Genomic DNA, 229935 nt, shown 5'->3' with positions numbered 1-229935 from the left:
GAGTCCGCGGGTGACGCGCACCCGGGCGCCGAGCGCCTGGGCGAGGTCGTCGCCGAGGGCCAGCGCGTTGAGCGAGCGTGCGCAGAGCAGGCCGATGAGGAGTCCGGCGATGATGAGCGGCACCGCCCAGGTGAGTTGGTCGAGGGTGCGTCCGCCGATCGATCCGACACCCCAGAAGCGCATGACCTGCAGGGTGCCCAGATCGCGCAGCACGATCGCGGTGGTGAAGCCGGTGAACGCCGCGCCGAGCGCCACCCCGGCGAGCGTCAGCTTCATGGGCGTCGCACCCGAGGCGCCGAATGAGCCCAGCGTGTAGACGAGGATCGTGAGCACGAAGGCCCCGGCCAGCGCGAACGGCACATATGCGCCGGGGGTGGTGAGCCCGAGCACGCCGACCGCGAAGGTGACGGCGAAGGATGCTCCCGCGTTCACGCCGAGGATGCCGGGGTCGGCCAACGGGTTGCGGGTGAAGGCCTGGATGAGGCCACCACAGACGGCGAGGGCGGCGCCGACGACGATGCCGAGCAGTGTGCGGGGAACGCGCAGCTCCATGACCATGAGGTGCAGGGGGTTGTCGTCGTCGTAGGCGAAGACCGACTGCAGCACGGTGAGGGGGTCGATCGCGCGGTTGCCGACCGCGAGTGATGCGATGGCGGCGAGCACCAGCACCACCGCTGACACGATCAGTCCCAGCACGAGCGTCCCGGTGCGGTGCGGGGAGCCGCTGTCGCGACTCCCCGCACCGGTGTTCGAGACGTCCGTGCCGTCGTCCGTCACCACGGACATCTCTGAGGTCACTCTCCGTCGATGGTCGGGTCGCCCTGCAGCGCGGCTGCGAGGTCGTCGACGTAGGTGGGGAGGATGTACTTCAGCGACAGCACGGTCGGCGCGCTGATGGCCGAGGCCTCTGCGGCGTCGGCGTAGATCACGTACGACCCGTTGGCGATCGGGTTCCAGCGGGACACGACCTTGTTCTCGACCGTGTACTCGCCCTCGGCGGCGCTGCTGCCCCACGCGGCGAACAGATCGGCATCCACGTCGTAGAGCTTCTCCAGGCTCACACCCGTGTACCAGTTGTCGCCCTCGGCGCTGGCGAGGAAGCTGTCCATCGCGGAGGTCGAGGTGAACCCGAGCGCCTCGGTGATGCGCACGCGGGGGTCGTACTCCAGGTAGACGCCGAGGTCGGTGCCGCCCTCGTTCAGGGTGAGGCCCCAGACGAACGTCTTGTCCTCGAACTCCGGGTGCTCGCCGGCGAGCGTGGTGATCTGCTCCTCGGTCTCGGCGATGAGCTCCTCGGCCTTGGCGTCTTCCGACATCGCCTTGCCGACGGTGCGCGTCATACCCTCCCAGGTGCCCGGGTTCCAGGGCCCTTCGATGTAGGGCACGGTGGGCGCGATCTCGCTGAGTCGCTCGTACTCGACATCGCTGACGCCGGAGTACAGGCTGAGGATCAGGTCGGGCTTGAGTGCCTTGATCGCCTCGTAGTTGGGGCCGTCGTCGGTGAAGGGGATGATCTCGGGCGTCTCGCCGTATTCCTCGGTGACGAAGTCCTCGAACCAGGGCTGGTAACCGCTCTCGCCGGCTCCCCAGACCTCTTCGATGCCGACGGGGTTGGTGCCGAGCGCGGCGACGATGTCGGGCGTCATCCAGCCCAGGGCGACGATCCGCTTCGGCTTCTCGGGGATCACGGTCTCACCGTGGCCATGCTCGATGACCACGCCGTCGGTGGACGTCGACGAGGGGGCGGATTCCGCGCTGTCGGCGGAGGTCGAGCACCCGGCCAGGGTGAGGGCGGCGGCGAGGGCCGCGGCGACGAGGGCGGACCCTCGGCGGATCTTCGGGCGCGCAGAAGCGAGCGACATGGTTCTCCTTCAGAGAGATGGGAGGGGAGTGCCGCGACAACGCGGCGAGAAGTTAGGTAAGCATGTCCTAACAGATCGATGCTAGAACGCGGATTGCGGCATCAGTGTTGTGAAACAGACGACTTGTGTCGGTGAACAGACAGTTCGGGTGGTAGGCGCGCGAGCGTCAGCGCCAGTAGAGGTGATGCGCGGAATCGGCCTGCACCCGGGCGACGTGCTGACGCGGTGTGAGCCCGAACCTCTCCTTGAAGCTGGCGGAGAACGCGCTGGTCGTGGCGTAGCCGCATCGGTGGGCCGCGGCGCCGATCGGGGTGCCGTCGACGATCAGCCGTGCGCCGAGTGTCATCCGCACCCCGGTGCGCCACCGGCCGAAGGTCATGCCGACGTCGTTCTGGAAGATGCGCAGCACCGTGCGCTCGTGCAGCCCGTGGGCGAGGACGAGCTCCTGTGCGCTGCGGGGATCGCCCGGGTCGTCGAGCACCGCCTGCACGAGGGCCCGCACGCGCTCGTCGGTCGGAAGGGGGACTTCGCCCCACCCGTCGAGTGTCTCCGGAACGGGCTGCTGCAGCATCTCGATCAGGGTGGACTGGATGCGGATGCGCAGATCGGTGGGCATGTCGTTGATGCCGAGGTGCAGCAGCATCTCCTGCACGGCGCGTGGCACGAGCACCCGGGTGATGTCATCGATGGGCGCGATCGCCGAGGTCGCGGGCAGGTACGTGTAGCAGCCGACGGAGTCCCGCTCGTGTCGTGCCGTGTGGGGGGTCTGCGCGGGGATCCAGACGCCCTGTCCTGGCGCGAGTCGCCACATCGCGTCCTTCAGGTGCACCCACACGGTGCCGCGATAGCACCATGCGAGCATCGCGTCGGCGTGGGAGTGCGGGGGTGAGAGGGGGCGGGTTCCCGTGTCCTCGCCGGTGACGACGCCGGTGCCCATCAGATAGGGAGCCGCGACGGTCGACGGATGCTCGGGGCTCGCGTCCCAGTCGTCCTGCCGGTAGGAGTTCATCGGGGGTCGTCGGACCGGTTCGCCAGGCGTGCCTCGATGGAGGACCAGCCGCCGTCGAGGATCGCGAAGCCGGCATCGAGGGTGCCGAGCTGGTCGTCGGTGTCGTTCACGAGCAGTTGCATCTGCAGGACGAAGCGCGAGTAGACCCTGATCTCGGGGGTCGGCGCCGGGAGGTCGAGCTCATCGGCGATCGCCTGGGCGATCGCGTCTTCGTGACGCAGCCACATACGCGCCGCGTAGTCGCGCAGCGCGGGTGTCTCGTTGAGGAACTTCATGAAGATGCGGGTGACGTCGTCGCCGTGCTCGTCGACGTTGGCGCGGATCTCCGTCGTGTAGAAGTCGTGGAGCGCGGCGTGGATCGTGCGACCGGCCGGTCGATCGCGCACGGCGGAGACGAGCCGGTCCCGCTGCTCGTCATCCTCGTCGAAGACCAGTGCCTCCTTCTGGGGGAAGTGCGCGAAGACCGTGGTCGGAGAGACATCGGCGGCGTCGGCGACCTCGCGGATGCTCACATTGTCGAAGCCGCGCTCGAGGAACATCATCGTCGCGACGTCCGAGATCGCCTTGCGCGTCGCCGCCTTCTTCCGTTCGCGGCGTCCCATCGGCTCCGTGTTCGTCATGGCGCCAGTCTATCGTGCACTCGATACAAAACTGGCTTGACACCAAAACTGGTATGAGTACACTTTCGGTATGACTTCATCCACTCTCTCCGTGCGCGGCGTGAACCGCGCCTGGATCATGCTCGTCGTGCTGACGATGCTCACCGTCATCGGCATGACGGTCGTCCTCCCCGTTCTGCCCTTCGTCGTGCTGCAATACGTCTCCCAGGAGAAGGACCTCGCCATCTGGGTCGGCATCCTCGAGGCGGTCAACGGTCTGTGCGCCTTCCTGGTCGCACCGTTCCTCGGACGCCTCTCCGACCGCTTCGGCCGTCGCCCCGTCATCATCGGCGCCGCCTTCGGCGCGGCCTTCTCCATGGCGCTGTTCGGCATCGGCGGCGCGCTGTGGGTACTTGTCCTCGCCCGCGTCATCCAGGGCCTGACCGCCGGCGACATGCCGGCACTGTTCGCCTACCTCGCCGACATCACCCCGCCCGAGCAGCGCGCCAAGCGGTTCGGTCTGCTCGGCGCACTCACCGGCATCGGCATGATGATCGGACCGGCCGTCGGCGGTCTGCTCGCGGCGGTGAGCATCCAACTCCCGGTCTTCGTGACCGCCGGCGTCGGTCTCGTGATCGCGATCCTCAGCATCTTCCTGCTCCCCGAGAGCCTCAAGCCGCAGAACCGCATCCAGCGCATCGCACTGCGCGAGATCCAGCCGTTCGGCGTCTTCAAGGAGGCGTTCGGTCGCAAGGAGCTGCGCGGCCTGATGATCGCCTTCGGACTGCTCGCCCTGCCGTTCGGTTTCTTCGTCAACAACTTCAGCGTGCTCGCGTTCGACGCGATCCAGTGGGGTCCGACGCAGATCGGTCTGCTCACCGCCGCCGTCGGCATCATCGACATCCTCATCCAGGGCGTGCTGCTCGGCATCCTGCTCCCGCGCATCGGTGAGCGCGGCGTGATCGTGAGCGGCATCATCGCCCAGATGGTCGGCCTCGTCGGTCTCGCCGTCGTCGCGTCCGTCTTCGCCCAGCCGTGGGTGTTCATCGTCGGTGCGCTCATGCTCGCCGCAGGTCAGGGCGCATCGACCGCCGCGATGGACGGTGCGATGTCGAACGCCGTGGGCGACGACGAGCAGGGCTGGCTCGGCGGGGCGACCCAGTCGCTCGCTGCGGCGATGAACACCGCCGCCCCGCTCATCGCCGGAGCGCTGTACGTCACCGTCAGCCACGCGGCTCCCTACTGGCTCGGTGCCGCGATCATGGTCGTCGCCGTGATCGTGGTCGCCCGGGCACACATCGCCAACACGGCGAAGGTCGCGCCCGGTGAGGCACCCGCCGAGCGGGTGGAAGCCCTCGCCTGACGCCGCGACCGCGCTCGCCCCGGGGCGATGAGCGGAGGATGATGGACTCATGCCCTCCGCCCACCGCCCCGGTCTGCGCGTCTCGGCGGGTGTCACCATCCCCGAGTCCGAGCTGTCGTGGCGCTTCTCGCGGTCATCGGGCCCTGGGGGGCAGGGCGTGAACACCGCGGACTCCCGCGTGGAGCTCGTCTGGGATGCCGCGGGCTCGACGGCGCTCTCGCCGGTGCAGCGTGAACGGGTTCTCGAACGCCTCGGCGGGCGCCTGGTCGACGGGGTGCTCACGATCGCCGCATCCGAACACCGCGCCCAGCTGCGCAACAGGGATGCCGCGCGCGAGCGACTCGTGGCACTGGTGTCGGAGGCGTTGCGTCCGCCCGCACCGCCCCGTCGGGCGACGAAGCCCAGCCGTGGTTCGAAGGAGCGCCGACTGAAGGCGAAGCAGCAGCGCACCGACGTCAAGAAGCTGCGTCAGCGCCCGCGCGACTCCTGATCCCGCCCGACCCCTGCCGCCGCCCCCTGCCGCCGCCCGACCCCTGATCCCGCCCGACCCCTGCCGCCGCCCGGCTGCAGTCCGGACCGTGGCCCCGCTGTCGGCCGGCACGTCGTGCAGGGAGATGTGCGAGGTGCAGGGAGAAACGGGGTGGATGCCCCTGCATCCCGCACTTCGCCCTGCAAACCGTGCGCCCCGCAAACCGTGCGCCCCGCACGTCAGCCCCCGCCGCGGCCCGGGTCAGGCCTTCTCGCCCCCGCGCACCAGTTCCAGCCCGGCGCCGGCGAACTGCCGCAGCGTCGCATCGGGCAGGAATGCGCGAGTGAGCGCACCACCGATGCGGGTGAGGTCGCTCTCGTCGCGGAAGAGCAGATACATGGTCTCGTAGCGCGGGTGGAACTTCTGCTTGAACCGGTGCAGCGATCCGAAGCCGTAGACCGGCTCCAGCGCCTCGGCCAGACGATCGCTCAGGGCGGCGATGATCCCGGCATCCGGCGGATAGTCGTGGGCGAGCGGAGCACCCGAGAGCGACATGATCTCGGCGCCCTCGTCGGCGAACTGCTTGGCCGACGAGCCGATCAGATACTCCATGACCGGGCCGAAGCCTCCCTCGCGGCGACGCATCAGGTCGAGCGTCCACCCGCGCACCATCCCGTCATCGCCGTGCACCGGCAGCCACGACAGGAACCCGTCGACGTCGCCGTTCGGGGCGAGGGCGAGGGCGAGTCGCACCTCGGGGTCCTCTGCCTCCTCCAGCGTGCCGAGTGTGAAGCGCATCTCGGGCAGGTCCTTGTCGCCCACCCACGCTTCCGAGATCGCGCGCAGCTGCTGTTGCACACCCCACGGCTCTGCCTTCAGGTGCGTCATCCGGAAGGTCATGTCCTCCCGGCCGGCCTTGTTGAGAGAGGTGCGCACCGAGTTCCACCGTTTGCCGGTGAACTCGAGGCCCGGCAGGTCGACGATCGTGTCGTCGGCCACCACGAGGCTGCGCCAGGTCGAGGGCACGGCGACGCGGGTGGCCTCGTCGGCGCTGAAGAAGCACGGGACCAGCCCTGCGCGCTCGGCATCGCGGATGAACTCCTCGACCGCCGACGCCCGCAGCGCATCCGGACCGATCGGGTCGGCGAGAGCCAGCGCCACACCGGAGCGGCGCTGATAGGCCACGACCCCGCCGGTGGTGCGCGCGTAGCTGTTGCCGTCCCACGTCGTCATCCATGACAGCGTGCCTCCGCCGTGCGTGCGCAGGGCCTCTCGCACGTCGTCGGCGGTGGGGGCGGGCTGGATGCCGAGGGGTGACCTGCGTCGTGCGCGGAACGCGCGGCGCACCCAGACGAGGTACACGAGCATGATCAGCCACAGGATGCCGTTCGCGAGCACGAGCTCGGTGTCGCCGTTCCAGCGCACGTCGAGTTCGGCCTGACTGGTGAGGATGATGAGGGCGAGCACCAGCAGCCCACCGGCGACGTTGAAGAGGCCGAGCAGGAGGGCGAGCACCCAGGCGAAGCGCCGCCCTCGGCGCAGGCCGTTCACCAGCACGAGGATCACGACGAGGTCGATGGCGAGGTCGATGAACCCGCCGTCGCTGAGGCCGGAGACCGGATCGGTCGGACCGAACGGGCCATCGGTCGGCACCAGCGTGGTGATGATCTCGACCGCCCCGAGCACGAGGATCGCGATCACGGCGATGAGCCGCTGCTCCCGCACGGTGGTGCGCCGTACCCGGAGGGACCGGTCGACGACGAGGATCAACAGCACGGCGAGCAGATGCTCCAGGTCGGCGAGCTTGCCCCAGAACAGCATCGAGATGAACACGAAGCCCAACAGGATCAACCAGCCGCGCACCCGCCACGGGGCGCGGAAGAGGCCGACCGCCGCGGCGATGCACGCCATCGTGCCCCCGGATGCGCCGACGTCGAGCGCCTGCGCCTGCGCGGTCGCCCACGCCCACGGGAACTGCGACAGCACGAAGAGCACCAGCGCGGTCGCGAAGATCGCGAAGAGCTGACCGACCCAGTAGTACGCGAGGGCCACACGGGTGCCCCGACGGAACTCCAGGTAGGCCATGCCCCAGAATCCGGCGATCGTGAACAGATACACCCAGGGCTGATTCACGAAGAACGTGCCCGTGAACGGTGTCCACCACTTGCCCTCGGCCAGGTTCGGCAGACCGTACGCCACCGAGCGGAAGAGGCCGGTGTCTTCGAAAGGCTTCCACAGCCCGTTCCAGACGACGCCGACGACGAGCACCAGGAACACCATCGTCAGCGTCGCGGGGATGCGGCGGACGACGCCGAGCGCGCGGTTCGGTGCAGGAGTTCGCGCCTCGGTCATGCGCTCAGCGTACCGACGGCGCCGGCCCGGCACATCGGCCTTCCGTATGACGCCGGATCGGTGTGGGATGGAACCACGGGTGAGAAGGGGAACGCATGGCAGAGGTGATCGGTCGTGGACGCACCGGCGTTGTCGGAGCGGCATTTCTCGTGGTGGTCGGGTTCGCGCTCGCGGCCTGTGCTCCCGACGGCGCCGATGACGGGGGATCAGCGACGACGCCGGTGGATGCTGCCGCGCCCGCGCCCGACACGGAAGTGATCGCGGAGGGACTCGAGGCGCCGTGGGCGATCGTGTTCGTCGACGGGGTCGCCCTCGTGAGCGAGCGCGACAGTGCCCGCGTGCTCGAGCTCGACCTCGAATCCGGCGACGAGGGCGACGAATCCGACGACGATGGCGGCGGTCGGTCGCGCGAGATCGGCCGCATCGAGGGTGTGAGCGTCGGCGGCGAGGGCGGACTGCTCGGGCTCGCCGTGCAGGGACGAGAGCTGTACTCGTACTCCACGGCCGCAGACGGCAACCGGGTCGAGCGGCGGCAGATCCTCGGCGCGCCCGGCTCACTCGAACTCGGCGTCCCGGAGACCGTGATCGAGCGCATCCCCTCGGCGGGGAACCACAACGGCGGGCGCATCGCGTTCGGACCGGACGGGATGCTGTACGTCACCGCGGGCGACGCCGGTGATCGCGAGAGCGCGCAAGACCCGGCCGCCCTGTCGGGCAAGATCCTCCGGCTCACGCCCGAGGGGGAGGTGCCCGACGACAACCCGTTCCCCGGCTCGCCGGTGTACTCGCTCGGGCACCGCAATCCGCAGGGCATCGCCTGGGATGCCGCCGGCACGATGTACGCGAGCGAGTTCGGACAGGACACCTGGGATGAGCTGAACATCATCGAACCGGGCGGCAACTACGGGTGGCCGATCGTGGAGGGCGTCGCGGGTGATGACGACTTCATCGATCCGGTGCAGCAGTGGGAGCCCTCCGCCGCCAGCCCCAGCGGGATCGCCGTCGACGACGGGGCCGTGTACATCGCGAACCTCCGGGGCGAGCGGCTGCGGGTGGTTCCGATCGATGACCTCGGCGCGGCATCCGAGTGGTTCGTGGGGGAGTATGGGCGTCTGCGCGATGTCGTGGTCGCCCCGGACGGAACGCTCTGGATCCTGACCAACAACACCGACGGTCGAGGCGACCCGCGATCCGGTGACGATCGGATCCTGCGCCTCGACCTCGACTGACCCGGGGCGTCGTCCGGCCGCCGCGCTACGCTCGCAGCATGCAGAGCACTCCCGCGGGCACTCCCGCGGCCCCTCCGACGGCGTGGCGGAGCGTGCGCACCGCGGCGGGAGCAGCGTGGTATCTGCTGCGCCGTCGCATCCTGCTCATCCTCGTCGTCTCCATATCGACCCAGGGTCTGTACGTCTGGATCATCGTGCCGCTGCTGCTGACCCTGTTCCAGGGGGCGCTCGACCTCGCCGGCGTCGACGGACTCAGCGTTGCGGGACTCCCCGGCATCCTGCGCAGCCCTCTCGCGTTGCTCGTGCTGGTTCTCCTCGCCGTGGTGGCGACGTTCTTCGTGCTGATCGAGATCAGCATGTTCTCGGTGGTCGCGCACGTGTGCTTCCGCGGCGAGGCGCCGACCGCGACGGCGATCGTGCGGGGACTCGGGCAGCTCGCCCACCGGGCGGCCAGCTGGCAGGTGCTTCTGTTCGCCGGCTACGCGCTCCTGGTACTGCCGCTCTCGCACATCGGCGTCGGCGCCAGCGTGACCTCGCACATCGCGATCCCGGAGTTCATCAGCGGAGAGCTCACCAAGACCGCTCTCGGCGCGTGGACGTATCTGGTCGTGATCCTCGCGCTGATGTACCTGGCGCTGCGACTCACGGCGACCGCGGCGGCACTGACGGGCGACGAGGAGTCGGTGCTCACGGCGATGCGTCGCAGCGTCGCGCTCACGCGGCGCCCGCAGGCGCTGCTGTTCCTCGTGCTCCTCGTGGTCGGCCTCGTCGCCGGCGCGATCTTCGTGGTCGCCGCGCTGCTGGGCACGATCCCGGTGGCGATCGCCGCATCATCGGGCGCGGGCGACCCGGTCGCGGGCAGCGTGCTGGCGCTCCTCGATCTGGTCCGGTTCATCGTCACCGGACTCGTGGCGGCGTTCATCTCGTTCTTCTTCGTGGCGCTGTATCGCGGGCACGCCGTCTCCCGTGTGGTCGCGCCCGTGCGGGATCGGCTGTCCCGCACGATCTCGGTCGTCCTGCTGGTGGTCTTCGGTCTGCTGGGTGCTCCGACCATCGCGTTCGCGGGTATCGCCTCGGCAGCTCCCGCTGCGCCGCCGCTGATCATCGCGCACCGGGGGTACACGGCGGGCGGCGTGGAGAACACGATTCCGGCGCTGCGGGCGGCTGCCGATGCCGGGGCGGACATCGCCGAGATGGACATCCAGGAGACCGCCGATCAGGGTTTCGTGGTGATCCACGACGTGGGCCTGCGCCGCCTCGCGGGTGACCCCCGGTCGGTGTACGAGCTCGACGAGGCCGAGGCGACGCGCATCGTCGTCCGCGACGACGACCACGAGAGCACCATCCCGAGTCTCGAGGAGTACATCCGCACGGCGGATGAGCTCGGCATCCGCGTTCTGGTGGAGGTCAAACCGCACGGGCACGAGGCCCCGGGGCTCGCCGGTCGGGTGGTGGATGTCATGAACGCCCTCGACCCCGATCACCGTCACCTGATCCAATCGCTCGACGCCGGAATCGTCGACGACATCCGCGCCGCCGATCCGGAGCGCACGACCGTGCTGGTCACGGGCTTCCAGATCGGCAACGCGCCCCGCACGAGCGCCGACGGCGTCGCGATCGAGGACTGGTCGTACTCCGACGAGATGCTGGTGCGTCTGCACGACGAGAGCAAGACCCTGTTCGTGTGGACGGTCAACGACTCCGCGCTGCTCGCGGCCTATGCCGGCAGCGGGGTGGATGGCATCATCACCGACAGCGTCACCGAGGCGGTGACGCTGCGGCAGGTGCAACAGGAGATCGACGATCCCGTGACGGACTACCTGTTCACGGCGACCCGCACGATCGCGCTGTACGAGTGAGTCAGCCGTTCACGGCCTTCTCGATCGCCTGCTCGAGGTCGTCCCACTCCTGCAGCACCACCGGCTCACCGTCGATGAAGAACGACGGCGTGCTGCTCACGCCGAGCGCCTCTCCATCGGCCTTGTCCGACTCCACACGCTTCAGGGTGGCAGGGTCGGCGATCGCGGCGTCGTATGCGGTCATGTCGAGGCCGAGCTCCTCGGCGAACCCCCGGAACACCGCGGGCGTCTCTTCGGAGCCTTCGCCCCACTGCGCCTGGGTCTCGAACAGCCGGTGGTACATGTCCTCGAAGCGGTCCTGTTGTGCGGCGGCCTCGGCGGCGAGCGCTGCCTGGGTGGAGTTCACGTGTCCCGGCAGCGGGAAGTAGCGCACGACGTAGGTGATGTCGCCCGCGTAGGTCTCGCGGAGCTCTTCGACGATCGGGTAGAAGGCGCCGCAGGCCTCGCACTCGAAGTCGAGGAATTCCACCACGGTCACGGCGTCTGCTCCCCCCTGGTCGAGCACGTGCGAGTCGGTGCGGACGGTCTGCAGCTGCTCCCCGGCGGGTGGCTCCGGGGTGGCGGCGCGCTGTGTGATGGCGAAGATGATGCCCGCAATCAGCAGGACGACGACGACGGCGATGGCGATCAGGGTGGCTTTGGCTGAGTTCTTCATGGGGTCTCCAGGGCAGGGGTGAACGACGGACGGAGGGGATGCCGCGTGGGCGGCGGTCACACACGGCGTCGTTCAGATGCGCAGGACGGAGAGCTGGGGGAGAGTCAGCGGCGGCACGAGCCGTGCGGGGGTGGCGCGAGTGACGCGCATCGTCTGCCGGGGTGCCAGGGCGAGGATCTTGCCGCGACCCGGGAACCGGCCACGCAGGAGCAGCACGAGTGCGACGCAGCAGAAAGCGGCCACCACGCAGAGTGCGGCATCGGTCGACAGAGCATTGGCCGACAGGTTGTCCGCCGCGTGCGGGTCGGCCGCGGGAGCACCACCGTGCCCTCCGCTGATCGATGCGGCAGAGGTGGACACGCCGGATGCGAGGCAGAGGCTGCCGTGCACGTCCGCGTCACCCCGCGAGGTCGACCAGGCGCCGACGACGAGCAGGAGCGCGAGGCCGACGGCGGTGGCGAGCTTCGCCCACAGCATCCGATCGGTCCGCGCCCGCGGCGTCGTGACCGACGAGGAGGGGACCGAGGGTGAGGGGAGCATTTCCCGCGCAGTCTAGCAACGCCGTTTCTGCGCAGTGCCGGGGCGAACCCCGCCCCCGTTCGCACGCCTACACTGGAAGGGTGGCGAGACTACTGATCATCGGCGGCTTCCTCGCCGCCGTGTTCTGGGTGTTCAGCATCGTCGACTGCGCTGTGCAGCCGGCGACGCGGCACCGTGGTGTGCCCAAGCCCGCCTGGCTCGCGATCGTGATCCTGATCCCCGTCATCGGCGGCATCCTGTGGTTCGTGATCGGCCGTCGTCGCGCAGACGACCAGGGCGAGGCCCGCATGCTCGCGCCTGACGACGACCCGGCGTTCCTGCGCAGCATCGGCAAGACCGAGCAGGACGACCGCATCCGTCGGCTCGAAGAGGAGCTCGCGCGCCTCGACGACGAGACCGACGAGGGCCCGTCGCCGGAACCGCGCGCGTGACCTCGTCGCCGGCATCCGATGCCGCGGCATCGCTGATCGACGAACTCATCGCGCAGGGCGTGCGTGATCTGGTGCTCTCGCCGGGCTCGCGTTCCCAGGCCCTGGCTCTCGCGGCCGTGCGCCGTGCGTCCGACGGTGTCCTGCGGGTGCACGTGCGCATCGACGAACGTGTCGCCGGGTTCACCGCACTCGGCCTCGCCCGCGAGACCCGGGTGCCGGTCGCCGTGCTCTGCACCTCGGGCACGGCTGCGGCGAATCTGCTGCCTGCGACCATGGAGGCCTTCCACGCCGGCGTGCCCCTGCTGGTGCTCACCGCCGATCGCCCGCCCGAGCTGCGCGGCATCGGGGCGAACCAGGCGACGACGCAACCGGGCATGTTCCAGGCGTGGGTGCGCGAACAGCTCGATGCTCCGGTGCCGGGTGAGGGCGACTGGATCGGACTCGGCGCGCGCGCGATCGCCGCGGCGATGGGCGAGGATGCCGCGCACGGTCACCCCGGCGTCGCGGGTCCCGTGCATCTCAACCTCCCCTCCCGCGAGCCGTTGTCGGGCGACGCGGCGGATGCCGCAGCGCACCCCGGAGATGTGCCCGTGATCGCGATCGCCGCCCCCCTCGTGCTGGCACGCGGTCCGCGCACGGTCGTGATCGCGGGAGCGGATGCCGGCGCTGACGCCGAACAGCTCGCGCATGACGGCTCCTGGCCCCTGATCGCGGAGATCGTCAGCGGCGCCCGTTTCGGCCGCCAGATCGTGCACGGCTACCGCGCCCTGCTGCGCCGAGACGACCTCGGAGGGCGGATCGAACGCGCTGTCGTGCTCGGTCATCCCACTCTCAGCCGCGAGGTGACCGCGCTGCTCTCGAGCCCCGACGTCGAGGTGATCGCCGTACGCCGGGGCGGCGAGGACATCGATCTCAACCACCGCACCCGCCCCGCGGCATCCGTCGTCGTGGCAGACGGCGCCCCCGACCGTGAGTGGCTCGGGGCCTGGCTCGAGGCATCGGCCGCCGCCGCCATCGATCTGAGCGAGCCCGCGCCCGACCAGGACGGTCTCGCCTCGACGCACTTCGCCGCCCGCCGCGACGCCGTGCGGGCGGAGCTCGACGTGGTGCGCCGCCCGCTTGACCGAGAGCTGCTCGTCGACGCGGTGTGGCGGGCGACCTGGCCGCACGACCGGCTGATGTTCGGCTCCTCCCGGCTCGTGCGTGTGGCCGATGCGGTGCTCGGCGGCAAGAAGGTGCCCGTGCACGCCAACCGCGGCCTCGCGGGCATCGACGGCACGATCGCGACTGCTACCGGCATCGCACTGGCGAGCCAGGCCGGGGGAGCCGCGGGGGTCACGCGGGTGCTGCTCGGCGATCTGACGTTCCTGCATGACGTCGGCGCCCTCCTGCTCCCGCCCGATGAGAGCGAGCCCCGCCTGCAGGTCATCGTGGGCAACGACGGGGGCGGCACCATCTTCGACTCGCTCGAGGTCGTGACCTCGGCGGCTCCCGCCGATCTCGACCGGGCCTTCTACACGCCGCACACCGTGCGGCTCGAGCAGCTCGCCCTCGCATACGGCTGGGAGTACCAGCGCGTCACCACGCGGACCGCGCTCGACCAGGTGCTCACGACGCCCGTCGGCGGGCGTCAGCTGATCGAGGTGCCGCTCGCGCGCTGATCCGTGCGTGCGCATCGGCGCGAGAGTCGGCAGGATGAGCACATGAACGCACAGACCTGGGCAGACATCCTCCGCGTCCGAGAGGGGTTCCGCCTGGCAGATGTCGATCCGGGCAGCACGCCCGGCTACGACCGGGGCAAGTCGCACGGCGCCAAGGACCTCGCGCACGGACTGGTGACGCTGAGTGGTCTGCAGGAGCGCCTGTTCGCCGAGAGTCGCACGGGCGACGCGAAGGATGCCGTGCTGCTGGTGCTGCAGGCGATGGACTCCGCCGGAAAGGGGGGAATCGTGCGCCACGTGGTCGGCGGCGTCGATCCGCAGGGTGTCGCGCTCGCCGCGTTCAAGGCGCCGACCGCCGAGGAGCGGCAGCATGACTTCCTCTGGCGCATCGAGAAGCGGCTGCCCGAGCCCGGCTTCATCGGCGTCTTCGACCGCTCCCACTACGAGGACGTGCTGATCGGTAAGGTCCGCGCGCTCGCCGATGCCGCCGAGATCGAGCGTCGCTACGGAGCGATCAACGACTTCGAGGCGCGGGTCGCGGCATCCGGTGTTCGCATCGTCAAGGTCATGCTGCACATCTCGCCGGAGGAGCAGAAGGAGCGCCTGCGGGAGCGCCTGGACCGGCCGGACAAGCACTGGAAGTACAACCCGGGCGACGTGGACGAGCGTCTGGTCTGGCCGCAGTACATGCAGGCGTACCAGGATGTCTTCGATCGCACGTCGACGGACGCGGCCCCGTGGCATGTGATCCCGGCGAACAGCAAGTGGTACGCCCGGCTCGCGGTGCAGGAGCTGTTGTTGGCGGCGCTGGAGGACATCGATCCGCAGTGGCCGCTGGCCGACTTCGACGTGGAGGCGGAGAAGAAGCGCCTCGACGCGAGCTGACGGGTCAGGCGAGGGCGTCGACGAGCGGGCGGAACTTCACGCGCGTCTCGAGCAGCTCCGACTCGGGGTCGGATCCGGCGACGATACCGGCTCCCGCGTACGCGGTGACGCGGATGTCGTCGGTGCTCTCCTCGAACTGCGCGCACCGCAGTGCGATCGCCCACTCGCCGTTGCCCGCGGCATCCACCCAGCCGACCGGCCCGGCGTAGCGCCCGCGGTCGAAGGGTTCGAGTTCGCGGATCACGCCGATCGCGATCGACGTCGGCGTGCCGGCCACGGCGGCGGTCGGATGCAGGGCGCCGATCAGGTCGAGCGCCGATTCGCCCTCGGCGAGCTCACCCTCGATGTCGGTCGCCAGGTGGAACAGGTTGGGCAGCTTCAGAAGGAACGGCTGCTCGCTCGCGGCGAGAGCACGCGTGTGCGGCTTCAACGAGGCCACGACGCTCTGCACCGCGTACTGATGCTCGTCGAGATCCTTCGTGCTCGACGCCAGTGCGGCCGACGCGGCGGTGTCGGCGTCGGCATCGGCTCCGCGGCCGATCGTGCCGGCGAGCACGCGTGCGGTCACGGTGCGGTTCTGCACGGTGACCAGGGTCTCAGGGCTCGCCCCGATCAGTCCGTCGACCGCGAAGGCCCAGGTGTCGGGGTAACCGGTCGACAGGGCGCGCACGAGACGACGCAGGTCGGAGCCCGCCGGGATCGTGCCGGTCAGGTCTCGGGCGAGCACGACCTTGCTGAGCTCGCCCTGCGAGATGCGGCCGAGCGCGTGACGGACGGAGTCCTGATAGCCCTGCGGGGACTGTGCACCGGGGCCGACGGTGCCCGCCCAATGTGGTCCGTAGGGCGTGTCCTCGGGGGAGTCGACCGCCGAGGCGGGGGCATCCACCGGGCGGATGGTCGTGCGCCAGAACCGGTTGCCGTGCCGCCCGATGATCTGCGACGGGATCACCAGCACGCTGTCTGCGGCCGACTTCTCGTCGAACGCCAGTGCGCCGAACGCCACCAGGCCCGTTCCCGGAAGGTGCACGGGGTCGTCGATCTGCGCACCGGCTGCCACACGGCGCCAGGCCGTGGCGAGGGCGGCGCTGCGCACGGCGGTCGCGCCCGCCCGCACGCGCAACTCGCGCACCGGGTCGCCCACTGCGACGATGCCGTCTCCACGTCGCAGCCAGGCGAGGGGGCGGGCAGGGTCCGCCGCCGCCAGGAGGTCCTCGATCGGATCGATCTCTCGGGTCTCCACGACCAGCGCGCTGCTCACCTCTCCAGCCTAGGGTGAGCAGATGAGCGATGCACGTCCCGCACCCGGCACAGAGATGGTCTTCCAGTGGCGGAAGTGGGATGACTCCCCGCACTGGCGTCACGAGTGCGTGTATCTCGGCGCCGACGAGTGGGGTGACTGGATCGGACAGCCGGTGGGGTGGCGCAGCGAACGCCCGGGGGCCGCGTTCATCGCCGCGGGATCGAACGTGACGCTCATCCCGCGTCGCACCGACTACGCGCTCACCGTGAACCGGGACCACCCCAAGGGCATGCGCATCTACATCGATCTCGGCTGGGAGGTGCGTTGGTCGGAGGATCCGGTGCTGGCAACCGGGATCGACATGGACCTCGACGTCGTGCGGGTCGAGGGCGAACGCGGCACCTGGGTCGACGACCGCGACGAGTGGGCAGAGCACAGCGTGCACTACGGCTATCCTGCCGACATCATGATCGCGCTCGAAGCCCTCACGCTCGATCTGGAGGACCGCGTCCGCCGGCAGGTCGCGCCCTTCGACGATGCCACGCCCGACGTCTGGCTCGATCGACTCGAAGCCCTGCGGCTCGCCCCCAGGTCGTGACATCTACACTGGGTCAGGTGACCCCGAACGAGCCCAATCGAGCCGATCTCGGCAAGGACCCCGCCCGCGTCAGCGGCATGTTCGACCAGGTCGCGGCCGGGTACGACCGCACCAACACCGCGATGACGTTCGGCAACGACGCCCTCTGGCGCGCGGCCACCACGCGCGCCGTGGCGCCGAAGCCGGGGGAACGCATCCTCGACCTCGGAGCGGGCACCGCATCGTCGTCCGCCTCCCTCGCCCGGAGCGGCGCCGAGGTCGTCGCGGCCGACTTCTCGCCGGGCATGCTCGCCGAGGGGCAGCGTCGGCACGGCAGCATGCGCAATCTGTCGTTCGTCGAGGCGGATGCCACCCAGCTCCCGTTCGACGACGACGCCTTCGACGCGGTGACGATGTCCTACGCGCTGCGCAACGTCAGTGACCCGAAGAAGGCGCTGCGCGAGCTGTTCCGCGTGACCAAGCCCGGCGGTCGCCTGGTGATCAACGAGTTCTCGACCCCGCCCGCGAAGCTGTTCCGCGGCGCCTACCGCTTCTACAACGACCAGGTGCTGCCGAGGGTCGCCCGCGTGGCCGGAACCAACGGCGAGGCATACGACTACCTCAACGAGTCGATCCGCGAATGGCCCGACCAGAAGAAGCTCTCGGCGTGGATCCGCGAGGCCGGCTGGACGGACGTCGCGTACCGCAATCTCACATTCGGCATCGTCGCTCTGCACCGGGCGCACAAGCCCGCGTGAGATCCGCGCAGATCGGCGTCTCGGGCGACGGTAGGCTGAGACCGTGACTTCGAGCCGCGTTGCCCCGGGTTCGCGACTGGCGAGCCGTCTCGGTTTCAGTGACCGTGTCTTCATCGGTCCTGCCGCACGACGCATCGCCCAGTCCATCGAAGACGGCCTCGAGCTCGTCGAGACGGGTCTGGCGGACGACGTACGGGTGGCCGATCCGCTGGCGGACGCGGCCAGCCGTTACCTGTACGAGGCCGGTGGCAAGCGCATCCGTCCCGTGCTCACGCTGCTCGCCGCCCAGCTCGGTGACGGCAACACCGAGGCCGTGATCGACGTCGCCAAGGCGCTCGAGATCACCCACCTCGGTTCGCTCTACCACGACGACGTCATGGACGGCGCCGACCGGCGACGCGGTGTTCCCGCCGCTCACGCGGTGTGGGGCAACAACATCGCCATCCTCACGGGCGACATCCTGTTCTCCCGCGCGAGCCAGCTGATGTCCCGACTCGGCGAGCGGGCCATTCGTCTGCAGGCCGACACGTTCGAGCGGCTCGTGCTGGGCCAGATGCACGAGACCCTCGGTGCGCAGCCCGACGACGATCCGATCGAGTTCTACATCCAGGTGCTGGCCGACAAGACCGGTTCCCTGATCGCCGCGGCCACGCAGGGCGGGGTCATCTTCTCGAACGCTCCCTCGGAGTACGAGGAGCCGCTGCGCGTCTACGGCGAGAAGATCGGCGTCGCGTTCCAGCTGCTCGACGACGTGATCGACCTGTCGGCGAAGCCGGAGGACACCGGCAAGGTGCCAGGCACCGATCTGCGCGCGGGTGTGCCGACCATGCCGTACCTGCTGCTCAAGGCCGAGAAGGACGACGCCTCCGTCGCGCTCGCGGCACGCATCGACGACGGCGTCGCGCGCATCGCCGAGGGCGCCGACCCCGCGATCCTCGATGAGCCGCTCACCGAGTTGCGCGATCACGTCGGAACACAGAAGACGCTCGCGCTCGCCCACTCCTGGACTCAGGACGCGATCGATGCGCTCGACCCGCTCCCGCGCGGCACCGTGCGCGACGCGCTCACCCGTTTCGCCAAGACCCTCGTCGAACGCTCCAGCTGACGGCGTCGCGGCGGCCGGTCCGCCGCGTCGCCCCGGGCGTGACGGCCCACGAAAGGACCCCCTATGACCAAGCTCAGACTGGCCATCGTCGGTGCAGGACCCGCCGGCATCTACGCCGCCGACATCCTCCTGAAGGCCGAGCGCAAGTTCGACGTGTCCATCGACCTCTTCGAACAGCTGCCGGCCCCCTACGGCCTGGTCCGCTATGGCGTCGCCCCCGATCACCCCCGCATCAAGGGCATCATCACCGCCCTGCGCGACGTGCTCGACCGGGGTGACATCCGCCTCTTCGGCAACGTGCGCTTCGGTGAGGACATCACCCTCGAAGACCTCAAGCGCCACTACAACGCGGTCATCTTCGCCACCGGTGCGATCCACGACACCTCGCTCGACATCCCCGGCATCGACGCCGTGGGCTCGTACGGCGCGGCCGACTACGTCAGCTGGTTCGACGGACACCCCGACGTGCCGCGCGAGTGGCCGCTGGATGCCGAGTCCGTCGCCGTGCTGGGCAACGGCAACGTCGCGCTCGACGTCGCCCGCATGCTCGCGAAGCACGCGGAGGACCTGCTCGTCACCGAGGTCCCGGCCAACGTCTACGAGGGGCTCAAGGCCAGCGAGGTCACCGACGTCCACGTGTTCGGCCGCCGCGGACCCGCGCAGGTGAAGTTCACCCCGCTCGAGCTGCGCGAGCTCGGCGAGCTGCGCGACGTCGACATGGTCGTCTACGACGAGGACTTCGACTACGACGAGGCCTCGAAGGATGCGGTCGCCAGCAACAAGCAGGTCATGGTCATCGACCGCGTGCTGCAGTCGTGGCGCAAGCGCCGTCCGTCAACGACGCCCGAGGCGATGCGACAACGAGGGCGGCACGGCCTCGCGCCGACTGCACCTGCACTTCTGGGCACGCCCGGTCGAGGTCCGCAAGGACGAGAGCGGGCGCGTCGCGGCCCTCGTGTACGAGCGCACCCAGCCCGACGGACAGGGTGGGGCGATCGGCACCGGCGAGATGCGCGAGGTGCCGATCCAGGCGATGTACCGCGCGATCGGATACTTCGGCTCGCCGCTGCCCGACGTGCCGTTCGACAAGAAGCACGGCGTGATCCCGAACCGCGAGGGTCAGGTGCTCGCAAAGGACTCCAACCAGCAGGTGCCCGGCATCTACGCGACCGGGTGGATCAAGCGCGGTCCGGTGGGACTCATCGGTCACACGAAGTCCGACGCCATGGAGACCGTGCGTCACGTCATCAACGACCAGGGTTCGTGGTGGCGGCCGGAAGACCCGTCGGAAGAGGCCATCCCCGCGCTGCTGCAGGAGCGCGGCGTCAAGTGGACCGACCTCGACGGGTGGCACCGCCTCGACGAGCACGAGGTCGCCCTCGGTGCTCCCGACGAGCGTGCACGCGTGAAGGTCGTCCCGCGCGAAGAGATGGTGCGCGTCTCACGAGGCGAGTGAACCCCTCCGGAGCATCGGCGGAGCGCCTCGGCTAGCCTGGCGTCATGGCCGAGTGGATTCCCGACGTCCTGGGTGACGGGTTCGAGCAGCTGACGCTCGCGCTCGACGACGACGATCAGGGTCCGGTCGTCGCGACGCTCGTGAGGGCTCTTCCGACAGCGCTCGGGTGGTGGGATCGACTTCGCGGTGTGCGTGGTCCGCTCGACGGAGTCGACGTGCTGTACGTGCACGGCTGGTCGGATTACTTCTTCCAGAAGAGGCTGGCGCGCTTCTGGGCCTCGCGGGGCGCCCGGTTCTTCGCGCTCGATCTGCGCAAGTACGGTCGCAGCCTGCGCGAGGGGCAGACTCCCGGATACATCACAGACCTGCGCACCTACGACGAAGACATCGCGGCGGCGCTGGAGGCGATGGGGCGCGGGGCTGAGGGCGAGTCCTCCGGCCGTCGCCTCGTGCTCCTCGGTCACTCCACCGGTGGATTGACGCTGAGCCTGTGGGCCTCGCGGCACCCGGGCGCCGTGGATGCGGTCATCCTCAACAGTCCGTGGCTGGAGTTCCAGGTGGCGTCGGTACGGTCGGCGCTCGCGCCGATGGTCGAACTGACGGCCCGGCTGCGGCCGCTCGAGGTCGCCCCGCAGGTCGACCTCGGCTTCTACACCCGCGCCCAGCAGGAGGTCGCCGATCCGGACGATCCGATGGACGTCAACCTGGAGTGGCGTCCGGCGCAGACCATGGCCGTGTACGCCGGGTGGTTGAGCGCGGTGCTGTCCGGACACAACACGGTGGCCGCCGGGCTCTCGATCGATGCGCCCGTGAGCGTGCTGCTCTCCGCGCGGTCGGCGACTCCGACACGCTGGTCGGACGACCTCACCCGCGCCGACTCGGTGCTCGTGGTCGATGACATCGCGCGCGCCTCACTGAAACTCGGAAGCTCTGTCACGGTCGAGCGGATCGACGGTGCCCTGCACGACGTGTTCCTCTCGCGCCACGAGGCGCGCGAAGACGCCTACACGCGCCTGGACCGTTGGGTGACCGGCTGGCGAGCGACCTGGTGAGCGTTCCTCACACGTAGTACATCGAGCGTGCGAGCCGTTCCGCGGCGTCGCCGTCGCCGAGCAGGATCGCGTCGTGAAGGCCCGCGTAGACGGCGTGCATGCGATCACGGTCCTTCACGGGCACGCGCCAGTCGCGGAGGTTGCGGAACACCGCGACCTCGATGTCGTTCATCAGTGCCGTGTGCTGGGCGTTCCCGCTGTGATCGCTCAGGAACGAGAACAGAGCCCAGCGGGTGCCCGTGGTGGCGTCATCCCGGTCGAGCGCCGCATGCAGATCCTGCACGAGTTCGGCGAGCTGCTCGCGCTGCTGCTGCGAGATCCGGGGGAGCCCCAGGCGGGCCGAGACGCCGGTCTGGTACCCGGCGAACTCGCGTGTCTGCTCGACGATCTCCGGCGTGACCGTGGTGACCTCCGTGTATCGGCTCGGATACATCATGACCAGGCCGAGTCGTTCGAGGCGTTGCAGTGCTTCGCGCACGGGCGTGCGCGACACGTGGAACTCCTCGGCGACGTCGACATCGCGGATCCGATGCTGCGGCGGCAGCACGCCGTCGATGATCTGCTGACCGATGTGGTGGAAGACCTCCTCGGCGAGCAACTGCTTGCTCTCTCCGAAACTCTTCGTCTCCGTGATGATCATGGAACTGCCCCCAGTTGTGCTTCAAATCCCGGGCACCCCATGAATCGCCCGGGAGGGCAACTACATCACGAACTCGTACTCGGTGCCAACCTGTGCGGAGCACGAATTCTCGGGGTGCGCGTCTGTGTTTCTGCGGCCGGTGAGCGCGCAGGGCGCCCACCGGCCAGAGACGGCGCGAAGTCACGGAGCTGCCGAATGCCCGGTCCCCACCGGCCGGTCCCGACACCGTGAAGCGCGGGGCCGGAGAGCGGCAGCGGAGCATGCATGCTCGCGTCGTCGGCCGCCTCCGGTTGCGGCCATCATCCATCCTTGGTGATCCTGACCCATATACCGGTATGCGATCGACGCCATGGGCGCGATGGAGGGGAACGTGCCACCAGATCCCCTACAACTGGGGGCGCTCCGCGCGCTGCTACAGTGGCGACTGCACCGGGGCCTCTGATCTCGGTCGCGCCGCATCCCCATCGCGAAGGATCTTCTGTGCCCGAGGAAATCACCGTCCCCATCCGCTCCTCCTCGACGGGTCGTTCGGGCCTGTCTCGCCGCGCCGTCGTCGGCGCGGCCGTCTGGTCCGTCCCCGTTCTCGCGGTCGCGGTGGCGACGCCGATGCACGCCGCCAGCGCAGCCGCGATCGACGCGAGCGGCGTGGTGCTGAGCTTCCCCGACGCCGGAGGAAGCGGCAGCTCCGAGCTCACCCTGAGCGGCCAGCTCGTCCTCTCGTCCGCGACCACTGCGCCGACCGCCGTCACGGTGACCTTCACCTGGCAGGGCACCGGCGCCAACGCCGCGTCGCAGGGGATCTGGGTCTACGGCGGCGCCAATGAGGGCATCCTCGGATGGACCTTCGTGCTCGGTGCTCCAGATGACGGGCTCTACTCGACCGTGGTGCTGCAGACCTCCCTCGCGACAGGAACCACCCAGGTGCCCGTGGTCTCGAGGTACGACGGCGACACCGCTCGGGCGATCCTGTACGGCGAGGAGACGGCCGTCGGCCCCGTCACCCACTACGACGGCATCTACACGATCCGATTCTCCGCACCCGGCTACGCCGATGCGGTCCTGACGGTTCCCTACAACCGCCCGGTGTGACCGCGGTCTCACTCCTCGGATCTGAGCAGGCGGGAGCGCTGGTGCGCGGTCTCAGTGTGCCGGAGGGGGCAGCCGCGGGATCGGTATCGGACGGGTGGCGCGTCGCGCCTCCTGGAATCGTTCGACCTCGTGGAGCACGTCGTACGCGGAGGCGTGGCGCAACGGCAGAGGCAGGTCGCGCATCCACAGCACCTCGACCTCGGTGTCGGTGACCGTCGAGATGCAGCACACCGCGCGACGGTGATCCCCGTCGGCGAAGTGCAGGTCGTGGATGACCCACTCCGTCTCGCTCACGCGCCGCAGCGCGAATCGTGTGTCTGGAACCCGAACCATCTGTACTTCCCGCCTGTCCCCGAGAGAAGCATGCCAAGGGTGCGTTCGATCTACGAGCCCCTTGACAGGGCCGATCCGGCGGGCAGGAGCGGGCCGGCGACCGGTTCGGCGCGCAACCCGCACTGGAGGCCCGACACACGACGGGTACGACGTTCTGGGCGGAACACCCATCGAAGCCGGTCGTCGGTGAGAGCAGGATGGACGGAAACCGAGGGGAACCGCCATGCCATACGCGAAGACCGCACACGGCGTAGAGACGTACTTCGAGACCATCGGCAGCGGCCAACCGGTGCTCCTGCTGCATGGGGGCTTCTGCTCGATGGAGATGATGCGCGGGCAGGCGGAGTCGCTCGCCGATCGGTACGCGGTGTCATCTCCTGAGCGCCCCGGTCATGGTCGCACCGCCGACCAGGAGGGGCCCATGTCGTACGCCGGGGGCGTCGACGACACGCTGTCGTTCATGGACGCAGCCGGGATCGAGCGTGCGCACGTCGTCGGCTTCAGCGATGGTGCCATCATCGCCCTCCTGCTCGCGCTGGAGCATCCTGATCGCATCCGCTCACTCGTCGCGATCAGCGGCAACCTCACCCCGGCCGGTGTCGAGGAACCCGACGATGACTCCGACGAACCCGACGAGAACTGGGAACGTCTGCGTGCGGAGTACGACGCACTGTCGCCCGACGGCGCAGCGCACGGCGAGGTCGTCCTGGAGAAGATGTTGACGATGTGGCGCGCGGAGCCCGACATCGACCCGGCAGCACTGCAGCGGCTGACGCTGCCCACGATGATCATGGCGGGCGACCGCGACGTCATCCGCGCCGACCACACCCGCCTGATCGCGGACTCCATCCCCGGCGCGCACCTGTGCATCGTTCCGGGCGCGAGCCATATGCTCCTGCGCGAGCGACCCGCCCTCGTGAACCTCGCCCTCCACGAGTTCCTCGATGAGGCCGCGCAGCGCTGAGCTCAGCCGACCCGCACGCGGGGATCGAGCACCCCGTACGCGAGGTCGACGAGGAAGTTCAGCACCACGACGAGGAATGCCGAGAACAGGGTGAGCCCGACGATGAGCTGCACATCGACGGAGGAGACCGCCTCGATGAGCAGCGAGCCGATGCCCGGAATGGCGAACACGCGCTCGATGATGACGGAGCCGCCGAGCAATGCGCCGAGGTCGAGACCGAAGACCGTGATCACCGGGAGCAGCGCCGTACGCAGCCCGTGGCGCCCGATGACCCGACTCTCCCGGAGCCCCTTCGCCCGTGCGGTGCGGATGTAGTCGACTCCCATCACCTCGAGCATCTCCGATCGGGTCAGGCGCGCGTAGATCGCCGCCGACACGAAGGCGATCGACAGCCAGGGGAGCACCAGGTGCCGGAACCATTCGACCGGGTCGTCGTCGAGGGGCACGTACCCGGAGGTCGGGAACCAGCGCAGCGTGAACCCGAAGACGAGGATGACGAGGATGCCGGCGAGATAGACCGGAGTGGAGACGCCGGCGATCGAGACGGTCATGATCCCGCGATCGATGACCGTGTTTCGCTTCAGCGATGCGATGAGCCCTCCCGCGACGCCGACCAGGAGGAAGAGCACGGCCGCGCCGATCGCGATGGAGGCGGTGGCCGGGAAGCGATCGAGCACCAGCTCGGTGACGCTCGCGTTGCGCAGGAACGAATAGCCGAAGCACGGGGCGGCACACGTCACCGCGAGTTCGGTCCCGAAGGAGCGGCCCGTCACGATGCCCCGGAGGAACTCCCAGAGCTGCACGAACCACGGCTGGTCGATGCCCATGTAGATCGAGATGCGTTCGAGATTCGCCGGCACGCACGGCCGACCGCACGCAGCGAGCGCCGGATCCGAGGGGAGCAGGTAGAAGATCGAGAACGTCACGACGGCGATCACGAGCAGCACCACGATGATGCCGCCGAGACGGAACAGGGTGTAGCGGAGCATCTTCATCGGCGGGTGGTCCTCGGGTCGAGAGCGTCGCGCAGGCTGTCGCCGAACACGTTGAAGGCGAGGGTCACCAGGAACAGGGCGGCGCCGGGGAAGACGAGATAAAGCGGACTCGTGCGCACCCACAGGATCGCCTCGCCGATCGTGCGCCCCCAGGACGGGGTCGGGGGTGTGACGCCGACACCGAGGAACGACAGCGCCGCCTCGGTCGCGATCATCGCGGGGATGATGATCGAGATGATCACGACGATCGTCGAGGAGACGTTCGGGATCACCTGGGCGAACACGATCTGCCATGACCGTGCGCCCATCGCCTGAGAGGCGACGATGAAGTCGCGCTCCCGGATCGCCAGCACCTGGCCCCGCACGATGCGGGAGATCCCCGGCCATCCGAATGCTCCGATGACGAGCACGATGAAGGGCGGCCGCGGCACATCGGCGGGGATGACGGCCATCAGCGCGATGAGGAACACGAGCACCGGGAACCCGAACATCACGTCGACGCCGCGGCTGACGACCCGGTCGTACCATCCGCCGAAGTAGCCCGACGTCACTCCCACGATCGTGCCGATCAACGCTGCCAGCAGTGTGGAGGCGATGCCCACGAACAACGAGGTCTGCGCGCCGTGCACCACGATCGAGAACAGATCGCGCCCGGTGAGCGGCTCGACGCCGAACCAGTGCGCGGCACTGATGCCGCCTCCCCACCCGAGTGGTTGGCCCCGACTGTCGAGCAGGTCCTGATGGTACGTGTACGGGTCGTTGCCGCTGAGGGCGCTGAGCGGCCCGGCGAAGATCGCCGCGATGAGGAACACGACCACGATCGCGGCGGAGGCGACGGCCCACGGGTCACGGCTGAGAGTGATGAGCAGGGTACGGAATCCGGTCTTCCGCGGGGGGACGGCCGATTCGCCGGCCATCGTGCCCGTCGTGGTCGTCATGCTGCCTCCTCCGGGTCATCGAGGACGAGCGCGAGTCGCTGTTCGCGTCGGGCGCGCTGCTCGGTGGGGTCGGCCACCGGCGCCGCCGTCAGCAGGCGTCGGGTGTAGGGATGCTCGGGCGCGCTCAGCACCCGCGCCGACGGTCCGGTCTCGACGATCTCGCCCCGTCGCATCACGCCGACCTCGTCGGCGAGCTCCTTGACGACGGCGAGGTCGTGGCTGATGAACAGGCAGGCGAAGCCGAGCTCGCGTTGCAGCTCCGACAGCAGCTCGAGCACGCGGGCCTGCACCGAGACGTCCAGAGCGCTCGTCGGCTCATCGGCGATGAGCAGCGTCGGGTCCAGCGCGATGGCCCGGGCGATCGCGACGCGCTGGCGCTGCCCGCCCGACAGCTCATGGGGGAACCGGTCGATCGTGGATGCGGGCAGCTGCACGGCATCCAGCAGGTCCGCCGCGCGCGTACGGCGCTCATCGGCGGATGCGCCGGTGTGCAGCCGCAGCGGTTCGGCGATCGCGTCGCCGACCAGCGAACGCGGGTTGATCGACGATGCCGGGTTCTGGAAGACGTAGCCGATCGAGCGGCGCAGCCGGCGCAGCTCCCCGGTCGACATGCCGGCGAGGTCCGAGCCCTCGATCGTGACCGAGCCGGAGCGCAGGGGGATCAGACCGGCGAACGCTCTGCCGAGTGTCGATTTGCCCGAACCCGATTCGCCGACGAGTCCGAACGTCCGCCCTCGAGGGATCTGGAAGCTCGCTCCCTCGACCGCGACGACGCCGCTGCCGCCCCATCCCCGTCCGCCGTAGACGATCCGTGCGTCGCGGGCCTCGGCAGCGGGGGAGTCCACGAGTCCCTCGACCGGAGCGGGGCGTGATGCGACCTCGCGAACACGGCCGAGCTGCGGCACCGCGGCGAGGAGTTCGCGGGTGTAGTCGTGTTCGGGTGCGGCGAAGATGCGGGCGACGGGACCCGACTCGACGATCCGACCGCCACGAAGCACGGTGACATCGTCGGCGAGGTCGGCGACGACGCCCATATCGTGGGTGATGAGCAGCACCGCGGTGCCCCGGGTGTCGCGCAGCGTGCGGAGAAGATCGAGGATGCCGGCCTGCACCGTCACGTCGAGTGCGGTCGTGGGCTCATCCGCGATGAGGGCGATGGGGTCGCAGGAGATCGCCATCGCGATCATCGCGCGCTGCAGCTGCCCACCCGACAGCTCGTGGGGGTACGCCCTCGCCGTGCGTGAGGGATCAGGCAGGCCGACGGAATCGAGCAGCGCGAGCACGCGCTGCCGCACGGTCGCTCTTCCCGTGCGCGGGGAGTGCGCGGTGATGGCCTCGGCGATCTGCCACCCCACCCGGTAGGCGGGGGTGAAGGCGCTCATCGGCTCCTGGAAGATCGTGCCGATGCGCCCGCCACGGACTCGGCGCAGGTGCGCGGGGTCCGCGGCGAGCAACTCGGAGGGGCCGGTCCGGCGATCGCCTTCGAGCCGGATGCTGCCGGTGACGGTCGTCGCCGGGGGGAGGAGCCCGAGGATCGACATCGCCGTCGCGCTCTTCCCCGATCCGGACTCGCCGACGAGGGCGAGAACGCGGCCGCGGCGCAGTGTGAACGAGACCCCGTCCACGGCCGGTGGCGCAGGGTCGGCCGAGCCGGTCCGGGACCCGGCGAATGCGATGCGCACCCCGTCGACCTCCAGGACGGGCTCGGCGCCACCCTCCGACATCATCCGGCGAGACTGATCGTCAGGTAGTCCTGGAACGCCGGGTAGGCGGGGATCGTGAAGGGAGCGACCTCGCTGCCTCGGAGGAACGAGTTCCTCGTGAGGTAGAGCGGCAGGATGGAACCCGACTCCATGATCGACCTGTCGATCGCCGTCCACTTCTGTGCAGCCTCATCTGCGTCGGTCGTCGCGATGACGTCCGCGATCGCGGCATCCAGATCGGGATCGGCGGTGCGCGACAGGTTGTACCCGCCGTCGATGTACTTCGATTCGAACATCAGGCTCACCGTCGCGGCCGGGCTCGGATAGTCACCGATCCACCAGGACAGGAACAGGTCGTAGTCGGAGTTGCCACCCATCGCATCGCCGTACATGACGCCCTGGTCGAGGGGATTGATGTTCAACGTGATGCCGGCCCGGGCGACGCCCTGCTGGAGCGCTTCGGCCACGGCGGTGTCGCCGTTCGCGACCCAGACGTCGAGGGTGATGCCGTCGGGGTGGCCCGCCTGGGCGAGCAGATCCTTCGCCGTCTCGGCATCCTCCGGATACAGGTCGAAGTCCTCGTGTCCTGGCACGCCGGGCGGGATCACCGTGGTCGTCGACACGGCCGCCTCGTCTCCACCGAGGGCCGTGATGATGGAAGCGCGGTCGACGGCGTACTGCACCGCCTGCCGCACGAGGGGATCGGACAGCTCCGGGCTGTCGGTGTTGAGGGCGGCGTAGTAGAACAACCCGCCCTCGGAGGTGACCAGGCGTTCCTCTGCCGCGGGATCGGCATGGACCAGCGCGAGTTCTGCGGCGCTGAGCGGATAGCCGTTGGTCGAGGTCTTCGCCTCGCCGGTGTCGGAGATCAGTGACTGCGCGATCGTCGACGCGTTCTGGCTCTGACGGATCACGATGCGGTCGGGATCGGCGGTGCGGACCTCGTCGGTCGCGGCGACCCATTCGTCATTGCGCACGAGCACGGTCTCGTTGCCGTCCTCGTTCGATTCGATCCGGTACGGACCGGATGCCACCGGCTTGACGTCGTAGGCGGCGATGTCGACGCCTTCGCCCTCGGGCACCGGGATGAACGGGTTCATCGCCGCGAGCCAGGGGAAGTCTCCGTAGGGCTGGACCAGGTGGAAGACGATCGTCTTGTCGTCGGGGGTCTCGATCGAGGCGAGGTCTCCTCCGTCGAAGGGACCCGTGTACTCGGCGCCGCCTTCGAGAAGGGCGTTGTGATAGTGCAGGCCGCCCGAGAGATCCGGGGCGAACGTGCGCTCGACGCCGTACTTGATGTCGCCCGACGTGATGGGGGTGCCGTCCTCGAAGAAGATGTCGTCCTTGAGGGTGTACGACCAGACCGTACCGTCGTCGCTGGGTGTGCCGGTATCGGTGGCGAGGTCGGGCACCACCTCGACGTTGCCGTCGCTGCCGATCGACCAGGTCGTGAGGCGACGGCCGACGAGGCCGAGCCAGGTCGTGGGGAGGTTCACGTTGGTGGCGGGATCGAAACCGAGCGCGGTGTCGGTGCTCAGGACGACGAGCGTCCTCTCCTCGTCGGTGTCGTCTCCGGACGTCGAGCAGCCGGAGACGACGAGGGCGGCGGCGGTGATCGCGGCGGCGGCTCCGAGGAGCCTTCGAACGCGGGTAGGACGGTGGTACATGGCGTGCCTCCTAGGCGGTGATGCGTCGACTGGTGCGATCGGGTACTACTCGGAGGTGGTGCGGATACTCGGGCCGTGCGTGCCTGCTTCCTGCGCTCTTCGTCGAGCGGAGGTCTGACCACGTCGATGGCGTGATCGTGTTCAGAGGCTAGCCACGCGTTCGGTGCGGTGACATGTGGTGGTCGTCCACTGAGTCGACTCGTGGATGTGTGAATCGCCGGTGGATTCCTCGAACGACGGGGCGACGATGGGCGTAACGCTCACGAATCGACCGAGGAGCCCTATGAGCATGCAGATCCAGCGCCGGGGAGACGGCCACTTCGACTGGTCGCTCTACCGCGGCGAAGGGCGCGTCGGCATCGAGTGGTACTTCCGCGAGACCAGTGCCCTGCCGACGTCGGTGATGCTCTACCACCTGGAGCCGGGAGCCGAGGAGGGCGAGCACTTCCATCTGGCGGACGATCCCCGCAGCTGCTCGGAGGAGAGCCAGGACGAGCTCTACATCGTCGTGTCCGGTGAGGTGGTCATGATCGTGGAGGGCGAGCGCGCGCTGCTCGGCCCTGGTGATGCGGTCTATGTGCCCGAAGGGCTCCCTCATGGTGTCCGCAACGAGTCGGATGCTCCCGCAGAACTGGTTCTGCTGTTCGGGGCCCCGACAGGTGACCGGACGGCGACGGGCTACACGCCCAGGAGAGGATGACGGCATGCCGTACACGCAGGGGGATTCGATCGCGATCTACTACGAGGTGGTCGGTGCTCCCGCCGATCCCGTCGTCGTCCTGATCTCCGGCGGCGGGGCGCAGCTGCTCAGCTGGCATGACGACCTGGTCGCCCGCCTCGTCGCCGAGGGTCTGCGCGTCGTCCGGTTCGACAACCGCGACACCGGACTCTCCCAGCGATTCGGTGGAGACAGCGACGTCGACGGCGGGTACGGACTCGGCGATATGGGCGACGACGTGATCCGGGTGCTCGACGACCTCGGCGTGACGTCTGCTCACCTCGTGGGTCATTCGATGGGCGGGATGATGGCGCAGATGGTCGCCATCCGTCAACCGGAACGTGTGCGCAGCCTGGGTCTGCTCTCGACGATCCCCGGACGGGATCCCCGATACGTGCTGCATGCGGCGCCCGTCATCGCGGTCCCGCCACGGTTCACCCGCGAGGAGACGATCGGCTTCGCCGCCCAGTACGCCCTCGCCGATGCCCCCGATCGCTACGACCCGCAGGTCGCCTGGCATCAGCGGAAGGCGGCCGAGGCCTATGACCGCGGGTACTTCCCCGACGGTTTCGTGCGGCAGTGGTCGGCGTTGATGCGCGCCCCCGAGCGGTTGGAGCAGCTGAAGGACATCGCCGTTCCGACCCTCGTGTTCCACGGCCGCGCGGATCCCGTCCTGCACTGGTGCTCGGCGGTCGACATCGCCGAGGCCATGCCGGCTGCCGAACTGCAGATCCACCCCGACATGGGGCATCTCATCCCGCACGAACTCTGGCCCGAGCTCGTCGCGGGCATCGTGCGCACGGCACGCCGCGGTGAGGAGCTCGCGAACCGCTAGGCGTCGATCACGAGCGTCGGCGTGAGCGATCGCGAGACGCACGGGTAGATCGTCATCGAGGCGTCGTCGCTCGTCAGCGAGTCGCGATGCTCGGGGGAACCGTCGAGCACGCTCACCGCGCACGATCCGCAGACGCCGCGCAGGCACGATCCTTCGAGAGGCACTCCCGCACCGACCAGCACGCCGAGCATCGAGCGATCCGCCGGCACCTCGATCGTGACGTCCGACCGGGCGCAGACGACGGAGAACGGCTCATTGGGGCGGTGCTCCCGCCTCTTCGGTTCGAAGCGCTCGGTGTGCACCCGACTGCCCTCGGGCAGTACCGCCGTCAGATCCGAGAGCGCATCCACGAATCCCTGCGGCCCGCACGCGTAGACGGCGGTCCCCGGAGCGATCCCGGCGAGCAGTGCGGCGAGGTCGAGACGGCCCGCGACGCTGCTCACGTGCACTCCGGCGCGCTCGCCGAGGGCCGCGATCTCGCTCGGGAACGCCACGTCCGATTCCTGACGCGCGAGATAGAGCATCCGCCAGTCCGCCTGCTCGGCCGCGAGATGCCGGGCCATCGAGAGGATCGGCGTGACTCCGATCCCGGCGGCCAGCAGAAGATACGACGGCGCCTCCGCGAGCGCGAAGAGGTTGCGGGGCGGGCGCACCCAGACGCGACTGCCCACCCGCAGGAAGGTGTGGATGTAGTGCGACCCGCCTCGCGACAGCGGCTCGCGTCGCACCGCGATGCGATAGCCGTGCACGTCGGCGGGGTCGCCGCAGAGCGAGTACTGCCGTTCATGGCGGGTGATGAGCTGCACGTCGAGATGCGCGCCCGCTTCCCAGGGCGGCAGCACCGCGCCGTTCGGATCCTCGAGCCGGATGCTCATGATCGACGGCGTCTCGCGCACGATCTCGCGCACGACGAGCTGCGTCATCCCCTCGCGGCTGTGCATTCAGTACAGGTTCCCGTAGGCGCCGGCCATCGCGTCGTCGATGACGTCGCCGATCTTGCTGTCCCAACCCGACATTCCCGCCCAGATCTGACCCGAGCTGGGCACCTCGGCGGCGAGATCCTGCATCTCCGCGTCCCAGAGTCCGGCACGCAGCAGGGCGCGTCCGCAGTGCAGGTAGACCTGTTCGGTGCGGATGACGATCGCGAGGTCGGGCACGGCATGGTCCTGCTCGAGCATGGCCAGCACGGACGGTTCGTCGGTGACCTTCGCGATCCCGTTGATCCTGAGCGTCTCCGTCATCCCGGGCACGAAGCACAGCAGCCCGACATGACCGTTCTGGGCGATGTTGGTCATCGAGTCGGCGATCTTGTTGCCCAGCCGGTCGGGCATGACGAGGGTGCGCGCATCGAGAGCGCGCACGAAGCCCGGGTAGTCGCCGCGCGGGGAGCAGTCGCAGTTGCCGTCGTCGTCGGAGGTCGCGAGGCAGCAGAAGGGGGAGTGCGCGAGGAAGGCGAGGCAGTTGTCGTCGAGGTGGTCCGTGATCTTGATGAGGGTGGCCTCGGTGGGCTCGCCCAACGTGGAGCGCATCGCGGTGAGGTCGACGGTGCGCAGATCATCGAGGTCGAGGAGATCGTCGGAGCCCATGTCGTCGAGGCTATGCCAGCTCCCTCGCCCGGTCATCGTCGCCGGGGCACAGCATTCCCGGGTCGGAATGTGCCGAGGGCACACTCACGCCGCCATCACAGCCCGAGGGGCGACTCAGCGCTGGGCGAATCCGAGCAGCCGAACGCGGCAGGCCAGCTCGATCGCGAATCGGGTGTCGGGATCGTCCAGATCGAGATCCAACGCCTGTCGGATGCGCTTGAGCCGATACCCCACGGCATTGGGATGCAGGCTCAGCTCGCGGCCCGCGTGCACCAGGGAGTTGCGATGCGAGAGGTACGAGAGCAGTGTCTGCACGGCCGTCCTGGCCCGCTCGGCACCGAGGTCGTCGAGAGGGCGCAGGATGTCGTGGAGCAGGTTCCGGCTCACCGGTGAGGCGTAGACGTCGAGCAGCACGCGCCGGAGACCCGTGACATCGGTGAGCTCGACGCCGTCGGGGCGACCCGCGGCGATCGCCGACTCCGCGGCGATCCGCGCCTCGGCCGCCGACTGGCGAAGGCCCAGCGCCCCGAGCTGGGGCGTGCCGAGCCCGAGGGTGTACGCCCACCCGGGTCCTGCGAGCGAACGTGCGTGATTCTGGATGCGCACGGCGATCTCCCGCAGGCGCCGCTGATGATCACCGGCGCCGTGATCCTCGGTCGACACGATCATCAGATCGTCCTGCAGGAAGGCCAGGTGCCACATCTCGTCTCGCCCGTCGACGAGCTGCAGTGCGTACAGCTCCAGGGCGGGCTGCACGCTGCGTGGCGCGCGGGCGTCCGGATCGGCGAGTGCCGAGGGCGACAGCCACGCCACGGCGTGCGACAGCTGCAGGGGAAGACCGAGACGGGCGGCGGGTCCGACGAAGCCCTCGACCCGTGACGAGTCGGCCAGCACGAGCTCGACCAGCAGGTCGGCACGCGACTGCGTCGGTGCGAAGCGGTCGCGCATCTGGCGCTGAGCGGCACGAGACATCAGCGAGGCGACCACCGGGAGGGCGACGGATGCCGCGGCATCCTCCTCGGCGCAGACGAGGCGTCCGATCGGCACCTCGCCCACGCACACCGCGTCGCTCGCAGACCACGCGACCGTCGGATCGTCGATCAGTGTCAAGGGGATGCCGAGTGCGCGGCTCGCCGCCGCGAGGATGTCGTCCATCGTGCTCTCGGGTGCGGCCGCGGCGGCCGTCGCCTTGTCGACCACGTCGGACGCGCGCATCATCGCCTCGGACGCTCCGCCGGAGATGGCGCGATCGATCACCATCGCCAGGTCGGCCGGCTTCACGCCCGGCGCATCGAAGACGGGCACGCCCCCGCGTTCGGCCAGCGCGCTCGCCGTCTCTGCGAGAGCGAGGTCGAGGGGGAAGACGAGTCCGGCGAGCTCGCGGGCGCTCGCCTGGCGCAGTGCGACGTCGATGCGGAAAGACGGCGGCTGCTCATCCGAGGGGAGGATGACCAGCGTGCCGGCGGCCACCTCGCTGAGCTGGTCGATCGCGACGACGTCGACGCTGGCGATGGCTCGGGAATCGATCGGGCCCGCCAGATGCCGGAGCCCGAGGCGGCCTGCGCTGTCCGCCAGAGCGGTGATCTCGTACTGTGCCATGGCCACAGTTTCACAGAAAACACTGGCTTGGTGACACATTGTCGGCTTCGGGTCTGCTCCGTACGGTGGTCACATGGCTCAGACACGGCTCCCGGCGCGCACCAGCGAACGGATCACCGAGATCACGATCGACGACATCGCCGCGTTCGGCGCGGGCGCCGCGATCTTCGGCACAGGCGGGGGCGGCGCGGTCTACAGCGCGCAGCTCATGGTCGAGAACGCATTGCGGGAACACGGACCGGTGCCGCTGGTCACCGTCGATGAACTCGGACCCGACGACCTCGTCATCCTGCTCTCCGGCATCGGGGCTCCCACCGTCGGCATCGAGATGCTCTCGGCGAAGAATCAGGTGGAGGACCTCGTCGCCGAGGTCGAGCGGCTCGCCGGTCGTCCCGTGACCACGGTGATGGCGGCGGAGATCGGCGGAGGCAACGGGGTGCAGCCGGTCGGCTGGGCCGCGCGGCTCGGCCTGAAGGTGCTCGACGCCGACGGCATGGGCCGGGCATTCCCCGACGCGGCGATGGTGGCGATGAACGTCGCGGGTGTGCCCTGCGAATGGGCGGTCCTGAGTGACGTGGTGGGCAACGTCTCGGTCATGAAGACCATCGACCTGCACTGGCTCGAGCGCCACGCGAGGGCGCTCACGGTCTCGAGCGGCTCGATCTGCATCGGCGCGCACTACCCGCTCACGGCCCAGACGGCGCGGGGTGCGGTCATCGAGGGCACGGTGAGCGCCTCGATCCGCGTCGGTCATGCCCTCCTGTCGGCATCCGAGCCGGTGGCGGCGGTGGCCGACGTGCTCGACGCCTCTGTGCTCCTCACCGGAAAGATCATCGACCTCGACCGCCGCACCGTGGGCGGTTTCGCCCGTGGTTCGGTCACGATCTCGGGCACGGGCGCCGACCGGGGACGCCTGCAGCGACTCGAACTGCAGAACGAGAACCTCCTCGTGCTCGAAGACGGCGAGGTGCTGGCGAGCGTGCCCGACCTCATCACCATCGTGGATGCCGAGACCGGCCATGCGATCACCACCGAGATGCTGCGCTTCGGGCAACGGGTCTCCGTGCTCGCCTGGGCCTGCGATCCGATCTGGCGCACGCCTCGCGGCCTCGAGCTCGCCGGGCCCGCCGCGTTCGGCTACGACCTCCCCTACGCACCCTTCGAAGGAGCAGCCCGATGACCGCCCTCCGCGATCTCTCCATCGGCGTCGATGTCGGCGGCACCAACACCGATGCGGTGGTGCTCGACGAATCCGGCACGGTGCTCGCGCACACCAAGCGCCCGACGACCGACGACGTCACGGGAGGCATCCGCGCCGGCATCGCCGACGTGCTGCGTGCACTCGGTGACGACCGCTCGCGTGTGTCCCGGGTCATGCTCGGCACGACCCACGCGACCAACGCCATCGTCGCCCGGCGCCAGCTGGACCGGGTCGCCATGATCCGCCTCGGCGCACCGGCGGCCACGGAGTACCCCCCTCTCATCGGCTGGCCCCGTGATCTCGCTGATCGCGTGCTGGCGGGTTCCGCGATGCTCGGCGGAGGGCACATGGTCGACGGCACACCGATCTCGCCGCTGGACCGCGACGGCATCCTGCGCTTCCTCGATTCGCTCGAGGGCGCCTTCGACAGCGTCGCGGTGTGCGGCATCTTCAGCCCGTCGTCGCCGGATCAGGAACTCGAGGTCGAATCCCTCATCCATGCACACCTCGGATCCGACACCCCCGTCTTCCTCAGCCAGGACATCGGCCCCGACGGCCTTCTCGAACGCGAGAACGCGACCGTGCTCAACGCCGCACTCCGCGGCGTCGCCTACGAGGTGACGAACGCGCTCGTGTCGGTCGTCGCAGAAGAGGGCCTCGACGTCGCGACGTTCTTCGCCCAGAACGACGGCACTCTGATGACGCTCGACTACGCGGTGCGCTACCCGGTGCTCACGATCGGCTCCGGCCCCGCGAACTCCATCCGCGGAGCGGCTTTCCTCTCCGGGGTCGAGAACGCGATCGTCGTGGATGTCGGCGGCACCACGAGCGACCTCGGTGTTCTCGTGCAGGGGTTCCCCCGCGAATCGACGCTGCCGCGCGAGATCGGCGGTGTGCGCACCAACTTCCGGATGCCCGACATCCTGAGCCTGGGCATCGGCGGCGGCACGATCATCGACCCCGCCACGGGGGCGGTGGGACCGGGGTCGGTCGGACACCGCATCAACACCGAGGGGCTCCTGTTCGGCGGGTCGACGCCCACGCTGACGGATGCCGCGGTCGCCGCGGGCATCGACGTCGCCGGTCGCGCGCTGCCGAAGCTGTCGGCAGCGATGCGGAGCGCACTGGGTGACGCGTTGGGCGTCGCCCGTGATCGTGTCGAGGAGGCCGTCGAACGCCTCTCGCTCGGACGGGTCGATCTGCCCCTCGTCGTCGTCGGCGGTGGCGGGTTCCTCGTCCCCGACGGCATCCCGGGCTCCTCGGAGGTCATCCGACCCGCACACGGCGACGTCGCCAACGCGGTCGGCGCCGCGATCTCGCTCGCCGGAGGCCGCGCCGAGCAGATCTCGGACCTCGACGACCGGACGGCCGCGATCGAGGCGGCATCCCAGGCGGCGATCGCCAAGGCGATCCAGGCCGGCGCCGACCCGCTGCAGGTCGCCGTGGTCGATGTTCTCGAGACCTCGCTCACGTACACCACCCGCCCCACGCTGAAGGTCTCGGTCAAGGCCGCCGGCCCGCTCAGCCGGCTCGCCGCGACCGCGAGCGCGTACTGATCCGTCCCTACCCGCACCACCCGATGCACTACCGACAGAAGCCCTGGATAAGAGGAGAACTGCAATGAAGCACCGCATGCTCGTTCCCGCAGCCGCGGGAGCCGTCATCCTCGCGATGACACTGGCATCCTGCTCGGGATCGACCGATCCCGACTCCGGCACGGCCGAGGGGGACTTCGTCTCCGGAGGCACCTTCGTCAAAGCGCTCAGCGACGACCCGGGTGATCTCAACCCGATGAAGACGGTGTCGCCCGACACGTTCGACGTCGTCACGATCGCCTACGAATCCCTCATCTACGTGACCCCCGACGGCGACTTCGAGCCGTGGCTCGCCGCCGAGTGGACCGACACGGGTACCGAGGCGACCTACACGCTCAAGGACGGGATCACCTGCGCCGACGGCTCGGAGTTCACCGCGCAGACGGTCGCCGACAACATCAACTACAACGCCGACCCCGCGAACGCGACGTTCTCGTACGGCACGGTGATCACCGAGGCCGTCTCCGCGACTGCAGAGGGCAACGTCGTCACGGTCACCAGCACGGTCAACGACCCCTTCCTCGCCGTCAACATCGGCACGATCATGATGGTCTGCGATGCGGGTCTCGCCGACACGGACTCCCTGTTCGACACCACGGACGGGACCGGACTGTTCCAGTTGAGCGAGGCCCGCACCGGCGACGCCTACGTCTTCACGAAGCGGGACGACTACACCTGGGGTCCTGACGACGTCACCAGCGAGACGGTCGGCCTGCCCGACACGATCGAGGCGCGCGTCATCGCCGATCAGAGCACCATCACCAACCTGCTGCTGTCGGGTGAGCTGAACTCGGGCGTCGTCACCGGCCCCGATCAGGCCCGCCTCGAGGGCGCGGGCGTCGACTACGTCGGCGTGCGTAACCCGGTCGGACAGATCCTCTTCAACGAGAAGGAGGGTCGTCCGTTCTCCGACCCGCTCGTGCGCGAGGCGCTCTCGATCGCGATCGACCGCGACGAGGTCGGTCCCGTGATCGCCGGTGCGACAGGCATCCCGTCCGAATCGCTGGTCACGAAGAGTCCGCTGCTCTGCGTGGCCGACGAGCCGACCTGGACGCTCCCCGACACCGACCTCGACCGAGCCGCGGAGCTGCTCGACGAGGCCGGGTGGGTGCTGAACGACGACGGCATGCGCGAGAAGGACGGCAAGCCCCTCGACATCAAGTTCATCTACGACGCCCCGACCGCCTCGCACGGCCCCGCCGCCGAGCTGGTCAAGGAGACGTGGGACGGCCTGGGCGTGAACACGATCCTCTCGGCGAACGACTCCGCCGCGTGGTCCGATCAGCTTTACACGAGCTTCGACTGGGACACCGGCTGGGTGCAGATCGGCCCGGGCAGCCCCGTGGTGCTCGCCCTGTTCTTCGAGGGCGCGACCCCCGACAAGGGCGGACTGAACTTCATGTTCGTCGACAACCCGGCCTACAACGAGCTCGCCGAGCAGGCCAAGGTCGCCAGCCCCGACGACACGTGCGGACTGTGGCAGCAGGCCGAGAACGAGCTCATCGAGCGGTTCGACACCTTCCCGGTGATCGACAACATCCTGCCGAACTACCAGAGCGGCGCTGTGTTCGATCAGCCGAACTTCCTCACGCCGACCTCGATCCGGATGCTGGGCTGACACCATGACGACGATCTCTTCGCTCCCGGCCGCCGAACTCGCGGACGATCCGTCTGCCGCTCAGGCGTCGCGGGCGGGAGGTCGTCGTCGTGGCTTCCGCCCGTCCACCCGGGCCGGTTTCCTCCTCCGACGATTCGGTCGACTGCTGCTGTCCCTGGCCGTCGTGGTCGTCGCCTCGTTCTTCCTGGTCCATCTCGTTCCGGGCGACCCGGTGCGCGCGGCCCTCGGGGTGCAGGCCTCGCCCGAGCTGGTGGCGGCGACGCGCGCAGAGCTCGGGCTCGACAAGCCGCTCTTCTCCCAGTTCGTCGACTACATCGGCGGGCTGCTGCGCGGCGACTTCGGTGTCTCGATCCGCACCGGCCAACCGGTGTCGGCCATGATCGCGCAACGTTTCCCGGCGACGGCCGTGCTCGGCGTGCTCAGCTTCCTCGTCGCCCTCTTCGCCGCCCTCCCGATCGGTATCGGTGCGGCGGTGAGCATGCAGTCGGGTCGCCGGCGCGTGCAGGATGCGGTGATCTCCGGCGTACTGGGCATGCTCATCGCCGTGCCGGGCTTCCTGCTGGCGGTCGGCCTCATCGCGCTCTTCGCGGTACAGCTCGGCTGGCTCCCGGCGGCGGGGTGGGGGGATCCGCGGGAGGCGATCCTGCCGGTGCTCGCTCTCGCCCTCGGCCCCATGGCGTACCTCGCGCGTATCGTGCAGGTCGAGATGGTGACGGTGCTGGGCATGACCTACATGACCACGGCGCGCGCCAAGCGGTTGCCATCCCGCCTCGTGTACCTGCGGCACGCGCTGCCGAACATCGTGACGGCCTCACTCACCGTCGGCGGACTGCTGCTGAGCGGCATGATCGCCGGCACGGTCTTCATGGAGACGATCTTCGCCATCCCCGGCATGGGCGGCATCATGGTGCCCGCCGTGGGTGCCAAGGACTACCCCGTCGTGCAGGGTGTCGTCATCGTCTACGCGCTGATCATCCTCGGCGTCAATCTCGTGGTCGACCTCGTGCTCGTCACCGTCGATCCTCGCTCGTCGATCGCGGAGGGCTGATCCATGACCGCATCCCGAACCCGTCGCCGCCTCTCCACCGTGGCGGTCGCCGCGATCCTCGGTCTGGCCGCGCTGCTGCTCGTGACCGTGCTCGGACCGATCCTCTTCGCCGATGCGGCCGGCACCAGCGTCGTGCCCGACCGTCTGCTGCCGCCGAGTGCTGCGCATCCGTTCGGCACCGACGACCTCGGTCGAGACATCTTCGCGCGGGTGATGGTCGCCGCGCGCATCTCCCTGGCATTGACGCTCGGCGCGACCGTGGTCGCCACCGTCGGAGGCATCGCCTTCGGGCTGATCGCGGTGATCCTCCCGCGCCACCCGCGACGCTGGATGACCGGGCTCCTCGACGTGCTGCTCGCGTTCCCCTGGCTGCTCCTCGTCCTGTTCTTCACCGTCATCTGGGGTGCCAGCGCCTCCAGTGCGATGTTCGCGATCGGCATCTCCGGGATCCCGTTCCTGGCCCGACTCGTCTACAACCTCGCCTCGTCGGTATCGGGTCGCGACTACGTGCGTGCCGCCCGGGTGATCGGCGTCGGCCCGTTCAGCATCCTCGTGCGGCACATCCTGCCCAACATCGCCAAGCCGCTCTTCGTGAACGCGGCCGCGACCGCGAGCGTCACCCTGCTGTCGTTCGCGGGACTGTCATTCCTCGGGCTCGGCGTGCAGCCGCCGGAGTACGACTGGGGTCGACTGCTGCAGGACGGCATCACCCGCATCTACATCAACCCGCTCGCCGCGATCGGGCCGGGCGTCGCGGTCGTGCTCGCCGGTCTCGTGTTCACGTTCGTCAGCGAGGCCCTGGCCGGGGCGGACGGCGGCGGCTACCGCGCGACCGCGGCGCACGTGCTGCACGCGGCCGTGCCCCGGTCCCAGGCTGCCGTACCCGCGACGATGATCCCTCAGGACCCGGATGCGCCGGTCGCGGAGATCACCGACCTCCACATCGCCTTCGCGGCAGCGGACGGCAGCATCATCGAGCGCGTGTCCGGTGTGGATCTGCGCATCGCCCCCGGCGAGGTCGTCGGCATCGTGGGGGAGTCCGGATCGGGCAAGTCCCTGACCGCGATGGCGCTCGCCGGACTGCTCGACAGGGACGCCCGGATCACGACCACGGCTCACTCGTTCAGCGGGATCGACATGACCGGGTCCCTGTCGGCGAAGGATCGTGCGCGCCTCGGCGTCGAGCTGGGGATGGTGTTCCAGGACCCGCTGACCTCGCTCAATCCCGCCCTCACGGTCGGCCGCCAGCTCACCGAGGTGCCCGAGGTGCACCTGAGGATGTCGCGCACCGCCTCCCGCGCACGAGCCGTCGCCGCTCTCGACGCCGTCGGGATCCCGGATGCCGCCTCCCGGCTCTCCCAGTATCCGCATCAGTTCTCCGGCGGCATGCGGCAGCGCGCCATGATCGGTCAGGCGCTCACCGGGCGGCCGCGATTGATCATCGCCGACGAGCCCACCACCGCGCTGGACGTCACCGTGCAGCGCCAGGTGATGGGGGTCCTCCGCCGGGCGCAGCAGGAGACGGGGGCGGCGATCATCTTCATCTCGCATGACATCGCCCTCGTCTCGGCGTTCTGCGATCGGGTGCTCGTGATGAAGGACGGCCGCATCGTCGAGTCGCTCGACGCGCAGAGCATCCGCCAGGACGCACGGCATCCGTACACCCGCGCGCTCATCGCGTGCCTGCCCGATATGACATCCGACCGCACGCAGCCGCTCCCCGTCATCCCGCCGGAGCTCGCGGCATCCGCACTCTCCGAGGAGGTGGGGGTATGAACGCCCTCGAGATCGACGGTCTGACCGTGCGCTACGGACGGGCGGTCGTCGTCGACGACGTGTCGATCGTCGTGCGGCCGGGCCGCACCGTCGGCCTCGTCGGCGAATCCGGGTCGGGCAAGAGCACGATCGCCGGTGCCGCCGTCGGGCTGGTGCAGCCGGCCGCGGGGTCGATCCGTGTCGACGGCGTCTCGGCCGTCGGCCGTGGGCGTGCGGCCCGTGACGCGCGACGGCGGATGCAGCTGGTGTTCCAGGACCCCTTCTCCGCGCTGGATCCGCGGATGAGCGTGGGCGAGTCGATCGCCGAGGCCTTGCGCGCCACAGGGCGCTCCTGGACGCGCGCCGAGCGCATCGCGCGCACGCGGGAACTGCTCGCGCTCGTGCACCTCGATCCGGACAGGGCGGGGGAGCGGCCGGGGGCGTTCTCCGGCGGACAGCGTCAGCGCATCACGATCGCGCGCGCACTCGCGGGCGAGCCGTCGGTGCTGATCGCCGACGAGGTGACGAGCGCACTTGACGTGTCGGTGCAGGGCGCGATCCTCAACCTGCTGCGCGAGCTGCAGGAGCGGCTGGGGCTGTCGATCCTCTTCATCTCGCACAACCTCGCGGTCGTCCGCTACATCAGCGACGAGGTGTACGTCATGCGCCACGGCCGGATCGTCGAGTCGGGCCCGACGGAGCACCTGCTCGCGGCTCCCGAGGCCGAGTACACGCGGGATCTGCTGGATGCCGTGCCGGTGCTGGGGGTCAGGATGGTCACCGGCTGACGAGCCGTCAGCGCTGTGCGCGCAGGGCGATCCACGCGGCAGCGCGGTCGTCAGGGCTCGACATCGACAGCCCGGTGAGCTGCTCGATACGTCGGATGCGGGCGGCCAGCGTCTGCCGGTGCACGCCGAGGTGCGTGGCCGCGGCGCCCCACGCCCCGTTCTCCGCGAGGAATCCGCGCAGCGTCTCGACCAGGTCGTCGTCGCGCAGGGGATCCAGAACGGAGGCCAAGCGTCGGGTGTCCGGCGCCGGCAGCCGGTCGAGCACGAGGTCGATGGTCGGCATGGTCCGGTAGCGCACCACGCCGCGCCCTTCGGCGACGGCGACGTCGTGGGCACGGCGCGACTCCTCGGCCGAACTCATCAGCGCATCGATCGGGGCGGGGGAGCCGAGGCCGAGATGCAGCGACACCGTGAACGCCGCCGCCCGCCGCGCGATCTCGTCGATGTGCTCCTCACGGGCGAAGCCGGTCACGACGCCGTGCGAGGCCGACAGCAGGTGCGGTGCTCCGAGGTCTTCGAGCCAGTGGATGACGACCCGTTCGGCATCCACGTCGAATGACCGTGCCGAGAGCGCGAACGCCGCCAACGAACGGTCGCGCACACCCCAGTCCTTCGCGAGAGCGAGGGCGTTCGGTCCGCCCTCCTCCAAGACCCGCATCATCGTGGCCCGGCCGAGCCGCTCGGTGCGGCTGCCGTCGTGGGTGCGCAGCAGCAGGTCGAGCAGGGCGGCCGCCTGCGAGCTGAGGTCGCGCGCCCTGCTCGTCGATCCGCTCCGCGCGGTCACGACCAGGAACGCCGACATGTCGTCATCCGTGCCGACGGGGTGCACCTGCAGCGCGCGGCTGCGCACCCGCACCGGACGGTTGAACGCGACCGCCACGGCGTCTCCCACGTGCAGAGCGCCGGCACCGGCTGAGGCGATCGGCTGCGCGTCGCGATCGAGCAGCACCGCCCACCCGTCGAGCCGTCGGGCAAGCTCCGCGACGACGCCGGCCACTCCGCTCCTGCGTGCGGCCAACGCCAGCACCTTGGTGGCGGCGAGCACGGCACGATCCTCCGCCGCGGCATCCGTCGCGAGCAGCGCCTGCAGGGTGGGCAGCACGACCGCCGGTTCGAGGTCGGGATCGAGGATCGCGGTGACGCCGTCGGGCACAGGCGCGAGCGTGCCCGTCGCGACGATGACCGCGAGTCGGAGCGCCGCGCCGCGTTCGTCGCTGCCGAGCGCAGCCGTGAGTTCCGCCGGATCGGCGACGACGAGGGTCGCGAACTGCGGATGCGGAACGACGGCGAAGTCGGCCAGCGGGACGACGCTCGACACCCGGGCTCGCGACCCCAGCGAGCCGCCGTCGACGAGCGTTCCTCCCAGCAGTCGCGCGATCGATGCCAGATCTCGCGTCATGTGTCCCAGTGTAAGGAATGTCGAGCACGGCGTGGGTGACTCATCATTTCGGTGAATGACACGGAGGTGTTCGCGTTCCTACGATGGGGCCCGACCTACACGAACGAAGGGGGCCACATGCGGGCCATCGTATTCCGCGACACCGACAGTCCGATCGAGCACACCGAGGTGCAGCTCGCACCCCCGGCTGCCGGCGAGGTGCGCGTGAAGATCGCCGCCGCAGGCGTGTGCCACTCCGACCTGCACGTGAAGCGCGGCGAGTGGACGGCCGCGACCCCGATGGTCATGGGCCATGAAGGCTCCGGCGTCGTGGTGGAACTGGGCGAGGGCGTCACCTCGCTCGCGGTCGGCGACCACGTGGTGCTCAGCTGGGTGCCGCCGTGCGGCGAGTGCCGCTACTGCCGTTCGGGCCATGAGGCCCGGTGCCAGAAGGTCGCGACCGTCGTCGCACCGCTCGGCGTGCTGTTCGACGGCACCTCGCGCCTGAGCCAGGACGGCGAGACGATCCACCACTACCTCGGCGTCTCCTCGTTCGCCGAGGAGGTCGTGGTTCCTGCCTCGGGCGCCATCAAGGTGCGCGATGACGCCCCGCTCGATGTCATCGCCGTCGTCGGTTGCGCAGTCGCGACGGGTGTCGGCGCCGTCATGAACACCGCCGGCGTCGAGCCCGGCGCGCTCGTGGCCGTGATCGGATGCGGCGGCGTGGGACTCAACGTCATCCAGGGCGCCCGGCTGGCCGGTGCCGAGCGGATCGTCGCGATCGACGTGCGTGAGGACAAGACCCGACTGGCGGCGCAGTTCGGCGCCACCGACCAGATCGTCGCTCCCGACGGCGACGCGGTCGCCCAGCTGCGTGCGCTGCTGCCCGACGGCGTCGACTACGCCTTCGACGCGATCGGCCGCACCATCACCACCGAGCAGTCCATCGAGATGCTCGGACTCGGCGGCGCCGCCGTCATCGTCGGACTCCCGCCGACCGGCGCGCGTGCCTCGTTCGAGCCCCTCGTGCTGGCGGAGGCCGACCAGCGCATCCTCGGGTCGAACTACGGTTCCGTGCGTCCGGCGATCGACATCCCCGCCCTCGTCGACCGCTACATGGACGGCCAGCTGATCCTCGATCCGCTGATCTCCTCCCGCCGCCCGCTCGCCGAGGCCGCCGAGGCGTTCGCCGAGCTCGAGTCCGGCCAAGCGCTGCGCACACTCCTCATTCCCTGACCTGCACTTCACCCTCCCCCCTTTAAGAACAACTCCGACCAACCCGATGCGAAGGAGCACCCCGTGACCACGACAGCCCAGCAACATCCGCCCGGCGCCCCCACCGACGCCGGCCTCCGCCGCGGCGTGATGAGCGGCCCGGAACTCGCGGCCCAGGCGATCGCCAACATCGCGCCCAGCGCCGTCATCGCCTTCACCGCCGCCGCGATCTTCCTCGGCGCCGGCAACGGCACCATCTACGCGTTCGGCCTCGCGACGATCGTCATCCTCTGTGTCGGCTACTGCGTCGTGGTCTTCGCCCGCAAGCACGCCTCGGCCGGTTCGCTTTACACCTATGTGTCCAAGGGCCTCGGCCCCGCGGGGGCGTACCTTGCCGGTGCGACGCTGCTGATCGGATGCTTCGGCATCGCCGCCGCCTCGCTCATGGGGTCGGTCTCGTACATGAGCCAGTTCCTGACGCTGCTCGGCATCCCGGCCGCCGGTCTCGGCTGGAGCATCGGACTTGCGATCGTGCTCGGCGGGCTCGCGACGCTGTTCACGATCCGCGGCATCCGTCTCTCCGCGCGGGTGTCCCTCGTGCTCGAGCTGCTGTCGGTCGCCATCATCCTCGTGCTGCTGATCTCCGCCCTCGTCTGGGCGGGCCCCGGCGCCTGGGACCCCGCTCAGCTGCTGGCCGAGGGGTCCTCCTTCCAGGGCATCGCCGCCGGCATGGTGCTCGGCATCCTCGGCTTCGTGGGATTCTCGTCGGCCGATGCGCTCGGCCGCGAGGCGAAGAACCCGTACAAGGCCATCCCTCGCGCGATCATGTGGAGTGCGCTCACCGTCGGCATCCTCTACGTGTTCGCCGCGTACACGCAGATCGCCGTGCTCGGCGACGACCTCGCCACCGCGGCGAGCCCGCTCGAGAGCATGTCCGAGCTCATCGGCATGCCCGCCTGGTTCGCACCGGTGCTCACGTTCGGTGTCGCGGCGTCGTTCTTCGCCGTGGTCGTCGCCCCGCTCAACGTCATCGGCCGCATCGTCTACGTGATGGGCAAGGAGGGCGTCGTGCACGAGCGCTTCGGTCGCACGCACGAACGTCACCTCACCCCGCACCGCGTGCTGATGGCCGCCGGGGCGCTGGCCGTCGCCGTCGACATCGTGTTCCTCGTCGCGGGCGCCGACCCCATGGAGATCCTCGTGTGGGTCAACACCTGGGGCACCTACGGCTACATGGTCGCCTACGCCCTCGTCGCGATCGCCTGCGTGGTGTACACGCAGCGGGCCGGCATGCGGAACTGGCTCGTGTGGGTCTGTGCGACGATCGCCGTCGCGACCATGGCGTACGTCTTCTTCGCGAACGTGTTCCCGGTTCCGGCGTTCCCGTTCAACGTGATCCCCTATGTGTTCATCGTCTGCGTGCTCGCGGCGCTCACCCGGTACTGGTACCTCAAGGCTCGCCAGCCCGACGTGATCGCCCGCATCGGCAACACCGAGACCTCGGCGATGGACGGAGTCGGCTGATACGGCACCGCCCCCTCCGTATCAGCGGCTGCGAAGCGTGACCCGAATCCTCGCTCCGCAGCGACGAAGGCCCCGCCTCCCCTCAGGGGAGACGGGGCCTTCGTGGTGCGAGGCGCCAGGTTTCCTGCGCTGAGCCACCCCGACTACCGCAGTCCTTCTTCGCAGTCGCTGCCGTCGCGCGCTTCGGATCTGAGCACGTAGACCTCGCCCGTGTCGGTTTCGACCGACCAGGGTGGGAACACGATGTACATGTCCGTGGCGGCCGACCACGTCGCAGCCGGATCTGCCGCCGGGTCATCGGCTGCTAGTTCACGCTGCGCGGAATCAGTGGGATGAGCCCTGGCCCATTCGTACATGAGTTGGCCGGTCCGTGACCAGTCCTTCTCGTTCATCTGTCGCGCGACGGATGCGGGCATGGGGATGTCATCCGGCGTGCTGTAGTCATACGTGCAGGAGTAGGTGCGGCCGTCGTCTGTGACGTAGTGCAGGGGGATCGTCACGTTGGTGGAGTACCCGAGCGGCGGCCCGAGAGTCAGTCTGAGGAAGCCCACGAGGAGAGCCAAGAACACCACAACAACAATCGACAAGCCGATGACCCGTCGACGGCGCCGACTCGATGTGCTCTGCGTTGGTTCGGTGAGCTCGGGCACGGGCCTAGCGGTAGTTGAGGAACTGCAGGTCGACGTCGAGGTCGGAGCCCTTCAGCAGCGTGATCACGGCCTGGAGGTCGTCGCGGCTCTTGGACTGCACGCGCAGCTCGTCGCCCTGGATCTGGCTCTTGACGCCCTTGGGGCCTTCGTCGCGGATGATCTTGTTGATCTTCTTGGCGTTCTCCGAAGAGATGCCGTCCTTGATCGTCGAGACGATGCGGAACTCCTTGCCGCTGGCGAACGGGTCGCCCGACTCGAGGCTCTTGAGCGAGATGCCGCGCTTGATGAGCTTGGACTGGAACACGTCGAGCACCGCCTTCGCGCGCTCCTCGGAGTTCGCGATGATCAGGACCGACTCGCCGCTCCACGCGATCGAGGCGCCGGTGCCCTTGAAGTCGTAGCGCTGCTCGATCTCCTTGCGGGCCTGGTTCAGGGCGTTCTCCGCCTCCTGGTGGTCGACTTTCGAGACGATGTCAAAGGAACTGTCAGCCATGGGAGCAGTCTACCGAGACTCGTCCAGCACGGCGCTTATGGAAACGCTTCCACAGTCGCGGGCCGACTGAGTCCCGGTCACAGGTTGATATCGAAGGGATTCGTCATTGTGATCCGTGCTCGTCTCGATGCATACTGTAAGCGCTTGCAGTATCGCAGGCCTACAGCACTCAGAGAGGCACACACCAATGAAGGTGAACAAGAGGGGCATCGCCGCCGCCGGCGCCATCGCCATCGTTTCGACTCTGTCGCTTGCCGGCTGCTCCACCGGGACCAGCGGCAACGACTCCGCCGACAGCGGCGACGCGGGCACCAGCAAGCTCGTCGTCTGGGTCGACGCCGAGCGTGTCGACGCGCTGAAGGATGCCGCGGCATCCTACGAGGACAAGACCGGTGTCACGGTCCAGCTCGTGGGCAAGTCGGTCGACGACATGAAGGACGACTTCATCCAGCAGGTCCCCACCGGCAAGGGCCCCGACGTCGTCATGGGCGCGCACGACTGGCTGGGTGAACTCTCGACCAACGGCGTCGTGGCTCCGCTCGAGCTCGGCGACAGCGCTGACGACTACCTCCCCGTCGCACTGCAGGCCGCCACCTACGACGGCACGGTCTACATGCTCCCGTACGCGGTCGAGAACATCGCGGTGCTCCGCAACGCCGACCTCGTGCCCACCGCTCCCACGAGCTTCGACGACATGATCTCGAAGGGCACGTTCGTGGTCGAGCAGGGCGCCGAGGGCAACCCGTACCACCTGTACCCGTTCCAGACCGCGTTCGGTGCCCCCGTCTTCGGCACCGACGACTCCGGCAGCTACGACTCCACCGACCTGCAGCTGGGCAGCGAGGGCGGCTTCGCCTTCGCCGACTGGCTCGCGGCCCAGGGCACCGCGGGCACGCTGAACACCGACATCGACGGCGAGATCGCGAAGCAGCAGTTCCTCGACGGAAAGGCCGCGTTCTGGCTGACCGGCCCGTGGAACGTCGGTGCGGCCACCGACGCCGGCATCAACGTCGAGATCGACCCGGTCCCGAGCCCCACGGGCGAGACCGCATCGCCGTTCGCGGGCGTGAAGGGCTTCTTCGTCAGCGCCGAGTCCAAGAACAAGGTCGCCGCGAACGACTTCCTCGTCAACTACCTCGGCACCGAAGAGGTACAGCTCGCGCTGTTCAAGGCCGGTAACGTCCTGCCCGCGCTCACCGCGGCTGCCGACACCGCAGCATCCGACAAGATCGTCGCCGGCTTCCAGGCCGTCGGTGCCGACGCGGTCCCGATGCCGGCGATCCCGGCGATGGGCGCCGTCTGGCAGTACTGGGGCGTGGCCGAGGCCGCGATCATCAACGGCGCCGACCCGAAGACGACGTGGCAGAAGCTCGTCGACGACGTGGCCGCCGCGATCAAGTAACACCTCACGCACCAGACCTGCCGGGGTGGGCATCATGCCCACCCCGGCAGAACCTTGACGAGGATGAGATGACAGAAACCGTCGAGCCCACGGCTCCGCAGACCACACGACAGCGCCGAGCGGCGCGCATCGCCGAAGCGGCATCCGTCCCCATCGGATGGATCCTCCTGAAGATCCTCCTGCTCGCCGTCGTCGACGCCGTCGCGGTGTACGCCGTGTTCGTGCTCTTCACGCACGCGGAGTGGCTGATCCTGGCCGTGGTGGTCGCCGTCACCGTGCTGGTCAACTACATCTACTTCTCGCGCAAGCGGGTGCCGGCCAAATACCTCACCCCCGGCATCATCTTCCTGGTCGTGTTCCAGGTGTTCACCCTGCTGTACACCGGCTACATCGGCTTCACCAATTACGGCACCGGCCACAACGGCTCCAAGGAGCAGGCCGTCTCCTCGCTGCTGGCCTCGGCGCAGGAGCGCGTCGAGGACTCTCCGACCTTCCCCGTGACGGTCGTCGAGCAGTTCGGAACCTACGGGCTGCTCGTCACCGACCCCGACTCCGGTGACGCATTGCTGGGTACGGCAGACCAGCCGCTGCAGCAGGTGCAGGCCGAGTTCGACGGCGGCAAGGCGGTGGCGGTCGACGGGTGGACGACCCTCCCGCTCGCGACCGTCTTCACGCTCTCGGAAGAGCTCGAGAACCTGTCGGTGCCCTTCAGTGACGACCCCAACGACGGCAGCCTGCGGGCGCCCGATGGGCAGAGCGGATATCTGTACGTCTCCACGCTCGAATACGACGCGGATGCCGATGCGATCACCGACACGCAGACCGGAACCGTCTACGCCGACATCGGCACGGGGGCGTTCACGGCCGACGACGGCACCGAGCTCCTTCCCGGCTGGCAGGTGACGGTCGGATTCGACAACTTCGTGCGCGCCGTGACCGACTCCTCGATCCGTGGCCCGCTCATCTCTGTGACGATCTGGACGTTCGTGTTCGCGATCATCTCGGTCGCCTCGACGTTCTTCCTCGGCCTGCTGCTCGCGCTGGTGTTCAACAACACCCGGATGCGGTTCCGCAACGGATACCGGATCATCATGATCCTTCCCTACGCATTCCCCGCGTTCCTGTCCGCGCTGGTGTGGGCGGGCATGATGAACGAGAGCTTCGGATTCATCAACCAGGTGATCTTCGGGGGAGCGGACATCCCCTGGCTGACGGACCCCACGCTCGCGAAGGTGTCGATCCTCATCGTCAACCTCTGGCTCGGCTTCCCCTACATGTTCCTCGTGTGCATGGGCGCACTCCAGGGCATCCCGGAAGACGTCAACGAAGCCGCCGTCATGGACGGGGCGAATCCCTGGCAGATCTTCCGGCGCATCAAGCTGCCGCTGCTGCTGGTCACCGTCGCACCGCTGCTGATCTCGTCGTTCGCCTTCAACTTCAACAACTTCAACCTGATCTACATGCTCACCGGCGGCGGTCCGCGCTTCAGCGACGTGTCGATCCCGGTCGGGCACACCGACATCCTGATCTCGATGGTCTACAAGGTGGCCTTCACCGGGCAGACCCGTGACTACGGACTCGCGTCCGCCTTCACGATCCTGATCTTCCTCGTGGTCGCGACGATCTCGATCGTCAGCTTCCGCAAGACCAAGGCACTCGAGGAGCTGAACTGATGGGCACCACCGACACCCGCGTGCGCCGGCGCAGCGCCGGCGCCTGGTTCGCCGACACCGGTTGGCGACACGTCGTCGCGATCGTGGTCAGCATCTTCGCGCTGTTCCCGCTGCTGTACGTCGTCTCGGCGTCGCTGAATCCGAAGGGCACGCTGACCGGATCGAACCAGCTGTTCTCCGCGATCGGCATCGACAGCTACGTACGCATCCTCACCGATCCGCAGAACCCCTACGTGAGCTGGTTCGGCAACACGCTGCTGATCGCGTCGGTCACCGGCGCCGTGACCGTGTTCATCGGCGCCTGCGCGGCCTATGCCTTCTCGCGTATGCGGTTCGCCGGCCGACGCGTGGGCCTGGTCACCATCGTGGTCGTGCAGATGTTCCCGCAGCTGCTCGCGGTCGTCGCGATCTTCCTGCTGATGTCGACGCTCGGCGACTGGTTCCCGGCGATCGGCCTCAACACCCACACAGGCCTGATCCTGGTGTACCTCGGTGGCGCGCTGGGCGTGAACACCTATCTCATGTACGGATTCTTCAACACGATCCCCAAGGAGCTCGACGAGGCGGCGCGCATCGACGGCGCCGGCCACGCCCGCATCTTCTTCACGATCATCCTGCGTCTGGTCGCGCCGATCCTCGCGGTCGTGGGGCTGCTGTCGTTCATCGGTACGGTCAACGAATACGTGATCGCGAGTGTCATCCTCATCGAGCCCGAGCAGCAGACGCTGGTCGTCGGCCTGACGAAGCTGGTGGCCAACCCGCGTTACGCCGACTGGTCGGCGTTCTCCGCGGGAGCGGTGATGGCGGCCATCCCGGTGATGATCCTGTTCCTCTTCCTGCAGCGCTACATCGTGGGCGGACTCACCGCCGGGGCGACGAAGGGCTGAGCGCAGCGCTCAGTCCGGCCGCTGGCCGCCGCTGACGGTGTCGACGACCTGATCCTGCACGCGGGTCAGCGCCAGTCGCAGGCCCCCGTCGAGCACGGCGTTCTCCTCGAGGCCCGAGAGCAGCACGAGGGGACGCGCGACGACGGCGGCGCGCAGTCGCGCCTCGACGCGCGCCCTCAGCCTCTCTCCACCGGCGAGTGCCAGGTCGCCGGCGAGCACGATGAGATCGGGGTCGAGAATCGCGATCACCGCGGTCAGGCCCAGCACGAGGCGGCGTGCGATCTCATCGATGGCCAGTTCCGCGGGAAGAGCGTCGGATGCCGCGGCGGCGCGCATCGCCTGCTCGGGCGTGCCCTGATCGAACCCATGGTCGGCCAGCACTCTGCCCAGTGCCGGCCCGCCGGCGAGCGCCTGCATCCCTCCGGTACCGAATCCTGGCGACTCCTGGGGCGTCGGTGCACCGGGAACGCTGAGGTCGGCGATCTCGCCCGCGCCGCCCGTGAGTCCGCGGTGGATGCGCCCGCCGAACATCAACCCCATGCCGATGCCGTCGGAGACCCACAGCACGGCGACGCCGTCCTGGTCCGCCGCGACGCCGTGCGCCCGTTCGGCGATCGCGACGAGGTTGACGTCGTTCTCGATCGCGACCGGCACGCCGAGTCGATCCTGCAGACTCGCCACGAGTCCGGCGCCCTGCCATCCCGGCAGATGCGCGGCGAACCGCAGGCGGTCGGCGACGGGGTCGATCGCTCCCTGGATGCCGATCACCACGAGGTGCAGCGCGGTGAGGGAGATCCCGGCTTCGGCGCAGGCCGCCGAGACCACGAGGTGCACACGATCGGCGGCACCCGAACTCTCGGCATTCTCGGCGTCTTCTGCGTCAGGCGTGAGCAGCACGTGCTCTCCCACCCGCTGGCCGACCAGGTCGACCACGACGGCGACGATCCGCTCGGGCGTGACGTCGATCGACGCCGCGTAGGCGCTCGTGGCATCGACCCGGAACAGTTCGGCGGCGCGTCCGATCGCGCCGTCGCGGTTTCCGTCGCTGTGCACCAGGCCGTCGGCATGCAGTTGGGCGAGCAGATGAGAGGCGGTCGGTTTCGAGACCGACAGGCGCGCGGCGATCTCCGGCCGGCTCTGCGGCCCCTCATCGAGCATGAGCCGCAGCGCCGCGCGGGCGTTGATGGCACGCACGACGCTGGTACCGGTCGGGGGAGTGGGTGCGGCGGGCACGGGATCCTCACGGTCGGGAACGAATGCTTCGAATGCTATCCAAGCGATGGTCGGTGCGCGGAGGGATTGCCGCGCGCCGTGGTGTTGTCTAGCATTTCGTAAATGTCCATTCCGATTTCGCCGTCGCCCATGCGGGATCCGCGCCGCACCGCGGCCATCATCGCCTCCCTCATCGTGGTCGCCCTCGCCGTCGCGGTCGGCATCATCTGGATGACGGGGCGCGCAGCCTCCGCATCGGTGACGTTGCGCGATCCCGTCAAGCGCGAGATCGCGATGGAGATCATGACCTCCGCCGAGAATTCCGCGCTGGACTGGTACAACCGGTACGACTACCTCGAGGACATCGGCGACGACCGCGGCTACACCGGAGGGCTCGTGGGCTTCACCTCGGGCACGCACGACATGCTGATGCTGGTGGAGCGCTACACCGATGCCTCGCCCGAGAATCCGCTCGCTCCCTTCCTTCCCGCGCTGCGTGCGGTGGACGGCAGCGCGTCGCATGAGGGCCTCGGCGAGTCGTTCGAAGACGCCTGGGCGAGCGCGGCCGAGGATCCGGCGTTCCGGCAGGCGCAGCGCGATGAGGTCGACAGGCTGTACTTCGAGCCCGCCGTCGTGCAGGCGCTCGCCGACGGGCTCGGGGTGCTCGGGCAGTTCATCTACTTCGATGCCATGGTCATGCACGGTGATTCGGGCTTCGCGGAGATCCGTGCCCGGGCGCGGGATGCCGCTCACGACCCCGCCGAGGGTGGGGGAGAGGTCGCCTACCTCGAGGCCTTCCTCGATGCTCGGGTGGTGGCGATGAAACAGGAGGAGGCGCATGAGGACACCAGCCGTGTCGACACCGCGCAGCGTGAGTTCCTCGCCGCCGGCAACCTGGCCCTTGATCCGCCATTGCGGTGGGCCGTGTACGGGGACGCCTATGAGATCGACGGTGATCCGACGCCTCGGTGGTGAGAAATCAGCGGTAACCTGCGTTGCATGCTACCTTGTGATGCATGACAGCTGACATCGGGGCGCAGATGCGCAAAGGGGTCGTGGAGTACTGCGTGCTCGGTCTCCTCGCGCGGGAACCGATGTACGGCTGGCAGCTGGCGGACGCCCTCACGAACGTGGGCCTGATCGCCAGCATCGGCACGCTCTACCCTCTGCTGGGGCGACTGAGGGACAACGGCTGGGTCAGCACGTTCGATCTCCCGTCGGAGAGCGGTCCGGTGCGCAAGTATTACCGGCTCACGGATGCCGGGATCGAGCAACTCGCTCGCTTCCGTGCGCAGTGGACCCCGTTCGCCCGTGTCGTCACGGGCATCGTCGGAGAGGGATGAGCATGATCGAGACCACAGCCGAGCACCTGCGCGAGGACTACCTCGCGCGACTCGACGAGGCGATGCGCGAGCTGCCTCACGGGGTGGCCGCCGAGATCCGCGGCGGTATCACCGAAGAGCTCCAGGGATTGGATGCCGCGGCCACCGCCGCGCGGATCGCGCAGCTCGGCGATCCGGTCGACATCGCCCGCGAGGCGCAGGATGAGACGCCGGGCGGTCCCACGTTCGTCGTCGCGGCACCCCTTCCAGCGCCCGAAGCCCCGCGCCCGCGCACCACGTCGACCCGCGGCTTCGCGATCACCGCCGCGCTCGCACTGAGTTTCGGTGGGATCGTCGTCCCGGTGGTGGGCTGGTTCGTCGGAGCCGTCCTGGTCGTGCTCAGCCCACTGTGGAAGACGTGGGAGAAGACGGTGGCCATCGTCGTGCCCTTCGTCGTGTTCCTCACCGCCGTGATCCTGATCACCACGATGCAGGGCTTCTCGGGCGAGGGCAGCTCCTCGGGCAGTTCTTCCGGAACAGGCACTCCGCCGCCCGTCATGAATCCGCTGGTCCCGGCCTGGTACGACCTCATCTGGTTCGCCGTGATCGTGATCGGGCTCGTGCTCATCCCGGCATCCGGTCTCTGGCTGCTGTGGCGGTTGCGGGGACGCACCGCACGCTGAGCGGCGCTGCCGACGGTCGGCGTTGCGACGTCGAGGTGCGCTGATCCGCCTCTACGGTGGAGGTATGGCACGGGTGGCGGGACGCAGTCTCACGATGAGCTGGATCGCCGGTGTGTTCTGCACCGCGATCGTGTGCGGGTTGCTCTGGCTCTCGATCCCGATGCTGCCCGTGCTCGCGGAGTTCGTCGCGGCGGCGCTGCGCAACGTGCTCCCCTGACACCCTCCGAGGTGTCGCACCTTCCGTCGTCTGGCGACACGTCGGCACGCCTCCCTGAGCGCTCGCTCGCCCGGAGGTAACCTCGCACTGCACACATCCGATGAGAGGCGCACCCCATGAGTGACCCCGACGTTCCCCAGCCCGAGAAGCCGGCCGACGTCGACGACGTCGTCGGCAGCGCGAACGCCGGTCTCGATGCGGCCGCCGCTGCGGGCGCAGAGGTGCCCGGCGCGGCATCCGAAACCGATGCCACCTCGGAGCCTGCGGACGTGACGGTGGCCGCCGAGCCCGTCGTCGACCCCGATCTCGCTGCGTTCGAGGAGGCCGAGAGGTCATTCCCCGGCACCTTCGCGCCGCCCGCTGCTGCTGCCGCGGCCCCGCCTGCCTATGCAGGCACGGAAGCGACCGCGTTGTTCGCGACGCCGGTCGCGCCTGCGGCCGAGGAGTCGGCGATGGCGGATGCCGCCTACGCGCCGGCATACAGCGATGCCGAGACCCAGATCGTCCCCTCCGAGCCGCTGGTCGCCGCGGCTGCCGTGCCGCAATTCGCGCAGCCGATCTTCGTGCAGGCGCCCGAGCCCCCGCGTGACCGCGGCAATCGCGGCACCGCCGGGGCCATCGGACTGCTCGCGACCGTGGTCTTCGCCGTCCTCTACCTTGCGACCACGCTCGGCCTGGGCGCGCTCGCGGGCGACGTGACGGGCGAGAACATCGGCTCTGCCGCGCTCGCACCCCTGACCACGTGGGGATTCTGGACGCCCGTCGTGGTCTTCTTCCTCGGCTTCTGGTTGCTCGGCGCGATCATCAACCGCAGCCGCTGGGGCCTCTGGGTCGTCTTCGGTCTGCTCGTCGGAGCGGTCGCGTACGGCGGTCACATCCTCGGGCAGGTCTTCGAGGCCGGCATCCTGACGCTCAGCCCGTCGGCAGCCTCCGAGCTGGTCGGCGAGCAGCTGCTCGCACCGCTGGCGATCGCCGCCTTCGTCTTCGCCCGGGAGCTCACCATCTGGTTCGGCGCCTGGGTCGCACGCAGCGGCGCTCGCAAGACCGAGCTCAACGCCGAGGCGCAGCGCGAGTACGAGCGCACGCTCGAGGCCGGCCCGACGCTTCCGAGGTAATCACGAACACCACCACGCCGAACCCCCGCGGGCCCGAGTCCGCGGGGGTTTCGGCTGTCCTGGCGCTGGTGCTGGCCACGATCGGCTTCTTCGCCCTCGCGGTCTTCGGACTCGGGGCACTCAGCATCGCGACCGACACCGACATCATCTCGGTGCCGGGGCTCGGTCAGGCGCCGGGCGTGACCGGCATGTTCGTGGGGCTGATGGCCTTCGCGGCGATGCTCTGGATCGCGGTGCGGCGCACGCATCCCTCCTATGTCTCGGCCATCGCCATCGCTCTGGCCGCGGGACTCGGTCATCTCGTGGGGGTGTGGGCCGCGGTGCTCGTCGGAACCGGTGGACTGATCACGGCGACCGCCGTGGCGGGTGATCTGGTCAGGGGAGGGGCGAGCGCCGTGCTCGTGCTCGCCGCCGCCATCGCCGGATGGTCCGGGATCGCACTGCGCCGCACACGCTCCGAGCGTCCCCGCTGGCCGTGGGAGCGCGACGACGAGGAGTGACGCCCCGCCGTGACGGGCAAATCGGCGCGCGGATGCCGTCCGCGCCGTACGCTGTCCGTGTGGAGCGTTCGTTGGAGACGCAGGTCGACCAGGCCGTCGAGTCGTGGTTGCGCTGGGTGCCGCGCTGGGAGCCGGCGACCCACCGTGGTCGCGTCGCTCCGTGTCGCCGGTGCCTCGGCTCGCCGATCCTCTCCGCCGCCGGGATCGGAGCGAACGTCCCGCATGGCGTGCAGCACGGTCTGTCCACCCGGATCAAGACGATCGTCGACCACTCCGTCGCCGAGTACACGGCGCGAAACCTGCCGACGCTGCAGCGTGAGCTCGACCAGCAGGCTGCCCGCAACCGTGCTCGTGCCTATCGACCGGCCGAGGATCTCGATCCGGAGTTCGACGGACTTCCGCTCGACCCCGAGCCCGTGGCAGGGGCTCCCTTCCTCTTCACCATCGCCGGCCTCGCCGACGACTCCACCGCGGAACTGCCCCCGCTCCCGCCGTTGAGCGAAGACGCGAAGGCCGCGCTCCGTCAGGAGGTGTCGCTCGCCGACGAGTACGCGAACATGGTCGGCCGCGAGGTCTGCGGACTGCTGTTGCGCCATCGCCTGAGCATCCAGGCGGCGATCTCGCAGCACGTCGAGCCGCAGATCGAGGCGCTGCTGGCCGAGCTGACGCAGTCGCTCGACTCGCCGTTCGATCCCGACATGCCCTGAACGCCTGCGCGGACCGGGCAGTCTGCGTAGAACGCCCGCTCCGAGACACGCGGCGACACGCGATGTCATGCGGGGCAATCTCGCGCCCCGCGGTGCCCACGCCCGACTTGGATGGACGGGACCTCGTCTCCAGGAGCACCCATGACCGACGCCTCGACACGCCCTCTGCAGCCCCGCGACAGCATCCGCCTGGCTCGGCGGGTTCCGCTCGCCGTTCCGACCTGGCGCTGGGAGCCGAGCGAGCGGTGGCTGCGGGGGTGGGTGGGGGATCTCGCCGTGGTCGACTCACGTCGGCCGATCCTCGTGTGGGAGCCGACGGCGAAGGTTCCGGAGTACGGCTTTCCTCTCGACGACGTGCGCACGGACCTGCTGATCCCCGGAGAGGCACCCACCGCGGAGTACTACCGGCCCCGCGCGCCGGCGCGCAGATGGTTCGACCTCGTCGTCGGCGACCGGCGCATCCCCTCCGCCGCATGGACATGGGACCTCGACGAACTCGACGACTTCATCGCCGTGACGTGGTTCCCCGGGATTCTCGACCGGTGGACCGAGGAGGAGGACCGCGTCTTCGCGCACCCCCGCGACCCCCGCAATCGGGTCGACGCGTTGCCGTCGACCCGTCACGTGGTCGTGCGCGACGGTGCACGGGTGATCGCCGAGTCGCACCGCCCCGTGATCGTCTACGAGACCGGTCTGCCCGCACGCTTCTACCTGCCGGCCGACGACGTCGATCTGTCGGCTCTCCGCGAGATCGCGGGCTGGAGCGAATGCCCGTACAAGGGGGAGGCGACCCGCTACTGGGCGACCGCCGCCCGCCCCGATCATGAGATCGCGTGGTCGTATCCCGCACCGCTTCCCGCGGTCGCTCCGATCGCCGGACTGATCGCCTTCTACTCCGAGCGCGTCGACATCACCGTGGACGGGGTCGCCGTCATTTGACCGTCAGGTTACGCGGCATTACACTTGGTCAGGTGTGTGCACGTCTTGACGTGCGCGCTGGGCGTCGGCACCTTGCCGGTCCGCCTCCACGGCATACCCACCACACCACAAAGCGCGCCCGATCCGGCGTGCCGGTGGGTCATGATGTGAAACCCATCACGCTGTCACCGTGCAGCACTATGAGGAGAGAACGTGCCAACCATTCAGCAGTTGGTTCGCAAGGGTCGCTCGCCCAAGGTCACCAAGACCAAGGCGCCCGCGCTCAAGTCGAACCCGCAGCAGGCCGGGGTATGCACCCGCGTCTACACCACCACCCCGAAGAAGCCGAACTCGGCGATGCGCAAGGTCGCTCGTGTGAAGCTGCGCAACGGCGCCGAGGTCACCGCATACATCCCCGGTGAGGGTCACAACCTGCAGGAGCACTCGCTGGTGCTCGTGCGCGGCGGTCGTGTCAAGGACCTCCCCGGTGTGCGTTACAAGATCGTCCGCGGCGCCCTGGACACCCAGGCTGTCAAGAACCGTAAGCAGGCTCGTTCCCGCTACGGCGCGAAGAAGGGTTGAGTTAGATGCCTCGTAAGGGTCCCGCCCCCAAGCGCCCCGTCGTCAACGACCCGGTATACGGCGCTCCGATCGTCACCTCGCTGGTGAACAAGATCCTCGTCGACGGCAAGAAGTCGCTGGCCGAGTCGATCGTCTACGGTGCCCTCAGCGGTGTCGAGGCGAAGAACGGTCAGGATGCCGTCGCCACCCTCAAGAAGGCGCTCGACAACGTGCGCCCGACCCTCGAGGTCCGCAGCCGCCGCGTCGGTGGCTCGACCTACCAGGTGCCGGTCGAGGTCAAGCCGCACCGTGCGAACACCCTCGCGCTGCGCTGGCTCGTCAGCTACGCCAAGGGTCGTCGTGAGAAGACGATGACCGAGCGTCTCCAGAACGAGATCCTCGACGCGTCGAACGGCCTGGGAGCCGCGGTCAAGCGCCGCGAAGACACCCACAAGATGGCCGAGTCGAACCGCGCGTTCGCTCACTACCGCTGGTAAACCCTTCGACGGGCTCAGGAGCCCATCCGCGTTCCTGAGCCCGTCACCCCCTCTGCGCAGTACGACTGCACGAAAGATAAGGACACTCCTGTGGCACAAGACGTGCTCACCGACCTGAGCAAGGTCCGCAACATCGGCATCATGGCGCACATCGATGCCGGCAAGACGACGACGACCGAGCGCATCCTGTTCTACACGGGCGTCAACCACAAGCTCGGCGAGACGCACGATGGCGCCTCGACCACTGACTGGATGGAACAGGAGAAGGAGCGCGGCATCACGATCACGTCTGCCGCCGTGACCTGCTACTGGGACAAGAACCAGATCAACATCATCGACACGCCCGGCCACGTGGACTTCACGGTCGAGGTGGAGCGCTCGCTCCGTGTCCTCGACGGCGCAGTCGCCGTGTTCGACGGCAAGGAGGGCGTCGAGCCCCAGTCCGAGACCGTCTGGCGTCAGGCCGACAAGTACAACGTCCCGCGCATCTGCTTCGTCAACAAGATGGACAAGCTCGGCGCCGACTTCTACTTCACGGTCGACACGATCATCAACCGCCTCGGCGCGAAGCCGCTGGTCATCCAGCTGCCGATCGGTGCCGAGAACGACTTCGTCGGTGTCATCGACCTCGTCGAGATGCGGGCCCTCGTCTGGGCCGGTGACTCGAAGGGTGACGTCACCATGGGCGCCTCCTACGAGATCCAGGAGATCCCGGAAGACCTCAAGGAGAAGGCGGCCGACTACCGGCAGCAGCTGCTCGAGACCGTCGCCGAGACCGACGACGCACTTCTCGAGAAGTTCTTCGGTGGCGAGGAGCTCACGGTCGCCGAGATCAAGGGCGCGATCCGCAAGCTGACCGTCTCCAGCGAGATCTACCCGGTGCTGTGCGGTTCCGCGTTCAAGAACCGCGGTGTGCAGCCGATGCTCGACGCGGTCATCGACTACCTGCCGAACCCGCTCGACGTGGGCTCGATCGAGGCGCACGACCCCAAGGACTACGACACGATCATCGAGCGTCACCCCGACGCCAATGACCCGTTCGCGGCCCTGGCCTTCAAGGTCGCCGTGCACCCGTTCTTCGGTCGCCTCACCTACGTGCGCGTCTACTCGGGTCACCTCGACTCCGGCTCGCCGGTCGTCAACTCGACCAAGGGCAAGAAGGAGCGCATCGGGAAGATCTTCCAGATGCACGCCAACAAGGAGATCCCGGTCCCCTCGGTCACCGCCGGAAACATCTACGCGGTCATCGGCCTGAAGGACACCACCACCGGTGACACCCTGACCGACCCCGCGTCGCCCGTCGTCCTCGAGTCGATGACCTTCCCGGAGCCCGTCATCGAGGTCGCCATCGAGCCGAAGACCAAGGCCGACCAGGAGAAGCTGGGTGTCGCCATCCAGAAGCTCGCTGAAGAGGACCCGACGTTCCGCACCGAGCTCAACCCCGAGACCGGTCAGACGACCATCAAGGGAATGGGCGAGCTGCACCTCGACATCCTCGTGGACCGCATGAAGCGCGAGTTCAACGTCGAGGCCAACGTCGGCAAGCCGCAGGTGGCGTACCGCGAGACGATCCGCAAGGCCGTCGAGAAGCACGACTACACGCACAAGAAGCAGACCGGTGGTTCGGGTCAGTTCGCGAAGATCCAGTTCACCATCGAGCCGATGGACCTGGACTCCGAGAAGACCTACGAGTTCGTGAACGCCGTCACCGGTGGTCGCATCCCTCGCGAGTACATCGGATCCATCGACGCCGGTTTCCAGGACGCGATGAACGTCGGAGTCCTCGCGGGCTACCCGATGGTCGGCGTCAAGGCGATCATCGTCGACGGTGCTGCCCACGACGTCGACTCCTCGGAGATGGCGTTCAAGATCGCGGGCTCGATGGGCTTCAAGGAGGCCGCGCGCCGCGCGAACCCCGTGCTGCTCGAGCCGCTGATGGCCGTCGAGGTCCGTACTCCTGAGGAGTACATGGGCGACGTCATCGGCGACATCAACTCGCGCCGTGGCCAGATCCAGTCGATGGAGGATGCCGCCGGCGTCAAGGTCGTGCGTGCACAGGTTCCGCTGTCCGAGATGTTCGGATACATCGGCGACCTGCGCTCGAAGACCTCGGGTCGCGCCGTCTACTCGATGGAGTTCCACAGCTACGCTGAGGTTCCCCGCGCAGTGGCCGACGAGATCGTCCAGAAGACCAAGGGCGAGTAATCGTCCTTCTGGGAGCCGGACTCCGGTTCGGCTCCCAGGCCCCCTACAACTTCACATTCCCTCTCTACTAAACTGAGAATCTCACCCGTGGAGAACCGGTCGCAATCCAGTGCCCGGCACCTCTACAACGACGTCCTGAGGAGGACCCAGTGGCCAAGGCCAAGTTCGAGCGGACCAAGCCGCACGTCAACATCGGAACGATCGGTCACGTCGACCACGGCAAGACCACGCTCTCCGCAGCGATCTCGAAGGTGCTTGCTGACAAGTTCCCGTCTGACACCAACGTGCAGCGCGACTTCGCTTCCATCGACTCGGCGCCGGAAGAGCGCCAGCGTGGTATCACCATCAACATCTCGCACATCGAGTACGAGACCCCCAAGCGCCACTACGCGCACGTTGACGCTCCCGGCCACGCCGACTACGTCAAGAACATGATCACCGGTGCAGCTCAGATGGATGGCGCGATCCTCGTGGTCGCCGCCACTGACGGCCCGATGGCTCAGACGCGTGAGCACGTTCTGCTCGCCAAGCAGGTCGGCGTGCCGTACCTGCTGGTCGCGCTGAACAAGTCCGACATGGTCGACGACGAGGAGATCCTGGAGCTCGTCGAGCTCGAGGTCTCCGAGCTGCTCGCCTCGCAGGGCTTCGCCGAGGACGCTCCTGTCGTCCGCGTCTCCGCTCTGAAGGCTCTCGAGGGTGACGAGAAGTGGACCCAGTCCATCCTCGACCTCATGGAAGCCGTCGACGAGAACGTTCCGGACCCGGTGCGCGACAAGGACAAGCCGTTCCTGATGCCCGTCGAGGACGTCTTCACGATCACCGGTCGTGGAACCGTCGTCACCGGCCGCGCCGAGCGTGGCACGCTGGCCATCAACTCCGAGGTCGAGATCGTCGGACTCCGTCCGACCGTCAAGACCACGGTCACGGGTATCGAGATGTTCCACAAGCAGCTCGACGAGGCATGGGCCGGCGAGAACTGTGGTCTCCTGCTCCGTGGAACGAAGCGTGAGGACGTCGAGCGCGGTCAGGTCATCGTCAAGCCGGGTTCGGTCACGCCGCACACCGACTTCGCTGGCACCGCGTACATCCTGTCCAAGGATGAGGGCGGGCGTCACAACCCGTTCTACACGAACTACCGCCCGCAGTTCTACTTCCGCACCACCGACGTCACCGGTGTCATCACGCTGCCCGAGGGCACCGAGATGGTCATGCCCGGCGACACCACTGACGTGACGGTCGAGCTGATCCAGCCGATCGCCATGGAAGAGGGCCTCGGCTTCGCCATCCGTGAGGGTGGACGCACCGTCGGCGCCGGTACGGTCACGAAGATCATCAAGTAAGCATCTGCTTCCTTCGCACAGGGGTCGGGCCTTCGGGTCCGGCCCCTGTGTCGTTGTCACCCTTCGTATCAGGGGTTCCGTTTGGCGTGGCAGGCATGCACAATGAGGGTGATCGGCCTCTCCGGTCGGCAGCACACACCTCTGAAGGGGAACACCATGGGTATCGAGGACGCGGTCAACAAGGGCAAAGAGCTCTTCGAGCAGAACAAGGACAAGATCGCCGAGGCGGTCAAGAGCGACCAGGCTGAAGACATCAGCGACAAGGTGCTCGACGGCGTCGCGGACTTCGCCAAGAAGATCGCGCCGGGTGCTGCGGACAAGATCGATGAGATCCGTGACGGCGCCGACAAGGCCGTCGGCAACGAGTAACGAAAACGTCAGAGAGCGGCGGCCCCCTTTCGGGGTCGCCGCTTTTCTCTGCCCGTCAAGGCTCGCTTTTCGCTCGGGCGATATGCCAGGATGAAACCGAGGTTGCTGCATCTCAGGACGCAGAACCGGAACGTTCATCCCGCATCATCGCGGGTGTGCGACGCCGCTGGGGCGTAACTCCCGGGGAGGGGAGCTGCTGACATCGTCAGCAACAACGGGGAGGCTACGCCATGCGTACGACCAGACTGTCGACGGCACACGGACGCGCGCGGGGGGTGTGGGCGTCGCTGGTGACGGCCACCGTCATCGCCGCCGGACTCGTGGTACCGGTGGCTCCGGCATTCGCGGCCGAGGGGGATCCCGAGTACTTGACGGTGTCGAAGAGCGTCGCCCCTGCACAGGTGTCGCCGGGGCAGCCGTTCACCTACACGATCGCGGTCAACTGCTCCGAGCAGTCGTGCCTCGATGCCTCGCTCCACGACGCACTGCCGGCGGAGCTCGCGGGCTACTCGATCCAGAATGTCTCCATGCAGCCCGGTGCGGCCAGCGTCGCGCGCGACGTGACCTGGACGGTCGACGGCGCAGTCGGTGCGACCGCGCCGTCGACCGTCACCGCAGACACCGTGCTCGACGTCGATTTCACCGGCGCGATCAGCGCCCCGGTCGGAACCGGTCTGCAGAACGGTCAGACATTCACCGTGACGATCACGTTGCAGGTGCCGTCGGATCTCCCGCCCGGGACCAAGACGATCACCAACAGCGCCCAGACGGAGGCCACCAACTCCGCGCCGGCGACGGACGACGCGACAATCACCGTGATCACCCCGGAGATCATCGACGTCGGTGTGACCAAGGACTGGTCTCCGTCGCCCCAGAGTTTCAATCCCGGATCTCCCTCCACGATCGATCTCGCGATCTCGAACGCGTCGAACGGTCCGGTCGAGACGCTCATCATGCAGGAGCCTTCGGTCGCCGAGGACGGCGCGACGACGCTCGATGCGAGCAACCCCTTCACGATCACCGACTTCACCGGTTTCGGCAACACGACTCTGCCGGTGGGCGCAGACGCGGTGCAGGTGGATCTCTACCTGCAGCAGGCCGATGGCACGTGGCAGTGGGTACCAGGGCCGCCGTCGTCCGTACCGGAGATCCCGGCAGGCGTGGATGTCGCCGAGATCGGCGGCATCCGACTGACCTACACCGGCACCGCGATCGCGGAGGGTGCGTCAGGCACCGTCGCTATCCAGGTCGAACAGCGTGCGACGCATCGGAACACCGACGCAGATCTGTCGACCTCGGTGCACGCCGTCGACAACACGGTGCGCGCCACCGCCGCCGTCGAGGGCCGCGATCCTGTGAGCGACAGCGCGGATGCCGACTACCGTGTGATCCCCGCGTCCATCGCCGCGGCCACGAGCAAGAGCATCTCCCCGGCCCGCATTGCGGCGGGCGACGATGCCCAATCGCGCATCGTCGGAACGAACACGTCGGATGTCGGCGTGAACGAGCTCCGCATCACCGATCTCGACTTCTTCGATGCGGAGATCACCTTCGGCGGGTTCACCTCGGCGCCGGTCTGGCCCGACGATGCTGACAGCGCCATCCTGCGCTACTACCCGCTCGATGGCAGCGACCCGGTCGATGTCGCCCTGACCGAGGGCGTCGTGCCCGCCGCTCCCGGGGTTGAGATCTCCGGGTTCGAATTCGTCTTCACCGCCGCCAACGGCGGCATCGCCTCCGGCGCCAACGCCGTGATCGACTTCACGATCCAGACGACGGAGGATGCGATCGGCGCAGATCCCCAGCGCACGGTGACGAACTCGGCCACCACCTCGGTCGTGGCGCAGAACGGCGTCGATGCGGAGGCCACGGACACAGCGGATCTGACGCTGCTCGAGCCGAAGATCGACGTGACGCTCACCAAGACGATCCGTCCCTCCGGATCCGTGGCGCCGGGTGAACCGGTCGTGACCGAGCTCGCGGCGCGCCTCACGACCACCTCCGACTACATCACCCCGAACAGGATCGTCGTCGAGGACGCGTGGACCGGCGAGGGTGGATTCTGGGATGCTTTCGATCTCACCTCGATCGCTCCGACGCAGGTCCCGTCGAACACGGCGCTGACCATCGAGATCCAGGACGCGAACGGTGACTGGCGCCAGTTGCAGGTCTTCCCCGCTCAGGCGCAGCCGCATCTGGTCTCGATGACGCAGGCCGAGATCGTGGCGGCGCTCCCGACCGGCGTCAGCATCGACGACGTCCGAGGCATCCGCTTCACCTTCGACAACATCGACCCGAAGGGTTTCCCGGCCGGTACGACGGTGACGCCGTACTTCGTCTCCGAGGCCCGCGGTGACCTCCGCAGCGGCGGCGATGTCGTTCCCAGCGACGACCAGCCCGTGGAATATGTCAACCAGGCGACGACGACCGGTACCGGAGAGACGGGCGGCGGTACCCCGCTGACCGACACCGACGCTGATGAAGACAGCGCGACGATCGAGACCGTCGCCAACGAGGGCACGATCGGGATCGACAAGCGCTGGAGCGAACCGACGGTCTCCGCGCAGTCGGGACAGTTGCGAGGGACGACGCTGAGCTGGCGCGTCGACCCCGGATTCGGTCGCATCAGCATCACCGACCCCGCCCCTGCTGTCGACGCGTTCGACCCGTCGAGTGCTCCGGGCGCGGTGGCCGGCACGGTCTACGACGCCTTCGACCTCGTGCGGATCGATGCGATCCCCGCGAACAGCACGCCTTTCAGCAACGGGTGGTACATGCGGTACGACATCGTCGACGCGGTGGAGTTGTTCGTCGGCGGCGCGTGGCAGACCGTCATCGCTCCCGCCGGAGGCTGGATCCAGAACGGCGCCTTCGTTGGTCATGTGCTGACCGACGCGCAGCGCGCGGATGCCACCGGTTTCCGCATCTCGCTGTCCCCGAATGATCAAGCGCGGGCTGATGCGGTGGCCGCGGGCGATCCGTTCGTCACGACCATCGGTGAGGGTGTGGGCTCGAGCAGCTCGGTGCGCACGTACGACCTCGTCTGGCAGATCCGCGATCAGAAGCGCTCGGATGGCGCATGGGTGATCGACGAGGAGACCTATAACACCGCTGATCAGGGACTCGTCGAGAACGACGTGCGCATCGACGGCGAAGGTCTCGTCACCGGCGAGGTGCAGAGCGACATCGACGCTGACACCATCCTGATCACGAACCCAGGCCCCGGGGTGTCGGTCCGCAAGTCCGTCACTCCGACGACTGCCCTGCATGTGCCGCGCGCAGGGTCAGCTCCCTCGACCTATCCGACCGCGCAGTTCACGCTCGAGGCCCGCAACGACTCGGTGTCGAAGGCCTCCTACATCCGTGTGACCGATCCGCCGGTGTGTGCCGACGGCGAGGCGATGGCCCTGTGCCAGAGCGCGGGCACCGCCGCCGGCGCGAAGGCCGATCCCTTCACGGAGAACATCGACTGGCTCACGGCCGCGGGACAGGGCAACCCGTTCGAGCGCTTCGATCTGCGAAAGGTCACGATCTCCGCGGCGATTCCCGCGCAGGTCGATCTCACCGCCAGCACCGTCTGGGTGCTGCGATATGCCGACGGCGAGTACACGACGCAGCAGACGACCGCTGCGGCTGTCAATGCGATGGATGCGACGGCCCTGGCCGACGTCGTCGGTGTGTCGGTCACCTTCCAGGGAACCGATCCCGCGACGACAGGGGGGACCATCACCGCGGCAAACGTGCTGCGCATCGTCATGGACACCCAGCTGCGCCCGCAGCTGCGCAGCACCGGCGAGCCGCAGACCGTGGCCGCCAACGACCGGGTCGGAGTGGCGAACCGCGTGTTCGCGCAGTCGTACGACCCGATCCTCAGCGATGGTGAGCTCACCGGAGGACGCGACGCGGTGGCCGTGACCCTCACGGGAGGCGATCTCAACGTCGCCCCGCGGAAGACCGTGTCGCCGAACGCGCTGACCGAACCGACGAAGGACACACCCGTGACGGTGACCCTCGGCGCCAACCAGGGCACCGATCCGGTGAGCACGCTGTCGCCGGCCGAAGTGCGCCTGACGGACGACGCCGAGAACTCTCCCGAGTTCTGGGACTCCTTCGACTTCACCGGTCTCGGCACGATCACCGCGCCAGCCGGAGCCGATCGGATCCGGGTGGCCGTCTTCGGGCCGTTCGGCGCGGACGGCGCGGACGAATGGGTCGAATCCGCCGCCACGACCATCGCGGGTGCGATCGTTCCTGTCGCGGCGGACCGTTTCGCGGAGATCGAGGGAGTCCGCTTCGCGTTCACGCGCGCGGACGGCGCCTTCTTCTCCCCGTCTGTGCCGGCGCCGCGCTGGACTGCCGCAGCGGCGTTCACCGTGCAGCTCCGCGACGAGTATCGGGGGAGCGGCGAACCTGTCGCGCTGTCCGGCGACGTGACGAACACGGTGACCGTGATCAGCGACCGCCTCAACGGCGAGACCTCGGCGGAGAAAACCACCGACGCCGTCATCGCTCTGAGTCCCGGGACGTTCCAGATCTCCGTGAACAAAAGGGTCAATGACGGCGCGAGTCATGTCGCCACGGCCGGAGACCTCGTGCCCTGGGACCTGTCGTTCACCAACACCGGTTCCGGCTATCTCACGATCGACGAACTCCGCGATCTGCTCCCGACGTACCTCGTGTATCTCGGTGACGCTCCGGTCTACACCGCCGATCCCGACGGGCTGCTGCCGGAGCCGGACAGCCTGGTCCCTGACGGTCAGGAACTCGTGTTCAGCTGGCCGGACGGGTCTCGCATGGCTCCGGGCGAGACGTTCTCCGTGCGAATCCTGCTGCAGCTCCAGCCCGGTCTCGGGATCGGGCAGCAGGCCATCAACACGATGACCGTGCACACCGACGAGAACCTGCAGTCGTGCACGAACTCGGTCACCGGCGGTTCGGTCACCGGCGCGTGGGCGGCCGACGACACGACCTGTGGGACGACGGATTACGTCACCCCGGCGAACGCGACGAGCCTGTTCGTCGTGAAGGGTGTGCGGGGCGAGCGCCAGGGCGCGATCTATCCGGGTCGGCCCGATGCGATCTGCCAGCAGAACCTCGTGGTCACGGGCGGCGCGTACTTCCGCTCCCCGTGTGCGGCCAACAGCGAGATCGGCGGGACCGACAGCTGGGTGCTGCGTGCCCAGAACGGCGGCACCAGCGAGATGGCCGAGATGGTCCTGTTCGACCAGCTGCCCGTCGCCGGGGATCGTTCGCTCATCTCCGGCGCGAGCCGTGGGTCGGCATACCGCCCGCAGATGCTCGACGACCTGGCGATCAACGCGCCGGCCGGGACCAGGACCGTGATCGAGGTCACCTCCTCGACCGGCGTGTGCACCGGCACGTGGGGCAACCTCGTCAACCAGGTGCCGTGCGCTCAGAACGGAGAGGTCTGGACGGCAGCCGACGCGGACACCGACTGGTCGAGCGTCTCCGGCATCCGCGTGAGCCTGGACTTCCGTACCACGAATGCCGGCGCGCTGACCCCTGGACAGTTCGTGGATGTGACGTACAGCAGTACCAACGTCGTCGCCTCGGCGGACAACCCGACCGGAGCGCCCTCTGCGGTTCCCGCGTCGGATTCCTTCGCGTGGAACCAGTTCGGGGTCAAATTCCGTGACGAGGATGAGACGACCTTCCAGCGCATCGCACCGTCTCGGGTCGGTGTGCACCTGGTGGTCGGCGCCCTTCGTGTCGACAAGCTGATCACGGGCGCGGCCGCGGACTACGCGGCCGACGCATTCCGTGCCGACGTCGTCTGCACGATCGACGGCGTTGAGCTGAACCTGGGTGCGGATGCGGTCGTGACGCTCGACGAAGGCAACGGCTACAGTCGCCGGATCGACGGTGTGCCCTTCGGCGCTTCCTGCACGATCACCGAGCAGGGGGAGATCGGCTCGTACGGAGAGGCGAGCCGCTCGGGTTCGCCCACGACGATCGAGATCACCGAGGTCGCGGATGCCGATGACGAGGTGCCGGCGGATGACGTCGTGCAGTTGGTCAACGACTACGCGTACTCCGGGCTCGCCGTGACGAAGATCGTCGCCACGGACGCGGTGGCGGGAGGCTTCGGTCCGTTCGACTTCACCCTCACGTGCACGAGCACCGCCGGCATCCCGGTCACATTCCCGGGCGGAATCACCGATGTCGCGTTCACGCTCAGCGACGGCGAGACCTACACCGCACCGGCGAACACGATCCCGGCCCGCTCCACGTGTGAGATCACCGAGGTCGGCAGCTCCGCCGCTGATGCGATCACGGTCACCGGCACCGGGGTCACCGACCTTGATGGCGGCGCCGCGGAGGTCGAGGTGGGAACGACGCCCGCCGAGGTCACGGTCACCAACAGCTATGACACCGGGGTGCTCACGGTCGTGAAGAACGTCGACGGTGAGGGGGCGGCCCTGTACGGTGCCGGTCCGTTCACCTTCACGGCGGTGTGCACGTACCGGGGGCAGGAGATCCTCGATCTCGAGTTCCCACTCGAGGCGAACAGCCAGCGCACCTTCGGACCGTACCCGACGAGCACCTCGTGCGTCGTTGAGGAGACGTTCTCCGCGGGCGCGACGCGTGCCTCGCTCGACCCGAGTGATGGAACGGTCGTCCTCGGCGAGGGCGTAGACCCCGCCTGGACGGTCACGGCGACGAACTCCTTCGACCTCACCTCGATCGTGGTGACGAAGGAGCGTATCGGCGACCTGGATGCCGAGGGGGCGGACGGCACCTTCACGGTGGAACTCGCCTGCACGATCCCCGCCTTCCGGAACGATGCTCTGATCGCCATTCCCGGAGGGGCCGTGCGCGAGCTCAGCGCCGCCGGGGGATACACGACGACCTACGATTCGCTCCCCGTCGGTGCATCGTGCGGGATCACGGAGACGGATGCGGGAACCGCAGTGCGTACGGCCATCACCGTGACGACGTCGACGGATGCGGCGCGGACGGCCGCCGGGACGGAGACATATGTCGACCTGGCCGGCGCGACCGCGGCGGCCGAGGTCACGATCACGAATGAGTTCGTCAAGGATCTGCCGCAGACCGGCTTCGCGGGTGGCCCGTGGGCCTGGTCGGCGATGCTCCTGCTGCTCGGTGGGGGAGCGCTCCTGCTGGTTCGCGGTGTGCGTCGTCGGAACGGTGTGCCGTCGGAGTGACGACACCGTCCTGACCGAGATCATCGGGGTGGGGTGCATCACGCATCCCACCCCGACACCGGATTGAGTTGTGGCGTTCTCGCAGCCTGTCCGACTAGAATGGGCTGAGCCGCCTGGGGATCTTGCGGCCTGGTACGCCGAAGGGGTTCGACGTACCGAAACTGCTCGACGAACGTCGGGCACAAAACTGGGGAATTGATTTTGGGGATCATCGTGCGTTGCGCGCCGTCTGTGCGCCGCCTCTCGACCCCGCCCGCGCGGCGGGTTCTCCGTCGCGCCCTCGAACGAGGATCCTGGCGTCCCTTCACGCCGGATTCCTCGCGTTCGGTGTGCCCCCTCGCACTGAACGCCCTCCCCAAGCGGGGCGAGGCATGGGGATGCCTCGCCCCGCTATCTCCTGCGATCTGACCTGATCGACGCCCTCGCGCGCGGGCATTCCCGAAGCGCGACACGCCCGGGTTTGCGCAAGTGAAATCAGGCATGGCAGAATAGACAGGTTCGACATTTCGGCGCGCTGTGCGTGTGCCGGATCACTGCCAGGGCAGTGCATAGACGGCGTCTCCTCCGGGAGGCTGCAGGGTTCTAGGCCGCGGGTAGCAGAACACAACCCCGACACCCTCATGATGAGGGCTCCGCCATGTGCGGCAGGCGTCGGCATCCTGCTCGTCGAGAGGCGTGCGGGCTGAAACAAGAACAGTGGTGCAGCAGATCGACTCGCGAGAGCCGTTCGAGTGCCGAGGCGCGAACAGCGCCGACGTGCGTCCAATGCCCCTGAGCCACCCGGATCAGGTCGGTAAGACGCTTAAAGAGAGTGAGCAGACAATGGCGGGACAGAAAATCCGCATTCGCCTGAAGTCGTATGACCACGAGGTCATCGACTCGTCGGCACGCAAGATCGTCGACACCGTGACCCGTGCGGGCGCGACCGTCGTCGGCCCCGTGCCGCTTCCGACCGAGAAGAACGTCGTGTGCGTCATCCGGTCGCCCCACAAGTACAAGGACAGCCGCGAGCACTTCGAGATGCGCACCCACAAGCGTCTGATCGACATCGTCGACCCGACGCCCAAGGCCGTCGACTCGCTGATGCGTCTCGACCTGCCTGCCGATGTCAACATCGAGATCAAGCTCTGAGGTCCGACATGGCTGACATCAACGCAAAGATTTCCAAGGGAATGCTGGGCACGAAGCTCGGCATGACCCAGGTGTGGAACGAGAGCGGCAAGCTCATCCCCGTCACCGTCATCGAACTCGCACCCAACGTGGTCACGCAGGTTCGTACGCCCGAGAAGGACGGCTACAACGCCGTGCAGATCGCGTACGGCCAGATCGACCCCCGCAAGGTGAACAAGCCCCTCTCGGCTCACTTCGAGGCCGCTGGCGTCACGCCGCGTCGCCACGTCACCGAGATCCGCACCGCGGACGCTGCTGACTACTCACTCGGTCAGGAGCTCACGGTCGACGGCACGTTCGACGCCGGACAGCTCGTCGACGTCGTCGGCACGAGCAAGGGCAAGGGCTTCGCCGGTGTCATGAAGCGTCACAACTTCAAGGGCGTCTCGGCATCGCACGGTTCGCACCGCAACCACCGCAAGCCCGGCTCCATCGGCGCATCGTCGACCCCGAGCCGCGTCTTCAAGGGCATGCGCATGGCCGGCCGTATGGGTGGCGAGCGCGTGACCGTCCTCAACCTCACGGTGCACGCCATCGACATCGAGAAGGGTCTGCTGCTCGTCAAGGGCGCTGTCCCCGGTGCTCGTGGCCGCATCGTCTATGTCCGCAACGCAGTGAAGGGTGCCTGAACATGGCTGACTCCACTCTCGCGCTCGACGTCCTCAAGGCAGACGGCAAGAAGGCTGGCTCGATCGAGCTGCCCGCCGCTCTGTTCGACGCCAAGACGAACATCCCGCTCATCCACCAGGTCGTCGTCGCGCAGCTCGCGGCGGCTCGCCAGGGCACGCACTCGACCAAGCGTCGTGGCGAGGTCTCCGGTGCCGGCCGCAAGCCCTTCAAGCAGAAGGGCACGGGTAACGCCCGTCAGGGTTCCATCCGCGCGCCGCACATGACCGGTGGTGGCATCGTCCACGGACCGAAGCCGCGTGACTACTCGCAGCGCACCCCCAAGAAGATGATCGCCGCCGCCCTCCTGGGCGCGCTCAGCGACCGCTTCCGCGGTGACCGCATCCACGCGATCGAGTCCTTCGGCATCGACGGTGCGCCTTCGACGAAGACCGCGGTGAACTTCCTCACCAACGTCGTCTCGTCGAAGAACGTGCTCGTGGTGACCGAGCGGGGCGACGACGTGACGCTGAAGAGCATCCGCAACCTGTCGAACCTGCACGTGCTGACGTTCGACCAGCTCAACGCCTACGACGTGCTCGTCTCCGACGACATCGTCTTCACCCAGGCCGCGCTCGAGGGCTTCATCGCCTCCAAGTCCGGCGCCAACCAGGAGGTCTCCGCATGAGCGAGCAGGCATCTGTTCTCCAGACGGCCCTGAACAAGGACCCGCGCGACATCATCCTGAAGCCGGTCGTGTCCGAGAAGAGCTACGGGCTCATCGATGAAGGCAAGTACACCTTCCTCGTCGACCCGCGCGCTTCGAAGACCGAGATCAAGCTCGCCATCGAGAAGATCTTCGGCGTCAAGGTCGCAGGGGTCAACACCCTCAACCGCGTGGGCAAGGCCCGCCGCACCCGCTTCGGCACCGGCAAGCGCAAGGACACCAAGCGCGCCATCGTCACCCTGAAGTCGGGCACCATCGACATCTTCACGGCAATCGGCTGATCCGGGGGATAAGGACAATAATGGCTATTCGCAAGTACAAGCCCACGACCCCGGGCCGTCGCGGCTCCTCGGTGGCTGACTTCGCCGAGATCACCCGATCGACGCCGGAGAAGTCGCTGCTGCGCCCGCTCTCGAAGACCGGTGGTCGTAACAACCAGGGCCGTATCACGACCCGTCACATCGGTGGTGGCCACAAGCGCCAGTACCGCGTCATCGACTTCCGTCGCAATGACAAGGACGGCGTCGACGCTCGGGTCGCTCACATCGAGTACGACCCCAACCGCACCGCGCGCATCGCGCTCCTGCACTACTTCGACGGAGAGAAGCGCTACATCCTCGCTCCGGCGAAGCTGAAGCAGGGCGACGTCATCGAGTCGGGTGCCGGGGCTGACATCAAGCCGGGAAACAACCTCCCGCTGAAGAACATCCCGACGGGTACCGTCATCCACGCGATCGAGCTCCGTCCCGGTGGCGGCGCGAAGATGGCACGTTCGGCCGGTGCATCCGTCCGTCTCGTCGCCAAGGATGGCAACTTCGCCCAGCTGCGTCTGCCCTCGGGCGAGATCCGCAACGTCGATGCGCGCTGCCGCGCGACCATCGGCGAGGTCGGCAACGCCGAGCAGTCGAACATCAACTGGGGTAAGGCCGGCCGCATGCGCTGGAAGGGCGTCCGCCCGACCGTCCGTGGTGTCGCCATGAACCCGGTCGATCACCCGCACGGTGGTGGTGAGGGTAAGACCTCTGGTGGTCGTCACCCCGTCTCCCCCTGGGGCCAGGCTGAGGGTCGCACCCGTCACGCCAACAAGGAAAGCGACAAGTACATCGTGCGTCGTCGTAACGCCGGCAAGAAGCGTAAGTAGGAGTAAGAGAAGATGCCTCGCAGTCTTAAGAAGGGCCCCTTCGTCGATGACCACCTGCTTCGCAAGGTGATTGTCCAGAACGAAGCCGGCACCAAGAACGTCATCAAGACCTGGTCCCGCCGGTCCATGATCATCCCGGCCATGCTGGGTCACACGATCGCGGTCCACGACGGTCGCAAGCACATCCCCGTGTTTGTGTCCGAGACCATGGTCGGCCACAAGTTGGGCGAGTTCGCGCCCACCCGCACCTTCCGCGGCCACGAGAAGGACGACAAGAAGGGGCGGCGCCGCTAATGGTCGAATCGATCGCACGCGTGAAGCACATTCGCGTGACCCCGCAGAAGGCTCGTCGTGTCGTCGCGCTCATCAAGGGCAAGCAGGCTCTCGAGGCCCTCGCCATCCTGAAGTTCGCAGCGCAGAGCGCCAGCGAGCCGATCTACAAGCTTGTCGCGTCGGCCATGGCCAACGCACAGGTGAAGGCGGATCGCGACGGAGAGTTCTTCGACGAGCAGGACCTGTACGTGGCGAACGCCTACGTCGACGAGGGCACGACGCTCAAGCGTTTCCAGCCCCGTGCACAGGGTCGCGCTTTCCAGATCAAGAAGCGCACGAGCCACATCACGGTCGTGCTCTCGACGCCTGAGGCAGCCCCGGCCGCCGCGGGCGACAGCAACAAGAAGGCGAGCAAGTAATGGGACAGAAGGTAAACCCGTACGGCTTCCGCCTCGGAATCACCACCGACCACGTGTCGCGCTGGTTCTCGGACTCGACGAAGAAGGGTCAGCGTTACGCCGACTACGTCGCCGAGGACATCAAGATCCGTCGCCTGCTGCAGACGCAGCTGGACCGAGCCGGTGTCTCGAACATCGAGATCGAGCGCACCCGCGACCGTGTCCGCGTCGACATCCACACCGCCCGTCCGGGCATCGTGATCGGTCGTCGTGGTGCTGAGGCCGAGCGTATCCGTGGCGACCTCGAGAAGCTCTCGGGCAAGCAGATCCAGCTGAACATCCTCGAGGTCAAGAACCCCGAGGCTGACGCTCAGCTCGTCGCACAGGGCATCGCCGAGCAGCTCTCTGCTCGCGTGGCGTTCCGTCGTGCGATGCGCAAGGGTCTCCAGGGCGCGCAGCGCGCTGGTGCCAAGGGCATCCGCATCCAGGTCTCCGGCCGCCTCGGCGGCGCCGAGATGAGCCGCTCGGAGTTCTACCGCGAAGGCCGTGTGCCGCTGCACACGCTCCGCGCGAACATCGACTACGGCTTCTACGAGGCCAAGACGACCTTCGGCCGCATCGGTGTGAAGGTCTGGATCTACAAGGGTGACCTGACGGCCAAGGAGCTCGCTCGCGAGCAGGCCAACGCACCCAAGTCCCGTCGTGACGACCGTGGTGGCGACCGCCGCCGCGCGCCGCGCAACGAGGCACCTGTCGCAGAAGGAGCGTCGGCATAATGCTCATCCCTCGTAAGGTCAAGTTCCGCAAGCAGCACCACCCGGGTCGCTCGGGTCAGGCTACCGGCGGCACGAAGGTCTCCTTCGGTGACTACGGCATCCAGGCCCTGACGCCTGCCTACGTGACGAACCGTCAGATCGAGTCCGCTCGTATCGCGGTCACGCGTCACATCAAGCGTGGCGGCAAGGTGTGGATCAACATCTACCCGGACCGCCCGCTCACGAAGAAGCCTGCGGAAACCCGCATGGGTTCCGGTAAGGGTTCGCCCGAGTGGTGGGTCGCCAACGTCAAGCCGGGTCGCGTCCTCTTCGAGGTCGGCGGCGTGAGCGAGGAACTCGCCCGCGAAGCACTGACCCGAGCAATTCACAAGCTGCCGTTGAAGGCACGCATCATCAAGCGCGAGGAGGGCGACGCGTAATGGCGATCGGCACCAAGGAGCTCGCTCCTACAGAGCTCGACACGTTCGAAGACCAGCGCCTCGTCGAGGAGCTGCGTAAGGCCAAGGAGGAGCTGTTCAACCTCCGTTTCCAGTCGGCCACCGGCCAGCTGGAGAGCCACGGCCGCATCCGCGCCGTCAAGCGCGACATCGCGCGTCTCTACACCGTGATCCGCGAACGCGAGCTGGGCATCCGTGCGACGCCCGCTCCGGTCGAGGTTCCGGCGAAGAAGGCGTCCAAGTCGAAGGCGAAGAAGGCGGATGCCGCCGACGACGCCGTGAAGGAAGAGGCTGAGTGATGGCCACCAAGAAGGAAGCCGCCGTCGAGGCTGAGCACGCTGCTCACGATGTGCGCGATGCGGATGCCCGTGGGTACCGCAAGTCGCGTCGTGGCTACGTCGTCAGCGACAAGATGGACAAGACCATCGTGGTCGAGGTCGAGGACCGCGTGAAGCACCCGCTTTACGGCAAGGTCATCCGCCGCACCTCGAAGGTCAAGGCGCACGATGAGGCGAACACCGCCGGCATCGGCGACCTGGTCCTGATCAACGAGACCCGCCCGCTCAGCGCCACGAAGCGCTGGCGCCTGGTGGAGATTCTGGAGAAGGCCAAGTGATTCAGCAGGAATCCCGACTCAAGGTTGCCGACAACACCGGCGCCAAGGAGCTGCTCACCATCCGCGTGCTCGGTGGCTCGAAGCGTCGTTACGCCGGCCTCGGTGACACCATCGTCGCAACCGTCAAGGACGCGATCCCCGGTGGCAACGTCAAGAAGGGTGATGTCGTCAAGGCGGTCATCGTCCGCACCAAGAAGGAGGTCCGTCGTCCGGACGGCTCCTACATCAAGTTCGACGAGAACGCCGCCGTCATCCTGAAGAACGACGGGGAGCCCCGCGGCACCCGTATCTTCGGACCGGTCGGTCGTGAGCTTCGTGACAAGAAGTTCATGAAGATCGTCTCGCTGGCGCCGGAGGTCATCTAATCATGGCGAAGATCAAGAAGGGTGACCTGGTTCAGGTCATCACCGGAGCCACGCAGGAGCGTGGCGGAGACCGCGGTAAGCAGGGCAAGGTCCTCGAGATCCTGGCCGAGAAGAACCGCGTCATCGTCGAGGGCGTGAACTACGTCACCAAGCACACCCGCGTCGGACAGACGCAGCGTGGCACCAAGACGGGCGGCCTCGAGACTGTCGAGGCCTCCATCCACATTTCGAACGTCGCCGTCGTCGACCCTTCGACCAAGAAGCCGACCAAGGTCGGCCACCGGGTCGAGGAGCAGGTCAAGGACGGCGTGAAGCGCAACGTCCGCGTGCGTTTCGCGAAGAAGTCAGGTAAGGACCTCTGATGGCAGCTACTGACGCTGCGGAGGCTGTCAAGGTGCAGCCCCGCCTGAAGGCGAAGTACAACTCCGAGATCAAGAAGGCTCTGCAGGAGGAGTTCGGTTACGCGAACGTCATGCAGACCCCCGGACTGGTCAAGGTCGTCGTGAACACCGGTGTCGGCGAGGCAGCTCGCGACAGCAAGGTGATCGACGGCGCGATCGACGATCTCACCAAGATCACCGGTCAGAAGCCGCTCGTCACGAAGGCTCGCAAGTCGATCGCGCAGTTCAAGCTGCGCGAGGGACAGGCCATCGGCGCGCACGTGACCCTTCGTGGTGACCGCGCGTGGGAGTTCCTGGACCGCCTCGTCTCGCTCGCACTGCCCCGTATCCGCGACTTCCGCGGTCTCTCGGGCAAGCAGTTCGACGGGAACGGCAACTACACCTTCGGTCTCCAGGAGCAGAGCGTGTTCCACGAGATCGATCAGGACAAGATCGACCGGGTTCGCGGTTTCGACATCACTGTCGTCACCACCGCGAAGACGGATGACGAGGGTCGGGCACTGCTCCGTCACCTCGGCTTCCCGTTCCGCTCGGAAGACGCACAGGCGTGACGTCTCGACAGGCTCGGCGGCCCTCGGCGGCCGAGCCTGTCGAAGCACTCGCCTGAGTGCACGTACAATTGAAGATTGCGTGCTCATCGCAGGCCGTCTGTCGTGTAACGGCAGCCGGAACCTCATGAACAAAGGAACAACACAATGACAATGACAGACCCGGTCGCAGATCTGCTGACCCGTCTGCGTAACGCGAACTCGGCGCACCACGACTCCGTGACCCTGCCGTCGAGCAAGCTCAAGACGCACATCGCCGACATCCTCCAGCGTGAGGGTTACATCGCCGGTTGGGAGACTTCTGACGCTCGCGTCGGCAAGAACCTCACGCTGACGCTGAAGTACGGCCCGAACCGTGAGCGCTCCATCGCAGGCATCAAGCGTGTCTCGAAGCCCGGCCTCCGCGTCTACGCGAAGTCCACCGAGCTCCCCACGGTCCTCGGCGGCCTCGGCGTGGCCATCCTGTCCACCTCCTCCGGTCTTCTCACCGACCGTCAGGCAGAGCAGAAGGGCGTGGGCGGAGAAGTCATCGCCTACGTGTGGTAATCGAACATGTCGCGTATTGGACGACTTCCCATCGACGTGCCTGCGGGCGTCACCATTTCGGTTGACGGCCGTGAGGTCGCGGTGAAGGGCCCCAAGGGTGAGCTCACGCTCACGCTGGCCAACCCCATCGAGGTCTCGGTCGAGGAGAACCAGGTTCTGGTCTCCCGTCCGGACGACGAGCGCGAGTCCCGGTCGCTTCACGGCCTGACCCGCACGCTCATCAACAACAACATCATCGGCGTGACCCAGGGCTACACCAAGGGTCTCGAGGTCGTCGGAACCGGTTACCGCGTGGCTCAGAAGGGCAGCTCGGTCGAGTTCGCCCTGGGCTTCTCGCACCCGGTCCTGATCGATCCTCCCGCCGGGATCACGTTCACGGTCGAGGGCACGAACAAGCTCACCGTCAGCGGGATCGACAAGCAGGCTGTCGGCGAGGCAGCTGCAAACATCCGCAAGATCCGCAAGCCCGAGCCGTACAAGGGCAAGGGTGTTCGCTACGCCGGCGAGGTCGTGCGTCGCAAGGCCGGAAAGAGTGGTAAGTAACCATGGCTCTCAAGTCAAAGTCTGACGCCCGCGCGCGTCGTCACGCCCGCCTTCGCAAGAAGGTCGTCGGCACCGAGGTGCGCCCGCGCCTCGTCGTCAACCGTTCGGCTCGCCACGTCTTCGTGCAGCTCGTCGACGACAGCAAGGGTCACACCGTGGCGTCGGCATCGACGCTCGAGACCGACCTGCGTTCGCTCGAGGGTGACAAGACCGCCAAGGCCCGCAAGGTCGGCGAGCTTCTCGCCGAGCGCGCGAAGGCTGCCGGCGTTTCCGAGGCAGTGTTCGACCGTGGTGGCAACCGCTACGCCGGCCGTGTCGCAGCCATCGCCGATGGCGCCCGTGAAGGGGGGCTGGCACTGTGAGTGACAACAAGGAGAACGAAGTGACCGAAACGGCTGCTGCCGCTCCCGAGACGGCTGCTGTCGTCTCTGAGACGGCCGCCGGTACGACCCAGGCCGAGCCTGCTCGCGAAGGCCGCCGCGGTGGCGGTGGCGGTCGCGATCGCAACCAGGGTGGCGGCCGTGACCGCAACTCGCGTGACCGTGGGGACAACCAGTTCCTCGAGCGCGTCGTGACCATCAACCGCGTCTCCAAGGTCGTCAAGGGTGGTCGTCGCTTCAGCTTCACCGCTCTCGTGGTCGTCGGTGACGGCAACGGTCTGGTCGGTGTCGGCTACGGCAAGGCCCGCGAGGTCCCTCTGGCGATCTCGAAGGGTGTCGAAGAGGCCAAGCGCAACTTCTTCCGCGTTCCGCGCGTCGGCGTCACCATCCCGCACCCCGTGCAGGGTGAGGCCGCTGCCGGCGTCGTGCTGCTGCGTCCCGCATCGGGCGGTACCGGTGTTATCGCCGGTGGTCCGGTTCGCGCCGTGCTCGAGTGCGCCGGTATCCACGACGTGCTGTCGAAGTCGCTCGGCTCGTCGAACACGATCAACATCGTGCACGCGACCGTCGCTGCCCTGAAGCAGCTCGAGGAGCCCCGTGCGGTCGCCGCACGTCGTGGCCTCGAGTTCGACCAGGTGGCACCGGCGCGTCTCGTTCGTGCGGAGGCTGACGCCATCGCCGCACAGAAGGTAGGTGCCTGATGGCTTCGCGCCTCAAGGTCACGCAGATCAAGTCCAAGGTGAGCGAGAAGCAGAACCAGCGTGACACGCTGCGCAGCCTCGGTCTCAAGCGAATCGGCGACAGCACCGTTCGCCCCGACGACGCGCAGAACCGCGGGTACGTCAAGACCGTCGCACACCTCGTCAAGGTTGAGGAGATTGACTAATGGCTGAGAAGAACGAAGCCGTCGAGGCCGAGAAGGCCCCGAAGAAGGCAGCGGCTCCCAAGGCTGCCGCCGAGAAGAAGCCCGCAGCGAAGAAGGCGCCGGCCAAGGCCGCCGCGTCCGACGCCAAGGCTGAGGCTCCCGCCAAGAAGCCCGCCGCCAAGAAGGCTGCGCCGAAGAAGGATGCTCCGGCATCCCGCCCCGGCGTGCTGAAGGTGCACCACCTGCGTCCGGTTCCCGGCGCCAACACCGCGAAGACCCGTGTCGGTCGCGGTGAGGGCTCCAAGGGTAAGACCGCTGGTCGTGGAACCAAGGGCACCAAGGCGCGCAACACCGTTCGCGTCGGCTTCGAGGGTGGGCAGATGCCTCTGCACATGCGCACCCCGAAGCTGCGCGGGTTCAAGAACCCGTTCCGCGTGGAGTACCAGGTCGTGAACCTGGAGAAGCTCGCGGAGCTGTACCCGAAGGGTGGCGATGTCACCATCGGCGACCTGGTCGCCAAGGGTGCCGTTCGCAAGAACGAGAAGGTCAAGGTTCTCGGAAACGGCGACATCGCCGTGAAGCTCACCGTTTCGGTCGACAAGGTCTCGGGTTCTGCCGAGCAGAAGATCGTTGCTGCGGGCGGATCCGTCAAGTAACCACTACGCAAGAGGGGCCGGAGATTCTCCGGCCCCTCTTGTGGTTAGTCTCCCCGGCTCGTCCGGGTAGGTTACCCTGGTCTTTCAGCCGTCCTTCGGGATCTGGCAACCCTTTCAGGAGGAACGTTCTTGTTTAGCGCCATCGCGCGGATCTTCCGCACGCCCGACCTGCGTCGGAAGATCGGTTTCACTCTGGCGATCGTCGCCATCTACCGGCTGGGCTCCAACGTCCCTGCTCCGTTCGTGAATTTCCCGAACGTCGAGGAGTGCCTCGCCCAGAACTCCGGCGCGGACGGCCTGCTCGGGTTGGTCAACCTCTTCTCCGGCGGTGCGCTCCTGCAGCTGTCGATCTTCGCCCTCGGCGTCATGCCGTACATCACGGCGACGATCATCACGCAGCTGCTCCGCGTCGTCATCCCGCACTTCGAGGCGCTGCACAAGGAAGGTCAGGCCGGCCAGGCCCGCCTGACCCAGTACACGCGTTACCTCACGATCGCGCTGGCCCTCCTGCAGTCCACGACCCTCGTTACCGTCGCACGCAGCGGACAGCTCTTCGGTGCGTCCGACCTGGCCGCCTGCAACAACCTGCTGACCAACGACGTGTGGTGGGCACAGCTGCTCATCATCATGGCGATGACGGCCGGTACCGGACTCATCATGTGGTTCGCCGAGCTCGTCACCGAGCGCGGCATCGGCAACGGAATGTCGCTCCTCATCTTCACGTCGATCTCCGCCACCTTCCCCGGTGCCATGTGGATGATCTGGGAGAGCAAGGGCTTCGAGACCTTCCTCCTGGTACTCCTCGTGGGAATCATCGTGATGGGCCTCGTCGTGTTCGTCGAGCAGTCCCAGCGGCGCATCCCTGTGCAGTACGCCAAGCGCATGGTCGGTCGCCGCACCTACGGCGGGACGAACACGTACATCCCGATCAAGGTGAACATGGCGGGTGTGATCCCCGTGATCTTCGCGTCGTCGCTGCTGTACATCCCTGCGCTGATCGCGCAGTTCAACACCCCGCAGGACGGCTCCACGCCGGCCGCCTGGGTCACCTGGATCAGCACGTACTTCACCACGGGCAACCACCCGATCTACATGGCGGCGTACTTCCTGCTGATCATCGGCTTCACCTACTTCTACGTGGCCATCACGTTCAACCCGGTCGAGGTCGCCGACAACATGAAGAAGTACGGCGGGTTCATCCCGGGCATCCGTGCCGGGCGCCCCACCGCCGAGTACCTCGACTACGTGCTCACCCGCATCACGCTCCCCGGTTCCATCTACCTGGGTCTCATCGCGCTGATCCCGCTCATCGCCCTCGCCACGGTCGGCGCCAACCAGAACTTCCCGTTCGGTGGCGCGTCGATCCTCATCATCGTGGGTGTCGGTCTCGAGACGGTCAAGCAGATCGACGCGCAGCTGCAGCAGCGCCACTACGAAGGGCTTCTTCGATGACAGCATCCGCACGGCTCCTGATCGTCGGCCCGCAGGGCTCCGGCAAGGGCACGCAGGGTGTGCGCATCGCCGAGTCGTACGGCATTCCCGTGGTCTCCACGGGAGACATCTTCCGCGCGAACATCAAGGAGGGGACGCCGCTCGGCCAGCAGGTCACGGCGATCCTCGACAAGGGCGACCTCGTGCCGGACGAGCTGACGAGCGAGATCGTGCGCGATCGACTGTCGCAGGATGACGCCGCGAACGGCTTCCTCCTCGACGGGTACCCGCGCAACACCGCACAGGTCGGCCACCTCGAGGCTTTCCTGGCCGAGCGTGGCGAGTCGCTCGACGCCGTCATCCTGCTCGACGTGCCCCGTGAGGAGAGTCTCTCGAGGCTCACCCTCCGTGCCACGGAGCAGGGACGGTCGGATGACACCCCCGAGGCCATCGGGCACCGTCTCGACATCTACGAGCGCGAGACGGCTCCGATCATCGAGGTCTACGGCGCCAAGGGCATCGTCGACCGCATCGACGGTGTCGGCTCCCTCGAAGAGATCACCGATCGCGTGTTCGCCGCCCTGACCGCTCGCGGTCTGCGGCTCGCGGCCTGAGCGACCGGAGATGTTCCGCCGCTCGATCTACAAGACCCCGGCTCAACTGCGAGCCATGGTCGAGCCCGGCCTCATCACGGCGGCGGCATTGGATGCCGTGCGCCCACTGATCCGTGCCGGTGTGACCACGCTGGCGCTCGATGAGGCTGCGAACCGCACGATCCTCGAGCGTGGCGCCGAGTCGAACTTCCAACTCGTTCGCGGCTACAGCCACACGATCTGCGTATCGGTGAATGATCAGGTGGTTCACGGCATCCCCGGCGATCGGGTGCTGCAGCCCGGTGACATCGTGTCCGTCGACTGCGGCGCGCAGTTCGAGGGATGGAACGGCGACAGCGCCGTGACCTTCGTGGTGCCGGATCCGGAGCGCGACGAGCTCGTCGCCCGCCGTGAGGAGCTCTCCCGAGTGACCGAGGGATCCATGTGGGCCGGCATCGCGGCCATGGCGTCGGTCTCGCACATCGGTGAGATCGGTGCGGCGATCCAGGCGTACATCGAGGCCCAGGGGACGTCGGTCGTGTCGGGGGAGACCTACGGCATCCTCCGGGAGTACGTGGGGCACGGCATCGGCCGCAAGATGCACGAGGCGCCGAGCGTGTTCAACTACCGCACGCCCGACCCCGGCCCGGAGGTCAAGCCCGGTCTGGTGCTCGCGATCGAGCCCATGGTCACGGCCGGTGGTGAAGCGACCTATGTCGAGGACGACGAGTGGACCGTCACGACGGTCGACGGCTCCGACGGATCGCACTGGGAGCACAGCGTGGCCCGGCACGACGGCGGCATCTGGGTGCTGACCGCGGCGGATGGCGGTGTAGAGGGGCTCGCTCCGTTCGGCGTCGTGCCCGTCCCACTCGCCTGACGCGCTTCATCCACGAGACTCCACATCGTCGGCGAGAAACCACTCTGCGCGCGAGACGACGCATCAGGCATGCTGTCTCATGGCGTTCGTGGTTTCTCGCGCGGATTGTGGCGCAGGGACGCGAGCATCTGCGACTGCGCCGGGCGTACGAGCGGAACGCCGGCGGCACGCAGCGCGCGACACAGCGGCTCGACCTGCCACGCATCGCGCAGTTCCCACCGCGCGAACGGATGCCCATGCCGGCGCAGCCGATCCTCACGGCGCTTCTCGTCTCTGAGCGCTCGAGCCGCGGCATCCGGGTCGGTAAGACCGTACTTCTGCCATCCGTCCGCCTCGCCGATCGCGCGTCGGGTGGGGAAGAGGAAGTCGACGCGGTCCAGTGCCCCGTCGTAGCGGAACTCGGACTGGAGTTCGGGTCGCTCGAAACCGCTCCATGAGATCACCGCACGGCTGATGCTCTCGGCCGGCGACTCGGATCGCTTGTCACTTTCGCCCAGGGCCCAGCGAAGGCGCCGCCGCCCGCGATCATCCACACGCGCGAGTGAATGATCCCAGAGGCGCTCCATCGAGAGCGTGCCGCCCTGCACCGGAGAGATCGCGCTGTCGACGAGCGCGAGCGCGTGCGCGGGAGGGAGCAGGCGGGCCAGGTCGGTGACGGTGTCGAGCGCACTCGACAAGAGTGTGTGACCGACGCGCACCACCGTGCGTGCGTCGACGCTGGTGTGCACGCAGACGTCACCGAACCGTCGGCTGGTTGCACGTTCCGGATCGTGGACGTGGATGTCCCGCGGCTCCCCGAACAACGGCAGACCATGCAGCACCGCCGCGGACTCGAGGCACAGGATCGCGTCGGGATGCCGCTGCACGAACGCGTGGACCCGCACCGCGTAACGTCGCCACGGCGGCAGCGCCAGGTAGCCCGCCCGTTCGACATGGATGCCGCGACGCAACCGCATCCACCGGGCACCCGTCACACGGATGCCGAGAAGTCGGGCCTCGCTTGCGACGATGAGCGGGAGCGGGGAAGCGAGTACGGCGCGGTCGGAGAGGGAGAGCATGCGACGATTCTGCGACGCGCTGGCGGCCCCATTCGTCGACCGGCCCAGCATCGGCGAACACCCGGTGCGCACGACCGGTTGTGCAGGAGGAGTCAGTCCGCCACGAGAAACTTCCCCGTCACGAGAAGCATCCCCCGTTGCGAGAACCACCGTGGGCGGGTGTGTCTCGCGACGGAAGGTGATTCTCGCGGCGGGAAGTGCGTCACGGAGGGGCGCCGCTCACACGAACCGCATAGGCTGATGAAGGAAGATCACTAGGTACTTGCGTCTGCATGGATTGCGGCGATACCGAGAGAAACGGAACACAATGGCAGCGGCGAAGAGCAACACCAACTGGTTCGCGATCGGGGTCTCGGCCGCGGTCGTGGTGGTTCTCGTGGTTCTAGGCGGGCTCGTCGTGTTCCTGAACAACCAGGCCACTGCTCCCGGCGTCACCCCGACCGGTGCCACCATCAACAAAGAGACCGGTGCGATCACGGTCGGCAACGGCGATGATGAGATCGGAACATACATCGATTTCATGTGCCCGATCTGCGGCCAGTTCGAGGACGCCTACGGTGAGCAGCTGCAGACCGCTGCAGCAAACGATGAGATCACCCTGAGCATCCACCCGATCGCGATCCTCGATCACCTGTCGCAGAACACCGAGTACTCCTCGCGCGCCGCGAGTGCGATGTACTGTGTCGCCGAAAACGACCCCGATGCGACCGTTCCCTTCATGAACCTCTTGTTCGAGAACCAGCCGGCCGAGAACTCGACCGGTCTGGATGACGCACAGCTCGCCGACTTCGCCTCGCAGGCGGGTTCCGAGAAGGCGGCGGACTGTATCGCCGACGGCACCTACAAGAAGTTCGTCGCCGACATGACGAAGCTGACGCCCCTGGACCCGGATACCGGTCGTATGGGAACCCCCACGGTCACGATCAACGGAGACCGCATCTCCAACGCCGATATCCAGACGGAGTTCGCCAAGATCCTCGGCTGACCTGTCTGCTGAGACCCCGAGTCCGACGGACTCGGGGTCTCAGCATTTGCCGGATCGCCCCAGAGCGTCTAACATAGATCTTTGGTGCTTTGTGCCTTGATTCGGCGTGTCCGGCGGCGCAGCACCACCAACCAATCACCCACCGCAGATCGACCGATCTGCAGAAGCGTCAGCGAGGCTATGGCTAAGAAAGACGGTGTCATCGAGATCGAGGGCGTGATCTCCGAGGCTCTGCCCAACGCGATGTTCCGCGTTGAGCTCAGCAACGGACACAAGGTCCTTGCAACGATCTCCGGCAAGATGCGGCAGAACTACATCCGTATCATCCCCGAGGACCGTGTGGTCGTGGAGCTCAGCCCCTACGACCTGACCCGCGGCCGTATCGTCTACCGCTACCGCTGATCGGTCGAGAAGTAACGGCCTGCCCCTGACGGGGCGGTACGAAGACAGCGAACAGGAAAAATCATGAAGGTCAACCCCAGCGTCAAGCCCATCTGCGATCACTGCAAGGTGATCCGCCGTCACGGCCGCGTCATGGTGATCTGCAAGAGCAACCCGCGTCACAAGCAGCGCCAGGGCTGAACCGCCCCGCTGCGTGAGGCATCGCTCGCGCACATCTCATAACTGAATACACGAACGGCAGGATCAGAACCCGCGGAAGCGGGGGACACCTCGGGCGGAGGCCCGGGCACCGATCCTGTTCCACACCTCCACAACACCCAGGAGAACCGCATGGCACGTCTTGCCGGCGTTGACATCCCGCGCGACAAGCGCGTGGTGATCGCCCTTACCTACATCTACGGCGTCGGCCGTACCCGCTCGGTCGAGATCCTCAAGGCGACGGATATCGACGAGAGCATCCGCGTGAAGGACCTGAGCGACGAGCAGCTCATCGCCCTCCGCGATCACATCGAAGGCACCTACAAGGTGGAGGGTGACCTGCGCCGCGAGGTTGCAGCAGACATCCGCCGCAAGGTCGAGATCGGCTCCTACGAGGGCATCCGCCACCGTCGTGGTCTCCCGGTCCGTGGTCAGCGCACCAAGACCAACGCCCGTACCCGCAAGGGCCCGAAGCGCACCGTCGCAGGCAAGAAGAAGGCCCGCTAAGCGCGGCCTCAGGGACTAGGAGAACACTTTCATGGCTGCACCCAAGGCCGCCGCGCGCAAGCCGCGCCGCAAGGAAAAGAAGAACATCGCGCTGGGCCAGGCCCACATCAAGTCGACGTTCAACAACACGATCGTCTCGATCACCGACCCGACCGGCGCTGTCATCAGCTGGGCATCGTCGGGTGGCGTGGGCTTCAAGGGCTCGCGCAAGTCGACCCCGTACGCCGCAGGTCTGGCCGCAGAGTCGGCCGCCCGTCAGGCGCAGGAGCACGGCGTCAAGAAGGTCGACGTCTTCGTGAAGGGTCCGGGCTCCGGCCGCGAGACCGCGATCCGCTCGCTCCAGGCCGCAGGCCTCGAGGTGGGTTCGATCCAGGACGTCACCCCGCAGGCGCACAACGGTTGCCGCCCGCCGAAGCGTCGCCGCGTCTGATCCGGCTGGTGCGAGGGGTGCTCCGGCATCCCTCGCACGCCCGCGTGCGGGCATCGACCTCCACAACTCAAGACCTCACCCACCACATGTCATATAGCGGACATGTGATCGAAAGGAACACAGAGTGCTTATTGCACAGCGTCCCACACTGACCGAGGAAAAGATCGTCGAGAACCGTAGCCGGTTCATCATCGAGCCTCTGGAGCCCGGCTTCGGTTACACGATCGGCAACGCGCTGCGCCGCAGCCTGCTGTCGTCGATCCCCGGCGCCGCGGTCACCAGCGTTCGCATCGACGGTGTGCTGCACGAGTTCAGCACCATCCCCGGCGTGAAGGAGGATGTCACCGAGATCATCCTCAACATCAAGCAGCTCGTGGTCTCCTCGGAGCGCGACGAGCCCATCACGGCGTACCTGCGCAAGACCGGTGCGGGCGAGGTCACGGCCGCTGACATCTCGGCTCCGGCCGGTGTCGAGGTCCAGAACCCCGAGCTCGTCATCGCGACGCTGAACGACACCGCGAAGTTCGAGCTCGAGCTCACGATCGAGCGTGGCCGTGGCTACGTCTCGGCGACGCAGAACCGCAACGAGTACGCCGAGGCCGGACAGGTTCCGATCGACTCGATCTACTCGCCGGTCCTGAAGGTCAGCTACCGCGTCGAGGCGACTCGTGCCGGTGAGCGCACCGACTTCGACAAGCTCGTGCTCGACGTCGAGACCAAGTCCTCGATCAGCCCCCGCGACGCCGTCGCGTCGGCTGCGAAGACCCTCACCGAGCTGTTCGGTCTCGCGCGCGAGCTGAACGTCGAGGCTGAGGGCATCGAGATCGGCCCGGCACCGGTGGAGGCAGTCAACTCCAGCGAACTGTCGATGCCGATCGAGGACCTCGACCTGTCGGTCCGGTCGTACAACTGCCTCAAGCGTGAAGGCATCAACACTGTTTCGGAGCTCGTCGCCCTCTCGGAGACGCAGCTCATGAACATCCGCAATTTCGGCCAGAAGTCGGTCGACGAGGTGCGCGACAAGCTCATCTCGCTCGGTCTGTCGCTCAAGGATTCGGTGCCCGGTTTCGACGGCGCCCACTTCTACGGCGGCAGCGAAGACGAGTCCTTCTGACCCACCCGGATTGTCAGCTGGCAGAGGCCAGCTGACCCGACCTTTCCTGACCAGGAGTGAGAAATGCCCAAGCCCACTAAGGGTCCCCGCCTCGGAGGCGGCCCCGCACACGAGCGTCTGATGCTTGCCAACCTGGCGGCGTCGCTCTACACGCACAAGTCGATCAAGACGACCGAGACCAAGGCCAAGCGCCTGCGTCCGCTCGCCGAGCGTCTGATCACCTTCGCCAAGCGCGGAGACCTGCACGCCCGTCGTCGCGTTCTCGCGGTCATCGGTGACAAGAGCGTCGTTCACACGCTCTTCGCCGAGATCGCTCCGCTGGTCGCTGACCGTGAGGGCGGCTACACCCGCATCACGAAGGTCGGCAACCGCAAGGGTGACAACGCGCCCATGGCCGTGATCGAGCTCGTTCTCGAGCCCGTCAACCCGAAGCCGAAGTCCGCCAAGAAGGCTGCGAAGGCTGAGAAGCCTGCCGAGGTCGTCGAGGAGGCACCGGTCGAGGAGGCTCCCGAGGCTCCGGCCGAGGAGGCTCCCGTCGAGGAGACCACCGAGGCTCCGGCCGAGGAGAAGTCCGAGTAACGACTCGTCTTCCTGACGAAGCCCGCCATCCCTTCGGGGGTGGCGGGCTTCGTCGTCGGTGCGTCCGCCTCTCAGCGAGCGCGCAGGTCCTTGCGCAGGATCTTCCCCGAGCTCGACTTCGGGATCGCATCGATGAACTCGACCTGCCGCACCTTCTCGTGTGGCGCGACGTGGGCGGCGACGTGGGCGATCACGGCGTCGGCATCGAGGTCCGCCCCCGGCTGCACGACGACGAACGCCTTGGGCACCTCCTGGCCGTCGTCGTCGAGGGCGCCGATGACGGCGGCGTCGGCGATGGACGGATGCTCCAGGAGCACGGCTTCGAGGACAGCCGGCGCGACCTGGTACCCCTTGTACTTGATGAGCTCCTTCAGACGGTCGACGATCCGGAAGATCCCGTCAGGGGTCATCGTCGCCACGTCTCCCGTGTGCAACCATCCGTCGGCGTCGAGCATCTCGGCCGTCGCTTCGGGCCGGTTCAGATAGCCCTGCATGACCTGCGGCCCGCGGATCAGCAGTTCGCCCGGCTCGCTCGCCCCCTCGGTGGGCACGTCGACCTCGGCACCGGATTCGGCGTCGATCAACCGTGCCTCCGTGCCTGCGAGCAGAAGACCGACCGTCGATCGGTCGATGTCGGTGCGGTCGTAGGGGATCGCGTGGGTGACGGGGCTCGTCTCGGTCATGCCGTATCCCTGGCAGACCGTGCATCCCAGGCGCGTGGCGACCGCGGTGGCGAGGGTGCCGTCGAGGGGTGCGGCACCGGAGAAGATGACCTTGACGGCGGAGAGATCGTACTGATCGACGAGCGGATGCTTCGCCAGGGCCACGGCGATCGGAGGTGCGATGAAGACCCAGCTGGTCCGATGCTCCGCGACCACGCGCAGGAACTCCACGAGGTCGAACTTCGGCATCGTCACGAGCGCCGCGCGCTGGCGCAGGGCGAAGTTCAGCAGCACGGTCATGCCGTAGATGTGGAAGAACGGGAGGACTGCGAGCACTCGGTCATCGTCCGCGAGTGAGATCGTGGATCGGCATTGGGTCACGTTCGCGACCAGGTTGCGATGCGTCAGCATGACGCCCTTGGGGCGTCCGGTGGTGCCCGACGAGTAGGGGAGCACCGCGAGATGGGTCGCCGGGTCGAAGGTGACGTCGGGCGCGGCACGCCCCTCGCCCAGCAGTGCGGGCAGAGAAGGATGGCCCTCGACGCCGTCCAGCACGATCAGGTGCTCGGCGTCGATGCCGACCTGTGCGGCGGCCGCGCTGGCTCCCGTCAACAGAGGGGAGACGGTGATCAGCCAGTCCGCGCCGGCGTCGGTGAGCTGGTTCGCGATCTCCTCCGGTGTGTAGAGCGAGTTGATCGTGGTCGCGGTGGCGCCGGCGCGCAGGATGCCGTGGAAGACGGTCGCGAATGCCGGGATGTTCGGGCACAGCACGCCGATGCGCGTTCCGACGCCGACCCCGCGGGCGGCCAGCGCTCCGGCGAAGAGGTCGATCTGGCCGATCAGTTGGCGATACGTGGTGGTGGCGCCGCTCATGCCGTCGATCAGCGCGACGGAATCGAGCCGTTCCTCGTCGAGGTCGCCGAAGAGGAAGTCGTGCACGGAGACAGCGGGGATCTCCAGGTCGGGGAAGGTGCTGCGAACCATGAGATCTCCTTCGATCCGGTCTCGGCCGACGTCATCGTCGGCTGTGCGATCCAGTCTCGCACAACAGGAGATTGCGTCCCAGGGGTGGTACGGGTTCAGAGAGGTCGAGGTTCGCCCGACTCCGCCACGCGATAGCGAGTGCTCGGGCGCCCGTTCGTGGAGTAGTCGAGAGTGCGCGTCGCACGTCCGGAGCCTGCGAGATGCTCGAGGTAGCGGCGGGCGCTGACGCGCGACACCTGCACGTCGTCGCCGATCTCGGTCGCGGACGCATCGGGACGAGCGGTGAGGGCCGTCGTCACGCGCTCGAGGGTCTCGGCGCTCAGCCCCTTGGGCAACCCGAACCGCTCCCGGAACGCGATGATGGCATCGGCCGTCTCCACTCGGCGCACCACGTCGTGCAGCTCGGTGTGATCGCGCAGCAGCAGTGTCGCCTCGACGCCCCGGCCGTCGACCTCGCTCCCGGTGCTCCGTGCCACCAGTACGTGCGGTCCGACGATCACCGGTCGCCCGACCGCCTCGCCCTCCCGCAGCAGCGTCGCAAGCTCCGGTCCGAGCGCGTCGGTGGCGGTGGCGCCGTCGAGCGCGGTCACGTCGACCCCGAGCAGGCGTGCGGCGGCGTCGTTGGCGAGTGTGATCGTGCCCTGAGCGTCGACGGTGATCACCCCTTCGCTCAGACCGTGCAGCGTCGTCTCCTGGTTCTTCACGAGCGCCGCGATCTGATGGGGTTCGAGACGGTAGATGCGACGACGGATGACGGAGGTCACCCAAGCCGACCCGAACACCCCGAGCACGGCGGCGGCGAGCATCGCCGAGATCAACCAGGCGAGGTTCGCCAGGAACTCCGCGTTCAACTCGGACTCGAGGATGCCGACGGATGCGGTGCCGATCACAGCACCCTCGCTGTCGTGGATGGGCACCTTCACCCGCCACGACGTGCCCAGTGTCCCCGTCTGCGTTCCCACATAGATCTGTCCCGACAGCGGCACGGACGGATCGGTCGACACCTTCTTGCCGATGCGGTCGGGGTCGGGGTGCGAGTAGCGGATGCCGTCCTCGTTGGCCACCACGACGTACGCGAGATCCGACGCCTTGCGGATCACCTCCGCGACCGGCTGGATGGCGGCGGAGGGGTCGTCGTCGTCGAAAGCATCGAGGATGGTCGGCAGCTGTGCGACCGATTGGGCGACCGCCTGCATCCGGTCCTTGTAGGCCTCCCGCAGCGCCTGCTCCTGGAAGGCGCCGGCGACGACGCCGGTGGCGAGGGTCACCAGGAACACGATCAGCGCCTGCAGGAGCAGCAGCTGTACACGGAGCGTCATCTTCGAGGCCACACCCCATTCTTGCCCGTGGATCCGGAGGCCGCGAGAGCGGGGCCCGCACGATCGCGACCAATAGTTTCGGAACCGGGAGCAATAGTTTCCGAAGCTTGAGCGGTCTCGAGCGACCTTCCAGGGTGGACGCACAGTACTCGTCGACGCTCAAGGAGGAGCGCACATGAACAACGCACGCATCGGAAGCCTGATCGCCATCGCGACGGTGACGGCCGTGGCACTGACAGGATGCGCGTCAGGCGGCGCATCCGACGACGCAGGAGCAGGTGGGCAGGTGGAGGTCACCGACCTGTCGATCGTGGTCCCCGCCGACCCGGGCGGCGGGTGGGATCAGACCGGCCGCGCCCTGTCGCAACTGCTCACGAAGGACGGCATCGTCGGTTCGGCGCCGGTGACCAACGTCGGCGGAGCGGGCGGGACCGTCGGCCTCGCGCAGCTCGCGAACGAGAGGGACCCCGACACTCTGATGGTGATGGGGCTGGTGATGGTCGGTGCCGTCGAGACCAACGCATCGGCCGTGCGCATCGAGGACATGACGCCCATCGCACGACTCACCGACGAGCCCCTGGTGGTCGTGGTGCCCGCGGAGTCGGACTACAACACCCTGGAAGACCTGGTCGAGGACGTGGTCGACAACGGTCAGGCGGTCACCATCACGGGCGGCTCGGCCGGAGGCGCGGATCACATCCTCGCCGGACTGATGCTCGAGGAAGCCGGACTCGACGGCGCCGAGATCGCCGAGAAGCTCAACTACACACCCAACTCCGGGGGAGGGGAGGCGACCTCGCTGATCCTCGGCGGCAAGGTGGCCGCGGGTATCTCGGGCGTCGGGGAATTCCTCCAGCACATCGAGGCCGGAACTATGAAGGCGCTCGCCGTCTCCTCCGACGAGGCGGTGCCGCAGTTGCCGGACGTGCCCACCATCACGGAGGCGGGGTACGACGTCGTGCTCACCAACTGGCGTGGGGTGATCGCGCCCGGCGACATCGACGACGCCCATCGTGCCGAGCTGGAGCGCATCGTCACGGAACTGCACGAATCGGACTCCTGGGCGGCCGAGTTGGAGACCAGGGGATGGGCGGACGCCTTCCTCACCGGAGCGGAGTTCGACGAGTTCCTGACCGCGAACATCGACGAGGTCACCGCGACGCTGAAGAACATCGGCCTGGTCGGCTGAGATGATCGACGGATCTTCGCGGGAAGGATCCGACGCCGTGCGGGCCGGTATGCGCCGGCCCGCATTCGCCGTCGGCTCGCTTCCCCTCGGTGAACTGGTCTTCGCCGCTCTCATGGTGGCGCTCGGCATCTTCGCGCTGGTGGGCGTGTTCACGATCCATGTCCCCATCGGGTCGCAGGTGGGGCCGACGGTCTTCCCGATCTTCGTCGCGACACTCCTGCTCGGCGCCGCCGTCGCGGTGCTGGTGAGCGTGCTGCGAGGACACCGCGGGGTTCCCGAAGGAGGGGAGGATGTCGATCAGAGCCTCCCCACCGACTGGATCACCCTGCTCAAGATCGTCGCCTTCGTGGTGGCGCATCTCGTGCTGATCGACCTGGTCGGCTGGGCTCCGGCCGCCGCCCTGCTTTTCGGCGGAGTGGCCTGGTCGCTCGGGGCGAAGCGCTGGTGGGTCGCGATCGCTGTCGGCGCCGCGCTCGCTGTGGTGGTGCAGATCGTCTTCGGCGGGCTGCTCGGGCTGTCGTTGCCCTGGGGTCCGGCGCTCGGTTGGTTGGGGAGGATGTTCTGATGGACAGTTGGACTCTGCTCCTCGAGGGATTCGCCACGGCGCTGCAGCCGCAGTACCTCGTCTTCGCGTTCTTCGGAGTGCTGATCGGTACCGCGGTCGGCGTGCTCCCCGGCATCGGTCCGGCCATGACGGTCGCTCTGTTGCTCCCGCTCACCTACACGCTCGACCCCACGGCCGCGCTCATCACGTTCGCGGGGATCTACTACGGGGGGATGTACGGCGGTTCGACCACCAGCATCCTGCTGAACACTCCCGGCGAGTCCGCCTCGATCGTCACGGCGATCGAGGGGAACAAGATGGCGAAGCTCGGACGCGGGGCGGCGGCTCTCGCCACCGCGGCGATCGGGTCGTTCATCGCCGGCACCCTCGCCACGATCGGCCTGACGTTGCTGGCTCCGGTGCTCGCCCAGTTCGCCGTGAATCTCGGGCCCGCCGACTACGTGGCACTGATCGTCGTCGCCTTCGTCACGGTCGGCGCTCTGATGGGGTCGTCCGTCCCGCGCGGTCTGCTGTCGCTCGGGCTCGGCCTCTTCCTCGGGCTGATCGGCACCGATCAGCTGTCGGGGCAGCAGCGGTACACGCTCGGCATGCTGCCGTTGGCCGACGGCATCGACATCGTGCTGGTCGCGGTCGGACTCTTCGCCGTCGGCGAGACGCTCTACATCGCGGCGCGGCTTCGGCACGGCGCGATCGCGGTCATCCCGGTGAGCCGCGGGTGGCGCAGCTGGATGACGCGGGAGGACTGGCGTCGCTCGTGGAAGCCGTGGCTGAGAGGCACCGCCATCGGATTCCCCATCGGCACGATCCCCGCCGGTGGCGCTGACGTCGCGACCTTCCTCTCGTACGCGACCGAGCGCAAGCTCTCGGCGCACCGTTCGGAGTTCGGCCGTGGCGCCATCGAGGGCGTCGCCGGACCGGAATCGGCGAACAACGCGGCTGCGGCGGGGGTGCTCGTGCCCCTGCTCACGCTGGGGCTGCCCACCACCGCGACCGCCGCGATCATCCTCACCGCGTTTCAGTCGTACGGGCTCCAGCCGGGTCCGATGCTCTTCACCAGCCAGTCGTCGCTCGTGTGGGCGCTGGTCGCGAGCCTCTACATCGGCAATGTGATCCTGCTCGTGCTCAACCTGCCGCTGGTGGGCATGTGGGTGAAGCTGCTGCAGATCCCCCGCCCGTACCTGTACGCGGGAATCCTGGTGTTCGCCGCCTTCGGTGCCTACGCGCTGAACTATTCGATCGTCGACATCCTGATCCTGCTGATCATCGGCGTCCTGGGGTACTTCATGCGGCGGTTCGGGGTGCCGGTCGCCCCGCTCGTCGTCGGCATGATCCTGGGGCCGATGGGAGAAGCGCAGCTGCGACGCGCGCTCCAACTGAGTCAGGGAGATCTCACGACCCTCGTGGCGCAGCCGTTCGCGGCGGTCGCGTATGGCGTGCTCGCCCTGCTGGTCGTCGGCGGATTGTGGCTCCGACGCCGCCAGCAGCGCTACGAACAGGCACTGACGGAATCGATCGCGGTGCCGATCCGCGCCGACTCGGAGGTCTGACCCCCCGCAAGTGGGGGTTCCGCCGTGGAGAGGACGACGGATGCCGACGCCTGTGGTCTCCTGGAAGGAGAGGCGCACGCATTCCCCACTCCCCACCTCCGCGGCGCCTCTTCCGATCGGCCTCACGATTCGCGTGACTCCCACTGCGCGATGTTGCACAGGCTCCGGAACACCCGGCCACGGCTCTCGTGGCCGGGTGCTCCGCCTGTGCGCGCGTCGGGCGGGGACGCCCCGCGGGAGTAGGCTGGTCGCGGTGCGGCCGTCGTGCGGTCGCGTAGGAGGAACACGAGCGTGAACGACGTCGCAGCTGGCCTGAACCGAGGGCCGCGCGCATACGCGGCGTTCATCACGATCGGGCTTCTCGCCGGTCTCCTGTCCGGTCTCTTCGGAGTCGGTGGAGGCACCGTCATCGTGCCGCTCCTCGTGCTCTTCCTGCACTTCGACCAGCGCCTCGCCGCCGGCACCTCTCTGGCGGCGATCGTCCCCACGGCCAGCGTCGGGGTGATCTCGTACGCCGTGTCGGGTTCCGTTGCCTGGATCCCCGCGCTAATCCTCGCCGCCGGCGCGGTGGTCGGTGCGCAGATCGGTACCCGACTGCTCCCGCGCATCTCGCAGACGGCGCTGCGGTGGGGATTCGTCGGATTCCTCGTGCTCGTCATCATCACCCTGTTCCTGGTGATCCCTTCGCGTGACGCCGAGTTCGTCCTCTCGTGGATCACCGCCCTCGCCCTGATCGCCGTGGGCCTCGGCACGGGTGTGCTCGCGGGACTCATCGGCGTGGGTGGCGGTGTGATCGTGGTGCCGGTGCTCATGCTCGCTTTCGGCACGAGCGATCTCGTGGCCAAGGGCACCTCGCTCCTGATGATGATCCCGACCGCCCTGTCGGGAACCATCGGGAACCTCCGGACCAAGAACGTCGACCTGCGCGCCGCCGTCGTCATCGGGGTGTCGGCGTGCACGACCACCGCGCTCGGCGCGTGGATCGCGACGCTCATCGACCCGACCGCCGGCAACATTCTCTTCGCGGCATATCTCGTGGTGATCGCCGTGCAGATGGGGATGAAGGCCGTGCGCGGCCGACGCAAGAGCTGAGTCGAGAACCGGCGGACCGCCTCTCTCGGTAGGATCGAGGGGTGGCAGTGAACGCAGATCTGATCGGCCGGGAGTTCCCTCCGACGGCCCCCTACCTCGTCGGTCGTGAGAAGGTGCGCGAGTTCGCGCGCGCCGTCTTCGCCGACGCCCCGCAGCACACCGACGTGGAGGCGGCGCGCGCCGCCGGTTTCGCCGACGTCGTCGCGCCCCCGACCTTCGCGATGGTGGTCCAGGACCTCACCCTCCAGCAGCTGCTCGCGCTGCCGGACTCCGGTATCGTCCTCGCCCGCACGATCCATGCCGAGCAGCGGTTCACGTACTCGCGACCGATCGTCGCCGGAGACGAGCTCGTCGGTCAGCTGCGGGTCACCGGCATCCGCACGATGGCCGGCAACGCGCTGATCACCAGTGAGGCCGAGATCACCGATGTCGATGGCGCCCATGTGGTGACCGCGACCAGCGTGCTGCTGGTCGGAGAGGGGGAGTGATGGCCTACTCCGTCGGAGACGTGCTCGCCGAGCGCACCGTGCATCTGACCCGTGAGTCGCTCGTGCGCTATGCCGGGGCATCCGGGGACTTCAACCCCATCCACTACCGCGACGACATCGCGGCATCCGTCGGTCTTCCGGGTGTGCTCGCGCACGGCATGCTCACGATGGGCATCGCGTCGTCCGTGCTGCTGTCGGCTCTCGAGCCGGGCGTGCGCATCCTCGACTACGGCGTGCGCTTCACCAAGCCCGTCGTCGTCGAGCCGGTCGACGGAGCCGACGTGCACATCGTCGCCACGGTCGGGGCCGTCGATGACGGGGCCGCGCGGGTCGACCTGAAGGTCACGTACGGCGAGGCGACCGTGCTCGTCAAGGCGCAGCTGCGCATCGCTGCCTGATGCGTGAGATCGATCCGGTGCGACTCGCCGAGCTCACGACCCTGCGCACGGGCGGTGCCCCGGAGCGGATGCAGGACGCCGAGACCACTGAGGGGCTCATCGCCGCGCTTCGCGACACCTGGGCCCGCGGCGACGACTGGTTCGTGCTGGGCGGCGGCTCCAACCTGTTCGTCGGAGACGAGTCCTTCGCCGGAACCGTGATCCGCATCCGCACCTCGGGGATCGAGGAGCTTCCGTCGCCGCACACGGGGCGCATCCGCCTGCGTGCACAGGCCGGGCACTCGTGGGACGCCCTGGTCGCCTATGCGACAGCGCACGGCTACGCCGGACTCGAGGCGATGTCGGGGATCCCCGGTACCGTCGGCGCAGCCCCCGTGCAGAACATCGGCGCGTACGGGCAGGAGATCCAGGAGACCCTGGTCGAGGTCGAGCTGATCGACGAGGCCACGGGCGAGATCTCCACCGTCCCGGCATCCGAGCTCGGTCTGGGCTTCCGCACCTCCGTGCTCAAGCACCACTACGGCAGTGAGCCGTTGCGCCGCGCGGTGATCCTGTCAGCGACGGTCGACCTGCTGGTGGCGAGCGAGCGCGTCGTGCGAGGCGAGCAGCTGCGCCGCGCCCTCGGCCTCACCGACGACACCCCGGTTCCGCTCGGTTGGGTGCGTGAGCGCATCCTCTCGACGCGTGCGTCCAAGGGCATGCTGCTCGACGAGAACGATCCCGACACCCACGGTGTCGGTTCGTTCTTCCAGAACGCCATCGTGTCGGAGGCCGTCGCCCGCGCGCTGCCGCCGGAGTGCCCACGCTGGCCGGTCGCGCCCGACCTCGATGCGGTCACGGTGATCCCGCTCGCCTCCTACGACGGACTCGTTCCGGCGCCGCATCGGGTGCCCACCGACGTCAAGGTCAGCGCCGCCTGGCTCATCGAGCAGGCCGGGATCCGCAAGGGGTTCAAACTCCCGCGGTCCCGCGCATCGGTGTCGACCAAGCACGCCCTCGCCCTCACGAACCGCGGAGGGGCGAACGCGGCGGAGGTCGCTGAGCTCGCCCGCTTCATCCAGAGCCGCGTGCACGCCGAGTTCGGTCTCGTGCTCCAGCCTGAGCCGGTTCTCGTCGGCGTCGAGCTGTAGGGCGCCATCCGCGCGTCGGAGTGACGACGGGGCTACACTCGCCGCATGAGTGGACTGACCCCGTACCTCCTGTTCCCCGGGAATGCCGCGGAAGCGTTGCGTCATTACCAGTCGATCTTCGGCGGCGAGCTGCAGATGTTCGACTACGCCCAGCTCGATCGGCACGATGGGCCGAGTGACGCGATCGGCCACGCGTTGCTGCAGGGCGTCGTGGAGCTCTCGGGCGCCGACGCCGGGATCGATGACGATGCCGTACAGATGAGCGGCATGTTCTTCTCGCTGCTCGGGACCGCCGACGCTTCCACGCTGACGGGATGGTTCGCCGATCTGTCGGTCGGCGGGCGGGTGATCGATCCGCTGCAGCGCCGCCCCTGGGGGGACTGGGACGGCACTCTGGTCGATCGCTACGGCATCCGCTGGTTGATCGGTTACCACCCGGAGGACTGAGCGCCGCCTCGCGTACGCGCGCGCGTCAGGCGAACAGGCGCTGCAGGCGCTGCACTCCCGCGAGGAGGGCGTCGTCGCCGAGCGCGTACGACATGCGGATGTAGCCGCTGGGGCCGAAGGCCTCACCGGGCACGACGGCGACCTCGGCCTGGTCGAGGATGAGGTCGGCGAGCTCGAGCGAGGTCGTGGGGGTGACGCCGCCCCAGGTGCGTCCGAGCAGACCCTGCACATCGGGATAGACGTAGAAGGCGCCGAGCGGGTTCGGCACGCGCAACCCGTCGATCTTCGACAGCTCGGCCACGATCAGCTTGCGTCGGCGGTCGAACGCCTCACGCATCTGCTCGGCCTCGGTCTGCGGGCCGTTGAGTGCGGCGATCGCAGCCCTCTGCGCCACGTTGTTCACGTTGCTCGACAGGTGCGACTGCAGGTTTCCGGCGATCTTGATGGCGTCGGCGGGGCCGACCATCCAGCCCACGCGCCATCCGGTCATGGCATAGGTCTTCGCGACACCGTTCACGAGGATCGTCTGCCCGGCGATCTCCGGCACCGCCTGCACGATCGACGTGGCGGAGACGCCCTCGTACGTGAGGTTCTGGTAGATCTCGTCGCTGATGACCCAGATCCCGTGATCGAGCGCCCACTCGCCGATCGCCTTCGTCTCCTCGGCCGTGTAGACGGAGCCGGTGGGGTTCGACGGAGAGACGAACACGAGCACGGTCGTGCGCTCGGTGCGGGCAGCCTCGAGCTGCTCGACCGTGACCTTGTAGTCCTGATCGGCGCCGGCGAAGACCTCGACCGGGGTGCCGTCGGCGAGACGGATCGCCTCGGGGTAGGTGGTCCAGTACGGCGCCGGGAGCAGAACCTCGTCGCCGGGGTTCACCACGGCCTGGAACGCCTGGTACACCGACTGCTTGCCGCCGTTGGTCACGATGATCTGGCTGGGGGAGACCTCGAGGCCGGAGTCGCGCAGCGTCTTCGCGGCGATCGCCTCGCGCAGTGCGGGCAGGCCGGGGGCCGGCGTGTAGCGGTAGTTCGCGGGGTCGGCCAGAGCCTCGGCCGCGGCATCCACGATGAACTGCGGCGTCGCGAAGTCGGGCTCGCCGGCGGCATAGGAGATGACGTCCTTGCCCTCCGCCTTCAGAGCCTTGGCCTTCGCATCGACCTTGAGGGTCGCGGACTCGGCGATCGCGGACAGTTTGCGGGAGAGAGGAGCGCGTTCGGTCACGATTACGAGCGTACCCGTGTCGCCCTCGCGGGAGAGGGGAGAGTCGTCAAGAAGATCCTGAGTTCTTTCGGATTCCGCGAGCCTAGCGGCCGTGGGCCTGGGCGACGGCGTCGAGCACGATGCGTCCGCCCTGCACGTTCAGGCCCTTCGCGAGAGCGGGGTCCTCGGCTGCCGCGCGATCCCAGCCCTTGCCGGCGATCGCCGAGACGTAGGGCAGCGTCGCGTTGGTCAAGGCCCTGGTCGCGGTCTCGGGAACGGCGCCCGGCATGTTCGCGACGCAGTAGTAGATCGAGTCGTGCACCGCGAAGGTGGGATCGTCGTGCGTGGTCGGTCGAGACCCCTCGAAGCATCCGCCCTGGTCGATCGCGATGTCGACGAGCACCGAGCCCGGCTTCATGCCGGCGACCATCTCGTCGGTGACGAGCTTGGGGGCGGCGGCGCCGGGGATCAACACCGAGCCGATCACGAGGTCGGCGGTCGCCAACTCCTCGGCGATGTCGTAACGGCTCGAGGCGCGGGTCTCCAGCGCGCCGCCGTAGCGGTGCTCGAGCTCGCGCAGACGGGGCAGCGAGATGTCGATCACCGTGACCTTGGATCCGAGACCCAGCGCATTGGCCGCCGCATGCTCGCCCGCGACGCCTCCGCCGATCACGACGGTCTTCGCGCGAGGAGTGCCCGCGATTCCGCCGAGCAGCGTGCCACGGCCACCGTTGGAGCGCAGCAGCGCATAGGAGCCCATGGTCACCGAGAGTCGACCGGCGATCTCGCTCATCGGCACGAGCAGCGGCAGGCTGCGGTCCGGAAGCTGCACCGTCTCGTAGGCGACGGCGGTGGTGCCGGCCTCGACCAGTGCCGTCGTCAGCGCGCGGTCGGCGGCGAGATGCAGGTAGGTGAAGAGGGTGAGGTCGGGGCGGAGGAATCCGTACTCCTGAGCGATCGGCTCTTTGACCTTGATGAGGAGGTCGGCCTGGCCCCAGACCTCGGCGGCGGAGTCGATGATCTCGGCGCCCGCGGCGCGGTAGGCGTCGTCGGAGATGCTCGATCCCAGTCCGGCACCGGCCTGGACCAGCACACGATGCCCCTCGTGCACCAGACGGTCGACGCCGGCCGGCGTCAGGGCGACGCGGTTCTCATTGTTCTTGACCTCAGTCGGTACGCCGATCTTCATCGATCCTCCAGGTTCGCGGGTGAGGAAAGAATCGCAGAAACGTCGGTCTTTCAACAGATCTCATGCAGAACAATCGACGATCACGGAAATCCTGCATAATGCTTCACATGGAACAGTCGGATGCGGCCATCTCGCCGAACACTCTTCGGGCTCCGGCGCTGGATGCGATCGACGCCCATATCGTGCGTCTGCTCAGCGTCGACGGGCGGATGACGAACGCAGAACTCGCCGCCACCCTCGGGGTCGCGCCGTCCACCGCCCATGCGCGCCTGCGGTCGCTGATCGACCGAGGGGTCATCACCGGGTTCCACGCCAGCGTCGACGAGCGGATGCTGGGCGCGGGGCTGCAGGCGATCATCGGCGTGAGCCTGCGCCCCAGCGCCCGGCGCGAGAGTATCGTGGCGTTCGCCGACCGCGTGCGCGCGCTGCCGCAGGTGATCCAGGTGTTCTTCCTGGGAGGGGAGGACGACTTCCTGCTGCACATCGCCGTGGCCGACTCCTCCCAGATGCGGGAGTTCGTGCTCGAGCACCTGTCGGCGCAGAGCAGCGTCGCGTCGACCCGTACGAGCATCGTGTTCGACTACCACCGCAACTCGGTCGCCGCCGCGTTCAGCTAGCCCTGCGCGCGACCACCCCGACCGGTTCGACAGGCGCCGGCATCGTATATTGCTTGCGCCTGACGCCCTCGTTATCGTGAGGGCGGGGATGGGGTGGGTGCGACACCGTCAGGCTGCGCACCGGACATGGGGGCTGTCATGGTGCATACGTCGATCGCGATCGGGCTGCCGGAGATCGCCGCGTGGTACGAGCGGCTCTCGGGTGCCGGGGAGGCGTCGATCGCCGCATCGGACGCGCGGCAGCCTCCCGAGTGGTTCACCTCCGGAGTGATCCGACTCGATGGCAACCTCGGGATGCTCCAGCTGTCGAACTTCGGATCCATGGAGGCCGATGATCCCCCGGCCTTCGAAGCCGCACTGCTGCGGCGTTCGATCGGGTCGACGATGCTCTACAGCACTCTGCAGACCCCGCACACGGTGCGGTATGCGAGCACCGTGCCACAGGACGATGACATCATCATCGTCGGCATCGCCAACCTCGGAGGGCAGCTGCTGCGCACGGCGGGCGGTGTGCAGCTCATGAGCGTCGGGCGCATGGGCTTCATGGCGAGCACGGGGGCGTCGGCGGTCGAGCACATCGGGCTCAGCGACACGACGGGCGTCGTCGTGCCCACAGCAGCCATCCCCGGCCACCGGCATGTGCTCGCGCAGGGAGCCGATCTGTTCCCGGACACTCCACTCACCCGAGCGGCCGGAGTCGCGTTGGGGCGGATGCTCTACGAATGGTCCAAGGATCCCGAACAGGGCGTCGGAGCGCTCGCCGGAACGGAGGCGGCACTCATCGCCATCGTGCGCGGTCTGTTCCGGCAGTTCCCGGGCGACGGGGAGAGGGATCACGCGAGCGAGGTCCGTGCGGAGGCGAGCCGGCTCATCGAGCGACGCCATCGGGATCCGTCCTTCGGGATCGACGAGCTGGCATCGCAGCTGCACATCAGCCGACGCCAGCTCTTCCGGATCTTCGCCGGCGCCGATGAGAGCCTGTCGGCGCAGTTGTTGCGACGCCGATTGGTGACGGCGAGGGAGGAACTCCTCGTCCTGCCTGCGCAGGATCTGTCAGTGGTGGCATCACGGTCCGGATTCGCGGATGCTGCGGCGCTGCGCGCCCAGTTCTCCCGTCACGTCGGCGGCAGCCCGAGCGCATTCCGTCTCGCGGCGCGGACGCAGTCACCGCGACTGGCGGAGGCGATGCTCCTGGCCGACGAGCAGACGAAGGCGCCGTGAGGTGACACAGGGACGCGAAATGCGTGCCAAACGTGCGCTCGGTGCCGCGTTGCGCTCGCCTGGTGACGGATGTTCTCGAGGTTCTTCCCGACGCGCGACCGGGTCTCTAGCCTGAAGCTGCCCGTTCCCAGTCGGGCGATGACGGTATGTTCCTCCGGAGCCGCGGCTCCCCCCAGAGGGTTCCCCGTCACGACTTCCGAGCGCGGTGTGTCGCCGGCTCGGAAGCTCGGGGAGCGGGGGTCAGGCGCCGTACGCGGCGGGCAGGGCGCAGTAGTCGGCTGTCCGACGGGTGGGATGCGCCGGATCCGTCAGGTCGACCAGGGCGGAGGCCACGCTGTGCGGAGGCTCGTCGCCCGCGAGTTGCCACAGCGTGAAGTTCCACACACCCCGCGCGTTCTCGGCGAGAAGGGCCGCTGGACCCGACACGATCAGGACGCGATCCCCCTCGGCCTGCGCGCGGAAGGGGGCGACCGTGTCGGTGCGCAGGGTCGTCGCATCGACGTCCGCGACGTGCGCGCGTTCCACCCCGTGCCCCAGTGTCGACAGCGCGGCCGCGAGCTCGTCGGCCGCGAATCGCGAGCGCTCGGCATCCGATCCCGCCACCGCGAGCGTGCGGGTTCCTCGGGGGTAGAGGTGCAGGAACTCCTCGGCGATGCCGTTCCAGACGTCGGTCATGCCTTCAGGTTACGCCCGCTGCGGGGCGGCGGCTCCGCACCCGAGGACACGGGCGAGCGCCCCGGCTGTCAGAGACAGCCGGGGCGCTCGGGAACAGCAGATCAGTTCTCGTCGACGAGGTGCTTCGCGTACGCGCCCAGGGTGAGGAACGCGGGGAACTCCTCCTGCAGGGCGACCTCACGGAAGATGTCGGCCGCATCGTCGAACCGGTCACCGGCGCTGCGCGTGGCCTGGGCGAGCACCTGTCCGATGAGGGACTCGACGTACTCGACCGTGATCGCCGTGCCGTCCTGCGTGCTCCGGTCCTGGTGGATCCACTGCCACACCTGCGAGCGGCTGATCTCCGCCGTCGCGGCATCCTCCATCAGGTTGTCGATCGCCACCGCGCCGAGACCCCGCAGCCAAGCCTCGAGGTAGCGGATCGCGACCGACACGTTGTCGCGCACTCCCTGGGCGGTGATCGGACGACCGATGTGCAGGTCGAGCAGATCGCGGGCCTCCACATGCACGTCATCGCGTCGGCGGTCGACCTGGTTCGGGCGGTCGCCCAGCACGACGTCGAACTCGGCCTGAGCGGTGGGGATGAGGTCGGGGTGCGCCACCCAGGTGCCGTCGAAGCCGTCGCCCGGCCTCGCGCTTCTTGTCGGCTGCGACCTTCTCGATCGCACGGGCCGTCGCCTCGGGGTCGCGGCGGTTCGGGATCGAAGCGCTCATGCCGCCGATCGCGTAGGCGCCCCGCTTGTGGCAGGTCTGCACCAGCAGCTCGGTGTACGCCCGCATGAACGGCACCGTCATCGTGACCTCGCTGCGGTCGGGGAGCACGAAGCGTGCGCCGCGGCCGCGGTAGTTCTTGATGATCGAGAAGATGTAGTCCCAGCGGCCGGCGTTCAGACCGGCGCAGTGGTCGCGCAGCTCGTAGAGGATCTCGTCCATCTCGAACGCGGCGGGAAGCGTCTCGATCAGCACGGTCGCGCGGATCGTGCCGTGCGGGATGCCGATGTACTCCTCGCTGAAGGAGAAGACGTCGTCCCAGAGCTTCGCCTCTTCGCTCGACTCGATCTTCGCGATGTAGAAGTACGGACCACGGCCGTCGTCGATCAGCGCCTGCGCGTTGTGGAGGAAGTAGAGACCGAAGTCGACCAGTGAACCGGATGCCGACGTGCGGCGACCGGCGCGGTCGATGAAGGCGACGTGCTTCTCGGGCAGGTGCCAGCCGCGCGGACGCATCACGATCGTGGGCGTGCGCTCCGCGGTCGACGCGGTACTCCTTGCCCTCGGCGTTCGTGAAGCTCAGCTCGCCCGCGGATCGCGTCGCGCAGTGAGAGCTGGCCCTCGATCACGTTCTTCCAGGTGGGGCTCGTGGCATCCTCCTGGTCGGCGAGCCAGACGCGCGCGCCCGAGTTCAGCGCGTTGATCGTCATCTTCGGGTCGGTCGGGCCGGTGATCTCGACGCGGCGGTCCTCGAGGCCGGGACCGGCACCCGCGACGCGCCAGTCGGTGTCCTGGCGGATGTGCGCGGTGTCGTCGCGGAACCGCGGGTCGTGTCCGTTGCCGATCTCGAAGCGACGGCGCATGCGGTCGGCGAGCCGGTCGTGGCGGCGGGCGGCGAAACGGTGGTGCAGCTCGGTGAGGAAGGCGATCGCCTGCCGGCGTGAGGATCTCGTCGTAGCGGTCGCGCTGGGGGCCTGCGACCTCGATCGCCGGACCCTGCTGGGTCGTCTGGATCGGAGCCGTGGTCGGGGGAGCGGTGGGAGTGGTCATGATCGTGAGTCCTTCGGAAGTCAGTGGAACTGCGCGGCTTCGGTGGAGCCGGCGAGGGCGAGGGTCGCGCTGTCGGGGTTGAGCGCGGTGGAGATGACGTCGAAGTAGCCGGTGCCCGCCTCGCGCTGGTGCTTGGTGGCGGTGTAGCCGTCGGCTTCGGCGGCGAACTCGGCTTCCTGCAGCTCGACGTAGGCGCTCATGGCGCGTTCGGCGTAGCCGCGGGCGAGGTCGAACATCGAGTGGTTCAGGGCATGGAACCCGGCCAGGGTGATGAACTGGAACTTGTAGCCGAGGTCGGCCAGGTCCTGCTGGAACGTCGCGATCTCGGCGTCCGACAGGTGCTTCTTCCAGTTGAAGCTCGGCGAGCAGTTGTAGGCCAGGAGTTTGCCGGGGAACTGCGCGTGGATGGCTGCGGCGAATGAGCGGGCGAGCTCGATGTCGGGCTCTCCCGTCTCGACCCAGAGCAGGTCGGCATAGGGGGCGAAGGCGAGACCGCGGCTGATGACCGACTCGAGACCCGGACGGATGCGGTAGAAGCCCTCGGTCGTGCGCTCGCCGGTGGTGAACTGCTGATCGCGCTCGTCGACGTCGCTGGTGAGCAGGTCGGCGGCCAGTGCGTCGGTGCGGGCGATGATGACGGTCGGCACTCCCGCGACGTCGGCCGCGAGACGGGCCGCGTTCAAGGTGCGGATGTGCTGCTGCGTGGGCACGAGCACCTTGCCGCCCAGGTGGCCGCACTTCTTCTCGCTTGCGAGCTGGTCCTCCCAGTGGATGCCGGCGGCTCCGGACTGGATGAGCGACTGCGCGAGCTCGTAGGCGTTCAGCGGTCCGCCGAAGCCGGCCTCGGCATCCGCCACGATCGGGGCGAGCCAGTCCTGGGTGATCTCGCCCGTGCCGTCGGACGCTGCTCGAGCTGGTCCTGGCGGAGCAGCGCGTTGTTGATGCGGCGCACGACGGCGGGCACCGAGTTCGCGGGGTACAGCGACTGGTCGGGGTAGGTCTGACCGGCGAGGTTGCCGTCGGCGGCGACCTGCCAGCCGGAGAGGTAGATCGCCTTGAGTCCGGCCCGCACCTGCTGCACGGCCTGGCCTCCGGTGTAGGCGCCGAGCGCACGGACGTAGTCCTCGGTGTGCAGCAGGTTCCAGAGGTTCTCGGCGCCGCGGTGGGCGAGCGTGGACTCCTCGCGGACCGAGCCGCGGATGCGGATGACGTCCTCCGCGGTGTAGGTGCGCTCGACGCCGTCCCACCGGGGGTCGGTGTCCCAGATCTCGCGGAGCTCCGCGGCGGTCTGAACCTGGTCGCCGGCACGCAGGCCGGCCGGGCGGGGCGTCGGGGTGTGAGCGGTGTTCGTCATGGTGTCTCCTCGGTCGGATCCGGCGGCGGTGCCGGAGTGGCGTGGTTCCACTGTGTGTGAAGTTCCGGCATCCGAACGACCGATCTCGGGGAGAAGTTCGTGCGAAATTTCTGTTTCTGTGACAGAATCACGGCCATGAGCACCCCCGATCGTCGACAGAAGACGCCGACTCCCTCACGATCGGCCGCCGCATCCGCCAGCTGCGCACCGCACAGGGCATGACGCTGGACGAACTCGCCGCGGCGGTCGAGCGAGCGCCCAGCCAGATGTCGATGATCGAGACGGGCAAGCGCGAGCCGAAGCTCACGCAGCTGCAGGCCATCGCGCGTGCGCTGGGGGTGACGATCGATGCGCTGCTCGCCGGCGAACCCCTCGACGAGCGCAGTGCGATCGAGATCGCGCTCGAGCGGGCGATGAAGGGGCAGACCTTCCAGGCGCTGGGCATCGAGCCGTTCCGCATCGCGAAGAGTCTGCCGACGGATGCGCTGAAGGCGCTGCTCGCCCTGCAGAGGAGATCGACCGGCTGCAAGGACGAACGCGCGGCGACGCCGGAGGAGGCGCGGCGCGCCAACGTGGAGCTCCGCGCACCTGATGCGGCGCCAGGACAACCACTTCGCCGATCTCGAGACCAAGGCGTCGGAGATCCTCACGGCGGTCGGGCACTCCGGTGGACCGCTCACCCAGCGCGCGGCATCCGAGATCGCCGCCTACCTCGGGTTCACGCTGCACTACGCGCCTGACCTGCCGCAGACCACCCGCAGCGTCGCCGATCTGGCCAACGGGCGGCTGTATCTGCTCGAGTCAGGTGCAGGCGAAGGGCGATGCGCGCACCGCGGTGCTGCAGGCGCTGTCGAGTCGCATCCTGGGGCATTCCGAGCCGCGCAGCTATGCCGAGTTCCTGCGCCAGCGCGTGGAGACGAACTACCTCACCGGGGCCCTGCTGATCCCGGAGGGGCACGTGGTGCCGGCGCTCGCCGAGGCGAAGGCGCGTCGGGCGATCTCGATCGAGGACCTGCGCGACGCCTATTCGGTGTCGTACGAGACCGCGGCGCACCGCTTCACGAACCTCGCGACGAGACACCTCGACATCCCGGTGCACTTCCTCAAGGTGCATGAGTCGGGCACGATCACGAAGGCCTACGAGAACGACGACGTGAACTTCCCCGCCGATCGGCTCGGCGCGATCGAGGGGCAGATGTGCTGCCGCCGGTGGACGAGCCGCGTCGTGTTCGACGAAGACGACCGGTTCAACCCGTACTACCAGTACACCGACACCGGCAACGGGACGTACTGGTGCACGGCGCGCGTCGAGGCATCGAGCGAGGGGCTGCACTCGCTGAGCGTGGGCGTGCGCTTCGACGACACGAAGTGGTTCGTCGGTCGGGACACCGCGAACCGCGGCGTCTCGCAAGCACTCGGTCGAGGTGTGCTGCCGACGCGCGCCGGCTGAGCTGGAGGAGCGCTGGCGTGAGCACTCCTGGCCGAACGTGAAGACTCCGCGCACGCTGCTCGCGACGCTGCCGACGGGGTCGTTCCCCGGGGTGGACACGACCGACGTGTACGAGTTCCTGGAGGCGCACGCCCCGCGCTGAGCCGCCCCTCCCCGGTACAGATGCACGACCCCGGTACAGCTGCGCGACCGTCGGGGGCGATGAGTCGTGCATCCGTGTCGGCGTCGTGCATCTGTGTTGAGGGACGGGGGCGGAGGCCGGAGGCGACCCGATCGCATCGTCAAAAAGTAGTTTGTTGTTGCTTAGTCAATCTTGACTATGTTACTTTCAACGAGCCATCAACGACGAACGGCCGAGAAGGGACCCCCATGGCTACTTTCACTGCGGAAACCCGATTCCGTACCGCTGCCACCCTGACGTGCGTTCTCGCCGCCACGCTGACGCTGGGAGCATGCTCCTCGCAGCCAGCAGGCGGCGATACCGCCCCCACCGACGCAGCTGTCGACACCGACACCTGCCAGCGGAATCAGGATGCCGGCACCATCACGTACATCTCCGGCTACGGCTACTCAGCCAGCGCCGGACAGCTCGACGTCTTCCTCGCGGAAGAACTGGGCTACTTCGACGAGCTGTGCCTCGACGTCGAGATCAACGCCTCCGGCGCGAACGGGCAGCAGCTCGTGGCATCCGGCCAGGCGCAGTTCACGGCGCTGGGCTCGGCATCCGACGTCATGCTCGCCGCGGCGAACAGCAAGAACCTCACCGCGGTCGCCACCTACGGCACCACCCCGCCGTTCTCGATCTTCGGCAACGAGAAGCTGAAGAGCCTGAAGGACCTCGAGGGTGGATCGCTCGGCTACTTCATCAACCTGACCCCGATCGCGTCGGCCATGCTCGATGAGGCCGGCGTCGACGTCTCGAAGGTCGAGATGGTGAAGATGACGAACTACGACCCGACCGTGGTCGTGCGGGGGCAGGTCGACGCGATCGTCGGCTACGCCTCCAACCAGCCGCAGTCGCTCAAGGCGCAGGATCTGCCGTTCAGCGAGTTCCTCCCCTCCGACCTCGGTGTGGAGGGCACGTACAACGTGATGGAGGTCAACTCCCGCTTCCTCGATGAGCACCGCGAGGTCGCCGCCGACTTCATGCGTGCGAGCCTGAAGGCGCTGCAGTACTGCCTCGACGAGTCCGACGCCTGCATCGACAAGCTCGCGAAACTGGCCGAGGACAACAACCAGGGCGCGGCCTTCCCGCGCGACCAGCTCGCACGCACGTGGGAGGTCGAGTCGGCCTGGGTCCGTGACAGCGCGGGCGGCAACCCCGGAGTGCAGACCGCCGAGATGTGGGAGCCCGAGTTCGCCCTCGTGAAGAAGTACGGCGGCGTGAAGGACCTTCCCGCGATCACCGACATGATGGATGCCGACCTCGTCGCCGACCTCTACGACGGCGACGCCCTCATCTGGCCGGCGAAGTGATGTCGGTCGCACAGGGCGCGGGCGTCGAGGTCCGCGGAGTCTCGAAGGCGTTCGGCGTCGACGGTGCCAAGGTCACGGTTCTCGACGATGTGAGCCTGACGATCGGCATGGGCGAGTTCGTGTCGGTGATCGGTCCGAGCGGATGCGGCAAGTCGACGCTCCTGAAGGTCGTCGCGGGTCTCCTCGACGCCGATTCCGGCAGCGTGACCATCGACGGCGAGAGCGTGGCCGCGGCATCCCGTGACAAGAAGATCGGTCTCGTGCCGCAGTCTCCCGCCCTCCTGCCGTGGAAGACCGTGCAGGAGAACGTCGAGCTGCCCGTGCGCATCAACCGCGGGGCGAACGGGGGCCGCGCCCTGCGCGACCCCCAGGAGTTGCTCTCGACCTTCGGGCTCGGCCAGGCGATGAAGAAGTATCCCGGACAGCTGTCCGGCGGCATGCAGCAGCGTGCCGCGATCGCCCGCGCGTTCGTGTTCGACCCGGCCATCATGCTGATGGACGAGCCGTTCTCCGCCCTCGACGAGATGAACCGTGACCTGCAGCGGATCGCGCTGCTGGAGTTCTGGCAGTCGAACCGCAAGGCGGTCATGTTCGTCACGCACTCGGTGCCGGAGGCCATCATGCTCTCCGACCGCATCGTCGTGATGGCCGCGCACCCCGGGCGGATCGCCGCCGTGATCGATGTGAACCTGCCCCGGCCGCGCACCGAAGAGGCGTACGCGACGGACGAGTTCCGTGAGTTGGAGGCGGTCGTGCGCACCACCCTGCGCGCGCAGACGGAGAAGGCCCATGTCTGAGATGACGATGAGAGACACCACCGCGACCCTCGCCACCGCGCGGCTGAGCGCCGGTGCACGACGCGGCGGCATCCCGCCGTGGCTGCGCTGGGGCTCCTGGGTGCCGACGCTGATCACCTTCGTGATCGCGGCGACGCTGTGGCAGGTCGTGGCGTGGACGAACCCGTACGTGCTCCCGACGCTGGAGGCGATCGGCGGCAGCCTCGTCGACGACGCCGGCATGTACTGGTCGAACTTCCTCGTGACGCTGCTCGAGGTCGTCGTGGGTGCGGCCGCCGGCATCCTGGCCGGATTCGCGCTGGCTGTGGTGATGGCGGAGTTCCAGATCATCGAGCGCGCGGTGATGCCGCTGGTCATCATCGTGATGGTGACCCCCATCGTCGCCATCGCCCCTGCTCTGGTCGTCGCGTTCGGATTCGGCATGGTGCCGAAGTTCATCGTCACCGGGCTCGTGGTGTTCTTCCCGATGCTCGTGAACTCGCTGGCGGGACTCCGCGATGTCGATCAGCGCGCCCTCGACGTGTTCAAGACGCTGCACGCCTCGCGGTGGGAGATCTTCCGCGAGCTGCGCTTCCCCGGCAGCATGCCGTACGTCTTCGCCGGTCTCCGCATCGCCCTGCCGCTCGCCGTCGTCGGAGCCGCGGTCGCGGAGTTCGTGGCCGCCGGTCAGCAGGCGGGCCTCGGCTCGCTCGTCACGACGTCGGCCGCACAGGCCAACCTCCCGGTCACCTGGGCCAGCATCGCCCTGCTCTGCCTGCTCGGCGTGCTCCTGATCATCCTCCTCGCGGTCGTGCGCAAGCGCGTGCTGTGGTGGAGCGACGGCGAGGTCACGGCCAAGGGCTGACGCGGCATCCCACTCCCGGGGCGGGCCCCCGCCCGCCCCGGGGTTCCTCCGGCGTGCCCAGACACGCCCGAACGACAACATCCATCCACAAGGAAGGCATCGCACATGACCGATCAGAAGCAGCTGCGTCTCGGCCTCTTCGAGAACGCCCAGGCGAACGACTCCGGCACCGCGACCTGGCGTCACCCCGACAACGGGCGCTACCTCTTCGACAAGCTCGAGTACTGGCGCGACACCGCACGCATGGTGGAGGATGCCGGATTCGACTTCCTCTTCCTCGCGGATGCCTGGGGCTGGGCCGACGTGGCCGGCGAGCGGCCCGACATCTGCTCGGTCGAGGGCCTCGACCTGCCGCGCCTCGACCCCGCGATCATCCTCGGCGCTCTCATCCCCGAGACCAGCCGCCTGGGCCTCGTCGCCACCGGGTCCACCCTGCTCGAGCCGCCCTACGCGTTCGCGCGACGGATGGCGACCCTCGACATCCTCTCCGGCGGACGCATCGGCTGGAACGTCGTGACGACGGGCACCGCCGACACCGCGGTGCAGGGCTTCGGTGTCCCCATGGTCGGACACGACGAGCGCTACCTCATGGCCGACGACTTCATGCAGGTCGTGTACAAGCTCTGGGAGCAGGCCTGGGAGGAAGGTGCTCTCGAGCGCGACAAGTCCGGGCGCTTCGCCGACCCGTCCAAGGTGCACCGCATCGCCCACGACGGCCCGTACTTCCGCTCGCACGGCTACGGCAACACCTCGCGCTCTCCGCAGGGTACGCCTGTGCTGTTCCAGGCCGGAGCGTCACCGGCGGGCCGCGAGTTCGGCGGCAAGCACGGCGAGGCCATCTTCGTCGGCAGCGGCTCGGTCGAGCAGCTGCGCGCGCATTCGACCGCGATCCGTGAGGAAGCCGTGAAGAACGGCCGCGCCGCGGATGACGTCAAGATCATGTCGGCGTTCGCGGCGATCGTGGGCAGCACCCAGGAGGAGGCGCAACGCAAGTACGCCGAGGTCGCCGACGCTCAGAACCCCGACGTCACGGTCGCTTCCTACGCGTGGTTCACGGGTCTCGATCTCTCGGCGTATGCACCGAGCACACCGATGTCGGAGCTGAGCACCGAGTTGTCGCAGACCCAGGTCGCGCGTTTCGCGGACAAGACGGTCGGCGACGTGCTCGGCGACTGGCACGCGCACGGCGTCGGCGCCCGGCCGATCGTCGGCACCCCCGAGCAGGTGGCGGACCGGATGATCGAGCTCGCCGACGGCGCCGACCTCGACGGCTTCCTGTTCGCCCCCGTCATCCCGCCGGCATCCACGGTCGACTTCATCGAACACGTGCTGCCGATCCTGAAGCAGCGCGGCGCGATCGCCGAGCAGCCCGCCGAGCCGCAGAGCCTGCGCGAGCGGCTGATGGGAACGCCGAGTCCGGCACTCGCCGACTCGCACACCGGGTCCCGGTATCGCCCGACGATGTCGCGTGTCTGACACCCTCACCGGCGTCGCCGTCGTGGGGAGCGCGAACCTCGACCTCGTGGTCGAGGTGGCGCGTCCTCCCCACGTCGGCGAGACCCTCCTGGGCCGTGCGGGTGGACGTTTCCCCGGCGGCAAGGGCCTGAACCAGGCCGTCGCCGCCGCGCGCAGCGGCGCGTCGACCCGTTTCTGCGCCGTGGTCGGGCAGGACGAAGCCGGCATCCTTCTGCAGCAGACGCTGATGGATGCCGGCGTCATCGGCGAGCTGCGGCGTGCACCGTCAGTGCCGACCGGTGTCGCGCACGTGCTCGCGCTCGACGGCGGCGACAACAGCATCATCGTCGCCGCCGGGGCCAATGCCGAGCTCGGCGAGCGGGATACCGTCGCCGGAGTGGCGGGAGCGGCCGTGGTGCTCGCCCAGCTGGAGGTGCCTGTGCCCAGCGTCGCGGCGGCGCTGCGCGCGGCGAAGGAGGGCGGCGCGCTCACGCTGCTGAACGCGGCCCCGGCGACCACCGCGGCGATCGACCTGCTGCCCGATGTCGACATGCTGATCGTGAACGAGACCGAATGCGCCGAGTTGGGCGGCATCGCGCACCTGCAGTCATCCGGCGCCTCGACCATCGTCCTGACCCGCGGAGCCGGGGGAGTGATCCTGCACCGCATCGGCACGAATCCGCTGCACGTCTCCGCGTTCCGCATCGCCCCGGTCGACACGACCGGAGCGGGCGATGCGTTCTGCGGTGCCCTCGCGGCGGCGCTCGCCGCAGGGGATCCCCTCAGCTCCGCGCTCACGCGAGCCTGCGCGGCCGGGGCGATCGTGGCGCAGCATCGCGGAGCCAACACCGCGGCGCTGAGCCCTGCGGCGATCGAGGCACTCGTCGCGACGCGCTGACGCGTCAGCCGGGTCGCTCTGCTAAGCCGAGGGGGTCTGGGTCGGGCGCTCCGCCACCGTCTCGCCGGCGAACACGTACTCGCCCTCGCGCAGGCGACCCAGCAGGTCGAGCAGCCACTGCTTCTCGGCGGTGAGGCGCGCGGTGGAGAGGTCGAAGATCTCGCGGACGTACTTCGGCGTGGTCTCCGATCGCAGGGTGTCCTGCACGTCGAAGCCGTTCTGCGTGATGATCGCGTCGCTCTTGATCAGGCGGTGCTCGAGTCCGGCGATCACCTCCTGCCGGCTCAGCACGAACATGAACGAGGCGACGGTCATGATCGCCTGGGTGTCGAAGGCGGCCACGTTCCAGAGGTTCTCGCGCAGCATCCGCTGGAGTTCCACCTCGCCGGCCGGGGTGATGCTGTAGGTCGTGCGGGCGGGGCGCTTGCCCTCGGTCTCGGTGCCGCTCTCGGCGATGTAGCCGTCGACCTCGAGCGCGCGGAGGGCGTTGTAGATGGACCCCGGCTGGATGTGCGCCCACTCATCGACGTGCCAGGTCATCAGCTCGCGGCGGAGGAAGTAGCCGTGGACCGGCTGGAACTGCTTCACGGCGCCGAGGACGACGAGGCGGGTGGTCGACATGATCCTCATGCTAACGGCTGGGTCGAGAGTTCACGGTTGTTTGCATGGTCAAAATTGCTTATGATCAAAACTAGTCAAAGTTGACTAACGAAAGGAAGCCGAAATGACGACTGCCGCGACCGAGGTCCTGCCCAGGGACCGCGCCCTCCGCCGTGCCTTCTCGGTGTATCCGACCGGCGTCGTCGCCCTCGCTGCCGAGGTCGACGGACGTGCCGTGGGGATGGCCGTGAACTCTTTCACCTCGATCTCGCTCGAGCCCGCCCTCGTCGCCATCAGTGCGGCGCGCACCTCGAAGACCTGGCCCGTGCTGCGTGCCGTGCCCGAACTGGGCATGAGCGTGCTCGCGGCGCACCACGAACCGCTCAGCCGGCTGCTCTCCTCCCGCGAGGACGACCGCTTCGGCACCCATGGCTGGCACCGCAGCGAGCAGGGTGCCGTGCTGGTGCAGGATGCGGCGCTCTGGCTGACCTGTCGTCTGCACAGCACCTTCGACGGTGGCGACCACGAGGTCGCGCTCTACGAGATCGCCGACATCACCGTGTTCGACGACGTCGAGCCGCTGGTGTTCCAGCAGAGTCGCTATCGGTCGATCGCGGCATCCGTCGTCGAATGACCGCACACCCGCTCGGGGTGATCGCGGGAACCGTGGTCCCGGGCGACGGGCGGGGCCGCGAACTCGGCTTCGCGACGGCGAACCTCGCTCTCGACGGCGGCGACATGCCCGTCGACGGGATCTATGCCGCCCGGGTGCGGATCGACGGTGATCCGCACCTGTGGCCTGCGAGCGTGAGCGTGGGTGCCAATCCGACGTTCGACGGCGACCGTGACCGCCGCGTGGAGGTGCACCTGCATGATGTCGAGGCGGACCTGTACGGACGCCGGCTCCTGGTCGAGCTGGTCGCGCGACTCCGCCCCACGCTGCGGTTCGAGGGCGTCGAGGCGTTGATCGCCCAGACGGCCGACGACGTCGCGCGCTGCCGTGCGCTGCTGGGTGACCGGGCGTCCGCGGATCGCTCAGTCCCGGGCGGTCTGCAGCAGGGCCCAGAGCTCGGCGCGCGCCGGGAATGACGAGAGGTCGATGCCCAGCAGTGCGCCCGCCTGCGCGACCCGCGAACGGAGCGTGTGCCGGTGCACGCCCAGCAGCACAGCGGCCTGCTCGGCTCGTGCGTCGTGCTCGAGCCACACGCGCAGGGTCTGCTCGAGCTCGGCGCCGAGACGGGCGTCGTGTTCGCGTAGGGGCGCCAGGCGGGATTCCGCCACGAGCCGCGCCTCATCGGTCGCGAGCGCGGCGAGGATGCTCGAGCCGATCGTGTCGGCATAGCGTTCGGCGCCTGCGCCCCGCTGTTGCCGCAGCACCGTGAGCGCTTGGGCGTGAGCGCGCGAGAACGCGTCGAAGCCCTCGGGATCCGAGACGCCGATGCGGATGCCGAAGCGCGCGGCGACCTCGTCGAGCAGTGCGTCGTCTGCGGTCGACAGGCAGATCGTGATGCCGTCCTCCGCCTCGGCGAGGAAGAACGTCGTGCCGTGCTCGGACCGCTGCCGCTCCCACCAGTCGGTCAGGGGCCCGGCCGGAGCATCCGCCGCCACGGCCACCACGACCGGGGCCTGGGGGAGTCCGCCCAGCACGCGCCGGGCCAGGGTCGGGTCGTCGCTCAGCAGCGAGTCCAGCAGCTGCGAATGCAGGCGTCGTCGGCTGCGGGCGAGCTGCTCGCTCTGCTCCATCGCGAGTCCGGCCATCGCGATCACCGAGGTCACGACGGATCGTGCCTCCTGATCGAGGGCGTCGATGGCGAGTGCGATGACACCGCGCAGCTGTCCGCCGCGTCCGATCGTGAACAGCATGAAGGTGTGCTCGTCGATCGACAGCGCCTGCCCTGCCTCCATGCCGCGGGTGAGGATGTCCATCACGCGCTCGCCGAGCCCATCGAGCACGTCGGGCGACACGGCGTCGCGAGGATGCGAGAGGAGCAGCGCTCCGGCGGCGTCGAACATCCCCGCCCACACGCCCAGTCGGCGCCCGAGCTCGGCGAGCGTCGCGTCGAGGCCGCGCGGACGCAGGGCGGCCAGCGCCAGCCCCCGCTGCGTGTCGAGAGCCCAGGACCGGCGGGCATAGGCCTGCGCGGCGATCGCTTCGGAGTGGGCACGCGCGACGGCGATGAACGGGGTGCGGTACGGCACCTCGAAGAGGGGGATGCCGCCTTCGGCGCAGGCGTCGAGCAGGTCGTCCGGGATTCCCGCGCGATGCACCTCGGTGCCGAAGCCGAGTCCGAGCACTCCGCGATCGATCAGGCGCTCGACGTAGATCGCGGCGGCTCCCGGTTCGTCGAACTGCGTGCCGGTGGTCAGGAGCACGAGGTCTTCCGCGAGGAAAGGTGTCGGATCAGCGAGGTCGGAGCTGTGCACCCAGCGCAGCGGCCGGTCGAGCGCATCGGCCGGCAACAGCGACGGCTCGGACACCAGGCGCAGGCCGAGGTCGCGGCGTGCGAGCAGTGCGCGCAGTGTCGGCTGTTCGGATGCCGTCATCGCTGCTCCTTCGATACTTATACAGTCCGTCTATTCAGATGATCAGATTGTACAGCCTGGCGAATGCATCCCTCCTGCAGTCCGCCGTACGCTCGCGAACATGGCACTCCTCGACACCGCAGCTGTAGCAACCCCCCTCGGCGGCCCCGACCTCCCCCAGGAGCGTCGCCTGGTCACCGAACTCCCCGGACCCCGCTCCGCCGAGATCCTCGCGCGCAAGGCGGCCGCCGTGCCTGCCGGCGTCGGGCACACCGTGCCGGTCGCGACCGTCGCCGCCGGAGGCGGAGTCGTCGTGGATGCCGACGGCAACTCACTCATCGACCTCGGCTCCGGCATCGCCGTGACCACGGTCGGCAACGCGCACCCCAAGGTCGCCGCCGCCGTCGCCGCGCAGGCCGCGCAGTTCACGCACACCTGCTTCATGATCTCGCCGTATGAGTCGTACATCGAGGTCGCCGAGGCGCTCAACCGCATCACGCCCGGCGACTTCATCAAGAAGAGCGCGCTGTTCAACTCCGGCGCCGAGGCCGTCGAGAACGCGATCAAGATCGCCCGCAAGCACACCGGCCGCCAGGCGGTCGTCGCCTTCGACCACGGCTACCACGGCCGCACGAACCTGACGATGGCGCTCACGGCCAAGTCGATGCCCTACAAGAGCGGCTTCGGGCCCTTCGCGCCCGAGGTGTACCGCGCACCGATGTCGTACCCGTTCCGCGACGGTCTCTCCGGCGCCGAAGCGGCTGCGCGCGCGATCCTCCAGCTCGAGAAGCAGATCGGAGCCGACAACCTGGCCGCGATCATCATCGAGCCCATCCAGGGCGAGGGTGGCTTCATCGTTCCCGCCGACGGCTTCCTGCCCGCGCTCGTGGAGTGGAGCCGCGCGAACGGCGTCGTCTTCATCGCCGACGAGGTGCAGACCGGCTTCGCACGCACCGGACACATGTTCGCCAGCGAGATCTTCGGCATCGAGCCCGACCTGATCACCACGGCCAAGGGCATCGCCGGCGGTCTCCCGCTCGCCGCCGTCACCGGTCGCGCGGAGATCATGGACGCCTCCCACGCGGGCGGCCTCGGCGGCACCTACGGGGGCAACCCCATCGCCTGTGCCGCAGCGCTCGCCGCGATCGACGTGTTCGAGAACGACGGCGTGATCGAGCGCGCCCGGGAGATCGGCGAGATCCTCACCACGCGCCTGACCGCGATCCAGCAGCACGACCCGCGCGTCGGCGACGTGCGCGGGCACGGCGCGATGATCGCCGCCGAGTTCGTGGACCCCGAGACCAACGCACCGGACGCGGCTCTCACCGCGGCCGTGGCGAAGGCGTGCATCGCGCAGGGCGTCATCGTCCTGACGTGCGGCACGTACGGCAATGTCATCCGCTTCCTTCCCCCGCTCGCGATCGGCGACGATCTGCTGAACGAAGGAATCGATATCGTCGCTGCGGCGCTCGCCGCGGCTTGACCCCCGTGTCCGGTCGCGGCCCCAATCGGGGGATTTCGGGTCGCGACCGGCATTTTTCCAACGAAGGAGTTGCAGATGGCTGAGATCACACGAGACGTGCTCATCGTCGGAGCCGGAGCCGCAGGGCTCACGGCGGCGAACGACCTGCGGAAGGCCGGTCTCTCGGTCGCCGTCCTCGAGGCGCGGGACCGCGTCGGCGGGCGTCTGTGGACCGACGTCATCGAGGGTGCCATGCTCGAGATCGGCGGACAGTGGGTCTCGCCCGATCAGGATGCCCTGATCGACACGGTCGACGAGCTGGGCCTGGAGACCTTCAGCCGCTACCGCGAGGGCGACAGCGTGTACGTCGGCCCCGACGGTCAGAGCCACCGGTTCACGGGCGAGATGTTCCCCGTGTCGGCGGAGACCGAGCAGGTCATCGCCGAGATCACCGAGCGCCTCGACGCGATGGTCGCCGAGATCGACCCCGACCGCCCGTGGGAGCACCCGAACGCGGCCGAGTGGGACTCGGTCACGTGGGACGCCTGGCTGCGCCAGCAGACCGACGACGACGAGGCGGTCCGCAACCTCGCCTTCGCCACCGGCTCCGCGATGCTCACCAAGCCCACGCACGCGTTCTCGCTGCTGCAGTCGCTGCTGATGGCGGCATCCGCCGGCTCCTACTCGCACCTCGTCGACGCCGACTTCATCCTCGACAAGCGCGTCGTCGGCGGACTGCAGCAGGTGCCGATCCTGCTCGCCGAGCGCCTCGGAGACGACGTCTTCCTGAACCAGCCGGTGCGCAGCCTCGAATGGGGCGCCAACGGCGTGACGGCCACCACCGACGACCTCACCGTCAGCGCCCGTTTCGCGATCCTCGCCCACGCGCCGGTGCTCTACGACCGCATCTCGTTCGTGCCGCCGCTGCCTCGGCGTCAGCACCAGTTGCACCAGCACCTGTCCATGGGCTTCGTGATCAAGGTGCACGCCGTCTACGACCGTCCGTTCTGGCGTGAGCAGGGCCTCAGCGGCACCGCGTTCAGCCCGTACGAGATCTCGCACGAGGCGTACGACAACACCAACCACGGTGACGAGCGCGGCACCCTCGTCGGCTTCGTCTCCGACGCGAACGCCGACGGCGTGTTCGAGCTCTCCGCCGAGGACCGCAAGGAGCGCATCCTCGAATCGCTCTCGCACTACTACGGCCCCGAGGCCAAGAACCCGGTCGTGTACTACGAGAGCGACTGGGGCAGCGAGGAGTGGACCCGCGGTGCGTACGCCGCGAGCTTCGACATGGGTGGTCTGCACCGCTACGGCGCCGACCTGCGCACCGCCGTCGGTCCCATCCACTTCGCGTGCAGCGACCTGGCCGGCGCGGGCTACCAGCACGTCGACGGCGCGATCCGCATGGGTCGTCTGGTCGCCTCGCAGATCATCGACTCGACCCGCGCTGCCGGCGACGAGGCAGAGAGCAACTGATGGCCGGCGCCATCGTCGTCGGGTACACGGCGACGGATGCCGGAGCGGATGCCGCAGCCCTCGGTGCACGGCTCGCGCGCAGCATCGGGGCGCGCCTGCACCTGGTGCTGGTGCTCCCCGCCGAGGGCACCCGCAGCCCGGTGGTCGTCCCGCCGGAGCGCGCTTACGAGGAGCACATCCGTGCTCAGGCGAAGAAGTGGCTCGAGGACGCGATCGTCCGCCTGCCGCAGGAGATCACGCGCACCGGACACGTCCGCGTCGCGGAGTCGTTCGCCGAGGGGCTGATCGCCGCGGGCGAGGAGTTCGGCGCGCGTCTGATCGTGGTGGGTGCAGCCGGAGGCGGACTGTTCGGTCGACACCGTCTGGGCAGCGTGGCCTCCGAGCTGCTGCACTCCTCGACCATCCCGGTCGCGCTCGCACCCGCGGGCACGGCGGGCGCGGATGACCACGTCATCCCGCGCGTCACCGTCGCCGTCGGTACCCGTCCCGGCGCCGAGAACCTGCTCGACGAGGCCGCCTCGGTCGCCGCCGACAGCGGCGTCGGGCTGCGTCTGGTCTCGCTGGTGCCGTTCGATGTGCCCCCGGGGCTCGACACCGGAGCGATCCGCGTCGTCGGCGACACCCACGCGCAGGAAGTCCTCGCCGTGGCGAAGCAGCTGTTGCCGCTCGACCTGGGCGCTGTGATCGAGGAGGCACCCGGCGACACCGTCGAGGATGCCGTCGCGAACCTCTCCTGGCTTCCCGGCGAGGTCATCCTCGTCGGATCGAGCAGACTGGCGCAGCCGCGCCGTCTGTTCCTGGGCTCCACGGCAGCGAAGATGCTGCACGAACTGCCCGTACCGATGATCGTCGTCCCGCGCACCCGCGCCGAAGCAGGAGTCCGCTGATGAGCAGCACGAACCGGGCGACGGAGCCCGCACCCGTGACCACGGGCATTTCCAGCAAGGGGCTCAGCGTCGGAACCGTGGGCGTGCTGGGCGCACTGGTGATGGGGATCTCCTGCATCGCCCCGGCGTACACGTTCACCGCCGGCATCGGCGGTGCGGTGGGCGCCGTCGGATTCCAGGTGCCGGCGATCCTGCTGCTCGGATTCATCCCGATGCTGCTCGTCGCCTTCGGGTATCGCGAGCTCAACAAGGCCATGCCCGACTCGGGTACCAGCTTCACCTGGGCGACCAAGGCCTTCGGCCCGTACGTCGGATGGATGGCCGGGTGGGGTCTGATCGTGGCGACGATCCTGGTGCTGTCGAACCTCGCCGGTATCGCGGTCGACTTCCTGTTCCTATTGATCTCGCAGATCTCCGGCAACGAGGCCATCGCCGAGATCACCCGCAACCCGTTCGTGAACGTCGCCGTGTGTCTGATCTTCGTCGCGCTCGCCGCCTGGGTGTCCTTCCGCGATGTCACGACGTCGCAGAAGCTGCAGTACGGCCTCGTGGCGTTCCAGGTCGTGATCCTCGTGGTGTTCGCCGTGATGGCGATCGTCCAGACCGTCCAGGGCGGCGCCTTCGAGCCGCATATGCCCGAGCTCGCGTGGTTCAACCCCTTCGCGATCGAGGGCGGCATCTCGGTGATCGTGATGGGGCTGTCGGCCTCGGTCTTCATGTTCTGGGGCTGGGATGTGACGCTCACGATGAACGAGGAGGCCAAGGACCCGGAGCGCACGCCTGGGCGCGCGGCCATGCTGACGGTGTTCTCGATCATCGCGATCTACCTGCTGCTCACGATCAGCACGCTGATGTACTCCGGGATCGGCGACGAAGGTCTCGGCCTTCTGAACGAGGACATCGGCGGCAACGTGTTCTTCGCGCTGTCCGGTCCGGTCATGGGGGGTCTGGCCTTCCTGCTCTCGCTCGCGGTGCTGACCTCGTCGGCGTCGTCGTTGCAGTCCACCTTCATCTCACCGGCCAGGACGCTGCTCGCGATGGGGCACTACGGAGCCGTCCCGAAGAAGTTCGCCGGTGTCAGCCCGCGGTTCTTCACGCCGGGATTCGCGACGATCGCCTCCGCGGTGGTCGCCGGTGGGTTCTACGCCGTCATGCGTTTCCTCAGCGAGGATGCGCTGTGGGACACGATTCTCGCGCTGGGCATGATGATCTGCTTCTACTACGGCATCACCGCGTTGTCGTGCGTCTGGTATTTCCGCCACCAGTGGTTCGACTCGGGCAAGGACTTCTTCTTCAAGTTCGCCAGCCCCCTGGTCGGTGGAGTCATCCTTCTGGTGCTGTTCTTCATCACGGCGATCGACAGCCTCGCACCCGACTTCGGATCGATCGCCATCGGCGCCGACGCGAACGGTGAGGGCGGCATCGGCATCGTGTTCTTCATCGGGGTGGGTCTGCTCATCTTCGGCGCCGTCCTGATGATCATCCAGAGAATCGTCAACCCTGACTTCTTCCGAGGGAAGACGCTGAGCGTGGACGCCCCGCCCAGCAACCGCCTCCGCTGACACTCAGCCACCAGTCCCCACAGAAAGAGAATCCATGAGCACTCAGATCGCACCGGCCGAGCAGACGCTTCTCGACAGCATCCCCACCGGCCTCTTCATCGGCGGCCAGTGGACGGACGGCGAGACCGGGGCCACCTTCGACGTGAAGGACCCGGCGACCGGGGCGGTCATCCGCACGATCGCCGACGCGACGCCGGCCGACGGCATCCGTGCGCTCGACGCGGCCGTCGCCGCTCAGGATTCGTGGGCGGCCACCGCACCGCGCCGACGCAGCGACATCCTCCGCCGCGCGTTCGATCTCGTGCAGGAGCGCAAGGAGGATCTCGCGCTGCTCATGACGCTCGAGATGGGCAAGCCGCTCGCCGAGGCGCGGGGCGAGGTCGGCTACGGCGGGGAGTTCCTGCGCTGGTTCAGCGAGGAGGCCGTGCGCATCAACGGTCGCTACGGGCTCAACCCCGAAGGCACCGGCCACATGGTCGTCTCGCAGCGTCCGGTGGGCCCGTCGTTCTTCGTGACGCCGTGGAACTTCCCGTTCGCGATGGCGACGCGCAAGATCGCGCCCGCGCTGGCGGCCGGCTGCACGGTCGTGATCAAGCCCCCGGCACTCACGCCGCTCACGACGATGTTCTTCGTGTCGCTGCTCGAGCAGGCGGGTCTGCCCGAAGGTGTCGTGAACGTCGTGCAGACCTCGCGCTCCGGTGCCCTGTCGGCCCCGATCATCGCCGACCCGCGTCTGCGCAAGCTCTCCTTCACGGGCTCGACCGAGGTCGGGCGCAAGCTCATCGCACAGGCGGCGGAGGGCGTGCTGCGGGTGTCGATGGAGCTCGGTGGCAACGCGCCGTTCGTGGTGTTCGATGACGCCGACCTCGACAAGGCCGTGGAGGGCGCACTGGCCGCGAAGTTCCGCAATATCGGTCAGGCGTGCACGGCGGCCAACCGCTTCATCGTGCACAAGGACGTCGCGGGTGAGTTCGCCAAGCGCATCACCGAGCGCGTCGAGGCCATGAAGATCGGCCGCGGCACCGAGGACGGCGTCGCGATCGGACCGCTGATCGACGACGACGCGGTGGCCAAGGCCGGCGAGCTCGTCGACGAGGCCGTGGGTCGTGGCGCCACGCTGCTGGCAGGCGGCAAGGCGCTCGACGGCGTCGGCAGCTTCTACGAGCCGACCGTTCTCACCGACGTGGTCGCCGGCAGCGCGATCCTGCGCGAGGAGATCTTCGGACCGGTGCTCGCGATCGCGACCTTCGAGACCGAGGAGGAAGCCGTTCGCCTCGCCAACGACACCGAGTACGGCCTGGTGTCGTACGTGTTCACCGAGAGCCTGCAGCGCGGGCAGCGGATGATCGACGCGCTCGAGACCGGCATGATGGGTCTCAACGTGGGCGTGGTGTCGAACGCCGCCGCCCCGTTCGGTGGCGTCAAGCAGTCGGGCGTCGGCCGCGAGGGCGGGTTCGAGGGCATCCACGAGTACCTGTCCACCAAGTACACGCTGATCCCGGTCGCCTGACCGGTCGGCCCAGACGAGGAGTGAATATGACCGACTACGCCGTCATCAACCCCGCCACCGGAGAGACGCTGGCGTCCTTCGACACCTTCACGGATGCGCAGATCGAGGAGGCCGTCGCCGCCGCGGATGCCGCGCACCGTGACTGGTCGCGTTCGTCGACGGTCGCGGAGCGCGCCGCGCTCCTGCGCCGTGCCGCCGAGCTGCACCGCGAGCGTCGTGAGGCCCTCGCCGACGTGTTCGTGCGCGAGATGGGCAAGCCCCGCGAGGCCGCGCTCGGAGAGGTCGACTTCGCCGCCGACATCGCCGAGTACTACGCCGATCAGGCGGAGTCCATCATGGCCGACCAGCCGATCGCGATCCTCGGAGACGGATCGGCGATCATCCGCCGTTCGTCGCTGGGCCCGCTCGTCGGCATCATGCCGTGGAACTTCCCGGCGTACCAGATCGTGCGCTTCGCGGCACCGAACCTGATCGTCGGAAACACGATCCTGCTCAAGCCGGCTCCGCAGTGCCCCGAGTCGTCGGCCGCGCTCGAGGCGATCTACCATGACGCCGGGTTCCCGAAGGGCGCCTACCAGAGCGTGCTGGCGACCAACGAGCAGATCGCGACCATGATCGCCGATCCGCGCGTGCAGGGCGTGTCGCTCACGGGCTCCGAGCGTGCGGGGGCTGCCGTCGCCGAGATCGCCGGACGCAACCTGAAGAAGGTCGCGCTGGAGCTCGGCGGGTCCGACCCGTTCATCGTGCTCTCGACCGACGACCTCGACGCGACGGTGCAGGCGGGTGTCGACGCGCGCCTCGACAACAACGGTCAGGCCTGCAACGGCGCCAAGCGGTTCATCATCGTCGACGGTCTCTACGACGCGTTCGTGGAGAAGTTCACCGCGGCGATGGCATCCGTCGATGCGAGCGACCCCACGCTCGACGACACGGTTCTGGGACCCGTGGCCTCCGAGACCGCGGCCGAGAACCTGCAGAAGCAGGTCGACCAGGCCGTCGAGCAGGGTGCGACGCTGCTGACCGGCGGCACCCGCGACGGCGCATTCTTCGCACCGACCGTGCTCGCCGATGTGACGCCCGAGATGAACGTGTACCGCGAAGAGCTCTTCGGCCCCGCGGCGGTCGTGTACCGCGTCGCGGACGAGGATGCGGCGGTCACGCTGGCGAACGACACCTCCTTCGGGCTCGGTTCGTACGTCTTCACCACGGATGCCGAGCAGGCCGAGCGCGTCGCCGACAAGATCGAGGCGGGCATGGTCTACGTCAACCTCGTGCTGGCCGACAGCCCCGAGCTGCCGTTCGGCGGAGTGAAGCGCAGCGGCACCTCGCGCGAGCTGGGGCACCTCGCCGCCGACGAGTTCGTGAACCGGAAGCTCATCCGCATCGGCTGATCGGTCTCATCGAAGGGGCGGATGCGGCACAGCATCCGCCCCTTCTGTGTGCTCGCCGCCTGCGGTGCGGTGCATTTCCTCGGAGATCTGCCGTATCTCGGACGAGATCCCCCCGTAGCATGCGGGATTCGGCAGAACTCCGGAGCCCCGCAACCGCACCGGGCGTAGGGTCGAAGCATGGCCAATGTCGCTGAGAACATCGTCAAGACACTCCACGCCAACGGGATCGACCGGGTCTACGGACTTCCCGGCGATTCGCTCAACGGGTTCACGGACGCGCTCCGCAAGGACGGCTCGATCCGATGGGTCCACGTGCGGCATGAAGAGGCCGCGGCCTTCGCCGCCGCTGCGGATGCCGCCACCACCGGCACACTCGCCGTCGTCGCAGGATCGTGCGGGCCGGGCAACCTGCACCTGATCAACGGCCTCTACGACGCGAACCGCTCGCGCGTACCCGTGCTCGCCATCGCCGCGCACATCCCGACGACGGAGATCGGCACCGGGTATTTCCAGGAGACGCATCCGCAGGAGCTGTTCCGCGAGTGCAGCGTCTATGTCGAGTACGTGGCCGATCCGAAGCAGATGCCGCGGCTGCTCGAGATCGCGATGCGTGCCGCCATCGAACAGCGCGGGGTCGCGGTGCTCGTGATTCCCGGCGACGTCGCTCTGGCCGAGATCGCCGACGATCGCGCCGTCGTGATCGAGCGCGCGAAGCCCGTCGTCGTGCCCAGCGGGCCGGAGCTCGAGCGGGCGGCGACCCTGCTGAACGCCGCGAAGAAGGTCACGATCCTCGCCGGCGCCGGCGTGGAGGGCGCGCATGACGAGGTGATCGCGCTGGCCGATCGGCTCGGAGCCCCCATCGTGCACGCGCTCCGCGGCAAGGAGTTCATCGAGTATGACAACCCCTTCGATGTCGGCATGACGGGGCTGCTGGGATTCGCCTCGGGGTATCGGGCGATGGAGGCGGCTGATGCGCTGCTGGTGCTCGGCAGCGATTTCCCGTACGAGCAGTTCTACCCGGACAAAGCGACGACCATCCAGGTCGACATCCGCGGCTCGCAGCTGGGCAAGCGGCATCCGCTCGACCTGGGTCTGGTGGGCGACGTGCGCGCGACCGCCGAGGCGCTGCTGCCGCGGATCGCCGAGAAGAGCGACCGGGGGCACCTCGACGATGCGGTGGCGCACTATCGGAAGACTCGCGCCAAGCTCGACGACCTCGCGGTGCCGACCAAGGCCGGACGCCCCATCCATCCGCAGTACCTCGCGCGCCTGCTGAACGAGCAGGCCGCGGATGACGCGATCTTCACTGCCGATGTGGGTTCCCCCACCGTCTGGGCGGCCCGCTACCTCACCATGACCGAGAACCGCAGGCTCATCGGCTCCTTCACCCACGGCTCGATGGCGAACGCGCTGCTGCACGGCATCGGTGCGCAGGTCGCGCATCCGGATCGCCAGGTGGTCGCCCTGGCCGGTGACGGCGGACTGGCGATGATGCTCGGGGAGCTCATCACCCTGACCCAGAACCATCTGCCGGTGAAGACGATCGTGGTCAACAACTCCTCGCTGAACTTCGTCGAGCTGGAGATGAAGGCCGCGGGATTCGTCACCTATGGCACCGAGCTGAAGAACCCGAGCTTCGCCGCGATCGCCGAGGCCATGGGCATCTTCGCGCGCCGCGTGGAGCGCAGCGAGGACCTTCCGGATGCCGTGCGCGAGGTGCTGTCCCATGACGGACCCGCGCTGCTCGACGTCGTGACCGAGCGGCAGGAGCTGTCGATGCCGCCCGCGATCGAGGCCGCGCAGGTGAAGGGCTTCGCGCTCTACGCCATCCGCACCGTGATGTCGGGCCGCGGCGACGAGCTGCTCGACCTCGCGCGCGCGAACTGGCGCCAGCTGTTCTGACCGCAGCCTCTGCGCCCGCTCGGGAGGAGAACTCGTTCTCGGGCGGATGCTTCCGCCGCAGTCCTCCGCCCGCGGCGCGATTCTCCGCCCGAGGGCACGAAGGGGCGCGCGCTCAGCTCTCGATGAGCGCGCGCACCTCGGCGGCCTCGCCGTGGCGACCGAGGGCCTCGAGCGCGTCTCCGAGCTCGAGTGCGGCGACCTGCTGCAGCGGCGGGTGCTCGGCTCCGTGCTCGAGCGCGCTGCGGTACACGGCCACGGCGTCGGCGGCACGGTCGTTGCCGACGAGCACGCGCGCCGCGAACAGCTCGGATCCGCCGGCCGCACCCGTGTCGCCGATCTCGGCGAAGGCGTCGGCTGCGGTGAGCGCCGCGGCGACCGCATCGTCGATACGGCCGATCTCGGCCAGCGCCCGACCGCGTGAGTCGGTGACGTCGGCGAGCAGCCAGTGCGCCTCGTGCTCCGTCGCGAGGGCGACGACCTCGTCGAACAGCGCGAACGCGCGCTCATCCTGGCGTCCGCCGTACACCTGACCGAGGTTGTGCAGCACCTCGACGCGGGCGCCCACGGCATCCGGCGCCGTGCGCACGATGTCGGCGGCCGACTCCAGCAGCTGCAGCGCGTCGTCGTTCTCGTCGAACCGGGCGAGGATCTTCGCCTGCTCGGTCATCGCCATCGCCTGGTCGGCGGGCTCCACGGCTTCGCCGTACAGTTGCGCGGCGTATCCGAACGCCCCCACGGCCTGGCCGAACTCACCCGAGCCGCTCAAGGCGCGCGCGAGCATGGATGCCGTCATGGCGCGCGACCCGGCGGGCACATCGGCCTGCTCCTCCTGCTCGAGCACCGAACTGAACAACTCGGCGGCCTCTTCGGCGTCGCCGACCGCGAGCATCGCGCGACCCAGGCGGAAGTTCGCCCCCGCGATGTCGCCGCCTTCCTGGGCCACCAGGCGTGCGGTCACGCGGTAGCGGGCGACGGCCTTCTCGGCATCGCCGGCGTCCTCCCAGAGGGCTCCGGCGAGCAGATGCGTCGAGGCCAGCGCCTTCGTGGCACCGAGACCGGCGAGGATCCTGCATGCCTCGTCGGCATCGGTCGCGCCCTCGATGAAGGCGTTGGACCCGCCGCGCACCCGTGCCCGGGTCTGGTGGGCCTGTGCGCGGTGCCCGGCGCTGAGGTCGTCCTGTGCGAGGAAGCGATCGAGCAGCGACGACGCCGCCTCGATGTCGCCCTTGTGCAGCACGGCGGCGATCGCGATCAGGGTCGTGGTGTTCGACAGGCGCGTGTCCTCCGCCTCGGCGAAGGCGCGGGCGGCCAGCTCGGCCATGTCGAGCGCGGCATCCGGCTCGTCCGACTGCAGGTGCAGCGAGGCGCGGCTGATCGCCAGGTCGCCGCGCGACCAGGCGGGAAGCGACTCCGATGCGGCGAGGGCATCCTCCAGATCTGCGGTGGTCTCGGGCGTGTTCACGCCGAACGTGGCGAGTCCCAGACTTTCCTCGAGCGCGGCCTGCTCGATCTTGCCCGCGTCGCGCAGCGCGGCGACGCGCTCGGGCAGCAGCTCCAGCGCCTCGTCGGCACGGTCGAGCGCCACGAGGATTCCCAGGCGCATCGACAGCAGCTGCGCACGCTTGGCGGGATCCGTCACCGCCAGCGCACGGGGGAGGGCGTCGAGCGTCTCGTGCTCGGCGCCGAACTGGGCGAGATCCATCGCACGGTCGAACCAGGCGTCGGCATCGAGCGGGGTCACGGCCTGCGGTGGCACCGCGAACACGTCGGAGCGGATCGGCACGTCGTAGTGCTCCGCGGCGAGGGCTCGCAGGCGTGCCAGGTTCTGGGCGTGGCCGTCGGTGCCGTCGCGCTGATCGAACTCGCCGCCGATGCGCTCGGCGGCGCTCCAGGCGCTCGCGGCCAGCTCCTCCGCCGACCAGGCGCCGTCGTGCGGGCCGAAGAACTGCTCGAGGGCGGGGGAGTCGGCCCCGCGCACGGGGGTGCCGCCGTGCCCGGCCGCAGCGACGCGATCGAGGGCGAAGGCGAAGGCCGAGAGCGCCGCGAAGTGGGCGTCGACGTTGAGTCCGTCGTGGGCGAGCCACGAGATGTGGCGCTCGATCAGCGCGAGCGCCCGAGCCTCGTTGCCGGTCAGGGCCGTGAAGATGACGTTGTTCGCGACGATGCGCAGGTTGTCGGGGTTGTCCTTCGCGAGACGGTAGCTGCGCAGATGGGCGGTCTTCGCCTCGTCTCCGCGCCCGGCGCGCAGATACGGGACCAGGACGCGGGAGAGCGCATGCTCCGGCTCCTCGCCGCAGGAGAAGCCGCCTTCGATCATCTCCTCGACCAGGCGGATCGCGTCGTCATCGCGCTCGGTCTCGGCGAAGAACCCGGCGAACTGGCTGCGTCCGCAGGCATCGCAGTGGCTGTGCTCATCGCGGGGCGTGGCCTCGAGCTGTACGCGCAGCGCCTCGGCATCCGCCATCCGCCCGGCGTCCCAGGCGTCCTCGAAGCGCGCGGTCAGCACACCGCTCATGCCGAGTCCTGCCGCACGGTAGTGCGACTCCATGTCGTCGAGCACCGCCACGATCTGTTCCTGCGAGAAGGCGGGGGAGGAGCGCAATGACGACGCCATCCACTTGAACTGCCACATCAGGTCGGCGCCCCCGTTGTCGAGGTCGCTGGGGAACCGCTGCGGATCGGCGTCGTGATGTGCGAGGCACCACGCGAACGAGTTCAGCATCACGTCGGTCGCGCCGTTCATGTTCGCGGATGCCGTCTGCCGCATGCGTGCGTCGTACTCGAGCCGCTCATCACCGATCTCCTGTGCCAGGGCGACGGCCTCGCTCACGAGTGCCTGCTCGGCGGGCCCCCACGGCGTGCGGTCGATCTCTTCGATCAGTTGCTGGAAGCGCTTCTTCGGACGTGCCATGGACGATGCCCCTTCGATGGGTCGAGACGTGAAGCTCAGCGGGCCTCGTCGAAGGGGATCGAGTCCCCTTCGAGGCCGGCGGAGAGGGAGACGAGGTCGCTGAGCGCGGTGGTCATGAGACCGCGGTCGGCGTCGGAGAGCGGATGGTGGCCGGCGAGCAGTGCCTGGATGTAGAGCAGCTGCACCGTGCGTGCGAAGACGGCGTCATCGCTCACGCGCACGAGTGCCCGCACGACGCGGTTGCTCCAGTTCAGGCAGAGGCGTGCGCGCAGGTCATCGTCACGCCCCAGCGAGCGGGTCTGATCGATCTTGTCGAGCACGCCGCCCCAGAGGGATCCGGTGATCCCCTTCGTGCGCGTGCGGTCGATCGCCCGCAGCACTTCGGGATCGGCGACGTACAGGGCGGCCAGGTCGGGGCGGTCGATCGAGCGCACCACGACCGAGCAGTCTGCGGATGCCAGCACCGCCCCCGCCCTGGCCTCGAGTGCGACGGCGGCATCGCGGTCGTCGAGCGGCGGCGGGTCGAGGCGGTCGAGTTCGCCCGTGACGTCGACCTGCTCGATCGTGACGGTCGAGTGCAGCTCGGGCAGCATCCGCACCAGGTCGGCGTCGTACAGGTATCCGCCGTTCACCAGCACCTCCGAGGAGGGGGAGATGCCGGCCACCTGGCGGAACTCGTCGACGGATGCCGCATAGCGCACGTGCGGATACCGCTCCACGAGGTCGCCGATGCGCATCGTGCCGTGCGTGGTCTCCAGCGTCAGCCAGCGCGTGATGAACTGCGCCAACTCCGGATCGTGACGTACGAGCGACTTGAGGCCCACCTCGTGGATCGCGACGAACTGCGCCAGGCGGTGAGGTTCGCGCAGGCCCAGCTCGAGCACCCATCGACGGATGCCGGCGCCGAGCTGTTCGCGCACCCGTTCCAATGCCGCGTCCTCCACGAGCGACTCGCGGCTGGCGGTCGGGGCGAGGCCGGTCGAATCCACGACCGCACGCACGAAGAACGCCCAGTCGGGCAGCACATCGTCGACGCGCTCCGACAGCAGCATCCGTCCGAGGTACATGCGCGTGGCCTGACGTGCGCCCGGCGGAGGGGCGTACGGGAGCACATAGGCGAGACCGCGCGTGCCGGTGGCGGGTTCACTGAGCTCGATCACGTCGAGCGGACCGGCGTCGAGCAGATCGCGGCCGTAGCGCACGGCGGCCTCGACGTCGGATGCGGCGTCGAGGAACGGGGCGTCGCGCGTGATCGAGATGTCGGTTCCTGGTGCGTCGATCGTGACCTGCACCGGAAGGAACTCGCCGAAGGTCGTGGCCAGCTCGTGCACGGCGGCGGGGCGCAGCAGCTCGTCGGCGTCGAACCGGGGGACCAGGTGCACGCTCGTGCCGATCGGCAGCTCCTCGTCGATCTCGACGACCTGGAACGTGCCGTCGGCGCTGCCCGTCCACTCCACCGATGCGCCGCCCCGCGCGCTGCGCGAACGGATGACGATCGTGTCGGCCACCATGAAGCAGCTCAGCAGACCGATGCCGAACTGACCGAGGTAGTCGTTGCGGGGCAGATCGAAGATGTCGCGCTTGGAGCTGCGACCGACCGTGGCCAGCAGATCCGCCACCTCGGACATCGTGAGGCCCACGCCGTCGTCCCGCAGGACGAACTCGCCGTTCTCGGCGGTCAACGGGGTGATCCGGATGCGTCCACCGGCGCCGTCCACCTCGCGGCGCGCCGTGATCGCGTCCCGCGCGTTCTGCAGGAGTTCGCGGAGGTACACCCGAGGGCTGGAGTAGATGTGTCTGCTGAGCAGATCGACGACTCCTCGCAGATCCACCTGGAACTGCTGCACTTCAGCGCTCACCGGCGCTCCCTCCTGATGCATCCGCTCGCCGAGCCTAACAACAACACGCGCGCATTCCCCGGTTCGGCGGCACGGGACGGATGCCGTACACTGATGGAGCAGTTGTTTTCTGCATTCTTTCGCCGTGCCTGGGATCCTCGATCACAGAATCGGTGGCAGAGTGGGAAGACACCCCCGAGACCACACGGTCTCTAGGGCGGTAGCTCAATTGGCAGAGCAGCGGTCTCCAAAACCGCAGGTTGCAGGTTCGATTCCTGTCCGCCCTGCGCGTCAGCGCAACGCTGACACACGAAAGGTACATTCAGGATGGATCAGGACGAACCGCGCGGCGAGCTCGTCGCGTCTGGCGCCACCCGCGAGAAGGCGGGCAACCCCTTCTCCCGGTTCTTCGGGGGAATCGCCCTGTTCATCCGCCAGGTCATCTCCGAGCTCCGCAAGGTCGTCACCCCGACTCGCAAGGAGCTGTTCAAGTTCACCGGGGTGGTGCTCGTCTTCGTTCTCATCGTCATGGGCATCGTCTACGGCTTGGACACTCTTTTCGCGTACGTGACGCACTGGGTCTTCGGAATCCCTAGCTGATGACGCCCGCGGCCACCGCCGCAGCGAGGAGCAAGAAACAACGTGTCTGAACGATATTCCGACGATGCCGATTGGGCGACCGCGGCAGAGCAGTCGAGCGAAGAGGACGAGGCCCAGGAGGGCAACGTGCTCGCCGCAGAGGAGCTGTCCGTCACCTCGGCAGAGCACGTCGCTCTGCACGTCGAAGACGAAGACGAAGATCAAGACACCGATACCGATGACGACATCGTCATCGAAGACCCGGAGGCGGACGCGATCGTGAACGACGCTCTCAACCTGGACGAAGCGGCTGAGTCTGAGGCCGCCGCTGAGGTCCTCAACGATGCTGTGGCCGAAGAGACGGCTGACCAGGAGGCCGCTGCGGCCGACGAGGTCACCCCGTACGACGGCCCCGATGTCAACGGCGACGAGGATGTCGTTGCCGATGAAGACGGTGCCGATGAGGATGCGGAGGAGGACCCGTACGAGGCCTTCCGCATGGATCTCCGCATGCTCCCGGGCAAGTGGTACGTCATCCACTCCTACGCCGGCTTCGAGCGCAAGGTCAAGGCGAACATCGAGCAGCGCAAGTCGACGCTCGAGGTCGAGGACGAGATCTACCAGATCGAGGTCCCGATGGAGGACGTCGTCGAGATCAAGAACGGCCAGCGCAAGATGGTCACCCGTGTGCGCATCCCGGGCTACGTGCTCGTGCGCATGGAGCTCACGGAGGACACCTGGTCGGTCGTCCGCCACACCCCCGGCGTCACCGGCTTCGTGGGCAACGCCCACAACCCGACGCCGCTGCGCTTCGAAGAGGCCTTCAACATGCTGAAGGCGCTCGTCGAGGTCAAGGACGTCCCACCGCGAAGAACATCGCGTCGAAGGGTGGCGTCGGCTGTCGCTCGCCGTCTGCCGGCCGAGGTCGACTTCGAGGTCGGCGAGACCATCACGATCAAGGAGGGCTCGTTCGCGGGTCTTCCCGGTTCGATCAGCGAGATCAAGCCCGAGAGCGGCAAGCTCACGGTCCTCGTCTCGCTCTTCGAGCGCGAGACTCCGGTCGAGCTCTCGTTCGACCAGGTCACCAAGATGGTCTGACACACGTTTCACGAGAACGGCCGTCCCTTCGGGGCGGCCGTTCTCGCGTTCGACCCGGTGAATACCTGCACGATCCGGGAACAGATGCGCGGCGCATCCGCCCCTTCGGTCGTGCACCCGTGCCCCGGTCGTGCAGGTGTACCCGGGGGATGCGGCAGGAATGCGGCGGGGATGCGGCGGGTTCGCCGGACAAGCCGGGATCAGGTATACTTACGTGGTTTGTGTGCCGCTTCGGCGTGCGCGCAAGCGACCACGGTCCGGAGATGCCGGATCTGTGGGAGAAGCGGATGCTCCGGCATCCGATTCGATGAAAGGAAAGAGAATGGCACCGAAGAAGAAGGTGACCGGCCTGATCAAGCTTCAGATCAACGCCGGTGCAGCCAACCCCGCGCCGCCGATCGGCCCCGCGCTCGGTCAGCATGGCGTCAACATCATGGAGTTCTGCAAGGCGTACAACGCCGCGACCGAGTCGCAGCGCGGCAACGTCATCCCCGTCGAGATCACCGTCTACGAGGACCGCAGCTTCACCTTCATCCTGAAGACCCCGCCCGCGGCGGAGCTCATCAAGAAGGCCGCCGGTGTCGCCAAGGGCTCCGCGACCCCGCACACCGTCAAGGTCGCGAAGCTCACCAAGGATCAGGTCCGTCAGATCGCCGAGACCAAGCAGGCCGACCTGAACGCGAACGACATCGAGGCCGCCTCGAAGATCATCGCCGGCACCGCCCGTTCCATGGGCATCACGGTCGAGGGCTGAGGAGAATAATCATGGCTAAGTCCAAGGCTTACAACGCTGCCGCTGAGAAGATCGAGGCAGACCGTTTCTACACTCCGACCGAGGCAGTCGCCCTCGCGAAGGAGACCGGCTCCGCGAAGTTCGACTCGACCGTCGAGGTCGCGCTGAAGCTCGCCGTCGACCCCCGCAAGGCGGACCAGATGGTGCGCGGCACCGTCATCCTGCCCCACGGCACCGGTAAGACCGCCCGCGTCATCGTGTTCGCGACGGGTCCGGCCGCTGAGGCCGCGATCGCCGCAGGCGCCGACGAGGTCGGTGGCGCCGAGCTCATCGAGAAGGTCGCCGCCGGCTGGACCGCGTTCGACGCGGCCGTCTCCACCCCGGAGCTCATGGGCCAGGTCGGTCGCCTCGGAAAGGTCCTCGGACCCCGTGGCCTCATGCCGAACCCGAAGACCGGCACCGTCACCCCGAACACGGCCAAGGCCGTCGAGGAGATCAAGGGCGGAAAGATCGAGTTCCGCGTCGACAAGCACGCCAACGTGCACTTCGTCGTCGGCAAGGCATCCTTCACCGCCGAGCAGCTCGAACGAGAACATCGGCGCAGCGCTCGAGGAGATCGTCCGTCTCAAGCCGTCGAGCTCGAAGGGCCGCTACATCCAGAAGGGTGCGGTGTCGACCACGTTCGGCCCCGGCATCCCGCTGGACGTCAACGCCATCTGAGTCTGACTCTCTGAAATGCCCCCGGGTCCGCCCGGGGGCATTTCTGCATCCACGGTGAGCGGTGCACCGAAACTCGGCGTCATGCGATGCGGAGTCCGACGGCGGGCCGCATACTGTGAGGGAGTTCCTTTGACACCGCGCGCCACAGCACCCGCGCACACCGCACCCCAGGAGGGTCCACCCATGTCTCGTCGCCTCATCGCCGTCACGGCACTCGTCGTCACCGCCGCCGCACTCACGGCCTGCAGCGGCACGAGCGCGCCGCAGGAGTCGTCCGCCGGCGGCGACACCAGCGCCTCATCCGACTTCGGTCTCGTCTCCGACGGCACGTTGACGGTGGCCACCGAGGGCACCTACCGCCCCTTCAGCTTCCACGCCGACGGCGGCACCGGCGACCTGACCGGCTACGACGTCGAGATCATCCAGGCCGTCGCCGACAAGCTCGACCTCGACGTGAAGTTCGAGGAGACCCAGTGGGACTCGATCTTCGCGGGCCTGGATGCCGGACGCTTCGACGTGATCGCGAACCAGGTCAGCATCAACGAGGAGCGCGAGGCCAAGTATCTGTTCAGCCAGCCCTACACGGTCTCGCCCGGCGTGATCGTCGTCGCCGAGGATGACGATTCGATCTCCTCGTTCGACGACCTCAAGGGCAAGACGACGGCGCAGTCGCTCACGAGCAACTGGTACGAGCTGGCCACCGATGCCGGCGCGACGGTCGAAGGAGTCGAAGGCTGGGCACAGGCGGTCGAGCTGCTGCGTCAGGGACGCGTCGACGCGACCGTGAACGACAAGCTGACCTTCCTCGACTACGAGACCACGAACAGCCCGTCCGGCTTGAAGATCGCCGCCGAGACCGATGAGGCCGGCAAGCAGGCCTTCGTGTTCACCAAGGACAAGACCGCCCTCGTCGCCGCGATCGATGACGCTCTCGACGAGCTGCGCGCCGACGGCACGCTGGCGGAGATCAGCGACAAGTACTTCGGCGAAGACGTCACCCAGTAGCCGATGGAGAACCCCTGGCAGCTGTTCCTCGACTCGCTCGGCCCCATCGCGCTGGCCGGGGTGACGGTGACGGTGCCGCTCGCGCTCGTCTCGTTCGCGCTCGGACTCGTGATCGCCGTGGGTGTGGCGCTGATGCGCATCTCGGTGCACCCTGTGCTGGCGGGAATCGCACGGTTCTACATCTCGGTGATCCGGGGCACGCCGATGATCGTGCAGCTGTTCGTCATCTTCTACGGCCTCGGATCGATCGGTCTCAAGATCGATCCGTGGCCGAGTGCGATCATCGCCCTGTCGTTGAACGTCGGTGGATACGGGGCCGAGGTCGTGCGAGCCGCGATCCTCTCCGTGCCGAAGGGGCAGTGGGAGGCCGCGTACACGGTCGGCATGAACCGCACTCGCACGCTCACCCGCGTCATCTTGCCGCAGGCGGCGAGGGTGTCGGTTCCCCCGCTGTCCAACACGTTCATCTCACTCGTGAAGGACACGTCGCTGGCTTCGCTGATCCTGGTGACCGAACTCTTCAAGGTCGCTCAGCAGATCGCCTCGGCGACGCTGGAGTTCATGGTGCTCTACCTCGCTGCGGCGCTGGTGTACTGGGTGATCTGCCTGGTGCTCTCGTTCGGTCAGAGCGCGTTGGAGAGGAGATTGGACCGCCATGTCGCGCACTGATCCGGGAGAGGCTCTGCTCGCCGCCCGAGGACTCCGCAAGAGCTTCGGGGACAACGAGGTGCTTCGCGGCATCGACCTGACTCTGCATCGCGGCGAGGTCGTCGTGCTCATCGGGCCCAGTGGGTCTGGCAAGACGACGGTCCTTCGCGCGTTGAACGGGCTCGAGACGCCGGATGCCGGCACGATCGTCGTCGACGGGGGGCCGGATGTCGATTTCGCTCTCGCCGCGACGACCTCCTCTCGCCAGCGGGCGAAGAGCCGGTTCGCCCTGCGCGACCGTTCGGCGATGGTGTTCCAGCATCACAACCTGTTCCCGCACCTGACCGTGCTGGAGAACGTGATCGAGGGCCCGTGGCGGGTGCATAAGCGCCCGAAGGACGAGGTCGTCGCCGAAGCGAAGGCGCTGCTCGCCCGTGTCGGCCTTGCCGACAAGGAGGATGCGCGGCCGCACCAGCTCTCGGGTGGCCAGCAGCAGCGCGTCGGTATCGTGCGCGCGCTCGCTCTGAAGCCCGACCTGCTCCTGTTCGACGAGCCGACGAGCGCGCTCGATCCCGAGCTGGTCGGAGAGGTGCTGCTGGTCATCAAGGAGCTGGCCGACGAGGGCTGGACGATGGCCGTCGTCACGCACGAGCTGAGCTTCGCCCGGGAAGCGGCGGATCACGTGCTGTTCATGGACGGCGGTGTCGTGATCGAGCAGGGAACTCCTGAGCAGGTCTTCACGGCGCCGCAGCAGGAGCGCACGCAGCGATTCCTCACCCGCATCCTCCGGCCACTCGACGGCATATAGACGGCGCTGTTCCTGGCACGACGTCTCGCCGAGGTGGCAGGATGCCGGAATGGGCACCATCGACGAGTACGTGGCCGCGCTCGATCCGGCGGATCGTGACAGCATCCTCCGTGTGTACGCGATCGCGCGCGCGGCGGCACCCGAGGCGGAGCAGGGCCAGGGCTACGGCATGCCCGCGCTCGTCCACCGGGGAAAGCCCCTGCTGTCGGTGATGCGCGCCAAGAAGCACATCGGCGTCTACCCGTTCAGTCCAGCCGCGGTCGCGGATGTCGCCGGCATCCTCGCGGATCACCCGGGGATCGGGCTCGACAAGGGGACGATCCGCTTCCAGCCGGAGCATCCGCTGCCCGACGTCGCGATCGAGGCGCTGGTGCATGCGCGCCTGGCGCAGATCGACTCCTGAGAGCGCTCAGTCGGCGAGCACCGGGAGCACGAGGCTCACCGCGATCGCTATCATCACCACGGCGATCACGGCGTCGAGGATGCGCCACGACAGCGGGGTGCGCAGCCAGCGGCCGAGGTAGCGGGCGCCGAAGCCGAGCGCGGTGAACCAGAGGATGCTCGCGGCCACCGCGCCGGCGGCGAAGAGCCAGCGGTCATCGCCGTGGGTGGCGGCGATCGAGCCGAGCATCAGCACGGTGTCGAGGTACACGTGCGGGTTGAGCCAGGTGAGGGCCAACACCGTCAGGATCACCGGTGCCAGGGGAGTGCGCGTGCGCGTCTGAGTGAGCGTGCCGCCCGAGGCCGGCGCAGCGGATTCCTCTTCGTTCTCGACCTGCAGTGCCTCTCCGGTGCCGCGCCATGCCCGGCGAGCGGCCAGCAGTCCGTAGACCAGCAGGAACACCGCTCCCGCCCAGCGCGCGACCACCACCAGCCACGGAGCGGCGGAGATCACGTAGCCGAGCCCGGCGACACCGGCGATGATCAGCACCGCGTCGGAGATGGCGCAGATGATGACGACCGCGAGCACGTGCTCGCGACGGATCCCCTGGCGGAGGACGAAGACGTTCTGGGCGCCGATGGCGACGATCAGGGAGAGGCCCAGGCCGAGGCCTGCGAGAACGGAGAGCATCTCCTCAGAGTAGGAATATCGCATCATCAATACCAGCGAGGATTCCTACTGAACCATTAGCATCGCTGATGTGAGGATCGATCCGGAACTGGCCGCCACCGTCGCGGCTGTCGCCGACGAAGGTACGCTCGACGCGGCGTCCCGTCTGCTGCGCATCACGCCCTCAGCGGTGAGTCAGCGGCTCAAGACGCTCGAGCAGCAGCTCGGCCGCATCCTGATCGTGCGCAGCAAGCCGGCGCGCCTCACCGAAGCGGGCGAGGCGGTCGTGCGGTTGGCCCGCCAGATCGCGCTGCTGGAACACGATGCCCTCGCCGGGGTCGGACTGGATGACGCAGACGGCGCCCGACGGATCACGGTACCGCTGGCCGTGAATGCCGATTCCATGGCGACCTGGTTCCTCGCCCCTCTGGCCCGGTTGTCGGCCCGGCTCGACATCGACTTCGACCTGCACCGGGACGACCAGAACTTCACTGCGCGACTGCTCGAGTCGGGCACCGTGATGGCGGCCGTGACGAGTGAGAGCGTGCCCGTCGCCGGGTGCTCGGTCACCCCGCTCGGGGTGCTCGAGTACGAGGCGGTCGCGGCGCCCGCGTTCGCCGAGCGCTGGTTCCCGCACGGGGTCACCGCGGAGGCGCTGGCGCAGGCGCCCTTCGTCGACTTCGACAGACGCGACACGCTGCAGCATGAGTGGCTCCGCGAGCGGGGGGTGTCGCATCAGGGGGTCCCTCGCCACTACGTGCCGGCATCGCACGACTATGCGCTCGCGGTCGAGCTGGGCCTCGGATGGGGGATGCTGCCCTTCCCGCAGGGCTCGGCGGGTCTCGTGCGACTCGGCGGCCCCGCGGTGCGGACCGCGCTCCACTGGCAGCAGTGGAATCTGCGCTCGCCCCTGCTCGACATCATCGCCGCCGAGGTGGCCGCCGAGGCGCGCGAGGTCCTCCGCGCCTGACCCGCGGTTCGCCGCGGTTCGCCGAGTGCACGGCATCCTGCCGAGTGCACGGGATGCCGGCGTCGCGAGGCCGTGCACTCGACAGGTTCTCGTGCACTCGGCGCCAGGAACGCCGGGGTGCTACGGGCCGGGGGTCACTCCGGACGCGAGGGCGTGCAGCAGCCTCGTCAGGTTGTCGATGTCGTTGAGACTCCAGTCATGGAGCGTGCTCATCAGCATCCCCTCCTGGGGTGCCCGTGCCGCGGCGAGCCGCTCTGTTCCGAGCGCTGTCAGTCGAAGCAGCGATGACCGGCCGTCGGTCGGATCGGGGGAGCGCTCGATCAGGTCGAGGTCTTCGAGCTCCCGCACCGTGCGGCTCACCTGTCCCTTGTCCATCAGCATGCGCTCCCCGAGCGCGGAGGCCGTCACCTGCTCGCAGCGCGCGATGGTGGTGAGCGCCTTGTAGGCGCCGGGGAGCATGCCGGGGCTGACACGGTTCGCGTTCTCCATGATGAGGCGGCGGAAGTGTGTGATCAGCTCGCCGAACTCCGCCTCGAGGGCGCGGACCGCAGCGGCCCGCGCCTCGAGGGATTCGGAGTCGAGATCAGCCACGGCCATCGACGGGTCGGTCGCCCGTACGCGTCACCACGCTGATCGTGCCGGTCGTGGCGCCCGAGAGCGCCGTCGCGTCGGCGATGGCGATGTCGGCCGCGTCGTCGGCGACCTTGGCCGCATCCGCATGAGCGCGCTCGCTCGTGGTCATCGTGGTGAGTGGCTTGTTCGGGAGGAACAGGATCGCGATCAGGCTGATCACCGCGAGCGGGATGCCGATGAGGAACGCGTGCGAGATCGCCTGGGCGTAGAAGTCCTCGATGATCGAGCGCACCGGCTCGGGCAGCAGTCGCACCTCGGGGATCGTGCCGCTCGAGAGCTGCGCCGCGACCTCGGCGCCCTTGTCGCCCAGTTCGGCGATGGCCGCGCCGATGCGCTCCTTGCCGTCGGTGAAGAGCGTCGTGAGAGAGTTCGCCAGCACGGCACCCATGACCGACACGCCGATCGTGCCACCGAGGCTGCGGAAGAACGTGACGCCGGAACTCGCGACGCCCATCTCGGTCGGCTTCGCGACGTTCTGCACGATGAGCACGAGGTTCTGCATCGTCATGCCGACGCCGGCGCCCATCACGAACATGTAGATCGAGACGAGCACGAAGTTCGTGTCGTAGTGCAGCGTCGACAGCATGACCGATCCGGCGATGAGGAGGACGGATCCGAGGATCAGGTAGCCCTTCCACTTGCCGTAACGCGTGACGAGCTGACCGATCACCATGGAGGAGATCAGCAGGCCCGCCATCATCGGCAGGGTCATGAGTCCGGCCTCGGTCGGGGTGGCGCCGCGCGAGAGCTGCATGTACTGGGCCAGGTAGACCGAGGTGCCGAACATCGCGACGCCGATGGAGATCGATGCGAGCACCGACAGCGTGAAGGTGCGGCCACGGAAGAGCGTGAGCGGGATGAGCGGCTCGCGCACCTTGAGCTCGACGATGATGAACGCGATCGCCGCGGCGAGTGCGCCGCCGACCATCAGCACGGTCTCGGTGCTCCACCAGTCGAAGGTCGATCCGGCGTTCGTGATCCAGATGAGGATCAGTGAGACGGCGGCCGAGAGCAGCACGATGCCGACGTAGTCGATCGACACCTTGCGGGTGCGTTCGGTGGTGATGTGCAGCGTCTTCTGCAGGATGATCAGCGCGGCCACGGCGAACGGCAGTGCGACGAAGAAGTTCCAGCGCCAGTTGGCGACATCCGTGATCCAGCCGCCGAGCAGCGGGCCTCCGACGGTCGCGACGGCCATCACGGCGCCGAACAGGCCCATGTAGCGGCCGCGCTCGCGCGGGCTGATGATGTCGGCCATGATGACCTGGCTCAGTGCGGCGAGTCCGCCGCCGCCGATGCCCTGGATCGCGCGGAAGGCGATCAGGGTGTTGGTGTCCTGCGCGAAGCCGGCCGCAGCCGTGGCGCCGACGAAGATCACGATCGCGATCTGGATCAGCAGCTTGCGGTTGAAGAGGTCGGCGAGCTTGCCCCAGATCGGCGTCGAGATCGCCGTGGTGAGGAGGGTCGCCGTGATGACCCAGGTGTAGGCGGCCTGATCGCCGCCCAGGTCGTGGACGATGACGGGCATCGATGTCGAGACCACCGTGGTGGCGATCATCGAGACGAACATGCCGAGCAGAAGCCCGGTGAGGGCTTCGAGCACCTGGCGATGCGTCATCTTGACGGGGGAGTCCGTGGACATGCGGGACCTTTCGCGGTCGGAGGAGTGGATGCTGCGACTGCTCTGGCGCACACAAGATAGTTGAACTTCGTCAACCATACTCTGATCGTTGATCTGGGTCAACTATCTCCGTGATGAGGTCGTGGTCGCTTGCGCGCTATGAGTCCTCTTCCTGCGCTTTTTCACCTTGTCGTCTGGGATTTCCCTGAGGAGGATGGGAAATGGATGTGAACGCAGGCCTCTGAGGGGATGGCCGTACCCAGGCGTTCGCACGATCGACCGAATTCCTGAGGGGGAACAGATCATGGTCAACACGGACACGCAGCGCACCCGGGGCAATCGACGCAAGGTCCTCGCGGTGCTCGCGGGGGGACTCGTCCTCGGCGTCGGAGCCGCCGCGGTTCTCGCGGCCTGGAACGACTCCGAGTTCGCCACCGGCACCTTCACCGCCGGCTCGTTCAACCTGCAGGGCTCCGTCGCCGGTGACGTCGACGCCAACTACAGCGACCACAACGTCGACACCGGCGGAACCGCCGCCACGCTCGCCTTCACGTTGCCCACCGGGCTCGTGGGCAACATGTCTCCGGGCGACTCGGTCTACGCCGGGTTCTGGGTGCGACTCGCCCCGGGAACGACGACCGGCGCGAATCTCGTCGCGAACGGCACGACGGCCAGCGCCGCGGCGACCACGAACTCGGACCACCTCGGATACGCGGTCTACCAGCTCGCGCCGGGCGCCACCTGCAACGCGGCATCCGCCACCGGCACGGCGATCGCGACCGGCGTCACCCTCGATGTGCAGGCGGCGACGCCGTCGACGGTCGCGCTGACGAAGGGCGCGACCGCTGCGGTTGCGGGTACCGCAGTCCAGCTGTGCTTCAAGGTCACTGCGGACGCGACGCTCGAGCAGGGCACCGCGGCGACGGCGACCTGGAAGTTCACGGCGACCTCGACGAACTGAGCCGCTGATGGACACCCGCCGAAGCGTGCGGGAGGCGAAGCGGAATCGCTCCCGCCGGATCCGTGCTGTGCTCGCGGGCGGGCTCGTGCTCGGCATCGGCATGAGCGCGACGCTCGCGGCGTGGAACGACTCCGAGTACGGCTCGGCGACGTTCACCGCCGGTCGGTTCGACATCGTCGGGGCCGCAGACGGGACGACCTTCGCCAGTCACGCCACGACGGGGACCGCCGCCGCGTTGACGTTCTCGGCCACCCCGGCCGTGATGTCACCGGGTGCGGTCTCGTACGCGCTCTTCAGCGTCACGACGGCGAACCCGTCGGTCGCCGGGAACCTGCAGTGGAACGCGGTGACGCCGGCCACCACCGGACTCGCGGTGTTCCTGCGCTACGGGGTGCGTGCGATCACGGGCACGACGTGTAACCAGACCACGTATGCCGCCGGCACGTCGGTGGTGCCAGACACGTCGGCGCTGGCCACGAACGGCACGGCGACGCAGGCGGTGTCGGCGAACGGGGCGTCCACGATCAACTACTGCATCGCGGTGACGCTGCAGGCCGCAGCCGACAACACGGTGCAGGGCGCCAGCACGACCCTCACCTGGCAGGTGCTGGGAACCTCGGCGACGCCATGAACCGATCCACCCGTGACGAGAGGAAGAGAGCGCAGCGATGACCACGCCGGTGACGAGACGGAGCCTGCGGGAGCAGCCCGACTCGCTCGGCGAGCCCACGATCGAGGCGTCGGATGCCGAGCGGGTGGATGCCGAGCGGGTGGATGCCGAGCAGGCGGGACGCCGCGGTTCCCGGAGCGGTCCGGGGCGCGTCGTCGTCGACGTGCTGCTGTGGATCGCGGCCGCGGGTGGCGCGGTGTGCATCGTGCTCGTTGTGCTCGCGGTCACCGCTCAGATCACGTTGATCATGTTCCGCACCGGATCGATGTCACCGACCATCCCCGCCGGATCCGTGGCGGTCGTGCAGCGTGTACCCGCGAGCGACATCCGCGTCGGCGATGTGGTGACCGTCGACAGGGAGGACGAGCTTCCCGTCACCCACCGGGTGACCTCGATCGCACCCGGTGCCGATGACGCCCAGAGGGTGATCACGATGCGTGGTGATGCCAACGCCGACGAAGACCCGTTCCCGTACACGGTGACCTCGGTGCGCATCGTGCTGTTCTCGGTACCCGGCATCGCGACCGTCATCGTCGGGATGGGTAACCCCTACGTGCTCGGGGCGCTCACGGTCGCCGCGTCGGCGCTGGTCGTCTGGGCGTTCTGGCCTCGCGCGGAGAAGGGCGTGCGTCGCGCACGGGAGGAGCGCGCACCATGACCGGCCGCCGTACCGTCACGATGATCGTGCTCACGGGACTCGCCGTCGGCAGTGCAGCACTCTTCCCTGTCGCCGCGTGGGCGGCGCCCACGACGCAGGTGATCCAGGGCGATGTGCTCCGTCTCGTGTCGGTCGCCGACTGGGATGCGGCGTCCAGCCTGTTGCCCGGGGAGCCCGTGCGCTGGGACGTCGCGATCAGCGCGGAGGCGCCGGACCCCGGGACGGTGCGCATCGCGGTCAGTGCGACCGGTGATGCCCCGCTGATGATCGACGCATCGATCTGCACGAGCGCGTGGGAGCAATCCGGGTGTCCCGGCCGGGAGACCGATCTTCGCGCCGACTGGAGCATCCCCCGCAACGGCAGCGAGATCACGCTCGCAGAGATCGCCGACACCGAAGTCGCCCATCTGCGCCTCGTCATCACGCTCGACCCGGACGACGACGGCGGCACCACCGACATCCGGGTGCATGCCCAGGGTGCCGGGGAATCGGCCGTCGTCGGGCCGGGAGGAGGCGGACTCGCGACGACGGGCCTGTCGCCGATCGTGCCGCTCGCTGCGGGCGTCGGTGCCCTGCTCGTGGTGACCGGGGTCGTCCTGGTGCTGGATCGGCGGCGGCGGGCCCTTCGCGACCGAGGGGGCGTCCGATGAGTGGGCGTCCGATCACGGGGCAGACGAGGCAGCGCATGCTCGCCGGAGCGGCCGGCCTGGCGCTCCTGCTCGGACTCGCACTCGTGCCACCCGTGCAGAGCACCGACGCATCGTTCACGAGTTCGGCATATTCGGGTGCGACGATCACCGCCCTGAAGCTGCAGCCCCCGGCGGTCGAGCCGCTCCCGGGTGGCTTGACCTGCCCGAACCCGTTGAGCACGATCCTCGGTGGGACCGCGCTGACCATCAAGTGGCGCTGGCCGACGACGCCGGTCGGCTATCCGGCGACCTCGGGGCTCAACGTGCTGCTCACCGGAGCAGCGGACGGTACAGGCGGCACGATCGTGGCGCCGGGCACCCCGACCGCCGGGGTGTACACGACCACGATGAGCAAGGGTGTGCTGGACGGCCTGCTCGGTGGGCTCGGGTTCCTGCTCGGAGGCGGACAATACGTCGTCTACTTCGGTACCTCGTGGGTGACCCCGGGAGGTGTGACGTGGCGCTCGCCGCAGCTGGTCAAGATCACCGTCACCTACGCCGCGCTCCTCGCGGGCGGAGCGACGACCTGCACCTTCACGACCGTCTAGAGGGTGCGGGGAGCTGGGCTCTGTTGATCGGCGGGCTCGTCAGTCGGCGAGGGCCAGGGCGCGGAACGCGTCGCGCTCGCGCAGGTGCTCGCGCCTACTTGCGGCCGCGGCAGCCGTGGCATCCGCGATGCGAGAAGACGGCGGCTGCTGTCCGGTCGTGCGGCGGTAGAGCTCGTCGATCAGGTCGGTGGCGAGGCCGATCAGCTTGCCGATCTCGCGGTCGTCGCGGTCGATCCACACGCACCGAGGTTCGTCGTGGATCGGGGCGAAGTCGATGTGCTCCTCCCAGACGAAGAGGGTGCGCTCGGCGCCCAGCACGTGCTGTTGCCACCAGATCTGACGCAGGTATGTGCGGGGGATGCCGCGGAACGGCTTGTTCGTCGTCTTGATCTCGGCGAGCTTGACCCGGCCGTCGCTGTCGACGGCGATGCCATCGGGAGTGGCGAGGTGGCGGTGCTCCACCTCGGCCCGGAACAGTGCCGACGAGGGGAGGATGCCGTGGGTCGCGGCGACCCAGGCGGCGATCTCGGGCTCGCGGCGTCGGCCGTGATCGGTGTACGCGTTGCCGCCGAAGCGGGGTCCGCCGCCGAGCTTGGCGTCTGCGGCGCGGGCGATCGACTTCTCGCTCGTGAGCCCGGCGACGTCGGTCGCGGTGATGCCGCGGGATCGTGCGCGTAACCAGGCGACGCGGTCGCGCGAGTCCGCGACGATGCGGTCGGCGAGTTCCTGGTTCACTCCTCGACCCTAACCCCGCCCACCGACCTCCCCGCCCGCACACGCCGCGCCGCAGCATCCCCCGTCCCGTCCGCGCGCCCCGCCGCCAGTGCACGGCTTTGCGTCGAACGTACGACCTGTTGACAAGGCCGCCCCGTGCACTCGGCACGAACTCGTGCACTCGGCGCGGGCAGAGAGGGCGGCAGTAGCGACGAGGAGAGGGGGAGAGGGGGCGGCGACTGACTCTGCACCGCGGAGAAAACGTGGGGAAGTATCCACGGCGGGGGTAAACACGGGGACGTGGAGGTGACCCGGGAACGCAGGATGGGGGATGCCGTCGTCGCCCACACCCGTAATCTCACAGCTCGTGCGGTCTCGCGCCGCTCTCGTCCTCGACGGTTGGACCGATCGAGCCATCGCAGCGGCGGCCCGCGGCGGCGAGCTCGTCTCGATCCGTCGCGGGTGGTTCATGCATTCCCCAGAGCACGCGAGCTTGTGGCCCGAGCAGCGTCATCAGGCGCATGTGCTCGCTGTCGCGCGAGACGCGCGTGCGCCGGCGGTGATGTCTCACAGTTCGGCCGCTGTGCTGTGGGGTCTGCCGCTCTACGGCATCCGCTGCACCCGAGTTCACATCACTTGCACCGGTCCGTCGCGGATATCCAGTGGGACCGATGTGATGCGGCACCTCGCGCCACTGCCCGACTCCGACCTGGCGCTGCGAGACGGGATCCGATGCACGAGTCTCTCGCGCACTGTGTTCGACCTGATCCGTACTCGGCCGCTGGAGGCTGCTGTGGCGGTGGCCGATGCGGCCGAACGGCAGATGGCGAGTCGCGGGCGGGAATGGGATCTCGATGCGGTGATCTCTTGGCGTCGACAACTCGAGGAGCGATTGACCGCGGCGGGTGGCGCGAGGGGGATCCGCCAGGCGCGATGGGTGGCCGAGTTCGCGGACGGTCGCGCCCAGCTGCCGGGCGAAAGCGTGAGCAGGGTGCAGTTGCGCAGACTCGGTTTCGCTGACCCCGATCTGCAGGTCCCGGTCGAAGGCCCACGTGGCCAGGACTACTTCGTCGATTTCGGGCTCGCGGAAGTCCGGAGTTTCGGGGAGTTCGACGGCAAGACCAAGTACCTCGATGAGGCGATGCGCGCGGGAAAGGCACTCGAACAGGTGCTTCTCGAAGAGAAGCAGCGGGAGGACTGGATCCGGGGCCGCACGCAGTGGCGATTCGCCCGTTGGGGCTCCGCGCACATCGTGACGTCAGCCGCCCTCGCTGCCCGCCTCGCCGCCTTCGGCATCCGCGCTCCCTGATCCCGCGCGATGCCTCGGCGCCGAGTGCACGCTCTGTCGCCGAGTGCACGGTCTATCGACGTCCGCACGTCATGCACTCGACACCAAGTCGTGCACTCGGCGCCCGGAGGGTGGGAGGGGGCGGAGATGCGGGGATTTGGGGGACGAGAAGCGGTGGGGTACAGTTGTCTCAACCGAAGACCGCTGGTCATCGTCGTGCGTGAGAACGCGAGGCGATCGAAGCTCTGCATCGCAGGGGCCCGCGCAGGACACGAACTCTTGAAGCTCCGTGCGCTTGCGCCGGAGCTTTTTCTTTTGCAGGCGGTCGAGGTCGGTGCCTCACCACCGTGAGGCGCCTCGTACACACCAAGGAGTGACCATGGCGCAGAAGGATGCATCGGTTGCCGAGCTCACGAAGTCATTCGAGAACTCGTCCGCCGTTCTGCTGACCGAGTACCGCGGTCTGACGGTTGCCCAGCTCAAGGAGCTGCGCAACAGCATCCGTCAGGACGCTGAGTACGCCGTGGTGAAGAACACGCTGACCAAGATCGCTGCCAACAAGGCTGGGATCACTGCGCTGGACGACGACCTCAAGGGTCCGTCGGCTGTCGCTTTCGTGCACGGTGACTTCGTCGCCACCGCCAAGGCTCTGCGTGACTTCGCCAAGGCCAACCCGCTTCTCGTGATCAAGGCCGGCATCTTCGAGGGCAACGCCCTCTCTGCCGACGAGGTCAACAAGTACGCCTCCCTCGAGAGCCGTGAGGTTCTGCTGGCGAAGGCTGCGGGCATGATGAAGGCGACGATGGGCAAGGCTGCGGCCACCATCGACGCGCTTCGCGAAAAGCTGGAGACCGCAGAGGCCGCGTAAGCGTCCGAGCGATCTTTTTCACAAACCCCATCTATTAGGAGATACATCATGGCGAAGCTTTCCACCGAGGAGCTGCTCGAGCAGTTCGCCGGCCTGACGCTTGTCGAGCTCAACGACTTCGTGAAGGCGTTCGAGGAGAAGTTCGAGGTCACCGCTGCTGCACCCGTCGCCGTTGCCGGCGCAGGCGGCGCGGGCGCTGCTGAAGAGGTTGAGGAGAAGGACTCCTTCGACGTCATCCTCGAGGCTGCCGGCGACAAGAAGATCCAGGTCATCAAGACGGTCCGCGAGCTCACCTCGCTGGGCCTCGGCGAGGCCAAGGCCGTCGTCGACGGTGCTCCGAAGGCTGTGCTCGAGGGCGCAACCAAGGAAGCCGCCGAGAAGGCGAAGGAGGCCCTCGAGGCTGCCGGCGCCACGGTGACCCTCAAGTAATCAGCGTCTCAACGCGTTGTCGAAGGCCCCGGGTTCGCCCGGGGCCTTCGTGCGTTCCAGCCACCTGTGCGCTCAGCGGGGCGGGGCGGTGGAGCTGCGCACGACCAGCGCGGATGCCGCGGCCACGTGTTCGAGCGGAGCATCCGGCTCGCTCATCCGCAGCGTCAGCAACCGCACCGCTTCGTGGCCCTGCTCACGCGGCGACTGCCCGATCGTGGTGAGTGCGAACATCTCCGCATGCTCGTGGTCGTCGATGCCCACGACACTGAGCTCGGTCGGCACGGCGATGCCGAGTCTGCGAGCGGCGATCACGGCGCCGATCGCCGCCTCGTCGCACACGCCGACGATCGCGGTCGGGCGTCGCCGTCGATCGCCCAGGAGGCCGGCGGCCGCGGTGTATCCACCCGGCATCGTGGGCGGGGCGCCGGCGACTCTGGCATGAGCGGAGAGCCCTGCCGCCTGCAAGGCGCCCTGGTACCCCTCGAGCCGTCGCGCATCGCCGAAGCTCAGGTGTCCGGCATCCGAGGATCCTCCGACGAACGCGATGTCGGAGTGCCCCAGCTCGATCAGATGCTCGGTCGCGATCCTGGCGGCAGCGGTGTCGTCGATCGACACCGAGCTGGAGCCCTCGCTGTACGGCCCGACGCTCACCAGCGGGCGTCCCGTGCGCTGCAGGCGCTCGAGCTCGCGCGCACTCGGTTGGATGCCGACGGCGATGATGCCGTCGAACCGTCGACCGGGGAGCACGTTCTCGAACAGCCGCTCCCGGGTGTCCGATCCCTCGGGCACCCCGTAGAGCGACAGGTCGTAGTCGAGCGCGAACAGGGACTCCTGCACCCCGGCCAGCAGCTCGGCGAAGAACCAGCGGTCGACAGGTGGCATCACGATGCCGACCGTGCGGGTCCGTCCGGTGGCGAGGCTGGTGGCGGAGGAGTGGGCGACGTAGGCGAGCTGCGCCGCGGCCTCCTCGACGCGGCGACGCGTCTCCTGCGACACGTATCCCCGTCCGGTCAACGCGCGACTGGCCGTCGCCTTCGACACGCCTGCCCGCGCGGCGACATCCGCGATCGTGCTCATCGGTCCTCCTCGACCAAGCCGGCGCCAGTGCGCCGGGTGCGTGCGCCAGAGGCGACGTGCGGAAGTCATGGTAGCCGTTCCAGGCCGAGAAAGGAACCGGTTCCACACGATTCGCGCGGGAGCGCTCCCATCCGGTCGTAGGACGCCGCGGGAATGGTTGCGAGCTTGTGATACTTCCTTATTGCCCCGGGCGGTGGAAGGCCAGTAGGTTTACCTGGAATCGGTTCCCGATCGACGCCGGGGGTGGCGTCGAACGAGGTAGGGGCCGTGAACTCGAAGAGGAGAATTCACATGGGTCTTTCGCAGCGTTCCAGGCGGTTCGCACCGCTCGCTCTGCTGGGGGTCGCGGGCATCGCGCTCGCCGGATGCGGCGCTCCCGGCGGTGCGCCGTCGGGCGGCGGCGGTGGCGGTGGCGATGACAAGACGGTCACCATCTACGGCACGATCGTCGACGATGAGGCGAAGCTCCTCGCGCAGTCCTGGGAGGACTTCGAGAAGGAGAACGACATCACGATCAAGTACGAGGGCAGCCAGGACTTCGAGACGCAGCTCGGCACCCGCGCACAGGGCGGCAACCCGCCCGACATCGCGATCTTCCCGCAGCCGGGTCTGTTCGCGGACTACGCCTCGCGCGACCTGCTGAAGCCCGCTCCGGACGCGGTCAAGAAGAACGCGGAAGACGGCTGGACCCAGGGCTGGATCGACTTCGGCACCTATGACGGAACCTTCTACGGCGCGCCGCTGATGGCCAGCGTCAAGGGCTGGGTCTGGTACTCGCCGACGAAGTTCAAGGAATGGGGCGTCGAGCAGCCGACGAGCTGGGAAGAGCTCCTGACCCTCACGAAGACGATCCAGGAGAAGACCGGCAAGGCACCGTGGTGCGCCGGCTTCGAATCGGGCGTCGCGACCGGTTGGCCCGGAACCGACTGGATCGAGGACCTCGTGCTCCGCAACGCCGGTGCCGACGTCTACGACCAGTGGGTCAAGAACGAGATCCCGTTCACCGACCCGCAGATCAAGTCCGCATTCGACGCGACGGGCGAGCTCCTGCTGAACCCGGACTACGTCAACGCCGGCTTCGGTGACGTGCGCTCGATCAACTCGACCGCGTTCGGTGACGTGGCGCCTGCTCTGGCCAAGGGCGACTGCGCCCTGACCCACCAGGCCTCGTTCCTCTCCGGCTTCTTCCCGGAGGGCACGAACATCGCCGAGGACGGCGACGTCTGGGCTTTCCTGCTCCCGAGCAAGAGCCCCGATGAGACCTTCATCACCGGTGGTGGCGAGATCGTGGGCGCGTTCAGCGACTCCGAGGCCACGCAGAAGGTGCTGGAGTACCTCTCCAGCCCGGAGTGGGCGGACAGCCGTCTGGCGCTGGGTGGAGTCACCTCGGCCAACAAGGGCGTGAACGTCGACGCCGTCGAGAACCCCATCCTGCAGGAGTCGATCAAGCTGCTCCAGGATGACTCGGTCACCTTCCGCTTCGACGGATCCGACCAGATGCCCGGAGCGGTCGGCTCCGGCACGTTCTGGAAGGGCATGGTCGCCTGGATCAACGGAACCTCGACAGACGAGGTGCTGACCCAGATCCAGACGGGCTGGCCGTCGAGCTGATCGGATGAGGAGGGCCACCCGGTGGGTGGCCCTCCTTCTCACACCCGGTCCGCGCAAGGGTGCGCGGACCGTTGATCAGTTCCGCCTGATGAAGGGAATTCCGTGAACGCGACAGTGTTCTTCCAATGGATCGGGGCACTTCCCCCGATCGCGCAGGCTCTCGCCGTGGTCATCGCCTTCGCGGTGGTCGTCGTGGTGATCCTGCTTCTCGTCGACATCGCGCCGCGCAAGGGCGCGCTCTACACCGGCATCCGCCTCGCGATGTGCCTGCTCATCCCGCTCGCGGTGATGTGGTTCTTCAACTCCTACTACTGGGCGATGGGAGTCGCAGTCGCCGTCGGCGCACTCTTCTTCTTCCTGGACTATCGATCCCGCGACGGAGCGGGATACCTGATCCAACTGGTGGCCTTCATGGCGCCGGCGATGCTCCTTCTCCTGGCGGGGCTCATCCTGCCGTCGATCCAGACCGTGTACGCGTCGTTCTGGAACTCGACCGGCAGCGACTTCGTCGGCTTCTCGAACTATCTGTGGATCTTCACGCAGTCCGACGGTGTCAGCTCGGTAGTGAACACGGTCGTCTGGGTGCTCCTCGTGCCGACGCTCTCCACCCTGATCGGTCTCGCCTACGCGGTCTTCATCGACAAGACGCGCGGTGAGAAGGTCTACAAGCTGCTCGTGTTCATGCCGATGGCGATCTCGTTCGTCGGTGCCAGCATCATCTGGCGCTTCGTGTACGCCTACCGTTCCGAGGAGTTCGAGCAGATCGGTCTGCTGAACCAGATCCTGGTGTGGCTGGGCGGGGAACCGCAGCAGTTCCTGCTCAACGGACCCTGGAACAACCTGGCGCTCATCGTCGTGCTCATCTGGGTGCAGACCGGTTTCGCGATGGTCGTGCTCTCGGCGTCCATCAAGGGAGTTCCGGCGGAGCTGCTCGAGGCAGCCGAACTCGACGGCGCGAACGCCTGGGAGCGCTTCTGGTCGGTGACGATCCCGTCGATCCGGCCGGCACTCATCGTGGTGCTGACCACGATCTCGATCGCTTCTCTGAAGGTGTTCGACATCGTGCGCACCATGACCGGAGGAAACTACGGGACGTCGGTGCTCGCGAACGAGATGTACACCCAGTTCTCGAAGTTCGAGGCGGGACGCAGCGCAGCGCTCTCCGTCATCCTGTTCATCCTGGTGCTGCCGATCGTCATCTACAACGCGCGCCAGATCAAGAAGCAGCGGGAGATCCGATGACCGACACCGTGAAGTCAGAGACCGGAACCAGCACGAGGGCGATCACGACCGGGGGCCGCTTCGAAGCATCCGCCGGCCGCGCCCGCAAGCGGCTCAGCCGGCCATGGGCGACGGTCGCATCGATCGTCATCGCCGTGATCTGGACGATCCCCACGGTGGGACTGTTCATCTCGTCGTTCCGCAACCGGGACGCGATCGACAGCTCCGGGTGGTGGACCGTCTTCACCGATCCGCAGCTGACGCTCGACAACTACGCCGCGGTGCTGGAGTCCGGCACCACGCAGCTGACCATCCTGGAGTCGTTCTTCAACTCCATCGTGATCACCATCCCCGCGACGATCATCCCTCTGATGATCGCGGCGATGGCGGCGTATGCGTTCTCGTGGATCGAGTTCAAGGGACGCAACGCGCTGTTCATCTTCGTGTTCGCGCTGCAGATCGTGCCGATCCAGATGGCACTCGTGCCGCTGCTGTCGTCGTTCTCGCGAGGCATCAACCTGTTCGGGCTCCAGGTCACCCTGGGCCTGGATGTCGCCGGGGGCTACGCGCAGGTCTGGATCGCCCACACGATGTTCGCGTTGCCGCTGGCGATCTACCTGCTGCACAACTTCATGTCGGAGATCCCCGGCGAGATCATCGAGGCGGCACGCGTCGACGGTGCGTCACGCGGACAGATCTTCTTCCGCGTGGTGCTGCCGTTGACGATGCCGGCGATCGCCTCCGTGGCGATCTTCCAGTTCCTCTGGGTCTGGAACGACCTGATCGTCGCCCTCGTGTTCGCCGACGGTGGCGCATCGCCGATCACCAAGGTGCTCGCCGAGATCACCGGTCGCGGTGAGGGGTGGTACCTGCTCACCGCGGGTGCCTTCGTCTCGATCATCGTTCCGCTGATCGTGTTCTTCTCGCTCCAGCGCTACTTCGTGCGCGGGCTGCTGGCGGGATCGACCAAGGGATGACATCGGCGGGCCCGCGAGCCCGCCTGCGAGGAACGGATGCCGTGATCGGGCGCAACACAGTCCCGATCACGGCATCCGCGCACGTACCCTGAACTCATGAAGTACGCAGACTCGATCGTCGACCTCGTCGGCGACACGCCCCTGGTGAAGCTCCAGCACGTGACCGAGGGCGTCGAGTGCACCGTGCTGGTCAAGCTCGAATACCTCAACCCCGGCGGCTCGGCGAAGGATCGCATCGCCTCGCGCATCATCGATGCCGCCGAGGCATCGGGCCAGCTGAAGCCGGGCGGCACGATCGTCGAGCCGACCAGTGGCAACACGGGCGTGGGCCTCGCCCTGGTGGCGCAGCAGCGCGGATACGGCTGCGTCTTCGTCGTGCCGGACAAGGTGGGCGACGACAAGATCGACGTGCTGCGCGCCTACGGCGCCGAGGTCGTGGTGACCCCCACGTCGGTCGCCCCCGACAGCCCGGAGTCGTACTACAGCGTGAGCGATCGTCTGGCCCGCGAGATCCCGGGGGCCTTCAAGCCCAACCAGTACGAGAACCCCAACGGACCGCGCAGCCACTATGAGACCACCGGGCCCGAGATCTGGCGCGACACCGACGGCGCGGTGACGCATTTCGTCGCCGGAGTGGGGACCGGCGGCACGATCACCGGCACCGGCCGCTACCTGCGGGAAGTGTCGAACGACGCGGTGCGCATCGTCGGCATCGACCCCGAGGGGAGCGTGTACAGCGGCGGGACCGGGCGCCCCTACCTCGTGGAAGGCGTCGGCGAGGACATCTGGCCGGGCACCTACGACCCGAGCGTGCCGCACGAGATCGTGGCGGTCGGCGATGCGGAATCGTTCGCGATGACCCGACGCCTCGCGCGCGAGGAAGGCATCCTCGTCGGCGGATCCAGCGGCATGGCGGTGGTCGGTGCGCTGCGCATCGCCCGCGACCTGCCAGCGGATGCCGTGATGGTCGTGCTGCTCCCCGACGGCGGACGCGGGTATCTGGGCAAGATCTTCAACGACGGCTGGATGCGCTCCTACGGCTTCAGTGACGTGGAGGGCGGGGAGACCGTCTCCGATGTGCTCACGGCGCGCGCGGCACGGCAGGGGGAGGGGATCCCCGATCTCGTGCACGCGCACCCCACCGACACCGTGCTCGAGGTGATCCGCATGATGACGGAGTACGACGTCTCACAGCTCGTCGTGCTCAGTGCGGAGCCGCCCGTCATGATGGGCGAGGTCGTCGGCACCGTCGATGAGAAGGGGCTGCTCGATCGACTCTTCCGAGAAGAGGCGAAGCCGACCGATGCGATCGGCGAGCACACCTCCGAGCGGCTGCCGCTGATCGGCATCCATGCTCCGGTCGCCCAGGCGCGGGCCGCGCTCGCCGAGGCCGATGCCCTGCTGGTGACCGAGGGCGGCAAGCCGCACACCGTGCTGACACGACAGGATCTGCTGGCGTATCTCTCGCGCTGACGCGTGACGTAACAGGGGCGGCTGCCCAAGCTGCGGCGGCCGTAGGCTGGGGGCATGTCCGAGCATGCTTTCGCCACCCGAGCCATCCACGCGGGCCAGGAGCCCGACCCCCGGACCGGGGCGATCATCCCGCCGATCTACCAGGCCTCCACGCACGTGCAGGACGGCATCGGCGGATTCCGCGAGGGGTACGAGTACAACCGGGCGGGCAACCCGACCCGATCCTCGCTCGAGACCCAGCTCGCGGCTCTCGAAGGGGGTGCGAGTGCGCTCTCGTTCGCATCGGGCCTCGCCGCGGAGGACGCGCTGCTGCGCGGCATCCTGAAGCCCGGCGACCACGTGCTGCTCGGCAACGACGTGTACGGCGGCACCTACCGTCTGCTGACGCGAGTGCTGGCGCCCTGGGGCGTCGAGACGACCACGGTCGAGCTCGCGGATCTCGACGCGATCCGGGCCGCCATCCGTCCGCAGACCAAGATCGTCTGGCTGGAGACCCCCAGCAACCCGTTGCTCAAGGTCGTCGACATCGCGGCCGTCGCCGAGGTCGCCCACGACGAGGGCGCGATCCTCGTGGTCGACAACACCTTCGCGTCTCCCGCGCTGCAGTTGCCTCTCGCGCTCGGCGCCGACCTGGTCGTGCATTCGACCACGAAGTATCTCGGCGGACACTCCGACGTGCTGGGCGGTGCCGTCGTCTTCAGCGACGACCGCTTCTTCGAGCCGATCAAGTTCCAGCAGTTCGCGGTCGGTGCGGTCTCCGCGCCTCTCGACGCCTGGCTCACCACCCGCGGTATCAAGACGCTCGCGATCCGCATGCGTCAGCACTCCGAGAACGCGCAGGCGATCGCGGAGTGGGCGGCATCACGACCCGAGTTCGCGCAGGTGTTCTACCCCGGGCTGTCGTCGCACCCCGGTCACGACGTCGCCGCGCGGCAGATGAGCGGCTTCGGCGGGATGCTCTCGCTCGGTCTCGCCGCCGGTGCCGACGCCGCGCGCGCGTTCGCCGAATCGACAGAGCTGTTCCAGCTGGCCGAGTCGCTCGGCGGCGTGGAGTCGCTCATCGGCTATCCGCCGGACATGACCCATGCCTCGGTGCGCGGCACGGCTCTCGCCGTTCCGGAGAACATCGTGCGCCTGTCGGTCGGCATCGAGGACGTGAGCGATCTGATCGCCGACCTCGAGCAGGGGCTCGCCCGCCTGACGCGCTGACTCTTTTTCGCCCCGGACGGGGTGAGGATGCCAGGGCGGCGGTAGCATGGATTCTTCCCCTCGGTCGAATCGATTCGACCGCGCTTCCCCTGAAATCCGGAAGGACCCTGTGTCCGACGCCCCCCGCACCGACGCTCTCCGCACTGACGCTCCCCGCACCGACGCCGTCCCGTCGACCCCGCCTGCCGAGCAGACCTCGACCGGCAGCATCCGCATCCCCTCGGCGACGGGCGCGATCCGCACCCTCGGATCCAACCCCGCCACGGCGCCCATCATGCTCCACCCTGGCGACTCGATCTCGAACCGTCGCCGCGTGCTGTACATCCTGCTGCTCGGCGCGCTCACGGCCCTGGGCCCCTTCACGATCGACCTGTACCTCCCGGCTTTCCCCGTACTGGAACAGGACTTCCAGACCACGGCTGCCGCGATCCAGCTCACGCTGACAGGCACGATGATCGGATTCGCCCTCGGGCAGCTGCTCGTCGGACCGCTCAGTGACAAGGTCGGTCGTCGCATCCCGCTCATCGTCGTCACCGCCCTGCATGTGCTGGCCAGTGTCGGTGCCGCGTTCGCTCCCTCGCTCGAACTGCTCAGTGTCGCCCGCGTGCTCATGGGCATGGGCGCCGCGGCCGGCGGTGTGGTGGCGATGGCCATCGTGCGTGACCTGTTCGGCGGTCGCCGGCTGGTCGTGATGCTCTCGCGCCTCGCCCTCGTGTCGGGCGTCGCCCCGGTCGTCGCCCCGCTGATCGGCTCGTGGCTGCTCACGCTCATGCCGTGGCGGGGCATCTTCGTCGTGCTCGCGGCCTACGGGGTGCTGATGCTGCTGTCGACGATCGTCTTCATCCCCGAGACGCTGCCGGTGGCCCGACGCCAGGAGCGCGGAGGGGCGACCGTGCTGCAGCGCTATCGCTCGGTGTTCTCCGATCGGGTCTTCATCGGCGTGCTGATCATCGGCGGCATGACGTTCTCGGGGCTCTTCTCCTACCTGTCGGCGTCGCCGTTCCTGTTCCAGCAGACGCATGGGCTGGACGCCCAGCAGTACGGGCTCGTGTTCGCGGTGAACTCCCTCGGCGTGGTGCTCGGCGTGCAGACGGCGTCGCGCCTGGCCGCGCGGTTCGGCCCGCAATGGGTGATGGCGTACTCGACCGCGGCGCTGCTGATCGCGGCCGTCGCGATCGTCGTGACCGACCAGCTCGGCCTCGGGCTGTGGGGAACGATCATCCCGCTGTTCTTCTTCATGACCGCGTGCGGGTTCACGTTCCCGAACGTGCAGGTGCTCGCTCTCGATCGTCATGGCAAGGCCGCCGGGACCGCGGCATCGATCCTCGGGGCGACGAACTTCGGCGTCGCCGGGCTCATCTCGCCGGTGGTGGGGTGGATCTCGAAGGACGCGGGGATCACCGCCACCACGATGGCCTCGGTCATGGTCGGGTGTGCCACGATCGGCATCCTGGCGCTCTGGTTGATCGTGCGCCCGCGGACGGTCGGCATGCTCGCTCCCTGAGCGTTCAGGCGGCATCCGTCATGATGGGACGATGAACAGACGGATGCTGCTGTGGTGGGGCGTGGGATCGCTGGTGGTCGCCACGGCGATCGGCGCCGCGGTGGTGTTCGGGCTGTCGGAGCCTCCGGGGTTCGACGTGTGGTGGAACACCACGATCGCCGCGGTGCGCACCGAGGGCATGTTGACGTTCGCCCTCGCGCTCAACGCGATCGGCGGGGGATGGATCGCGATCCTCGCCGTACCCCTCCTGGTGATCCTCTCCCTGGTGATCGCGCGACGATGGCGGGCCGCCGTCTTCGCCGCGCTGTGCTTCACCGCCAGCGCGGGTGCCGTGCAGCTTCTCAAGCACCTGTTCGGCCGTGCGCGCCCCGACGACATGCTGGTCGCGAGCGACTTCGGCTCCTTCCCCTCCGGGCACACCGCGAACGCCGCGACGATCGCGATCGTGCTGTGGATCGTCTTCCCGCGCGCGTGGGTCGCTCTGGTCGGAGTGGCCTGGATGATCGCGATGGCGCTGTCGCGCACGCTGCTGTCGGTGCACTGGGCGACGGACACCTTCGGCGGAGCACTCGTCGGGGCGGGGACCGCCCTGGTGCTCGCCGCCTGGCTGCTGCCGTGGGTGCAGCGACGGCACCAGGCTACGGTTGATCCGGCGTTAGGCTGAGTGTTTCCGACCCCTTCCGAGGAGCCTTCCGTGTCACGCATCCGCCCGTATCGACCCGCAGATCGCGACGCCCTGTACGAGGTGTGCGTGAAGACGGCGGATGCCGGGGGAGATGCGACCGGGCTCTTCTCCGATGATCGGCTCTGGGGTGATATCTTCGCCGTCCCCTACGCCGAACGGCATCCGGACCTCGCGTGGGTCGTGGAGAGCGATGGTGAGCGGGTAATCGGCTACATCGTCGGCACTGACGACACCGACGCCTTCGAGCAGTGGTTCCGCGACGAGTGGTGGCCGGCGTTCCAGGAGGGCTTCCCCGAACCCGTCGAGCCGACCACGCGCGAGGAGCGGATGCTCGGCTACGCCTACGGGCGCGGTCCGGGGAAGGAAGCGAACGCCGCGCAGTATCCGGCGCACCTCCACATCGATCTGCTGCCGGAGACGCAGGGCCAGGGGCTCGGGCGACGGCTGATCGAGACGCTGTTCGCCGAGCTCACCCGCCGAGGCGTGGCGGGGCTGCATCTCGGCATGGACCCGAACAACACCGGCGCCGCAGCGTTCTATGAGCGGCTCGGCATGGTGGCCTTGCCGACCGCTCCGGGCGGTCAGAGCTTCGGCGTGCGATTCTCCGACTGAGCAGGCGAGGGTCCGGTTTGACCGGCGACGCCTCAGCCGAGGATCATGAGGCTTTCGGGCGTCCACAGCGACGCGATCAGTCAGGAGCAGGCATGAAGCGCGGGTCGAATCTTCCTGCCGTCGGGGTCTACAACCAGGCCCTGGTCTTCGACCTGATCCGTCGATCCGAAGAGGGACTCAGCCGGAGTGAGCTCGCGGAGAAGACCGGTCTCGCGACGCAGACGCTCAGCAACGTGACGCGGCGGCTCGCGAACGAGGGGCTGATCCACGAGGTCGGCAAGGTGATCTCGGGTCCGGGGAAGCCGCGTGTGCTCCTCGCCCTGCGCCCGCATTCGCGGTTCGCGGTCGGTGTGCACCTCGACCCCGCGGTCGACACCATCGTCGTTGTCAATGCGGCCGGTGACGTCGTGGCGCGGGTGGAGCAGGCACCCGGCGGTGCGGATGCCGAGCCCGACCGGCTCGTGGGGCGCATCGCACACAGCATCACGGAGCTGATCGACAGCGTCGACCTCCGCGGCGGACACGTGCTGGGGATCGGCGTCGCCGCGCCCGGCCCCTTCGATCGTGAGGCCGGCCGGCTGCTGAACCCGCCGCTGCTCCCCGCGTGGCACAACGTGGGCGTGCGCGAAGAGATCGAGCGCGCCAGCGGTCTGCCGACTCTGCTCGAGAAGGACGTCATCGCGACGGTCGTGGGGGAGAACTGGTTCGATGCCGATCAGGAGCTCGCCGATGCGATGTTCCTGTACTACGGAGCCGGACTCGGGCTCGGTCTGTCCGTGTCCGGGGCGCCCGTGCACGGGCGGACGGGCAACGCCGGGAACATCGCGCACATCGTCGTAGACCCGGCCGGTCCCCTCTGCGAGTGCGGATCGTACGGGTGCATCGGGGTCATCATGGAACCCCGGAGGCTGTTGGCTGAAGCCCGGGGTTCCGATGCAGGGGCCGCGGCCGATGCGACCCGGCAGCTCGAACTGCTCTCGAATCTCGCCGCCGAGGGTGACGAGCAGGTGATCCGCGTGCTGGAGCAGGCGGCGACGCACCTGGCGACCGCTCTGGTCGAGGTGAACAACCTGCTCGATCTCGGAATCGTGGTGCTCGGCGGACCCGCCTGGTCGCGGCTCGGCGGCACCCTGTTCCCCGTGCTCGAACGGGCGGTGCGCACGACGGCAGTGAGCACATCCACCCAGACCGTCGAACTGCGCCAGTCCCAGCTCGGGGCCGATTCTGCAGCCGTGGGGGCCGGATGCCTCGTTCTGGATGAGGCGTTCACCGCTCGGACGTCGCGCTTGATGATCGCGCACTGAGCTCACCCCGTCCGCGGGTCGAGCCGTCTTCGTGTCGTGACCCAACTGTTACATCTCGATCTCGACCTAGTTATCCCATTTGATAGGATTATCGATCGAGGGGCCTCAACAGCGAGGTCCGAATGCAAAGGAGCAGGTCAGATGCGAACCAAGCCACTCGCCGCCATCGCCGTCTTCGCGGCCGGTGCCGTCGTCCTCGCCGGGTGCAGCGCATCCGGCGGCGACGCGAACTCCGACAGCGGTGACCGCACGATCACGGTCGCCTATCAGAAGACATCGGCGTTCCACCAGCTCGATGACCTGCTGCAGAAGGTCAAGCCCGAGTTCGAGGCGGCGAACCCCGGCGTCACCGTGAAGCTGCAACCGATCGAGTCCGAGACCGACTACTTCACGAAGCTCGCACTGATGAACGGGTCGGCGGACACCGCGCCCGACGTCATCTACGAAGACACCTTCCAGCTGCGCTCCGACGCCGCGGCCGGGTACCTCCTCCCCATCGACGACTACCTCGCCGACTGGGACGACTGGAGCCAGTTCTACGATGCGGCCAAGGAGGCCGGCCTCGGAGGAGACGGCAAGACCTACGGCGTCTCGATGGGCACCGACACCCGCGCGATCTACTACAACAAGCAGATCTTCACCGCCGCGGGACTTCCCGCCGAGTGGCAGCCTGAGTCCTGGGACGACATCCTCGATGCTGCGGAAGCCGTGAAGGCTGCGGATCCCGACGTCATCCCCCTGAACATCTACGGCAGCAAGGGCGCGGGAGAGCAGACGTCCATGCAGGGACTCGAGATGCTGCTCTACGGCACCGAGTCCACGCTCTACGACACCGATTCGCAGAAGTGGAGCGTCGAGTCCGACGGCCTCACCGACGCGTTCGACTTCTACAGCTCCTTGTACGAGAACGACCTCGCGACCCCGCTCGATCTCGCACTGGACTCGACGATCGGCGGCCGTGTCTCGACCGAGCTCCTGCCGGAGGGGAAGCTGGCCATGGCGGTCGACGGATCCTGGCTCCCCGGCGGATGGATCGAGGGCGACGGCGCCTGGGACGGATGGGAAGACACGATCGGTCTGGCGAAGATGCCCACCAAGGATGGCGGAGACCCGGGATTCACCTCGATGTCGGGCGGCTGGACGCTCGCGGTCGGCGCGCAGACGAAGCACCCGCAGACGTCGTTCGATTTCGTCGCGATGGCTCTGAACCAGGAGAACTCGCTCAAGTACGGCACCGAGAACAGCCAGATCGCCGTCCGCGAGGACGTCGCGACCGATGACGCCTACCTCTCGTACAACCCCACGTTCGCGTTCTTCTCGGATCTCGTGCAGTACACGCACTTCCGTCCGACCACGCCGGACTACTCGCAGATCACCAGTGCACTCCAGCAGGCCACGGAGTCGGTGATCACCGGTGAGGCGACGCCGGAAGAGGCGTCATCCACCTACGACGCCGCGCTGACCAAGATCGTCGGCCAGGACAACGTCGAGTAGGTCGGACGCGTGACCACTGCACCTGCATTGCACGGCCTGGCCTCGGGTGACCCCGGGGCCAGGCCCAGGCCTCGGGGTCGGATGCGCGCGCTGCTGCGCTCCATCCCTCTGACGCCGGCGATCATCCTGCTGGCGATCTTCCTGCTCGGCCCGATCGCCTATGCGATCTGGGGGTCCATGACCAACCGGGCCATGACGGGTTATCGCGCAGCGAAGCCGGAGTTCGTCGGTCTCGACAACTACGTCGCGCTGTTCTCCGACGCGAACTTCTGGACCGCCCTCGGACTGACCGTGGTCTTCGTGCTCTTCTCCGCGATCATCGGTCAGAACGTGCTGGGGCTGGCGGTCGCCGCACTCATGCGTGCCGGCTCCAAGGCGGTCAACAGCATCGTCGGCGCCCTCATCGTTGTCGCGTGGGTGATGCCCGAGATCGTGGCGGCCTTCGCTCTCTACGCATACTTCTCCAAGGATGGAACCCTCAACGCCCTCCTCGAGGGCATCGGCATCCCGGCGGTGAGCTGGCTCATCGAATACCCCATGTTCGCCGTCATCCTCGCCAACGTCTGGCGTGGCACCGCGTTCTCGATGCTCGTCTACGGGGCCGCGCTCGCCGAGGTCTCCCCGGAGGTCATGGAGGCGGCGCAGATCGATGGGGCCAACACCGTGCAGCGCTTCTTCCTCATCACGCTGCCGATGATCCGTCGGTCGATCTCGACGAATCTCATGCTCACCACGCTGCAGACTCTCGGCACCTTCGGCCTGATCTGGGTCATGACCAAAGGCGGACCCGGAGTGTCCAGTTCGACGCTCCCCGTGCTCGCCTATCAGGAGGCGTTCCAGTACTCGCAGGTCGGATACGGCACGGCCATCGCCACCGTCACCCTCGTGCTGGGAGCGATCTTCGCCGTGTTCTACATCCGCATCCTCAAGCCGGAGGTCGACTGATGACCACGACAGAAGCCCTCACGACTCAGGCCATCGTGCGTCCGTCCAAGAAGCCGATCTCGGTGGCGACGCCGTCGAAGCGGCGCTCCGCCGGCCTCGCGAACGCGATCCTCATCGTCATCGGCGTGGTCTTCCTCGTGCCGATCGCGTGGATCGTCTTCTCCTCCGTGTCGCCCTCGGCGACCGTGTCGATCTCGGTGCCTGAGAGCATCACGGTCGACAACTTCGTCAGCGTCTTCGACTGGTCCATGACACTGCTGCCGCTGTGGAACTCGGCGCTGATCTCGTTCGGCACCGCGATCATCACGGTGGCGGTCGGCGTGCTCGCCGCGTATCCGTTGTCGCGTCACAACTCGCGATTCCAACGGGGCTTCATGTACTCGGTGCTGTTCGGATCGTGCCTGCCGATCACGGCGATGATGGTGCCGGTCTATGCGCTGTTCGTCCAGCTCAAGATGCTCGATTCGCAGGTGAGCGTCATCCTGTTCATGGCCGCGACCTCACTGCCGATGGCGATCTGGATGCTGAAGAACTTCATGGACTCGGTGCCCACCTCGCTCGAAGAGGCTGCCTGGGTCGATGGTGCCTCTTCCATGCGCGCGCTGTGGACCATCGTGCTCCCGCTCATGCGCCCGGGCATCAGCGTCGTCTTCATCTTCGTGTTCACGCAGGCGTGGGGGAACTTCTTCGTGCCCTTCGTGCTGCTGTTCAGCTCGGAGAAGATGCCCGCAGCGGTGGCGATCTTCACGTTCTTCGGAAATCACGGAGCCGTCGCCTACGGGCAGCTCGCGGCCTTCGCGATGCTCTACTCCGTCCCGATCCTCGTGCTGTACCTGGTCGTCCAGCGTCTGTCCGGCGGGAGCTTCGCGCTCGCCGGTGGCGTCAAGGGCTGAGCCGCGCCGGCATCCTCCTGTTCCTCCACTCAGAAAGCACGTCTCATGCATGACCGCACCGCGCTGATCGAAATGCGCATCGACCGATTCATCCGGGAGCGCCTGCGCCCGGCCCGTCACCGACTCCGCACGCCTCTCGAGGTGAGCGCGTGGGAGGCCCCCGGTGAGCCGGTGACGTTCGCCGAGGCCGTCGGCGCCGCGTACTCGCCGACCTCGGTCGGTTCGGCCTGGGGGCGCCCGTGGGGGACCACCTGGTTCCGCGTGCAGGGTGCCGTGCCGGCCTCCTGGCGGACCTCGTCGGGCGACCTGCCCGAGGACACCAGAGCCGAACTCGTCGTCGACCTCGGATTCACCGCCGGCCAGAGCGGGTTCCAGGCCGAAGCTCTCGTCTGGGGGCGCGATGGCGCTCCGATCAAGGGCATCTCTCCTTTCAACAACGCCGTCGCCGCCGCTGTGCGGGCCGACGGACAGGTGGACGTGCTGCTCGAAGCCGCATCCAACCCCGACGTCGGAAGCATCTTCACGTTCGATCCGACGACGCTCGGAGACCGTGAGACCGCAGGCACGGAGCCGATCTACGTGCTGCGTCAGGTCGACGTCGCGCTGCTCGACCTGACGGTCGACGCCCTCATCGCCGACACCGTGGTCCTCCGCGGTCTCCTCTCCGAGCTCGACGCGACCTCACCCCGACGTGCGCAGATCGTGCAGGCGCTCGATCGCATGATCGACATCGTCGACCCCCACGACGTCACCGCGACCGCGTCGCAGGGTCGCGAGGTGCTCCGCGACGTCCTCGCCAGCCCTGCCCACGCGAGCGCGCACGTGCTGCACGCGGTGGGGCACGCGCACATCGACTCGGCCTGGTTGTGGCCGGTGCGCGAGACGGCGCGCAAGGTGTCGCGCACGTTCTCGAACGTCCTCGCACTCATGGACGAGAACCCGGACTTCGTGTTCGCCAGCTCCTCCGCGCAGCAGTTCGCCTGGATCAAGGAGCGCTACCCGGAGATCTGGACCCGCCTGGTCGAGCGTGTGCGCGAGGGACGATTCGTGCCGGTCGGCGGCATGTGGGTCGAGTCGGACACGAACATGGTGGGGGCCGAGGCGCTCGCCCGTCAGCTGGTCGAGGGCAAGGGCTTCTTCCTGCGCGAGTTCGGCATCGACACCCCCGAGGTGTGGCTCCCCGATTCCTTCGGCTACAGCGGTGCACTTCCCCAGATCATCAAGGCGTCGGGATCGAAGTGGTTCCTGACGCAGAAGATCTCGTGGAACGAGACGAACCGGATGCCGCACCACACCTTCCTCTGGGAAGGGCTCGACGGGACGCGGGTGTTCACGCACTTCCCGCCCGTCGACAAGTACAACTCCGACGCGTCGCAAGCCGATCTCGCGCACGCCCAGCGCAACTTCCAGGACAAGGGACGCGCCAGCGCTTCGCTGCTGCCGTACGGCTACGGCGACGGAGGTGGCGGGCCGACGCGCGAGATGGTGGCCCAGGTCGATCGTGCGGGTTCGCTCGAAGGTTCGCCGGTCGCCCGGCACTCCACGCCTACTGCGTTCTTCGAGCAGGCCGAGTCCGAGTACCCGTCGCCCGAGGTGTGGAGCGGCGAGCTCTACCTGGAGTTCCACCGCGGCACCTACACCAGCCAGCTGCGCACGAAGCAGGGCAACCGCCGCAGCGAGCACCTGCTCCGTGAGGCGGAGCTCTGGGCCGCGACGGCCGCGGTGCGGGTGGGGCTGGATTATCCGGCCGCTCGTCTTCAGCGTCTCTGGCAGCTCGTGCTCCTGCAGCAGTTCCATGACATCCTCCCCGGGACCTCGATCGCCTGGGTGCACCAGGACGCGGAGCGCAACTACGCGCGCATCACCGAGGAGCTCGAGGAGATCATCGCCGCATCGCTGCGCGCACTCGTGGGCGACGGCACCCGCCGTCTCGTGGCGAACGCGGCCCCCCACGGGCATGTCGCCGTGGGCGCGCTCTCCGTGGGTGCGGCGGATGCGGTGAACGCCGTGGTCCCGGTCGCAGACGACGACGGGTTCGTGCTCGACAACGGCCTGATCCGGGCCCGGATCGACGGGCGTGGCGTGTTCACCTCGATCGTCGACCTCGCGAGCGGCCGTGAGGTCGTGCCGGCCGGGGAAGCCGCGGGGGTCTTCCACCTGCACCGCGACACCCCGACGCAGTGGGACGCCTGGGACATCGACGAGCACTACCGGCGCAACGTCGTCGACCTCGTGGACGTCGATGGCATCGCGGTCGTCGAGGATGCGATCGTCGTGACGCGCAGCTTCGGCGAATCGACGCTCGTGCACAGCATCCGGCTGGACGAGGGCTCGCGTACGCTGCAGCTCGCGGTCGACATCGACTGGCACGAGCGGCAGAAGCTGCTGAAGTTCAGCGTGCCCGTCGATGTGCACACCGATCACGCGGCGTCGGAGATCCAGTTCGGACACATCGTGCGTCCGACCCACACCAACACCTCGTGGGATGTCGCGCGATTCGAGACGGTCGCTCATCGCTGGGTGCGGGTGGGGGAGAGCGACTTCGGTGTCGCCGTCACGAACGACTCCACGTACGGCCACGACATCACCCGTCACGCACGTGAGGAGGGCGGCACCTATTCGACCGTTCGTCTCTCGCTCGTCCGGGCGGCGCTGTTCCCGGACCCTCAGCAGGACCAGGGCAGCCACCACCTCGAGATCGGTCTCGTAGTCGGAGGCGAGCTGGTCGACGCGATCGCCCAGGGATACCGCACGAACCTCGCTCAGCGCGAGATCGACGGTGCCCACGATGTCGAGGCGCTCATCGGGATCGACCATCCCGGAGTGATCGTCGAAGCGGTGAAGCTCGCCGAGGACGGCAGCGGCGACGTGATCGTGCGCCTGTACGAGGCCCTGGGTCGTCGCGCGGAGGCGACCGTCTCAGTCGGGTTCGCGAGTGCGGGAGCGGCGGAGGTCGATCTTCTCGAGCGGGAGATCGAGACGGCGGCGGTGAGCGGTCAGGACGACGCCGGCGTGCACCTGGCGTTGCGACCGTTCCAGCTCGTGACGCTGCGCCTGGCACGCGGCTGACCCAGGCCCACCGAACAGAGAAGGCCCCCGCTCGCGCGGGGGCCTTCTCCTTGTCTGGCGGTGACGGCGAGACTCCGGTGCTCGCTGCGCTCGCTCCTCCCCGAATCCCACGTACTCAACAAACGTCAAAGGGGCCCCGCTTCGCGAGGCCCCTTTGACGTTTGGCGGTGACGGCGGGATTCGAACCCGCGGTTGCTTGCACAACACACGCTTTCCAAGCGTGCTCCTTCGGCCGCTCGGACACGTCACCAAGGAACAACCTGAACAGTCTATCCGATCGCGCGCGCTGCCCGTGACCGCTCCCTCCCGCTCAGCCGTGCGCGGTCGGGATCTCGTCCATCGAGAAGTACACGGGCAATCCCCGCTCTCGCGCGATCGTCACGTCGGTGTCGGCTCCGGTCGATGCGCCGGGCAGCCGGAGGACGGCGTCGCAGTGCTGCAGAAGTCGTGCCGCGACGTCGTACATCACATCTCCCTCGCCGGCGTCGGCGGGGTCGAGGCCACGGAGTACGGGAAGCGCGACCCATTCGCCGATCATCGGGATGTGTCCGCGGCGGTGGATCGGTGCGGCTGCGGCTTCCAGGCGTTCGAGGTTGCGGGCGATCGCGGCGGGATCGCCGTCGGTGCCGGAGCGGTAAGGGCCGGCGATCAGGATCAGGAGTGGCTTCGTCATGTCGTAGACGGTAGCGTTAACTCGGCAGAAACATGAAATAACAGGAAGAAGTCGACATGCTGAGTGCGCTGCGCAAGGATCATCTGCTCGACCTCCTGGCCACGGAGGGGCGGATCGTCGCCAAGGATGTGGCTGCGGCGCTGGGCATCTCGGAGGACTCGATCCGTCGTGACCTGCGCGAATTGGCCGATGCGGGGCTCTGTGTGCGCGTGTACGGCGGCGCGGTTCCGGTGCCGCCCGCCGAAGCGCCGGTCACGCGCCGGCTCCAAGTCGCGACCGACAGTAAGGAGCGGGTGGCTCGGGTGGCCGTCGCGCTGATCCGCCCCGGCTCGACGATCATGCTCGACGCCGGCACGACGACGCTCGCGATGGCGCGGATGCTGCCGGACGACCCTGCGCTCACGGTGGTCACTCCGAGTCCGGTGGTCGCGGTGGCAGTGGCCGAGCATTCCCCCGCTCGCGTGCTCCTGGTCGGCGGCGAGCTCGGGCGTCACTCCCTCGTCGCCGGTGGTGCGCTGGCGTTGGAGAACATCGCCCGCCTGGGCGCCGACGTGTTCTTCCTCGGCGTCACGGGCGCCGATCCCGAGCAGGGGCTCACGACCGGGTTGCTGGACGATGCCGTGGTGAAGCGCGCTCTGGCGGCTCGTAGCGCGGAGACCTACGTGCTCGCGAGTGCCGAGAAGGTGGGCGCGGTCTCACGCTTCCCGGTCGTCGGGCTCGATGACGTGGCCGGCATCATCACCGATCCACAGGATGGTTCGGCCCTCGCTCGCGGATGGAGGAACGAGCTATAGTCCTCATATGAGGACGGATGATTGGATCGCTCCTTCGCCCCTGCTGCACGGACGTTCGCCCGACGGCATCTGGTGGGATGAGCTGGAGAATGCCCTCGCACGGCTCGGCACGGTGCCCACAGCGCGCCGCGCCGTCGATCCCGCGGACATCTGCCGGCGGGTCGCGGTGTTCTTCGGTCTGGATGTCGACACCGACGTCACCGCGTGGCGCCCGAGTCACGGTGACCTGGGCTGGCACACCCTGCGCACCGACCCCTTCGAGCTCGTCGGCCGAGAGGCGTGGGGCCTGGCACCGCGTGGGCACGACGCAGCCACGCTCCTCGCGTACTCGCTGGGGGTGCCGGATGCCGCGGCCGAGGTCGAACGGCGGTTTCGCGCCGACCTCGACAGCGATGACGGCGTCGTCGCCCAGCTGGCGGTGCTGGCGGGTCTGCTCGCCGGCGCGGATCGCGGGGAGCACCTCCACCTCGTGCCGGCGATCCATCAGAGAGTCGATCGGTTGATCGGTCGTGCCACACGGGCACGTCCGGCGCGCTCTGCCTCCGCCCGCGCCGCCCATGAGGGGCTCCTGCTCTCCTCGACGTAGGATCCCTGGGTGGCAACTCCCAAGATCGTCCTCTTCTACGCGTTCACCCCTCTCGCCGATCCGGATGCGATCCGTGTCTGGCAGCGCGACCTCGGCGAGGCCCTCGGGCTGCGGGGGCGACTGATCATCTCGAAGGACGGGGTGAACGGCACGCTCGGTGGCGACCTGCCCCTGCTCAAGAAGTGGGCGCGATCCTTCCGCTCGTACGCGCCCTTCGCGGATGCCGACATCAAGTGGAGCGAGGGCACCGGCGTCGACGATGACGGCCGCAGTGTGGACTTCCCCAAGCTGAGCGTGAAGGTGCGCGACGAGATCGTCTCGTTCGGTGCGCCCGGCGAGCTTCGCGTGGATGCGCAGGGGGTCGTCGGCGGAGGCTCGCGCCTGACCCCGGAGGCCCTTCACGCCCTCATGGAGGAGCGCGGCGAGGAGGTCGTGTTCTTCGACGGACGCAATTCGCTGGAGGCGCAGATCGGGCGATTCCGCGGCGCCGTCGTTCCCGACACGGAGACCACTCGCGACTTCGTGCGCCTGCTCGACTCGGGGGAGTACGACGACCTGAAGGGCAAGCCGGTCGTGACGTACTGCACCGGCGGTATCCGCTGCGAGGTGCTGTCGAGTCTCATGACCGCGCGCGGATTCGGGGAGGTCTATCAGCTCGAGGGCGGCATCGTCCGTTACGGCGAGACGTTCGGTGATGACGGACTGTGGGAAGGATCGCTCTACGTGTTCGACAAACGCGGCTCGGTGGACTTCTCCGACCACGCCGCCGTGATCGGTGAGTGTCTCGCATGCGGGACACCGACCAACCGCACGGCGAACTGCCCCGACCTGTCGTGCCGTGTGCAGTCGGTGGTGTGCGAGGCCTGTGTCGCCGTGCCCTGCGTCGCCCACGCCGCCGCCTGAGCGGTCGCCTGAGCGCTCGCCTGAGCGGCCGAGTGAGCACCCGGTCAGATCGACACGGATGCCTCGGCGCCGCGCGTCACGAACAGCGACCGCGGCACGAGCGTGGCTCGCACGCGCGAGAGTCCGTCGGCGCTTCGGCCCAGGGCGGTCAGCACGATGCGCAGTGCAGGCACGAGGTCGTCCGATCCCGCGCCGGGGCGGGCGTAGTTCGCCCGCTCGACGGCATCCGTGAGGGTGCGCATCGCGGCAGCATCCACGCCGTGCTCGCGCACCAGTCCGGCACCGCGCACGCGGGGCGTGTCGGCATCCGACACGGAGAGCCGCAGGTCGATCATCGTGTCGCGCAGCTCGGCCCACGCCGCGGCGGCATCTCCCCGCCGGGCGCGCCGGAGACGCAGTGCCCTCTCCACACCGCGCACCAGGGCGGGCAGCAGCAGGGCGACGAGCGCGCCGGCGACCGTGAGCACGATCGGAGTCGGATCCAGGCGGCGCAGGTCACCGCTGCTCGAGCTGTTGTCGCCCGCATCCCCACGGTCGACCTCAGGCCCGGAGGTCGGCGCCGTGCTGGGGGCGGTGGTCGGCGTGGGAGCCGACGGCCCGTCCGTGCCGCCGCCTTCGGTTGCCGCGGCCGCGAACGCGGTGGGGACGCCCAGCGACGCGGTGGGCTCGAACGGCACCCAGCCGACCCCGGGGAAGAGCACCTCCGGCCACGAGTGCAGCTGGTCGCTCGCCACCGAGAAGATCGTCTCGTCGCCGCGCTTCTCATCGGTCGCGGTGCCGGGCAGATACCCGACGACGATGCGCGCCTGCATCCCGAGGCTCTCCGCCATCAGCGCGAAGGCGCCGGCGAAATGCACGCAGTACCCCGTCCGCGCCTCGAGGAACTGCGCCACGGCATCCGCCCCGGTGCCGTCGAAGCCCTCCTCGACCGGCGTCTCGAGCGAGTACGTGAAGGAGGTGCGGAACCAGCTCTGCAGCGCCACGAGCCGGTCGTAGTCGGTGCCCGCGTCAGCGGTCACCTCGGCGGCGAGGTCGCCGATGATCGCCGGGAGTTCCACCTCTTCCTCGCCGTCGGCCACCACGGGGGCGGCGGCGTCGAGAGCGCGGATCTGCTCGAGCGTGGGGGCGATCCGGGCGGAGGCGACCGTGTAGTCGTTGCCTGAGGCGTCCGCCGTGCGGGCGACGAGCGTGCGGTTCTCGGGCATCACGCGCCAGGCGCCGGAGAGGCCCTGCACCCCGGTGGCGGGATACGGGAGAGGCAACCAGGAGCTCGACATCCGCAGCACCCGGATCGAGGTGGTCGTGGCGCTGGTGGCGATGTCCTCGCCCCATTCCGGTTCGCCGAAGCCTTCGCTCTGGGCGTTCAGGTCGCCGCGGTCGGGCTGCCACACGCGGCCGTTGAACTGCGACAGCGTCGTCAACCGCAGATACGGGGCGACCTGGCTCTCGCTCGCCACGGTCAACACCTCGACCGGGTTGGGCTGGCGGAGGTCATCGCCGAGGCGCAGTGACGCGTCGACGGTGATCCCGGCACCCGTGCCGGCGAGACCCGCGGCGACCGGCAGGCCCGGGGCGATCACGACGGTCACGGCCAGCGCGGCCACACCGATGCCGGCGGCGATCGACGCCGAGGAACGGCGGGGGGAGTGCGGATGCCGCCGCGCGGTGACACGCAGCAGGATGAGGGCGAGGATGCCGAGCAGCACGAACCAGACGATGTTCGTGTCGCCCATGGTCGCGATCATCGGGACGGCGCCGATCGCGCCGGTCAGCACGATCGCGAGCACGGCGGCGCGGTTGGCCAGGAAGTGATCGAGAAGGATGGCTACGAGCGCGAACCCCGCCCCCAGGGTCGCGGCGAGGCCGGCGGACGCCTCGAGAGGAGCGGACCCGAACGTGATCTCCTCGGATGCGGCGGCGGCCAAGGTGCCGAACGCCGTCAGAGTCGCGGGGGTCGGGAAGATGCCGAAGAAGGCGGTGTCTCCGGCGACGAGCCGGGTGAGTACGGCGAGGGCGACGACGGCCTGCACGGCGAAGGAGGTGACCTCGCGCAACCACGGTGCGCGGCGCCGCATGCCGCTGCGAACGAGGACTCCGGTGACGGCGGTGACGATGATGACCGCCATGACCGTGAACGACCAGGCGCCGGGAGCGATGACCGAGGTGTACGGCCACAGGGCGACCAGCCCCGCCGCTCCGGCCAGGACGGCGGGCAACACCGGCCCGCTTCCGTCGTCGTGGTCGCGATGCCAGACGGGGGCGGGGCGCGGAGTGGACGGTCGCGCGGTGCCTCGCTCAGCGCGGAACATCGCCGACTCCGATCCGCGCGGGCAGCGCATCCTCCCACGCCTCCGCGACGTCGGAACCGAGCGTGGTGACGGTCCAGCCGAGCTGCGTCGCCGCAGCGGATGCTCCCGCGTCGGGCTCCGTGGCGAACAGCAGGGCCGCTGCCGCGCCGGACGGACGCAGCGCGCTCGCCTCCTCCTCGCCGAGGCGGCCGGTGATGTAGACGAGCGGTCCCGGTGGGGTGCCGCCGATCAGGGCCGTCAGGTCGCGGGCCTCGCCGCGCGGGCTGACCATCGCCAGGGCGACGAGCAGACCGTCGCGATCGTCCTCGTGTCCGCGGAGTGTGCCGAGCAGCTGGCCGGAGCTGTCGATGACGTCGACGCCGTAGCCCTCATCCGCCAGGTGCACGGCCACCGAGGCGCACAGCGAGACCGCCGCCTCGAAGGCGGGGTCGACATGCTCGTCCGGGGCAGCCCAGCGCGCGCTGCTGCGATCGAGGACGACCAGGGCGTCAGGGCTGGACTCCTCCTCTTCCTGCCGCACCATCAGCTGCCCGCGGTGGGCGGTCGCTCGCCAATGGATCCGGCGCATCGAGTCGCCGGGGGTGTAGATGCGTGGCGAGAGGTTGTCGCTGCCCTGTCCCAGACGGCTCGACGAGGTCTGCGCCGTTCCGCCCGCCGCCCCCACCTTGACGGCGAGGGGCGTGAGGGAGAACACCTCGGGGACGACGGTGACGGTGCGGTGTTCGCCGAAGGCCTGCTCGCGCTGCGCGAGTCCGAACGGGTCGACCGTGCGCAGCAGCAGCGGCCCGATCGGCCAGACGCCGCGACGCACCCCCGTGATCAGATAGCTGAGGGCGCCGCTCTCCGGAGGGTACTCGCCGCTCGAGTCACCCGTCACCGCGTCGGGCAGCACGTCGTGCCAGAGCCCGTGCGGCACCCGGATCGAGCGCAGGGTGAATCGCACCGTGACGCGCGAAGTCTCAGACACCGTGAGCAGGTCGGTGGAGATCTGACGGGCGACCGTGCCGGAGCGTCGCGGTGTGCGCACGACGATGAGGGAGAAGCCGGTCAGCAGCACGAGGAGGACGCCGATGTGGATCAGGATCGGCGCGGCGACGAGGTTCGCGGCGATGATGCAGCCGAGGGCGGCGATCAGCGCACCCGCTCCCCGGGCGGTCAGAGCTCGACGTCGTCGCATGGTGGCGATCAGGATCGGGCGGCGACGGGCACGCGCACGCGCTCGACGATCTGGTGCAGCGCCGACTCGACGGGCTGGGCGCCGGCGCGATGTGCTCCGCGGGCCGGAAGCAGTCGGTGGGCGAACACCGGCAGCAGCAGGGCGGTCACATCATCGGGGATCACATACTCGCGACCGTCGAGCGCCGCCCACACCTTGGCCGCTCTGACGAGCTGGAGCGTCGCACGCGGGCTCGCGCCGAGGTGCAGGTTGGGGTCGACGCGGGTGGCCTGCGCGAGGGCGACCGCGTACTCCTCGAGTGCCGGGGCGACGTGCACCGAGCGCGCCCAGGCGATGAGCTGCGCGATCGAGGCGGCATCCGCGACGGGGGAGACCGCGCTCAGGGGGTTCACGACGTCGCGCTGACGCAGCATGAGTGCCTCGGCGGCGGCATCCGGATAACCCATCGAGATGCGCATCATGAAGCGATCGCGCTGCGCTTCGGGGAGGGCGTAGGTGCCCTCCATCTCGAGCGGGTTCTGCGTCGCGACCACGAGGAACGGATCCGGCAGCATGTGCGTGGAGCCGTCGACCGTGACCTGACCCTCCTCCATCGCCTCCAGCAGGGCGGACTGCGTCTTGGGCGAGGAACGGTTGATCTCGTCGGCGATCACGATGTGCGCGAACACCGCTCCGCGCTTGAACTCGAACTCGCGGTCGACCGGGTTGTACACCGAGACCCCGGTGACGTCACCGGGGAGCAGATCCGGGGTGAACTGGATGCGGCGGACGGTCGCGTCCACGCTCGCGGCCAGCGCGCGGGCGAGCATCGTCTTGCCCACACCGGGGACGTCTTCGATGAGCAGGTGGCCCTCGGCGAGCAGGCAGACGAGCGCGCTGCGCACGGCATCCGGCTTGCCGTCGATCACGTGTCCGACCGAATCGAGGATCGCGGAGGTCTGCACGGCGAACTGCTCCGCCGTGATCAGGGGGGAGTTCTCGGGCATGCGTTCCCTCTCGCGTGAGGCGCCTCTGTGCGCGTTACTCGATCGTAACCTGATGCAGGGACCCGTGTTCTGGCAGGATCCCCAGAAGCACTCGGGTGTCGAAGCATGCGGCGACGGCAGGTTAGGATGGTTGACGGCTCTCCGCGTGGCGGCATCCAGGCCAATTCCCCCAGGGCGGAAACGCAGCAAGGGTAACCGGGCTCTGCTGGGTGCGCGGAGGGTCACTTTCTTTTCCAGCGTCCTCCGGGGCGGCACTGCGAGGATCGTGACGTGACCAGCCCCGCCGCACCCTCGCGATCGAACGCTCTCTTACGATTCGCCTCGCCCGTCCTCCTGCTCGCGCTGATGTGGATCGTGCAGCTCGCCGATGCGATCCTCCCCGGGTCGTTCTCCGGATTCGGCCTGCGTTCGTGGGATCTCCTCGGTCTCGGCGGCATCGTCGTCTCGCCCGTGCTGCACGCGAGCTGGGCGCATCTGCTGGCCAACTCCCTGCCGTTCCTCGCGCTCGGCTGCCTGGTCGCGGTGGAAGGCGCTCGCCGCTTCTGGACCGTGACCGTCGTCGTCGCCGTCGTGGGCGGACTGGGAACCTGGGTCTTCAACGCGCCGGGGACGCTGACCGTGGGAGCGTCGGGCCTCGTGTTCGGGTACTTCGGCTATCTCGTGCTGCGCGTCTTCGCGCCGGCCCGGGTGGCCCACCGCATCCTGTACGCCGTGGTCGCCCTCGTGGTGATCGCCGTGTACGGCGGATCCATGCTCGCGGGCGTCGTCGGCGTCAGCCAGGGCATCTCGTGGCAGGCGCATCTGTTCGGTGCGATCGGTGGCGGCGTCGCAGCCCTGGCCGGGCGCCGGGGAGACCGTACGGGATGAGCGCCGCGCGGACGAGGCGCCGCACGCGGCCGAAGGCGCGCAGGAAGAAGCGGAAGCCGGGGGTGCGGGCGCGGGCGGCCATCCGACTGCGTCGACGGCGGTTGCTGCGCCGTGTGGTCATCGGAATCGCGGTGGTCGCGGTGGTGGTCGGCGTCGCGGTGCTCATTCCGCTGAGCATCGCTCACGACCCTGTCGTCGTGTGCGCCGACGACCCCACCAGCTTCCCCGACGCGGGGGTCGAAGGCTGGGAGGGGGAGCAGCTGGAGAACGCCGCGACGATCATGCTCACGGCATCCGAGCTGGGGCTCGGACGCGAGGGGCAGATCCTGGGGGTCATGACGGCGATGGGCGAGAGCAGCCTCCGCAACATCGACTACGGCGACTGGGAGACGAGCGGGTTCACGAACCCGGACGGCAGCCGCACCAGCAGCATCGGACTGTTCCAACAGCAGGACTGGTGGGGGAGCGTCGAACAGCGGATGGACCCGGCCACCTCGGCCACCCTGTTCTTCACGCGGCTCGCACGGTTGCCCGGCTGGCAGCAGATGGAGCCCTCCCACGCCATCCATCGGGTGCAGATCAACACCGACCGCGACTACTACACGCGCTATGAGTCGGATGCGATCGCCGTCGTCGATGCCCTCTCCCACGGGTGCTGACCCATCGTCCTGTCAGGGGACCCGCCTAAGCTGAACCTGTGGCGCGGAGCATCTACATCACCTCGGCCGAAGGTCATACCGGCAAGTCCACGATCGCGCTCGGAGTTCTCGACGCACTGATGCGCGTGAGTCCCCGGGTCGGGGTCTTCCGCCCGATCGCTCGCTCGGTCACCGAGCGCGACGAGATCCTCGAGCTGCTGCTCGCCCACGACGGCGTGCACCTCGACTACGAGGACTGCATCGGCGTCACGTACGACGACGTGCGCGGCGACCCCGACGCCGCGCTGTCGACGATCGTCGCCCGGTTCAAGGCCGTCGAGGCGCAGTGCGACGCGGTCGTGATCATCGGCAGCGACTACACCGACGTCGCGAGCCCCGCCGAGCTCGGGTTCAACGCGCGCATCGCCGCCAACCTCGGCAGCCCCCGTGCTGCTCGTGCTGAGCGGTCGCGACCAGCAGCGCCAGGCCGAGCAGCTCGGCACCACCACGGCGCGGGTCCCTGCGGCCGTCGGACAGATCGCCGCGCTCGCGCTTCGCCGAGCTCGAGGCCGAGCGGGCCGAGCTGTTCGCCGCCATCGTCAACCGCGCCGATCCCGACGGGTTGGCGGAGGTCGTGGCCGCCGTCCGGGCGATCCGTCCCGAGAAGGATGCTCCGGTCTGGGCGATCCCCGAGGACCGCACGCTCGTGGCGCCGTCGATCCGCGGCATCCTCTCCGCCGTCGACGGCCGCCTGATCAAGGGCGACGACGACCGGCTGCGCCGGGAAGCTCTGACGATCGTGGTCGCGGGAATGTCGATGGTGAACGTGCTGCCGCGGCTGACCGACGAGTCGGTCGTGGTGATCCCCGCCGACCGCACCGAGGTGCTGCTCGCGACGCTGCTCGCCGACGCCTCCGGCACCTTCCCGCGGGTGGCCGGAATCATCCTGAACGGACCGTTCCCGCTGCCGGAGCCGATCGTGCGGCTTCTCGACGGCTTCGCCTCGACCGTGCCGATCATCGCGACCGACCTGGGCACCTACGACACGGCAGTGCGGGTCATGGGCGCGCGGGGGCGGATCTCCTCCGACTCACGCGCGCCGCTACGACCGAGCGCTCGGGCTCTTCCAGACGCACGTCGACTACGACGTCGCTGACCACACAGCTCGGTCTCGCCGAGTCGCGCGTGGTGACGCCCCTCATGTTCGAGTACGGACTCATCGAGCGCGCCAGGGCCGACCGCCGTCGCATCGTGCTGCCCGAGGGCGACGACGACCGCATCCTGCAGCGCCGCCGCCACGCTGCTCGCCCGCGAGGTCGCGGACCTCACGATCCTCGGCGAGGAGGCCGCCGTGCGCGCCCGTGCGATCGAGCTCGGCGTCGACATCGCCCAGGCGCAGGTGATCAGTCCGACCGATCCCGCGCTCGTGGCACGCTTCGCCGAGGAGTACGCCCGGCTGCGCGCCCACAAGGGCATCACGGTCGCCCAGGCGGCGGACACCGTGACCGATGTGTCGTACTTCGGCACCATGATGGTGCACCTCGGACTCGCCGACGGCATGGTCTCGGGTGCCGCGCACACCACGGCGCACACCATCCGCCCCTCGTTCGAGATCATCAAGACGAAGCCGGGCGTGAACGTGGTCTCGAGCGTGTTCCTGATGGCGCTCGCCGACCGGGTGCTCGTCTACGGCGACTGCGCGGTGATCCCCGATCCGACCAGTGTGCAGCTCGCCGACATCGCGATCTCCTCGGCCACGACGGCCCGACAGTTCGGCATCGACCCGCGGGTGGCGATGCTGTCGTACTCGACCGGCGAATCCGGATCGGGCGCCGACGTCGACAAGGTGCGCGAGGCGACAGCACTCGTGCGCGAGCGCGATCCCGAGCTGCCGGTCGAGGGCCCGATCCAATACGACGCGGCCGCCGATGCCGCCGTCGCGAAGGCGAAGCTCCCCGGATCGGCCGTCGCGGGGCGCGCCACCGTGTTCGTGTTCCCCGACCTCAACACCGGCAACAACACGTACAAGGCCGTGCAGCGCTCGGCCGGTGCTGTGGCGATCGGCCCCGTGCTGCAGGGCCTGAACAAGCCCATCAACGACCTCTCGCGCGGAGCTCTCGTCGACGACATCGTGAACACGGTCGCCATCACCGCGATCCAAGCCCAGGGAGCAGACGCATGAGTGCGATCCTCGTGATCAACAGCGGCTCGTCCTCGCTGAAGTACAGCCTGATCGACACCGAGCGGGAGGACGAACTCGCGAGCGGCCTGATCGAGCGCATCGGCCAGCAGACGAGTCCGGTCGCGCACACCGTGCGTCCCGAGACGGGTGGGGATGCCGTGCCCACGATGCTCGACGCGACGTACAGCGACGAGCGGGAGATCGCCGACCATCACGCGGCCTTCGCCGTGATGCTCGAGCAGTTCGCCGAACACGGACCCTCTCTCGTCACACACACGCCGGTCGCCGTCGGGCACCGCGTGGTGCACGGCGGAGCGCGCTTCTTCGCCCCGACGCTGATCGACGCCGACGTGGAGCGGCAGATCGAGGAACTCTCGGTGCTCGCGCCGCTGCACAACCCGGCGAACCTCTCGGGCATCCTGGCGGCGAAGGCCGTGTTCCGAGGAGTGCCGCACGTCGCGGTCTTCGACACCGCATTCCACCAGACACTGCCGCCGGCGGCGTACACCTACGCGATCGACAGCCAGCTGGCGAAGGACCACCGGGTGCGCCGGTACGGCTTCCACGGCACGAGCCATCAGTTCGTGAGTGAGGCAGCAGCCGCCCACCTCGGTCGAGACCTCTCGGAGCTGCGGCAGATCGTCTTCCACCTGGGCAACGGCGCATCGGCCACGGCCATCGACGGCGGCCGCTCGGTCGAGACCTCCATGGGGCTCACGCCACTGGAAGGGCTCGTGATGGGCACGCGCTCCGGCGACCTCGACCCGGCCGCCCTGCTGCACCTGTCGCGCCGGGCCGGACTCTCGATCAACGAGCTCGACGCTCTGCTGAACACCCGCAGCGGACTGCAGGGGCTGGCCGGTCGCAGCGACATGCGCGACATCCTCGCGGGAGTAGAGGCGGGCGAAGAAGCCGCGACGCTGGCGTTCGACGTCTACGTGCACCGCCTGCGTGGCTACGCGGGTGCGTACATCGCCCAACTGGGCGGCGTGGACGTGATCTCGTTCACCGCAGGGGTGGGTGAGAACGCGGCGCGCGTGCGTGCCGAGGCCATGGCGACCCTCGGTTTCGCGGGCGTCGAGATCGACGCCGAGCGCAATGAGACGCGGGGGCGCGGCATCCGCCGGATCTCCACCGATGCCTCCCGCGTGACCGTGCTCGTGGTGCCCACGAACGAAGAACTGCAGATCGCGCGGCAGACCTCAGGACTGCTCTGAAGAACCGGCCGTCCGAGGGGTTACCCCCGATGGCACTCGGCAACTACGCTGGCACAGTGGCACGGAGAGGTGCCGACCTTTCGCCCCTTCTCCTGGAGGCTCCTGTGCCCGAAGCCCTTCCCGATCTGCTCGCCGCGGATGGCGTGCTGTTCGACCTCGACGGCGTGCTGACGCCCACTGCCGAGGTGCACATGCGCGCCTGGAAGGTCGTGTTCGACCAGGTGTTCGCGCAGTGGGGGATCACCCCCGAATACACGGATGCCGACTATTACGACTACGTCGACGGCAAGAAGCGCTACGACGGCGTCGCGAGCCTGCTGCACAGCCGCAATGTCGAGGTTCCCTGGGGCGCCGTCGATGACGCGCCGGAGGCCGAGACGATCTGCGGCATCGGCAATCGCAAGAACGCCGCGTTCGCGGCCTCGCTGCGGGCCGACGGCATCGCCCCGTACCCTGGCTCGCTCGCCGTCGTGCAGCGCCTGCACGACGCCGGTGTACCGCTGGGGGTGGTGTCGAGCTCGAAGAACGCCGAGGAGGTGCTCGCCGCCGCCGACCTCCGCTCCTACTTCCGCGTCGTCGTCGACGGTGTCGTCGCCGAGCGCGAGGACCTCGCCTCCAAGCCCGCCGCCGACATGTTCCGCGCCGGAGCCGAGAACCTCGGCGTCGACCCCGCGCGCAGCATCGCGGTGGAGGACGCGACCTCCGGCGTCGCGTCCGCCGCCGCCGCCGGTTTCGCCGACGTGGTCGGCGTCGACCGCGGAGCCGGCGCCGACGCCCTGCGTGCCTCCGGCGCCACGGTCGTCGTCGATGACCTCTCCCGCTTCCTCCCGCACATCCCGAACGACACCACGGAGACCGCATGATCGACCGCGACCGCTTCCCCGTAGACCCCTGGCGACTCGTCGAGACGCGCTACTCCGAGGAGGGCGTGGGCGAGACGCTGTTCTCGGTGGGCAACGGCTACCTCGGCCTGCGCGGCAACCACATCGAGGGCCGCGGCGCCCAGGAGCACGGCACGTTCATCAACGGCCTGCACGAGACCTGGCCCATCCGCCACGCGGAGCAGGCCTACGGCTTCGCCGAAGTGGGCCAGACGATCGTCAACGCCCCGGATGCCAAGGTGATGCGCGTCTACGTCGACGACGAGCCGATCTCCTTCGACGTGGCCGATGTGCGCGAATACCGTCGCACGCTCGACATGCGCACGGGTGTGCTCGAGCGCATCGTGGTCTGGGAGACGCCGTCCGGGAAGCGCGTCCGCATCCGCGATGAGCGGATCGTGAGCTTCGAGGAGCGCCACCTCGCGGTGCTGCGCCTCGAAGTCGTCGTCGAGAACTCCGACGCCCCCGTGACCATCAGCTGCCAGCTGCTGAACCGTCAGGACGGGGCGGGCGTGTACGCCGGTACCCCGGTGGCGGCGAAGAAGAAGGCCGACGGGTTCGATCCCCGCAAGGCCGAGAAGATCGCCGATCGCGTGCTGGAGCCCGCGGAGCACTGGCAGGACGGTCTGCGCTCCGCACTGTCGTACCAGGTGGCGGACTCCGGGATGACGGTCGCCGTCGTCGCGGACCACATCGTGGAGACCGACAACGAGTACAACGCCCGCACGCTGATCGAGGCCGACATCGCCAAGAACGTGTTCCGCGTGCAGGCGAAGGCGGGCGTGCCGATCCACATCACCAAGCTCGTGAGCTATCACACCTCGCGTGGCGTCCCCCCGCGTGAGCTGGTCGACCGCTGCCGGCGCTCGCTCGATCGCGTGATCGTCGAGGGTGTCGACGTGCAGTTCGAACGTCAGCGGGACTGGCTCGCGGCGTTCTGGGAGCGCAGCGACGTGCAGATCGGCGGACGCGACGATCTGCAGCAGGCCACCCGGTGGTGCCTGTTCCAGCTCGCCCAGGCCTCGGCCCGTGCCGACGGCACCGGCGTGCCTGCGAAGGGCGTCTCGGGCTCCGGGTACAGCGGCCACTACTTCTGGGACACCGAGATCTACGTGCTCCCGTTCCTCACCTACACCTCGCCGCAGTGGGCCCGCAACGCGCTGCGTGCCCGCGTGCACATGCTGCCGGCCGCACGCCGTCGCGCCGCGCAACTCAACGAGGCCGGTGCCCTGTTCCCGTGGCGCACGATCAACGGCGAGGAGGCCTCGGCCTACTACGCCGCGGGCACCGCGCAGTACCACATCAACGCCGACGTGAGCTTCGCGCTGGGCAAGTACGTGCGGGCCACCGGCGACGAGGAGTTCCTGCGCCGGGAGGGGGCCGACGTCGCCGTCGAGACCGCTCGGCTCTGGGCCACGCTCGGGTTCTGGCGCAGTTCGCGCCTGGTCGAGGAGGTCGGGGCCGGCGATGGCATCCAGACCTTCCACATCCACGGAGTCACGGGCCCGGACGAGTACACGACGGTCGTCAACGACAACCTGTACACGAACGTGATGGCCCGCTACAACCTCCGCTACGCCAGTCGCATCGTGCGCGAGATCGCCGAGAGCTACCCCGAGGACTATGCGCAGCTCGTCGAGCGCACGGGGCTCGGAGAGGGCGAGGCCGAGGCCTGGGAGAAGGCGGCCGAGGCCATGTTCATCCCCTACAGCGAGGCGCTCGGCATCCACCCGCAGGACTCGTTGTTCCTCGAGCGCGAGGTCTGGGATCTGGCCCACACGCCCGATGCGCAGCGTCCACTGCTGCTGCATTTCCACCCGCTGGTGATCTACCGCTTCCAGGTGCTGAAGCAGGCGGATGTCGTGCTGGCGCTGTTCCTGCAGGGCAATCACTTCTCACCCGAGGAGAAGAAGGCGGACTTCGACTACTACGACCCGCTGACCACCGGCGACTCGACGCTGTCGGCCGTGGTGCAGTCGATCCTCGCCGCGGAGGTCGGCTACCAGGACCTCGCCCTGGAGTACTTCTCGCAGTCGCTGTTCGTCGACCTGCACGACCTGCACCACAACGCGGCCGACGGTGTGCACGTGGCCTCGGCGGGTGGCGTCTGGACGGCCCTGGTGTGCGGCTTCGGCGGCATGCGCGACTACGCGGGCGAGCTCAGTTTCGATCCGCGTCTGCCGGCCGGATGGCCGTCCCTGTCGTATCCGCTGCAGTGGCAGGGCTCCGCGCTGCAGGTGACCATCACGAAGGACGAACTGCGGGTGCAGGTGCGCGTCGGTGAGCCGGTGCCGTTCACGGTGCGCGACGACGCCTTCATCGCGACGGTGGATGCCGAGGTCGTCGTACCGCTCGCCGACCAGGGACCGCTGATCCCCGGACGCCCGACACTGCGCCAGTTCGCCGACGCCCGGCGAGAGGACGGCACGCGCCTGTCGGCATCCGTCCCCGTGATCACGACCGCGATCCCGGTGATCGAGCCGATCGACTGATCCGAGGCGTGCCACGGACGTCGGAGCCTGCCGAACGTCCGTGGCACGCCGTAGGCTGTTCTGGTGACCACAGCCCTCTATCGCCGCTACCGACCCGAGACGTTCGGCGAGATGATCGGGCAGTCCCAGGTGACCGATCCGCTGATGACCGCCCTGCGCGGCGATCGCGTCGGCCACGCCTACCTCTTCTCCGGCCCTCGCGGCTGCGGCAAGACCACGTCTGCGCGCATCCTGGCTCGATGCCTCAACTGCGCCGAGGGTCCGACCGATGTGCCCTGCGGCACCTGCCCGAGCTGCGTCGAGCTGTCGCGCGCCGGCGGCGGGTCTCTCGACGTGGTCGAGATCGATGCGGCCAGCCACAACGGTGTCGACGACGCGCGCGACCTCCGAGAGCGCGCGACCTTCGCCCCGAGCCGTGACCGGTTCAAGATCTTCATCCTCGATGAGGCGCACATGGTCACCCCGCAGGGCTTCAACGCGCTGCTCAAGCTCGTCGAAGAGCCGCCGGAGCACGTGAAGTTCATCTTCGCGACCACCGAGCCCGAGAAGGTGCTCGGCACGATCCGCTCCCGCACGCACCACTACCCCTTCCGCCTGGTTCCTCCCGCAGCGATGCTCGAGTACGTCGAGAAGCTCTGCGGTGAAGAGGGCGTGATCGTCGAGCAGGGCGTGCTGCCGCTCGTCGTGCGCGCCGGTGGTGGTTCGCCGCGTGACACCCTGTCGCTGCTCGACCAGCTCATCGCCGGGTCGGATGCTCCGGCAGGATCCGAGACGGTGACCGTCGGATATGCGCGAGCCGTCGCACTGCTCGGCTACACCCACGGTGCGCTCCTCGACGAGATCGTCGATGCGCTCGCCATCGGAGACGCGGCCGCCGCGTTCCCCGCGATCGACCGCGTGGTGCAGACGGGGCAGGATCCGAGGCGCTTCGTCGACGATCTGCTCGAGCGGTTGCGCGACCTCATCGTGATCGCCGCCGTGGGCACCGGCGCATCCGCCGTTCTGCGCGGTATCGCCGCCGACGAGCTGGAACGCATGCGCGGCCAGGCGCAGAGCTTCGGCGCCGCCCGGTTGTCGCGGACGGCCGACGTGGTCAGCGCCGCCCTCGACGACATGTCGGGTGCGACCTCGCCGCGCCTGCACCTCGAACTCATGGTGGCGCGCGTGCTCTCGGCCGCAGCGGAGGCAGCAGCTCCCGTCGCGGCTCCCGAGCGTTCCGCCGTCGACCGCCCCGCCCCCGCCGCGCGCGCGACCACGGCTCCGGCCGCACCGGCCGCAGCGCCCACGCCCCCCGTGCAGCCGGCTCCGGCGACGCAGGCGACTGCGCCGGCCGCGCAGCCGGCGGAGGCACCTGCCGCCGCCGAGACATCTGCTGCTGAAGTTCCTGCTGCTGTTGAGACTCCTGCGGCTGTTGAAGTTCCTGCTGTCACCGGTCCGGTGACGTTCGCGCACGTCACGGCGGCCTGGCCGGCGGTGCTCACCCGGCTCGAGACCATCAGCCGTACGTCGTGGCTCGTGGTGACGACGGTGCAGCCGCTGGCGTATGACACCGATACCGAGGTGCTCACGGTGGGCTTCGCCAGCCAGCACGACGTCGGCAAGTTCAAGGGCACGACGCCGGGCTCCGGCACGTCCGATCACCTCCGCACCGCGATCGAGCAGGAGCTGGGCGTGCGGGTGAAGTATCTTCCCGCGCCCCTGCCGGCGTCCTCCGCGCCCGGCCCCTCATCCAATTCCAACGCGTCCGGCCCCGATGCGTCAGACTCCGGCGCGTCCGGCTCGGGTGGCGGGACGGGCGGATCCTCGTCGTCCGCGAGTGCCGTCCGCGGTGCTCCTGCGCGGGCCGATGCGCCTGAGGCGGCTGCTCCGGCTCGTCTGCAGTCGCGGGGATACTCGTCGCCTTCGGTGACGGAATGGGCCGTTGCTCCGATCCCGGCCGGTGAGTCTTCCGGTGTCGTCGCCGCACCGACCGCGCCCTTGGCGGTCGACGACGAACCGGAAGAGGTCGAGGCCGCGGCATCCGCACCCGCTCCTCCGGCCGACGGCGCCGTCGACGCCGACGTGCCGCCGCTGCCGGGCGACGACGAGGCCCCGTCCTTCGACGACGAACCGCCCTACGATCCGGCGTACGAGCCCGGACCTCCGCGTGACTTCGGTGCTCCGGCGGCATCCTCCGGGCGCGCGTCCTCCGCACAGGCCCCCGCGACCGCCGCGCGATCGACCCCGGCCGCGCCTGCGCGCCAGGCTCCCGCTCCCGCGGTGACCGAACGCGCACCGTCCACCGGGGGAGTGCAGCGCTACGGCGAGGCCGTCATCCGCCAGGTCCTCGGCGCGACGTTCCTGCGTGAAGAGCCCTACGAAGCACCCACGAGGTTCGCCTGATGTACGACGGCATCGTTCAAGAGCTGATCGACGAGTTCGGTCGGCTTCCGGGTATCGGCCCGAAGTCCGCACAGCGCATCGCGTTCCACATCCTGCAGACGCCGACGTTCGACGTCGCGCGGTTGTCGGTGCTCCTCCACGAGATCCGCGAGCGGGTGCGGTTCTGCGAGGTCTGCGGCAACGTCTCCGAGCAGGATCGCTGTGCGATCTGCCGCGACCCCCGACGCAACCAGGCGCTGATCTGCGTCGTGGAGGATGCGAAAGACGTCGCGGCCATCGAACGCACGCGGGAGTTCCGCGGGCTGTACCACGTGCTCGGCGGAGCGATCAGTCCGATCGCCGGTGTGGGCCCCGACGATCTGCGCATCACCCAGTTGATGACGCGCCTCGCGGACGGAACGGTGCAGGAGGTCATCCTCGCCACGAACCCGAACCTCGAGGGCGAGGCGACCGCGAGCTACCTCAGTCGTCTGCTCACCACGATGCAGATCACGGTGTCGCGACTGGCATCCGGTCTCCCCGTCGGTGGCGATCTCGAATACGCCGACGAAGTCACGCTCGGTCGTGCCTTCGAAGGCCGGCGCATCCTGTGACCTCGACGGCCGCACCGGTCGCTCGCAGGGTGCAGGGGTGAACGCCCAGGGCGGTTTCTCGCGTCGCGGATGGCTGTTGTTCGGCGCGATGGCCCTGCTGTGGGGTGTGCCGTACCTGTTCATCAGCATCGCCGTCGAGTCGTTGTCGCCGCCCGCGATCGTGGCAGGGCGCACGCTCATCGCCGCGTTGCTCCTGATCCCGTTCGCGATTCGCAGCGGCGCGCTCCGGGCCGCATGGAAGCACTGGCCGTGGGTGCTCGCGTTCGGCGCGGTCGAGATGGCCGGGCCGTTCGTCCTGCTCGGGCACGCCGAGATGACCCTTCCGTCCGGGATGACCGGTCTGCTCGTGGCGACAGTGCCGCTGTTCGCCGCGCTGATCGCGCTCGGTGGTGGCGACCGCGGGGTGCTGCGCCCCGCCCGGGGGATCGGCCTGGTCGTGGGGTTCATCGGCGTCGCTGTCGTCGTCGCCGGGCCCGGACTGTTCGGCGGCGAGGTGAGTCTCCTGGCTGCGGGCGAGGTGCTGCTGGTCGCGATCCTCTATGCGATCGCCCCGTTCATCGTCGCGCGCAAGCTGGGCGACGTGCCCTCGCTCGGCACCATCACGTTGTCGCTGTTGATGATCGGCGTGTTCTACCTGCCGATCGGTGCGCTCACGCAGCACGAGGTGCCGACGCTGCCGTCGATCGTCGCGCTGCTCGCCCTCGCGGTCATCTGCACCGCCGTGGCCTTCCTGGCGTTCTTCGCGCTGATCCGCGAGGTCGGTCCGGTGCGCGCGCCCCTGTTCACCTACGTCAACCCGGTGGTCGCCATCGTGCTCGGAGCGATCGTTCTCGCCGAGCCTCTCACCCCCGGGCTCCTCGTCGGATTGCCACTCATCATCGTCGGATGCTGGTTCGCCGCCACGGGTGGTCGGTTCCGCCCGGTCTCCCCACAAGCTCTCCCGCCGACTCCGTAGCCCGACGCCGAGTACACGCACGGCTCGCATCGCCAGGTGTCACATGCACAACAGGGCATATGGGCCGATCGTAGAATGATCGTGGGCGGATCCGCCCGACATCCCAGGGAGTGATCGTGGCCCTCATCGTGCAGAAGTACGGCGGCTCGTCCGTCGCCAACGCAGAGAGCATCAAGCGCGTCGCGAAGCGCATCGTCGACACGCGTCGCGCCGGGCACGACGTGGTCGTCGCCGTCAGCGCGATGGGCGATACGACGGATGAGCTGCTCGACCTCGCGAACGAGGTCGCACCGATCCCGGCTCCGCGCGAGCTCGACATGCTGCTCTCCAGTGGTGAGCGCATCTCGATGGCGCTGCTGGCGATGGCCATCCACTCGATGGGCTTCGAGGCTCGATCCTTCACCGGCAGCCAGGCCGGCATGATCACCGACTCGCAGCACGGTGCCGCACGTATCGTCGACGTCACCCCGATCCGCCTGCGCGAGGCGCTCGACGAGGGCGCGATCGTGATCGTCGCCGGGTTCCAGGGCTTCAACCGCGACACCCGTGACATCACCACGCTCGGTCGTGGTGGCTCCGACACGACGGCGGTCGCCCTCGCGGCGGCGCTCGACGCCGACGTGTGCGAGATCTACAGCGACGTCGACGGGATCTTCACCGCGGACCCCCGGGTGATCCCGCGCGCGCAGAAGCTCGATCACATCTCGAGCGAAGAGATGCTCGAGCTCGCCGCGAACGGCGCGAAGGTGCTCTACATCCGCGCCGTCGAGTACGCACGCCGTCATGGCGTTCTCATTCACGCCCGGTCGACGTTCTCGTCGTCCGAGGGTACGTACGTTCTGGGCGAGGGCATGAACAACCCGCGCGAAGCCGAGGGAGCAGACATGGAAGAACCGATCGTCGCGGGCGTCGCCACCGACTTCAGCCAGGCCAAGATCACCGTCGCCGGTGTTCCCGACGTGCCCGGCAAGGCGGCCGAGATCTTCAAGATCGTCGCGAAGTCCGGCGCCAACGTCGACATGATCGTGCAGAACGTGTCGGCCACCGGACGCACCGACATCTCGTTCACGGTGCCGAAGGCCGACGCGGCCGCGGCGCTCAAGGCCCTCGCGGGGGAGCAGGGCGAGGTCGGGTTCCAGAACCTCGTGCACGACGACCAGATCGGCAAGCTCTCCGTGGTGGGCGCGGGCATGCGCACGCACTCGGGCGTCTCGGCCGTGCTGTTCGAGGCGCTGTCGGCCGGTGGCATCAACATCGAGATGATCTCGACCTCTGAGATCCGCATCTCGGTCGTGCTGCGCGGCGACGACCTGGCCGAGGCTGCACGCACCGTGCACACCGCCTACGGTCTCGACGGTGAGGCCGAGGCCACGGTCCACGCCGGCACCGGCCGCTGACGGCATCCGCCCCTCCGCATCTACCATCCCGGCGGGCGCGATAGACTCACCCAAACCCTGACATCGGCGCCAGGCGTGGCATCAGCACCCCGACGCCGCGCCTTGCGCCTCGTACGCCGCACCGCACGAAGCCAAGGAACACCATGACCCGCATCTCCGACTCAGGACTCTCCGTCGCCATCGTCGGCGCCACCGGCCAGGTGGGCACGGTGATGCGCGAGATTCTCTCCGAGCGGTCGTTCCCGATCCGCGAGCTGCGTCTGTTCTCCTCCTCGCGGTCCGCAGGCACCGCGATCGAGTTCGGCGGCGCGACGGTCATCGTCGAAGACGTCGAGACGGCGGAAGCCGCAGGCATCGACATCGCCCTCTTCTCCGCCGGCGCCACGGCCAGCCGCGCGTACGCCCCGCGGTTCGCCGCGGCCGGTGCGGTCGTCGTCGACAACTCCAGCGCCTGGCGCAACGACCCCGAGGTACCGCTCGTGGTCAGCGAGGTCAACCCGCACGCCATGGACGATCGCCCCAAGGGCATCATCGCCAACCCCAACTGCACCACGATGGCCGCGATGCCGGTGCTGAAGGCACTGGATGCCGAGGCCGGCCTCGAGCGTCTGATCGTGTCGACCTACCAGGCGGTGTCCGGCTCCGGTCTCGCCGGTGCCCAGGAGCTGCTCGGCCAGGTCGAGGGCGTCCTCGCGCAGGGCGACACGCTGCGCCTCGTGCATGACGGCTCCGCGGTCGACTTCCCGCAGCCGGAGAAGTACGTCGCGCCGATCGCCTTCGACGTGATCCCGTTCGCGGGCAACCTGGTCGACGACGGCCAGAACGAGACCGACGAGGAGAAGAAGCTCCGCAACGAGAGCCGCAAGATCCTCGAGCTGCCCGGTCTGCGCGTCGCGGGCACGTGCGTGCGCGTGCCGGTCTTCACCGGGCACTCGCTCTCGATCAACGTCGAGTTCGCGAACGACATCACGCCCGAGCGCGCGCGTGAGGTGCTGGCATCCGCTCCCGGCGTCGTCGTCGAAGAGGTCCCCACCCCGCTGTACGCCGCGGGCAAGGACCCGAGCTTCGTCGGCCGCATCCGTGCCGACCAGTCCGCTCCCGAGGGCAAGGGCCTCGTGCTGTTCATCAGCAACGACAACCTGCGCAAGGGCGCCGCGCTGAACGCGGTGCAGATCGCCGAGATCCTCGCCGAGCGCCTCGCGGTCATAGCCTGATCGCATCCCCGTCATACCGATCCGGTCTCGCCGGGTGGGTCATCATGGTCGGTCTCGGCGCGCCCGCGAACTAGACTGTTCCGGTGACCGAAACCGTCGATGTCGTCCTGATCGGTGGTGGCATCATGAGCGCCACCCTGGGTACTCTGCTGCATGAATTGCAGCCGGAGTGGAAGATCGCTCGCCTTCGAGCGACTCTCCGATGTGGCTCAAGAGAGCTCCAACCCGTGGAACAACGCGGGCACGGGGCACGCCGCGCTGTGCGAGCTGAACTACATGCCGCAGGGCGACGGGCCTCTCGACCCCGCCAAGGCCGTCTCGATCAACGAGCAGTTCCAGCAGAGCCGTCAGTTCTGGTCGTCGCTCGTCGAGAAGGGCGTGCTCGACGCGCCCTCGACGTTCATCAACGCCACCCCGCACATGACGTTCGTGCGCGGTGAGAAGGATGTCGCGTACCTCAAGGACCGTTACGAGGTGCTCAAGAAGCAGCCGCTGTTCGACGGGATCGAGTACAGCGAGGACTCGCGCGTCATCAACTCAGTGGGCGCCCCTGCTCATGCAGCAGCGTCGCAAGGGCGAGCCGTTCGCCGCGACCCGCGTGCCGGCCGGCACCGACGTCGACTTCGGCGCGCTCACGCATCAGCTCTTCGACCACCTCACCGACTCGGGCGTCACTCTGCGCACGAATCACGAGGTGCGCTCGCTGAAGAAGCAGAAGGACGGCACCTGGCTCGTCAAGTACCGCAACAGCATCGGCCACACGCCGAACGAGGTCAAGGCGCGTTCGTCTTCGTGGGCGCCGGCGGCTGGGCCCTCAAGCTGCTGCAGCGATCCGGCATCCCCGAGATCAAGGGGTACGGCGTCTTCCCGATCGGCGGACAGTTCCTCAAGACCTCGAACCCGAAGATCGTGGCCGAGCACAAGGCGAAGGTCTATTCGCAGGCATCGGTCGGCGCGCCGCCCATGTCGGTCCCGCACCTCGACACCCGTGTCGTCGACGGCGAGGCATCGCTCATGTTCGGGCCGTTCGCGACGTTCAGCCCCAAGTTCCTGAAGAACGGTTCGATGCTCGACATCGTCTCGCAGGTGCGCACGCACAATCTGCTCCCGATGCTGCAGGTGGCCGTCGAAGAACCCCGACCTCATCACCTATCTCGTCGGCGAGCTGCTGAAGAACCACGCGAAGAAGGTCGACAGCCTGCGCACCTTCATGCCGACGGCGAAGGACGAGGACTGGACGCTCATCGACGCGGGTCAGCGTGCGCAGGTCATGAAGAAGGACCCCCAGAAGGGCGGCATCCTGCAGTTCGGCACCGAGGTCATCTCGTCGGCCGACGGCTCGATCGCCGGTCTTCTCGGTGCCTCTCCCGGGGCGTCGACGGCAGTGCCGATCATGCTGAGCCTGCTCAAGTCGTGCTTCCCCGAGGAGTACCCGGGTTGGGAGTCCGCGCTGCGGGCGCTGATCCCGACGTTCGGCGAAGAGCTCAACAAGGATGCGGCGCTCGCCGAGAAGTCGACCGCGGCCACCGCGGCCGCCCTCGGCATCAACGCCTGAGGACTCTGTGGCCAAGCTCTACTTCCGCTACGGAGCGATGAACTCGGGCAAGTCCACGGCGCTCCTTCAGGCCGCCTACAACTACGAGGAGCGCGGTCAGCATGTGCTGCTCGCGAAGCCGGCGATCGACACCAAGGGCGCCGGTGAGATCGCGAGCCGCCTGGGCGTGACCCGTGTCGTCGACTTCCTGATCGCGCCGGGAGACGATGCGCGCGCACTGTTCGGTGGACATCGCGAACGCGTGCGGCGCTCGGCGGAGGAGGAGCTGCTGCCCAGTGGCCCCGTCGACGTCGCGTGCCTGCTCGTCGACGAGGCCCAGTTCCTCACGCCGGCGCAGGTCGACGACCTCTTCCGGATCGCGGTGGAGGACGGCATCCCGGTCATGGCGTACGGCATCCGCAACGACTTCCTCACGCACGCGTTCCCCGGTTCGGCGCGGCTGCTCGCGATCGCGCACTCGTTGGAGGAGCTCAAGACCATCTGCCGCTGCGGGCGCAAGGCCGTGTTCAACGGTCGCGTGATCGGCGGGCGATTCGTGTTCGACGGCGACCAGGTGGCGATCGACGAGGGAGCGGACGGCTCTGCGGCTCCCGAGCTGACCACGTACGAGTCGCTGTGCGGCACGTGCTACCTCGAGGAGTCCGGCGGACGCCTGGGCTGATCGGGCTGTCGACGCCCCGCGCCTCCCGCGAGGGAGGCGCTGTTTTGCGTGGTCTGACCACACGCGCTATGGTGTGGTCAGACCACAGGAGGCCAGATGTCGGAGCAACCGGCGCGTGCATGGCGAGTCGTCCTCGAGCACATCGAGCGCGACCTGCTCGAGGGACGCCTGGGCCCGGGCGACCGCCTCGCCTCCGAACGCGAGCTCTCGGGCGACCTCGGAGTCGGGCGCTCGAGTGTGCGTGAGGCATTCCGGGTGCTCGAGGTGATGGGCCTCATCCGCACGGCGACGGGGTCGGGTCCCCAGTCGGGTGCGATCGTGATCGCCACACCGACCGGTGGCATATCGGCGCTGCTGCGGCTGCAGGTGGCTGCGCAGGGATTCCCGCTCGACGACGTCGTGCAGACGCGTCTCGTACTCGAAGACGCCGTCGTGAGCGCACTCGCCGCCTCGGCAGAGCGCGACACGGCATCCGCCCATCAGCTGCTCGCGGCGATGGATGCCGACGGCCTCACGTCCTCGGAGTTCCTCACGCTCGATGCCCAGCTGCATCTCTCGCTCGCCGAGGCGAGCGGCAACACCGTGATCGCGGCGATGATGGCGGGGCTGCGCTCGTCGATCGAGTCGTACGTGCAGGCGGGGGCCGCCACGATCCCGGAGTGGGAGGCGATGGCCCAGCGCCTGCGCGCCGAGCACCGCGCCCTGGTCGCCGCGATCGATGCCGCCGACGTCGATGGCGCTCGTGCGCTCGTGCGCTCGCACATCAACGGCTACTACACCGCGGCGGGGCTCACTCGTGCACCTGCCCCACCCGCACCCGTCATCCACGACTGACCCGACACGACTGACCCGTCATCCACGACTGAGAGGAACACCATGGTCCAGCGCCAGGTTCCCAACCCCGCCGAACTCCTCGACCTGATGAAGTTCAAGAAACCCGAACTGAACGGCCGCAAGCGCCGTCTCGACGGGGCGCTCACGATCGATGATCTGCGCACGATCGCGAAGCGCCGCACGCCCAAGGCGGCCTTCGACTACACCGACGGCGCGGCCGAGGGCGAGCTGTCGTTGACGCGCGCACGCCAAGCCTTCCAGGACGTCGAGTTCCACCCCGGCATCCTGCGCCCCGCGCCCGACGTCGACACGAGCGTCGACATCCTCGGCGGTCCGTCGGCTCTGCCGTTCGGCATCGCGCCGACCGGGTTCACCCGGCTGATGCAGACCGAGGGCGAGGTCGCGGGCGCCGGTGCGGCGGCCGCCGCGGGAATCCCGTTCACGCTCTCGACCCTCGGGACGACGTCGATCGAGGGCGTGCGGGCCGCGAACCCGCACGGCCGCAACTGGTTCCAGCTGTACGTGATGCGCGACCGCGAGATCTCCTACGAGCTCACCAGGCGCGCCGCAGCGGCCGGCTTCGACACGCTGCAGTTCACGGTCGACACCCCGGTCGCGGGAGCGCGTCTGCGTGACAAGCGCAACGGCTTCAGCATCCCGCCGCAGCTCACCCTCGGCACGATCATCAACGCGATCCCGCGGCCCTGGTGGTGGTACGACTTCCTCACCACCCCCAAGCTCGAGTTCGCGTCGCTCAGCACGACCGGCGGCACGGTGGGGGAGCTGCTGGATGCCGCGATGGATCCGACGATCAGCTACGACGACCTCGCGGTCATCCGCGACATCTGGCCGGGCAAGATCCTGATCAAGGGCGTGCAGAACGTCGAGGACTCGGTGCGCCTGCGTGACGCCGGCGTCGACGGCATCGTGCTGTCGAACCACGGCGGTCGCCAGCTCGACCGCGCACCGATCCCGTTCCACCTGCTGCCAGAGGTGCGCCGGGCGGTGGGAGACGACTTCACCGTGATGATCGACACGGGCATCATGAACGGTGCCGACATCGTCGCCGCCACCGCCCTCGGCGCGGACTTCACCCTCATCGGCCGTGCGTACCTCTACGGTCTGATGGCAGGCGGGCGTCAGGGGGTCGATCGCACGATCGAGATCCTGCGCAGCGAGATCGAACGCACGATGCGGCTGCTCGGTGTCTCCTCGCTCGCTGAACTGGAGCCGGGGCACGTCACGCAGCTCACGCGTCTGGTTCCGGTCGCCCGGGCCGCGTCCGAGGCGCGGACGCGCTGAGCGACCCGCCGCGCGCCCCGACGTCAGGCCTGCGACGCGACGGAGGAGGCGCGGGGCGGGAGCGGGAGCAGCATCGACGTGGTGCGGCGGTACTCGGCGTATGCGGGGTACTTCGCTGCGGTGATCGACTCGGTGAAGATCGTCGATCCGACGAACAGCACCGTCAGCAGCGCGGCGCCGATGATGCTCGGATTGACAACGCCTCCGATCACCCCTGCGCCGGAAGCGACGGCCGCGGTCGCACCCAGCGCGTAGAACGCCCACCACTGCGCCTGTTCGAAGAAGAAGTTCGGGTGCCGGCTGTACCGGAACAGCCCCTCCGTCGCGAAGCCCGGTGCGAGCGTGCCCCCGGCGTGCTTCTTGCGCTGATGGAACGCCCACTGCTGCTGGTCGGCGACCGTCTCGCCGACCAGGAAGCCGAGGAAGACGAGGGCGAAGATCACGTCCCAGATCGTCAGCGCCGAAGGATGCTGCGCGGCCACCAGAGCCGGGAGGGTGATGAGCACGAGCAGGGTCATCTGGTAGCCGATGATGAACAGCACGTTGAAGACCTGGAACTGCCACGGCTTCATCCGCTGACGCAGGATCGCCCACCGGTAGTCCTCCATGCCGGTGTAGCCGCCCTTGCGCGCGAAGTTGAACGTGAGGCGTGCACCCCACGCGGTCGCGAGCACGCCCATCAGCACCACCCGCGCGGAGCCGTCACCGTGGGCGAAGGCTCCGCCGGCGAAGATCCACACGTAGACCACCGGAACGATCGACCAGGCGCGATCGACCCAGGAGGTGTCACGCGTGATCAACGACAGCAGCCAGCAGGCGGCACTGACGATGGCTGCGACGACGATGACGATCAGCAGGGCATCCATGACGCCATGCTAGGGGCAGGGTCGGACGCGGCGGTGGATCAGAGCGTCAGCAGCAGGGCGTCAAGCTTGTCGGCGGTGTCTTCCCACCCGTCGACCGCGACGGAGGGCACGCCGATCGCGAGCACCGGATAGTCGTTGCCGCCCTCATCGAGACGGTCACCGTAGAACAGCATCGAGGTGAGCGGGATGCCGGTACGTTCGGCGAGCTCCCGCATGCCGAAGGCCTTGTCGATGCCGGCCTGGGTGATGTCGATCGACGTCGAGCCGCCCGATCGCACCTCGAGGCCCGGAAGACGGGCAGCGACCGCATCGCGCAGCGCAGCACGCTTGGCACCGCTCGGATCCCAGTCGTGCTTCGCGTTCCGCGGTGCGCGCTGGCCGAGCGCGGAGAACGTGATCTGCGAGCCGCGATCCTCGAGGATGTCGCCCCAGGGTTCGCTCTCCCAGAGGTCGAGTCGCTCTGCCTCTTCGCGCAGGGCGGTGAGGGCGGCGGTCTTCTGCTCGTCGCTGAGATCGTGCGCGTACACGGGCTCGAAGCCCGCGCCGTCGTGCCGCAGGTAGCGCGTGCCGCAGGTGGGCAGCAGGTGCAGGCGGGCGAGGTCGGCGGCATCCGTCGCGCCGAGGTGGGCGATCACCTGGGTGCGGAACTGCGTTTCGTTGCCCCCCGAGATGATCGCGACGTCGACGGTGCGCAGCAGCGCCCGCAGCAGGGCGGCGATGCGCGGGTCGATCGCGCCTTTGGAGGGGGCGAGGGTGTCATCGAGGTCGAAGGCGACGAGGGCAGGCGTGGTCATGATGATTCCAGCGTAGGAGATGGATGCTGTGCGGCGCGTGGGGCGAACAGCAGCGTGCACACGACCGCGAGCAGCACGCCGGCGGTGGCGCCGACCGAATTCGCGATGAGGTCGCTGATGGTCGCCGCGCGATGCGGCAGCGCCACACGCTGAGCGACCTCGATGATCCCGGAGATCCCCGGTCCGATCAGCAGCGCGAGCGGCCACGCGACGCGGGGGAGGAGCAGGAAGGCCAGCACGCCGACGGGAACGAAGACGAGCACGTTGGCGATGATCTCGAGACGGGTGAAGTCGAGCGATTCCCAGCCGAGGCGATGGGCGCCGCCGAGCACGAGATCGAGCAGGTTGGGCATCGAGCGCTCGACGCGGGCCGGGGTGAGCGTGAGCAGGGCGAGAGCGCCGAAGAACGGGATTGCTATGGCGATCGCCCAGACGCGTGTCGAGCGTCGAGGGGTGGGGAGCAGCGGGCTCATGGCGTCCCTTCGTCGCGATCCTGATACAGAGAAGGCCGCCCCTGAGGGCGGCCTTCCGGTGTTACTGGTCGGGGTGACAGGATTTGAACCTGCGACCTCTTCGTCCCGAACGAAGCGCGCTACCAAGCTGCGCCACACCCCGTTTTGCAACCCTCCGAGTCTACAGTGAAATCCCCGCAGCACCGAATCGGGGCACGGATCAGTCGCGCGCGGTCAGTGTGAGAAGCGTCGCCTCGGGGCGGCATGCGAAGCGGACGGGCGCGTAGATCGAGTGCCCGCAACCGGCGCTGACGTTGAGCGGTACGCGCCGTCCGCCATGCGACCACGTGCTCAGCCCCTTCGCCTGCTTGAGCGGGATGTCGCAGTTCGCCACGATCGCACCGAACCCGGGGATGCAGACCTGTCCGCCGTGCGTATGCCCACCGAACACGGCATCCGCGCCCAGATCCGTGAACCTGTTCAACACGCGCTGGTACGGGGCATGCGTGACGCCGAGCACGGACGTGGCCGGATCGCGATCTCCGAGTGCGCCGATCGCGGCGGGGAGGTCTTCGAGTCGATCCCAGTTGCGGTGCGCGTCGCTGACCCCGAACGTGTCGATCGTGTTGCCGGCGACGGTGAGGCGGGCGGCCGTGTTGTTGAGGTCCGTCCATCCGAGGTCATCCGTGAAGTAGCGATCCATCGCCTCGGTGTCGAGGAAGGTGGGTTCACGGTGCCGCTTCGACGGACCGGAGAAGTAGCGCAGCGGATTGCGAGGCGCCGGACCGTTGATGTCGTTCGATCCGTGGACGAAGACCCCCGGGATCCCGGCGAAGGGATCGAACGCACGACGGATGCCGTCGAGACCGTCGCGGTGCCCGAGGTTGTCCCCGGTGTTGACGATCAGGTCGGGTTGCAGCTGAGCGAGCGACGCCAACCAGTCCTGCTTGCGGTGCTGCCACGGCGCCATGTGCGCGTCGGACAGGTGCAGCACGCGCAGCGGGGCAGAGCCGGGGGCGAGCGCCTGTGCGGAGACCTCACGCACCGTGAACAGATAGCGCTCGATGCCGATTCCCCAGACGGCGGCGGCGACGCCAGCGGCCCCCACCGCGCCGAGCGCGATGAGGGCCGGATGTGCCGACGACCGTGGACGGATCAACAGGCCACCGAGATCTTCGTGGATTTGTTCGCAGCCGTGCCGCCCGGAGGATTCGTGGCCGAGACGGTTGCTCCTGGCGCACTGCAGGCGCCGGCGAAGTCGACCGAGGTGAATCCGGCGCCGACGAGCGCCGCTCCGGCCGCGGTCGGGTCCTGCCCCTTCACATCGGGCACGGTCGCGCCTTGCCCGTTGCTCGGCGAGATCGTGACGGTGCCGCCGCCCGCGGTCTGACCGGAGGGGTCCTGCGCCACGACGATGTTCGCCGCTTTGTCGCTGTCGACGGGGTCGCCGACCGACACCGTGAAGCCGGCATTCTGCAGTGCCGTTGTCGCCTCGTCGATCGTCATCCCGACCACGTTCGGCACGTTGGCCAGGACGCGACGGGTCAGCTTGGAGTCCGGCTGCGGGAAGGCTTTTCCACCGTAGGCGGCGTTGGCTGCGGCCTGTGCCGCCTTCGCGAGCGGGTAGCGCATCGTGTTGAGCTGGTAGTTGCCGGCCCACTTCTGGTAGATGTCGGACTGGCCCTTCCAGCGCCCGGCCCACACCGCCGTGGTGACCTCGGTGCTGGACTCGATCATCATCGTCGACCAGCGGTCGTGCGTACCCGTCTTGCCGATCAGCGGGGTGCCGTCGTACGGGTTGGCGTCGCGGCCCGTTCCGCCGTCCATGACGCCCTTCAGCGCGTACGCGGCGGTCGCAGCGACCTCGGGTGAGATGACGCCCTTGGTGCACGACGAGGCGGGAAGCTCGCGCTCGTCGCCGTCGGGGCCGACGACGCGGTCGATCGCACGCGGGGTGCAGTAGGTGCCGCCGCTGGCGACGGTCGCGTACGCGCCGGCCATGGCGATCGGCGAGATGTTCTTCGGGCCGAGCACGTCGTACGCGTAGTTGTCGTCCGTGACCTTGCCACCCTTGGCCAGGGTGACGCCCATGCGGTCGGCGACCTTGTTGATGTCGCAGATGTCGAGCTTCGACGCCATCGCGAAGTACCCGCTGTTCAGCGAGTTCCGCGTGAAGTTCATGACGGAGTCGGTGGAGCCGCCGCCGCCGCCGAAGTTGCCGATCTCCTTGGTGTTCGCGACCAGGGGGCCGCCCACACAGGCTGCGGGGATCTTCAGATTCGTCTGCACGCGCCCGTTCAGGACCTCGTTGACCGAGTGCCCCTTCTCGAGCCAGTCGATCAGGGTGAAGAGCTTGTAGGTCGAGCCGACCTGGAATCCGCCCGAGTCGCCGTGGGTCATGTCGCCGGCGAACACCAGCGAGGAATAGGCCTGATCGTTGGTGATCGTCTCGCTGAACTTCGTGTTCTGGGTCATCGAGAGGATGCGGCCGGTGCCGACCTCGATCGAGACGCCGGCAGCGCCGAAGTAGTCGTTGTCGTAGTTGGCGGGCACGATGTCCTTCATCGCGGTGACCGCCGCATTCTGGATGTTGTAGTCCAGCGAGGTGTAGATCTTCAGACCGCCGCGACGCAGCAGGTCTCGCCGATCCTGATCCGTGTCGCCGAACGCCTCGTCGTTCTCGATGATCGACTTCACGTACTGGCAGAAGTAGCCGTTGACGGTCGCCGCCGCGCAGCCCTGTGTCGGCTGCTTGATCGCCGGCACGATCTCGGAGGCGTCCGCCTCGTCGTACTGCGCCTGGGTGATCTTGCCGTTCGCGAGCATGCGCCCGAGAACGTAGTGACGACGATCCTTCGTGTCCTTGTAGCCGTCTGCGGCGCTGTTGTAGAAGACGCCGTTCTTGTCGCTGTACGTGCCGTCAGGCTTGTCGATGCGGTACGTGTTCGGGTTCTGCACGATGCCGGCCAGCGTCGCCGCCTGCGCGACCGTCAGATTGGCCGAGGTCGTCGAGAAGTAATACCGCGCTGCGGCCTCGATGCCGTAGACGGTGCCACCGAAGTTCGCGATGTTGAGGTAGCCGAGCAGGATGTCGTTCTTCGAGTAGTCCTTCTCGATCTGGATCGCGTAGCGCATCTCCTGGAGCTTGCGCTCGATGCCCTCCGTGCCCGATGCCTGGGTCGCCTTCTCCCAACAGGACTGCAGCTCCTCGGTGTACGTCTCGGAGGCCGTGTCGACCTTCTGCTCGCACTCCTGGATCAGCACGTTCTTGACGAACTGCTGGCTGATCGTGGAGGCGCCTCGGCTGGAGGTGCCCTTGACGTTGTCGATCAGGGCGCTGACGGTCGCGCCGAGGTTGACCCCGCCGTGACTGTAGAAGTTCTTGTCCTCACTGGAGAGGATCGCGTCGTAGAGCACCTGCGAGATCTGCTCGTACTTCACCGGGATGCGGTTCTGCTCGTAGAACGAGGCGAGAACGATGTCCTTACCCTCAGGCGAGGTCGCGTAGATGGTCGACTGCTCCATCGGCGTCACCGGGTTGAGCTTCTCCGGGAGCTTGTCGAACAGCGTGAGTGCCTGGGTGCCGGCGACGCCCGTCATCGCGAGGACGGGCGTGACGCTGGCTGCGACCAGGAGACCGGCGACGGCGCTGAGACCGACGACCCCGAGGAGGCCGCCGAGCACGCCGTTCACCGTGCGATTCTTTTGAGGCATACGCTGATCGTAAGGGAGTTCCCTGAATACCGGCTTTGACGAGCGTTCGCCCACCCGGCGTGGCGGCGCCCGAATCGATAGGAGTGCCATGACCACGTGGGAGTACGTCACCACGCCGCTGCTGATCCACAACACGGCCGCGATCCTGAACAACTGGGGAAAGCAGGGCTGGGAACTCGTCCAGGTCGTGCAGGGACCGGAGGGTGGGCTCGTCGCCTACTTCAAGCGCCCCGTGACCCAGGACGGCTCGAACACCTCCGGTCTTGCGGCCGCCGCGGAGGCTGCCCGTCAGTTCGAGGGTGGTGCGGCATGACCGTCAGTGCGCGTCTCGCCGAGCTCGGCATCCAGCTCCCCGCCGTCGCCGCACCGGTGGCGGCCTACGTGCCCGCTGTCAGCCACGGCGGTCTGGTCTACACCTCCGGGCAGCTCCCGTTCACCGACGGTGCGCTTCCGGCGACGGGCAAGGTCGGCGGCGCCGTCTCCGCGGATGACGCGAAGGCCTACGCCCGCACCTGTGCGCTGAACGCGCTCGCCGCGGCTGCGGACATCGCCGGTGGCGTCGACCGCATCGCCGGCGTACTGCGGCTGGGCGGCTTCGTGGCATCCGTCTCCGAGTTCTCGGGGCAGCCCGGGGTCATCAACGGCGCCAGCGAGGTGCTCGGCGAGATCTTCGGGGATTCCGGTCGTCACGCCCGCGCGGCGGTCGGCGTCGCCGTCCTCCCCCTGGACAGCCCGGTCGAGGTCGACGTCGTCTTCATCCTCGTCTGACGACCTCGCCTGAGAGCATCGCCTGACGGCATCCGCTCGTCTCATGCACGACGCCCCCTCCGGTATCGGAGGGGGCGTCGTGCATCTCGCCTACTTGACCTGGGCGGAGATGATGCTCATCACGGCCGTGTCGGCGAGCGTCGTGGTGTCGCCCACCTCGCGGCCCTCCGCGACGTCGCGCAGCAGGCGTCGCATGATCTTGCCGGAGCGCGTTTTGGGCAACTCGCCGACGATGTACACGTCGCGGGGACGCGCGATCGCGCCGATCTGCTCGCCCACCCAGAGGCGAAGCTGCTGCGCGAGACCGGCCGGATCGTGGCCGGCGAGGTAGCTCTCCTTGATGATGACGAAGGCGACGACCGCCTGCCCGGTGGTCTCGTCCGATGCGCCGACGACGGCTGCCTCCGCCGTGGCCTCATGCGCCACGAGCGACGACTCGATCTCTGCGGTCGAGAGGCGGTGACCTGAGACGTTCATCACGTCATCCACGCGTCCCAGCAGCCAGAGGTCGCCGTCGTCGTCCAGGCGGGCGCCGTCCCCGGCGAAGTAGTACCCCTGGTCCTCGAACTTTTCCCAGTACGTCTCCTTGTAGCGTTCCGGGTCGCCCCAGATCCCGCGGAGCATGCTCGGCCAGGGTTCGGTGACGACGAGAAGTCCGCCGTTGCCGTTGCCGACCTCGTCGCCCTTCTCGTCCACGACGTCGATCGAGATCCCGGGGAGGGGCACCTGCGCCGAGCCCGGCTTGGTGGCGATGACGCCGGGCAGCGCCGAGACCATGATGGCGCCGGTCTCGGTCTGCCACCAGGTGTCCACGATCGGGGCCTTGTTCCCGCCGATGACCTCGCGGTACCACATCCATGCCTCGGGGTTGATGGGCTCGCCGACCGATCCGAGCAGGCGCAGCGAGGTCAGATCGAACTTCTTCGGCACGCTGCGGCCGATCTTCATGAACGAGCGGATGGCGGTCGGTGCGGTGTAGAAGATCGACACCTTGTACTTCTCGATGATCTCCCACCACCGACCCGGGTGCGGAGCGTCCGGAGTGCCCTCGTAGAGCACCTGCGTCGCCCCGTTGGCCAGCGGGCCGAAGGTGACGTACGTGTGACCGGTGATCCAGCCGATGTCGGCGGTGCACCAGTACACGTCGTTCTCGGGCTGGAGGTCGAACACGTATTTGTGCGAGTACGCCGCCTGGGTCAGATACCCGCCGGAGGTGTGCAGGATTCCCTTGGGCTTGCCCGTCGTTCCGGAGGTGTAGAGGATGAAGAGCGGGTTCTCGGAGGGGAACGGCTGTGCGGTGTGCTCGGCGGATGCCGCAGGCACGGCCTCGTGCCACCAGAGGTCGCGACCCTCGACCCAGTCGACGTCGTTCTCGCCACGCCGCACCACGAGCACGTGCTCGACCGTCTGCTGCTCCCCGTCGCCGCGGTCGGAGAGCGCCTGATCGACCGCGGGCTTCAGGGCCGAGACGCGTCCCTTGCGGTAGCCGCCGTCCGCGGTGATGACGACCTTCGCGCCGGCGTCGTCGATGCGCGAACGCAGACTGTCGGCACTGAAGCCGCCGAACACGACGGAGTGGATCGCACCGAGCCGCGCGACGGCGAGCATTGAGGCGATCGCTTCGGGGATCATGGGCAGGTAGATGGCGACACGGTCTCCGTGGCCGATGCCGAGATCGGTCAGCACGTTCGCGACGCGCTTGACCTCGTCGGTGAGCTCGGCGTAGGTGATGCTCCGGGAGTCTCCCGGCTCCCCCTCCCAGTGCAGAGCAACGCGATCGCCGTTGCCTGCCTCGACGTGGCGGTCGAGGCAGTTGTACGCGACGTTCAGCTCGCCGTCGTCGAACCATTTCGCGAACGGCGGCGCAGACCAGTCGAGCACCGACGTGAACGGCGTGTGCCAGTGCAGGAGCTCACGGGACTGCTCTGCCCAGAACGTCTCGCGATCGGCGCCCGCTCGCTCGTACAGTTCGGGCGAGGATATGGACTGGGCGGCGAACTCCTCGGACGGGGGGAACCTGCGGTTCTCGTCGAGAAGGTGATCGATCTGGCTGCTCATCAGCAGGCGCTCCTTTGCGGCAGGGCATGGTCATGCGGGGCATGATCAGGTCAGGGCGAATCTAGTCCCGACCATCGACACCGCATACTGCCGAAAGTAGGTAACACCGCGGGTTTTGTCAGGACGGTCGCCTTGCGTACACTCGACGACAGCCGAATTCTCATTCCGGCCTTGGCGAGCCCGATTCCCCCGATCGAGCGCCCGCCGTGGGCGGCATCTCATTCCCCCCGTGAGATGCCGCCCATCTCCGTCTCGGGCGCTCCCCGTCACCGGGCGGTCTCGAAGCGGCGAGATGCCCTCCACGGGAGCGCGACGATCACACTTGTGCACAGTCCCCGGCTTCTCGGTCCGGCGGCATGGGCGGGGGCTCTTAGCGTCGAGGAATGGTCGAATCCTTCGTCATCCAGCCTCGTCATCCGCGACTCCGCGGTGACGATCCCCGAGGGGTGAACGCGCCATTGCAGGTCGACGCCGCGTTCGGCCCGTTGGCCGAGCACTGCGCCGACGATGCCGTCACCGACATCTTCGTCAACGGTGCCCAAGGCCTCTTCGTGGATCGCGGACAGGGTGCCGAACGGATCGACGGGTGGAGCGCCTCGGAGCGCGAGGTGCGTGACCTCGCCGTCGCCCTGGTGGGTCTCGGCGGACGCCATCTCGACGACCAGGCCGCCTGCGTCGATGTGAGACTCGACTCCGGAATCCGGGTGCATGCGGTCCTCGCGCCCGTCGCCAGCACCGGCACGGCGCTCTCGATCCGCATCCCCCGCGTGCGCGCCGCCGATCTCGATGCCCTCGCGGCACGCGGCGCTTTCGAGCCGGGCCAGCTGGAGTGGGTGCGGGGGCTGGTCCTTGCTCGGGCGAACATCCTGATCACCGGCGGAACCGGCACCGGTAAGACGACTCTGCTCTCGGCACTGTTGTCCGAGGCGTCGACAGCTGAACGCATCGTCACGATCGAAGACGTCGCCGAGCTCCGCCCCCGCCACCCCCATCACGTGGCGCTCGAAGCGCGGCAGGCGAATCTCGAGGGCGCCGGAGGGATCACCCTCGCCCGCCTCGTGCGCGAGTCCCTCCGCATGCGCCCCGATCGACTCGTCGTGGGGGAGTGTCGAGGTGAAGAGGTGCGCGAGCTCCTCACCGCGCTCAACACGGGTCATGACGGGGGAGCGGGCACGCTGCATGCGAGCGGTCTGCGAGATGTGCCGGCGCGACTCGAGGCGCTCGGCGCTCTGGCCGGGATGGATGCGACGGCGCTCGCTCGCCAGGCTGTCAGTGCTTTCAGCGTCGTGCTGCACCTGGAGCGAGCGCCCGATGGTGTTCGCCGCATCGCGCAGGCCGGCGCCTTCGTGCTGGTGGGCGATCAGCTGGGTATCGAGGAGGTGCGGCCGTGGTGATGCGGCGTCGCGGAGACAGGCGCTCTCTCGGTCGTGGGATCGGAGCAGCCGATGCGGCGACCTCGGTGCAGACCCTGGCGGTCCTGTTGCAGGCGGGAACGGCTCCGGCGGCCGCCTGGCGGCATCTCGCCGAGACGGGCGATGCGCACGCGCAGGCGGTCGTCGCACGCATCGAGGCGGGAATGCCCCTGCTGCCCGCGATCGAGGGGGGAGGGGACGCATGGAGCGACGTGGCTGCCGCGTGGGAGATCGCCGGCATCGTCGGTGCTCCTCTCGCCGAGGTGCTGAGGATGATCGCCGAGGCATTGCGCGACGCGGCATCCGCGACCGACGACGTGCGTATCGCCCTCGCCGAACCCGCCGGTACGGCACGGATCCTGCTGTGGATGCCGGTGGCCGGACTGCTGCTCGGCTTCGCTCTCGGATTCGACACCGTGGGGATCGTGGTGCGCAACCCCCTGGCTGCGGGGTGCGTGTTCGCCGGACTCGCGCTGATGGGGGCGGCACGTCTGTGGACGCGTCGCCTCCTGCGCCGCGCCGAGCCCGAGCCGGGCACACCCGGTATCCGCGCCGAGCTCACCGCGGTGGCCCTGGCCGGCGGCGCATCGGTCGATCGTGCCGTGCGGCTGGTCGAGGAGAGCTCGGTGAGGGAGCACGGCGACGGTCAGCGCGTGCAGGCCGTGCTCGACCTGTCACGCGCCGCGGGGGTGCCCGCGGTCGAGCTGCTGCGGGCCTTCGCGGCGCAGGATCGTCACGCGGCGAGGGTCCAGGGGCGGCTGCGCGCTGCTCGGCTGTCGACCCAGCTCCTCATCCCGTTGGGCGTGTGCACCCTGCCGGCGTTTCTGCTGCTCGGCGTGGCTCCGCTGCTGCTCAGTGTGCTGGGCTCCACACCGCTTCTGCTGTGAACCGAGATCGGATGCTCGTGCATCCCCAGAGAAAGAAGGAACATCATGAATGCTCTCCCCTCGCTGGATCGCCGCCGTGCGACCGCACTGTTCGGCGACGACGCGGGTGCGGCCACCGCGGAGTACGCGATCACGACGATGGCCGCGGTGGCCTTCGCGGGGCTGCTTGTCGCGATCATGCGGTCGGAGGAGGTGCGCGGGATCCTCACGGATCTCGTACGCCGGGCACTGACGGTGTCGTGAGAGACGCATCGGGCATCGCACGGCAGCGCCCAGGGGAGCGTGGGTCGGTCGCCGCGGAACTCGCCATCGCGCTCCCCGCGGTCGTGCTCACCGTGCTCCTGGGGGTCGGCGCCCTCAGCGGGGCCGCACGGCACGTCGCCCTGCAGGACGCCGCGGCCGACGCCGCGCGTGTGCTCGGTCGCGGCGAGGAGGTCGGCACGGCCGCGGCGCTCGTGAGTCGTGCGGTACCGGGTGCTTCGCTCTCCTCCGCTGCCCATGACGACCTCGTCTGCGTGGTGGCACGGGCCGATCTGGCCCTCGGCGCCATGATCCGGATGCCGCTGCGCGCCTCGAGCTGCGCACTGGACGGTGGGCGCTGATGGCCGGCTCGGCGATCGCCGCCGGGGCGCTGAGCGTCGTCGCGACGGTGGCGCTGGGTCTCGCCGCGTTGGGAGGCGCCGCCGTCACCGCGCAGCGCGTGGCCGGAGCCGCCGATGCCGCGGCGCTCGCCGCAGCCGACGGAACCAGTGGGGCCGTCGTCGCCGCCGACGGCCCCTGCGCGCTCGCGGAACGGGTCGCCGCGGCGGCCGGGGCGACACTCATCGGGTGCACCGTCGAGGGCTCCGTGGCGACCGTGCAGGTGCAGGCGGCGTACGCTGGACTCGCTGCCGTCTCCCGAGCCCGAGCCGGGCCACCCGAGGGGTGATGACGGCGGCGAGAGTCACCAATCCCGCGATCACGCAGGTGCTCACTGTGAACAACCCCACACAGTGGTGTGTATGGTGTGCTTCGAAGAAAGGACGCACCCTTGGCTGAAGGCAAGAAGCTCGTCATCGTCGAGTCCCCGACGAAGATGCGGTCTATTCAGGGATACCTCGGCGACGGCTACGAGGTGCTCAGCTCCGTCGGCCACATCCGCGACCTCGCTGACAAGAAGGACATCCCGGCTGCTGACAAGCAGGCCTACGGGAAGTACTCGATCGACATCGACAACGGGTTCGACCCGTATTACGTCGTGTCCGATCGCAAGACGAAGACGGTCGCCGAGCTCAAGCGTGCGCTCAAGACCGCAGACGAACTCCTGCTCGCCACTGATGAGGACCGCGAGGGCGAGGCGATCGCCTGGCACCTGCTCGAGACGCTGAAGCCGAAGGTCCCGGTCAAGCGCATGGTCTTCCACGAGATCACGAAGGACGCGATCCAGGCTGCCGTGGGCAACACCCGCGAGCTCGACCACGACCTGGTCGACGCGCAGGAGACCCGCCGCATCCTCGACCGCCTGTACGGCTGGGACGTGTCTCCCGTGCTGTGGTACAAGGTCAAGACCGGTATCTCGGCGGGCCGCGTGCAGTCCGCGGCGACGCGGCTCATCGTCGACCGCGAGCGCGAGCGCATGGCGTTCACGTCGGCCGAGTACTGGGACGTCGATGCCGCAGCTGCGGCGACGGGGACCACCTTCAAGATCCGCCTCGTGCGCGTCGACGGCGGGCAGCTCGCCCGTGGCACCGACTTCGGCGAGGACGGCAAGCTCAAGAAGGCCGTGGTCATCCTCGACGAGGCCGCCGCCGCCGCACTCGCCCAGGCGATCGAGGCCGCGGGACTCGGCACGGTCACCAAGGTCGAGGCGAAGCCCGGCACGCGCAGCCCCTACGCGCCGTTCACGACCTCGACGATGCAGCAGGAGGCCGGTCGCAAGCTCTCGATGGGCGCGAAGCAGGCCATGGGCGTCGCGCAGCGTCTGTACGAGAAGGGGTACATCACCTATATGCGTACGGACTCCACGTCGCTGAGCACCCAGGCGGTGCAGGCGGCGAGGAGCCAGGCTGTCGCGCTCTACGGCGATGCCGCCGTGCCGCTGAAGCCGCGCGTGTACAAGTCGAAGAGCAAGAACGCGCAGGAGGCGCACGAGGCGATCCGCCCCTCGGGAGACAACTTCCGCACGCCCGCGTCGCTGTCGTCGGAACTCGATCGCGACGAGCAGCGTCTCTACGACCTCATCTGGAAGCGCACGGTCGCCAGCCAGATGTCCGACGCCAAGTACGAGACCACCACGGTCACCATCGCCGTCGACGCGGCGGGCCAGAAGGCCGAGTTCACGGCATCCGGAACGGTGTACACCTTCAAGGGCTTCCTCGAGGCCTATGAAGAGGGACGCGACGAGAAGCGCGGCGACGCCGACGCCGCCGAGAACCAGTCCCTCCCCGCCGTCGCCGTGGGCGACGAGCTCGCGGTGTCGGATGCCGAGGCCAAGGGGCACCGCACGACGCCCAAGCCGCGATACACCGAGGCGTCACTGGTCAAGGTGCTCGAGGAGAAGGGCATCGGCCGTCCGTCGACCTTCGCGTCGATCCCTGAGACGATCCTCGACCGCGGATACGCCGTCAAGCGTGGCCAGGCCCTCGTGCCGACGTGGCTCGCATTCAGCGTGGTCCGCCTGCTCGAGGAGCACTTCGCCGACCTCGTCGACTACGACTTCACCGCAGCGCTCGAAGACGACCTCGACACGATCGCCCGCGGAGAGCAGAACCGTGTGGAGTGGCTCAAGTCCTTCTACTTCGGCTCCGACGACCACGTGGGTCTGCGCCAGGTCGTCGACAACCTGGGCGAGATCGACGCGCGCGCCCTCAACTCGACGCCGATCACCGACACCGCCACCCTGCGGTTCGGCAAGTACGGCCCCTACCTCGAGGTCGCAGACCCCGAGAACCCCGAGGCCAAGCCGCGCATCGTCAACGTGCCGGAAGACCTCGCGCCCGACGAGCTGACCTCCGCCAAGGCGCAGGAGCTCATCGATGCGCCCGTCGCCGGCGATCGTGTGCTCGGCGAGAACCCCGAGAACGGCAAGATCATCGTCGTCAAGGACGGTCGCTTCGGGCCCTACGTGCAGGAGAACGACCCCGTATCCGAGGATGCCGACGTCGACACCAGCACCGGTGAGGTCGTCGAGGCGCCCAAGCCCAAGCGCGGAGCGAAGAAGGTCGTGGCGCCCAAGGCTCGCACCGGATCGCTGTTCCGTTCGATGTCGGTCGACACGATCGAGCTCGACACGGCGCTGCAGCTGCTCAACCTGCCCCGCGTCGTCGGCGCCGACCCCGAGTCCGGCGAGGAGATCACAGCGCAGAACGGCCGCTTCGGTCCGTACCTGAAGAAGGGCACCGACTCTCGATCGCTCGACAGCGAGTCACAGATCTTCGACGTGACCCTCGAACAGGCGCTCGAGATCTACGCCCAGCCGAAGTACGGCGCACGCCGCGCGTCGAGCGCGCTCGCGGAGTTCGATGCCGACCCCGTGAGCGGCAAGCCGATCCGCATCCGCGACGGACGCTTCGGCGCGTACGTGACAGACGGCGAGACCAACGTGACGATCCCGCGCGGACAGAAGGTCGAGGACATCACGTTCGAGATCGCCGTGCAGATGCTCGCCGACAAGCGCGCCAAGGGCCCCGCTCCCAAGAGGGGCGGACGCACGGCGGCGAAGAAGGCTCCCGCCAAGAAGGCTCCCGCCAAGAAGGCTCCCGCCAAGAAGGCTCCCGCCAAGAAGGCTCCTGCGAAGAAGGCTCCCGCGAAGACGGCGGCGAAGGCCACGTCGACGGATGCCGAGAAGGCAGCGGCGCGCTCGGCGGCGGCGAAGAAGGCGGCGGCGACCCGCGCGGCCAACGCCGCGAAGAAGGCGCAAGCGTGACCTCAGGTCGCGGTGTGTGGATCACGCTCGAAGGCGGCGACGGCTCGGGCAAGACCACGCAGTCGAACCTGCTCGCCGACTGGTTGTCGGATGCCGGGAACGCGGTCGTTCGGACCCGCGAACCCGGCGGGTCCGAGGTCGGCCAGCTGATCCGCGACATCGTGCTCCATCACCGGGGCGACATCGCTCCGCGGGCGGAGGCTCTGCTCTACGCCGCCGATCGCGCGCATCACGTCGCGACCGTCGTCCGGCCGGCGCTGGAGCGTGGCGACGTCGTCCTGCAGGACCGCTACCTCGACTCATCGGTCGCGTACCAGGGAGCGGGGCGCGTGTTGGACGGCACGCAGATCCGCGACCTGTCGCTCTGGGCCGCCGAGGGGGCGCTGCCCGACCTCACCGTGCTGCTCGACCTCGACCCGCAGATCGCGCGTCACCGACTCGACTCCGATGACAAGCCGTTCGACCGGCTCGAGGCCGAGAAGGCCGAGTTCCACGGGCGCGTCCGCGACGCCTACCTCGGGCTGGCGCGCGATGAGCCCGACCGGTTCCTCGTGCTCGATGCGACGGCATCCGCGGAATCGATCGCCGCGAGCATCCGATCGCGCGTCGAGACGCTGCTCGCGTCGCGCTGACGCAATCTCCGCGCGACGCGCGTCGGTGCCCCCGTCTAGGCTGAGAGCATGCCCCAGACCAGCACTGCCCCTTTTCCGTGGGCTGACGTCTGGGGGCAGGACGCCGCGGTCGAGACGTTGCGCGGAGCAGCGTCCGACCCTGCCGCACTCTCGCATGCGTGGCTGATCACGGGCCCTCCCGGCTCCGGCAGATCGACGCTCGCCTATGCCTTCGCCGCCGCACTGATCGCCGACCGCCCCGACGACGAGGCTGCCATGCGACAGGTGCTGGCGGGCACGCATCCCGACCTCACCGCGCTTCGCACCGACAAGGTCATCATCACGATCGCCGAGGCGCGCGCACTCGTCGAGCGCTCATACTTCGCCCCGTCGGCCGGGCGCTACCGCGTGATCGTGGTGGAAGATGCCGACCGCATGGTCGAGCGCACCTCCAACGTGCTGCTCAAGGCTCTCGAAGAGCCGCCGGAGCGCACGGTGTGGATCCTCTGCGCCCCGAGCGAGGCCGACCTCCTGCCCACGATCCGCTCGCGCGTCAGGTCGTTGCGCCTGCGTGAGCCGGACGTCGCCGATGTCGCCCGTCTCATCAGCCTGCGCACGGGTGTCGATGAGGCGGTGGCGGAACAGGCCGCGCGGCACGCGCAGCGGCACATCGGCATGGCGCAGCGGCTCGCCACCGACGAGGGTGCGAGACGTCGTCGCGACGAGACACTGCGGTCGGTGCTCGGCGTGCGGGGAGTCGGCGACTCGGTGGAGGTCGCGGGCCGGATCATCCAAGCGGCGACCGAAGACGCGAAGGCGCTCACAGCGGAGCGTGACGCCACGGAGCGTGCCTCGCTCCTGCGCATGGTCGGAGTCGGCGAAGGGCAGGCGGTGCCCCCGGCGCTGCGCTCCCAGCTGTCGGCGCTGGAAGACGACCAGAAGAAGCGCGCGACGCGCAGCCTCCGCGATGGCATCGACCGCGTGCTGACCGATCTCCAATCGCTCTTCCGCGACGTCATCATGCTGCAGTTCGGGCGGGACGACGCCCTCATCAACACCGAACTGCGCCCCGAGCTGAGCGCCCTCGCTTCGGCCTGGCCCGAGGCCCGTACTCTTGTCGTACTTGACCACCTTGCCGACACGCGACAGTCGCTGGAGCGCAACGTCGCACCGCTGCTCGCCCTCGAGAGCTTGCTCGTGACGATCACGAGCGGGAGGACACCGTGAACAACCGACCGACTTCCCGCTTCCGCCGCGCCGCCGCGGTCATCGCCGGGCTCGCCGCGGCATCCGTCGCCCTGTCGGGCTGTCTCTACGCGATGATCCCGGAGCAGGCGGCACCCAAGCCGTCAGTGACCAACGCCCCCGACACCGAGGGCGTCGCAGCGGATCTGCTGCCCTTCTACTCGCAGACGCTCACCTGGAGCGAGTGCGGCATCGGCTTCGACTGCACCGAGGTCACGGCACCGCTCGACTGGGAGAACCCGGGCGACGCCGACATCACGCTGTCCGTGGTGCGACATCAAGCCGAAGGCACCGCGATCGGCTCGCTGCTGACCAACCCCGGCGGCCCCGGCGCGAGCGGCGCCGACCTCATCCTCAACAACCTCGACTTCGCCGTCGGCGCCGCCCTCATCGAGAACTACGACGTGATCGGCTTCGACCCCCGTGGAGTCGGCTCCTCGACAGCGGTGACCTGTTACGACGACGCGGAGATGGACGACTACCTCTACGGCATCCCGAGTGCCCCGCGCGGCACGGCCGAGTGGGAGGCCGAGCTGCTCGATTCACACAAGGCGTTCGCCGAGGCATGCGATGCGAACAGCGGCGGCATCCTGCCGTACATCACGACGATCAACGCCGCGCGCGACATGGATCTGATCCGCGCGGTGCTGGGCGACACGCAGTTGAACTACCTGGGCTATTCATACGGCACCTTCCTCGGCGCGACCTACGCGAAGCTGTACCCGGCGAAGGCCGGGCGGCTCGTGCTCGACGGCGCGATCGATCCCGCCGTCCCGGGGCTCGAGGTCGGCGCGACCCAGGCGTTGGGATTCGAATCAGCGCTGCGCGCGTACATGCAGGACTGTCTCGACTCCGGCAGCTGCCCGTTCAACGGCACGGTGGACCAGGCGATGACCGATCTGGGGGCGCTGCTCGCGAGCGCCGATCGCACGCCGTTGAAGAACGGCGACGGCCGGCTCCTCGGTGCCGATTCGATGATGACCGGCATCATCGCGGCGTTGTACTCGCAAGACAGCTGGGGTGCTCTCTCCCAGGGGCTGCAGGGTGCGCTCCAGGGCGACCCGACGACGATGTTCCTGCTCGCCGACTTCTACAACACCCGTGAGGACGGCGTCTACACCGACAACTCCACCGAGGCGTTCCGGGCGTACAACTGCATGGACTACCCCGTCGAGGACGACCCGGCAGCCGAAGCCGCGATCAGGGCGAAGATCGCCGAGGGAGCGCCGACGATCGCTCCGTACTGGGATGGTCCCGACTCCTGCTCGGTCTGGCCCTACCCGCCCACCGGTACCCGCGGCGAGATCACGGCCGAGGGCGCGGGGCCGATCGTGGTGGTCGGCACGACCAACGACCCGGCGACGCCGTACGAGTGGTCCGAATCGCTCGCGGATCAGCTTCAGGAGGGCGTGCTCATCACGCGCGTCGGCGAGGGGCACACCGGCTACAACAAGGGCAACATGTGCGTGGATGACGCCGTCGAGGCGTTCCTGATCGACGACGTCGTGCCCGAAGACGGGCTGCGCTGCGAGTGATCCCGCCTCGATTCGCGAGGGAGCGCGAGACAGGGTAATATCGGTGATCGTGCCGGTTCGTCCGACACACGCCGCCTTAGCTCAGTCGGCAGAGCATCTCACTCGTAATGAGAAGGTCGTCAGTTCGATTCTGACAGGCGGCTCCGAAGGCCCCGTGATGTGAAGAACATCACGGGGCCTTTCCCGTGTCCGGGGCGTACGCTCGAGTCATGAGCCGAGCCCTTCTCATCGTCGACGTCCAGAACGACTTCACGGAAGGCGGGGCTCTCGCGGTCGAGGGCGGCGACGCGGTCGCCTCGGCGATCACCGGCTTCCTGGCAGCGCATGCGGCGGATTACGCGCTGATCATCGCGTCGCGCGACTGGCACGACGACGACAGCGACAACGGCGGGCATTTCGCCGATGCGCCGGACTTCGTCGACACCTGGCCGGTGCACTGCGTCGCCGAGACGACGGGGGCCGCCTACGATCCCCTTCTCGTGACGGATGCCGTGACTCATCACGTGCGCAAAGGGCAGGGCAAGCCGGCCTACTCGATGTTCGAGGGCATCACCGTGGCGCAGGACACCGTCGGCGCGGTGCTCACGAGCGCGGGCGTGTTGGATGTCGATGTCGTCGGCATCGCCACCGACCACTGCGTGCGCGCGACCGCACTCGATGCCGTCGCGCATGGCGTGCGCGTGCGGATCATCACCGATCTGATCGCCGGTGTCGGCGCCGACTCGAGCGAGGCCGCGCTGGCCGAGCTCGCCCACGCCGGGGCCGAGCTCGTCGAGAGCGCCCGGGCGTGAGCCGCAGCGTCCTGCTCCTGCGCGCGGTGAACGTGAGCGGACGCAACCGTGTGCCGATGGCCGAGCTCCGCGCGGCGATCGAGGGTGCGGGGATCCTGGGGAACGTGTCGACGTACATCGCCAGCGGCAACATCGTGTGTGATCATCCGGCAGACCCTGCGGCGGCGTGCGCTCAGGTGCGTGCCCTCATCCACGCGGAGTTCGGTGTGGACACCCCGGTGATCCTGCGCACACATCAGGCGCTCGTCGAGGCCGTGGACGCGCATCCCTTCGTCGACCCCGTGGAGAAGCTGCTGCACGCCATGTTCCTCGAGGGGAAGCCGCGTGCGGGCGCCCTCGAGGCGCTCCGGGAGAGACTGGCGCCGGGGGAGGAGATCGCGCTCATCGGCCAGGACCTCTGGATCAACTACCGCGAGGGCGGCGTGCACTCCACGAAGCTCACGAAGGCCGTGCTCGACAAGGCTCTCGGGGTCGCGGGCACCGCCCGTAACCTGCGAACCGTGCGGAAACTCGCCGAACTCACCGCTCCCGCCTCCTGACGGCGGCTCAGGAGAGCAGCGCGTCGCCGATCTCGCTGCTGAGGGCGGCAGGCGGTGTCTGCGGGTGTCCCTGCAGATCCAGGCGGCGGATGCCGCAGCCGGCGCAGCGCACGTAGAGCAGGGTTCCCTCGCTCGTCCGGTGTCGTGACTCGACCTGCCAGGCGTGTTCGTGTGCCGGTGCAGGGATCGGGATGCGGGGGATCGGGATGCGGGGGATCGGGAGGGTGTGCAACGAGGTCATGCATCCAGCGTGATGTAATGCCCTTATGCATCTCAACCCTTACGGTGAGTACGCGGTCCTTCTGGCTGCTTCCCTGGCGAACGACTGGCCCGAGGATCGCGCGGGAATCGAGCGGCGCACGCTCGACATGGGCATGACCATGACCTTTCCGCCGGCTCCCGACGATCATGCGCGGATCCGTGCCGTCATCGACGAGTGGCTGGCGATCGTCGATGAGCCCGACCACGATGCGCGCGCGGCACTGCTGAACGCGCAACTGGCGAAAGCGGCGGCGTATCCGCGGCTGACCAACCATGATGGCGAGGGATGGCACCTGCACTACCGCGACGATGTGCCCTCGCTGCCCTTCGTGCTACGCGCGATCATCCACCTCGGCACCTCGCTGCATCTGGTGACCCGCGGGATGAGTCGGCTCGCGAGGTGCGAGGCCTCACCGTGCACGAACGTCGTCGCCGATGTGACCCGCAACGGCCGTCAGCGCTTCTGCTCCGTGCGCTGCGCCAATCGCGCGGCCGTCCGCCGGCATCGCGCGCGGGACCCGCGGCCGATCGTATGACCAGGCGATCGGTGGGGGTTCTGCTGCCTGAACGGCTCGCAGAGCGCCGGCGGCCTCAGCTGGTCTGACCGGCGTGCTCGCCTTCGCCGATCTCCTCGACGAGCTTGGCGTTGAACGCGGGAAGGTCGTCTGGCGTGCGGCTGGAGACGAGGCCCTGATCGACGACGACCTCTTCATCGACCCAGATCGCCCCGGCATTGCGGAGGTCCGTCTGCAGGCTCGGGTAGCTCGTGAGCGTCCGCTCGTCGACGACACCCGCTTCGATGAGAATCCACGCTCCGTGGCAGATGACACCGACGGGCTTGTGCTGATCGAAGAACGCGCGGGCCAGATCGATCGACGGCTGATCCATGCGCAGATGATCCGCGTTGACCACGCCGCCCGGAAGCACCAGTGCCTCGAAGTCTTCGGCGCTCGCCTCCGCGGCTCGCAGGTCGACGTGCTGCACGTGGCCGTTCTTGCCGGTGATCTCCGTGCCGTCCGGAGCGATGAGCGTGGCGCTGGCGCCGACGGCGGTCACGGCATCCCAGGGGCTGGTGAGCTCGCTGTCTTCGAATCCGTCTGTCGCGAGGAATGCCACTCGGCTGTTGAGGGTCGTCATCATGCGTCCTTCCATGGGAGTGCGTCGCCGCGATCGCGACGACACCTCGACCGTCTCGCAACCCGGGCGCGACAGGAAGGGGGTTGGTGGTGCGGAGGGGAGGTGATAGGACGTGCAGGCGGTGCACGACATGCGGTGGGCCCCGTGGGGCTCGAACCCACGACCCGCGGATTAAAAGTCCGATGCTCTGCCAACTGAGCTAGAGGCCCGCGTCATCCAGTCTAGGGCGCACAGAAGGGGCGTCGGTGTACAGCAACACCGACGCCCCTGCTGGTCCTCTCGCTGGCCTCCCCGCCTGCGAGAAGGTTGAGGTGCCGGAGTCCCTCCCGGCAAGCGTTGCCGGGAGAGACTCCCGGCGAGATCGACTTACTGAGCCGGGGGCATCAGCACCGAGTCGATCAGGTACACGGTCGCGTTGGCGGTCTGGACGCCACCGCAGATGACGTTCGCGTCGTTGACCTTGATGTTGTCGCCGCTGCCGGTGACGGTGAGGTCGGCGCCCTGAACCGTGGTGTGCGTGCCATCGATGTCATCCGGAGCGATCTGGCCGGGGACGACGTGGTACGTCAGGATCGAGCTGAGCGTCGCGCTGTCGGTCTTGAGAGCGTCGATGGTCGCGGGGTCGATCTTCGCGAAGGCGTCATCGACCGGTGCGAACACCGTGAACTCGCTGCCGTTCAGCGTGTCGACCAGGTCGACATCGGGGTTGAGCTTTCCGCTGACGGCCGCGACGAGCGTGGTCAGGAGCGGGTTGTTGCTGGCGGCGACGGCCACCGGGTCCTGAGCCATTCCGGCGACGGAACCTGCTCCGTCCGGAACAGCCTCGGCGTAGGCGGCGCAGCCGGAGCCGACGAGGTTGGCGGCCGGATCCATCGTGTCAGGGGTGGACTCGGTCGTCTCGGGAGCCTTGGACGGCTCGGCGGAATCGCCGTCAGACGCGGTACCCATCGAACATGCGGAGAGCAGGAACGCGCTCGCCAGCGTGAGGGTGAGGGCTGCGGTGACCTTCTTCTTGGTGCTGAACATCTCGAACCTCCGGAGATTTTGGCCTCGGAATTTCCGTGGCGTTGACGGCTGTTCGGAGCCCCGAGGGGATCGGATGGGAGAAATGTCGAAAAACTTTGGATGCTCCGAAATTCCAGGCCCTGATCCGTGATTGCACGGCTCTCCTTGCGCGAGAAAGTCGCGAGCATACGGCATGCTTAGAGGGATGGTCATCGACGGAATGGACGTGCCCGAGGACGGGACGGCGGGCGACGCGGTCGCCGAGCTGCTCGTGCGCGTGGCCGCGGGCGATCAGATCGCTTTCGCTGAGCTGTACGACACGCTCTCCTCGCGCGCGTTCGGGCTCATTCTGCGCGTGCTCGTGAACCGCTCGCAGAGCGAAGAAGTCCTGCAGGAAGTTTTTCTCGAGATCTGGCAATCCGCTTCGCGCTTCGCTCCGAACAGAGGTCAGGGACGAACATGGGTGATGACAATCGCACATCGTCGGGCCGTGGATCGGGTGCGTGCATCCCAGTCCAGCGCGGACCGCGATGTGAAGGCGGGGCTGAGGGACATCGGTGTGGCGCACGACAGCGTCGCCGAACAGGTGGAGCTCGGCATCGACGGCGAGAAGGTCGTCGACGCACTCTCGGGACTCCCTGAGGTACAGCGGGAAGCACTCGTCCTCGCGTACTACGGCGGTTACAGTCAGAACGAAATCTCGGTACTCGTGGGAGCACCGTTGGGAACTATCAAGACAAGGATGAGAGACGGGCTCACTCGTCTCAGATCGGCTATGGGGGTGACGGCATGAACGAGAACGAATTCGCAGAACTCGCGGCGGCTGCCGCCCTGAACGCACTGCCGCCGCTCGACGAGCGTCGCTTCCGCAGTGCGCTCGCCGCGCACCCCGAATGGGCTGACCTCGTCGATGACGACGTGGAGACGGCGGGAGTACTTGCCATGACCGCAGCACCCGCCCTTCCCTCCCCGCACATCCGAGCCGCGCTGCTCGCACAGATCGCCATCACTCCGCAGTTCCGTGCCGACGAATCCGACGAGCGAGTCGTCGATGCGACACCGGTGGATGCCGACGCCATCGCGGTGGGATCCTCGGATGCCGCAGCCCCCACCCGCCCGAAGGCGCGTCGCTGGACGCGGTCGCTCTTCGCTCTCGCCGCGTGCCTCGCACTCGTCGTGGGCGTGGGAATCGGTGCCGTCGCGGTCAACAACTACCTGAACCGACCCGCATCCGTGGTCGCTCTCGAGCAGATCCAAGCCGCCGGCGATGCCGAGCAGGCTTCGGTCACGCTCGACGACGGCGGAACGGCGACGGCCCACTGGTCGGCATCGGTCGGAGCTGCGGTGTTGGTCACCGACGGGATCGCGTCGCCTGCTCAGGGCGAGACGTACGAACTGTGGTTCGTGCGCGGCGAGACTCCGATCTCGGCGGGTGTCTTCGACACCGACGGCGGCGACGCCACCGCTGTCCTCGCGGGCGATATGCACGCGGGTGACGTCATCGCGGTGACGGTCGAGCAGGAGGGCGGCTCGCCGTCCGGAGCGCCGACGACCGATCCGTTCATCGTCATCCCCACGGCCTGACCGGAGTGGATGGCGGGTAGCCTGGTTCGATGCCCGAGCAGCATCACCGCCCTGTGCGTCGTCCCTCCAGCACCTTCGACAACCTCGTGGGCTCCCACGACCCCGCCGAAGAGACGCGCATCGCGCATGCGACGGCATCCGCCCTCCTCACGCGCGTTCGCGAGGACGAGACTGGGGTGAGCGCTGACCGTCTGGTGGCTTTCACCGCAGAGCACGGTATCGACGAGATCGCGGAACTCTGGTCGAAGGCCACGCCGCATTCCCTCCCCGGCGCACTGTGGCGGTTGTATCTGATCCAGCTCGCCATCCATTCCGATCCGCAGACGGCCGCCCTGCTCTACGAGCGCGGGCGCGTCGAACTCGCCTCTGCGGATGCCGCGATCGCCGGGGCGCCCGTCCCGGCCGATCCGGACGAGCTCGTCGCGCTCATCGATACCATCCTCCGTGGGGCGTTCCGCGGAGACTTCGCGGTGGCGTTGGAGCGCGCGGCGGCGTTCTGCCGTGTGCAGGCGTCGGGGGCGACGCATCTCGCGGACGACTACGAGGGCACGGAGCCCGAGAGGGCGAGCGATCTCACGACGCGCGCGTTCCGCCTGAGCAGTTATGCGCGCGACCTCTCGGCCGCATCCCATCTCTGGCGCGGCGGAACGCTGACCTGAGTCCGCTCTCGCCGGATGACCGGGGTTTGCGGAGACCGGGCATGAAAAGACCGGGCCGCAAAAACGCCTCACGGCGGAAGGCCGCTCACAGCGGCAAAAAATGGAGCCCGGGGTTATGCGGCCCGGCCTCTCCAGTGTAACGCGCACGAGCAATGGCTATTCCCGACCTCTAGGCTCAGAACATGAACCGGCGCTTCGCACTGATCATCGATCCCGTCGCCGCGGATGAGCTCCGCCCCGACTACCGCGACACCTTCACGACGGTGGATGCCGCCGCCCCCGCACTGAGCGTGGGCGAGCTGAGCACACAGCGCGGAGACGGCGTGTTCGAGTCGATCGGCGTGGTCGACGGGCACGCCCAGGAGGTCGTTCCGCACCTGGATCGGCTCGCGCATTCGGCGAGGCTGTGCGACCTGCCGGTGCCGAACGCCGACCAGTGGCATCAGGCGATCGATCAGGCCGCGGCGCAGTGCGGCGACGGTGAGGCGGTGATCAAGCTGATCCTGAGCCGCGGCGTCGAGCACGGGCCCACCCCGACCGCCTGGGTGACGGCGTCTCCGGCGGCGGACTTCCGCGAGGTGCGGGCGAACGGCATCCGCGTGGTCACCCTCGACCGCGGCTACGACCTGGGAGCCTCTGAACGCGCGCCGTGGCTGCTGCTGGGGGCGAAGACCCTCTCATACGCCGTGAACATGGCGGCGCTGCGCGAGGCGCACCGCCGGGATGCCGACGACGCGATCTTCCTGTCGAGCGACGGCTTCGTGCTGGAGGCGCCGACGGCCTCGTTGATTCTGAGGTTCGGCGACCGGTTCGTCACGCCGGCCCCGAACGGCGGGATCCTGCACGGCACCACGCAGCTGAGCGTGTACGAGCACCTGGCGGCGCGCTTCGAGGTCGGGTACGACCGCATCCCGGCATCCGATCTCCCGCGGGCGGATGCCGCCTGGCTGGTGTCGAGCGTGCGTCTCGCCGCGGCGATCACCGCGGTGGACGGCGCGGAGCTTCCCGTCGACCACGCGCTGACGGCCGAGCTGAACGACTACCTCCTCTCTCCCCGCGACTAGCGTGCTCGGGGTTGGCGAACCGGAGAGGTTTTGGCGTCTGGCCGGCGAGCCTGGGTACGACACCCCGGGCGCAACGCAGATGATCTCTGTTTTGTGATCTGTGGCTCAGCCCCGCAAGTGTGCACCGCGGGTCATCATGCTCACGATCGCGTTCTGCACGAGGGGCCACTCATCGACGATGAGTGCGTAGGAGAAGCGCAAGGTCGTGTATCCCGCAGACGCGGCGATCGCATCTCGTCGTAGATCCTTCTGGCGCTCCCGTTCGCGCTCGTGGTTCGCGCGTCCGTCGGCCTCGATGATCAGGCGCGCGCCGATCACAAGATCCACCTCGCCGACCCCGTCGACGTGCACCTGCGAGCGGACGGCGATGCCGATGCGGTGGAGCCGGAGACGGATCAACGACTCCAGGCCGCTGTCGGCATCCGCGCGCGCGAACGCCACGAGCCAGCGGAGCTCTGCAGGAAGGTGTCGTTGCAGCCACCGAGCGCCGGCGGGGGAGAGGAGAGAGCGGCGTAGTGCTGACTCCAGGGTCGCGAAGAACGCATCCTCACCGCAGCACATGGCCATCTGGAGGAGGGCGTTGGCAACAGGCGCGGGTTCACCGACGAGTACTCGACCGGTATCCCAGTGAACGACGCAGTCGGGGCAAGACGATCGCGGTGTTCCCGACGCCCCCATCCAGATGTGATGGAGTGCCGGATGCTCGAGAACCCACAGACCCCATGACGCCGCAGCATCCGCGCAGGCGACCGTTCCGCCGCGCGCGGCGGCGTGCAGCATCTGTGGAGGAGCGTCCGGCAGGGCGTACACGCCCTGCCGGGGCCTCAGAACCTCGCCAGTGCGAACCGCCCGCGACAACTCGCCCGTGCTGACGCCTCGTCTGCGGAGCTCCGAGGTGCGAGCCATGCGCCCGATCCTCCGCAGGGCGGTCTCGGCGCGGACGAATGACATGAGAAGAGCTTGGCGCTGCGCGAGAACGCGGACGCCCGGATAACCGGCGGAGGTGGACAGCTCGCGGCATCCGCTTCCAGTGCAGGACGAGTCGCATCACATCAAAACCCTGAGCATCGGCGGTTCGCGCAGCGTGTCGGTACGCGCCGCGCCGCGCGGTCGGCGTGTGCTCACCGTTTTGACGGCGCCGCACGCCGCACACAGGAAAGGGGCCCGGATGCCGTAGCACCCGAGCCCCGTGTCACGAACCCGTGATCATCCGAAGCGGCCGGAGACGTAGTCCTCGGTCGCCTGCACGGACGGGGTGGTGAAGATCGACGTGGTGTCGTCGTACTCGATGAGCTTGCCCGGCTTGCCGGTGCCGGCGATGTTGAAGAACGCGGTCTTGTCGGAGACGCGGCTGCGCCTGCTGCATGTTGTGCGTGACGATGACGATCGTGTACTCGGTCTTGAGCTCGCCGATCAGCTCCTCGATCGCGTAGGTCGAGATCGGGTCGAGGGCGGAGCACGGCTCGTCCATCAGCAGCACGTCGGGGGAGACGGCGATGGCGCGCGCGATGCAGAGGCGCTGCTGCTGGCCGCCGGAGAGGCCGGAGCCGGGCTTCTCGAGACGGTCCTTGACCTCGTTCCAGAGGTTCGCGCCCTGGAGCGACTTCTCGACCAGGCGTCGGCGTCGGACTTCGAGATGCGCTTGTTGTTGAGCTTCACGCCGGCGAGCACGTTCTCGCGGATCGACATCGTGGGGAACGGGTTCGGGCGCTGGAACACCATGCCCACCTGGCGACGCACGGTCACCGGGTCGACGGCCGGCACCGTAGAGGTCGTCTCCGTCGAGCAGCACCTCGCCCTCGACGCGGGCGCCGGGGATGACCTCGTGCATGCGGTTCAGCGTGCGCAGGAACGTCGACTTGCCGCATCCGGACGGGCCGATGAAGGCGGTGACGCTGCGGGGCTCGATGTCGAGGGAGACGCCCTCGACCGCGAGGAAGTCGCTGTAGTAGACGTTCAGGTCGTTGACTTCAATGCTCTTGGACACTGCGTTTCCTTGCTTGTCGGGTCGAGGCTCAGCGGCCGGTCTTGGGTGCGAAGATCTTGCGCGACGAGGCGCGCGATCAGGTTGAGCACCATGACGATGATGATGAGGGTCAGGGCGGCTGCCCAGGCCCGTTCGACGTATGCCTCGGCAGGGATGCCCTGGTAGGCGTACTGGGAGTAGGTGAACACCGGGAGGGTCTGCATGCGGCCGCTGAACAGGTTGTAGTTCATGCGCGTCGGTGAACCCGGCGGTCAGCAGCAGCGGAGCGGTCTCGCCGATGACGCGGGAGATCGCGAGCATGATGCCTGTCGTGATTCCGGCGATCGAGGTGGGTAGCACGACCTTGACGATCGTGAGCCACTTCGGCACGCCGAGCGCGTACGACGCCTCGCGCAGCTCGTTGGGCACGAGGCGCAGCATCTCCTCGCTCGAGCGCACGACCACGGGGATCATGAGCACGGCCAGAGCGACGGACCCGCGATACCCATGCGGACGCCGGGTCCGAAGATCAGCGCGAACAGGCGTAGGCGAAGAGACCGGCGACGATCGAGGGGATGCCCGTCATCACGTCCACGAGGAAGGTGATGGTGCGAGCCATCCGGCCGTCCTGGCCGTACTCGACCAGGTAGACCGCGGTCATCAGACCCGATCGGGATCGAGATGATCGCGGCGGCGAGCGGTGACCAGCAGCGTTCCGATGACGGCGTGCAGCGCACCGCCGCCCTCGCCGAGCACTCCGCGCATCGACGAGGAGAAGAACAGCGCGTCGAAGCGTGCGAGACCGGTGCTGACCACGGTCACCGCGACCGAGATCAGCGGGACCATCGCGATGGCGAAGGCCGAGGTCACGAGCGCCGGTCACGAGTCGGTCGACCGCCTTGCGCGATCCCTCGACGATCCGCGAGATCACGTAGATCAGGACCAGGTAGAGACGGCGCCGAGGATCACGGAGCCGGCGATGTTGAATCGCCGCGCCCGAGGCCACGGCCTGGATCGCCGAAGGGCGTGAAGCCGACGAGCAGGGAGAGCCGAGCAGAGCCCAGGGGGCCCAGCGGGGAAGGTGGCCGGAGTTGAGCGAGGCCGTCGACGTGAGGGGCCTGCGAGCGGGCCGATTCGGGGCGGTCACGGTCATGTCAGTTCGCTCCCGAGAATTCCTTGCGGCGGTTCACGAACCAGCGTGCGAGAGCGTTCACCGCGAACGTCACGACGAACAGGATCAGACCGGTCGCGATGAGGATGTTGATGTTGATCTGGTACGCCTCGGGGAAGGTCAGCGCGATGTTGGCCGCGATCGTCGAGCGGGTTCGTGCGAGGTGAGCAGTTCGAAGGTGACGGCCTTGCTGACCGAGAGCACCATGGCGACGGCCATGGTCTCGCCGAGCGCGCGGCCGAGGCCGAGCATCGAGGCGGAGACGATGCCGGAGCGGCCGAAGGGCAGCACGGCCATCCGGACCATCTCCCAGCGCGTGGCGCCGAGTGCGAGCGCGGCCTCCTCGTGGAGGACGGGGGTCTGCAGGAAGATCTCGCGGCAGATGGCCGTGATGATCGGGACGACCATGACGGCGAGCACCATGGCGGCGGTGAGGATCGTGCGGCCGGTCGGGGAGACGACTCCGCCGAAGAACGGGATCCAGCCGGCGTTGGCGTTCAGCCAGGCGTAGATCGGCTGGACGGCCGGGGCGAGGACCAGGATGCCCCAGAGGCCGAAGACGACCGAGGGGACGGCGGCGAGCAGGTCGACGACGTAGCCGAGGCCCTGCGCGAGCGGCGCGGGGCGTAGTGGGTGATGAAGAGGGCGACGCCGAGCGACAGCGGCACGGCGAGGAGGAGAGCGAGGAACGCGGCCCAGACCGTGCCGAACAGCAGCGGACCGACGTAGTCCCAGAAGTTCGTCTTGAGGAGCGATGCGTCTTCGGCCGTCGCGGCGAACGCCGGGATGGACTGGACGATGAGGAAGATCGCGACCGCGGCCAGCGTGATCATGATCATGGATCCGGCGGCGACGGCCGTGCCGGAGAACCAGATGTCGCCGGCGCGCTTCTTCGCGACGATGCGCTGTGACGCCGGCGCTGTCGTGGCTGTCATGGATGCTGCTTCCTGCTCAGTGGAGATCGGGTGTCTGACGCGAGCAGACGGTGTCCGGGATGCCGCAGCATCCCGGACACCGTCACTGGATCACTTGATGAGGTCGATCGCGGCCTGCGCCTGCGTGCGCAGGTCGTCCGAGATCGGGGCGCTGCCGGCGTTGGTCGCGGCTGCGTCCTGGCCCTCGGCGCTGATCGCGGTGGTGAAGAACGCCTTCGTCAGAGCGGCGACGTTCTCGTCCTCGTACTCGGCGCAGCCGATGAGGTAGCTGACGAGGAGCACCGGGTAGGCGCCGTCAGCGGTCGGTGGTGCGGTCGATCGCGAAGGCGAGGTCACCGGCGGTGCGGCCCTCTTCGATCGGCGAGGCGTCGAGCGTCGCAGCGGCGCCCTCGGCCGAGTGCGGCACGAAGTTCGTCGCCGACCTTGACGTTGACGGCCGAGAAGTCGGCTGCCTGCGAGGAGTCGATGTAGCCGATGAGGCCCTGGCCGCCCTTGACGGCGTTGGCGACACCCGAGGTCTTCTCGGCGGACTCGCCGGCGAGGTCTGCGGGCCACTCCTCGACGCTGCCTGCGGTCCAGACGTCGCCTGCGGTCTGTGCGAGGTAGTCGGTGAAGTTGCCGGTGGTGCCCGACTTGTCGGAGCGGTGCACGGGCGTGATGGCCAGGTCGGGCAGCGTGGCATCGGGGTTGTCGGCGGCGATCGCCGGGTCGTTCCAGTTGGTGATCTTGCCGGCGAAGATCGACGCGATGGTCTCGGCGTCGAGGTTCAGCTCGTCCACGCCGTCCAGCGAGAAGACGATGGCGATGGGGGAGATGTAGGCCGGGATCTCGACGATGTCGGAGCCGTCGACGCAGGCGCCGAAGCCACCGGCGGCGATCTCGTCGGTCTTGAACGCGCGGTCGGAGCCGGCGAAGTTCACAGCGCCCTGCTGGAACGACTCGCGGCCTCCGCCGGAGCCCTGGGGGTCGTACTCGACCTGGGCGTCGGGGTTGGTCTTCTGGAACTCGGCGGTCCAGGCCTGGATCGCGACCTGCTGCGAGGAAGCGCCGGCGCCGACGAGCGAGCCGCTGATGGAGGGGACGTCCGAGGCGGGAGCGTCGGTGGAACCGGTGCCGCCTTCGTTCGCGGCACAGCCGGCGAGTGCGAGGGCGGCGACGGCGCCGATGGCGCCGATGCGAGCGATTCGGGAGATCTTCACTGTGGATCCGTTCGATCGTGGATGGGTTGAGGCCCGGTGCAGGGCACACAGTGACGCTAAGCGCGGCGGTTAACGAGACTCTCCCGCGCAGGTGAACGACGAGGTGAACGGCGGGCGACTCTCTGGGGGCGATGGCCGTGATCACGCGGATGCCGCCGGGCGCCCGAGACGCGGTGAGGGTCGTCAGACCTTCGGGACGTGCGTCTCGATCGCGATGATCCCGGACCCGGGATTGGATCGCGGAGAGATGCACGACCGAGAATGCGCCGGGCTCCAGGTCGGAGGCGCTGGCGAGATACGACCCCTGCACGGTGCCGGTGGCCAGCGCGATCTCGGAGAGGAGGCCGGGCAGCACGGGGCCGTGGCTGCAGAGCACCGCCGGCTTTCCCGCTCGCACCCGGCGTCCGACGATCGGAACGCAGATCGTCGGTGCCGTCTTCCCACGCGTCCTGGCTGATCTTCTCGGTCATCACGGGCTTGCGCCCGAGTGCTTTCGCGAGCGGGGCGACGGTCGAGGCGCAGCGCACGGCATCGCTCGTCACGATCCTGCGTACGCCGAAGGCACGCAGCGGTCCGACGATCGACTTCGCCTGCTTCTTGCCGCGCTCGGTGAGCGGGCGGGACGCGTCGGGACCGTCCCACTCGGACCGGGGGAGCGCCTTGGCGTGGCGCAGCACGATCACCGGGAAGGTGCGCAGCACGCCGTCATCGATCGAGCGTGGAGAAGAAGTCGAGGATCTCCAGGTCGACCGGGTAGCTGAGCCGCGAGCGGGCCTTCTTGACGCTCACCCACTCGATCGCGGCGATCTCGCGGTTGGGCACGAAGGCAGACGCGCGGATCGCCTCCTCGGTCGCCTCGGCGGCCCAGTAGTGCACGACCTTCTGCTTGCGGGAGGCCATGACGTAGCGGCTCACGCCGACGGGCACGCCGAGCGAGACGCGGATGCCGGTCTCCTCGTGCACCTCGCGCACCGCGGTCTCGGCGAGCATCTCGCCGGGATCGACCTTGCCCTTGGGCAGGGTGATGTCGCGGTACTTCGTGCGGTGGATCAGCAGAATGTGGAGCTTTCCCTCGATCAGGCGCCACACCACGGCTCCGGCCGCGTAGACGGCCTTGTCGGCCCACTTCGCGGTCGGTGCCTCCTGCGTCTGATGAGAGGTCATCGCACCGCCCGCGCGCGACGACGTCGCTGGATCAACCCCATGGTCTTATCCTGCAGGTCGATCAACGGCTTGCCGTCGGCATCCACGGCGTGGCGCTCCCATACGCCACCCGCGCCGAGGTGCCACGAGGTGGTGCCGGGGTCCATCGCGAGGTCGAAGAACGTCAGCAGCTCCGCGAGGTGCGCGGGATCGTTGACGCGCACCAGTGCCTCCACGCGACGGTCGAGGTTGCGGTGCATCATGTCGGCGCTGCCGATGTACACCTGCGGATCCCCGTCGTTCTCGAACGCGAAGATCCGGGAGTGCTCCAGATAACGGCCGAGGATGCTGCGCACCGTGATGTTGTCGCTGATCCCGTCGAGATCGGTCCGCAGGCTGCAGATGCCGCGCACCCACACCTCGACCTTCACACCGGCGACACTCGCGCGGTAGAGCGCGTCGATGATCTCCTCATCGACCAGCGAGTTGACCTTGATACGGATGCTCGCCGGCTTGCCGGCCTCCGCGTTCTTGCGCTCGGCGTCGATCTGACGCACGAGTCCCTTGCGCAGGTGGAGCGGGGCGACGAGCAGGCGCTTGAACTTCTTCTCGATCGCGTAGCCACTGAGCTCGTTGAAGAGACGCGTCAGGTCCTTGCCGACCTGGGCGTCGGCGGTGAACAGGCCGAAGTCCTCATAGATGCGGCTGGTCTTCGGGTTGTAGTTTCCGGTGCCGACGTGCGAGTAGTGCTGGAGCTTGCCGTCTTCTTCGCGGATGACGAGGGCGAGCTTGCAGTGCGTCTTGAGGCCCACCAGGCCGTAGACGACGTGCACGCCGGCCTTCTCGAGCTTGCGCGCCCAGACGATGTTGTTCGCCTCATCGAAGCGCGCCTTGACCTCGACGAGCGCGAGGACCTGCTTGCCCGCTTCTGCCGCGTCGATCAGCGCCTGCACGATCGGGCTGTCGCCGGAGGTGCGGTACAGGGTCTGCTTGATCGCGAGCACGTGCGGATCGCGGGCGGCCTGCTCGAGGAACGCCTGCACGCTCGTCGTGAACGACTCGTACGGGTGGTGCACGAGCACGTCGGACTTGCGGATCGCCTTGAACATGTCGGCGCGGGTGTTGCTGTCGCCCGGCTGGAAGGCCACGGCGGTGGTCGGCAGGTGCGGCGGGTAGCGCAGATCAGGCCGATCGATGCGCGACAGTCCGAACAGACCGCGCAGGTCGAGCGGGCCGGGGAGGCGGTAGACCTCCTGATCGGTGATGTCGAGCTCCTTCACGAGGAGCTCGAGCGTCACGTCATCCATGTCGTCGGTGATCTCGAGACGGATCGGCGGGCCGAACCGGCGGCGCAGCAGCTCGGCCTCGAGGGCCTGGATCAGGTTCTCGCTCTCGTCCTCCTCGATCGCGACGTCTTCGTTGCGGGTGAGTCGGAACGCGTGATGATCGAGCACCTCCATGCCGGGGAACAGGTCGCCCAGGTGGTTGGCGATCAGCTCCTCCAGGCTCAGGTAGCGCACGATCTCGCCGCTGCCCGGCACCTCGACGAAGCGGGGGAGCATGGGCGGCACCTTGAGGCGCGCGAACTCCTGGCGGCCCGTGCGGGCATTGCGGATGCGGATCGCGAGGTTCAGCGACAGGCCGGAGATGTACGGGAACGGGTGAGCGGGATCGACGGCGAGCGGCATCAGCACCGGGAAGACCTGCAGCTGGAAGTACTCGGACAGCGCGGACCGCTCGGAGTCGGTGAGCTCCGACCAGGCCGTCATCTCGATCCCGGCATCCGCGAGCGCGGGGCGCACCTGGGAGGTCCAGGCCTCGGCATGACGCACCTGCAGCGCGTGCGCCTCGCGGGAGATGTCGGCCAGGGCGTCGACGGGGGAGCGGCCGACATTGGTGGGCACGGCGAGGCCGGTCATGATGCGTCGCTTGAGCCCGGCGACGCGCACCATGAAGAACTCGTCGAGGTTGCTGGCGAAGATCGCCAGGAAGTTCGCCCGCTCCAGCTCGGGAAGGGACGTGTCCTCCGCCAGCTCCAGCACGCGCTGATTGAAGGCCAACCAGCTCAGCTCCCGGTCCAGGTAGCGGTGGTCGGGGAGCAGGGCGTCGGGCGACTCGATGGCGTCGAAGTCGTCGTCTTCGGCGTCGCCGAGACCGGCGTCGGCGAGTGCGGGATCGATCATGGGGTACATCTAATCACCGCGAGGTGACGCGCGCGTGAACGGAGCCGTTCCGTTACCTCGCAGCGACGACCGATTCCTCGTCGTACACATTGAACCGATAGCCGACGTTGCGCACCGTGCCGATGATCTGCTCCTGATCGCCGAGCTTCGCGCGCAGGCGCCGCACGTGCACGTCGACCGTCCGGGTGCCGCCGAAGTAGTCGTAGCCCCATACCTCGCTCAGCAGCTGCTCCCGCGTGAACACCCGGGAGGGATGCGTGGCGAGGAAGTGCAGCAGCTGGAACTCCTTGTACGTGAGATCGAGCGGCTTGCCGCGGAGTTTGGCCGAGTACGACTGCTCGTCGATCGTCACGCCCGAGGCCTGCACGCGTGTCGGCTCGGCGACCTCGTCGCGGCGCGCGAGGGCCAGGCGCACCCGGGCGTCGGTCTCGGCGGGGCCGGCGGTCGAGAGCAGCACGTCGTCGATCTCCCAGTCCCCCGAGAGGGCGCTCATGCCGCCCTCCGTGACCACGAGGAGCAGTGGAGCGTCCTGTCCCGCGACGCGCAGCAGGCGGCACAGCGACTTCGCGCCGACCAGGTCGTGCCGTCCGTCGACGATCACGAGGTCGTACTCCGGAGCGCTCACGAGCTGCGCCGGTTCGGCGGGAATCTGGCGCACGCGATGGCTGAGCAGCTCGAGAGAGGGCAGCACCAGCTCGGCAAGAGGAGCATTCGTCAGAACCAGGACCTGGGCCACACGCACTCCTCACGGGTATCGATCGACACCGTGCCGCCATGATACCGGGCGTCGATGCGCAACAATGGAGTCATGTCGGAACCAGCACTGGCACCACGCAACGCCTTCGTCGGCGTCATCGTCGTGTGGACCGCCGCCTTCATCGCTGCCGTCGCGATCGGGATCTTCGTCGCCGAGGACTGGCGGGTGGCGTGGATGCTCGTCGCTTTCGGCGGCATCATCCTGCTCTCCTTCGCCGTGCAGCTCTGGTACGGACGGACGCAGGGCTTCATCTTCCGGGTCGCCGGAAGCGTGACAGGAGCACTGTTGCTGATGGGGCTGATCTCCGTCGGCTTCGGCATCGCGGCGCTCATTCCCGCCTGACATCCCCGCCCCAGGGCGGTAATGTGGAACCCATGGATCTCATCGCGCTCGAATTCTTCTTCATCGGCCTCCTGGGCCTGGCGAGTCTCGCGATCGTCTTCGTCTCAGCCGTTGTGCTGGTCAACCTCTTCCGCGGACAGCGCTGATCGCATCGTGCTCGACCTGCCGACCGATCTCCCCGCAGACATCGTCCCGCTCTCCTGGCTGATCGGCGTATGGGAGGGGACCGGTGTGATCGACTACCCCGTGGGGGAGTCGAGACTGCAGGGCGAGTTCGCCCACCGGGTGAGCTTCAGCCATGACGGCGGCCCGTTCCTGAACTATTCGAGCACGGCGACCTTCGTCGGCCAGGACGGGGAACAGTCGGTTCCCCTGGTCGCGGAGACCGGATACTGGCGCCTCTCGCGACCGGCGACCGACGCAGATGCGGGACCGGCCCTTCTGCCGCCGCAGATTCCTTCGGCCGCCCGCACCGTCGACGACGTCGAAGAGTTGCGCAACGAGAACGGTTCTTTCCCGATCGAGGTCTCGCTCGCCCACTCCGACGGCATGCTCGAGCTGTATCTCGGCGAGATCAGCGGCCCCCGCATCGACATCGCGTCCGACGCGATCGTCCGCGGCGAGGGTGGCAAGGAGTACGGCGCGGCCTCACGGCTCTACGGCCTCGTGGACGGGCACCTGCTCTGGGCCTGGGACATCGCGGCTCTCGGCACCACCCTGCGCTCGCACGCTTCCGCCCGCCTCGCGAAGGTCTGACATGAGCGCCTTCTCCACACTCGCAGGTGTCGTGTCAGACGGCGACGGCATCGCCCATCTCGGCGATCCGTTCCGCGAACAGCGCCGACTCGCGGCGGGTGCCGCGATCGCGCCTCTCGACGACCGGGCCGTGATCGAGGTCGCCGGGCCCGAACGACTCAGCTGGCTCGACTCGATCACCTCGCAGTTCGTCGCGCGGCTCACACCGGGGGAGAGCACAGAACTCCTCGTCCTGGATCCGCAGGGACGGGTGGAGCATGCGGCCGGAGTGCTCGATGACGGGGCCTCCACCTGGTTGATCGTGGATGCCGCCGACGCCGATGCGCTCGCCGCGTGGCTGACGCGCATGAAGTTCCGAACGCAGGCGACGGTCGAGCGGCGCGATGATCTGACCCTGATCGGCTTCGTGGACGGCGCATCGGCCGCAGCCACGGTCGGCTCCGTCGCCTCCGCTCCCCACGGCGCCCCGTTGATCTGGGCGGATCCGTGGCAGCACGTGACGGCGGGCGGCCACCAGTACGCCGAGATCTCCGCGCACCCCGGTGCAGCGCTCGCGTGGCGTGTCGGCATCGTGGGCTCCGAGGCCGCGGCGCAGTTGGCGACGACGCTCGCCCCGGAGGCCGTGGCCGGACTGCTCGCCGCCGAGGCGCTGCGCATCGCGGCCTGGCGTCCGCGCTGGGCTGCCGAGGTCGACGAGCGCTCGCTGCCGCACGAGTCCGATTGGCTCCGCAGCGCGGTGCATCTGAACAAGGGGTGCTATCGCGGTCAGGAGACCGTGGCCAAGGTGCATAACCTCGGCCACCCGCCCCGCCGTCTCGCTGCTCTCCAGCTCGACGGCAGCGATGCCGTGCTCCCGGCTCCGGGTTCACCGGTGTTCGCGGGAGAGGATGAGGTCGGACACATCACCTCGGCCGCGCGGCACCACGAAGACGGGCCCATCGCGTTGGCGATCCTGTCGCGTCGCGCCCCGGTCGGCGACCTCACGGTGCGCGATGACGGGATCGATATCGCCGCGTCGCAGCAGGTCATCGTGCCTGCGGACGCCGGATCGGTGGCCGAAATCCCCCGCCTCACCCGGCTGTCGCGGCGGCCGTCCGCACCGGACCCGCGCGGCGACGCCGGAACCGGCGGATCCAGCGGCGGACGCTGAGGA

General features: G+C 68.3%; 213 protein-coding genes, 5 tRNA genes, 1 other RNA gene and 11 pseudogenes (1 of these 230 only partly in view). 168 read left to right on the top strand and 62 right to left on the bottom strand.

The window, feature by feature from the left end; all coding sequences use genetic code 11:
• The 4 genes from P0Y60_15910 to P0Y60_15895 all read right to left on the bottom strand — a co-directional run.
• Positions 1–798, bottom strand: partial view of an iron chelate uptake ABC transporter family permease subunit gene (locus P0Y60_15910; GenBank protein WEK60766.1) — the 5' portion only. The gene continues 288 nt to the left of window position 1, outside the view; only the first 798 of its 1086 coding nucleotides appear in the window; it begins with the start codon at positions 796–798; the stop codon falls past the left edge of the window.
• Positions 795–1862: an ABC transporter substrate-binding protein gene (locus P0Y60_15905; GenBank protein ID WEK60765.1), complete on the bottom strand. Its 1068-nt coding sequence runs from the start codon at positions 1860–1862 to the stop codon at positions 795–797. The genes P0Y60_15910 and P0Y60_15905 overlap by 4 nt, the downstream gene beginning before the upstream one ends.
• A 166-nt stretch (positions 1863–2028) precedes the next feature.
• A complete protein-coding gene (locus P0Y60_15900) occupies positions 2029–2871 on the bottom strand; it encodes an AraC family transcriptional regulator (protein ID WEK60764.1) in 843 nt (280 codons plus the stop codon).
• Positions 2868–3491, bottom strand: coding sequence for a TetR/AcrR family transcriptional regulator (locus P0Y60_15895; protein WEK60763.1), 624 nt, complete (start codon positions 3489–3491; stop codon positions 2868–2870). The genes P0Y60_15900 and P0Y60_15895 overlap by 4 nt, the downstream gene beginning before the upstream one ends.
• A 70-nt stretch (positions 3492–3561) precedes the next feature.
• Here P0Y60_15895 and P0Y60_15890 point away from each other — a divergent pair, with 70 nt between their 5' ends.
• Both P0Y60_15890 and arfB read left to right on the top strand, forming a co-directional pair.
• Positions 3562–4833 carry an MFS transporter gene (locus P0Y60_15890; GenBank protein ID WEK60762.1) on the top strand — a complete coding sequence of 424 codons (1272 nt, stop codon included), beginning with the start codon at positions 3562–3564 and terminating at the stop codon, positions 4831–4833.
• A gap of 49 nt (positions 4834–4882) precedes the next feature.
• Positions 4883–5323: an alternative ribosome rescue aminoacyl-tRNA hydrolase ArfB gene (gene arfB, locus P0Y60_15885; protein ID WEK60761.1), complete on the top strand. Its 441-nt coding sequence runs from the start codon at positions 4883–4885 to the stop codon at positions 5321–5323.
• A gap of 240 nt (positions 5324–5563) precedes the next feature.
• Here arfB and P0Y60_15880 read toward each other — a convergent pair whose 3' ends face one another.
• Positions 5564–7654: a DUF2156 domain-containing protein gene (locus tag P0Y60_15880; protein WEK60760.1), complete on the bottom strand. Its 2091-nt coding sequence runs from the start codon at positions 7652–7654 to the stop codon at positions 5564–5566.
• Positions 7655–7749: 95 nt separating this feature from the next.
• Between P0Y60_15880 and P0Y60_15875 the strand changes: the two genes are divergently transcribed.
• Both P0Y60_15875 and P0Y60_15870 read left to right on the top strand, forming a co-directional pair.
• Complete coding sequence (locus tag P0Y60_15875; protein WEK60759.1) at positions 7750–8883, top strand: PQQ-dependent sugar dehydrogenase; 1134 nt, start codon at positions 7750–7752, stop codon at positions 8881–8883.
• Positions 8884–8921: 38 nt separating this feature from the next.
• Positions 8922–10742: a glycerophosphoryl diester phosphodiesterase membrane domain-containing protein gene (locus P0Y60_15870; GenBank protein WEK60758.1), complete on the top strand. Its 1821-nt coding sequence runs from the start codon at positions 8922–8924 to the stop codon at positions 10740–10742.
• A 1-nt stretch (position 10743) separates the two neighbouring features.
• On the opposite strand, the gene P0Y60_15865 is transcribed toward P0Y60_15870, so the two are convergent.
• Entirely contained in the window at positions 10744–11397 is a 654-nt protein-coding gene (locus P0Y60_15865) for a thioredoxin domain-containing protein (GenBank protein WEK60757.1), read from the bottom strand.
• 72 nt (positions 11398–11469) lie between these two features.
• Entirely contained in the window at positions 11470–11937 is a 468-nt protein-coding gene (locus P0Y60_15860; GenBank protein ID WEK60756.1) for a hypothetical protein, read from the bottom strand.
• An 80-nt stretch (positions 11938–12017) separates the two neighbouring features.
• On the opposite strand from P0Y60_15860, the gene P0Y60_15855 reads away from it, so the two are divergent.
• Genes P0Y60_15855 through P0Y60_15845 form a run of 3 tightly spaced genes read left to right on the top strand, consistent with a single transcriptional unit; the run spans position 12018 to position 14914 of the window.
• Positions 12018–12368, top strand: a complete 351-nt coding sequence (locus P0Y60_15855; GenBank protein WEK60755.1) for a PLD nuclease N-terminal domain-containing protein — start codon at positions 12018–12020, stop codon at positions 12366–12368.
• Entirely contained in the window at positions 12365–14029 is a 1665-nt protein-coding gene (gene menD, locus P0Y60_15850; protein WEK60754.1) for a 2-succinyl-5-enolpyruvyl-6-hydroxy-3-cyclohexene-1-carboxylic-acid synthase, read from the top strand. The genes P0Y60_15855 and menD overlap by 4 nt, the downstream gene beginning before the upstream one ends.
• A 42-nt stretch (positions 14030–14071) precedes the next feature.
• Positions 14072–14914 carry a polyphosphate kinase 2 family protein gene (locus P0Y60_15845; GenBank protein WEK60753.1) on the top strand — a complete coding sequence of 281 codons (843 nt, stop codon included), beginning with the start codon at positions 14072–14074 and terminating at the stop codon, positions 14912–14914.
• A gap of 4 nt (positions 14915–14918) precedes the next feature.
• Here P0Y60_15845 and P0Y60_15840 read toward each other — a convergent pair whose 3' ends face one another.
• Entirely contained in the window at positions 14919–16172 is a 1254-nt protein-coding gene (locus tag P0Y60_15840; protein WEK60752.1) for an isochorismate synthase, read from the bottom strand.
• Positions 16173–16194: 22 nt separating this feature from the next.
• Between P0Y60_15840 and P0Y60_15835 the strand changes: the two genes are divergently transcribed.
• From P0Y60_15835 to P0Y60_15815, 5 genes and pseudogenes are all read left to right on the top strand, one after another.
• Positions 16195–16752, top strand: coding sequence for a hypothetical protein (locus tag P0Y60_15835; GenBank protein WEK60751.1), 558 nt, complete (start codon positions 16195–16197; stop codon positions 16750–16752).
• A 17-nt stretch (positions 16753–16769) separates the two neighbouring features.
• The gene (locus P0Y60_15830) at positions 16770–17489 is read left to right on the top strand and encodes a class I SAM-dependent methyltransferase (protein ID WEK60750.1); all 720 of its coding nucleotides are present in this window, start codon (positions 16770–16772) and stop codon (positions 17487–17489) included.
• Between the two features lie 43 nt (positions 17490–17532).
• Positions 17533–18594, top strand: a complete 1062-nt coding sequence (locus P0Y60_15825; protein ID WEK60749.1) for a polyprenyl synthetase family protein — start codon at positions 17533–17535, stop codon at positions 18592–18594.
• Positions 18595–18657: 63 nt separating this feature from the next.
• Positions 18658–20050: pseudogene (locus P0Y60_15820) on the top strand (FAD-dependent oxidoreductase).
• A 44-nt stretch (positions 20051–20094) separates the two neighbouring features.
• On the top strand, positions 20095–21102 hold the full coding sequence (locus P0Y60_15815; protein WEK60748.1) for an alpha/beta hydrolase: 1008 nt from the start codon (positions 20095–20097) through the stop codon (positions 21100–21102).
• A gap of 7 nt (positions 21103–21109) precedes the next feature.
• Here the strand turns inward: P0Y60_15815 and P0Y60_15810 are convergent, their stop codons facing one another.
• Positions 21110–21742, bottom strand: a complete 633-nt coding sequence (locus tag P0Y60_15810) for a GntR family transcriptional regulator (GenBank protein ID WEK60747.1) — start codon at positions 21740–21742, stop codon at positions 21110–21112.
• 480 nt (positions 21743–22222) lie between these two features.
• Here P0Y60_15810 and P0Y60_15805 point away from each other — a divergent pair, with 480 nt between their 5' ends.
• A complete protein-coding gene (locus tag P0Y60_15805) occupies positions 22223–22831 on the top strand; it encodes a hypothetical protein (protein ID WEK60746.1) in 609 nt (202 codons plus the stop codon).
• 51 nt (positions 22832–22882) lie between these two features.
• On the opposite strand, the gene P0Y60_15800 is transcribed toward P0Y60_15805, so the two are convergent.
• Complete coding sequence (locus tag P0Y60_15800) at positions 22883–23125, bottom strand: hypothetical protein (GenBank protein WEK60745.1); 243 nt, start codon at positions 23123–23125, stop codon at positions 22883–22885.
• 262 nt (positions 23126–23387) lie between these two features.
• Between P0Y60_15800 and P0Y60_15795 the strand changes: the two genes are divergently transcribed.
• Positions 23388–24128: an alpha/beta hydrolase gene (locus tag P0Y60_15795; GenBank protein ID WEK60744.1), complete on the top strand. Its 741-nt coding sequence runs from the start codon at positions 23388–23390 to the stop codon at positions 24126–24128.
• A 2-nt stretch (positions 24129–24130) separates the two neighbouring features.
• On the opposite strand, the gene P0Y60_15790 is transcribed toward P0Y60_15795, so the two are convergent.
• The 4 genes from P0Y60_15790 to P0Y60_15775 are packed head-to-tail and all read right to left on the bottom strand — an operon-like array spanning position 24131 to position 29431.
• The gene (locus P0Y60_15790) at positions 24131–25123 is read right to left on the bottom strand and encodes an ABC transporter permease (GenBank protein ID WEK60743.1); all 993 of its coding nucleotides are present in this window, start codon (positions 25121–25123) and stop codon (positions 24131–24133) included.
• The gene (locus P0Y60_15785; protein WEK60742.1) at positions 25120–26061 is read right to left on the bottom strand and encodes an ABC transporter permease; all 942 of its coding nucleotides are present in this window, start codon (positions 26059–26061) and stop codon (positions 25120–25122) included. The genes P0Y60_15790 and P0Y60_15785 overlap by 4 nt, the downstream gene beginning before the upstream one ends.
• Positions 26058–27788 (bottom strand): ABC transporter ATP-binding protein, encoded by a 1731-nt coding sequence (locus P0Y60_15780; GenBank protein ID WEK60741.1) that lies wholly within the window; start codon positions 27786–27788, stop codon positions 26058–26060. Before P0Y60_15780 ends, P0Y60_15785 begins: the two co-directional genes overlap by 4 nt.
• A complete protein-coding gene (locus P0Y60_15775; GenBank protein WEK60740.1) occupies positions 27785–29431 on the bottom strand; it encodes an ABC transporter substrate-binding protein in 1647 nt (548 codons plus the stop codon). Before P0Y60_15775 ends, P0Y60_15780 begins: the two co-directional genes overlap by 4 nt.
• A gap of 283 nt (positions 29432–29714) precedes the next feature.
• On the opposite strand from P0Y60_15775, the gene P0Y60_15770 reads away from it, so the two are divergent.
• Positions 29715–30131 (top strand): cupin domain-containing protein, encoded by a 417-nt coding sequence (locus P0Y60_15770; protein ID WEK60739.1) that lies wholly within the window; start codon positions 29715–29717, stop codon positions 30129–30131.
• A gap of 4 nt (positions 30132–30135) precedes the next feature.
• On the top strand, positions 30136–30984 hold the full coding sequence (locus tag P0Y60_15765; protein WEK60738.1) for an alpha/beta hydrolase: 849 nt from the start codon (positions 30136–30138) through the stop codon (positions 30982–30984).
• Here the strand turns inward: P0Y60_15765 and P0Y60_15760 are convergent.
• The 3 genes from P0Y60_15760 to P0Y60_15750 all read right to left on the bottom strand — a co-directional run bounded on the left by P0Y60_15760 (position 30981) and on the right by P0Y60_15750 (position 34169).
• The gene (locus P0Y60_15760) at positions 30981–31907 is read right to left on the bottom strand and encodes a PDR/VanB family oxidoreductase (GenBank protein WEK60737.1); all 927 of its coding nucleotides are present in this window, start codon (positions 31905–31907) and stop codon (positions 30981–30983) included. The genes P0Y60_15765 and P0Y60_15760 overlap by 4 nt on opposite strands.
• A gap of 18 nt (positions 31908–31925) precedes the next feature.
• Positions 31926–32570, bottom strand: coding sequence for a pyridoxamine 5'-phosphate oxidase family protein (locus P0Y60_15755; GenBank protein ID WEK60736.1), 645 nt, complete (start codon positions 32568–32570; stop codon positions 31926–31928).
• Positions 32571–32684: 114 nt separating this feature from the next.
• Positions 32685–34169: a helix-turn-helix domain-containing protein gene (locus P0Y60_15750; GenBank protein WEK60735.1), complete on the bottom strand. Its 1485-nt coding sequence runs from the start codon at positions 34167–34169 to the stop codon at positions 32685–32687.
• A 73-nt stretch (positions 34170–34242) separates the two neighbouring features.
• On the opposite strand from P0Y60_15750, the gene P0Y60_15745 reads away from it, so the two are divergent.
• From P0Y60_15745 to P0Y60_15720, 6 genes are all read left to right on the top strand, one after another.
• A complete protein-coding gene (locus tag P0Y60_15745; GenBank protein WEK60734.1) occupies positions 34243–35349 on the top strand; it encodes a DUF917 domain-containing protein in 1107 nt (368 codons plus the stop codon).
• Positions 35346–36926, top strand: a complete 1581-nt coding sequence (locus P0Y60_15740) for a hydantoinase/oxoprolinase family protein (protein WEK60733.1) — start codon at positions 35346–35348, stop codon at positions 36924–36926. Before P0Y60_15745 ends, P0Y60_15740 begins: the two co-directional genes overlap by 4 nt.
• A gap of 64 nt (positions 36927–36990) precedes the next feature.
• Positions 36991–38583 carry an ABC transporter substrate-binding protein gene (locus P0Y60_15735; GenBank protein ID WEK60732.1) on the top strand — a complete coding sequence of 531 codons (1593 nt, stop codon included), beginning with the start codon at positions 36991–36993 and terminating at the stop codon, positions 38581–38583.
• 4 nt (positions 38584–38587) lie between these two features.
• Positions 38588–39631, top strand: a complete 1044-nt coding sequence (locus P0Y60_15730; GenBank protein ID WEK60731.1) for an ABC transporter permease — start codon at positions 38588–38590, stop codon at positions 39629–39631.
• Positions 39632–39634: 3 nt separating this feature from the next.
• Complete coding sequence (locus tag P0Y60_15725) at positions 39635–41407, top strand: dipeptide/oligopeptide/nickel ABC transporter permease/ATP-binding protein (protein ID WEK60730.1); 1773 nt, start codon at positions 39635–39637, stop codon at positions 41405–41407.
• On the top strand, positions 41404–42174 hold the full coding sequence (locus P0Y60_15720) for an ATP-binding cassette domain-containing protein (protein WEK60729.1): 771 nt from the start codon (positions 41404–41406) through the stop codon (positions 42172–42174). The genes P0Y60_15725 and P0Y60_15720 overlap by 4 nt, the downstream gene beginning before the upstream one ends.
• Before the next feature lie 7 nt (positions 42175–42181).
• On the opposite strand, the gene P0Y60_15715 is transcribed toward P0Y60_15720, so the two are convergent.
• On the bottom strand, positions 42182–43573 hold the full coding sequence (locus P0Y60_15715) for a helix-turn-helix domain-containing protein (protein ID WEK60728.1): 1392 nt from the start codon (positions 43571–43573) through the stop codon (positions 42182–42184).
• Between the two features lie 117 nt (positions 43574–43690).
• Between P0Y60_15715 and P0Y60_15710 the strand changes: the two genes are divergently transcribed.
• Positions 43691–44788 carry a Zn-dependent alcohol dehydrogenase gene (locus P0Y60_15710; protein ID WEK60727.1) on the top strand — a complete coding sequence of 366 codons (1098 nt, stop codon included), beginning with the start codon at positions 43691–43693 and terminating at the stop codon, positions 44786–44788.
• A 63-nt stretch (positions 44789–44851) separates the two neighbouring features.
• Complete coding sequence (locus tag P0Y60_15705; protein WEK60726.1) at positions 44852–46291, top strand: APC family permease; 1440 nt, start codon at positions 44852–44854, stop codon at positions 46289–46291.
• Positions 46292–46434: 143 nt separating this feature from the next.
• Here P0Y60_15705 and P0Y60_15700 read toward each other — a convergent pair whose 3' ends face one another.
• Together P0Y60_15700 and P0Y60_15695 are read right to left on the bottom strand one after the other, a co-directional pair.
• Positions 46435–46842: a hypothetical protein gene (locus tag P0Y60_15700; protein ID WEK60725.1), complete on the bottom strand. Its 408-nt coding sequence runs from the start codon at positions 46840–46842 to the stop codon at positions 46435–46437.
• Positions 46843–46945: 103 nt separating this feature from the next.
• Positions 46946–47434 (bottom strand): YajQ family cyclic di-GMP-binding protein, encoded by a 489-nt coding sequence (locus P0Y60_15695; GenBank protein WEK60724.1) that lies wholly within the window; start codon positions 47432–47434, stop codon positions 46946–46948.
• A gap of 187 nt (positions 47435–47621) precedes the next feature.
• On the opposite strand from P0Y60_15695, the gene P0Y60_15690 reads away from it, so the two are divergent.
• The 3 genes from P0Y60_15690 (at position 47622) to P0Y60_15680 (ending at position 51396) form a co-directional block, all read left to right on the top strand.
• Positions 47622–48836: a maltose ABC transporter substrate-binding protein gene (locus P0Y60_15690; GenBank protein WEK60723.1), complete on the top strand. Its 1215-nt coding sequence runs from the start codon at positions 47622–47624 to the stop codon at positions 48834–48836.
• Between the two features lie 68 nt (positions 48837–48904).
• Positions 48905–50509, top strand: coding sequence for an ABC transporter permease subunit (locus P0Y60_15685; protein WEK60722.1), 1605 nt, complete (start codon positions 48905–48907; stop codon positions 50507–50509).
• Positions 50509–51396: a sugar ABC transporter permease gene (locus P0Y60_15680; protein WEK60721.1), complete on the top strand. Its 888-nt coding sequence runs from the start codon at positions 50509–50511 to the stop codon at positions 51394–51396. The genes P0Y60_15685 and P0Y60_15680 overlap by 1 nt, the downstream gene beginning before the upstream one ends.
• A 9-nt stretch (positions 51397–51405) precedes the next feature.
• On the opposite strand, the gene P0Y60_15675 is transcribed toward P0Y60_15680, so the two are convergent.
• Positions 51406–52629 (bottom strand): ROK family protein, encoded by a 1224-nt coding sequence (locus tag P0Y60_15675; GenBank protein ID WEK60720.1) that lies wholly within the window; start codon positions 52627–52629, stop codon positions 51406–51408.
• A gap of 102 nt (positions 52630–52731) precedes the next feature.
• Between P0Y60_15675 and P0Y60_15670 the strand changes: the two genes are divergently transcribed.
• The 37 genes from P0Y60_15670 (at position 52732) to map (ending at position 83581) form a co-directional block, all read left to right on the top strand.
• Entirely contained in the window at positions 52732–53583 is an 852-nt protein-coding gene (locus P0Y60_15670; GenBank protein WEK60719.1) for a chitosanase, read from the top strand.
• A gap of 41 nt (positions 53584–53624) precedes the next feature.
• A complete protein-coding gene (locus P0Y60_15665) occupies positions 53625–53951 on the top strand; it encodes a PadR family transcriptional regulator (GenBank protein ID WEK60718.1) in 327 nt (108 codons plus the stop codon).
• Between the two features lie 2 nt (positions 53952–53953).
• Positions 53954–54613 carry a hypothetical protein gene (locus tag P0Y60_15660; GenBank protein WEK60717.1) on the top strand — a complete coding sequence of 220 codons (660 nt, stop codon included), beginning with the start codon at positions 53954–53956 and terminating at the stop codon, positions 54611–54613.
• A gap of 64 nt (positions 54614–54677) precedes the next feature.
• Positions 54678–54830 (top strand): hypothetical protein, encoded by a 153-nt coding sequence (locus P0Y60_15655; GenBank protein WEK60716.1) that lies wholly within the window; start codon positions 54678–54680, stop codon positions 54828–54830.
• 116 nt (positions 54831–54946) lie between these two features.
• Positions 54947–55945, top strand: coding sequence for an ABC transporter (locus P0Y60_15650; protein ID WEK60715.1), 999 nt, complete (start codon positions 54947–54949; stop codon positions 55943–55945).
• Between the two features lie 68 nt (positions 55946–56013).
• On the top strand, positions 56014–56445 hold the full coding sequence (locus P0Y60_15645) for a hypothetical protein (GenBank protein WEK60714.1): 432 nt from the start codon (positions 56014–56016) through the stop codon (positions 56443–56445).
• 59 nt (positions 56446–56504) lie between these two features.
• On the top strand, positions 56505–57152 hold the full coding sequence (locus P0Y60_15640) for a spermidine/putrescine ABC transporter substrate-binding protein (protein WEK60713.1): 648 nt from the start codon (positions 56505–56507) through the stop codon (positions 57150–57152).
• A 141-nt stretch (positions 57153–57293) separates the two neighbouring features.
• Positions 57294–58091, top strand: coding sequence for a DUF427 domain-containing protein (locus P0Y60_15635; GenBank protein ID WEK60712.1), 798 nt, complete (start codon positions 57294–57296; stop codon positions 58089–58091).
• Between the two features lie 192 nt (positions 58092–58283).
• The gene (gene rpsL / locus P0Y60_15630; GenBank protein ID WEK60711.1) at positions 58284–58652 is read left to right on the top strand and encodes a 30S ribosomal protein S12; all 369 of its coding nucleotides are present in this window, start codon (positions 58284–58286) and stop codon (positions 58650–58652) included.
• A 5-nt stretch (positions 58653–58657) separates the two neighbouring features.
• A complete protein-coding gene (rpsG, locus tag P0Y60_15625; GenBank protein ID WEK60710.1) occupies positions 58658–59128 on the top strand; it encodes a 30S ribosomal protein S7 in 471 nt (156 codons plus the stop codon).
• A 90-nt stretch (positions 59129–59218) separates the two neighbouring features.
• Positions 59219–61333, top strand: coding sequence for an elongation factor G (gene fusA, locus P0Y60_15620; protein ID WEK60709.1), 2115 nt, complete (start codon positions 59219–59221; stop codon positions 61331–61333).
• Between the two features lie 149 nt (positions 61334–61482).
• Positions 61483–62673, top strand: coding sequence for an elongation factor Tu (tuf, locus tag P0Y60_15615; protein WEK60708.1), 1191 nt, complete (start codon positions 61483–61485; stop codon positions 62671–62673).
• Positions 62674–62829: 156 nt separating this feature from the next.
• Positions 62830–63042 (top strand): hypothetical protein, encoded by a 213-nt coding sequence (locus tag P0Y60_15610; protein ID WEK60707.1) that lies wholly within the window; start codon positions 62830–62832, stop codon positions 63040–63042.
• 230 nt (positions 63043–63272) lie between these two features.
• Entirely contained in the window at positions 63273–70229 is a 6957-nt protein-coding gene (locus P0Y60_15605) for a DUF5979 domain-containing protein (GenBank protein ID WEK60706.1), read from the top strand.
• An 822-nt stretch (positions 70230–71051) separates the two neighbouring features.
• Positions 71052–71360 (top strand): 30S ribosomal protein S10, encoded by a 309-nt coding sequence (rpsJ, locus tag P0Y60_15600; protein ID WEK62934.1) that lies wholly within the window; start codon positions 71052–71054, stop codon positions 71358–71360.
• An 8-nt stretch (positions 71361–71368) separates the two neighbouring features.
• Complete coding sequence (gene rplC, locus P0Y60_15595; GenBank protein WEK60705.1) at positions 71369–72028, top strand: 50S ribosomal protein L3; 660 nt, start codon at positions 71369–71371, stop codon at positions 72026–72028.
• A gap of 2 nt (positions 72029–72030) precedes the next feature.
• Positions 72031–72693 carry a 50S ribosomal protein L4 gene (gene rplD / locus P0Y60_15590; protein WEK60704.1) on the top strand — a complete coding sequence of 221 codons (663 nt, stop codon included), beginning with the start codon at positions 72031–72033 and terminating at the stop codon, positions 72691–72693.
• Positions 72690–73013 carry a 50S ribosomal protein L23 gene (gene rplW / locus P0Y60_15585; GenBank protein ID WEK60703.1) on the top strand — a complete coding sequence of 108 codons (324 nt, stop codon included), beginning with the start codon at positions 72690–72692 and terminating at the stop codon, positions 73011–73013. Before rplD ends, rplW begins: the two co-directional genes overlap by 4 nt.
• Before the next feature lie 20 nt (positions 73014–73033).
• A complete protein-coding gene (gene rplB / locus P0Y60_15580) occupies positions 73034–73873 on the top strand; it encodes a 50S ribosomal protein L2 (protein WEK60702.1) in 840 nt (279 codons plus the stop codon).
• 12 nt (positions 73874–73885) lie between these two features.
• Positions 73886–74167, top strand: coding sequence for a 30S ribosomal protein S19 (gene rpsS / locus P0Y60_15575; protein ID WEK60701.1), 282 nt, complete (start codon positions 73886–73888; stop codon positions 74165–74167).
• On the top strand, positions 74167–74565 hold the full coding sequence (gene rplV / locus P0Y60_15570; GenBank protein ID WEK60700.1) for a 50S ribosomal protein L22: 399 nt from the start codon (positions 74167–74169) through the stop codon (positions 74563–74565). The genes rpsS and rplV overlap by 1 nt, the downstream gene beginning before the upstream one ends.
• Positions 74565–75320, top strand: coding sequence for a 30S ribosomal protein S3 (gene rpsC / locus P0Y60_15565; protein ID WEK60699.1), 756 nt, complete (start codon positions 74565–74567; stop codon positions 75318–75320). The genes rplV and rpsC overlap by 1 nt, the downstream gene beginning before the upstream one ends.
• Entirely contained in the window at positions 75320–75739 is a 420-nt protein-coding gene (gene rplP, locus P0Y60_15560; protein WEK60698.1) for a 50S ribosomal protein L16, read from the top strand. The genes rpsC and rplP overlap by 1 nt, the downstream gene beginning before the upstream one ends.
• The gene (gene rpmC / locus P0Y60_15555) at positions 75739–76056 is read left to right on the top strand and encodes a 50S ribosomal protein L29 (GenBank protein ID WEK60697.1); all 318 of its coding nucleotides are present in this window, start codon (positions 75739–75741) and stop codon (positions 76054–76056) included. The genes rplP and rpmC overlap by 1 nt, the downstream gene beginning before the upstream one ends.
• Positions 76056–76373, top strand: a complete 318-nt coding sequence (gene rpsQ, locus P0Y60_15550) for a 30S ribosomal protein S17 (protein WEK60696.1) — start codon at positions 76056–76058, stop codon at positions 76371–76373. Before rpmC ends, rpsQ begins: the two co-directional genes overlap by 1 nt.
• Positions 76370–76738, top strand: coding sequence for a 50S ribosomal protein L14 (rplN, locus tag P0Y60_15545; GenBank protein WEK60695.1), 369 nt, complete (start codon positions 76370–76372; stop codon positions 76736–76738). The genes rpsQ and rplN overlap by 4 nt, the downstream gene beginning before the upstream one ends.
• A gap of 2 nt (positions 76739–76740) precedes the next feature.
• Positions 76741–77100 carry a 50S ribosomal protein L24 gene (gene rplX / locus P0Y60_15540; GenBank protein ID WEK60694.1) on the top strand — a complete coding sequence of 120 codons (360 nt, stop codon included), beginning with the start codon at positions 76741–76743 and terminating at the stop codon, positions 77098–77100.
• Positions 77100–77690, top strand: coding sequence for a 50S ribosomal protein L5 (gene rplE, locus P0Y60_15535; protein ID WEK60693.1), 591 nt, complete (start codon positions 77100–77102; stop codon positions 77688–77690). Before rplX ends, rplE begins: the two co-directional genes overlap by 1 nt.
• Positions 77691–77834: 144 nt before the next feature.
• Complete coding sequence (gene rpsH / locus P0Y60_15530) at positions 77835–78233, top strand: 30S ribosomal protein S8 (protein WEK60692.1); 399 nt, start codon at positions 77835–77837, stop codon at positions 78231–78233.
• 6 nt (positions 78234–78239) lie between these two features.
• A complete protein-coding gene (gene rplF, locus P0Y60_15525; GenBank protein WEK60691.1) occupies positions 78240–78776 on the top strand; it encodes a 50S ribosomal protein L6 in 537 nt (178 codons plus the stop codon).
• A gap of 2 nt (positions 78777–78778) precedes the next feature.
• Positions 78779–79138 (top strand): 50S ribosomal protein L18, encoded by a 360-nt coding sequence (gene rplR, locus P0Y60_15520; GenBank protein ID WEK60690.1) that lies wholly within the window; start codon positions 78779–78781, stop codon positions 79136–79138.
• 20 nt (positions 79139–79158) lie between these two features.
• Positions 79159–79857, top strand: a complete 699-nt coding sequence (gene rpsE, locus P0Y60_15515) for a 30S ribosomal protein S5 (GenBank protein WEK60689.1) — start codon at positions 79159–79161, stop codon at positions 79855–79857.
• Positions 79857–80042: a 50S ribosomal protein L30 gene (gene rpmD, locus P0Y60_15510; protein WEK60688.1), complete on the top strand. Its 186-nt coding sequence runs from the start codon at positions 79857–79859 to the stop codon at positions 80040–80042. The genes rpsE and rpmD overlap by 1 nt, the downstream gene beginning before the upstream one ends.
• Positions 80042–80677 carry a 50S ribosomal protein L15 gene (gene rplO, locus P0Y60_15505; protein WEK60687.1) on the top strand — a complete coding sequence of 212 codons (636 nt, stop codon included), beginning with the start codon at positions 80042–80044 and terminating at the stop codon, positions 80675–80677. Before rpmD ends, rplO begins: the two co-directional genes overlap by 1 nt.
• A 129-nt stretch (positions 80678–80806) precedes the next feature.
• Positions 80807–82129, top strand: a complete 1323-nt coding sequence (gene secY / locus P0Y60_15500; protein ID WEK60686.1) for a preprotein translocase subunit SecY — start codon at positions 80807–80809, stop codon at positions 82127–82129.
• Positions 82126–82722 (top strand): adenylate kinase, encoded by a 597-nt coding sequence (locus P0Y60_15495; protein ID WEK60685.1) that lies wholly within the window; start codon positions 82126–82128, stop codon positions 82720–82722. Before secY ends, P0Y60_15495 begins: the two co-directional genes overlap by 4 nt.
• A gap of 10 nt (positions 82723–82732) precedes the next feature.
• Positions 82733–83581 carry a type I methionyl aminopeptidase gene (gene map, locus P0Y60_15490; GenBank protein ID WEK60684.1) on the top strand — a complete coding sequence of 283 codons (849 nt, stop codon included), beginning with the start codon at positions 82733–82735 and terminating at the stop codon, positions 83579–83581.
• Between the two features lie 77 nt (positions 83582–83658).
• Here map and P0Y60_15485 read toward each other — a convergent pair whose 3' ends face one another.
• Entirely contained in the window at positions 83659–84639 is a 981-nt protein-coding gene (locus tag P0Y60_15485; GenBank protein WEK60683.1) for a hypothetical protein, read from the bottom strand.
• A gap of 307 nt (positions 84640–84946) precedes the next feature.
• On the opposite strand from P0Y60_15485, the gene P0Y60_15480 reads away from it, so the two are divergent.
• The 7 genes from P0Y60_15480 (at position 84947) to rplQ (ending at position 88854) form a co-directional block, all read left to right on the top strand.
• Entirely contained in the window at positions 84947–85624 is a 678-nt protein-coding gene (locus P0Y60_15480; GenBank protein WEK60682.1) for a thioredoxin domain-containing protein, read from the top strand.
• Positions 85625–85804: 180 nt separating this feature from the next.
• A complete protein-coding gene (gene infA / locus P0Y60_15475) occupies positions 85805–86026 on the top strand; it encodes a translation initiation factor IF-1 (protein ID WEK60681.1) in 222 nt (73 codons plus the stop codon).
• Positions 86027–86089: 63 nt separating this feature from the next.
• The gene (rpmJ, locus tag P0Y60_15470; protein WEK60680.1) at positions 86090–86206 is read left to right on the top strand and encodes a 50S ribosomal protein L36; all 117 of its coding nucleotides are present in this window, start codon (positions 86090–86092) and stop codon (positions 86204–86206) included.
• A 150-nt stretch (positions 86207–86356) separates the two neighbouring features.
• Positions 86357–86731: a 30S ribosomal protein S13 gene (gene rpsM, locus P0Y60_15465; GenBank protein WEK60679.1), complete on the top strand. Its 375-nt coding sequence runs from the start codon at positions 86357–86359 to the stop codon at positions 86729–86731.
• A gap of 31 nt (positions 86732–86762) precedes the next feature.
• Entirely contained in the window at positions 86763–87161 is a 399-nt protein-coding gene (rpsK, locus tag P0Y60_15460) for a 30S ribosomal protein S11 (protein ID WEK60678.1), read from the top strand.
• Positions 87162–87285: 124 nt separating this feature from the next.
• Positions 87286–88275: a DNA-directed RNA polymerase subunit alpha gene (locus P0Y60_15455; GenBank protein WEK60677.1), complete on the top strand. Its 990-nt coding sequence runs from the start codon at positions 87286–87288 to the stop codon at positions 88273–88275.
• A gap of 63 nt (positions 88276–88338) precedes the next feature.
• On the top strand, positions 88339–88854 hold the full coding sequence (gene rplQ, locus P0Y60_15450) for a 50S ribosomal protein L17 (GenBank protein WEK60676.1): 516 nt from the start codon (positions 88339–88341) through the stop codon (positions 88852–88854).
• Positions 88855–88925: 71 nt separating this feature from the next.
• Here the strand turns inward: rplQ and P0Y60_15445 are convergent, their stop codons facing one another.
• Both P0Y60_15445 and P0Y60_15440 read right to left on the bottom strand, forming a co-directional pair.
• Positions 88926–90500 (bottom strand): AMP-binding protein, encoded by a 1575-nt coding sequence (locus P0Y60_15445; protein ID WEK60675.1) that lies wholly within the window; start codon positions 90498–90500, stop codon positions 88926–88928.
• Positions 90501–90595: 95 nt separating this feature from the next.
• On the bottom strand, positions 90596–91831 hold the full coding sequence (locus P0Y60_15440; protein WEK60674.1) for a PAS domain-containing protein: 1236 nt from the start codon (positions 91829–91831) through the stop codon (positions 90596–90598).
• Positions 91832–91994: 163 nt separating this feature from the next.
• Between P0Y60_15440 and P0Y60_15435 the strand changes: the two genes are divergently transcribed.
• From P0Y60_15435 to P0Y60_15400, 8 genes are all read left to right on the top strand, one after another.
• Positions 91995–93008, top strand: a complete 1014-nt coding sequence (locus P0Y60_15435; protein ID WEK60673.1) for a tripartite tricarboxylate transporter substrate-binding protein — start codon at positions 91995–91997, stop codon at positions 93006–93008.
• Between the two features lies 1 nt (position 93009).
• Entirely contained in the window at positions 93010–93573 is a 564-nt protein-coding gene (locus P0Y60_15430; GenBank protein WEK60672.1) for a tripartite tricarboxylate transporter TctB family protein, read from the top strand.
• Positions 93573–95120, top strand: coding sequence for a tripartite tricarboxylate transporter permease (locus P0Y60_15425; protein ID WEK60671.1), 1548 nt, complete (start codon positions 93573–93575; stop codon positions 95118–95120). The genes P0Y60_15430 and P0Y60_15425 overlap by 1 nt, the downstream gene beginning before the upstream one ends.
• 291 nt (positions 95121–95411) lie before the next feature.
• Positions 95412–96212, top strand: a complete 801-nt coding sequence (locus tag P0Y60_15420; GenBank protein WEK60670.1) for a sulfite exporter TauE/SafE family protein — start codon at positions 95412–95414, stop codon at positions 96210–96212.
• A gap of 41 nt (positions 96213–96253) precedes the next feature.
• On the top strand, positions 96254–96700 hold the full coding sequence (locus tag P0Y60_15415) for a MaoC family dehydratase N-terminal domain-containing protein (protein ID WEK60669.1): 447 nt from the start codon (positions 96254–96256) through the stop codon (positions 96698–96700).
• Entirely contained in the window at positions 96700–97098 is a 399-nt protein-coding gene (locus P0Y60_15410; protein WEK60668.1) for a MaoC/PaaZ C-terminal domain-containing protein, read from the top strand. Before P0Y60_15415 ends, P0Y60_15410 begins: the two co-directional genes overlap by 1 nt.
• A complete protein-coding gene (locus tag P0Y60_15405; GenBank protein ID WEK60667.1) occupies positions 97098–98228 on the top strand; it encodes a UDP-N-acetylmuramate dehydrogenase in 1131 nt (376 codons plus the stop codon). Before P0Y60_15410 ends, P0Y60_15405 begins: the two co-directional genes overlap by 1 nt.
• A 45-nt stretch (positions 98229–98273) precedes the next feature.
• Positions 98274–98675, top strand: a complete 402-nt coding sequence (locus P0Y60_15400; GenBank protein WEK60666.1) for a VOC family protein — start codon at positions 98274–98276, stop codon at positions 98673–98675.
• 25 nt (positions 98676–98700) lie between these two features.
• On the opposite strand, the gene P0Y60_15395 is transcribed toward P0Y60_15400, so the two are convergent.
• Both P0Y60_15395 and ald read right to left on the bottom strand, forming a co-directional pair.
• The gene (locus P0Y60_15395; protein ID WEK60665.1) at positions 98701–99900 is read right to left on the bottom strand and encodes a pyridoxal phosphate-dependent aminotransferase; all 1200 of its coding nucleotides are present in this window, start codon (positions 99898–99900) and stop codon (positions 98701–98703) included.
• A gap of 82 nt (positions 99901–99982) precedes the next feature.
• Positions 99983–101068, bottom strand: coding sequence for an alanine dehydrogenase (gene ald / locus P0Y60_15390; protein ID WEK60664.1), 1086 nt, complete (start codon positions 101066–101068; stop codon positions 99983–99985).
• Positions 101069–101166: 98 nt separating this feature from the next.
• On the opposite strand from ald, the gene P0Y60_15385 reads away from it, so the two are divergent.
• Both P0Y60_15385 and P0Y60_15380 read left to right on the top strand, forming a co-directional pair.
• Complete coding sequence (locus P0Y60_15385) at positions 101167–101685, top strand: Lrp/AsnC family transcriptional regulator (GenBank protein ID WEK60663.1); 519 nt, start codon at positions 101167–101169, stop codon at positions 101683–101685.
• Between the two features lie 138 nt (positions 101686–101823).
• Positions 101824–102906: an AraC family transcriptional regulator gene (locus P0Y60_15380; GenBank protein ID WEK60662.1), complete on the top strand. Its 1083-nt coding sequence runs from the start codon at positions 101824–101826 to the stop codon at positions 102904–102906.
• Positions 102907–103146: 240 nt separating this feature from the next.
• On the opposite strand, the gene P0Y60_15375 is transcribed toward P0Y60_15380, so the two are convergent.
• The 3 genes and pseudogenes from P0Y60_15375 to aceA form a co-directional block, all read right to left on the bottom strand.
• The gene (locus tag P0Y60_15375; GenBank protein WEK60661.1) at positions 103147–103581 is read right to left on the bottom strand and encodes a hypothetical protein; all 435 of its coding nucleotides are present in this window, start codon (positions 103579–103581) and stop codon (positions 103147–103149) included.
• Positions 103582–103682: 101 nt separating this feature from the next.
• Positions 103683–105342 (bottom strand): annotated as a pseudogene (gene aceB, locus P0Y60_15370) (malate synthase A).
• 20 nt (positions 105343–105362) lie between these two features.
• Positions 105363–106696 (bottom strand): annotated as a pseudogene (aceA, locus tag P0Y60_15365) (isocitrate lyase).
• 179 nt (positions 106697–106875) lie between these two features.
• Here aceA and P0Y60_15360 point away from each other — a divergent pair.
• The 6 genes and pseudogenes from P0Y60_15360 to P0Y60_15335 all read left to right on the top strand — a co-directional run bounded on the left by P0Y60_15360 (position 106876) and on the right by P0Y60_15335 (position 113616).
• A pseudogene (locus tag P0Y60_15360) lies at positions 106876–108288 on the top strand (helix-turn-helix domain-containing protein).
• Between the two features lie 227 nt (positions 108289–108515).
• Positions 108516–109622, top strand: coding sequence for an ABC transporter substrate-binding protein (locus P0Y60_15355; protein WEK60660.1), 1107 nt, complete (start codon positions 108516–108518; stop codon positions 109620–109622).
• Positions 109622–110419: an ABC transporter ATP-binding protein gene (locus P0Y60_15350; protein ID WEK60659.1), complete on the top strand. Its 798-nt coding sequence runs from the start codon at positions 109622–109624 to the stop codon at positions 110417–110419. The genes P0Y60_15355 and P0Y60_15350 overlap by 1 nt, the downstream gene beginning before the upstream one ends.
• Positions 110412–111263 (top strand): ABC transporter permease, encoded by an 852-nt coding sequence (locus P0Y60_15345; protein ID WEK60658.1) that lies wholly within the window; start codon positions 110412–110414, stop codon positions 111261–111263. The genes P0Y60_15350 and P0Y60_15345 overlap by 8 nt, the downstream gene beginning before the upstream one ends.
• A 105-nt stretch (positions 111264–111368) precedes the next feature.
• Complete coding sequence (locus tag P0Y60_15340) at positions 111369–112739, top strand: NtaA/DmoA family FMN-dependent monooxygenase (protein ID WEK60657.1); 1371 nt, start codon at positions 111369–111371, stop codon at positions 112737–112739.
• A complete protein-coding gene (locus P0Y60_15335; protein ID WEK60656.1) occupies positions 112732–113616 on the top strand; it encodes a ribokinase in 885 nt (294 codons plus the stop codon). The genes P0Y60_15340 and P0Y60_15335 overlap by 8 nt, the downstream gene beginning before the upstream one ends.
• Positions 113617–113637: 21 nt before the next feature.
• Here P0Y60_15335 and P0Y60_15330 read toward each other — a convergent pair whose 3' ends face one another.
• Positions 113638–114237: a PadR family transcriptional regulator gene (locus P0Y60_15330; GenBank protein WEK60655.1), complete on the bottom strand. Its 600-nt coding sequence runs from the start codon at positions 114235–114237 to the stop codon at positions 113638–113640.
• A 103-nt stretch (positions 114238–114340) separates the two neighbouring features.
• On the opposite strand from P0Y60_15330, the gene P0Y60_15325 reads away from it, so the two are divergent.
• Entirely contained in the window at positions 114341–114850 is a 510-nt protein-coding gene (locus P0Y60_15325; GenBank protein WEK60654.1) for a flavin reductase family protein, read from the top strand.
• On the top strand, positions 114847–115305 hold the full coding sequence (locus P0Y60_15320; protein ID WEK60653.1) for a riboflavin kinase: 459 nt from the start codon (positions 114847–114849) through the stop codon (positions 115303–115305). Before P0Y60_15325 ends, P0Y60_15320 begins: the two co-directional genes overlap by 4 nt.
• On the opposite strand, the gene P0Y60_15315 is transcribed toward P0Y60_15320, so the two are convergent.
• Positions 115252–116760 carry a PucR family transcriptional regulator gene (locus P0Y60_15315; GenBank protein WEK60652.1) on the bottom strand — a complete coding sequence of 503 codons (1509 nt, stop codon included), beginning with the start codon at positions 116758–116760 and terminating at the stop codon, positions 115252–115254. The two genes, P0Y60_15320 and P0Y60_15315, sit on opposite strands and share 54 nt — an antisense overlap.
• A gap of 100 nt (positions 116761–116860) precedes the next feature.
• Here P0Y60_15315 and gabT point away from each other — a divergent pair, with 100 nt between their 5' ends.
• The 7 genes from gabT (at position 116861) to poxB (ending at position 126932) form a co-directional block, all read left to right on the top strand.
• Positions 116861–118222 carry a 4-aminobutyrate--2-oxoglutarate transaminase gene (gabT, locus tag P0Y60_15310; protein ID WEK60651.1) on the top strand — a complete coding sequence of 454 codons (1362 nt, stop codon included), beginning with the start codon at positions 116861–116863 and terminating at the stop codon, positions 118220–118222.
• 75 nt (positions 118223–118297) lie between these two features.
• Positions 118298–119680, top strand: coding sequence for an NAD(P)/FAD-dependent oxidoreductase (locus P0Y60_15305; protein WEK60650.1), 1383 nt, complete (start codon positions 118298–118300; stop codon positions 119678–119680).
• Positions 119680–120567, top strand: a complete 888-nt coding sequence (locus tag P0Y60_15300; protein ID WEK60649.1) for a universal stress protein — start codon at positions 119680–119682, stop codon at positions 120565–120567. The genes P0Y60_15305 and P0Y60_15300 overlap by 1 nt, the downstream gene beginning before the upstream one ends.
• Positions 120567–122129: an APC family permease gene (locus tag P0Y60_15295; protein ID WEK60648.1), complete on the top strand. Its 1563-nt coding sequence runs from the start codon at positions 120567–120569 to the stop codon at positions 122127–122129. The genes P0Y60_15300 and P0Y60_15295 overlap by 1 nt, the downstream gene beginning before the upstream one ends.
• Positions 122130–122163: 34 nt before the next feature.
• On the top strand, positions 122164–123639 hold the full coding sequence (locus tag P0Y60_15290) for an NAD-dependent succinate-semialdehyde dehydrogenase (GenBank protein ID WEK60647.1): 1476 nt from the start codon (positions 122164–122166) through the stop codon (positions 123637–123639).
• A 26-nt stretch (positions 123640–123665) separates the two neighbouring features.
• Positions 123666–125030: an NAD-dependent succinate-semialdehyde dehydrogenase gene (locus P0Y60_15285; GenBank protein ID WEK60646.1), complete on the top strand. Its 1365-nt coding sequence runs from the start codon at positions 123666–123668 to the stop codon at positions 125028–125030.
• A gap of 177 nt (positions 125031–125207) precedes the next feature.
• Positions 125208–126932, top strand: a complete 1725-nt coding sequence (poxB, locus tag P0Y60_15280) for a ubiquinone-dependent pyruvate dehydrogenase (protein ID WEK60645.1) — start codon at positions 125208–125210, stop codon at positions 126930–126932.
• Positions 126933–127044: 112 nt separating this feature from the next.
• On the opposite strand, the gene P0Y60_15275 is transcribed toward poxB, so the two are convergent.
• Together P0Y60_15275 and P0Y60_15270 are read right to left on the bottom strand one after the other, a co-directional pair.
• Positions 127045–129843: a hypothetical protein gene (locus P0Y60_15275; GenBank protein ID WEK60644.1), complete on the bottom strand. Its 2799-nt coding sequence runs from the start codon at positions 129841–129843 to the stop codon at positions 127045–127047.
• A 35-nt stretch (positions 129844–129878) separates the two neighbouring features.
• Complete coding sequence (locus tag P0Y60_15270; GenBank protein WEK60643.1) at positions 129879–131723, bottom strand: HSP90 family protein; 1845 nt, start codon at positions 131721–131723, stop codon at positions 129879–129881.
• A gap of 172 nt (positions 131724–131895) precedes the next feature.
• Between P0Y60_15270 and P0Y60_15265 the strand changes: the two genes are divergently transcribed.
• The 9 genes and pseudogenes from P0Y60_15265 to P0Y60_15225 all read left to right on the top strand — a co-directional run bounded on the left by P0Y60_15265 (position 131896) and on the right by P0Y60_15225 (position 137675).
• Positions 131896–131968, top strand: a tRNA-Trp gene (locus tag P0Y60_15265).
• A gap of 40 nt (positions 131969–132008) precedes the next feature.
• Entirely contained in the window at positions 132009–132281 is a 273-nt protein-coding gene (secE, locus tag P0Y60_15260; GenBank protein ID WEK60642.1) for a preprotein translocase subunit SecE, read from the top strand.
• Positions 132282–132323: 42 nt separating this feature from the next.
• Positions 132324–133358 (top strand): transcription termination/antitermination protein NusG, encoded by a 1035-nt coding sequence (gene nusG / locus P0Y60_15255; GenBank protein WEK60641.1) that lies wholly within the window; start codon positions 132324–132326, stop codon positions 133356–133358.
• Positions 133359–133680: 322 nt separating this feature from the next.
• The gene (gene rplK / locus P0Y60_15250; GenBank protein ID WEK60640.1) at positions 133681–134112 is read left to right on the top strand and encodes a 50S ribosomal protein L11; all 432 of its coding nucleotides are present in this window, start codon (positions 133681–133683) and stop codon (positions 134110–134112) included.
• A gap of 11 nt (positions 134113–134123) precedes the next feature.
• Positions 134124–134811, top strand: a pseudogene (rplA, locus tag P0Y60_15245) (50S ribosomal protein L1).
• Between the two features lie 183 nt (positions 134812–134994).
• Positions 134995–135816 (top strand): amino acid ABC transporter substrate-binding protein, encoded by an 822-nt coding sequence (locus tag P0Y60_15240; GenBank protein WEK60639.1) that lies wholly within the window; start codon positions 134995–134997, stop codon positions 135814–135816.
• 3 nt (positions 135817–135819) lie between these two features.
• Positions 135820–136485, top strand: coding sequence for an amino acid ABC transporter permease (locus P0Y60_15235; GenBank protein WEK60638.1), 666 nt, complete (start codon positions 135820–135822; stop codon positions 136483–136485).
• Entirely contained in the window at positions 136472–137272 is an 801-nt protein-coding gene (locus P0Y60_15230) for an amino acid ABC transporter ATP-binding protein (GenBank protein ID WEK60637.1), read from the top strand. Before P0Y60_15235 ends, P0Y60_15230 begins: the two co-directional genes overlap by 14 nt.
• Before the next feature lie 49 nt (positions 137273–137321).
• Positions 137322–137675: a DUF1801 domain-containing protein gene (locus P0Y60_15225; GenBank protein WEK60636.1), complete on the top strand. Its 354-nt coding sequence runs from the start codon at positions 137322–137324 to the stop codon at positions 137673–137675.
• 6 nt (positions 137676–137681) lie between these two features.
• Here the strand turns inward: P0Y60_15225 and P0Y60_15220 are convergent, their stop codons facing one another.
• Positions 137682–138344 carry a LysE/ArgO family amino acid transporter gene (locus P0Y60_15220; GenBank protein ID WEK60635.1) on the bottom strand — a complete coding sequence of 221 codons (663 nt, stop codon included), beginning with the start codon at positions 138342–138344 and terminating at the stop codon, positions 137682–137684.
• A gap of 70 nt (positions 138345–138414) precedes the next feature.
• Between P0Y60_15220 and P0Y60_15215 the strand changes: the two genes are divergently transcribed.
• On the top strand, positions 138415–139293 hold the full coding sequence (locus P0Y60_15215) for a LysR family transcriptional regulator ArgP (protein ID WEK60634.1): 879 nt from the start codon (positions 138415–138417) through the stop codon (positions 139291–139293).
• Between the two features lie 120 nt (positions 139294–139413).
• Here P0Y60_15215 and P0Y60_15210 read toward each other — a convergent pair whose 3' ends face one another.
• Complete coding sequence (locus tag P0Y60_15210) at positions 139414–139890, bottom strand: MarR family transcriptional regulator (GenBank protein ID WEK60633.1); 477 nt, start codon at positions 139888–139890, stop codon at positions 139414–139416.
• Positions 139877–141568 (bottom strand): MDR family MFS transporter, encoded by a 1692-nt coding sequence (locus P0Y60_15205; GenBank protein WEK60632.1) that lies wholly within the window; start codon positions 141566–141568, stop codon positions 139877–139879. The genes P0Y60_15210 and P0Y60_15205 overlap by 14 nt, the downstream gene beginning before the upstream one ends.
• Before the next feature lie 283 nt (positions 141569–141851).
• Here P0Y60_15205 and P0Y60_15200 point away from each other — a divergent pair, with 283 nt between their 5' ends.
• From P0Y60_15200 to P0Y60_15180, 5 genes are read left to right on the top strand one after another with little or no spacing between them, the layout of a single operon-like run.
• The gene (locus tag P0Y60_15200; protein ID WEK60631.1) at positions 141852–142508 is read left to right on the top strand and encodes a SipW-dependent-type signal peptide-containing protein; all 657 of its coding nucleotides are present in this window, start codon (positions 141852–141854) and stop codon (positions 142506–142508) included.
• Between the two features lie 7 nt (positions 142509–142515).
• Positions 142516–143139 carry a SipW-dependent-type signal peptide-containing protein gene (locus tag P0Y60_15195; GenBank protein WEK60630.1) on the top strand — a complete coding sequence of 208 codons (624 nt, stop codon included), beginning with the start codon at positions 142516–142518 and terminating at the stop codon, positions 143137–143139.
• A 37-nt stretch (positions 143140–143176) separates the two neighbouring features.
• The gene (locus P0Y60_15190) at positions 143177–143836 is read left to right on the top strand and encodes a signal peptidase I (protein ID WEK60629.1); all 660 of its coding nucleotides are present in this window, start codon (positions 143177–143179) and stop codon (positions 143834–143836) included.
• Positions 143833–144486 carry a hypothetical protein gene (locus P0Y60_15185; GenBank protein ID WEK60628.1) on the top strand — a complete coding sequence of 218 codons (654 nt, stop codon included), beginning with the start codon at positions 143833–143835 and terminating at the stop codon, positions 144484–144486. Before P0Y60_15190 ends, P0Y60_15185 begins: the two co-directional genes overlap by 4 nt.
• Positions 144483–145073 carry a hypothetical protein gene (locus tag P0Y60_15180; GenBank protein WEK60627.1) on the top strand — a complete coding sequence of 197 codons (591 nt, stop codon included), beginning with the start codon at positions 144483–144485 and terminating at the stop codon, positions 145071–145073. The genes P0Y60_15185 and P0Y60_15180 overlap by 4 nt, the downstream gene beginning before the upstream one ends.
• A 39-nt stretch (positions 145074–145112) precedes the next feature.
• Here the strand turns inward: P0Y60_15180 and P0Y60_15175 are convergent, their stop codons facing one another.
• Positions 145113–145808, bottom strand: a complete 696-nt coding sequence (locus tag P0Y60_15175; protein WEK60626.1) for a YqaJ viral recombinase family protein — start codon at positions 145806–145808, stop codon at positions 145113–145115.
• A gap of 310 nt (positions 145809–146118) precedes the next feature.
• Here P0Y60_15175 and P0Y60_15170 point away from each other — a divergent pair, with 310 nt between their 5' ends.
• From P0Y60_15170 to rplL, 3 genes are all read left to right on the top strand, one after another.
• A complete protein-coding gene (locus P0Y60_15170) occupies positions 146119–147096 on the top strand; it encodes a hypothetical protein (protein WEK60625.1) in 978 nt (325 codons plus the stop codon).
• A 358-nt stretch (positions 147097–147454) separates the two neighbouring features.
• A complete protein-coding gene (rplJ, locus tag P0Y60_15165; protein ID WEK60624.1) occupies positions 147455–147943 on the top strand; it encodes a 50S ribosomal protein L10 in 489 nt (162 codons plus the stop codon).
• A gap of 48 nt (positions 147944–147991) precedes the next feature.
• Positions 147992–148372 carry a 50S ribosomal protein L7/L12 gene (gene rplL, locus P0Y60_15160; GenBank protein ID WEK60623.1) on the top strand — a complete coding sequence of 127 codons (381 nt, stop codon included), beginning with the start codon at positions 147992–147994 and terminating at the stop codon, positions 148370–148372.
• A gap of 72 nt (positions 148373–148444) precedes the next feature.
• Here rplL and P0Y60_15155 read toward each other — a convergent pair whose 3' ends face one another.
• Positions 148445–149449 (bottom strand): LacI family DNA-binding transcriptional regulator, encoded by a 1005-nt coding sequence (locus tag P0Y60_15155; protein WEK60622.1) that lies wholly within the window; start codon positions 149447–149449, stop codon positions 148445–148447.
• A gap of 291 nt (positions 149450–149740) precedes the next feature.
• Here P0Y60_15155 and P0Y60_15150 point away from each other — a divergent pair, with 291 nt between their 5' ends.
• The 13 genes from P0Y60_15150 (at position 149741) to P0Y60_15090 (ending at position 166446) form a co-directional block, all read left to right on the top strand.
• Positions 149741–151060: an extracellular solute-binding protein gene (locus tag P0Y60_15150; GenBank protein WEK60621.1), complete on the top strand. Its 1320-nt coding sequence runs from the start codon at positions 149741–149743 to the stop codon at positions 151058–151060.
• Positions 151061–151162: 102 nt separating this feature from the next.
• Positions 151163–152302, top strand: a complete 1140-nt coding sequence (locus P0Y60_15145) for a sugar ABC transporter permease (protein WEK60620.1) — start codon at positions 151163–151165, stop codon at positions 152300–152302.
• A complete protein-coding gene (locus P0Y60_15140; GenBank protein ID WEK60619.1) occupies positions 152299–153258 on the top strand; it encodes a carbohydrate ABC transporter permease in 960 nt (319 codons plus the stop codon). Before P0Y60_15145 ends, P0Y60_15140 begins: the two co-directional genes overlap by 4 nt.
• Before the next feature lie 96 nt (positions 153259–153354).
• Positions 153355–154731, top strand: coding sequence for a cystathionine beta-synthase (locus P0Y60_15135; protein WEK60618.1), 1377 nt, complete (start codon positions 153355–153357; stop codon positions 154729–154731).
• Between the two features lie 54 nt (positions 154732–154785).
• Positions 154786–155940: a cystathionine gamma-synthase gene (locus P0Y60_15130; protein WEK60617.1), complete on the top strand. Its 1155-nt coding sequence runs from the start codon at positions 154786–154788 to the stop codon at positions 155938–155940.
• Between the two features lie 109 nt (positions 155941–156049).
• Positions 156050–157444, top strand: a complete 1395-nt coding sequence (locus tag P0Y60_15125) for a multidrug effflux MFS transporter (GenBank protein ID WEK60616.1) — start codon at positions 156050–156052, stop codon at positions 157442–157444.
• Between the two features lie 31 nt (positions 157445–157475).
• Positions 157476–158108: a phosphatase PAP2 family protein gene (locus tag P0Y60_15120; protein WEK60615.1), complete on the top strand. Its 633-nt coding sequence runs from the start codon at positions 157476–157478 to the stop codon at positions 158106–158108.
• A gap of 30 nt (positions 158109–158138) precedes the next feature.
• Positions 158139–158741, top strand: a complete 603-nt coding sequence (locus tag P0Y60_15115) for a GNAT family N-acetyltransferase (protein ID WEK60614.1) — start codon at positions 158139–158141, stop codon at positions 158739–158741.
• Between the two features lie 17 nt (positions 158742–158758).
• The gene (locus P0Y60_15110) at positions 158759–160045 is read left to right on the top strand and encodes an ROK family transcriptional regulator (protein ID WEK60613.1); all 1287 of its coding nucleotides are present in this window, start codon (positions 158759–158761) and stop codon (positions 160043–160045) included.
• Positions 160046–160186: 141 nt separating this feature from the next.
• Positions 160187–161539 carry an extracellular solute-binding protein gene (locus tag P0Y60_15105; GenBank protein ID WEK60612.1) on the top strand — a complete coding sequence of 451 codons (1353 nt, stop codon included), beginning with the start codon at positions 160187–160189 and terminating at the stop codon, positions 161537–161539.
• A gap of 81 nt (positions 161540–161620) precedes the next feature.
• Complete coding sequence (locus P0Y60_15100) at positions 161621–162484, top strand: sugar ABC transporter permease (protein ID WEK62933.1); 864 nt, start codon at positions 161621–161623, stop codon at positions 162482–162484.
• Positions 162484–163377: a carbohydrate ABC transporter permease gene (locus P0Y60_15095; protein ID WEK60611.1), complete on the top strand. Its 894-nt coding sequence runs from the start codon at positions 162484–162486 to the stop codon at positions 163375–163377. Before P0Y60_15100 ends, P0Y60_15095 begins: the two co-directional genes overlap by 1 nt.
• A 45-nt stretch (positions 163378–163422) precedes the next feature.
• The gene (locus tag P0Y60_15090; GenBank protein WEK60610.1) at positions 163423–166446 is read left to right on the top strand and encodes a glycoside hydrolase family 38 C-terminal domain-containing protein; all 3024 of its coding nucleotides are present in this window, start codon (positions 163423–163425) and stop codon (positions 166444–166446) included.
• 162 nt (positions 166447–166608) lie between these two features.
• On the opposite strand, the gene P0Y60_15085 is transcribed toward P0Y60_15090, so the two are convergent.
• Together P0Y60_15085 and P0Y60_15080 are read right to left on the bottom strand one after the other, a co-directional pair.
• A tRNA-Ser gene (locus P0Y60_15085) sits at positions 166609–166696 on the bottom strand.
• Between the two features lie 60 nt (positions 166697–166756).
• Positions 166757–167119, bottom strand: coding sequence for a DUF4406 domain-containing protein (locus P0Y60_15080; protein WEK60609.1), 363 nt, complete (start codon positions 167117–167119; stop codon positions 166757–166759).
• Between the two features lie 56 nt (positions 167120–167175).
• On the opposite strand from P0Y60_15080, the gene P0Y60_15075 reads away from it, so the two are divergent.
• Genes P0Y60_15075 through P0Y60_15065 form a run of 3 tightly spaced genes read left to right on the top strand, consistent with a single transcriptional unit; the run spans position 167176 to position 169402 of the window.
• A complete protein-coding gene (locus P0Y60_15075) occupies positions 167176–167913 on the top strand; it encodes a DeoR/GlpR family DNA-binding transcription regulator (protein WEK60608.1) in 738 nt (245 codons plus the stop codon).
• Positions 167914–167920: 7 nt separating this feature from the next.
• The gene (locus tag P0Y60_15070) at positions 167921–168499 is read left to right on the top strand and encodes a hypothetical protein (protein WEK60607.1); all 579 of its coding nucleotides are present in this window, start codon (positions 167921–167923) and stop codon (positions 168497–168499) included.
• Between the two features lie 9 nt (positions 168500–168508).
• Positions 168509–169402, top strand: coding sequence for a rhodanese-related sulfurtransferase (locus tag P0Y60_15065; GenBank protein ID WEK60606.1), 894 nt, complete (start codon positions 168509–168511; stop codon positions 169400–169402).
• A 44-nt stretch (positions 169403–169446) separates the two neighbouring features.
• Here P0Y60_15065 and P0Y60_15060 read toward each other — a convergent pair whose 3' ends face one another.
• Genes P0Y60_15060 through P0Y60_15050 form a run of 3 tightly spaced genes read right to left on the bottom strand, consistent with a single transcriptional unit; the run spans position 169447 to position 173874 of the window.
• Positions 169447–171711 (bottom strand): DUF3488 and transglutaminase-like domain-containing protein, encoded by a 2265-nt coding sequence (locus tag P0Y60_15060; protein ID WEK60605.1) that lies wholly within the window; start codon positions 171709–171711, stop codon positions 169447–169449.
• On the bottom strand, positions 171698–172888 hold the full coding sequence (locus tag P0Y60_15055; protein WEK60604.1) for a DUF58 domain-containing protein: 1191 nt from the start codon (positions 172886–172888) through the stop codon (positions 171698–171700). Before P0Y60_15055 ends, P0Y60_15060 begins: the two co-directional genes overlap by 14 nt.
• Positions 172889–172896: 8 nt before the next feature.
• Positions 172897–173874 (bottom strand): MoxR family ATPase, encoded by a 978-nt coding sequence (locus P0Y60_15050; protein WEK60603.1) that lies wholly within the window; start codon positions 173872–173874, stop codon positions 172897–172899.
• A gap of 132 nt (positions 173875–174006) precedes the next feature.
• On the opposite strand from P0Y60_15050, the gene ffs reads away from it, so the two are divergent.
• The 16 genes and pseudogenes from ffs (at position 174007) to P0Y60_14970 (ending at position 193044) form a co-directional block, all read left to right on the top strand.
• An RNA gene (ffs, locus tag P0Y60_15045) (signal recognition particle sRNA small type) lies at positions 174007–174103 on the top strand.
• A 116-nt stretch (positions 174104–174219) separates the two neighbouring features.
• A complete protein-coding gene (locus tag P0Y60_15040) occupies positions 174220–174741 on the top strand; it encodes a rhomboid family intramembrane serine protease (GenBank protein ID WEK60602.1) in 522 nt (173 codons plus the stop codon).
• The gene (locus tag P0Y60_15035) at positions 174738–175400 is read left to right on the top strand and encodes a hypothetical protein (GenBank protein WEK60601.1); all 663 of its coding nucleotides are present in this window, start codon (positions 174738–174740) and stop codon (positions 175398–175400) included. The genes P0Y60_15040 and P0Y60_15035 overlap by 4 nt, the downstream gene beginning before the upstream one ends.
• A 38-nt stretch (positions 175401–175438) precedes the next feature.
• Positions 175439–177561, top strand: a pseudogene (gene pta, locus P0Y60_15030) (phosphate acetyltransferase).
• A complete protein-coding gene (locus tag P0Y60_15025) occupies positions 177558–178778 on the top strand; it encodes an acetate kinase (GenBank protein WEK60600.1) in 1221 nt (406 codons plus the stop codon). Before pta ends, P0Y60_15025 begins: the two are co-directional and overlap by 4 nt.
• 104 nt (positions 178779–178882) lie before the next feature.
• A complete protein-coding gene (locus P0Y60_15020) occupies positions 178883–179641 on the top strand; it encodes an HAD-IA family hydrolase (GenBank protein ID WEK60599.1) in 759 nt (252 codons plus the stop codon).
• Positions 179638–182151: a glycosyl hydrolase family 65 protein gene (locus P0Y60_15015; GenBank protein ID WEK60598.1), complete on the top strand. Its 2514-nt coding sequence runs from the start codon at positions 179638–179640 to the stop codon at positions 182149–182151. Before P0Y60_15020 ends, P0Y60_15015 begins: the two co-directional genes overlap by 4 nt.
• A gap of 63 nt (positions 182152–182214) precedes the next feature.
• Positions 182215–184533 carry a DNA polymerase III subunit gamma and tau gene (locus tag P0Y60_15010; GenBank protein WEK60597.1) on the top strand — a complete coding sequence of 773 codons (2319 nt, stop codon included), beginning with the start codon at positions 182215–182217 and terminating at the stop codon, positions 184531–184533.
• Entirely contained in the window at positions 184533–185126 is a 594-nt protein-coding gene (gene recR / locus P0Y60_15005) for a recombination mediator RecR (protein ID WEK60596.1), read from the top strand. Before P0Y60_15010 ends, recR begins: the two co-directional genes overlap by 1 nt.
• A complete protein-coding gene (locus P0Y60_15000) occupies positions 185098–186081 on the top strand; it encodes an EamA family transporter (protein WEK60595.1) in 984 nt (327 codons plus the stop codon). Before recR ends, P0Y60_15000 begins: the two co-directional genes overlap by 29 nt.
• A gap of 116 nt (positions 186082–186197) precedes the next feature.
• Complete coding sequence (locus tag P0Y60_14995) at positions 186198–187478, top strand: aspartate kinase (protein WEK60594.1); 1281 nt, start codon at positions 186198–186200, stop codon at positions 187476–187478.
• A gap of 143 nt (positions 187479–187621) precedes the next feature.
• Positions 187622–188692: an aspartate-semialdehyde dehydrogenase gene (locus P0Y60_14990; protein ID WEK60593.1), complete on the top strand. Its 1071-nt coding sequence runs from the start codon at positions 187622–187624 to the stop codon at positions 188690–188692.
• 125 nt (positions 188693–188817) lie between these two features.
• Positions 188818–190247: pseudogene (gene mqo / locus P0Y60_14985) on the top strand (malate dehydrogenase (quinone)).
• Positions 190248–190254: 7 nt separating this feature from the next.
• The gene (locus tag P0Y60_14980) at positions 190255–190908 is read left to right on the top strand and encodes a thymidine kinase (GenBank protein ID WEK60592.1); all 654 of its coding nucleotides are present in this window, start codon (positions 190255–190257) and stop codon (positions 190906–190908) included.
• Between the two features lie 96 nt (positions 190909–191004).
• Complete coding sequence (locus P0Y60_14975; protein WEK60591.1) at positions 191005–191742, top strand: FCD domain-containing protein; 738 nt, start codon at positions 191005–191007, stop codon at positions 191740–191742.
• A 42-nt stretch (positions 191743–191784) separates the two neighbouring features.
• Complete coding sequence (locus tag P0Y60_14970; GenBank protein ID WEK60590.1) at positions 191785–193044, top strand: alpha-hydroxy acid oxidase; 1260 nt, start codon at positions 191785–191787, stop codon at positions 193042–193044.
• A gap of 23 nt (positions 193045–193067) precedes the next feature.
• Here the strand turns inward: P0Y60_14970 and P0Y60_14965 are convergent, their stop codons facing one another.
• The 6 genes from P0Y60_14965 to P0Y60_14940 all read right to left on the bottom strand — a co-directional run bounded on the left by P0Y60_14965 (position 193068) and on the right by P0Y60_14940 (position 198870).
• On the bottom strand, positions 193068–193910 hold the full coding sequence (locus P0Y60_14965; protein ID WEK60589.1) for a DUF1295 domain-containing protein: 843 nt from the start codon (positions 193908–193910) through the stop codon (positions 193068–193070).
• A gap of 38 nt (positions 193911–193948) precedes the next feature.
• Complete coding sequence (locus P0Y60_14960; GenBank protein WEK60588.1) at positions 193949–194704, bottom strand: HAD-IIB family hydrolase; 756 nt, start codon at positions 194702–194704, stop codon at positions 193949–193951.
• Positions 194701–195177: a VanZ family protein gene (locus tag P0Y60_14955; protein WEK60587.1), complete on the bottom strand. Its 477-nt coding sequence runs from the start codon at positions 195175–195177 to the stop codon at positions 194701–194703. Before P0Y60_14955 ends, P0Y60_14960 begins: the two co-directional genes overlap by 4 nt.
• A 65-nt stretch (positions 195178–195242) precedes the next feature.
• Positions 195243–195319 (bottom strand) — tRNA-Pro (locus P0Y60_14950).
• Between the two features lie 57 nt (positions 195320–195376).
• Positions 195377–196315: a metallophosphoesterase gene (locus P0Y60_14945; protein ID WEK60586.1), complete on the bottom strand. Its 939-nt coding sequence runs from the start codon at positions 196313–196315 to the stop codon at positions 195377–195379.
• The gene (locus P0Y60_14940; protein WEK60585.1) at positions 196312–198870 is read right to left on the bottom strand and encodes a transglycosylase domain-containing protein; all 2559 of its coding nucleotides are present in this window, start codon (positions 198868–198870) and stop codon (positions 196312–196314) included. The genes P0Y60_14945 and P0Y60_14940 overlap by 4 nt, the downstream gene beginning before the upstream one ends.
• Positions 198871–198958: 88 nt before the next feature.
• On the opposite strand from P0Y60_14940, the gene P0Y60_14935 reads away from it, so the two are divergent.
• Complete coding sequence (locus P0Y60_14935) at positions 198959–199183, top strand: hypothetical protein (protein ID WEK60584.1); 225 nt, start codon at positions 198959–198961, stop codon at positions 199181–199183.
• Positions 199180–199638 (top strand): RidA family protein, encoded by a 459-nt coding sequence (locus P0Y60_14930; GenBank protein WEK60583.1) that lies wholly within the window; start codon positions 199180–199182, stop codon positions 199636–199638. Before P0Y60_14935 ends, P0Y60_14930 begins: the two co-directional genes overlap by 4 nt.
• A gap of 90 nt (positions 199639–199728) precedes the next feature.
• Here P0Y60_14930 and acs read toward each other — a convergent pair whose 3' ends face one another.
• The gene (acs, locus tag P0Y60_14925) at positions 199729–201696 is read right to left on the bottom strand and encodes an acetate--CoA ligase (protein ID WEK60582.1); all 1968 of its coding nucleotides are present in this window, start codon (positions 201694–201696) and stop codon (positions 199729–199731) included.
• A 383-nt stretch (positions 201697–202079) separates the two neighbouring features.
• On the opposite strand from acs, the gene P0Y60_14920 reads away from it, so the two are divergent.
• The 12 genes from P0Y60_14920 (at position 202080) to P0Y60_14865 (ending at position 212620) form a co-directional block, all read left to right on the top strand.
• Positions 202080–203090 carry a TadA family conjugal transfer-associated ATPase gene (locus tag P0Y60_14920; GenBank protein ID WEK60581.1) on the top strand — a complete coding sequence of 337 codons (1011 nt, stop codon included), beginning with the start codon at positions 202080–202082 and terminating at the stop codon, positions 203088–203090.
• Positions 203090–203995: a type II secretion system F family protein gene (locus P0Y60_14915; GenBank protein ID WEK62932.1), complete on the top strand. Its 906-nt coding sequence runs from the start codon at positions 203090–203092 to the stop codon at positions 203993–203995. Before P0Y60_14920 ends, P0Y60_14915 begins: the two co-directional genes overlap by 1 nt.
• 45 nt (positions 203996–204040) lie before the next feature.
• Complete coding sequence (locus P0Y60_14910; GenBank protein WEK60580.1) at positions 204041–204238, top strand: DUF4244 domain-containing protein; 198 nt, start codon at positions 204041–204043, stop codon at positions 204236–204238.
• Positions 204235–204597, top strand: a complete 363-nt coding sequence (locus tag P0Y60_14905; protein WEK60579.1) for a TadE family type IV pilus minor pilin — start codon at positions 204235–204237, stop codon at positions 204595–204597. The genes P0Y60_14910 and P0Y60_14905 overlap by 4 nt, the downstream gene beginning before the upstream one ends.
• Positions 204597–204923 carry a helicase gene (locus P0Y60_14900; protein ID WEK60578.1) on the top strand — a complete coding sequence of 109 codons (327 nt, stop codon included), beginning with the start codon at positions 204597–204599 and terminating at the stop codon, positions 204921–204923. Before P0Y60_14905 ends, P0Y60_14900 begins: the two co-directional genes overlap by 1 nt.
• A 102-nt stretch (positions 204924–205025) precedes the next feature.
• Entirely contained in the window at positions 205026–207899 is a 2874-nt protein-coding gene (topA, locus tag P0Y60_14895; protein WEK60577.1) for a type I DNA topoisomerase, read from the top strand.
• Positions 207896–208531: a dTMP kinase gene (gene tmk, locus P0Y60_14890; GenBank protein ID WEK60576.1), complete on the top strand. Its 636-nt coding sequence runs from the start codon at positions 207896–207898 to the stop codon at positions 208529–208531. Before topA ends, tmk begins: the two co-directional genes overlap by 4 nt.
• 48 nt (positions 208532–208579) lie before the next feature.
• A complete protein-coding gene (locus P0Y60_14885; protein WEK60575.1) occupies positions 208580–209737 on the top strand; it encodes a DNA polymerase III subunit delta' in 1158 nt (385 codons plus the stop codon).
• On the top strand, positions 209734–211290 hold the full coding sequence (locus P0Y60_14880; protein WEK60574.1) for an alpha/beta hydrolase: 1557 nt from the start codon (positions 209734–209736) through the stop codon (positions 211288–211290). The genes P0Y60_14885 and P0Y60_14880 overlap by 4 nt, the downstream gene beginning before the upstream one ends.
• 70 nt (positions 211291–211360) lie before the next feature.
• Positions 211361–211433 (top strand) — tRNA-Thr (locus tag P0Y60_14875).
• Between the two features lie 66 nt (positions 211434–211499).
• Positions 211500–212081, top strand: a complete 582-nt coding sequence (locus P0Y60_14870; protein ID WEK60573.1) for an isochorismatase family protein — start codon at positions 211500–211502, stop codon at positions 212079–212081.
• Entirely contained in the window at positions 212078–212620 is a 543-nt protein-coding gene (locus P0Y60_14865) for a DUF1697 domain-containing protein (protein WEK60572.1), read from the top strand. Before P0Y60_14870 ends, P0Y60_14865 begins: the two co-directional genes overlap by 4 nt.
• A 7-nt stretch (positions 212621–212627) precedes the next feature.
• Here P0Y60_14865 and P0Y60_14860 read toward each other — a convergent pair whose 3' ends face one another.
• On the bottom strand, positions 212628–212861 hold the full coding sequence (locus tag P0Y60_14860; GenBank protein WEK60571.1) for a hypothetical protein: 234 nt from the start codon (positions 212859–212861) through the stop codon (positions 212628–212630).
• 25 nt (positions 212862–212886) lie between these two features.
• Here P0Y60_14860 and P0Y60_14855 point away from each other — a divergent pair, with 25 nt between their 5' ends.
• Positions 212887–213417 (top strand): CGNR zinc finger domain-containing protein, encoded by a 531-nt coding sequence (locus P0Y60_14855; protein ID WEK60570.1) that lies wholly within the window; start codon positions 212887–212889, stop codon positions 213415–213417.
• Positions 213418–213472: 55 nt separating this feature from the next.
• On the opposite strand, the gene P0Y60_14850 is transcribed toward P0Y60_14855, so the two are convergent.
• The 3 genes from P0Y60_14850 to P0Y60_14840 all read right to left on the bottom strand — a co-directional run bounded on the left by P0Y60_14850 (position 213473) and on the right by P0Y60_14840 (position 215044).
• Entirely contained in the window at positions 213473–214018 is a 546-nt protein-coding gene (locus P0Y60_14850; GenBank protein WEK62931.1) for a type 1 glutamine amidotransferase, read from the bottom strand.
• 136 nt (positions 214019–214154) lie between these two features.
• Positions 214155–214227: transfer RNA gene (locus P0Y60_14845), tRNA-Lys, on the bottom strand.
• Positions 214228–214384: 157 nt separating this feature from the next.
• Entirely contained in the window at positions 214385–215044 is a 660-nt protein-coding gene (locus tag P0Y60_14840; GenBank protein ID WEK60569.1) for a fasciclin domain-containing protein, read from the bottom strand.
• Between the two features lie 172 nt (positions 215045–215216).
• Between P0Y60_14840 and sigK the strand changes: the two genes are divergently transcribed.
• The 4 genes from sigK to P0Y60_14820 all read left to right on the top strand — a co-directional run bounded on the left by sigK (position 215217) and on the right by P0Y60_14820 (position 218330).
• Positions 215217–215816 (top strand): ECF RNA polymerase sigma factor SigK, encoded by a 600-nt coding sequence (gene sigK / locus P0Y60_14835; protein ID WEK60568.1) that lies wholly within the window; start codon positions 215217–215219, stop codon positions 215814–215816.
• Positions 215813–216607, top strand: a complete 795-nt coding sequence (locus P0Y60_14830) for an anti-sigma factor (GenBank protein ID WEK60567.1) — start codon at positions 215813–215815, stop codon at positions 216605–216607. Before sigK ends, P0Y60_14830 begins: the two co-directional genes overlap by 4 nt.
• Before the next feature lie 29 nt (positions 216608–216636).
• Positions 216637–217266 carry a DNA-directed RNA polymerase subunit beta gene (locus tag P0Y60_14825; protein WEK60566.1) on the top strand — a complete coding sequence of 210 codons (630 nt, stop codon included), beginning with the start codon at positions 216637–216639 and terminating at the stop codon, positions 217264–217266.
• Positions 217267–217448: 182 nt separating this feature from the next.
• Positions 217449–218330, top strand: a complete 882-nt coding sequence (locus tag P0Y60_14820) for an aminodeoxychorismate lyase (GenBank protein ID WEK60565.1) — start codon at positions 217449–217451, stop codon at positions 218328–218330.
• A gap of 105 nt (positions 218331–218435) precedes the next feature.
• On the opposite strand, the gene P0Y60_14815 is transcribed toward P0Y60_14820, so the two are convergent.
• The 8 genes and pseudogenes from P0Y60_14815 to P0Y60_14780 form a co-directional block, all read right to left on the bottom strand.
• On the bottom strand, positions 218436–218897 hold the full coding sequence (locus P0Y60_14815; GenBank protein ID WEK60564.1) for a DUF559 domain-containing protein: 462 nt from the start codon (positions 218895–218897) through the stop codon (positions 218436–218438).
• 625 nt (positions 218898–219522) lie between these two features.
• Positions 219523–220317, bottom strand: a complete 795-nt coding sequence (locus P0Y60_14810; GenBank protein ID WEK60563.1) for an ATP-binding cassette domain-containing protein — start codon at positions 220315–220317, stop codon at positions 219523–219525.
• A 28-nt stretch (positions 220318–220345) separates the two neighbouring features.
• A pseudogene (pstA, locus tag P0Y60_14805) lies at positions 220346–221449 on the bottom strand (phosphate ABC transporter permease PstA).
• A gap of 1 nt (position 221450) precedes the next feature.
• Positions 221451–222402, bottom strand: a pseudogene (gene pstC / locus P0Y60_14800) (phosphate ABC transporter permease subunit PstC).
• Positions 222403–222492: 90 nt separating this feature from the next.
• A pseudogene (gene pstS / locus P0Y60_14795) lies at positions 222493–223601 on the bottom strand (phosphate ABC transporter substrate-binding protein PstS).
• A gap of 183 nt (positions 223602–223784) precedes the next feature.
• A pseudogene (locus tag P0Y60_14790) lies at positions 223785–224765 on the bottom strand (NUDIX domain-containing protein).
• Positions 224762–226927 carry an RNA degradosome polyphosphate kinase gene (locus tag P0Y60_14785; GenBank protein WEK60562.1) on the bottom strand — a complete coding sequence of 722 codons (2166 nt, stop codon included), beginning with the start codon at positions 226925–226927 and terminating at the stop codon, positions 224762–224764. The pseudogene P0Y60_14790 and the gene P0Y60_14785 overlap by 4 nt, the downstream one beginning before the upstream one ends.
• A 52-nt stretch (positions 226928–226979) precedes the next feature.
• Positions 226980–227663 carry a response regulator transcription factor gene (locus P0Y60_14780; GenBank protein WEK60561.1) on the bottom strand — a complete coding sequence of 228 codons (684 nt, stop codon included), beginning with the start codon at positions 227661–227663 and terminating at the stop codon, positions 226980–226982.
• 72 nt (positions 227664–227735) lie between these two features.
• Between P0Y60_14780 and P0Y60_14775 the strand changes: the two genes are divergently transcribed.
• The 3 genes from P0Y60_14775 to P0Y60_14765 all read left to right on the top strand — a co-directional run bounded on the left by P0Y60_14775 (position 227736) and on the right by P0Y60_14765 (position 229932).
• A complete protein-coding gene (locus tag P0Y60_14775; GenBank protein WEK60560.1) occupies positions 227736–228026 on the top strand; it encodes a hypothetical protein in 291 nt (96 codons plus the stop codon).
• 153 nt (positions 228027–228179) lie between these two features.
• On the top strand, positions 228180–228782 hold the full coding sequence (locus tag P0Y60_14770; GenBank protein WEK60559.1) for an FABP family protein: 603 nt from the start codon (positions 228180–228182) through the stop codon (positions 228780–228782).
• Between the two features lies 1 nt (position 228783).
• On the top strand, positions 228784–229932 hold the full coding sequence (locus tag P0Y60_14765) for a glycine cleavage T C-terminal barrel domain-containing protein (protein ID WEK60558.1): 1149 nt from the start codon (positions 228784–228786) through the stop codon (positions 229930–229932).
• Positions 229933–229935: the final 3 nt, after the last annotated feature.

Origin of the sequence: Candidatus Microbacterium colombiense, from assembly GCA_029203165.1 — a bacterium.
GTDB classification, from domain to species: Bacteria; Actinomycetota; Actinomycetes; order Actinomycetales; family Microbacteriaceae; genus Microbacterium; species Microbacterium colombiense.
The sequence above is the reverse complement of the archived record's forward strand: the minus strand, read 5'-3'. Positions and strand labels throughout refer to the sequence as shown.

Excerpts from the sequence above, each read along its gene's own strand:
- P0Y60_15905 (WEK60765.1), bottom strand. The coding sequence starts at position 1,862 with ATGTCGCTCGCTTCTGCGCGCCCGAAGATCCGCCGAGGGTCCGCCCTC.
- P0Y60_15900 (WEK60764.1), bottom strand. The coding sequence starts at position 2,871 with ATGAACTCCTACCGGCAGGACGACTGGGACGCGAGCCCCGAGCATCCG.
- P0Y60_15895 (WEK60763.1), bottom strand. The coding sequence starts at position 3,491 with ATGACGAACACGGAGCCGATGGGACGCCGCGAACGGAAGAAGGCGGCG.
- P0Y60_15890 (WEK60762.1), top strand. The coding sequence starts at position 3,562 with ATGACTTCATCCACTCTCTCCGTGCGCGGCGTGAACCGCGCCTGGATC.
- arfB (WEK60761.1), top strand. The coding sequence starts at position 4,883 with ATGCCCTCCGCCCACCGCCCCGGTCTGCGCGTCTCGGCGGGTGTCACC.
- P0Y60_15880 (WEK60760.1), bottom strand. The coding sequence starts at position 7,654 with ATGACCGAGGCGCGAACTCCTGCACCGAACCGCGCGCTCGGCGTCGTC.
- P0Y60_15875 (WEK60759.1), top strand. The coding sequence starts at position 7,750 with ATGGCAGAGGTGATCGGTCGTGGACGCACCGGCGTTGTCGGAGCGGCA.
- P0Y60_15870 (WEK60758.1), top strand. The coding sequence starts at position 8,922 with ATGCAGAGCACTCCCGCGGGCACTCCCGCGGCCCCTCCGACGGCGTGG.
- P0Y60_15865 (WEK60757.1), bottom strand. The coding sequence starts at position 11,397 with ATGAAGAACTCAGCCAAAGCCACCCTGATCGCCATCGCCGTCGTCGTC.
- P0Y60_15860 (WEK60756.1), bottom strand. The coding sequence starts at position 11,937 with ATGCTCCCCTCACCCTCGGTCCCCTCCTCGTCGGTCACGACGCCGCGG.
- P0Y60_15845 (WEK60753.1), top strand. The coding sequence starts at position 14,072 with ATGAACGCACAGACCTGGGCAGACATCCTCCGCGTCCGAGAGGGGTTC.
- P0Y60_15835 (WEK60751.1), top strand. The coding sequence starts at position 16,195 with ATGAGCGATGCACGTCCCGCACCCGGCACAGAGATGGTCTTCCAGTGG.
- P0Y60_15815 (WEK60748.1), top strand. The coding sequence starts at position 20,095 with ATGGCCGAGTGGATTCCCGACGTCCTGGGTGACGGGTTCGAGCAGCTG.
- P0Y60_15810 (WEK60747.1), bottom strand. The coding sequence starts at position 21,742 with ATGATCATCACGGAGACGAAGAGTTTCGGAGAGAGCAAGCAGTTGCTC.
- P0Y60_15795 (WEK60744.1), top strand. The coding sequence starts at position 23,388 with ATGCCATACGCGAAGACCGCACACGGCGTAGAGACGTACTTCGAGACC.
- P0Y60_15790 (WEK60743.1), bottom strand. The coding sequence starts at position 25,123 with ATGAAGATGCTCCGCTACACCCTGTTCCGTCTCGGCGGCATCATCGTG.
- P0Y60_15785 (WEK60742.1), bottom strand. The coding sequence starts at position 26,061 with ATGACGACCACGACGGGCACGATGGCCGGCGAATCGGCCGTCCCCCCG.
- P0Y60_15780 (WEK60741.1), bottom strand. The coding sequence starts at position 27,788 with ATGATGTCGGAGGGTGGCGCCGAGCCCGTCCTGGAGGTCGACGGGGTG.
- P0Y60_15775 (WEK60740.1), bottom strand. The coding sequence starts at position 29,431 with ATGTACCACCGTCCTACCCGCGTTCGAAGGCTCCTCGGAGCCGCCGCC.
- P0Y60_15770 (WEK60739.1), top strand. The coding sequence starts at position 29,715 with ATGAGCATGCAGATCCAGCGCCGGGGAGACGGCCACTTCGACTGGTCG.
- P0Y60_15765 (WEK60738.1), top strand. The coding sequence starts at position 30,136 with ATGCCGTACACGCAGGGGGATTCGATCGCGATCTACTACGAGGTGGTC.
- P0Y60_15760 (WEK60737.1), bottom strand. The coding sequence starts at position 31,907 with ATGACGCAGCTCGTCGTGCGCGAGATCGTGCGCGAGACGCCGTCGATC.
- P0Y60_15755 (WEK60736.1), bottom strand. The coding sequence starts at position 32,570 with ATGGGCTCCGACGATCTCCTCGACCTCGATGATCTGCGCACCGTCGAC.
- P0Y60_15750 (WEK60735.1), bottom strand. The coding sequence starts at position 34,169 with ATGGCACAGTACGAGATCACCGCTCTGGCGGACAGCGCAGGCCGCCTC.
- P0Y60_15745 (WEK60734.1), top strand. The coding sequence starts at position 34,243 with ATGGCTCAGACACGGCTCCCGGCGCGCACCAGCGAACGGATCACCGAG.
- P0Y60_15740 (WEK60733.1), top strand. The coding sequence starts at position 35,346 with ATGACCGCCCTCCGCGATCTCTCCATCGGCGTCGATGTCGGCGGCACC.
- P0Y60_15735 (WEK60732.1), top strand. The coding sequence starts at position 36,991 with ATGAAGCACCGCATGCTCGTTCCCGCAGCCGCGGGAGCCGTCATCCTC.
- P0Y60_15730 (WEK60731.1), top strand. The coding sequence starts at position 38,588 with ATGACGACGATCTCTTCGCTCCCGGCCGCCGAACTCGCGGACGATCCG.
- P0Y60_15725 (WEK60730.1), top strand. The coding sequence starts at position 39,635 with ATGACCGCATCCCGAACCCGTCGCCGCCTCTCCACCGTGGCGGTCGCC.
- P0Y60_15720 (WEK60729.1), top strand. The coding sequence starts at position 41,404 with ATGAACGCCCTCGAGATCGACGGTCTGACCGTGCGCTACGGACGGGCG.
- P0Y60_15715 (WEK60728.1), bottom strand. The coding sequence starts at position 43,573 with ATGACGCGAGATCTGGCATCGATCGCGCGACTGCTGGGAGGAACGCTC.
- P0Y60_15710 (WEK60727.1), top strand. The coding sequence starts at position 43,691 with ATGCGGGCCATCGTATTCCGCGACACCGACAGTCCGATCGAGCACACC.
- P0Y60_15695 (WEK60724.1), bottom strand. The coding sequence starts at position 47,434 with ATGGCTGACAGTTCCTTTGACATCGTCTCGAAAGTCGACCACCAGGAG.
- P0Y60_15690 (WEK60723.1), top strand. The coding sequence starts at position 47,622 with ATGAAGGTGAACAAGAGGGGCATCGCCGCCGCCGGCGCCATCGCCATC.
- P0Y60_15685 (WEK60722.1), top strand. The coding sequence starts at position 48,905 with ATGACAGAAACCGTCGAGCCCACGGCTCCGCAGACCACACGACAGCGC.
- P0Y60_15680 (WEK60721.1), top strand. The coding sequence starts at position 50,509 with ATGGGCACCACCGACACCCGCGTGCGCCGGCGCAGCGCCGGCGCCTGG.
- P0Y60_15670 (WEK60719.1), top strand. The coding sequence starts at position 52,732 with ATGTCCATTCCGATTTCGCCGTCGCCCATGCGGGATCCGCGCCGCACC.
- P0Y60_15665 (WEK60718.1), top strand. The coding sequence starts at position 53,625 with ATGACAGCTGACATCGGGGCGCAGATGCGCAAAGGGGTCGTGGAGTAC.
- P0Y60_15660 (WEK60717.1), top strand. The coding sequence starts at position 53,954 with ATGATCGAGACCACAGCCGAGCACCTGCGCGAGGACTACCTCGCGCGA.
- P0Y60_15655 (WEK60716.1), top strand. The coding sequence starts at position 54,678 with ATGGCACGGGTGGCGGGACGCAGTCTCACGATGAGCTGGATCGCCGGT.
- P0Y60_15650 (WEK60715.1), top strand. The coding sequence starts at position 54,947 with ATGAGTGACCCCGACGTTCCCCAGCCCGAGAAGCCGGCCGACGTCGAC.
- P0Y60_15635 (WEK60712.1), top strand. The coding sequence starts at position 57,294 with ATGACCGACGCCTCGACACGCCCTCTGCAGCCCCGCGACAGCATCCGC.
- rpsG (WEK60710.1), top strand. The coding sequence starts at position 58,658 with ATGCCTCGTAAGGGTCCCGCCCCCAAGCGCCCCGTCGTCAACGACCCG.
- P0Y60_15610 (WEK60707.1), top strand. The coding sequence starts at position 62,830 with ATGGGTATCGAGGACGCGGTCAACAAGGGCAAAGAGCTCTTCGAGCAG.
- P0Y60_15605 (WEK60706.1), top strand. The coding sequence starts at position 63,273 with ATGCGTACGACCAGACTGTCGACGGCACACGGACGCGCGCGGGGGGTG.
- rpsJ (WEK62934.1), top strand. The coding sequence starts at position 71,052 with ATGGCGGGACAGAAAATCCGCATTCGCCTGAAGTCGTATGACCACGAG.
- rplC (WEK60705.1), top strand. The coding sequence starts at position 71,369 with ATGGCTGACATCAACGCAAAGATTTCCAAGGGAATGCTGGGCACGAAG.
- rplD (WEK60704.1), top strand. The coding sequence starts at position 72,031 with ATGGCTGACTCCACTCTCGCGCTCGACGTCCTCAAGGCAGACGGCAAG.
- rplW (WEK60703.1), top strand. The coding sequence starts at position 72,690 with ATGAGCGAGCAGGCATCTGTTCTCCAGACGGCCCTGAACAAGGACCCG.
- rplB (WEK60702.1), top strand. The coding sequence starts at position 73,034 with ATGGCTATTCGCAAGTACAAGCCCACGACCCCGGGCCGTCGCGGCTCC.
- rpsS (WEK60701.1), top strand. The coding sequence starts at position 73,886 with ATGCCTCGCAGTCTTAAGAAGGGCCCCTTCGTCGATGACCACCTGCTT.
- rplV (WEK60700.1), top strand. The coding sequence starts at position 74,167 with ATGGTCGAATCGATCGCACGCGTGAAGCACATTCGCGTGACCCCGCAG.
- rpsC (WEK60699.1), top strand. The coding sequence starts at position 74,565 with ATGGGACAGAAGGTAAACCCGTACGGCTTCCGCCTCGGAATCACCACC.
- rplP (WEK60698.1), top strand. The coding sequence starts at position 75,320 with ATGCTCATCCCTCGTAAGGTCAAGTTCCGCAAGCAGCACCACCCGGGT.
- rpmC (WEK60697.1), top strand. The coding sequence starts at position 75,739 with ATGGCGATCGGCACCAAGGAGCTCGCTCCTACAGAGCTCGACACGTTC.
- rpsQ (WEK60696.1), top strand. The coding sequence starts at position 76,056 with ATGGCCACCAAGAAGGAAGCCGCCGTCGAGGCTGAGCACGCTGCTCAC.
- rplX (WEK60694.1), top strand. The coding sequence starts at position 76,741 with ATGGCGAAGATCAAGAAGGGTGACCTGGTTCAGGTCATCACCGGAGCC.
- rplE (WEK60693.1), top strand. The coding sequence starts at position 77,100 with ATGGCAGCTACTGACGCTGCGGAGGCTGTCAAGGTGCAGCCCCGCCTG.
- rpsH (WEK60692.1), top strand. The coding sequence starts at position 77,835 with ATGACAATGACAGACCCGGTCGCAGATCTGCTGACCCGTCTGCGTAAC.
- rplF (WEK60691.1), top strand. The coding sequence starts at position 78,240 with ATGTCGCGTATTGGACGACTTCCCATCGACGTGCCTGCGGGCGTCACC.
- rplR (WEK60690.1), top strand. The coding sequence starts at position 78,779 with ATGGCTCTCAAGTCAAAGTCTGACGCCCGCGCGCGTCGTCACGCCCGC.
- rpmD (WEK60688.1), top strand. The coding sequence starts at position 79,857 with ATGGCTTCGCGCCTCAAGGTCACGCAGATCAAGTCCAAGGTGAGCGAG.
- rplO (WEK60687.1), top strand. The coding sequence starts at position 80,042 with ATGGCTGAGAAGAACGAAGCCGTCGAGGCCGAGAAGGCCCCGAAGAAG.
- P0Y60_15495 (WEK60685.1), top strand. The coding sequence starts at position 82,126 with ATGACAGCATCCGCACGGCTCCTGATCGTCGGCCCGCAGGGCTCCGGC.
- map (WEK60684.1), top strand. The coding sequence starts at position 82,733 with ATGTTCCGCCGCTCGATCTACAAGACCCCGGCTCAACTGCGAGCCATG.
- P0Y60_15485 (WEK60683.1), bottom strand. The coding sequence starts at position 84,639 with ATGCTCTCCCTCTCCGACCGCGCCGTACTCGCTTCCCCGCTCCCGCTC.
- P0Y60_15480 (WEK60682.1), top strand. The coding sequence starts at position 84,947 with ATGGCAGCGGCGAAGAGCAACACCAACTGGTTCGCGATCGGGGTCTCG.
- infA (WEK60681.1), top strand. The coding sequence starts at position 85,805 with ATGGCTAAGAAAGACGGTGTCATCGAGATCGAGGGCGTGATCTCCGAG.
- rpmJ (WEK60680.1), top strand. The coding sequence starts at position 86,090 with ATGAAGGTCAACCCCAGCGTCAAGCCCATCTGCGATCACTGCAAGGTG.
- rpsM (WEK60679.1), top strand. The coding sequence starts at position 86,357 with ATGGCACGTCTTGCCGGCGTTGACATCCCGCGCGACAAGCGCGTGGTG.
- rpsK (WEK60678.1), top strand. The coding sequence starts at position 86,763 with ATGGCTGCACCCAAGGCCGCCGCGCGCAAGCCGCGCCGCAAGGAAAAG.
- rplQ (WEK60676.1), top strand. The coding sequence starts at position 88,339 with ATGCCCAAGCCCACTAAGGGTCCCCGCCTCGGAGGCGGCCCCGCACAC.
- P0Y60_15445 (WEK60675.1), bottom strand. The coding sequence starts at position 90,500 with ATGGTTCGCAGCACCTTCCCCGACCTGGAGATCCCCGCTGTCTCCGTG.
- P0Y60_15435 (WEK60673.1), top strand. The coding sequence starts at position 91,995 with ATGAACAACGCACGCATCGGAAGCCTGATCGCCATCGCGACGGTGACG.
- P0Y60_15430 (WEK60672.1), top strand. The coding sequence starts at position 93,010 with ATGATCGACGGATCTTCGCGGGAAGGATCCGACGCCGTGCGGGCCGGT.
- P0Y60_15425 (WEK60671.1), top strand. The coding sequence starts at position 93,573 with ATGGACAGTTGGACTCTGCTCCTCGAGGGATTCGCCACGGCGCTGCAG.
- P0Y60_15410 (WEK60668.1), top strand. The coding sequence starts at position 96,700 with ATGGCCTACTCCGTCGGAGACGTGCTCGCCGAGCGCACCGTGCATCTG.
- P0Y60_15405 (WEK60667.1), top strand. The coding sequence starts at position 97,098 with ATGCGTGAGATCGATCCGGTGCGACTCGCCGAGCTCACGACCCTGCGC.
- P0Y60_15400 (WEK60666.1), top strand. The coding sequence starts at position 98,274 with ATGAGTGGACTGACCCCGTACCTCCTGTTCCCCGGGAATGCCGCGGAA.
- ald (WEK60664.1), bottom strand. The coding sequence starts at position 101,068 with ATGAAGATCGGCGTACCGACTGAGGTCAAGAACAATGAGAACCGCGTC.
- P0Y60_15385 (WEK60663.1), top strand. The coding sequence starts at position 101,167 with ATGCTTCACATGGAACAGTCGGATGCGGCCATCTCGCCGAACACTCTT.
- P0Y60_15380 (WEK60662.1), top strand. The coding sequence starts at position 101,824 with ATGGTGCATACGTCGATCGCGATCGGGCTGCCGGAGATCGCCGCGTGG.
- P0Y60_15375 (WEK60661.1), bottom strand. The coding sequence starts at position 103,581 with ATGACCGACGTCTGGAACGGCATCGCCGAGGAGTTCCTGCACCTCTAC.
- P0Y60_15355 (WEK60660.1), top strand. The coding sequence starts at position 108,516 with ATGGCTACTTTCACTGCGGAAACCCGATTCCGTACCGCTGCCACCCTG.
- P0Y60_15350 (WEK60659.1), top strand. The coding sequence starts at position 109,622 with ATGTCGGTCGCACAGGGCGCGGGCGTCGAGGTCCGCGGAGTCTCGAAG.
- P0Y60_15345 (WEK60658.1), top strand. The coding sequence starts at position 110,412 with ATGTCTGAGATGACGATGAGAGACACCACCGCGACCCTCGCCACCGCG.
- P0Y60_15340 (WEK60657.1), top strand. The coding sequence starts at position 111,369 with ATGACCGATCAGAAGCAGCTGCGTCTCGGCCTCTTCGAGAACGCCCAG.
- P0Y60_15330 (WEK60655.1), bottom strand. The coding sequence starts at position 114,237 with ATGTCGACCACCCGCCTCGTCGTCCTCGGCGCCGTGAAGCAGTTCCAG.
- P0Y60_15325 (WEK60654.1), top strand. The coding sequence starts at position 114,341 with ATGACGACTGCCGCGACCGAGGTCCTGCCCAGGGACCGCGCCCTCCGC.
- P0Y60_15320 (WEK60653.1), top strand. The coding sequence starts at position 114,847 with ATGACCGCACACCCGCTCGGGGTGATCGCGGGAACCGTGGTCCCGGGC.
- P0Y60_15315 (WEK60652.1), bottom strand. The coding sequence starts at position 116,760 with ATGACGGCATCCGAACAGCCGACACTGCGCGCACTGCTCGCACGCCGC.
- gabT (WEK60651.1), top strand. The coding sequence starts at position 116,861 with ATGGCACTCCTCGACACCGCAGCTGTAGCAACCCCCCTCGGCGGCCCC.
- P0Y60_15305 (WEK60650.1), top strand. The coding sequence starts at position 118,298 with ATGGCTGAGATCACACGAGACGTGCTCATCGTCGGAGCCGGAGCCGCA.
- P0Y60_15300 (WEK60649.1), top strand. The coding sequence starts at position 119,680 with ATGGCCGGCGCCATCGTCGTCGGGTACACGGCGACGGATGCCGGAGCG.
- P0Y60_15295 (WEK60648.1), top strand. The coding sequence starts at position 120,567 with ATGAGCAGCACGAACCGGGCGACGGAGCCCGCACCCGTGACCACGGGC.
- P0Y60_15290 (WEK60647.1), top strand. The coding sequence starts at position 122,164 with ATGAGCACTCAGATCGCACCGGCCGAGCAGACGCTTCTCGACAGCATC.
- P0Y60_15285 (WEK60646.1), top strand. The coding sequence starts at position 123,666 with ATGACCGACTACGCCGTCATCAACCCCGCCACCGGAGAGACGCTGGCG.
- poxB (WEK60645.1), top strand. The coding sequence starts at position 125,208 with ATGGCCAATGTCGCTGAGAACATCGTCAAGACACTCCACGCCAACGGG.
- P0Y60_15275 (WEK60644.1), bottom strand. The coding sequence starts at position 129,843 with ATGGCACGTCCGAAGAAGCGCTTCCAGCAACTGATCGAAGAGATCGAC.
- P0Y60_15270 (WEK60643.1), bottom strand. The coding sequence starts at position 131,723 with ATGCATCAGGAGGGAGCGCCGGTGAGCGCTGAAGTGCAGCAGTTCCAG.
- secE (WEK60642.1), top strand. The coding sequence starts at position 132,009 with ATGGATCAGGACGAACCGCGCGGCGAGCTCGTCGCGTCTGGCGCCACC.
- rplK (WEK60640.1), top strand. The coding sequence starts at position 133,681 with ATGGCACCGAAGAAGAAGGTGACCGGCCTGATCAAGCTTCAGATCAAC.
- P0Y60_15240 (WEK60639.1), top strand. The coding sequence starts at position 134,995 with ATGTCTCGTCGCCTCATCGCCGTCACGGCACTCGTCGTCACCGCCGCC.
- P0Y60_15235 (WEK60638.1), top strand. The coding sequence starts at position 135,820 with ATGGAGAACCCCTGGCAGCTGTTCCTCGACTCGCTCGGCCCCATCGCG.
- P0Y60_15230 (WEK60637.1), top strand. The coding sequence starts at position 136,472 with ATGTCGCGCACTGATCCGGGAGAGGCTCTGCTCGCCGCCCGAGGACTC.
- P0Y60_15225 (WEK60636.1), top strand. The coding sequence starts at position 137,322 with ATGGGCACCATCGACGAGTACGTGGCCGCGCTCGATCCGGCGGATCGT.
- P0Y60_15220 (WEK60635.1), bottom strand. The coding sequence starts at position 138,344 with ATGCTCTCCGTTCTCGCAGGCCTCGGCCTGGGCCTCTCCCTGATCGTC.
- P0Y60_15210 (WEK60633.1), bottom strand. The coding sequence starts at position 139,890 with ATGGCCGTGGCTGATCTCGACTCCGAATCCCTCGAGGCGCGGGCCGCT.
- P0Y60_15205 (WEK60632.1), bottom strand. The coding sequence starts at position 141,568 with ATGTCCACGGACTCCCCCGTCAAGATGACGCATCGCCAGGTGCTCGAA.
- P0Y60_15200 (WEK60631.1), top strand. The coding sequence starts at position 141,852 with ATGGTCAACACGGACACGCAGCGCACCCGGGGCAATCGACGCAAGGTC.
- P0Y60_15195 (WEK60630.1), top strand. The coding sequence starts at position 142,516 with ATGGACACCCGCCGAAGCGTGCGGGAGGCGAAGCGGAATCGCTCCCGC.
- P0Y60_15190 (WEK60629.1), top strand. The coding sequence starts at position 143,177 with ATGACCACGCCGGTGACGAGACGGAGCCTGCGGGAGCAGCCCGACTCG.
- P0Y60_15185 (WEK60628.1), top strand. The coding sequence starts at position 143,833 with ATGACCGGCCGCCGTACCGTCACGATGATCGTGCTCACGGGACTCGCC.
- P0Y60_15180 (WEK60627.1), top strand. The coding sequence starts at position 144,483 with ATGAGTGGGCGTCCGATCACGGGGCAGACGAGGCAGCGCATGCTCGCC.
- P0Y60_15170 (WEK60625.1), top strand. The coding sequence starts at position 146,119 with ATGCCGTCGTCGCCCACACCCGTAATCTCACAGCTCGTGCGGTCTCGC.
- rplJ (WEK60624.1), top strand. The coding sequence starts at position 147,455 with ATGGCGCAGAAGGATGCATCGGTTGCCGAGCTCACGAAGTCATTCGAG.
- rplL (WEK60623.1), top strand. The coding sequence starts at position 147,992 with ATGGCGAAGCTTTCCACCGAGGAGCTGCTCGAGCAGTTCGCCGGCCTG.
- P0Y60_15155 (WEK60622.1), bottom strand. The coding sequence starts at position 149,449 with ATGAGCACGATCGCGGATGTCGCCGCGCGGGCAGGCGTGTCGAAGGCG.
- P0Y60_15150 (WEK60621.1), top strand. The coding sequence starts at position 149,741 with ATGGGTCTTTCGCAGCGTTCCAGGCGGTTCGCACCGCTCGCTCTGCTG.
- P0Y60_15140 (WEK60619.1), top strand. The coding sequence starts at position 152,299 with ATGACCGACACCGTGAAGTCAGAGACCGGAACCAGCACGAGGGCGATC.
- P0Y60_15135 (WEK60618.1), top strand. The coding sequence starts at position 153,355 with ATGAAGTACGCAGACTCGATCGTCGACCTCGTCGGCGACACGCCCCTG.
- P0Y60_15130 (WEK60617.1), top strand. The coding sequence starts at position 154,786 with ATGTCCGAGCATGCTTTCGCCACCCGAGCCATCCACGCGGGCCAGGAG.
- P0Y60_15120 (WEK60615.1), top strand. The coding sequence starts at position 157,476 with ATGAACAGACGGATGCTGCTGTGGTGGGGCGTGGGATCGCTGGTGGTC.
- P0Y60_15105 (WEK60612.1), top strand. The coding sequence starts at position 160,187 with ATGCGAACCAAGCCACTCGCCGCCATCGCCGTCTTCGCGGCCGGTGCC.
- P0Y60_15100 (WEK62933.1), top strand. The coding sequence starts at position 161,621 with ATGCGCGCGCTGCTGCGCTCCATCCCTCTGACGCCGGCGATCATCCTG.
- P0Y60_15095 (WEK60611.1), top strand. The coding sequence starts at position 162,484 with ATGACCACGACAGAAGCCCTCACGACTCAGGCCATCGTGCGTCCGTCC.
- P0Y60_15090 (WEK60610.1), top strand. The coding sequence starts at position 163,423 with ATGCATGACCGCACCGCGCTGATCGAAATGCGCATCGACCGATTCATC.
- P0Y60_15080 (WEK60609.1), bottom strand. The coding sequence starts at position 167,119 with ATGACGAAGCCACTCCTGATCCTGATCGCCGGCCCTTACCGCTCCGGC.
- P0Y60_15075 (WEK60608.1), top strand. The coding sequence starts at position 167,176 with ATGCTGAGTGCGCTGCGCAAGGATCATCTGCTCGACCTCCTGGCCACG.
- P0Y60_15070 (WEK60607.1), top strand. The coding sequence starts at position 167,921 with ATGAGGACGGATGATTGGATCGCTCCTTCGCCCCTGCTGCACGGACGT.
- P0Y60_15060 (WEK60605.1), bottom strand. The coding sequence starts at position 171,711 with ATGTTCCGCGCTGAGCGAGGCACCGCGCGACCGTCCACTCCGCGCCCC.
- P0Y60_15055 (WEK60604.1), bottom strand. The coding sequence starts at position 172,888 with ATGCGACGACGTCGAGCTCTGACCGCCCGGGGAGCGGGTGCGCTGATC.
- P0Y60_15050 (WEK60603.1), bottom strand. The coding sequence starts at position 173,874 with ATGCCCGAGAACTCCCCCCTGATCACGGCGGAGCAGTTCGCCGTGCAG.
- P0Y60_15040 (WEK60602.1), top strand. The coding sequence starts at position 174,220 with ATGTGGATCGTGCAGCTCGCCGATGCGATCCTCCCCGGGTCGTTCTCC.
- P0Y60_15035 (WEK60601.1), top strand. The coding sequence starts at position 174,738 with ATGAGCGCCGCGCGGACGAGGCGCCGCACGCGGCCGAAGGCGCGCAGG.
- P0Y60_15025 (WEK60600.1), top strand. The coding sequence starts at position 177,558 with ATGAGTGCGATCCTCGTGATCAACAGCGGCTCGTCCTCGCTGAAGTAC.
- P0Y60_15015 (WEK60598.1), top strand. The coding sequence starts at position 179,638 with ATGATCGACCGCGACCGCTTCCCCGTAGACCCCTGGCGACTCGTCGAG.
- recR (WEK60596.1), top strand. The coding sequence starts at position 184,533 with ATGTACGACGGCATCGTTCAAGAGCTGATCGACGAGTTCGGTCGGCTT.
- P0Y60_14990 (WEK60593.1), top strand. The coding sequence starts at position 187,622 with ATGACCCGCATCTCCGACTCAGGACTCTCCGTCGCCATCGTCGGCGCC.
- P0Y60_14975 (WEK60591.1), top strand. The coding sequence starts at position 191,005 with ATGTCGGAGCAACCGGCGCGTGCATGGCGAGTCGTCCTCGAGCACATC.
- P0Y60_14970 (WEK60590.1), top strand. The coding sequence starts at position 191,785 with ATGGTCCAGCGCCAGGTTCCCAACCCCGCCGAACTCCTCGACCTGATG.
- P0Y60_14965 (WEK60589.1), bottom strand. The coding sequence starts at position 193,910 with ATGGATGCCCTGCTGATCGTCATCGTCGTCGCAGCCATCGTCAGTGCC.
- P0Y60_14960 (WEK60588.1), bottom strand. The coding sequence starts at position 194,704 with ATGACCACGCCTGCCCTCGTCGCCTTCGACCTCGATGACACCCTCGCC.
- P0Y60_14955 (WEK60587.1), bottom strand. The coding sequence starts at position 195,177 with ATGAGCCCGCTGCTCCCCACCCCTCGACGCTCGACACGCGTCTGGGCG.
- P0Y60_14940 (WEK60585.1), bottom strand. The coding sequence starts at position 198,870 with ATGCCTCAAAAGAATCGCACGGTGAACGGCGTGCTCGGCGGCCTCCTC.
- P0Y60_14935 (WEK60584.1), top strand. The coding sequence starts at position 198,959 with ATGACCACGTGGGAGTACGTCACCACGCCGCTGCTGATCCACAACACG.
- P0Y60_14930 (WEK60583.1), top strand. The coding sequence starts at position 199,180 with ATGACCGTCAGTGCGCGTCTCGCCGAGCTCGGCATCCAGCTCCCCGCC.
- acs (WEK60582.1), bottom strand. The coding sequence starts at position 201,696 with ATGAGCAGCCAGATCGATCACCTTCTCGACGAGAACCGCAGGTTCCCC.
- P0Y60_14920 (WEK60581.1), top strand. The coding sequence starts at position 202,080 with ATGGTCGAATCCTTCGTCATCCAGCCTCGTCATCCGCGACTCCGCGGT.
- P0Y60_14915 (WEK62932.1), top strand. The coding sequence starts at position 203,090 with ATGCGGCGTCGCGGAGACAGGCGCTCTCTCGGTCGTGGGATCGGAGCA.
- P0Y60_14910 (WEK60580.1), top strand. The coding sequence starts at position 204,041 with ATGAATGCTCTCCCCTCGCTGGATCGCCGCCGTGCGACCGCACTGTTC.
- P0Y60_14900 (WEK60578.1), top strand. The coding sequence starts at position 204,597 with ATGGCCGGCTCGGCGATCGCCGCCGGGGCGCTGAGCGTCGTCGCGACG.
- P0Y60_14885 (WEK60575.1), top strand. The coding sequence starts at position 208,580 with ATGCCCCAGACCAGCACTGCCCCTTTTCCGTGGGCTGACGTCTGGGGG.
- P0Y60_14870 (WEK60573.1), top strand. The coding sequence starts at position 211,500 with ATGAGCCGAGCCCTTCTCATCGTCGACGTCCAGAACGACTTCACGGAA.
- P0Y60_14860 (WEK60571.1), bottom strand. The coding sequence starts at position 212,861 with ATGACCTCGTTGCACACCCTCCCGATCCCCCGCATCCCGATCCCCCGC.
- P0Y60_14855 (WEK60570.1), top strand. The coding sequence starts at position 212,887 with ATGCATCTCAACCCTTACGGTGAGTACGCGGTCCTTCTGGCTGCTTCC.
- P0Y60_14850 (WEK62931.1), bottom strand. The coding sequence starts at position 214,018 with ATGACGACCCTCAACAGCCGAGTGGCATTCCTCGCGACAGACGGATTC.
- P0Y60_14840 (WEK60569.1), bottom strand. The coding sequence starts at position 215,044 with ATGTTCAGCACCAAGAAGAAGGTCACCGCAGCCCTCACCCTCACGCTG.
- sigK (WEK60568.1), top strand. The coding sequence starts at position 215,217 with ATGCTTAGAGGGATGGTCATCGACGGAATGGACGTGCCCGAGGACGGG.
- P0Y60_14830 (WEK60567.1), top strand. The coding sequence starts at position 215,813 with ATGAACGAGAACGAATTCGCAGAACTCGCGGCGGCTGCCGCCCTGAAC.
- P0Y60_14825 (WEK60566.1), top strand. The coding sequence starts at position 216,637 with ATGCCCGAGCAGCATCACCGCCCTGTGCGTCGTCCCTCCAGCACCTTC.
- P0Y60_14820 (WEK60565.1), top strand. The coding sequence starts at position 217,449 with ATGAACCGGCGCTTCGCACTGATCATCGATCCCGTCGCCGCGGATGAG.
- P0Y60_14815 (WEK60564.1), bottom strand. The coding sequence starts at position 218,897 with ATGGCCATGTGCTGCGGTGAGGATGCGTTCTTCGCGACCCTGGAGTCA.
- P0Y60_14785 (WEK60562.1), bottom strand. The coding sequence starts at position 226,927 with ATGATCGATCCCGCACTCGCCGACGCCGGTCTCGGCGACGCCGAAGAC.
- P0Y60_14775 (WEK60560.1), top strand. The coding sequence starts at position 227,736 with ATGTCGGAACCAGCACTGGCACCACGCAACGCCTTCGTCGGCGTCATC.
- P0Y60_14765 (WEK60558.1), top strand. The coding sequence starts at position 228,784 with ATGAGCGCCTTCTCCACACTCGCAGGTGTCGTGTCAGACGGCGACGGC.